Source organism: Microbulbifer sediminum, from assembly GCF_021729035.1.
GTDB classification, from domain to species: domain Bacteria; phylum Pseudomonadota; class Gammaproteobacteria; order Pseudomonadales; family Cellvibrionaceae; genus Microbulbifer; species Microbulbifer sediminum.
This window is the reverse complement of sequence record NZ_JAJSAP010000003.1, coordinates 286,082-516,069: the sequence shown is the minus strand read 5'-3', so window position 1 is coordinate 516,069 and position 229,988 is coordinate 286,082. Positions and strand designations below refer to the sequence as shown.

Here is a 229,988-nt window from a genome sequence, read left to right as displayed (position 1 = left end):
TTTCTTACCCATGGTACACCTCCGTGTTAGGCCGAAACCTAACTATACAGGGTGTCTACTAAACGTGGGTAAGTCTTGGGTTTAACGCCAAGCACAGCGGCACCGCGTCAGTGGCGTCGAGCGGCCACGTACTGATGCGCCTTTTTAAGTCTTGTTGGCATGCTGCCTAGCCTTCCAAAGGAGAATTGCGGTGTCCGCTCCACCGAGGTCTACAACCTCTCGACCATGCAACAAGAAACCAAGTCCATGCTCTTCTTCCCAGTTACACCCCATTTCAACTCCTATATAGGGAATGTCGTCTTTGCTCACTTGGTGGATATTGACGGATACAATGCCAACCAACTGCTTCACATCGCTTTTGCTCTTTATGTCGGGGAAAGCCTCAGAGATTTCCTCCCCAAATTCTTCGATATATCCCGCTTTTATTTCCCAGTATGAATTAAAAAGAAGATCCACAACCGCGTCGGCTACTTCCTGCTGGTGAGCAAGAAACCAACTAACAAGAGATAGCTCTTCGGCATTGAGAGGGTCGTCCCCTCTGCCCTCCGGGGCAAAAACTACTGTGACATCTCCCAGGGACGGTTTATTTGAAGAGATGGCACCATAAGGTCCCTTTCTTTCCTGAAATCCTGACCAAGCAACATCGCTGATACTGGCCTCCCAAAAAAAACCATTCCATTGGAGCTCGATCTCAGACACGTTGGTCACTACTTCTCCTCAGCATTAACGCCCGCATTTGCGGCTGGTTTGAGCGCAGCGGAAAACCAATCCGACAACATGCGCTTGTTAAGAGGTATTGGCACGTTCTGCCTCATCTAATTTTTTTAAGGCAAACTCACCCCTTTCAGATACAGCGTGTGAGCTATCTGAAGCAAAGCGTTCGGCAAATTCTCTGGTTTTAATGCCAGGATTGCCCAACTCTCTTATTAAAATCTCTGCTGAAACACGCCTAACGATGGATGAACGATCTTCAGATGATCTTTTTAGTAAATCTATTAGTGGAGTTTCAATTTCTAATTTCCGCTCGCCAACGATAGGTTTTAGCCTGCCTTCACAGTACCTTATATCAGTCCACACCCATTTACGGCCTTCGATCCATGCAACCCGCCCTTCAAATAAGCTGCGGTATGCCTTAGCTCGAACCGAAGGCTGAATAGCGGATTTAGCTATTTCTTCAATTCGCCCATCGAGTATCGGAGTGCGGCCAAGCTGAGAAAAGAGTGATGGCATAGGACCAGAAGCAGACAAAATCAACTTAGACCGAAGGGACTTTGCTATCTCCTTTTCAGAAATAATTTTAAAAAGAACTTCTTTATCAGCTTCTTCTATCCTACCCCACGAGTTCCAATTGGAAAGCGCGACGCATAATGCCTCTACTACATATTCAGGATCAGTCGACCTTGCTATCTCTGGGAGCGTTTCCCTCGCTGCTATACGAACTTGGGGAACCCAATCGTTGAGTCTACGAACAGCAAGAGAAAAAAAGAAAGTATTTGGCGCAGCCCCAGATAGTGCTCGAAGTGCTTTTTCACGTTTGTAACCATCCCAGCTAATAAGGTCAAGCCAAGTTACTAACTCCTTGGGTTTTGACCACATTTTCCACTTAGGGGGAATAGACTCCCTCATAGCTGAAGAAAGTTCTGAACGAATAACTCGCTCCCAATAGTCAAAACTAGAAAGAGGCAACTGAGACGTAACTTCAATTAGTTCAGACATATCAGCGACTACTTTGTTACCTGAATTTATCGAGGTAGCAAAAGTTTTCACTGCTGAAATAATCTTATCTTCCATAATCTGTGATTGTTGCACCTACTATTCTTGCCTCTTAACGCCCGCAACAGGGGCGACCAACGCTGTGCACAGTGTTGGGCGTCCCGCGGAGGCCCGAAGGGCCGGAGCATTCTGCTTGCGTTTGTTAAGTGGCATTGGCACAGTCCTCTAATGCAGCCTCGATAACTGCGGTGTGCCAAGCCATGCCAGCAATATGCTCACAACCTCCAACAGCCACATTTTTTAAGTCACTAGTTTCGCAGTACTGATAAACTCGAATTTGATAGTCATCAAGGTATTTATCGAAGCACTGCTTCTTTGAGCCGGCTAACTCATTGACTCGTTCCTGGATAATGGCATTTTCCTGAACCGAATACTCCCCGAAAGGTATTCTCGGATCTTCCGCTCCAAAAGCGGGGAAAACGAAAACCATTAGAGCCAGCGGAGTTTTTCTCATTATGGTCACTTAACGCTGCGATTTGCGGTGAGCGGAGCGAATCCGCAACATTGCCTTGTTAGAGATCATCGATCGAAAAACCATTCGAGCACCTCCGGCACCTCTTCCCCAGCCACTTCCAATATTATTTCTGCGTAGCCATGTTGCTTAACCGAAATCGCGAAAGCCGCCAAAACGGCACGGCTTATCTCCTGGCTCTTTTCTGCACCGATGGCCGCAGTGGCAATTCGCCCAAGTTCGGCAAGAGAATGAAAATATTCAACCTCTAGTTCTTCCGGTACAACTAGTCCTTGTTTGGCCCGAGCAACTTCAATTGATGCTGGAAGCGCAAAGAAGCTGATAGTTGCCTTCTCAGGATCGGCGGTTAAACGTTTAACGATCTCAGGCACCGCAGCAAAAGACGCCGGGTAGATATCGCCCTGGTGATAAAGGCAACTCCAGAGAGAAAACCAAGGCTCCTCCTCGTAGGAGGATTCGTCAGGAAATACGGCAATAGCTTCCAGCAATGCAGGAACATTCTCCGCAGTGCCGTAGGCGTGATTTAACCTCTCCCAGTTGGGCACGAATTCCCTCTTTAGTCTCTAACGCTGCCAACACGCGCTCGTCGCGTGCTTGGCCTTGTTATAGGTGTTCATGTGCGTTGCCCCCGTTTAGCAATAGACCGCAATTTTGACATTGCCGAGCAAAAAGATTGTAACTATACGAGCCGCTATTACTACGTTTAAGATGAAATCGCTGATTGCAACGAGGGCAAACAAAATTATTGATTTTGAAGCTATAGAAAAACGTAACAAAAAAAGCAGCCACACCAGTAAAAGCAACTATTTTGATAATTAGATCCATTGATTCAGGAAGTACGAAACCCAATGGGAATGCAACCAACATGACTACAAATGGAGCATGGCAGAGCTTTCTTAACCCTCTTAATTTCTTAAGCTCGATTTCGATATCCTTGCTCAAAGCTCTAGCACCTATAACAGTTTATTCAAAGGACACGTCTCTATATCGCTATATCCGATCATTGCGCGTGGTGGATGGCTTCAACTAAAAGATGCCAGGAATCAAGGGCTTATGCGAAGGCCAAAATTATTTGATTAGAATGATAAAGACGCGTCTTTATATCCTTTGTTATAGGAGCGCCGTCTCTTGATCCTGGGCGCGAGTCGCTGTGAGCCCGGCGCATCGATAGCACCGGGCGTCGCCAGTGTTATCGGTTTAGCAGGCCTTTCACTGCCTGCGGCAAGTCCGCTGGCAGGATCACATTCTTCGCATTGTCGGACTGGGAAAGCTCCGACAGCGCACTGATATACCGCTCGCCCAGCAGGTACATCACCGGCATTTCCTGTTCGCCGATGGCAGACGAAACCCGCTCGATCGCCTCGCGGCTCGCGTCGGCCAGGACTACCTGGGCCTTGGCGTCGCGCTTGGAGGCTTCCAGGCGGCCGTCGGCCTCGAGGATGGCGGCCTGCTTCTCGCCCTCGGCGCGGGTCACGGTGGCGCGGCGCTGGCGTTCGGCGGCGGCCTGCTCTTCCATGGCGGTCTGCATGGTCTGGGACGGGTTGATGTCCTGGATCTCGACGGTCTTGAGGTTGATACCCCAGTCGGCGATATCGTCAGAGATGCCTTCCTTCAGCTTGGCCTTGATCATGTCGCGGGAGGACAGCGCCGAGTCCAGCGACATTTCGCCGATGATGGAGCGCAGCGCGGTCTGCACCAGGTTCTGGATGGCGATCTCATAGTCCTCCACCCCGTACACCGCCTTCTCCGGCGAGACGATATTGATATAGGCCACGGCGTTGGCAATGATGGTGGCGTTGTCCTGGGTGATGACTTCCTGCGAGGGAATGTCCAGCACTATGTCCTTGGTGGTGACCCTGTAGGGCACCTGGTCGACGTAGGGAATCACCACGTTCATGCCGGGCGTAAGCGTGCGGTGGTATTTACCCAGCCGCTGCACGATATGCTTGGAACCCTGGGGCACGATACGCACGCCCTTGGCGATGGTGATGACCACAAGCGCCACCAGCGCCAGTACTACATATAAACCTTCCACTTCTGCTTCCCCTCCCCGGGGTCTGTTAAAAAATCAGTTTGTGTAATTGGTGTTGTTGTCGGTCTTGGCCGCGCGGGCTCAGTGGGGCACCACCATCAGCGCGTTGCCGGAAATATCGGTGACCCGCACGCGATCGCCGATGGCGACCTCTGCCGCGCAGATAAAGGTCCACTCGTCCTCGCCCAGGATGGGCGCGGGGAACTTGAGCCGGCCGCGGCTCCGGCCGGCGTTGGATTCCAGCACCAGGCCCACCTGCCCCATCAGTGCCTCGTAGGCCATGCCGGCGGTGGTGCGGTCTTTCCAGCGGGGCTTGATGCTCTTCACCCAGATCACCACGAAGGCGACGGAGGCGAAGGCCCACAGGATCAGTTGCAGGGTAAAGGGAATGTCCACGGCCAGGGTGAGCACGCCCATCAGCAGGGCGGCCAGGCCGAACCAGAAGAGGACGAAGCCGGAGACGAAGATCTCGGCGGTGACCAGCAGCAGGCCCAGGACGAGCCAGTGCCAGTAGGCGATATGCGCGTTCAGCCATTCAAGCATGACATTGTTCTTCTCTTTGGCGTGATTTGTGCCTTAGATTATGCCAAAAAGTGCTTCGCTTGGGACGTTGTTTCGCTTCGGGGCAGGAAAGACAGGTGCGGCCCTGTTGAGGGGTGCGGGCGGCGCTCGGGGATGCCGGTTACGAATCCAGCGAGGGCTTTTTATCGGAGAACAGCTTGCCGGCCAGCCGGTCGATCTCCGCGCGCAGATCCTTCATACGGGCGTTCGCCAGGTCCAGCAGCGGGATCAGCTCGCCGGCGAACTCGCCGCTGCGGGGTGCCAGCAGGCTGCACAGCAGGTGCAGGTCGCGCCAGTCGCCCAGCGCGCGGGACAGGTCACAGAGCGGCTTGCGCCGCTGCGCCAGCGATTTGTATTTTTTCCTGAGCAGGCGCGTGTGGTACCAGTGGTCCTTCACGCGCTTGCGGAAGTCGTGGAAGGTCTCGGCGGATTCCCGCTCGAAGGCCCTGTCCATGGCCTTGCGGGCCCGTTTGTAATAGTCGCGGTAGCCGCGCCTGGCGTGTTTCCAGCCCAGCTCATCCAGTGGCCACTCGTCGATGCGCTCCCCGCCCAGCGCGAGCATCGCCGCCGCCTCCTCCATCGCCTCCGGGTCGGCGTGCTGGTCGGCGCGCTGGTCGAGGAATTCGCGCACTTCGTCGAATTCATTTGCGGGCGCAATCTTGAGGAATATGTCGCGCATGGACACGGCGTCGCGGCTGCCGGACAGGGTGTTGGCCAGGGTGCGGTAGTGGGCGTTCTCGTAGCGATAGAGGTTGTCGGTGTCCCCGCGTACCAGCCGCAGCAGGGCGCGCAGTTTCTTGCAGTGCTTGCGCACCTCGTGCACCGCTTCTTCCGCCGGCAGTTCCTCCAGTGCCGCCTGCGCGGCGGTCACCTCGGCGTGGGCCACAGTGCGCAGTGCGTCCGGCAACGGCTTCTTTTGGTCCAGCGTATAGTCCATGGCTGTGTCCCGTCGCCGATTCCCCGTGCACAAGTTTAGCCAGCGGCGGTGCCGTAGCGGCCGTGCCAATGTACAATGCCGCCATAGTTTGGCTTAGCAGGCAGAAGATGAAGGATCGCAAGACCACCCACTTCGGTTACCAGGAAGTCCCGGTGGATGAGAAGGCCGGCCGTGTGGCCGACGTGTTCCACTCGGTGGCGGCGCGCTACGACGTGATGAACGACCTGATGTCCGGTGGCATCCACCGGCTGTGGAAGCGTTTTACCATCGAGATGTCCGGCGCCCGCGCGGGCCAGACGATCCTGGACATCGCCGGTGGCACCGGTGACCTGACGGCGCGCTTTTCCCGTATCGTCGGTCCCGAGGGCCAGGTGGTGCTGGCCGATATCAACGAGTCGATGCTGAAGGTGGGCCGCGACCGGCTGCTGGACCGGGGCATCGCCGGCAATGTGGTGCCCGTGCAGGCGGATGCCCAGTACCTGCCGTTCCCCGACAACACCTTCGACTGCATCACCATCGCCTTCGGCCTGCGCAACGTCACCGACAAGGACCTGGCCCTGCGCTCCATGCTGCGGGTGCTGAAGCCCGGCGGCCGCCTGCTGGTGCTGGAGTTCTCCAAGCCCGAGTCAAAGCTGCTGGAGAAGGTCTACGACCAGTATTCCTTCCGCCTGCTACCGTTCATGGGCAAGCTGGTGGCCAACGACGCCGACAGCTACCGCTACCTGGCCGAGAGCATCCGCATGCACCCGGACCAGGAGACCCTCAAGCAGATGATGGCCGACGCCGGCTTCGTCGATTGCGAGTACCACAATATGACCGGTGGGGTTGTCGCCCTGCACAAGGGCATCAAGCCCTGACGCCCGCGGCAGCGAGCTGATCCCATCCGCGGCCCCATCCCAAAGAGCCCCTGGCCGGGGATGAGCGCCACCGTCGATCGAGAAAATCATCGGAAGAGTCATCGAGAGAGTCGCAGCATTGGACCCCACATTTCGCGCCGGCTTTGACGCCGCGCTGGAAACCGCCATCAACGCCGCCCTGCGCTATGACCCGGGCACCCGCGCGCGCCTGGCAAAGCTCGACGGCCGCGCCCTGGCCCTGGATATCACCGTGCCGCCCGTGCCGCTGGTACTGTGCATCGAGGGCGACCAGGTGAGCGTGCGCCATTACTGGGACGGCGAAATCTCCACCCGCTTGCGCGGCTCCGCCATCGCCATGCTGCGCCTGCTGCGCGACGGGGACGCCACCCCGGCGGGCCTGGACGTGACGGTGACCGGCTCCAGTGCGCTGCTGGCGGAACTGCAGTCCATCCTGCAGGACCTGGATATCGACTGGGAGGCGCCGCTGGCCCGGCTGCTGGGCGACGTGCCGGCCCACACCATCGGCAGTGCCCTGCGCACCGCCGGCCAGTGGCTGCGCGACAGCATCGAGCAGGCGCCGCAGGCCGCCGCCGAGGCCGTGAGCGAGGAGTGGCGCCTGACGCCGCCGCGGGCGCAGTTCGAGGCATTCGTCGAGGATGTGGCCGAGCTGGCGCTGGCTACCGACAGGCTGGAGGCGCGGGTGGCGCTGCTGAGAGAAAAGCTGGCTGCGCGGGGGGGCAACTGACCGTGCCGTTGAAGCGCAGTTTTACCATCGCGCGGGTTTTCGTCCGCTATCGCCTGGATACCCTGCTGCCGGCCGAGCGCCGCCCGCTGTGGCTGCGGGCGCTGTGGTCGCCCCTGGCGCTGCTGCCGGCGCCGAGGGCCGCCCGCGGCGAACGCCTGCGCCGGGCGCTGGAAGAGCTGGGGCCGATTTTCGTCAAGTTCGGCCAGCTGCTGTCCACGCGGCCGGACCTGCTGCCGCCGGATATGGTGGAGGAGCTCGATCACCTGCAGGACAATGTGGCGCCCTACCCGGTGGACCAGTGCGTTGCCCTGATCGAGGAGCAGCTGGAAGCGAAGGTCGACGACCTGTTCGCCGAGTTCGAGCGCCAGCCGCTGGCCTCCGCCTCGGTGGCCCAGGTGCACGGCGCGCGCCTGTTCGACCGCGACGGCAAGCCCGGCGCCGCAGTGGTGGTGAAGGTACTGCGCCCGGGTATCGAGACGATCATCGAGCAGGACCTGCGCCTGCTGCGGGTGATCGCACGCTGGGTGCGCAGGCTGGGCCCGGAGGGGCGCCGCCTGCGCCCGGTGGAGGTGGTGGACGACTACCGCCACACCATCGAGGGCGAGCTGGACCTGGTGCGCGAGGGCGCCAATGCCACCCAGCTCAAGCGCAACTTCTCCCACTCGCCGCTGCTCTATGTGCCCGAGGTGTACTGGGACTATACCCGCGAGAAGGTACTGGTGCTGGAGCGTATCGACGGCATCCCGGTCACCGACCTGCAGCAGCTGCGCGCACAGGGCACCAATATGCCGCTGCTGGCCGAGCGCGGCGTGGAGATCTTCTTCAAGCAGGTGTTCGAGCACAACTTCTTCCACGCCGACATGCACCCGGGCAATATCTTCGTCTCCCGCCGCAAGCCGGAGAAGCCCCAGTACATCGCCATCGACACGGCCATCGTGGGCAGCCTGAGCCGCGAGGACCAGTACTACCTGGCCCGCAACCTGCTGGCCATGTTCCGCCGCGATTACCGTATGGTGGCCGAGCTGCATGTGCAGAGCGGCTGGGTGCGGGCCGATACCCCCATCAATACCTTCGAGGCGGCGATCCGCGCCGTGTGCGAGCCGATCTTCGAAAAACCGCTGGGGGAGATTTCTTTCGCCCGGGTGCTGATCAGCCTGTTCCAGACCGCGCGCCGCTTCGACATGACAGTGCAGCCGCAACTGGTGCTGCTGCAGAAGACCCTGCTCAATATCGAGGGCCTGGGCCGGCAGCTTTATCCGGAACTGGATCTGTGGAAGACTGCCCATCCATTCCTTGAGGGCTGGATGCGCGACCGGGTTCACCCGCGCACTATCTGGCGCGAAGTGCAGCGTTACGGGCCCGAGTGGCTGGAGAAATTCCCGCAGCTGCCACAGCTGTTCTACTCCGCGCTGGAGCAGTCGCGCGAAGTGGCACCGCAGCTGGAGTCGATCGGCGACGAACTGGCCCGCACCCGCCGCCGCGGGCGCCGCAGTTATGTGCGCCGGGTGGCCGGCGTGGTGCTGGCGGCCGGCGCCGCCGCCCTGGCGGCACCGCAGCTGGCGACGCAGTTGCCCCCGGCCGGCTGGGCGCTGGCGCTGGGGGCCGCGGTGCTGCTGCTGTGGCCCTGAGAAATTCCCCGGCAAGCGGCGGGCCTACAATAGAACAGTAAAGACAGGACGGTACATTGAGCGAAATCGGCGACAGCGGGATACTCGACCTGGTCAGCTGGAACAGCGACGGCCTGGTGCCGGCCATTGCCCAGGACTTCAAGAGCGGCCGGGTGCTGATGATGGCGTGGATGAATCGCGAATCCCTGCAGCTCACCATCGACCAGGGATACGCCGTCTACTGGTCGCGCTCGCGCGGCAAGCTGTGGCGCAAGGGCGAGTCCTCCGGCCACGAGCAGCTGGTACGCGAACTGCGGCTCGACTGCGACGGCGATACGGTATTGCTGGTGGTGGAGCAGAAAGGCGGCATTGCCTGCCACACCGGCCGCACCAGCTGTTTTTACCGGGTGCTCGACGACGGCGCCTGGCGCGAGCGTGAGCCGGTGATCAAGAGTCCGGAAAGTATCTACAAGTGAGCGACCATGAGTGACCTGCTGCGAGAACTGGACGCCGTGCTGGAAAGCCGCAAACAGGATGCCGATGCCGGCAGCTCCTACGTGGCCAGCCTGCACGCGAAGGGCCTGAACAAGATCCTGGAGAAAGTGGGCGAGGAAGCCACCGAGGTAATCCTCGCCGCCAAGGACGCGGAGCGGGATGGCGACCGCGAGGCCATGATCGCCGAGACCGCCGACCTGTGGTTCCACTCGCTGGTAATGCTGTCCCACCTGGGGGCGGACTCGCGGGATGTGCTGCGCGAACTGGGACGTCGTTTTGGCCTGTCGGGCCTGGAGGAGAAAGCCGCGCGGGGTACGCGGCCGTAACCCGGGCCACCCGTCGGCACGCCGTGGCAATAGAATAAACACAGGGGCGGCGACCGCGCCGCCCACCACACAAACCCGCACCGGAACACCTGGCCCGGTTGCAACGTGATTATCAGGAGAAAATTATGGGTTTTGGCGGAATTAGTATCTGGCAGTTGCTGATTGTTCTGGTAATCGTCCTGCTGCTGTTCGGCACCAAGCGGCTGAAGAACCTCGGCGGTGACCTGGGCGGGGCCATCAAGGGCTTCAAGAAGGCGATCAAGGACGAGGACAAGGACAAGAAGGACGAGGAATTCGAGGACGAGAGCAAGGAGCCCGGGCGCCTGGGTGAGGACGAGAAATCCTCCACCACCGGCGAGTCCGTCAAGGACAAAGACAAGCAGTCCCAGGACAAGTAAGGGGAGCGCCGGCGCGTGTTTGATATCGGCTTCTTTGAACTCCTGCTGGTGGGCATCGTCGGCCTGCTGGTCGTGGGCCCCGAGCGCCTGCCGGATGCGGTACGCACCACCGCTCGCTGGTGGTCGGGCTTCAAGCGCACGTTGCAAAGCGCCAAGGACGAACTGGAGCGCGAGGTGGGCGCCGATGAAATCCGCCGCGAGCTGCACAACGAGCGTATCCTGCGCGAGCTGGAGGAGAGCCGCCGCGAGGTGGAGCAGGCCATCGCCGAGCCGGCCGAGACCACCGGTGCGGGTGAGCGCCCGCATGAAACCGCGCAGGCCCCGGAGCCGGCGGCGCACGACCCGGCCCACCCCAGCGCGGACGCCGAGGATTACCTGCCCGAGCAGGACGAGGACGCCGAGGACCTGCAGGATCCGGAGTACCCGGAGCACTGGCACGATTACGGCGATCCGGACCTGGTCGAGGACCACCCGGACAACCTGGCCAGGAAGGAGCGGGAAGCGACCGGGGAAGAGGATGCCGCCAAGGGCAAGGGTAAAGACAACCATTCATGAGCGATCAACAGAACCAGCCTTTTATCGACCACCTGATCGAGCTGCGCGACCGCCTGCTGAAGACGCTGATGGTGGTGGCGGCGATCTTCGCCTGCATGCTGCCCTTCGCCGCCGAGATCTACGACTACGTGGCCGAGCCGCTGCAGGCGCGCCTCACCGAGGGGGCGGGCATGATTGCCACCGAGGTCACGTCCACCTTCCTGACGCCGTTCAAGACCACCTTTGTGCTGGCGTTTTTCATCTCGGTGCCATTTGTGCTGTTCCAGGTCTGGGCCTTTATTGCCCCGGGCCTGTACAGGAACGAGAAGCGGGTGGCGATACCGCTGCTGGTCAGCAGCATCGTGCTGTTCTACGCCGGTATGGCCTTCGCCTACTACGTGGTTTTCCCGATCCTGTTCGATTTCTTCGTCAGCTCCGCGCACGCCGATATCAAGGTGATGCCGGATATTCGCTCATACCTCGACCTGGTGCTGAAGCTGTTCTTCGCCTTCGGCTTCGCGTTCGAGATCCCCATCGCCACCCTGCTGCTGATCTGGAGCGGTGCGGTGGATGCCAGGACCCTGGCCAGCAAGCGCCCCTATGTGATCGTCGGCTGCTTCCTGGTGGGGATGCTGCTGACGCCGCCGGATGTCATCTCCCAGTCGCTGCTGGCGGTGCCCATGTGGCTGCTATTCGAGGTGGGCATCTTCTTCGGGCGCTGGATCAAAAAGCGTGGCCGGGAAGAGCATGCCTGAGGCGGTTTGCGCCAATCCTGAGACTTCCCCCAGGGCGGCCCGCGCCGCCCCCCGCTGCCTGCTTCCCCCCCTTTTCTTCAGCCTGCTTGCCCTCTTCTGCCGCCCGGCGCTGGCGGGCCCGGAGTGCGTGATCCTGTTGCACGGGCTGACCAAGGATGCCAGCAGCATGGTGCCGCTGGCGCAGCGCCTCGGCGAAGCCGGCTTCCATGTGGTGAATATCGGCTACCCCTCGCGCCAGAAGCCGATCCAGGAACTGGCCGCCACCGCCGTGGCCGAGGGGCTCGCAGAGTGCGCACAGGCGGGCGCGACACCGGTGAACTTTGTCACCCACTCCATGGGGGGGCTGCTGGTCCGCTATTACTTCCAGGACCGGCCGGTGGCCGCCATCGACCGCGTGGTGATGCTGGCGCCGCCCAACCAGGGCAGCCGCGTGGGCGACTGGCTGGACCATATCCCGTGGATCAAGGACGTGAACGGCCCGGCGGGGCGGCAGATGGGGACCGGTGACAACAGCCTGCCCCTGCAGATGGGGCCGGTGCGCTTCGAGCTCGGCGTGATCACCGGCGACCGCAGCCGCAACCCGTTCGCCTCGGCGATCCTGGAAGGCCCGGACGACGGCCGTATCCGCGTGGAGAGCGCGAAAGTGGAGGGGATGTGTGCGTTTGCCGTGGTGCCCCTGACCCACGGTGCCATCATGGCCGACCCGGCAGTGATAGAGCAGTCCCTGCGGTTCCTGTGGCGTGGCTACTTTGTGGGCGAGTCGGCGCGGGAATACGCCTGTGGTCACGAAAGGGGGGCGGGCGATTGACTGCGCCCGGCCAGCTGGCCCCGCGGCTACTTCAATCCGGGGTGCTGCAGTTTCCCAGCAGGACCTCGCCGTCGCCGTCGTTCGAGGAGTAGAGCACCAGCCTGCCCTCCTGGCCCTTGGTGTGCCAGCGGTAATCCGGATAGCCCTTGTCCGCCACAAACAGCACGCCAGAAGCGGCCGGCTCCTGGTGCATGGTAATCAGCTTGTTGTCGTAGGTGAGGGTCGCGGTGGCGGGCCCCTGCGGCGGGATCAGGTATTTGACCGCGAGTTCCGCCCCCCCTTTGCAGAGGTATACCAGCGAGTCCACCTCGCCCTTCATCCGGTGGGAGCCGCTGTCACAGGCGCCCAGCAGCAGGGAACAGCAGGCGGACAGGGCAGCGATTGCGCGGTTCATAACAGGCACTTCCGAGTTCAACGACGCTGACTTTGAGCGCGTGATTCCGGAAAAATTCCGCCGGCAGTGGAAAACCGGCCCCGCGATGCCCGCCCTGTGCTTACTTGCCCTCGGCCATATTGCGCAGGGCCATGCGGGTGATAAAGCCGCCCATCAGCAGGATAAAGCCGATGATACCGAGGCTCAGCAGGCCGGAAAAACTGGTGAACAGGTCGATTAATGCGTCCATTTCTGGCTCCTTGCTATCACATCTCACTGGAAGCCAGTGTATGCCGCCCGGGCCGGGCGAAGTTGACCTGGATCAAGGGCGGGGGCGATGGTCAGAAAACAGTGGCTATGCTGGAGAAGACCAGCGCTGCCAGGGCCAGGAGGAAGATCTCGCGCTCCTCACGCCAGCGGGGCGCCAGGGCCAGCAGCGCCAGCGGCGGCAGCAGCACCGCCACGAACCCCAGTGCCGGGTGGGTGCGAAAACTGACGGCCAGCAGGCGCAGCCAGGCCAGGGCAGCGAATACGACGCTGAAGACAGTCAGTACTGCGGCGACGGGCTCCATGCCTCTGTCCTCGGGCAAGAATGACGGAAAGCAGAACAACAACAGGTACCAGAGAGTGTATATCAGGCTGATGCAAAACCTGGCGGGTATTTACCGGGCCGCAAGCCGCCTGTGGTCCCGGGCGGGCCCGCTGCCCGTCGCCGTGCTGTGCCTGGGGCTGGCCGGTTGCGAGACCGCGACGTATTACACCCAGGCGGCGGCTGGGCAGCTGGGGATCCTCGCCGCACGCGAGCCCATCCACCGCGTGATCGCCGCCGAGGGCACCGATGCCGCGCTGCAGCGGCGCCTGCGGCTGGTGCAGTCCATCCGCGGCTATGCCAGCGGCGAGCTGAAACTGCCGGTGGGTGATGCCTACGGCGACTATGTGAAGCTGGACAGGGATTACCCGCTGTGGAACGTGCTGGCGGCGCCGGAGTTCTCCCTCGATCCCAAGCGCTGGTGCTACCCCATCGCCGGCTGTGCCAGCTACCGCGGTTACTTCGACAAGGAGGATGCCGTCGCCAAGGGACGGCAGTTGAGTGGGGAGGGTTATGACGTCTACCTGGGGCCGGTACCCGCCTACAGCACCCTGGGCTGGTTTGACGACCCGGTGCTGTCGAGCTTCGTCAACTGGCCCGAGGACCGCCTGGCCGGGCTGCTGTTCCACGAGCTGGCCCACCGGCGGGTCTATATCGCGGGGGATACGAAATTCAATGAGAGTTTCGCCACCGCCGTGTCCCGCCTGGCGTTGCCGGACTGGCGCCGCCGGCAGGGAATGACCGGCCCGGCGCCGGATCGCACGGCCCAGGCCCGGGCGGTGCGCCGGCTGATGCGCACTGCCAGGGGGCAGCTGGAGGATCTGTACGGCTCCGGCCTGGACGAGGAGGTCATGCGCGCGCGCAAGGAGGTGGTGCTGGCCCGGTTGCGGGCCTGCTATCGCGAGATGTCGGCGGCCTGGCCGAACCCTGAACGCTACCGGGCCTATATCGAAAAGACCAACAACGCCACCCTGGCGCTGGCGGCGGAATACCAGTCGCGGGTGCCGGCGTTCGAGGAGCTGTACCGACGCTCGGCGGGCTGGGAGGACTTCTATGCGCGGGTCGAGCAGCTGAGCAAGCGGGACAAGGAGGCCCGGGGGCAGGCGCTGGACGCGCTCGAGGCGGTTGCTCAGGTCTCCAGCAGGAAGGTTACCGGACCGTCGTTCAACAGCGAAACCTGCATGTCCGCCGCAAACCGGCCGCAGGCGACCGGTGATAGCTGGGCGCGGGCGCGCTCGACGAAATAGTCATACAGTGCCTCCGCCTGCTGCGGGCTGGCGCCGCGGCTGAAACTGGGGCGCAGGCCCCTGGCCGTGTCCGCTACCAGGGTGAACTGGCTCACCACCAGCAGCCCGCCGCCGGCCTGCTGCACGTTCAGGTTCATGCGGCCGCCCTCATCCCCGAACACGCGGTAGTGCAGTACCTTGTGCAGCAGCTTGTCGGCGCTGGCGCGGTCATCGCGGGCCTCGACACCCAGTAACAGCAGCAGGCCGCCATCGATGGCCCCCACCGCCTCGCTGCCAACTTCCACCTTTGCATGCCGCACCCGCTGAATCAGTCCCCTCAACGCAAACTCCTCCCGCTGCTGTGGATCAGGTTCCGGAAATCGCCTAGATTAGCCGACTGTCCAGTGAGACTGAACCGCCACTGGCTGTTGGTTGGAAGACGGTAAGAGAGGCAGTATGAACAAGCCCATGATTGCACTGGCCGCCGGCGCCCTGGCCTGCGCCGCGGCCCTGGCCGCCCAGGACTATCCGGAGACCCCGGTGGTCAAGCAGCAGGATGACTATTTCGGTACCGCGGTGTCCGATCCCTATCGCTGGCTGGAGGACCTGGAGTCGAAGCAGGTCGACCAGTGGGTGGCGGCGCAGAACGAACACTCACTGCCATCTCTCAAGGCGCTGCCAGGCTGGCAGCAGATCAACGACCGCCTGACCGAGCTGTGGCAGTACGAGCGCTACGCCGTGCCCTACAAGAAGGCGGGCAAGGTTTTCTATGAATACAACGACGGTACCTGGGACCAGAATGTTTTCTACCGCACCGACAACCTCGCCACTGACAAGGCCGGGGTGGTGCTGGACCCGCGCAAATTGAGCGAGGACGGCACCATTGCCGCCAAGCGCTACGCGGTCAGCCCGGAGGGCAACTACCTGGCCTACGGCACCTCCGACGGCGGCACCGACTGGACCGACTACCATGTGCGCGACCTGGAGACCGGCAAGGACCTGGGAGACGTGCTTACCGGGATCAAGTTCAGCGATGTCAGCTGGGCCAAGGATGAATCCGGTTTCTACTACAGCCGCTACCCGTTCAACGAGGACGGCAGTGCCGATGACAGCAAGCAGGTGAAGGTTTACTTCCACCGGCTGGGACAGCCGCAGGGCAGTGACAGGCTGGTCTACGAGATCACCGACCATCCGACCCGCAACCCGGGTGCGGAACTGACCGACGACGGCAATTACCTGGTACTCGGTATCTTCGATGGCTACGACAGCAATGGCGTGTACTACCGCGACCTGCGTGACAAGGACGGCCAGGTGGTCCGCCTGCTGGATGACTGGGATGCGCTCTACACCTTCCTCGGTAACAGCGGGGACACTTTCTTTTTCGAGACCAATGCCGGCGCCCCCAACGGTCGCGTGATTGCCATCGACCTGGACAGGCCGCAGCGGCAACACTGGCGCGAGCTGGTGCCGGAGCGTGAGCAGGCGCTGCAGGCCGCGAGCCTGGTGGGGGGGCGTTTTGTACTGCATTATCTCGAGGATGCCCGTTCCAAGGTGGTGGTCACCGACCTGGATGGCAAGCAACAGTACCAGCTGAAGCTGCCGGGCATGGGGACCGTCGAGGGCTTTTACGGCGAGGCGGATGACCCGGAGACCTATTACTCTTTCAGTAATTTCCTGACACCGCCGGCGATTTACCGCCTGGATGTGCACAGTGGCAAGAGCAGCAAAGTGAAGTCGCCGGATTACCCGGCGGATTTCTCCGACCTCACCATCAGCCAGCATTTCTTCAAGAGCAAGGACGGCACCCGGGTGCCGATGTTCCTGGTGCACCGCAAGGATATGCAGCGCAACGGCAACAACCCCACCCTGCTTTACGGTTACGGCGGGTTTAATGCCGCCCAGCTGCCGGAGTTCTACACCCGCTTTGCCGGCTGGCTGGATATGGGCGGCACCTTTGCCATGGTCAACCTGCGCGGTGGCAGTGAATACGGGGCCAAATGGCACAAGGCGGGCACCAGGACCGACAAGCAGAATGTGTTCGACGACTTTATCGGTGCGGCCGAATGGCTGATCGACGAGAAAGTCACCTCCCCGGAAAAGCTGGCCATCATGGGCCGCTCCAATGGTGGCCTGCTGGTGGGAGCCACCATGGTGCAGCGCCCGGAACTCTTCGCCGTGGCATTACCGATCGTGGGGGTGCTGGATATGCTGCGCTACCACACCGCGTCCGCCAACGCGCGCCAGTGGTCGAGCGACTATGGCCTGAGTGAGAACGAGGAAGAGTTCGAGGCCCTGTACGCCTACTCGCCGGTACACAATACCGAGAAGGGCAAATGTTACCCGGCCACCCTGATCACCACGGCTGACCGGGACGACCGCGTGGTGCCCTGGCACAGCTACAAGTTTGCCGCCGCGCTGCAGCGGGACCAGGGCTGTGACAATCCCATCTACCTCGCCGTGGAGACCCGCGCGGGCCACGGCGCCGGCAAACCGGTATGGATGCAGGTGGAGGACTTCACCAACCAGTATGCATTCGCCGCCGGGCGACTGGGCCTGGAGGTGGAATAGACAACCGCTTCCCGGCACCTTTAAAGTGGGGACAACCTGGCGCGGTACCCTCGGGCTCGCCGCGCCTCCGCACCCCGAATAACCACAACCAGCGGATTTCCCCATGCGTGCATTCGTCACTGGCGGTACCGGTTTCCTTGGCGCCAACCTGGTCGAGCAGCTGCTGGCTGACGGCTGGCAGGTGGTGGCCATGCACCGGGATGGATCCGATACCCGCCTGATCGACCGCCCCGGCGTTACCCTGGTACCGGCGTCCCTGGGCGATATCGATTCCCTGCGTGCGGCGGTACCGGAGGGGGTGGACGCGCTCTTCCATGTGGCCGCCAATACCAATATGTGGCGTGGCGGCAACGCGCAGCAGTGGCGCGACAATGTGGAGGGCTCGGCGAACATTGCCCGGGTGGCCCGGGAGAACAGTGTCGGCCGGATGGTGGTGACCAGTTCCATTTCCGCCTACGGCTATCATGCCGAAACCATCACCGAGGAAAGCCCGCAACTGGCGGACGATCCCCGCCATCACTACCTGTATACCAAGAAGCGTGCGGAACAGGCAGTGCGTGCAGAAATCGGTCGCGGGCTCGATGCGGTATTCCTGAACCCCTGTGGCATCGTGGGCAAGTACGATACCGGCAGCTGGGCGCAGGCCTTTTTCATGATCGCCGGGGACCGGCTGCCCGGGGTGCCGCCCGGGGCCGGGTCCTTCTGCTACGCCGCCGAGGTGGCGCGAGCCCATATCAGCGCGTTCCACCGGGGTGGCCGGGGTGCCAACTATATCCTCGCCGGCACCGATGCCACTTTCCTGGAGTTTTTCCAAACCATCGCACGGCTGCTGGGCAAGCCGGAGCCACAGCGCACTACCCCGGCGTTTGCCATTCGCACACTGGCACGCGTGAGCGATTGGGTTTCCTGTTTGACCGGGCGTGAGCCCGCGGTGACGCCGGAAAAAGCGGCCATGATCACCCGCCGCGTCGTCGCCAGCAGTGACAGGGCGCGGCAAGAGCTGGGTTACACCACCGGTACCGGGCTGGCGCAGATGCTGACCGAAAGCCGGGACTGGCTCGTGGGGCAGGGCTTGCTGCAATTGCCACAACAGGTAAGTTATGAATCGCAATAATATCGTCTTCATCCTCGTAATGACGCTGCTGGTGCTGCAACTGATCCAGCACTATTTCTTCACCGGCGCGCAGTAGTCACATTGGGCTCGCGATATATTGCGGGACCGGACCCACAGCGGGGCACTTTTTGAGGTAAGCAACTCATGCAAGACAAACGCTGCGAGTGGTGCCTGTCCACGCCGCTGTACCAGAAGTACCACGACGAAGAATGGGGGCGCCCGGTCCTCGATGACCAGACACTGTTCGAGTTCCTGATCCTCGAGGGGGCCCAGGCGGGCCTGTCCTGGATCACCGTGCTGAACAAGAGGGAGAATTACCGGCATGCCTTTGACGGCTTCAATGCAAATAAAATAGCCCGCTATACCGATAACAAAATCGAGCGGCTGCTAAAGGACCCGGGGATTATCCGTAACCGGCGCAAGGTGGAGGGCGCAGTGAGGAATGCCCGGGCCTACCTGGAGCTGCGCGAGCGTGGCACCACACTGGCGGAGTTCCTGTGGCAATTTACCGGCGGGCGCGTGATCGCCAATGAATTCCACAGCCTGGCGGAGGTGCCCGCCACCACACCGGAATCAGATGCCATGAGCAAGGCGCTGAAGAAAGCCGGCTTCAGCTTCGTCGGCTCCACCATCATGTATGCCCACATGCAGGCCACGGGCATGGTGAACGACCACCTGCTGCACTGTCCCGGCCGCCAACCCTGCCTGGAAGAAGCACGCCGCAAGGGGCTGTTGTAACAGCGCTGTTGTAATACCGCGGAATGTGCAGTTGGCCGGCAATTTACCGTATGCTGCGTACAACAGAGTCAGCCTGCTAAGGGAGCCCCCATGGATTTCAACGAACTGGTAAAAGACTACTGGCCGCAGCTGATGGCGCTCGCGATGAACATCGGCGCCGCCATCCTGATCCTGATCGTGACGGCCATCGCCGCGCGTATCGCCCGTCGCGGTGTCAAGCGGCTGAGCGGGCGGCTCGATGCAATCCTGATCCCGGTGCTCGCCAATATTGCCGTATGGACGGTGTACATTATCGGCCTGCTGATGGTGCTGGGTCGTTTCGGGGTCAACACCACCAGCGTGGTGGCCCTGCTCGGTGCCGCGGGTATTGCGGTGGGCCTGGCGCTGAAGGACACCCTGCAGAATATTGCCGCCGGCTTTATCCTGCTGGGCCTGCGGCCTTTCCGCGTGGGTGACTTCATCCAGTTTGGCGACACCATGGGCACGGTGAAGGAAGTGGGGCTGTTTACCACCCAGCTGGACACGGTGGACGGCCTGAGCATCTCCGCTCCCAACAGCAACGTCTGGGGGCAGACCCTGACCAACTTCAGCCGCAACGCCACCCGCCGTATCGAGATTGTCGCCAGCATTGCCTACGGCGACAGCATCGACAAGGGCATCGAGGTGCTGCGCCGGCTGGTGGCGGAAGAGGAGCGCCTGCTGCCAGAGCCGGAACCGGCCTTCGCGGTGCGTGCCCTCGCGGACAGCTCCGTCAACCTGCACATGCGCGCCTGGGCCCGCACCGATGAGTACTGGGACGTCTACTGGTCGCTGATGGCGAAGCTGAAGCCCGCCCTGGAGGCCGAGGGGCTCACCATCCCCTTCCCGCAGCGGGAGTTGCATATCGTCAACCAGGTGGCCAGGCAGCCACTGGAGAAAATCGAGCATGAGTGAGTGGCTCGCAATCGCACCGTTGAGTTGGGGTGGCGTCCTGACCGCGATGCTGTGTGCCGGTGCCATCGGCCTGGAGCGTCAGCTGCGGGGCAAGCCCGTGGGTATCCGTACCTCGATCCTGATTGTGCTGGGCACATACACCTTTACTGCGCTGGCCGTATCACTGGGTGGTGGGGCGGACCGGGCGCGGGTACTGGGGCAGGTCATCACCGGGATCGGTTTCCTCGGGGCCGGCGTCATGCTGGCCCGCGATGGGGTGGTGGTGGGGGTAACCTCCGCCGCCACCATCTGGGTCCAGGCCGCCGTCGGCACGCTGATTGGTTTCGGTTCCCCCGGTACAGCCGTGGTCCTGGCCGGCCTGGTCCTGTTTGTGCTGCTGGGGGTGGATATCCTGGAAGAGTATTCGTCCATGTTTACCCGCGGTGTACATGCCCGCTACCGGCGCTGGCGCCGGCGGCGGGCGATCGCCGGGGAGGCAGAGTCGAGCGAGCACTGAAGGCCGCTGCCACTGTTCTCCTGTCGCACAGACCGGGGTGTTCGCCGAGCCCCAACCACATTGCGTCGACTGCGATGCCAAAGCGTGGCAAAGTATCTGGCGTTTTTCTGTTTAAAAAATAACCGAGGCAAAGAGATGCGAAGCAATCTGCACAGCCCCCTTATCCCCAGCCTGCTGGCCCTGGCCATCCTCAGTGGATGCCAGGGGGAAGACCCCAACCAGAACCAGGCCGTTGATGTCGACCAACAGGCGCAGGGCGCCCAGGTGTCCGAGGCTGCGGCCCCGGCCACTGACAAGGCAACAGACCCTGCGGCGGAAACCGCGCGCCTGACCAAGTGGCTCGATGAGCGCTTTGAGGAGGAGCTGCAGTTCAGCCCCATGCAGCTCAGCTACCTGGGTCGCAAGGAGCTCTACGACCAGATCGACGACATGAGCCTGGCCGCCAGTGAGCGCGAGCTGGAGTGGAAAGCCAACACCGTCGAGGAGCTGAAAAAGAACTTCGACTACGACAGCCTGACTAACGCTGGCAAGGAATCCTACGACCTGTGGATCTTCCAGTACGAGCAGGCCAAGGCCAACAAGCCCTTCTGGCACCACGCCTATTTCGCCAGCGAACTCTACGGCCCCGAGGCCTCACTGCCCACCTTCCTGATCAACCAGCACAAGGTGGATACCGTTGAGGACATGGAAGCCTATATCGCCCGGATCGGCGGAGTTTCCCGCGCCCTTGGGCAACTGCTGGAGCGTGCCCAGCTGTCGGCAGACAAGGGCATCCGCCCACCGCAGTTCGCCTACGACCTGGCGATCAAGCGCGCCAACAATGTCATCACCGGCCAGCCCTTTGCCGGCGAGGAGGACGCGCCCCTGTTTGCGGACGCCAAGGGGAAGGTTGACGGCCTGAAGGAAGCCGGCAAGATCGACGATGAGAAAGCGGCGGAGCTGCTGGCGCAGGTGGAAACCGCGCTGAAGGGCGAGTTCAAGCCTTCCTACGATGCCTATATCGCCTGGCTGGAGGAAGACCGCGTAAATGCCGATGAGGAGCCGCGGGGCGTTTCCGCCCTGCCCAAGGGTGAGGCCTACTACAACAATCGCCTGGCCTACTACACCACCCTGCCGCTGACAGCTGACGAGGTGCACCAGATTGGCCTGGACGAGGTGGCCCGGATCCGCAAGGAGATGGAAGGCATCAAGGAGCAGGTGAACTTCGACGGGACGCTGCAGGAGTTCTTCACCTTTATCCGTACCGACGACCAGTTCTACTACCCGAACACCGATGAGGGGCGTGAGGGTTACCTGGAAGAGACCCGTGGCTTCCTCGCTGATATCGAGGAAAAGCTGCCGGAATACTTCGGCATCCTGCCCAAGGCCGGCCTGGTCGTGAAGCGCGTGGAGCCGTTCCGCGAAGTGCCCGGTGGTGCCCAGCACTACCAGTCCGGTACGCCGGATGGCTCCCGCCCGGGCGTTTACTACGTGCATATGTCGGACATGAGTGCCCTGTCCACCACTGACATGGAAACCGTGACCTATCACGAGGGCAGCCCCGGCCACCATATGCAGATTTCGATCGCCCAGGAGCTGGAGGGTATCCCGCAGTTCCGCACCCAGGCGCACTTCACCCCTTACATCGAGGGCTGGGCGCTGTACTCCGAAAAACTGTCGAAGGAAATGGGCCAGTTCGAGGATCCCTACAAGGACTTCGGCCGCCTGACCGCGGAAATGTGGCGCGCCATTCGCCTGGTGGTGGATACCGGCATGCACGCCAAGGGCTGGAGCCAGGACCAGGCGGTGGAATACTTCCTGGAAAATTCTGCGATCCCGGAGAGTGCGGTACGTTCCGAAGTGCGTCGCTACCTGACCCTGCCGGGCCAGGCTACCTCCTACAAGATCGGCATGCTGAAAATCCTCGAGCTGCGTGAAAAGGCGCAAAAGGAACTCGGCGACCAGTTCGATATCCGTGGTTTCCATGACACCATACTCGGTGGCGGCGCACTGCCCCTGCCGATGCTGGAAGATCGGGTCAACCGCTGGATCGAAGAGACCAAAAAGGGCTGAACGCCTTTGTGCGATGCTCTAGAAAAGCCGGGCAGTGCCCGGCTTTTTTTATCCCGTGATTGCGCGCTGCTTTGAGTTCCTATCGCCGGGGCAGTAGCATCTGGGCAACGGAAATTCCTGATGGTGAGGACTGCATCATGACAAACCTTCTGACTTCAGTGTGGCGCCTGGGCCGCGCAATTGTCCTCAGTGGTGTTTTTGCCACGACGGTAAGCGCCACCGAGGTGGTCGAGGAAAATGTGCAATCGGAGCGGCACGACTTCCGCATCGTGAAACTGGCCGGAGGCTTCAAGCATCCCTGGGGTGTTGCGCAATTGCCCGATGGGCGCTTCCTTGTAACCGAGCGCGGCGGCCGGCTGGCACTGGTGAGTGATGGCGAGACCGAATACCTCACCGGCGTGCCGGAGGTCTCTGCCGTGGGCCAGGGCGGGCTGCTGGATGTGGTTCTGCATCCGCAATACGGAGACGGCGAGCACGACTGGATTTACCTGACCTACGCCAGCGCCGGTGATGGCGGCACCGCCACGGCCCTCGCGCGGGCGCGCCTGGCCGATGGCGCGCTGGCCGACCTCGAGCAGATCTTTGTGCAGGACCGCTTCTCTTCACCGGGGCGGCACTATGGCTCCCGCCTCGCCTGGCGCAGGGACGGCACCCTGATGATGACCATCGGTGATCGCGGCGTGGATCGCTTGCGCGCCCAGGACATCAATGACCATGCCGGCAGTGTGCTGCGCCTGACTGAAACCGGCGCTACGCCGGCCGACAACCCCTTCGCCGGGAAAGAAAAGGGGCTTGGTGAGATCTTCAGCTACGGCAACCGCAATATCCAGGGCCTGGCAGTCGACGCCGAAGGCCGTATCTGGGCCAGTGAGCACGCCGCCCGCACCGGTGATGAGCTGAACCTGATTGAGCCCGGGGTGAATTACGGTTGGCCCAAAGCAACGCAGAGCAAGGAGTACAGCTCCAGCGAACCGATCGGCGAAACCAGCGTGCCCGGCATGCGTGAGGCACGACACATCTACAGCGGGCGCTTCGCGCCTTCAGGCCTGGCTGCTGTAGACAGCGACAGGTTCCCCGGATGGCGCGGTAACCTGCTGGCGGGCGGCCTCGGCAGTGAAAAACTGTTGCGCATCATTATCGAAGGTGGTGAGGTAAAGGGCACCGAAACCCTGCTCGAGGGGCAGCTCGGCCGCATCCGCGACGTGCGCCAGGGCCGGGATGGCTATATTTACCTGCTGAACGACCTGCCTGACGGTGGGTTGTTCCGGCTCGAGCCGCTGGAGTGAGCCCATTTTCGTTTGCCGCCAGCTGAGCGCTTCGCGGACTGCGGTGTGCGTCAGCGTATAGTAGGGGTTACGGCAACAGTCGGCACAGGGAAAGACAGGTGCATAGCGGGTGAAAAAATATCGGTTGGAAACATTCAGCGATGGCGTCATCGCAATTATCATCACCATCATGGTGTTGAACATGGATGTTCCCCATGGGCACACCATCGACGCGCTGGTGTCGGTGATTCCGGTGTTCCTGACCTATGTCCTGAGCTTTGTGTACCTGGGTATTTACTGGAGCAACCACCACCACCTGCTGCAGGCTGCAGACAGCGTCAACAGGCCGATTCTGTGGGCCAACCTGTACCTGCTGTTCTGGCTGTCCCTGATACCCTTCGCCACAGGCTGGATGGGGGAAAACAGCTTCGCCCGTGGGCCGGCGGCACTCTACGGCGCGGTGTTGCTGATGTCGGCAATCGCCTACTGGATATTGCGGCGATTGATCGTCGCCTCCCTTGCTCCGGAAGCGCGGCACAACGTGGTGCGCCAGAAGTGGAAGGGCCGTTTTACGCTGCTGCTCTACGGCCTGGCAATTCCCCTGGCATTTATCTGGGAATGGCTGGCGCTGTCACTCTACGTGCTGACTGCGCTGCTATGGTTGGTGCCGGACCGGCATCTGGATTCCGTGAACAGTAACACCGGGGGCTGAATGCCAGCATCCAGTTTCCCTGATCATTCAACGCTGCACAGGTACCATTTATGCTTAACAGGATCATTGCCTGGGGGCTTCTCTCCCTGCTACTTACCCCCGCTCTCGCGACTGCAGAGCCCACGGAAATTGTCGTACGCGCCAAGGCCAGGGATGCCAAGTTTATCGGCACCTCGATTGGTGGTGCTTCCGTGCGTATACGCGATGCCGAGAGCGGTACCATCCTGGCCGAGGGCCTGACCAGCGGCAGCACCGGTAATACCGATGTCATCATGAAACAGCCGCATTCGCGCTACCAGGAAATTGCCGACGGAGCGGCGGCTTTCCGTACCGAACTGGATATAGAGGAGCCGGTTTTCGTTACCGTCGAGGTGCTGGCGCCCTACATCAAGAAGCAGGCGCGGGTGCTTGCCACGACCCAGACATGGCTGCTGCCTGGCAAGGCGATTGATGGCGATGGCCTGGTGGTCGAGATTCCCGGCATGGTGGTGGATATCCTGAGTCCGCAGACACATCGCTATACCACCATGGCCGATGCCCCATTCGAGATTCGCGCCAACGTGGTGATGATGTGCGGCTGCCCGATCAGCGATGGCGGACTCTGGGACGGCAGTAAAATGGAAGTGGCGGCCCTGGTAAAAAAAGACGGAAAGCCCTGGCGCACCATCCCGCTGGCCATGGCCGATACCGCGAATACATTTGTTGCCTCACTGTCCCCTGAGGAACCCGGCGTTTACCAGGTCCTGGTCTACGCCTTCGACGATCGCAGCGGCAACACCGGTGTAGACCGGGTGAGTTTTATTGTGCGTGAATAGCCGCCGGGCATGGTGTCCCGTGTGCAAAGCCCATTTGTGCACGGGTCGTACCCGCGCTTTGTATTGATTTAATAATGCCCTTCCGTCATTGGCCTTCACGGGCCGCGGGTAATTCCTGATTTTCTCCTTTCGCTCCCTGCCGTTGTGTGGCTTGACACCTGTCCGCGCAACCCGTTAAATTTTGCGCCCGCCGAACAGGCACCTTTTTTGCCCTGCGCAACACAGGGCTAGCCAATATCGGTGCAGTGGACCCGCCCAGAGGTTTCCCGACACCACTCCGCGTCCGTCCCTGTGACCGGACCCATTCAAAACCAAACCGTACCGCGGCACGGCGCCGGCAATACGCTGCTGCTGTCCAATTTCAGCGGTTTGTATGAACAACGTTGATTTACCAGAGGAGGAACACAGCCTATGACTGATGATCTGTACCCGTCGCGTATGGGCGGCAGGGAACAAATCATCCCCCGACAAGACCCGGTCATCTACCAGCATGGATTATCCCGCCCGGATGACTCGCTCCGGCAATCCCAGCTGGAGCATTACGAAAAAAACGGCTACCTGGTATTCCCGGAATTTATGCCGGAAATGGTTGAGCCGCTGCAGGCGGAAGTTCAACGCCTGCGACATTCCCTCGAGGGGCGCGAGGAGCTGGTACGCGAACCGCAGGGTACGGAGCTGCGCACTATCTTCAATCCCTGCCGCTTCAGCCGGATTGTCGACGGTTTTTTCCGGCACCCGAAGCTGCTTCCCATGGTGCAGCAGTTGCTCGGCTCCGATGTTTACCAGATGCAGTCGCGGGTCAACAACAAACCCGCATACACCGGCAAATCTTTTGCCTGGCATTCCGATTTCGAGACCTGGCATGTGGAGGACGGCATGCCACGGATGCGCGCGCTTACTGCATGGATCATGCTCACTGAAAACCACGAGCATAACGGGCCGCTGTATGTGATTCCCGGCTCTCATCATCTGTATATTTCCTGTCGAGGCCGTACCGCGGCCGACAATTACAAGACGTCATTGCGCCAGCAGAAGCTCGGAGTACCCCAGCCGCAGACCATGCGGGAAGTCCTCGGCGATCGCGAGATTCACGCCATTACCGGCAAGCCCGGCACGCTGGTAATCCATGAGTGCAACCTGCTGCACGGTTCCCCGGACAACATCTCCAATGACCCGCGCCAGGTAATGATGTGTGTATATAACAGCGTCCATAACCGTCCCCGGGCGCCATTTGGAGGCCTGCAGCCCCGTCCGGACTTCCTCAGCAGCCGGGATACGACACCGGTTAGCCTGGCTGCCTGAGGGCTGACCGACGGCGACCGGTCCGGCAGCTAAACTGCGATACATAGGCGAGACACAGACCCCTCCGGGTCATTGGAAAGGTTATCGATATGGAGCAGCCGGGCCGGGAAGCCTTGCAGCGCCAGCACCGGCCGGAAAATATCGCCCGCCGCCTCCGCGAGCCATCGCGCCCGCCGACACTCGGGGACTTTGTGCTGGGTGCCATTGACGGATGTGTCACCACGTTTGCCATCGTATCCGGTGCATACGGCGCCGGATTTCCTTCAATCGTGGTGATTATCATGGGATTCGCCAACCTGCTGGCTGATGGCTTCAGCATGATGGTAAGCAATTACGAGGCGATACAGGCCCAGCTGGATCACGAGGGCGCGATGCGCCGCACCGAAGAGCGGCATATCGCCCTGGTGCCGGAGGGCGAGCGGGAGGAGATCCGGCAGATATTCGCCGCCAAGGGATTCCGCGGCGATACCCTCGAGGAGATCGTCACCACCATCTGCCGGGACCGCAAACTGTGGATAGAGACCATGTTGACCGAAGAGCACGGTATCAGTCCGGTCCGGGCCCGGCCGCTGCGCTCCTCGATCGTTACCTTTGTCGCATTCCTGTCGGTGGGCTCGATCCCCCTCATGCCATACCTGGCTACATTCCTGGAGGAATCCGCCCGGTTTTACCTGAGCGCAACGCTTTCGGCCCTGGCTTTCTTCGCTGTCGGTATTGCCAAGGGTGTGGTGAACGGTGGCTCTCTCCTTGCCGCCGGCGGGCGCACGTTATTGCTGGGTGGCAGTGCTGCGCTGCTGGCATACCTCGTCGGCTGGTGCCTCAGTGGATTTACGTCAGCCTGATATTAAAACCAGTGCTTTACGGGCGGTCGATGCCCGTGGATTACCTCTGGTGCGACCAATCGCTGAACCTGTAACCCCCTTCACAATTTTTGCCGGTTGCCGGACTGCTGGCAATCTACCCGTCGATGCCCCCCCGTAAATACGCTTGCATCACTTGCTGAACGAGAACAAGTAATGCATGGAATCCAGACAAGGGGAGCAACCAGAATGCGTAAGAATATTCTTTTTAGTGCAATGTTAAGCTGTGCATTTTCCACCGCAGCAGCGGCGGAGGGCATCTACGTCAGTGGCAATATCGGCTACAACGATCTCGATGATATAAACACCGCTGGCAGCTTTTCCAGTGACTTCACCACCGGCGCCGGCACCAGCATCCCGGCGGGCACACCACTTCCGGCCGGTACCGGCGTGAGCTGGGATACCAGTGTCGATAGCGGCACTGCGGTTTCATTTGCCGTGGGTTATGGAGTCGACCAGTGGCGCTTCGAGGCCGAATACTCCACGGCCAGCAACGATGTTGATTCCCATGGAAGTGTGTCTGCCGCTGGCATCCCGCTGGATGGAGAGGATGCGGCGGTGCTGATCAGCGGCCAGCAGGAAAACCTGGGCGTCACTGTGGGCGATCTGGTGGCGGCGGGCGAGGGTGAGATCAGCGCCGACTACCTGTTCGTGAACGCTTATTACGACTTCGATATGGGCTCGGCACTCACACCGTATGTCGGTGCCGGTATCGGTAATGCGATGGTGGATGTTGATTACAGCCCGTCGGGCGTCAGCATCATCGATGATGACGACAGTGTGCTTGCCTACCAGTTTATGGGCGGGGTGAACCTGGCGCTGAGTGACCAGCTGGAGCTGTTTGGTGGTCTCCGCTGGCGCCAGACCGATGACCTTTCTGTGGGCGCCAGCCTGTTCCCGGCAGGATTTGAGCTGGAAGCCGATACCTTCCTGGCGGAGGTGGGTACCCGCTGGCAGTTCTGATAGCGAAATCCCATGCTGGCATTGGGCGCCGAGGGCAGGGAGGGGTTTCTCCCGCTTTTGCGGCGCCCAATTTATTTGCGGGACTCCCTCGCGACTACGGACGACAGAAAAAAGGGGCTATCGTAGATGGTAGCGGGAGGTTTTTTTCCTTCCTGCGTGTGCTGTGGATCAGTTTTGGTCCCGTATGATGCCGGCGTGAAAATCGCCGGAAAATATGCGGGATTTTAAACGGCACCTATCGCTGGACAGAGGTCCGCCGGTCGTGCATTCACGTAAAGATTTCCGGTGAATATGCAATTACAGGATGTAACTATGGTCAGCAAGAAGCTAGCAATGACAGTACTGGCGGCAGCCCTCGCTTCCGTTTCCGCCCACGCCGAGGATTTCTATATCAGTGGCTCACTGAGCTGGAATGATATGGATGATATCGATACCGACGGTCGCTTTACCGGTAATTTTGTTACCGGGGAGGGCGTGGTCATTCCTGCCGGCGCGGTGATTCCGGCCGGCACCCGCCTGCGCTGGGATACCGACATAGACAGCAGCTGGGGAGTCCAGCTTGCCGCCGGCTGGCGGATGCGTGAATGGCGCTTCGAAGTGGAATACGCCTGGGCCGAACACGATGTGGAATCTCACAAGAATGTACGTGTCGACGGCGTCAATATCGACGCAGTGGATGCGGCCGTGCTTCTGACGGGCCAGTTGGATCCCCTCGGGGTAACTGTCGGGCAGATCGTGGATGGTGGTCAGGGCGACATCACTACCGACTATGTATTTTTCAACGCCTACTACGACTTTGACACGGGCAGCCAGTGGCAACCCTACGTGGGGGCCGGACTGGGTAACGCCTGGGTGGATGTCAACTACAAGCCGTCCGATGTGCGTATCGTCGACGACGATGACAGTGTATTCGCGTGGCAAGTGATGGGCGGTATCAACTACCTGTGCACCGATGAACTCACTTATTTTGGCGGCCTGCGCTGGCGCGAGACTAATGAAGCAGAGGTTGATTCCCGCCTGTTGCCGGCAGAATTTGATATCGAGACGGAAAGCCTGATCGTGGAGATTGGTGCTCGCTGGCACTTCTGAGTGCTTGCCTGGCGCCGGCCGGCAGTGGCGTCAGGTAACCACCACCCGGTTGCGGCCCGCATGCTTGGCACGATACAGCCGCGCGTCAGCCTGGGCCAGCAACTCTGTCTGGAACTTTGACCCATCCGCTGAGCCGGCGACGCCGAAACTCATGGACAGGCGCGCCGGGGGCGAGTACTGGTGTCCCAGGGCTTCCACCTTCTGGCGCAGCTTTTCCGCCAGCACGGCACCGCCGCTGGCGCTGGTATTGGGCAGCAGTACCAGGAATTCCTCTCCGCCCCACCGTGCTACCAGGTCGCCCGCACGGGTATTGCCCTTCAGTACCTTTGCCACATCCCTGAGTACCCGATCGCCAAAATTGTGGCCGCGGCTGTCATTGAGCGCCTTGAAATGGTCCAGGTCGCCAATCAGCACGGCGTAGTCGCCCAGCGCCTGCCCGGCACGGTCGAGCTCCCGCAGGACCCGATAGGCTTCGCGGCGGTTCGCCAGGCCCGTCAGTGCGTCGGTGCTGGCGTGGTTTTCCAGTTCCACAGTCAGCGTGTTGAGCAGTTTCTGTGCCTCGTCGCGACTGCTGTCCAGTAGCGCGGTCAGGGCCGTCAGCGCACCGAATACGGCAATAAAGCGTGCCCGGTAGGCAATGTCATATTGCGCCGCAAGCCCGGGAAAGTCCGGATAGAAGAGTACCAGTGCCGTGGCCGCTCCCACGGCGACCAGGATCAGCGTGCCATGGCGGTAGCCGAACAGGTTGATAAAACCCGGCACCAGCATCACAGCCCACATCAGGCCCGTATTGTTTACACCGCCGGAAAGCAGCAGGTAGAAATAGAGGACAAGCAACAGGCAGCTAACGAGGACAGGAGTCTTGCCACTCGGCCCGACGAGATTGATGCCGATATAGGTGGCAAGGATTAGGGTGGTGACGCCAAACAGGGTCAGGGATTGCACCAGGGCGCCATCGGTCAGTGCCAGGACCGCCATCGCGGCGGTAATGGCCAGCGAAAAGATCAGCATGTAACCGGACGCCTGCACCCGACGGCGCAGGTCCAGCTCCACTGCCCTGTCCGCTGGAGTGTGTGTGTCAGTGACCTGTTGTACTGAGCCCATTGGCGGTTCCTGTATAACAGGCCACTGGAAACCTGCTGGCCCGCGACTCCGGCATGGCCCGGATGTCATAAAGAGATGGTTGCCACGCCGATCGACACTGGCCCCTGGCTCTGTGCGCGGCACAAATTGAAATATTTGGATTGGCAGCCGAGTATATTGTGATTTTATGTGTCACCAAAGGCCCGACTATAGTTTTAATTGCAATGTGAGCGTGGAAAATTGTATTCGTGGAAATGCTAAGACTGACTTGTGGAAATATCCTGACTTTGCGTGCCGCCGGGCTCGTATGTCCGGCCCACAAGCACCTGATTGCCGGGCGTGGGCTATCGGCGCAGATCCACGACCGCGGCGGGGAGTCCCTGCGGGATGCGTGCGCAGATGTGGCTGAGTGTGGTGTGGGAGAGGCCCGGCTGACCCGGGCCTATAATCTGCCGGTGAAGTACCTGCTGCATACGGTGACGCCACAGTGGAGCAGTGGCGACCAGTGGGGCGCCGAGGCCCTGGCGGAATTGCGCCGGTGCTACAACAGTGTGCTGGACCTGGCGCGCCAGGGCAAAATCGACACGCTGCTGTTCCCCGCCCTGGGGGCGGGCACCAATCGTTTTCCACACAGTATCGCTGCCCACCAGGCGCTGGAAGTGCTCCATCAACGTGCGCATGAATTCAAGCAGATCACGGTTTGCCTGCATACGCCGGCAGCACTGGCTGAGTGGCAGCAGGTGGAGCGCCGGTTTTTTTCATCATTGTGATCGCAGGAATTTTTTCGCTCGCGGCCAGAAACGAAAAAGGCGGGCCAATGGCCCGCCTTTATTACTGCGCAGTGCGGTAAAGAAGTGCTTACTTCTTGGCCCGCTTGCGCATGTTCTCCTGCAGGATCTTCTTGCGCAGGCGCAGGTGGTTCGGGGTCACCTCCACCAGCTCATCGTCCTCGATAAACTCCAGTGCCTGTTCCAGCGTGTGGCGGATCGGCGGGGTCAGGGTCAGGGCCTCGTCGGTGCCGGCGGCGCGCACGTTGGTCAGCTGCTTGGCCTTGGTGGGGTTTACCACCAGGTCATTGTTGCGGGAGTGAATACCCACTATCTGGCCTTCGTAGATATCCTCACCGTGGCCCAGGAACAGGCGGCCGCGGTCCTGCAGTGTGTACAGGGCGTAGGCCAGGGTCTTGCCCTTGACCATGGAGACCATCACGCCATTGATGCGCTTGCCCACGTCCCCCATTTTCACCGGGCCGTAGTGGTCGAAGATGCTGGTCATGATGCCGGAGCCGCTGGTCATGGTCAGGAACTGTGAGCGGAAGCCGATCATGCCGCGGGACGGCACGATAAAGGTCAGGCGCACACGGCCCTTGCCATCGGGCTCCATGTTCTTGAGCTCTGCCTTGCGCAGGCCCAGCTCTTCCATCACCGCACCCTGGTGCTGCTCCTCGACGTCGGCCACTACCTCTTCATAAGGCTCCTGGATCTCGCCGTCGACTTCCTTCTGTACCACTTCCGGGCGGGATACGCCCAGCTCAAAACCTTCCCGGCGCATGGTCTCGATCAGCACCGACAGGTGCAGTTCGCCTCGGCCGGACACCTTGAATTTTTCCGGGGAATCGCCCTGCTCCACCCGCAGCGCCACGTTGTGGATCAGTTCCTGTTCCAGGCGCTCCTTGATATTGCGCGAGGTGACGAACTTGCCGTCCTGGCCGGCAAACGGCGAGTCGTTCACCTGGAAGGTCATGCTCACGGTGGGCTCATCGACGGTCAGGGCCGGCAGGGCCTCGGGGTTTTCCGGGTTGCACAGGGTATCGGAGATGTTCAGTTCGCCCACACCGGTGATGCAGACGATGTCACCAGCACTGGCCTGCTCCACTTCCACGCGCTCCAGGCCCAGGTAGCCCATCACCTGCAGTACCTTGGCCTTGCGCTGGTTGCCCTCGCGGTCCAGCACCACTACCTGCTGGTTGGGCTTGAGGGTGCCGCGGGTGATACGGCCCACGCCGATCACGCCCACATAGCTGTTGTAGTCCAGTGCGGACACCTGCATCTGGAACGGGCCTTTCTCGTCGACCTTCGGCGCTTCGACCTTGTCCACGATCATCTGGAACAGGGGCGTCATGTCGTCGGCCATGTCGGTGTCGTCCAGGCCGGCGATGCCGTTCAGGGCGGAGGCGTAGACCACCGGGAAGTCCAGCTGCTCGTCGGTGGCACCGAGGCTGTCGAACAGGTCGAACACCTGGTCCATCACCCAGTCCGGGCGCGCGCCGGGGCGGTCGATCTTGTTGATTACCACGATCGGGTTCAGGCCCTGCTCGAAGGCTTTCTGGGTAACGAAGCGGGTCTGCGGCATGGGGCCGTCCACGGCGTCCACCAGCAGCAGCACGCTGTCCACCATGGACAGGACCCGCTCCACCTCGCCGCCGAAGTCGGCGTGCCCGGGGGTGTCGACGATGTTGATGCGGTAGTCGTGCCAGCTGATGGCAGTGTTCTTGGCCAGGATGGTAATACCGCGCTCGCGCTCCTGGTCGTTGGAATCCATTACGCGTTCCGCGCCCTCGTCGCGGCGGTCCAGGGTGCCGGACTGTTGCAGCAGCTTGTCCACCAAGGTGGTCTTGCCGTGGTCTACGTGGGCAATGATCGCAATGTTGCGCAGGTTATTTATCACTATGAACCTCTGAAGGGTAAAGCGCGCAGTCACCTGACTGTCGCGTCGAATCAATCGGGGCGGGGCTGACGGGCAGCGGCTATCCGGCCAAAGGCGGCGATTATAGTGGCCAAGCGTGACAACTGCGAGTGCAAATTGCACAAAAAATCATCAATTTGGGCAGTCTGGCCTGTGAATCCCGCTCCCTGGGGGAGCGGGGGAAGGCAACGGGCCTGGTGGTGCCCGCCGCGCGGCTGGAGTGTCAGTCCGGGCGGTGCGGCAGATGGGGGCGCAAAACGCCCACATTGCGGTAGCCGGCATCCAGCAGGTGTGAGGCGTGCAGGCGGCTCATCACGCCGCGGCTGCAGTAGAGCAGGTACTTTTTCTGCGGATCCAGCTGTGCGAAGGCGCTGTTGAGGCGGTAGAAGGGAATGGTCTCCACATCGCTGCCCTCCAGCTCCAGCGGATCCACTTCCTCCTCGTCCGGGTGGCGGATATCGATGACCACCGCATCGCCCGGCGCTTCCAGGACTTCCACTTCGGGTGTGCCCTCGTGGACATCCTCCATCACCCTGTCGATATTCTGCAGAACGCGTTCATTGATGGCGCGGTCGAGGACACTGAAATCGAAGTGACCCTCCTCTTCCTCGACCCGCGACAGCCTGGCCCGGGTCGTGGGCTTTACCGAGATGACACCACAGTATTCCGGCATGTTGGCGGCAAATTCCTCGGTACCGATCTCGCGCGCGGTGCGGATGATGTCACCCTTGTCGCTGGTGATCAGCGGCCGCAGCACCAGGGTGTCGGTGACATTGTCGATCACCTTCAGGTTCTTGAGGGTCTGGCTGGAGACCTGGGCGATGGCCTCGCCGGTGACTACCGCGTCCACGTCCAGTTCGCTGGCGATCGCGGTGGCGGCGCGCAGCATCATGCGCTTGAGGATCACGCCCATATGGGAGTCGTCCACGTTCTGCAGGATTTCCGCCACCACCCCGTCGAAGGGCACGGTAATAAACTTCACCCGGTGGGAGGCGCTGTAGCGGTTCCACAGGTAGTAGGCCACCTCCTTCACGCCCAGCTCGTGGTCGCGCCCCCCCAGGTTGAAGAACAGGAAGTGGGTGCGGATACCGCGCTTCATGGTCAGGTAACTGGAAACGGTGGAATCGAAGCCGCCGGATACCAGTGACAGCACCGGGTCCTGGGTGCCCATGGGGAAGCCGCCCAGGCCGGCGTGCTGCTGTTCCACCACGTTGAGTTTGTCGTGGCGGATCTCCAGGCGCACAGTGATGTCGGGGTTTTTCAGCTTCACGCCGGCGGCGCCGGTGTTCTTGTTCAGGCCGCCACCCACGTACTGCTCCACATCCAGGGACTGGAAGTCGTGCTTGCCGCTGCGCTTGACGCGTACGCAGAAGGTCTTGCCCTCAAGTTTGTCGCCCCAGACCGACAGGGTCTTTTCATAGATGTCATGAAAATCACCCAGCGGGTACTGGCGTACCCGGGCAAAGTTGGCGATGCCGGGCGTATGGGCCAGTACTTCCTCGATACGGTCGGCCAGGTGCGAGACGGCGTCCGGTGCGATCACCTCGATCTTTTCCCAGTCCTTCAGCACCTTGATACGGTCGTCGAGCCGGCGCAACAGGATGCGCAGGTTGTCTTTGAGCTGCCGCGACATGCGCTTGCGCACGGGGTTGCTCTTGATGGTGATTTCCGGGAAGAACTTGACGACAAAGTGCATGATGGATTGTTGACCGGGTACAGCAGGTTGAAGATGAGCACGGAATTATAAACAGTCTGGCTGTAAATTCACCGGTTGGGGGCGCCCCGGTCGCTGCTGGCGGTGTGTTGAATTGTGTGCTGCACTGAAATTGTGCGCCATGGTTTGGTATGGTGCCATTTTGGTGCGCGGGATAGTGGCCGGCGCGCCAGTTTGCATCTACTTTGCTCTAGTCGGCAATGAATCCTGGCCCTGGAGCCCGACAGCCCTGGCCCCGGCCCAGCTGCCCCAATTTGGCACACTCCTTGCTTCAGTACTGCCCACGAACAGTACGCCGTCGTTAAAGAGTCGAGCCTCACCAAGGGCTAACGTTCAGCGACCTACAAACTTTCAAGACCTGGAGGACAGCAATGTCAGCTAAAACGCTCGGTTTGATCAAAGAAAGTGAAGCCAGATGGGTAGACCTGCGCTTTACCGATTCCAAGGGTAAGGAGCAGCACGTCTCCCTGCCGACTTCCGAAGTCGACGGCGAGTTTTTCGAAGAGGGCAAGATGTTCGACGGCTCCTCCATCGCCGGCTGGAAGGGCATCAACGAATCCGACATGATCCTGATGCCGGATGACGAGGCCTCTTTCCTGGACCCGTTCACTGATGAGCCGACTGTGATCGTGCGCTGTAACATCGTCGAGCCGTCCACCGGCCAGGGTTACGAGCGCGACCCGCGTTCCATCGCCCTGCGCGCCGAGGAATACCTGAAGTCCACCGGCCTGGGCGACACCGCGCTGTTCGGTCCGGAGCCCGAGTTCTTCGTCTTCGATGACATCACCTGGGGTGCCGAGATGGGCGGTGCCTTCTACAAGATCAACTCCGAGGAAGCGGCCTGGTCCTCCAGCATGCAGCACCCGGAAGGCAATATCGGCCACCGTCCGGGCGTGAAAGGTGGTTACTTCCCGGTACCGCCGGTCGACTCCCTGCACGACGTGCGCGCCGCCATGTGTTCCGCCATGGAGCAGATGGGCCTGCACGTGGAAGTGCACCACCACGAAGTGGGCACCGCCGGCCAGTGTGAGATTGGCGTCGGCGCCAACACCCTGACCAAGAAAGCGGACGAGGTGCAGATCCTCAAGTACGCAGTGCACAATGTTGCGCACGCTTACGGCAAGACCGCCACCTTCATGCCCAAGCCTCTGGTGGGCGACAACGGTTCCGGCATGCACATCCACATGTCCTTCAGCAAGGACGGTGTGAACCAGTTCGCCGGTGACGGCTATTCCGGCCTGTCCGAGACCGCCCTGTACTACGTTGGCGGCATCATCAAGCACGCGCGTGCGATTAACGCCTTCGCCAACGCGTCCACCAACTCCTACAAGCGCCTGGTACCGGGCTTCGAGGCGCCGGTGATCCTGGCCTACTCCGCGCGCAACCGCTCCGCGTCCATCCGCATCCCGTATGTTGCCTCCCCGAAAGGCAAGCGCATCGAGGCCCGCTTCCCGGACCCGACCGCCAACCCGTACCTGGTGTTCGCTGCCATGCTGATGGCCGGCCTCGACGGCATCAAGAACAAGATCCACCCCGGCGACCCGGCCGACAAGGACCTGTACGACCTGCCGGCGGAAGAAGTGGCCGAGTACCCGACCGTCGCTTCCAGCCTGGAAATGGCCCTGGACGCCCTGGACGCGGACCGCGCCTTCCTGACCGAGGGCGGCGTATTCTCCGACGACGCCATCGATGCCTACATCGAGCTGAAGCGTGAGGAAGTAGAGCGCCTGAACATGACCACGCACCCGGTCGAGTTCGACATGTACTACTCCGTATAAGCGCTTCCACGCAATCCGCGTGTGAGAAAAGCCCGTACCGTCTGGTACGGGCTTTTTTATTGGGGGTAAACTAGCCTTCTCGTAATGGAGCCCCGCAGTTTCGCGGGCATGCCGGAGGCAGGAGTGCCAATGCACAGATTCCAGATCATCACCGGCGCTGTCGCCGCAGCCCTTGCCGCCCTTTTCCTGGTGTCCGCCGGGGTCCTGGCGGGCGATTCCGGCGAAGACAGCGCCAGCGGCGGCAATGCCATCTACAAGACCGTGGGCCCGGACGGCAAGATCACCTTCACCGATGTGCCGCCGGAAGACGGCAAGGCCGAGCGTATCCGGCTTGCGCCCACCAATGTCCAGCCCATTGTTCGCCCGCGGCCCATGCCCACCCGCAAACTGTCGCCCGGCGACCAGCGTGAGCGCGAAAAGCCGCTGGGGCCGATCAGTTTCTCCATTGTCAGCCCCCAAAGCGGCGCCACTATCCCGCCGGGGCAGCGGTCTGTTGTCCTGCGGGTGGCCATCGACCCGGTGCCGTCCGGGGGCTACGAGTTCTTCGCGGTGGTGGACGGCCAGCCCTGGCTGGGCAGCTCCAGTGGCAACAGCCTGGATATCTCGGCCCTGGAGCGGGGTACCCACGATATCCAGGCGGTACTCACCGACCCCGACGGGCGGGTGCTGGCGCGCTCCCAGCCGATTACCATCTTCGTCAAGCGTCCCGGCGGCACCCTGCCGGACAATCCGTCGCCGCAGGCCACCCCGGCGCCCCAGGCGCCCACTGCACCGGGCGTGCCCCAGTCCGGCAGCCAGAACCGGCGCTCCCGTAACTGACCGGTATTCCCCGCCATCCGCCTGGCTGTCCCGCCGGGCGCCACCCACACCAAAATGATGCGCCAGGGCTGGCGTTTTTTTGATCAGCGCACCATAATGGTGCGAATTGTTGGGGGCGATTAGCCGTTTGCCCCCGAAACTCACCGCACTCACTTTCGTGCGCCATTTTGGTTTGCTTTTTGCACTGCCTTAATCAGTGCTGGCTGGGCCGGGCGAGCCGACGGAACGCCCATGCCCCAGGACCGCCCGCTGAATGACCCCGGGACTTTTGCATGTTGAATGACCGCCAGTTGCGTCAGCTATTGGACAACCTTTCCGCCGCCGTACTGGTGCTGGATGAGCGCCTGGCACTCCGCTACCTGAATTCCGCGGCCGAGGACCTGCTGGCCGCCTCCAGTGCCCGTGTCAGCGGGTTGCCACTGGAAGAAGTGGTGCGGGAGTCGGAGGCTGCCCAGCGCGCCATGCGTGGGGCGCTGGCCAACAGCCAGAAATACACGGTGCGCCGCGCCACCTGGCGTCTCCACAACCTGGAGACCTGCACCGTCGATTACTCGGTAAGCCCGGTGGCGGAGCTGGGCCTGCTGCTGGTGGAAGTGCAGACCATGGACCGGCTGTTGCGCATCGCCCGCGAGGATGCGCTCATCGACGCCCAGGAGACCACCCGCAACCTGGTGCGCGGCATGGCCCACGAGGTCAAGAACCCGCTGGGCGGGATCCGTGGCGCGGCCCAGCTGCTGCAGCGGGAACTGCCGGACCCGGAGCTGGCGGAGTACACCCAGATCATCATCGACGAGGCGGACCGCCTGCGAAACCTGGTCGATCGCCTGCTCGGCCCGCACCAGCCCGCCAATATGCAGCCCACCAACGTGCACGAGGTGCTCGAGCGGGTGGCGCAACTGATCGACGCCGAGTGCGATGGGGAGCTGAAGATTGGCCGCGACTATGACCCCTCGATCCCGGACCTGCCCGGGGACAAGGAGCAGCTGATACAGGCGCTGCTGAATATCGCCCGCAACGCCATGCAGGCCATCGATGAGAGCATCGGCCTGGGGGCCGGGCGCATTGTGTTGCGCACGCGCATCCAGCGCCAGTTCACCATCGGCAAGCACCACTGCCCGCTGGTGTGCCGGATAGAGATCGAGGACAACGGGCCCGGTATACCGGAGGACATCCGCGAGCGGATCTTCTTCCCGATGATCTCCGGGCGCGCAGAGGGCTCGGGACTGGGGCTGTCCATCTCGCAGAACATCATCAACCAGCACCGCGGACTGATTAAGTGCGACAGCCAGGCGGGACAGAGTGTGTTCCAGGTTTACCTGCCGCTGGAAAACGAATAGACGAATAGAAACTGGGAAAGACCATGAGCAACCGGGTTTGGATAATTGACGACGACCGATCGATACGCTGGGTGCTGGAGCGGGCCCTGACCCGCGCCGGTATCGAGACCAAGTGTTACGAAAGTGGCGACCGGGCGCTGGATGACTTCTACAGCGATTCGCCCGATGTGGTTATCAGTGATATCCGCATGCCGGGCGCCGACGGCTTCAAGCTGTTGCAGCGATTCCAGAGCGAGCGTCCGGCCCTGCCCATCATTATCATGACGGCCCACTCCGACCTGGACAGCGCCGTGGCTGCCTACCAGGGCGGTGCCTTCGAGTACCTGCCCAAGCCCTTCGACGTGGACGAGGCCGTGGCAGTGACCCGTCGCGCCCTGGCCCACGCCAGTGAGCAGCAGGGCGGCGAGCAGGTCAGCCTGGAAAACGCCAACGGCAGCAAGGAAATCATCGGTGAGGCGCCGGCGATGCAGGAGGTCTTCCGCGCAATCGGTCGCCTCTCCCACTCCAATATCACCGTGCTGATCAACGGTGAATCGGGCACCGGCAAGGAGCTTGTGGCCCAGGCACTGCACAACCACAGCCCGCGGCGCAGCCAGCCGTTTATTGCCCTGAATATGGCCGCCATCCCCAAGGACCTGATGGAGTCGGAGTTGTTCGGCCACGAGAAGGGCGCCTTCACCGGTGCCGCCGCCCAGCGCACCGGCCGTTTCGAGCAGGCCAACGGCGGCACCCTGTTCCTGGACGAGATCGGCGATATGCCGCCGGAAACCCAGACCCGCCTGCTGCGGGTGCTGGCCGATGGCGAGTTCTATCGCGTCGGCGGCCACACCCCGGTGAAAGTGGATGTGCGCATCATCGCCGCCACCCACCAGGACCTGGAACGACTGGTAGAAGAACATAAATTCCGCGAGGACCTCTTCCACCGCCTCAACGTCATCCGCATCCATATCCCGCGCCTGTCCGATCGCCGCGAGGATATCCCGCGGCTGGTCAACCACTTCTTCAACAGTGCCGCCAAGGACCTGGGGGTGGAGCCGAAAATCCTGCTCAAGGAGACCGAGGAATACCTGACCGGCCTGGACTGGCCCGGCAACGTGCGCCAGCTGGAGAATACCTGCCGCTGGATTACGGTGATGGCCTCCGGCCGCGAGGTACATATCGAGGACCTGCCGCAGGAGCTGCACCAGCAGACTGCCGGTACCCAGGCGCCGCAGGACTGGCAGAAGGCCCTGCGCCTCTGGGCTGACCAGGCACTGGCCAATGGCCGCCGCGAGATCCTCAGCGAGGCGGTACCCCAGTTCGAGCGCGCGCTGATCGAGATTGCCCTCAAGCACACCGCAGGGCGCAAGCGCGATGCCGCCGAGTTGCTGGGCTGGGGCCGCAACACGCTGACCCGCAAGCTGAAAGAGCTGGGTATGAACGGCGACTCCGAGTAGAGCCGTGCCAGTGGATGGCGTCAGTCATTAACCCTGAGAGGCCGCTGTCCGGAGCGGCCTCTTTACTTTCAGGCTACCCCAGAATTGCAGTGGCAAAGATTGAATTGAAAACGAGAGAAATCATTTTGAATGAACGTCGACCTGCAAACGGATGATTTAGCGGATGGCGCCGTTATCGAACTCCTGCGTGCCCACCTGGAAGAGATGCGCAGGTACTCCCCGGAGGACAGCATTCATGCCCTCGACACAGGCAAGCTGAAAGACCCGTGCCTCACTTTCTGGACAGCCCGTGTCGACGGGCAACTGGCTGGCTGTGGAGCCCTCCGGGAAATCTCTCCCCGGTTCGGGGAGGTAAAATCCATGAAAACCGCCGGGGCTTTCCTGCGCCGGGGTATTGCCGCGCGCATACTTGAAGCAATCATTGCTGAGGCGTGGCGGCGTGGATATGCCAGAATCAGCCTGGAGACCGGCACAGATAGAGCGTTTGAGCCCGCCGTTGCGCTGTACCAGAAATATGGTTTTGTCGAGTGCGGGCCATTTGCCGACTATGCGCCTGACCCCTACAGTAGGTTCCTGACCAGAGCCATCCGGGAGAATGCCGGGATGGCGTAACCGCCGGGGAAACTGCCTGGAACCCAATGGAACCACAACTCCTCTATCGAATTGCCGCAGATCTGGTGCTGTTCCTGCACGTGCTCTTCGTTGCCTTTGTGGTCAGCGGCCTGCTATTGATCCTGGCCGGGAAGCTGCGCGGATGGTCCTGGGTGCGCAATCCCCGGTTCCGCCTGGCGCACCTGCTGGCGATCGCCGTCGTGGTGCTGCAGGCGTGGCTGGGGGAGATTTGCCCGCTCACTACCTGGGAAATGGCATTGCGGGAGCGGGCCGGGGAAGCCACCTACTCGGGCTCATTCATTGCCCACTGGCTGGAAAGCATCCTCTACTATCGCGCGCCGGCCTGGGTATTTGCACTCTGTTACACCCTGTTCGGGATGCTGGTGCTGCTCAGCTGGTTCTGGGTGCGCCCGAGGCCTTTTCGCCGCCGGTAAACCGGTTCAGCCCTTGCGAGCCACGCCCAGTTCGCCCAGGGTCCGGGCCATGTCCTCGGCGCTGGTTGCGGGCTTGATATCGCGATCGACCTTGAGGACATTGCCGTCCTTGCCGATGTAGACCGTCACCCGCTTGGCGATATTCAATGCGGGCACCAGCACATCATAGGCTTTTGCCACTTTCCCTTCGGGATCACTGAGCAGCGGGAAATCCGCTTTTTCAGAGGCGGCGAACTTCTTGTTGGTTTCCACCTCGTCAGTACTCGCCATAAAGTAGGCCACATCGTACTCGCGGATCAGGTGACCGTTTTCCGCCAGGGACTTGCACTCGATGGTACAGCCCTTGGTGAACGCCTTGGGGTACCAGGCGATGACGACCGCCCGCTTACCGCGAAAATCTTCCAGCGAGTAGGTGTTGCCATCGGAGGCCTCCAGGGTGAAATCCGGGGCCGGCTGGCCGACTTCCAGGGCAAGGGCCGGCAGGCTCACCAGCGCGGACAGTAACAGGGTCAGTGCATATCTCATTGAATTCTCCCGGTGTGTATTCATGCTATCTGGTGATGGCAATGCTACCCCGGCAAGAGCGGCTCTGCCATCGTAGGGGCTGCCATCCGCCGGGCTGGCACAGGCCCCGGCTCTGGATTACATTCATACGTAAAACCCGGCACCCGGATTGGTGCCGCCGGCTACTCTCCAAGGATTGGAGGCGCGGCATGCGTGCATTGCATTTCTCTGGCCTGGCGACCCTGTTGCTCTTCCTGGCCGCTCCGTCCCCGGCAGCGGCCGACCCGGGTCGGCACCTTTTTATTCTCTCCGGCCAATCCAATATGGCCTGGCTCGATGCAGATGCCTTCTTTACGCCACTGGTGGCGGCAGAGTTTGGCCGGGAGCGAATTCTTGTGGTGAAGGACGCCCAGGGAGGTCAACCGATCCAGCGCTGGCTAGAGACGCCACAGCGGGGCATCGGCAATGCGGGTAAGAAGGTGGGCGACCTGTACCAGAGATTGCTGCGCAAGGTGGGGCGCGCCACGCACGGTCAGCGCCTTGCATCAGTAACCCTCGTCTGGATGCAGGGGGAAAATGACGCCAGGTTTGGTCGTAGCGCTGCCTACGGCCCGGCCCTCGACAGCCTGGTGGCGCAACTGCAGCGGGACCTGGGCCAGCGGGAGATCAATGTGGTGATTGGCCGCCTGAGCGATTATGGCCTGGCGCGTGGCAGCGCCGCCCACTGGCAGCGCATCCGCGAGATCCAGGTGCAATTCGCCGAGTCCCTCCCCAGTGCGGCCTGGGTCGATACAGATGACCTGAATGACGGAATGGATCGCGATGGCAAGCGGGTGGCCAATGATTTGCACTATACCGCCACCGGTTACCGGGTCCTGGGTGAGCGTTTTGCAACCCGTGCTATCGAACTGGTCCGACGGGATGGCGGTGGCGCCCAGCCGGCGCCGCAGCCATAGTGCAGCGGCCGGCAGCCGTCGCGCAGCTGGTCCAGACTAATTAGGGATCAGCCGGAAGCCGCCATGACCTTCAGCAGCTTTTTTTCAAGTATCCCCCTGTGGGGTGTCTGCGCCTTTGCCATTCTGGTGGTGCTGGTGTCACTCGGCGCCGGCATGTTAGTGGGGCGCATCCTCTGGCGTCGAAACAGGGATGTCAGTGAAGCGTCGATCGGCAGCATCGTCGCCGCCACCCTGGGTCTGCTGGCGTTTATGCTGGCGTTTACGTTCAATATGACCGCGGAGCGCTTCGGTGCACGCAAGGCACTGTTGCTTGAGGAGATCAACGCCATCGCCACCGCTTACCTGCGGGCGGACTTTCTCGATGAAAGTGGCACGGCACGTGCGCGGGAACTCCTGGCCGAATATGCGCAGGTCCGGGCCTTTGATCCGCATACACTTGAGGAAGAGGAATACCTGCGGGCCGTAGAGCGCAGCGAGCAGATCCAGGCCTCCCTGTGGGGTCTGGTGGCGGAACATGAGTCCCGCGACTATGGAGCGGAAAAACTGAAGGCTTTCTACCAGCCCCTGAACGAGGTGATCGACTACCACACCCGGCGGGTGCTGGTGGGTGGGCGTTACCAGATACCCGCACCTATCTGGATGGCACTGTATGCGATCACTGCACTGTCGATGTTCGGGATCGGCTTCCAGCTGGGCGCCAGTCGCGGCGGCTCGCCCCAGGTGGCGCTGGCGCTGGCGCTGGCGTTTTCACTGGTAATCCTGCTGATCGAGGACCTGGACCGCAGTTACGAGGGGCTGCTGGTGGTGGACCAGCGGCCCATGGCAGAGCTGAGCCTGCAGTTGCAGGAGGCCCAGCGCAAGCGGCGGGACGCCGGCCCGGATTAGCACCGGTATCACCACCCGGCGAGCAGGCCCGGATCGGGGTGTGGACCCTGTCGATGTTCGCTGTATGTCGCCCGCCTTCAGAGGGGCTTCACCTCGGCGGAATTGATGAACTCCCGCATGAAGATTTCCCAGAAGGCCATAAACAGTGCCGCCAGCAGAGGGCCGATGGCGAAGCCGCTGATGCCGAACATCATCAGGCCGCCAATGGTGGAGAACAGCACGATATAGTCCGGCAGTTTGGTATCACGGCCGACCAGTATCGGCCGCAACAGGTTGTCTACCAGGCTGATCACCGCCACCCCGAAAACCAGCAGCACCGTTCCCTTGACCACGTCACCGATGGCGTAAAGGTAGATCGCTGCCGGCAGCCAGATCAGGGCCGCGCCGATGGCCGGCAGCAGTGACAGCAGGGTCATGACCACCCCCCACAACAATGGTGCCGGTAGCCCCAGGGCCCAGAAAATCAGCCCGCCCAGGGTGCCCTGGGTCACGGCCACCACCAGGTTACCCTTGACCGTGGCGCGGGTGACTTCGGCGAACTTGGCCAGCAGCAGGTGCTCGCGTTCGTCGCCCAGCGGCAGTGCGCGGATCAGCAGCCGCACCAGTGTCTCGCCATCGCGGATCAGGAAGAAGGTCAGGTACAGCATCAGGCCCAGCATCACGAAGAAATTCACCGTGTTCTGGCCCAGGGCCAGGGCGTTCTTGGCAATCAGGCTGCCCGCGCTCATGAAGCCGCTCAGCAGTCGCTCGCGCAGCTGGTCCAGGTCGATGCCGATGCGCTGCATCAGTGCCTCGAATCCGGGGAATGCACTGCGCACCCGGTCCACCTGCCCGCCCACGTCGATCTCGCCGCTCTGGACTTTCTGGTAGAGACTGACGGCCTCGTTCACGAACGAGCTGGCCACCACCAGTACCGGGATCACCACCAGCACCATGCACAGCAACAGCGTCAGCAGGGCCATCATGTTGGGCCAGTTGGGGTAGCGGCTGGAGAGGTAGCGGTGTACGGGAAAGAAGATCACGGCAATGGCACAGGCCCAGAAAATCGGCGTAAAGAAGGGCCTGAGCAAAAATGTGAATGCCACTGTTACCAGCAGCAGGGCGGCGATGAACGAGCGCCGTTCCAGCTTTTCCTGAACCAAGGGATGCCCCCGAATTTATTTTTGTCGATGCGCGCTATGCTACCACTGGCGCTCGCCGCTTGGACAACCGGGATCGCAATTACCAGCGCCGGTAGCCGCAGGTGTCCACATGGAAGCGCACGCCGCTGTAGATACCCAGTCCCATGTCCCATTTCTTGCCCACTTTGCGGTGGATGTCCCGCAGGATGGGAATCAGCTCCTTGCGGGTGTAGTCGCGGTTCGGCACCACATCCAGCCCACAGAAATGCATATGCTTGCTGCGTTTAGAGCCACCGGCCTTGGCGTTGTAGCTGGGGGTGCGCCACCCGGACAGGACCGTCACCGGCCCGATACGCGGGATGATCTCGTCCTGCAGTACCCGCAGTGTATCCACCATGGTTTCCCAGTCCTGCTCCGGGGGGATGGCGAACGGCGGTTCGTCGATTTTCTGCCAGTCGCTGCCCTGGCGCAGCAGCTGGAAGGAGGGCAGCACCCCGTCCACCTTGTTCAGGTAGAGGAAATGCTGCAGGCGGGTATAGATTTCCCGCCGGTCGCGGTCGTTCAGGAAGCGTTCGAAGGCGCGGGCCGAGGCGGCCGCATAGCCCTTGATGTCATATACATCGGGGATATCGGCGGTTTCGGGGAGGCGCTCGACAGGGGCATATTCCCGCGGGATGACCGCGCGCTCGGCCAGTTCCCGGACCTTGTCCACCGTGAGGACCACCAGCAACAGGATGCCGGCCAGCACCAGGGCGCTGATCCAGATCACCCGCCGGCGCTCGATATGTATGTCGACCCACTCGTGATCGGGGCTCTCCTTGATGTCCATGCTGACCGCTCCTGGAAATACTGCCTACCAGCTGCGGTAACCGCAGGTGTCGATATGGAAGCGCACGTTGCTGTAGATACCCAGTCCCATGCGACTGTGCTCGCCCAGGCGCGCATGCAGGATTTTCAGTTCCTCCACCAGTTCCTTGCGACTGATATTGGATAGCGGCACCAGATCCAGGCCACAAAACTCCCGGTGCTTGCTGCCACCGGCGCCACCGCCCTTGCGGTTGTAGTTGTCCGTGCGGTACGCGGACAGGACTTCCACCGGGCCGATCGCCGGGATCAGCTCATCGCGTACCAGGGCCAGGGTCTCCACCATGTTTTCCCAATGCCGGCGAGGCGGGATAGCGAAGGCCGGTTCATTGATATCCAGCCAGTCAGAGCCCTGCCGGAACAGCGCCGCAGCCTCGACCACATTGCCCGCGTTGTTGGCCTTGAGGTAGCTCTCCAGGGCCCGCAGGCGTGCCCGGTTGTCCCCCCGGCGCAGGAAATCTCTCAGCGTGTGGTCCGCAGCCACGCGATAGCCCTGGACCTCACGGTAGGGCTTCTCCAGGGCTTTGAAGTAAAGGTACAGCCACAGGCCGCCGACGATCCCCAGCAACATGAGAGCGATGGCCGCCACGACAGCGCGGTTGGTGCCCTGGCCGGGTGGGCGGGTACGGTAGCGGGAAAACGGCTGGCCTGCGGGCATGGGTTTACCTGTGCCTGTGGTCGTCGTCGCGTGGTCGCACGCCCTCGGCGGCGCCTCATTTATTCAATATAGCCGCAATCTGCCAATCCCTCCGGACAGCGGTCGCCAATAAAAAACGCCCCCGGGGATTACTCCGCGGGGGCGTTTTTCATCGACGGTGACCCGCGAGGGTCGCCGGCGGGGTGGCTCAGGCCCGGGGCCCGGCGCCCTTGACGGTCTCGCTCACTTCGAACTTTTCGATGTTCTCGGCGAACAGCTTGGCCAGCCTGGCAGCCTGCTCGTCGTAAGCGCCCTGGTCTGACCAGGCCTCGCGGGGGTTCAGGTAAGCATTGTCGACGCCTGGTACCTCCAGCGGGATATCCAGGTTCAGGGTCTCCAGGTGCTGGGTTTCGACGCCTTCCAGCGCGCCACTCTGGATGGCGGCGATGACGGCGCGGGTCACCGGGATCGGGAAGCGCTTGCCGTTATCACCGGAGCCGCCGGTCCAGCCGGTATTCACCAGGTAGACATTGGAGCCGAAGTCCTCGATACGCTTCATCAGCAGGTCGGCATACTCACGCGGTGCGCGGGGCATGAACGGCGCGCCGAAGCAGGTGGAGAAGGTCGGGTGGATGCCCGCCTCCGCACCCAGCTCGGTGGAGCCCACGCGGGCCGTGTAACCGGACAGGAAGTGGTAGGCGGCGGCTTCCTTGGACAGGATGGAAACCGGCGGCAGGACACCGGATACGTCGCAGGTCAGGAAGATCACGTTCTTGGGCTCGCCGGCCTGGTTGCCGGGCTGGCGCATCACCACGTGCTCCAGCGGGTAGGAGCAGCGGCCATTCTCGGTCAGGCTGGTGTCGTGGTAATCGGCAGTGCCGTTATCGTCGGTGACCACGTTTTCCACGATGGCGCCAAAACGGATGGCATCCCAGATAACCGGCTCGTTTTCCTTGCTCAGGTTGATGGTCTTGGCGTAACAGCCGCCCTCGATATTGAACACGTTGCCCTTGGCCCAGCCGTGCTCGTCGTCGCCGATCAGGTAGCGCTCGGGGTCGGCGGACAGGGTGGTCTTGCCGGTGCCGGACAGGCCGAAGAACAGGCACACATCGCCGTCCTTGCCCACATTGGCGGCGCAGTGCATCGGCATGACGTCTTTTTCCGGCAACAGGAAGTTCTGCACCGAGAACATGGCTTTCTTCATTTCGCCGGCGTAGCGCATGCCCGCCAGCAGTACCTTGCGCTGGGCAAAGTTGATGATGACGCAGCCTTCGGAGTTGGTGCCGTCGCGCTCGGGTTCACAGACAAAGTTGGGGGCATGCAGGATACGCCACTCTTCCTTGCCCTTGGGGTTGTACTTGTCCGGGCGAATGAACATGTTGCGCGCAAACAGGGAATGCCAGGCGGTCTGGGCAGTGACGACGACGGGCAGGTAGTAGTCCTCATGCTGGCCCACGTGCAGCTGTTGCACGAAGGTGTCGGAGCCGGAAACGAACTCTTCCACTTTGCTCCACAGCGCGTCGAACTTGTCCTGGGGAAAGGCGCGGTTGACGTTGCCCCAGGCAATGCTGTCGCTGGTGGAGGGCTCTTCCACCACGAAGCGGTCCGCCGGGGAGCGGCCGGTGCGCGCGCCGGTTTCGGTTACCAGCGCGCCGGTGTCGGACAGTTTGCCCTCGCCGCGCAGCAGCGCCTGCTCAACCAGCTGCGCCGCAGACAGGTTCTTCAATACCTGCGCCGTATCATCGATCTGTGCCATTCGTCGATTACCCGTGAAAATTGTAAGGAGTAAAACATAGTACGACCGCGCCACAGGAAGCATGGCCGGTAATATTCGGGTGGCGAATTATGGCAAAGTTCAAATTGGCGGGATAGCAAAAAAGGCTATTTTTTACCCAATGACAGCGTTGTCTCCTGAAATTTTATGCTGCTTTATCGGTCTGTTCTATGTTGATAATCGCGCCTATTGGCCTGATGAATAAAGGTGCGTGATTTGTACCGCTGCGGGGCCCCTGCCGGGAAATGCCCATCACCATCGTGTGGGCCCGGCAGGCAGCTGGCGGCAATCAGTGCAGGGTGTGCGGCGGGGCGTTGAACAGGCTCTCGATATCGTCGCCGTTGAAACGGTAGCGGGCGTTGCAGAACTGGCAGTCGGCGGTAATCTCGCCATCCTGCTCTTCCAGCAGCTGGTAGACCTCTTCGGGTCCCATGGCCACCAGGGCACGGGCGCTGCGCTGGCGGGAGCAACTGCACTTGAAGCGGATGTTGGCGGTGCCCAGCGCGGCGGGCGTCAGCTGGTGGAACAGGCGTGTGAGCAGCTGCTCGTGGGGCAGCGCGTGGAGCTCCTCCGCGGTCACGGTCTCCGCCAGGTGCTGGGCGGTTTCCCAGGCGTCCTGGTTCTCGGCCTCGCCGGCGGCGTTGTTGCCCGGCAGCACCTGCAGCATGATGCCGCCCACCGTATCGGGGCTGGACTCGATCCAGAAGCGGGTGGCCAGCTGCTCCGACTGGGTGAAGTAGTCTTCCAGGCACTCTGCCAGGGTGTCTTTCTCCAGTGGCACAACGCCCTGGTAGCGTTCGCCCTGCTCCGGCTCCACCGTGATGGCCAGGGCCGCACGCTTGCCAACCAGCTGCCGCAGGGTGGCGCCCTCCTCGATCTGGGCCTGCTCGGCGAGCCTGGCGATACCACGCAGGTCGCTGTGGTGGGTGCACTCGGCAAGCAACAGCGGCACGTCGCCCTCGCCGCGGGCCTGCAGGCTCAGCAGGCCCTCGAACTTCAGCGTGGTGGACAGCAGGCAGGCGGCGGCGAGGAATTCCCCCAGTACCAGGGCAACCGGCTGGGGCAGCTGGTTGTGTTCCAGGACCTCGCGATAGGCATCGGTCAGGGTAACGACCTGGCCGCGGATATCGTGGTGGGAGAAGATGAAGCGTTCCAGCTGGTCGGACATGAATCGAAGGCCTCGGCAAACTCGGGGATCAAAGGCGCGGGATTTTAGTGCCCCGTTACCCTAAATGGTAGTTGCCGGGTGCATGACGGCATTTCCCCGCCGGACGAGTCGCGCTACTGGCCGCATAGCCTGGATATTTCCCGTTCCATTGCCGCCGCACGTCGCTGGCGCTCGCGCTCGCTCATGCGGATCTCTTCGCCATTGCCGTCTACCAGGGCGACGGGGCCCTGCAGGATGCGCAAGCGCTTGCGGGCCAGCGCGCAGGCCCGGCGACGCTGCTGCTGTTCCTGCAACCGCAGCCGGCGCTGGCTCTCGTTGTACTGCCGCTGCGGGCTGGGCTGGCTGGTGTGGCTGCTGGGGCGGCTGCCGGTGGCATCCGCGCTGTTGACCGGCGCCAGTTTCCCGGACAGGTCCTCGGCCTCTGCCTGTTGCGGCGGGCGATCGCCGAAGTGGATATTGCCATCCTCGTCCACCCAGCGGTACAGGTTGTCCGCGGTGGCTGCGGACCCTGTCAGCAGGGCGGCCAGCACTGCTGACAGCCAGGCCGGGCTTGGTGTGGTCAAGGACTTTCCTCAGGTTTCTCCTCGTGTTCCGCCAGGGTACTGAAAAGCCCCGGGGAATGGCGATGGGGGATATGGTAGGTCTGCAGGATCAGCGGTTCCTGCTCACGGGCGGCGGCCGCATCCAGCACCATGCGGTAGCCCGACTCGTCGCGCAGCTCGACAAACTGCTGTTCGTTGCCCTCGAGCAGCTGGGCAAACTCGTCGAAATCCGCCACGCGGTGCCCATTCACTGTATCGATGATCCAGTTCTTCCAGTCGTGGTAGCCCAGGTTGACCCCGGCGGGCAGCACCTTCAGCGCAACGACCAGCTCGCGGCGCCCCTCTTCGCTCCACCGGTTGCGGGCGTAGAGGTACTCAATCGGCGCCTTGGAGTGCCAGTTGTTACCCCAGCGCTTGATCAGGTTCATGTTGAGCGGCACGAAGACCACGCCACCGTAGATGTAATAGCGCGGGCGCTGGTCGAACTGCTCGCTCAGGACCAGGGAGCGGGAGGGGGACGGCGCTGCCAGCTCGATCTCCGCCTCCCTGATCTCGCCTTCGCGGGCGAACTTAACCGGCAGCCGGTCGCCCACATGGTAGAGGTCGGCGGCGTAATGGTAGTTGGTACGCTGGTTTTCGCGCCATTCCACGGTGCGGTCGGCGGCTACCTCGTAGCCGTCCACTTCCAGCAGCACGTCGCCGGGTTGCAGTACGCGGGCTGCCGGCGAGTCGCTGAATACCTTGACGACCAGCGCGCCCTCCTGGTCCTCACCCAGCCCGGCTGCCTGCTTCATGGAGGGGCTCTCCATGCTCTGGGTCACCGCGCCCAGCTCCGGGAATCCCTGGTGCACACCGTCCTCGGCGTCCTCGAGTACGTGCTCGATAACACTGGGCGGTACAAAGTAGCCCAGGTTCTCCGCCCCCTTGCTGTGGTTGGTCTGCATGGCCACACCCACGATGCGTCCGTCGGAGATCACCGGGCCGCCGCTGTTGCCGGGATTGATGGCGGCATCGATCTGGCCCGCCATCAGGTAACTGCCGGCGTGGGCGTAATACTGGTGCTCCACCCGTGACAGGACGCCGCGGGTAATGGACAGGGACTTGCCGCCGATCGGGTAGCCGTAGACGGACACCTCTTCCTGCAGGTCCGGGAGGTCGCCCATGTCGAGGGGGCGTGTATCGTCGAAGAAGCTCTTATCCTCGACCCGCAGCAGGGCCAGGTCCGCGTCATGGGACACGAATTCCACCCGGGCACGGAATTTCCGCGCATCACCGTGACGCTGCACCTGGATAAAGCTGCCGTTGGCCACCACGTGGGCATTGGTCAGGATGCGCTGGTTGTCGATCACCGCGCCGGAGCCGGACAACTGTTTCGGGTTCAGCAGCGACCAGGGATTGAAATAATCCGGCGCCGCGGCGGTGGTGTATATCTTGATGATCGAGCGCTTGAGCTGTTCGTGCTCGCGGTTGTCGGCGATGGCCGGCTGGCACAGCAGCAGGAGGACGGCGGCGAGAGAGAGAATTCTTGTCATCATGGATCTGTGTCCCGTCGGTATGGGGGCCGGTTGTGGGCCAGTTTAGCAGTTGTGTCCCCGGGCCCGGGCCTGTGCCACAAGGGCGGCGTTTCGGCAGCCTGGCCTGATTGGGCGGGGCCGCATGGGCACGGTTCAGTCCTGCTCGCGCAGGAAGCGGTGGATCTGGCGTCGTTGTTTCTTGTTGGGTCGCTCGCTGCGAACGCCGGCGTTGGTGACCTTGCGCTCGGCGGCCTCGCGCTCGCGTTTGGCGCGACTGGCCTCGGTCTCGCGGTAGAGGTCGCGGGCGATGTCCGCCCCGCGCCGCTGGTCTGACAGCGCCAGCACCTCCACTTCCAGCTGGTCCCAGCCCTGGCGCAGGGTCAGGGTGGCGCCGGTAGTAATCTCCTTGCTGGCCTTGACCCGCTGGCCGTCCAGGTGGACCTTGCCGCCCTCGATCATCTGCTTGGCGAGACTGCGGGTTTTGTAAAAGCGTGCGGCCCAGAGCCACTTGTCGATACGTACTTTGTCCATCGGGGATTACAGCGGAACAATCTCATCGAAATGGTGAATGGCGGGGAAATCGGTGATCTCCCGTAGCGGGCCACGGCTGTCCGGCTGACGGATGCAAAGCAGGTGACCAATACCGAAATCGCGGGCGGCCGCAAGCACATGTTCGTTATCGTCGACGAACAGGGTGCGATCGGGATCGAAGTCGATGTGGCGCGACAGGGCTTCCCAGAAATAGGGGCTCTCCTTGGCGTGCCTCAGCTCATGGGAAGTGATGATCCCGTCCATCCAGCGATCGATACCGGTCAGCTCCAGCTTGCGCACCAGGCCGTCGGGATGGGCGTTGGTGACCAGCAGGACATGCTTTTCCATGCGCCGCAGCGCGTCCAGGAACGCCGGGGTATGTGGGCGCAGGGCGACGCGGTCCTCGATCTCGCGCAGCACCGCGGGGATATCCATCTGCAGCTCCCGCGACCAGAAGTTAAGGCAATACCACTCCAGGGTGCCGCGGCGCGCGTCAATCTGGCCGACCAGCTTCTCTTCGGCCTGCTGCAGGGTCAATCCGTGGGTCTGCGCATAGCGCTGGGGCAGGTGGGTCAACCAGAAGTGGTTGTCGTAGTGCAGGTCGAGCAGGGTGCCGTCCATATCCAGCATCACCGTGTCGACGTCGTGCCAGTCCAGCATGCGGTCGGTAAACCTCTCAGGTCGAAGGCATGGTGCCCCTATTATGCCCGATTATGGCCGGGCCCGCTTTGCCGCATGTGTCTGGCTGGCCACGCGGATGCCCAGCAGCAGGGCCAGCTGGGCCGCATAGTAGGTGACCATAATCAGTATGCCGGCCATGGGAACGGGTGCCACGAACCGGTTGATACCGATCAGGGCGTCAGAGGCCATGAACACCAACGCCCCGCAGTACACCAGGGCCGCTTTATCGCGATGGGCCGCGGCGCCCAGCGCCATGGCGAGGATCGCCAGCAGGTAGGCGGTCACCGGGCCGGCCAGCGTCCCGGCGGCGGGTAACAGCAGCTGGGCCAGTAACAGGGCGGCACCCAGTACCGGCAGGCCACGCAGGATAAAGCGCCCCGAACGGAAATCCGCATGGCGCAGGAACAGGATGGCATAGGTCAGCTGGGCCACCAGGAATGCGCCCAGGCCGAGGACGAACTGCTGCGGGAAGTCGAGCGCCAGCAGGATATCGCCGAGGGCGGAAAAGCCCAGCGCAGCTGACGTCAGGATTCGCGTCGTGCCCTGCAGCCAGCGGGTGGAAAGCCAGAGCAGCAACAGGATGGGTGCGGCCTTGACCAGTGGCAGCAGGGTTGTACTGCCGGGGCTCCGCCAGCCTGTGGCGTCCAGGGCAATGTAGATAATCGCGCCAACGGTGAAGGCGGCGATGGGCACGCCGGCGGCGGTGTGGTTGCGGCTACTGGAATCGGCATTGGAATCAGCCGCAGCGGTGGTGGCGGTCATGGCGTTGTCCCGGCTTTTCTTGTAATTGTATTTGCAGTCCGGCGTATCATGACGCCGGGCGCCGGTATCCGGCAAGCCCGCGCACGGCGGACCGGCTGTGGGCTGCGTAACAAGGCACAACCAGGAAGGGAGAGAGTGACCCATGAAGGCTGAAAATATTCTCGAGACAATCGGCAACACCCCGCACGTACGGCTGAACCGGTTGTTCCGCGACGATATCGAAGTGTGGATGAAAGTGGAGCGCTTCAATCCCGGCAGCAGCATCAAGGACCGGATCGCGCTGGCCATGATCGATGACGCCGAGCGCAGTGGTGAGCTCAAGCCCGGTGGCGTGATCATCGAGCCCACGTCCGGCAATACCGGCATCGGCCTGGCCATGGTGGCCGCCGTTCGGGGTTACCGCCTGATCCTCACCATGCCGGAGTCCATGTCGCTGGAGCGCCGCCGCATCATGAAAGCCATGGGCGCCGAACTGGTACTGACGCCCAAAGAGACCGGTATGCCCGGCGCGATCGCAAAGGCCGAGGAGCTGCTGGAGGAGCATGCCAACAGCTGGATGCCGCAGCAGTTCCGCAACCCCGCCAACGCACAGGTGCATCGTGATACCAGTGCGCGGGAGATCCTGGCCGACTTCCCCGAAGGGCTCGACTACCTGATCACCGGGGTCGGTACCGGCGGGCATATCACCGGCTGCAGCGAGGTGCTCAAGGAACATTTCCCGAATATGCAGACTTTCGCCGTGGAGCCGGAAAAATCCCCGGTGATCAGCGGTGGCGAGAAAGGCCCCCATCGCCTGCAGGGCATCGGCGCGGGCTTTGTGCCGGAGATTCTCAATACGGCAACGCTCGACGGCACCATCCAGGTATCCGAGGAGGACAGCTTCGCCATGGCCCGGGAGTGCGCGGCGAAGGAGGGCATCTTTGTGGGAATTTCCTCCGGCGCCACACTGGCGGCAGTGAAGCAGCGCCAGGCGGATTTCGCTCCCGGCAGCCGGGTACTGGTGTTCAGCTACGACACCGGTGAGCGCTATCTCTCCATCGACGACCTGTTCCCGGCCTGATGGTCCCGTGATCCCCCAGTTATCAGCGCTGGCGGCATGCGCGTATAATGCCGCCATCGCTAACAAGGGGGACCCATGGGTACAGAACTGGACAAGAAACAACTGCTCGAGCAGGTAATTGGTATCTGCGAGCGCGCGGGCGAAGCCATCCTCGAGGTGTACAACAGCAGCGCCGAGCTGGAAGTGGATACCAAGGCGGATGATTCCCCCGTCACCGCCGCCGACCTGGCCGCCCACAAGGTACTGGAACCGGCATTGGCCGGGCTGGTGGACGGCGTGCCGGTGTTGTCCGAGGAGCAGGAAATGCCGTCCTTCGAGGAGCGCAGCAGCTGGCAGCGCTACTGGATTGTCGACCCGCTGGACGGCACCAAGGAATTTATCCGCCGCAACGGTGAGTTCACCGTCAATGTGGCCCTGATCGAAAAGGGCGAGCCGGTGCTGGGGGTGGTGTACGTCCCGGTACTGAATATTACCTATGCCGGTTGCCGGGACGCCGGCGGCGAGGGCATGGCCTTCAAGCGTACCGCCGAGGGCGAGCAGCAGATTCGTGTGCGTTCCGTGCGCGAGCGGCTGGATGCCGGCAAGCCGGTGGAGCTGGTCGCCAGCCGCAGCCACGGTGCCGGCGCCGTCGATCAGCTGCTGGCCCGGATTGAGGGGGAACTGGGGCAGACCGGCCTCAAGAACATGGGCAGCTCCCTGAAGCTGTGCCTGGTGGCGGAGGGGGCCGCGGACCTCTATCCGCGCCTGGCGCCGACCTGCGAATGGGATACCGCTGCGGCCCAGGCGGTGGTAGAGGCCGCCGGCGGCACGGTAGTGGATGACCAGTTCGAACTGCTGCGTTACAACCGCAAGGATTCCCTGCTCAATCCCTTTTTCTACGTGATCGGTGATACCAGCTTCGACTGGCGCCGCCTGCTCTCCGACTGAATGACACTGGACTAAGCTCTTCGGTGCCGTCCCCGATAAGGTGGTGCGGCACCGAAAGCATCTGTGGCGGTGCCCCGCCCGCAATGGAGACCAGTCCGTCGTCATGTCCAGGGAATGCAGCAGCTATTTCAACCTCTCCGAACCGGAGATCCGTCGCCTGCGCCTGCAGCTGGAAGAGGAAATCGCCTGGCTGGACAGCCAGATGAAGGCGGCTGGCGCTGGTGGTGAGGAACTCGACTGCACACTGGTGCAGACCTACAAGGAAATGATTTTCTCCCGCCGCGCCCTGCTCGGTCGCATCCCCCGCTGATTATCCCGATCACACTGCTCAGGCGACCCGGCCTGCTGGCCTGTCTCCGGTGCCAAAGCAGCACAAAAGTTTCAATCGCGTCTACGCTTGGTGGGTTAAAGCCATAAAGAGTCAGCCCGATGCGCTATCCGGTAGTGATCCACAATATCGAGTATGCCGGCTTCGGCGCCATTGCGCCGGACCTGCCGCACTGCCACTGTCACGCCGAAACCCTCGATGACATCCTGCAGAAAATGGCCGAGACCATCTTGCAGCGACTCGAGGAACTGGGCGCCGCCGGTGGCATAGCACCACTACCCAGCGACCTGGAAAAGCTGCGTGGTAATCCCGCATTCAGTGGCGGCATCTGGGCGATCATCGATGTGGCGCACGAGCAGTCTTCACCAAAGACGCAGCCCTGAACCGGATAAGAGAGCTTGTAAGTACCAAGGAAGGTCGTCATGAGAAAGGTTGTTTTTTCAATTGCGTTGCTGTTTTCCACGGCTTCCATGGCGGTGGAATGGAATAACCCCATCGCCGGTATCTGTGCCGGTGAATACCAGGTGGTGGGCACGGTCGGGCTGGGTGCGGGCGAGCTGCAAGTGAACAAGGACCAGGATGGTTTCGGCTATGCCAGTATCGGCATTGCTCCCACCGTGGGGGTGTGGCAGACGGAACTGCGGTATTCGAATTTTGATGACGGCGGTGTTTCCGCCGATACCTACGGCCTGAACTTCAAGATCGACTTCAGCTTCGATTGCGACGTGCAGTGCCTGTACTGGATGGCTGGCTGGACCTACGGCGAGTTTGATGTCGACACTATCGACAGTCGCGGGCTCACCATCCTGGTGGAGGAAGACGGCAGCGATGACTACTGGCATACCGGGGTGGGTTATCGATATCGCTGGACGCGCGACTTCGATACCTCGGTGGAATACATGTACAACGATGTGGGGACGGTGGCGGGCTTTGACCTCGGCCACATGCGCTCACTGACCCTCAATTTCAGTTATCGCTTTTTTGGTCCACAGTAAGCCAGTGCCCGTTCGTGCCGGGGACCGCCCCGGCCGGTTGCACTGATGCTGTGGCAATGACCAGAAGGCCCGGGACAGTCTCCGGCTGAGCCCGTATGCACTGACCCGCCAGGCACCGCCACCCACGGCACTCTTGCCAGTCATCTATTCGCGATCCGGCCATGTCCCGGCAGTCGGAGGCTGCGGTCGTGATTATTGGCTCCGGCCTTCCCCTCAGGCCCGCCCGCCGTTACCGGAAGAGCCGCGTAATAGCCTGTAACACATTCGCCTGCTCCCTCTATGGCATCCCGTCACAAAAAACGACACAATCGTCCCGATAACAACAAGAAAAAACTCAAACACATCCAAGGAAATAGTCGTGGAACAAAAATATAACGTTGTCTTGACGGGGGAGACTGTCGGCCGGGTCAGCCGGGAGTCTGCAATTACTGCCTTTGCGCGGTTTGCCGGCATTGACCGGGAAAAGGCCGCTGAAATTTTTACTCGCGGGGGCGCAGTCGTGAAGCGCGACGTCGACCGCGATACCGCCCTTACCTACCAGCGCAAGTTCGAGTCCATGGGGATCGGCGCGGACATCAGCCCGGTGCGGTCGGATGCCCTGGCCGGTGATACCGGGCCGGCAGTCGCGGAGGGCGCCGGCCTGTCATCCGCCGCCCAGCGGACGCCGGAAGCACCCGCACCAGCGGGCAACAACAGCGGCACCGTCGGCAAGCGCCATGTGGGCTTTGTCTTCAGCGGCAATGGCTACGAATATTTCAAGATCTGGATCGTCAATATCCTGCTTACCGTCGTTACCCTGGGGCTCTACGCACCCTGGGCAAAGGTCCGCAATACCCAGTATTTTTACGGTAATACCAGCCTCGAGGATGCGTCTTTCGTCTTTACCGCCGACCCGATGAGGATGCTGATCGGGCGGCTGATCGCCCTCGGCCTGCTGGCAGTATTCATTATCGCGGGCACCTTTGCCCCGCCGATCTATTTCCTCATGACTATTGCCCTGATCTTTGTATTTCCCTGGGTGATCACCAAGTCCCTGGCGTTCTTTGCGCGCAACACCACTTACCGGAATATCCGCTTCCGTTTTGTGGGGTCCTACAAGCGGGCACTGGTGACTTTTATCGGCTGGCCGTTGCTCGCCTCGCTCACGCTGGGCCTGTTATCACCCTACGCCCTCTACAAGCAGCAGCGTTTTTATGCGGAAAACCACCGCTACGGAAACAAGAGCTTTAACTTCACCGCCCGGCCGGGGGACTATTATGTGCTCTGTGTCATTGCCCTGCTGATCGGTATCGCCGGCGGCCTGGTGGGTGCGGTCCTGCTGCCGGTGATCGCCAATTTCGTCCTGCCCGGCGATGTGGCAACGGGTATCGCGGCCGGAATCGGTGGTGCCTTACTGGGTTATGGCCTGGGCCTGATCTATTTCATGACCGGTATGCAGAACCTGCTGATGAATCACCTGACCCTGTCGTCCCATGACTTCAAGGCCAATTACCAGCTGTCCTCTTACGGCCTGCTGATGTTCACCAACTTCCTCTTCACGCTGCTGACCCTGGGCCTGTTTATCCCCTGGGCGAAGGTACGCCTGGCCCACTACGCGGCGGAGCACACGAGCATGGATGTCGCCGGGGACCTGGACAAGTTTGCCGCTGTGAGCCAGCCGGATGAGTCCGCCTTTGGTGAGGAGTTTGGCGATGTCTTCGATATGGATGTAGCCTTTTGACCGTAATGCTGACAATCCCGGGGCGCTGGCAGGATGGCGCCACCAGCACCGAGACACCGGCGAGCCTCGAAGTCCGGGGCGAGCTGGTGCGGCTGTACGTGGAGGGGCAGGAGCTGTGCGCGGCCAGGCCCGGGAACCTGGCGTTTTCCCCGCGCCTGGGCCGCACGCCGCGATACATCTCTTTCCCGCAGCTGGCCGGGCAGTTCGAAACGCGGGCGCACGACCTGGTGGAGAAACTCGAGTCCCTGGACCGCCGCAAGGCCAGCCTTGTGTACCGCTTTATCCACCGGATCGAGCAGAACCTGCTGATGGTCGCATTGGCGACCCTGGTGGTGGTGGCGCTGGTCTGGGGGTACTTCGCCTGGGGGGTCCCCACGGCCAGCCGGGTGGTCGCAGAGCGGCTGCCGGCGGGCCTGCTGGACGAGGCGGCGGAGGAAACGCTCGAGTTGATGAGCGAGCATTACCTGGAGCCTTCTGAATTGACCGAGGCCCGGCGCCGGGAGGTCCGTGCCGTGGTTGGCGAGATGGCCCCGGCCTACCCGCTGGAAAAATTGCATTTCTTCAAGGGCGGTTCCACTACCGGTGCCAATGCGTTTGCCCTGCCGGATGGCACAATCGTCTTTACCGATGAGCTGGTGGCGCTGGCCGAGAGCGAGGATGAAATCGCCGCGATTTTCGGTCACGAGCTGGCCCACGTCCTGCGTCGCCACTCATTGCGCCAGGTGATCCAGGGCTCGGCTATTTCACTGACCATCGCCCTGTTCACCGGTGAGGTGAGTGCGCTGGGTGACCTGATCCTGACCGCGCCGGTGGTATTCGCCCGCCTGTCTTACTCGCGCCAGTTCGAGCTGGAATCGGATGAATACGCCCTGGCGTTACTCCACGAGCGGGGCATGGACCCGGACGCGTTCGTATCCATCCTGACCAAGCTGCATGAGAGTCACCGGCCCTGCCCGGCCGGGGAGTCCTGTGATGGAGAGGGTGAAGGCTCCGGCTGGACCAGCTACCTCAGTACCCACCCGCATCTGGAGCAGCGCATAGCGCTGGCACTCCAGGATTGATATATCCCGCCTAAGGAAGCCGGCCGTGCAGTGACGGCCGGCTTTCGCTACCATTTGCGCCAATACAGACGGAAGGGGAAGCCCGGTGAGAAAGTGGTTGCTGGCGGCAGTGGCTTTGCTGGCCGCCGCCTATGTGGCGATGCCATGGTATACGGCGCACCAGTTGGCCGAGACCGCCCATAACAGGGAGATTGAGCAGTTCGGTGAGTATCTCGACCTGCCTGCCCTGCGCGCCAACCTGAAAACCCATATGCAACAGCGCATGCGCGAATCCATGGACCGGGATGTACCGCCCGAACTCTCCGATTTCCTCGCCGCCGGCGCCAACCTGTTCCTGAGCCCATTGCTCGAGGGGCTGGTGACTGCGGAGGGGCTGGCGGCCCTGCTCCGCGGCGGCGACGAACTGTGGCAGTTTGAACGCGACCTCTACCGGCCGGAGGCAGGTCGGGACAGGCCCGCTGCCGGGGCACGGCGGGACGGCGGTGAGTTGCGCCTGCGCCGCTGGGGCTTTACCGGCGTCAGCCGTATTGCGGCAGACTATGGCGCTGGTGATGAAACCGAACTGCGGCTGGTGCTGGAGCGCCAGGGCTTACACTGGCGGGTAATAGACCTGCGTTTTCCGGCTACCGAACAACACGGGGAGAAGAGCGATGAAAAAGGATGAACCGGTCAACGTTTTCGGCGACCCCCTGCTGGCCTGCGGTATGGACCCGGTGACGGGTTTCTTTCGCGATGGCCACTGTAACACCTGTGCCGAGGACCACGGCTCGCACACCGTGTGCGTGGAAGTCACGGCAGAATTCCTCGCGTTCTCCCACAGTCGCGGTAACGATCTCGCTACACCCAAAAAGGAATTTGGCTTTCCCGGCCTGGCGCCAGGGGATCGCTGGTGCCTGTGCGCCGCCCGTTGGCTGGAGGCTGAGAAAGAGGGCATGGCACCACGGGTCTACCTGCAGCGCACCCATATCAAAGCCCTGGAAATAGTGCCCCTGACGGTACTGCGCCAGTACGCCGCCGACCTGAACTGATCAGGCTCAACCTGCGATAACCGGCGCGGCCATGCCCCGCCGGTTTTTTTATGTCTGCGCAGGTGGCCGCCATTGGCATCCACGGCACCAGGGCCTAAGCTGCGGGGCAGGGAAAAGACACTAGACCGGAGATCGGGAGCAACCATGAAAGACCTGCGTGTCGCCGCCATCCAGACAAGCAGTGGGGCATCGGTTGCCGCCAACCTGGAGCGGGCCGGTGCGCTGGTCCGTGAGGCGGCATCTGGTGGGGCGCAACTGGTAGTGTTGCCGGAATACTTTGCATACCTGGCGGATGGCGGCAGTCGTGCTATCGCCGAGCCCTTCGCCACCGGGCCGGCCGACCCGCACCGCCAGCCCATCCAGGCCGCGTTGCAGCAGTGGTCGCGCGAACTGGGAGTGTGGCTGGTGGCGGGTGCCATGCCCCTGACCCAGCGCCCGGATGGCAGCGCCGTGGATGCCGCACGGGTGCGTTCCGCATGCCTGGTCTATGACGACAGCGGGCAGTTGCAGGCCCGATACGACAAGGTGCACCTGTTCGACGTGGAGGTGGAAGACGCGGCCCGCAGTTACCGGGAGTCTTCCGGTATCGAAGCCGGTGAGTCGCTGCAGGTGGTGGAAACTCCCTGGGGCAAACTCGGGCTCAGTATCTGCTTTGACCTGCGCTTCCCGGAGCTCTACCGGCAGCTGGCCGCAAACGGGGCGGAAATCCTGCTGGTGCCGTCCGCGTTCACCCACGTCACCGGCAGGGCGCACTGGCTGACATTGCTGCGGGCCCGGGCCATCGAGAATGGCTGCTTTGTCGTGGCCGCTGACCAGTGTGGGCAGCATTCGCCGAAACGCCGTACCTGGGGGCATTCGGTGATCCTGGACCCCTGGGGGGACGTGTTGGCGGAGGCCGGGGAGGAGGAGACCGTACTGGCCACCGACCTGCACGCAGCGCGCCTGGAGATGGTCCGCCGGCGCATGCCGTTGCTCGATATGCGCCGGCTGTGATGCCTGCGGCGCCGGGCGAATGTTCTGGTTTGTGTGTTTTGCTGTTATGACAGTAATGGGGTGCCTGTATCCCGTCCGGAGATCGACATGACCGAGCAGCAGAAACGCGTACTTCTGCCAGTGGCGGATGGTTCGGAAGAAATTGAGGCCGTCACGATTATTGATGTGCTGCGCCGCGCCGGTGCACAAGTCACGGTGGCTTCCGTGATGGCATCAGAAACCATTACCGCATCTCGCGGTGTTGTGATCACGGCGGATTGCCGGCTGGCTGAATGCGAGCCCCGGCGCTGGGACCTGGTCGTGCTTCCCGGCGGCATGCCTGGCGCCGCGCACCTGGCTGCGGATCGACAGCTCATGGAAATAGTCCGCAAACAGTTGCGGGATGGAGGCTGGCTGGGCGCCATTTGCGCGGCACCGGCAGTGGTACTTGGCCGGCACGGCCTGCTCGCGGAGCGCGAGGCGACCTGCCACGAAAGCTTTCGCGAAGAGTTGCGGGCCCAGGCCCTTGTTGCCAGGGGAGAAAAGGTAGTGCGCGATCGCAACCTGGTTACCAGCCAGGCGCCGGGTACGGCCATGGCATTTGCGCTTGAACTGGTGGCTTGCCTGTACAGTGAAAAGCAGAGGCAAACGGTAGCCACCCCGATGGCGGTTGGCCCGCCCGGGGTGTGAAAAGCGCGGTACTTCCCTGTACCGCTGAACCTCGGGCTCTGCATCCTTTCTTTAGAGGCTCGATTTCATTTTCCCTTTTGCCCCGGCTTTCTCAATAGCCCTTTGGGGTTATTTCTCGCTCCCGTCCGGTACACGCAATTACAAACCCACGCTGTTACAACAACCCTTCCGTAATACACCTGGTCACCAGCTGTCCCACATTTTTGCAGGACGATTTTTTCATAATATTTTTGCGATGGTTCTTGACGGTGTCCACAGCAATAAACAGGCGCTCGGCGATGTCGCGACTGGTCATGCCCTGCGACAGCAGGCGAATCACTTCCATTTCCCGCCCGGTAAACAGCGGCCTGGAGGCCTCCGGTATGGGCGCCTCCCCGTCCACCGCAATATTCAGGAACGAGGGTTCTCCGAGCATGCCGATTACCGACAGCCGGCGATTACTCTCACTGCTCAGGTGGCTGATATTCGTGTGAATATTCAGGCTCTTGCTCAGGCGATTGTTCTCGTCGGCCGTTAGCATGATGGCCTGGTGATTGAATAGCTGGTAGGAACCATCCGCCGTCTGGAAGCGGAAGCAATATGACATCTTGTATTTCTTGCGCTTCTCCGGCGGGATCCGCTCATAGATGATCTCGATGCCGCGCTGCTCGGCTCGCGAGACAAATGGCATGTCGTCCGGGTGAACACGGTCCAGGATATCCTGGAATGTCACCTCGCCGGGAGGCAGGCCGTGGATGGCACTGATCGACGGGCTGACATAATCGAGATGAAAGTCCTTGAAATCGACGATGTAGAAGTAAAAGGGCCCATTACTGAATACCGAGGAAACCAGGTCATCGAGCTCAAACCTGTCGAGGTCGACTTTCCTGTCGCTGATATGCCGGCTGGAAGATTCCCAGACGGCCTTCAATAGCTGCGTATGCGGCTTCATTCACTGCTCATTTTTTCTTGGTGTTCCGCAGGTTCCGATGGATGTTCCAGGTTCGCGACCATGCCGGGCCAGCGCACTGCCGGGCCAGCACACTGCCGGGCCAGCGCACTGGTCAAGTGCTGGTACCGGGACATCGCGGGCTGGCCGCGAGGTAACTGCGTAACTTGTTTCACAGAAGCAGTGTGATTTATATCACATAATCAAATATATTCTACTAGTGGGGGCAGGCCTGGCAGTATGACCTGTGGCCGGCGGTGGGGCCTGCGTGATGTTGGCAGGGCTTTCTCGTCGTTTCCGTACTCTACCCCGGTGGCGGTCAGGTCCCGAGTAACTGCAGGGTCCGGGGATCCTGTTCGCCGTCGTAGTACCTGGCCAGTACTTTCCCGAAGACGCTGTTCTCCCCGGCCACCTGTGCAAACAGGGTCATGGATGACCTGAGTTTCATATCGTCGGGGCTGCCCAGGATGTCGTGGGCAGAGCGGCCCTGCACCTGCAGCAGCTGTTCACAGCACTCCCGCAGGCGCGGGCCCAGGAGCGGGTGTTGCAGGTAGGCGCCGGCCTCCGCCAGGCTGCCGATGGCATAGCGCTGGGCCATTGGCGAGCGACCGAGTCCGGCCAGTTGTGGAAAGATAAACCACATCCAGTGGCTTCGTTTCCGGCCCTGCTGCAGTTCTGCCAGAGCCTCCTGGTAACAGGAGGCTTGTGCACCAACAAAGCGCTCGAGATCAAACGGGTCGCCCATATTCCCTCCCGGTCTCGCGCCGGCATCTGGGGTTTTTGCATGGGGCCAGTCTAGTCTGCCCCGGGCATCTGGCGGAACTGGCGTGATGAACGGCCAGTCGCGCCCTGTTGCACCAATTTGGTCCGCCTGGCCGCACGGAATCCCTGTTGCCGCGCATTTAATCCGGGATATCCTGTTTGGGCCGTCCCCGAATTGATGTACTCGCCAAACCCGGCAGTATTCAATCGCAGCGAAGAAGCGTTGTCGCGCCCCAAATCAGCCCCGGAACACTGCCCCGGGAAAGATGAGGTAGCCGGCCGACAGCAGCAAAGCTGACCGATAGAGGCCAGCGACCGCGAAAAAGATAGAACAGGCTTCGCAAGGGCAGTATCCAGAGAGAGTCAAAAGAACCTAATAATTCGGGGAAAGGCTGATGAGCAGAAAAATATTCCACAAGGACCGTCTCGCGGTCACCATTTCGATGGCTCTGGGGGCAACCATGCTGCCCACGGGGGCCCTGGCCCAGGACGCAGCCCTGGAAGAAGTCGTGGTTACTGGCATTCGCGCCAGTCTGAACCGGTCCATGGACGTCAAGCGCGATAGCGACGGTATCGTGGATGCCATCTCCGCCGAGGATATCGGTAAGTTCCCGGACACCAACCTGGCCGAATCCATGCAGCGGATCACCGGTGTGTCCATCGACCGGGTCAACGGGGAAGGCAGCCGGGTTACCGTGCGTGGTATCAATCCCGACTACAACCTGGTTACCCTGAACGGTCGCCAGCTGGCGCGGACCACTGGTGGTCGCTCCTTCGACTTCCAGAACATCGCCTCCGAGATGGTGAGCGGCGTCCAGGTCGCCAAGAGCAGTAACGCCCTGGTGCCGAGCGGCGGTATTGGTTCCACCATCAACCTGCTCTCCGCGCGTCCGCTGGAGATTGGTGAGCGCCGCCTGCAGTTCGCCACCAAGGGTGTCATTGATGAGTCATCCGAGGATGCGAGCATCACCCCGGAATTCTCCGGTTTCTATTCTGATACCTTTGCCGATGGCGAGTTCGGCGTAGTTGTTGCAGCCAGCGTGCAGGAGCGCGAGAGTGGCAGCCAGCAAGGCCTGGTAGGCACCGGTTGGCGCAGCTTTGCGGGTACCGTGGACCAGAACTGGGGTGCCGGCACTGCTGAGTGGGGCGGCGTGCCCCAGGAAAACCAGGTTAACCGTCCCGGTCCTGGCGACATCTACTCAGTGCCGCAGACCACCGTCTATAAGTTCGAGGAGCAGCAGCGCAAGCGCACCAACGGCCAGCTGGTCCTGCAGTGGGCGCCGACCGACGACATCACTGCCACCATGGACTACATGTACTATTCGAACGATATCGCCAAGCAGTACAACGATATCTCGGCCTGGTACAACTTCGGCCCGTCCGAAAACGTCTGGTCCGACGGCCCTATCGCCACTCCGCTGATCTACTCCGAGAGCTACGGAGCCCCGGCTGACCTGTCCATGGCTGCCGGTGAGAGCGCCGAGGCCTACCGCGGCCAGACCCTGGGTGTAAACCTGGAGTGGGACGTCAACGAGAGCCTGTCCCTGGCATTCGATGCCCACACCTCTGACGCCGAGCGCCGCCCCGACAGCCCCTGGGGTTCAGATGCCCTGCTGTCCACCGCGGCCTTCGTGCGCACCAGCGCTACCACCGACTTCACTGAGGCCCTCCCGGCCCTGTCCGTCGGTGGCGGCAACGACGTACAGCCGTCCGACATGCTGGTTACCGGTAGCGTGTTTACCAACTCCCGTGACCGCTCCGATGTCGACGCATTCCGCTTCAGCGGTAACTTCGAGCTGAACGAGTCCAGCGACATCGACTTCGGCCTGAGCATGCAGGCGGTTACCAATCGCTCGCAGATGGCAGTCGTGCAGCGCGACGCCTGGGGCGGTGCAGGCCCGGCCAGCGACCTGGACGACTCCCTGTTCCCGGCCGATTCCATCCAGGACAAGTTCGACATCGCCACCGGTGATTTCTCCGAGATCGGCGGTGCCGATGTACAGAATGTCTACTTCGACTGGGACTTCGAGACTGTGCGCGCGATCGCCGAAGACCTGTACGGCGACGATATCTGGCCGGGACTGGTCGGCGACTGCGGCACCCAGTTCTGCCCGTCTACCGCCTATGACCAGGCCACCGACCGCACGACCGAAGAGACCACTACTGCCGCCTTCGCGCAGTATAACTTCCAGTCTGCATTCCAGACCGGCGCTGGCGAGATGCCCTACGAGGTGAACCTCGGCCTGCGTTACGAAACCACTGAGGTGGATTCGGAATCCGCGTCGCCGACTTACGACCAGGCTATCTGGGGTTCTGCCAACGAGGTTGTACTGGTGAATTCCGGTACTGGCTTCCTGTCCCAGACCGCAGATTACGACTACTGGCTGCCCAGTGTGAACTTCAAGATGGATGTCACTGAGGACGTCGTTGTTCGCGCTGCTGCCAGCGAGACCATCGGTCGCCCGAGCTACGACGCCATCAAGGGCGGTACTTCCATCGGCTCCCTGGCCCGTATCGACGGTGGCAGCGGCTCTGCCGGTAACCCGGCACTGCTGCCGCTCGAGTCCACCAACTTCGACCTGTCGGTTGAGTGGTACTACGGTGAGTCCAGCTACGCGTCAGCGGGTTACTTCACCAAGCGGATTGCCAACTTCATCTCCAACGGCACCACCGAGTCCGAGATCTTCGGTATCCCGAACCCGGCACAGGGCGCGCTGGTACAGGCGGCCCGCGATGCTGGCTTCACAGATGTGAACGACATTCGCCAGTATATCGGTGACAACTTCGCCGATGACCCCTACGTGGATGTAGGCGCGGACGGTACCGTTACGATCACCGGCAACCCGGAGACCGATCCGGCGATGACCTTCCTGCTGAGCATTCCCGAGAACGGTGACCGCAAGGAAACCATCGATGGCTGGGAATTCGCGGTACAGCATATGTTCGGTGAGACCGGCTTCGGTGTGATCGCTAACTACACCATTGTAGAGGCGGGCGTTGAGTACAACCCCTACCTGCTGCAGGACCAGGAAGCGATGATCGGCCTGAGCGATTCTGCCAACCTGGTGGGCTTCTATGACAAGAACGGCTTCCAGGCGCGTATCGCCTACAACTGGCGCGATGACTTCCTGAACTCCCGTGGTCAGGGCACTGGTGCCAACCCGGCGTACACTGAGGCTTACAGCCAGATCGATCTGAACGTCGGCTACGAGGTTCCGCAGGTTGAAGGTCTGGAGGTCTTCCTCGAAGGCCTGAATGTGACCGATGAGTACAGCCGTGTGTATGGCCGTTCCAGCCAGCAGACCCTGGGTGTATACCAGGGTGGGGCCCGCTGGCAGATGGGTGCACGCTACGCTTTCTAAGCAATAGCGTGACGCACATCTTCTAGCAGAGGTAGCAGGGAAGCCGCTGGTGACAGCGGCTTTTCTGTTTCTGTTCATGATACCCTGCTGCTGGATCGTGCTTTTCGGCATGTGGTACCGCATATGAGTGAAACAACAGTCAAGAAAGTGGTGATCCTGGGTGGAGGCAGCGCGGGCTGGCTGACCGCCGGTGTGCTGGCGGCAGAATATGCCGCGGGTGCTGATCGCGGCCTGCAGGTTACCCTCGTGGAGTCTCCGGATGTGCCCACCATCGGCGTGGGTGAGGGAACCTGGCCCTCGATGCGCTCTACACTCAAGCGCATCGGCATTTCAGAGACCGAGTTCCTGCTCCGTTGCGATGCCAGCTTCAAGCAGGGCACCCGCTTTTTGGGCTGGTGCCGCGGGGGCGATGCATCGGGTGGCGACGAATATTTCCATCCTTTCACTGTCCCCGCAGGATTCCACCAGCAGAACCCTGTTCCCTTCTGGCAACCGCATCGGGATGAAATGTCGTTCGGCGATGCGGTCTGTCCCCAGGGGCATATCAGCCGCCTGAACCTGGCTCCGAAGCAGGTCACCACGCCGGAGTATGCTTTCAACCTCAACTACGGCTACCACCTGGATGCGGGCAAGTTTGCTGATTTTTTGCAGGAGCATTGCACTACCCGCCTGGGCGTTGAGCACCTCAGGGATCGGGTGACCGATATCCGCAACGACCGGCACGGCTACATCACAGGCCTGCAGCTGGAGTCGGGCGCGGTGCTGGAAGGCGATCTGTTCGTGGACTGCAGCGGCGCGCGCAGCCTGTTGCTGGGGGGACACTACGGTATCGCTCTGCGGGAGCAGCGGGATGTACTGTTCAACGACTCTGCGCTGGCGGTGCAGGTGCCCTATGCCGAGGCCGACAGCCCCATCGCGTCCTGCACCCTTTCCACTGCCCGCGAGGCCGGCTGGATCTGGGATATCGGGTTGCCCAGCCGCCGTGGCGTGGGTTATACATTTTCCGGTGCGCATACCAGCGACAAAGATGCCGAGCAGGTTCTGCGGCGCTATCTTGAACCAGCGCTGGGTTCCGGCGGCGCCGAGCGTGCAGAGCTGCGCAAGATCAGCTTCCAGCCCGGTTACCGCGAGCAGTTCTGGCACAAGAACTGTGTTGCCATCGGTATGGCGGCAGGTTTTATCGAGCCGCTGGAAGCATCGGCCCTGGTCCTGGTGGAACAGTCGGCCAGGATGCTGGCGGAACAGCTACCGCCTGACCGCACGATGATGGAGGCGGTCGCGGCGCGCTTTAACCGCAAGTTCGCGCACCATTGGCAACGTATTATCGAGTTCCTGAAGCTCCACTATGTGCTGTCTGAGCGCGAGGATAGCGCCTACTGGATGGATCACCGCGATCCTGCCGGTATTCCCGCGCGCTTGCAGGAATCCCTGGCGCTGTGGCGGCGTCGATCACCGTGGCTGGAGGAAACAGAGATAGCCGACGAACTGTTTCCAGCCGCCAGCTACCAGTATGTTCTTTATGGCATGGGGTTTGTGACCGAGCCCCTGCCGTGGACCGTGCGGCCGGCCATGGAGCAGGCCGCACACAAGCAGTTTTACGACAATATACAAAACCGGGAGCGCTTGCAGCGGACCCTGCCCAGCAATCGCGAACTGCTGCAACGCATCCACCTCGCCGCTGGCCAGCAACGCTGAGCCCGGCCCAGGTATGAACCGAGAGGAAATAAAAAAAATGGCAAAGGCAGTACCGCTGAACAGCGTTGAACATAAAGACCTGCGGGTGATCACCGAGCGGGCAGAGGAGTACGGGGACAACGTCTGGTACGCCCTGACCTTCCCTCTGGAATTCCGCTCCCTGCAGGCTTACTACCCAATCTTCTTCCAGAAGCACCCGGAGACCGGGCGCTTCTTCGCCCTGGCGCTGCTGGGCTTCCGCGAGGGAGAAAACCTGTTCCTGGAACATGGCAAGTGGCAGGCTTCCTACGTGCCACTGTCAATCCGCCGCCAGCCTTTCCTGATTGGCCGGCAAACGGTGACCGAGGACGGTGTTGAGAAACAGCAGCGCGTGATCCACATCGACATGGAGAACCCGCGCGTAAATACCGAGCGCGGCGAGCGGCTGTTCATGGAGTTCGGCGGCAATTCCCCGTATCTCGACAACATCGGTGACATGCTGGAGGCAATCCACCAGGGCCTGAATGCGGCGGAAGGGTTTATCGATGCGCTGGTCGAGCACGAGCTGCTCGAACCCTTCACCCTGGAGGTACAGCTGGACAGTGGCGATAAGAACCAGTTGGTGGGCTTTTACACCATCAACGAGGACAAGCTTCGCGACCTGGACGCCGGGGCACTCGCCAGTCTGCACAAGGCGGGCTACCTCGAGCCGATCTATATGGCCATGGCTTCCCAGTCGAATGTACGGCAGCTCCTGGAGGCCAAGAATCGTCGGGTGGCCGAGGCGTGAGCCAGCAGCCGTGCCTCGCCGAATTCGGCCTGGCTTTCGCCGCCGAGCGTGACGATTGCCGCCCCGGCGTCGTACCGCCAGAGCTGTTCCAGTCGGAGCAGCCGGTTGTGTTGCGCAACTTCTGCAGCGACTGGCCGGCAGTGAAAGCCTGTGCGGCCTCGCCGCGAGATGCGGCTGCCTACCTGAACAAATTTTACAACGGTATGCCCGTCAACGCGGCTTACGGCGAGCCTGCGCTGGATGGTCGGGTGTTTTATAACGAGGCACTCGACGGGTTCAATTTCCGCAACGGCCGCGTGGACCTGCGTCGCCTGCTGCAGGAAATACTCGACTGTGCCGATGAACCGTCGCCGCCAACGCTTTACATGGCCTCTACCGATGTGAGTCGCTGGTTCCCCGGGTTTGCCGAGCAGAATTCAGCTGGCCTGGAAGACCTCTCGCCAATCGGCTTCCTGTGGCTCGGTAACCGAACCCGCATCGCGGCCCATTACGATTTTCCCCACAACCTGGCCTGCAATATTGCCGGTCGTCGCCGCTTTACCCTGTTCCCGCCGGAACAGGTGGCGAACCTGTATCCGGGTCCCCTGGGCTTTGCACCGGGCGGCCAGGAGATCAGCCTGGTGGATTTCCGGCAGCCGGATTTCGAGCGCTTCCCCGGGTTTCGCGACGCGCTGGAATCGGCGCAGGTGGCGGAGCTGAACCCCGGCGATGCGCTCTTTTTGCCGGGCATGTGGTGGCACCACGTCGAGGGGCTGGATGCCCTCAATGTGCTCTACAGTCACTGGTGGAGCGAATCACCGGACTACGCGGGGGCGCCGAGCAGTGCGCTGCTGCATGCCATGTTGAGCCTGCGCGGTCTCTCGCCAGAGCTGCGCCAGGCATGGAAAGCACTGTTCGATTACTACGTGTTCGAGGCCGGCCCGGGCCGCCCGGACCATATCCCCGCAAGCGCCCGGGGCATGCGCCAGGAGCCACTGGATGAGCAGGCCGCACAGAAGCTGCGGGCGGACCTGCTGGAACGAATGAAAAATTGAAAGCGAGCCTGTGTCGTCGCAGTCGGCAGCGGGCCCGCAAAATAAAAGCTGAGGTGTAACGTGGACACAGAAAGAATTCGCCGGGTGGTGATCGCCGGTGGCGGTACCGCAGGCTGGATGGCCGCGGCCGCGCTGGGCAAGTTGATCGGGAAAAACCTGGACATTACCCTGGTGGAGTCAGATGCGATCGGCACTGTCGGGGTGGGCGAAGCCACCATTCCCACCCTGCATGTCTTTCACCAGCTGCTGGGGTTGAAAGAGTCGGAGGTCATGGCTGCCACCAATGCCACCTTCAAGCTGGGTATTAATTTCGAGAACTGGCGCGTGCCGGGCGAGGATTACCTGCACTCCTTCGGCTTCCTGGGCAAGGACTGCTGGGCCTGCGGCTTCCAGCACTTCTGGCTCAAGGGGCTTGAGCGGGGAATTGAGCACCCGATCGGTGACTACTGCAAGGAGCACCTGGCGGCGCGTGAGCACCGCTTCGCCGTGCTGCCGGACCAGGACCGCAACCATGCCTACCACCTGGACGCCACCCTCTACGCAAAATTCCTGCGCAAATTTGCCGAGTCCCACGGCGTGAAGCGGGTCGAGGGAAAGATCGAAGACGTGCGCCTGAATGCCGACACCGGCTTTATCGAGGGCCTGCAGCTCGACAGCGGCCGGCTAATCGAAGGCGACCTGTTTGTGGACTGCACCGGTTTCCGCGGCCTCCTGATCGAGGGCGCCCTGCACACCGGCTACGAGGACTGGACCCACTGGCTCCCCTGTGACCGCGCTATGGCAGTGCAGACCGAGTCCACCAGGCCGGCGGTGCCCTTTACCCGGGCTATCGCGCACGAATCCGGCTGGCAGTGGCAGATTCCATTGCAGAATCGCGTCGGCAACGGCCTGGTGTATTGCAGCCGTTATCTGGACGATGAGCAGGCGCGCGAGTTGCTGCTGGGCAATATCGAGGGCGAGCTGCTCAATGAGCCGCGCATCATCCCGTTCCGGACAGGTACCCGCCGCAAGCACTGGAACAAGAACTGTGTCGCCGTGGGCTTATCCAGCGGCTTTATCGAGCCGATGGAGTCCACCAGCATTCACCTGATCCAGCGCAATATTGTGCGACTGATGCAGCTGTTCCCGTCGCGGGGCATCGTCCAGGCCGATATCGACGAGTTCAATGCGCAGACGATGCGGGAGATGGAGAACATCCGCGACTTCATTATCCTCCACTACAACGTTACCGACCGCACGGACAGCAAGTTCTGGCGCTACTGCCGCTCGATGCCAATCCCGGATTCATTGGCGCACCGGCTTGAGATGTTCCGCGAGAGCGGGGTAGTGTTTAAATTCCCACCGGAACTCTTTGGCGAGAGTTCCTGGCTGCAGGTAATGCTTGGACAGGGCATGATGCCGGAGCGCTACCATCCGATCGTGGATTTGATGGGCGACGAGGAACTGAAGAGTTTCCTCGACAATATCCGCAAGGGCGTCCGCCGACAGGTGGACAACCTCCCCGACCACCGGCAGTTTATTGACCACTACTGCAAGGCTATGCCGGCCTGACCGGGTACTGCTGCAACCCGGGTGGCCCACCGCAGTGACACCCGGGTCATTTCAATTTGCCCCAGCAGGGATTGCGCTACTGCCCCGTGACAGGAGTGCATACCCGATGCCGCGTAACCTGAATTGATGCGCCAATCCCGGTCCCTGCTACCCCCCGTTTGATCCTTCTCATCGAAAACGTCCCCGGAAGGGCCCGCCGGCGTGATAGAAATAGCCCGAATCATGCTACCCGACGTTTCGCGATTGATGAGAGCGCGATTGGGGGCAACGCCCGAACAAAAAAATACGATGTACTGGGAAGAATAAAGATGGCAACACTGGGAACAAACCTGGAGACGGGAGCGGTCAGCGCGCCTTCGTCTTCGCAGTCCAGCCAGCAGTTCGCGCTGGTGGCACTCACCTCACTGTTTTTCATGTGGGGGTTCATTACCTGTCTCAATGACATCCTGATTCCGCACCTGAAAGGTGTCTTCGACCTGAATTACGCCCAGGCGATGCTGGTGCAGTTCTGCTTCTTCGGCGCCTACTTCCTGGTCTCCCTGCCCGCCGGCAAACTGGTGGGTGCGATCGGCTACCAGCGCGGTATCGTGGTGGGCCTCTCGGTGGCCGTGGTCGGCTGCCTGCTGTTCGTCCCGGCTGAGCGCCTGCAGGTCTACACCCTGTTCCTGATTGCGCTGTTTGTCCTGGCCTCAGGCATCACCATCCTGCAGGTCTCCGCCAATCCCTACGTCACCGCGCTCGGTGACGAGAAGAGCGCGGCCAGCCGCCTGACCATGACCCAGGCGTTCAACTCGCTGGGTACCACCGTGGCGCCCTTCTTCGGCGCCTTCCTGATCCTGTCGGTCGCCGGCATCGGTGAGGGCAACCTTTCCACCGAAGAGCGTGCCGCGGCGGTGGAGCTGCCCTACCTGATCTTGGCTGCGACACTGGCCGCGTTGGCGGTCACCTTTGCATTCCTGAAGTTGCCCCGTATCGATGGCCACGCCCCCACGGCGGCTTCCTCCGTCAGTGGTGACTCCGCCCTGCGCCACCCGCACCTGGTGCTGGGCGCAATCGCCATCTTCCTGTATGTGGGCGCCGAGGTGTCCATCGGCAGCTTCCTGGTGAACTTCCTGTCCGAGTCGCATATCGCCGCCCTCACCGAGGAAAAGGCAGCCTACTACGTGGCCTTCTACTGGGGCGGCGCCATGGTGGGCCGGTTTATCGGCGCGGTCGTGATGCGCTACCTGCCCGCCGGCAAGGTACTGGGTGTCTGCGCCGCCGGCTCCTGTGTGCTGCTGGCCCTGGCTATTGGTGGCAGCGGCAAGCTGGCCATGGTGGCCATCCTGGCAGTGGGCCTGTGTAACTCCATCATGTTCCCGACCATCTTCAGCCTGGCGCTGGCCAAGCTGGGCCCGGTGACCAGCCAGGGCTCCGGCATCCTTTGCCTGGCGATTGTCGGCGGCGCCGTGGTGCCGCTGCTGCAGGGCCTGCTGGCCGACCAGATCGGTATCCAGCTGGCATTCGTGCTGCCGATCGTCTGTTACCTCTACATCCTCTTTTACGGTATCCGCGGACACCGTATCGCCATGGAAAGCTAACGGAAGGCTTTTCGTCATCTCCCTAGAAGGGTTCGCCCGGCAGCGTAAGCTTGCCGGGCTTTTTTATGCCTGGGGATTCTTGCCCCGTAGATGCGGCCCACGGCTGCGACCGGGGTTGTCCCGGGCACCTTGCGATGGGTGGTAGCTGTAGGCAGCAGGCGCGGCCGAGACCGGGCTGGCGATGCGGCGTGCCGGGTGTATTGCGCAGGAAAGGGGAAAGATGCCGGGGTGCCTGAGTCACCCCGGCGGGCGGCTCACTGGGTGGAGGCGGCGGCCTGGCCGCTGCTCGCGTCCAGGTATTCCTTGATCGGCTGGCGGTAGTTGCGGCTTACCTTGACCTCGGAGCCGCTGGCCAGGGTCAGCAGGTACTCGCCCTTGCTCAGTACCTTGATGTGCTCGATAAAGTTCAGGTTGACCAGGGTGGAGCGGTGCACCCGCTTGAACGTGTCGGAGGACAGCTGCTCCTGCAGTTCCTTCATGGTGCTGCGCATCACGTGGGTCTCACCGCTCGCGTGTACGCACATATAGTCGCCGGCGGCGTCGATCCACTCGATGTCCGCCTGGCAGATCATGGTGATGCGGCCGCGGTCCTTGATTGCCAGCTTGGCCTTGCCCTCCCGTGGCGGGGCATCGGCCGCTGCGCCGGTCTCGGCCTGGTCGCGCTGCTCGATATCCTCCATGGAAGCCAGCAGGCGATTCTTCTCGCCACTGCCGGCGCCGCCGGTATGGCCCGGGCCCGCCTGCAGGCGCTCCCGCGCGCGGGACAGGGCTGTTTGCAGGCGCTCGGTTTCCAGCGGCTTCAGCACATAGTCCACCGCATGCACTTCAAAGGCATTGACCGCGTACTGGTCGTAGGCGGTGGTGAAAACCACCAGCGGGATGGTATCGCCCTGTAAGCGCCTCACCACATCAAAACCGTTCATACCCGGCATCTGTACGTCCAGGAACAGGATGTCCGGCGTGTGGCGGGCCACCGCGTTCAGTGCCTCACGGCCGTTGCGGCAGCTGGCCACCACTTCGATATCCGGCAGTTCCTCGAGCATGGCCTGCAAAAGGCGCAGGGCCAGTGGTTCATCATCGACGATCACCGCTCTCAGGTGGGTCATGCGACTACCTCCCGTCGTGTTGTTGCCCCGGCTCCGGTGGCAGGCAGCTCGAGTGGCAGGCTGATGCGTACCAGCATGCCGCCGTCCTTTTGTTCCTGGCTGAGGCTGTAGTTATTGGAATACAGGGTGCTGAGGCGTTCACGCACGTTGGCCAGGCCCACGCCGGTGGAAGCCTGGCCCGGCGCGTCCGCTCCGGGATTGTCCTCGCAGCTGCCCGAGTCGCAGACCCGCAGCTCCAGCCGGGGATCTCCGGGCTGGTCTGCCTCTATCTGGCGCGCGCCGATCTTGATCACGCCACCGGACTCGTTCAGGGCAATGGCATACTTTACCGCATTTTCGGCCAGTGGCTGCAGCAGCATGCTGGGCACGCGGGCATTTTTCAGGGCGTCGGGGATCTCCAGCTCAACCTGCAGGCGGTCGGCAAAGCGGGTTTTCTCGATCTCCAGGTACAGCAGCACGGCATTGATTTCCTGCTCCAGGCTCACCTTCTGTACCGGGTCCTCGGTGAGTGAGTGGCGCAGGAACTGGCTCAGGCGCACGACCATATCCCGGGCCTCGCCGGCCTGCTCGAAGCGGATCAGTGCGTTGATGGAATTCAGGGTGTTGAACAGGAAGTGCGGGTTGAGCTGGTACCGCAGCATCTTCAGCTGCGCCTCCTTGGCCACCGCCTCGGCGTGCAGGCGCCGGATCTGCTCGCGCTCATGGACCGCCGCCACCTCCAGCATCTTCTGGTGCTCGTGCTCCAGCAGCAGGTAATACTTTACCCCGCAATAGAGGGCGCTCCAGAACAGGAACACGAACAGGGAGGCGTAGTACCAGCCGCCGAACTCGGACCAGAGGGAGTGCTCGCCGGTCAGGCGGATATACATTTCCATGCGCACCAGGGTCCAGATGCCGGCGATCACGGCCACGGCCACCAGGTACAGGAAGGTGCGCAGGGCGATCGGGGTCTCCCAGGCGATATCGAAGATCGGCCGCAGCAGCAGCGACAGCAGGAAGGCCACCGAGCACTGGAACAGCGTGTTGCCCGGCTCGAAGCGCGGCCACTCGACTGAACTGTGCCAGAAAGTCAGGGACAGGAAGGTAACCACCAGAATCCCCAGCCAGCTGATCAGCTGCAGTTTCCAGAACCAGCGCTGGGAGTGCAGCCTGACCGAAGGGTCCGTCTGCTGCGGGGGAGTCTGTGCCATGGCGGCCCGAATAATGTGTTGTATCTCTCATCGTGAGCGGTACGCTACCACTGCGCAGATATTAACCCGTGGGCCCGGGGGCGGCCAGCAGTGTCCCTGACCGCCAATCCGCCCTGTCCGGTTTTTGGACCGCCCTGTCGGTTAGTGGCACCGTTTCGGTGGTTATGGTCACACTTTTTGCCGGCTCATCCCGTCCGGCGCGGTTTCAGTCCCGGTCACCGCGACCGGCTGGCCATGCACCGCGGGCCCCACCGGTAGCTGTGCTAGAGTGCCGCGGTGTAGTAGGGTAGGGTCGTCCCGCCCTCTGCCGGCCCCCGCCATCCATGTGGCGGGACAGAAGAAGAGCGGTAACCCCGCGACAAAAACGACCCAACGAAAGCAGTCTCACAGGACTTTTGCCGCGAACCCCCGGGTTCGCGCCCGCGGGCGGCTCGCGCAGGCGGCCGCTCCGCGTTTTCACCAGGCTGTTTCCATAATGCTTTAAAGGTGCAACAGGCCGGATTCCCGATGAAAGAGTTAGTCACCGGTACGGGCGAGATAGGCGGGTCCCATGCGAGCGTGGCGACCCCGGTCAGCTCTGCGGCGTCGGCCACCGTGCCCACGCGCACCGGACTGGTGGTACTCACTTCCCTGTTCTTTATCTGGGGCTTTATCACCAGCCTCAACGATATCCTGGTGCCGCACCTGCGGAATGTCTTCGAGCTGAGTTACACCAAGGCCATCTTCGTCCAGTTCAGCTTTTTCGCGGCCTATTTCATCGTCTCCATTCCGGCCGGCAAGCTGCTCAGGCGGGTGGGTTACCAGCTGGGGCTGGTGATGGGCCTGCTGATTGCCTGCGCCGGCTGCCTGATCTTTATCCCCGCCGCGCGCATGCAGGTTTACGAGGTGTTCCTGCTCGGCCTGTTCGTCCTGGCTTCCGGTATTACCATTCTGCAGGTGTCCGCCAATCCCTATGTCATTGCGCTGGGGGAGGCCGCCACCGCGCCCAGTCGCCTGAACCTGACCCAGGCCTTCAACTCACTGGGAACCACGCTGGCGCCGTTCTTCGGTGGCCTGGTGATATTCTCCGGTGTCTCGGTGGGGATTGACCGCTCCACCGCCGCGGGGCTGCAGGCATTCCGTGCCCAGGAGGCAGCACTGGTGGAGGCGCCCTACTTCTGGCTGGCGGTGGTCCTGCTGCTGATGGTGGCCTTCTTCTCCTGGATCCGCCTGCCCAGCATTCCCGGCCACCAGCTGCCGGCACAGGTGCGCTCCAGTGCCGACAGTAAGCTGCAGCTGCTGCGCCACCCGCGCCTGTCACTGGGGGCGCTGGGCATTTTTGTGTATGTGGGTGCCGAGGTGGCCATCGGCAGTTTCCTGGTGAACTTCTTCGGCGAGCCGGGCGTGGCCGGCATGGCCACCGGCGAGGCGGCCCGCTACGTGTCTTACTACTGGGGCGGTGCCATGATCGGCCGCTTCGCAGGCGCCCTGCTGCTGCGCTATATCTCCGCCGGCGTCATGCTGGCCACCTGCGCCCTGGGCGCGGTGGTGTTTATCCTGCTGGCGATGATGTCATCGGGTATGCAGGCGGTATGGGCGATCATCGCCGTGGGCCTGTTCAACTCGATCATGTTTCCCACCATCTTCAGCCTGGCGCTGCAGGGCCTGGGCCGGCATACCAGCCAGGGCTCCGGCATTCTCTGCATGGCCATTGTCGGCGGCGCCTTCGTGCCGCTGCTGCAGGGCATCCTGGCGGACCAGATCGGTATCCAGCTTTCATTCCTGGTGCCGCTGCTGTGCTACTGCTACATCCTTTACTACGGCACCTTCTCGCCGCTGCTGCGCAACCGCACCTGAGCGCCGGCCAGGCTGCTTCCCTCTTGTCCGGAATTCGGACCACCCCGCCGACTATCCAGCCGCTGCCCCTTGGCAGCGGCCGCGGGTAATTGCATTTTGTCATGCTGCCGGTCGTGCGCTACACGCGGCGGCCGCAAATAACGATAACCACAGGGGTAAGCGGGTTCGGATATGCAGGCAGCAGCGATACAGGTAGGAAAACCGGAAAACGACTCCGGGGTCACTTCAATAACAGGCCGGCAGCGGATGCTCGTTGCCGATATCGGCGGCACCAACGCCCGCTTCGGCATCACCTCCCCGGGCGACGCCACAGTGGAGGAGATCCTCACCCTGCCCTGTGCCAGCTATGCCTCTCTCGAACAGGCCATCCGCGCCTACCTGGATGCGATTCCCGTTGCCGCGGCGGCGGAAATCGGCGAGGCCTGCATCGCCGTGGCCGGGCCGGTGGACGGAGACCGGGTGGCGGTGACCAACCTGCCGTGGAGTTTTACCGGCGCCGCGCTGGCAGACGCACTGGGCTATCGCCGCGTCTCCCTGCTGAACGATTTCGCCGCCCTGGCCCTGGCCTGCCCCGGCCTGGATGGCACCCACCTGGAAAGAGTCGACAACCTCACCGGCCCGTTGCCCGACAGCGAGCCGGTGCGCGCCGTGGTGGGCCCGGGTACCGGCCTGGGTGTGTGCGGCCTGCAGCGTACGGCGGCCGGCTGGCAGGCGCGCCCGGGCGAGGGCGGCCACGCCAGTATCGCCCCGGCCACCGACGAGGAATTCGCCATCATCCGCTACCTGCACCGCGAGTTTGACCATGTCTCCGCGGAGCACCTGCTGAGCGGCCCCGGGCTGGAAAATATCTACCGGGCAATGGTGGCGGTGCGGGATGCCGCCGTCCCGGCCCGCAGCGCCGCCGATATCGGCGGCGCTGCGCTGGTCGGCGAATGTGCGCTGGCCCGCGACACGGTAAACACTTTCTGCGGCCTGCTGGGCGGCTTCTGTGGCGACGTGGCACTGGTGCTCGGGGCCCGCGGCGGCCTCTACCTGGGCGGCGGCATATTGCCGAAGATGCGCCCGCTGCTGGCGCGCAGCGATTTTGAGCGGCGACTGCGGGCCAAGGGCCCCATGTCCGGCTACCTGGCCGAGCTGCCGGTGTACCTGGTGCACCACCCGTTCCCGGCCCTGCACGGGGCGGCGGCATTCCCGGGCAGCAGCGAATAAAAACAAGTGCGAACAAAAAGTACGAATAAAAGAGTTCCAGAGAAAATGAGGAGAGAACGCATGTCTTTTTCCCGGCAGATGGGCACTGGCCTGTTGCTGTGCAGCGCGATCCTTGCCGGTTGCGGTGAGCGCGCGGCAACCAGCGATGCAAAACCCGATGCGAGCGGCGCGGCGCAAGTCGAGGCAGCCGGTGGCGATATCAGCGTATGGCCGAAACTGGAACCGGCGTTGCCCAAAGACCCGGCCGTCGAGGCGCGCATCGATGAGCTGATGGCGCAGATGTCGCTGGAGGAAAAGGTCGGCCAGTTGATCCAGCCCGAGATCAAGTACGTTACCCCGGAAGACGTGAAGAAGTACCACCTGGGGTCGATACTGAACGGCGGCGGCAGCTACCCGCACAATAACAAGCTGGCCAGCCCGCAGGAATGGCATGCCCTCTCCGAGGCTTTCTATGAAGCCTCCATGGACACCTCCGACGGCGGCACCGCGATTCCCATCATCTGGGGCAGCGACGCCGTGCACGGCCACAACAATGTCATGGGGGCCACCCTCTTCCCCCACAACATCGGCCTGGGCGCCGCCCGCGACCCGGACCTGATCCGCCGCATCGGCGAGGCCACCGCACGCGAGGTGGCGGTGACCGGTATCGACTGGACTTTCTCCCCCACCGTGGCTGTCGTGCGCGATGACCGCTGGGGCCGCACCTACGAGAGCTACTCGGAAGACCCGGCCGTGGTGAAGGCCTACGCCGAGGCCATGGTCAAGGGCACCCAGGGCGAGAAAGGCTCCGAGAACTTCCTCGGCGGCGAGAAACTGGTCGCCACTGCCAAGCACTGGATCGGTGACGGCGGCACCCAGCGCGGTATCGACCGCGGCGACAACCAGGTGCCGGAAAAAGAGCTGGCCGAGGTACACGCCGCCGGTTATTACGGCGCACTGCCCGCGGGCGTGCAGGCGGTGATGGCCTCCTTCAACAGCTGGAACGGCGACCGCCTGCACGGCCACAAATACCTGCTGACCGACGTGCTCAAAGAGCGCCTGGGCTTCGATGGCTTTGTGGTTGGCGACTGGAACGGCCACAAGTTCGTGCCCGGCTGTACCGTGGACAGCTGTGCCGCGGCCATCAATGCCGGCCTGGACATGTTCATGGTGCCGTCCGACTGGAAAGAGCTGTACAAGAACACCCTGGCCCAGGCGCAGAGCGGCGAGATTCGCGCAGAGCGCCTTGACGACGCGGTGCGCCGCATCCTGCGGGTCAAGGTTCGCGCGGGCCTGTTCGAGCACGATCGCCCGCTGGCCGGCAAGAAAGATATCGTCGGCAACGACGAGCACCGCGCGCTGGCGCGCGAGGCGGTGCGCAAGTCGCTGGTGCTGCTGAAGAACAACGACCAGCTGCTGCCGCTGAAGCCGACCCAGAACATCCTGGTCGCCGGCGATGGCGCCGACAACCTGGCCAAGCAGTCCGGTGGCTGGACCATCACCTGGCAGGGCACCGGTACCACCCGCGAGGATTTCCCCGGTGCCACCTCCATCTTCGAGGGGATCGAGGAAGCCGTGAAAGGCGCCGGTGGTGAAGCGGTCCTGAGTGAGCAGGGCGAATTTGCCGCCGACAGTTTTGCCAACGGTGAAAAGCCGGACGTGGCCATCGTGGTGTTCGGCGAGAACCCCTACGCGGAATGGCACGGCGACCTGTCCAGCCTGGAATACCAGGTGGCGACCAAGGCCGACCTGGCGCTGCTGAAAAAGCTCAAGTCCCAGGGCATCCCGGTAGTCAGCGTATTCCTGTCCGGCCGCGTGCTGTGGGTGAACAAGGAAATGAACGCTTCCGATGCCTTCGTGGCCGCCTGGCTGCCGGGTTCCGAGGGCGCCGGTGTGGCGGATGTGCTGTTCACCGACGCCGAGGGCAATGTGCGCCATGAGTTCACCGGCACCCTGCCGTTCAGCTGGCCGGAGCAGGTGCACCAGGCGGTGCTGAACCCCTACCACCAGGATTACGAGCCCCTGTTCGAGCTGGGTTACGGGCTGCAGTACGGTGAGGAATCGCTGGTGAGCAACGAGCTCACCGAAGACGGCCAGACCTATGCCGACGGTGCGCTGGAAGATGCGTGGATGCTGGTATCCCGCCCGCGTTCCCCGTGGCAGCTGCAGATCACCGAGGCCGGCCAGGCACCGGTGACCGTCGCCGGTAACCGCGCCGCCAGCGGTGACGACGAGAACATCACCGTGGCCTCCATCGACATGGAGTCCCAGGAGGATGCGCGCCGTATCCAGTGGAAAGGCCTGCGACCGGGCAGCGTGATGCTGGCCGCGGAACAGCCCCAGGACCTGAGCCGCTACCTGAAAGAGGGTGCCGCCCTGACCCTGGATATCCGCGTCGACAGCAAGCCCGAGCAGCCGGTGAATGCCGTGATTGCCTGTGGCGAAGACTGCACCGCGGAACTGCCGCTGCAGAATGCCCTGCAGGCACTGCAGCCGGGTGAGTGGCAGAAGCTGTCCATCGACCTGCAGTGTTTCGTCGACAAGGGCGCCGACTTCAGCCGCGTATCCAACGCCATGGCCCTGCGCAGCGAGGGCGCGCTGGACCTGGCCGTGGCCAATATCAAGTATGTGCCCAAGGCGGCCGAGGACGCGGAAATCCGCTGCCAGGGTTGATAACGGTCACAAACCATAGCCGGCACCGACTGGCAACACGCAATGCCCGGGCTCCCGCCCGGGCATTGTGATTTACACTACGAAAAATAATTACCAGCCGGGCAGCGGCAGTGTCACAGCCCGGACTGGCCGACCAGTGGAGGAGAGACAATGTTTGCCAATAACTCTGGCCGACTGGGGGCATGTGCGATGGCACTGCTGCTGGCCCTGGGGGGCTGCACCGCGGAGCCTGATGCAGTGAAACCGGCTGAAACAGAATCTGAAAAACCGGAAGCGGGCGATATCGACAGCCGTGTTGCGACCCTGGTAGGGCAGATGACACTGGCGGAAAAAGTCGGCCAGATGACCCAGGCTGAACGCCGCCACGCCACCCCGGAAGATGTGAAAAACTACCACCTGGGTTCGATCCTCAACGGCGGTGGGTCCTTCCCCGGTGACAACACCCGCGAAGAGTGGGTGCAGATGATCAGCGACTACCAGGACGCCGCCACCTCCACGCGCCTGGGCATCCCCATCATTTACGGCACCGACGCCGTGCACGGCCACAGCAATGTGGTGGGCGCCACTATTTTCCCGCACAACATCGGCCTGGGCGCCACCCGCAATCCCGAACTGGCACAGAAGATCGGCGATGCCACCGCCCGCGAAGTGGCCGCCACCGGCGTCAGCTGGACCTTCGCGCCCACCCTGTGCGTGACCCGTGACGAGCGCTGGGGCCGCAGCTACGAATGCTTCGGCGAGGACCCGCAACTGGTGGCAGAGTTTGCCGAGCCGCTGGTGTTCGGCCTGCAGGGCGGCCCCATGAGCGGCGATACCCTGGCCAATAACAAGATTGTCGCCACCGCCAAGCACTGGGTCGGCGACGGCGGCACCAGTTATGGCACCGGCGATGCCGACTACGCCATGGACCGCGGCGATACCCGGGTGTCCGACGAGGAGCTGCGCGAACAGCACATCGCCCCCTACCTGCCGGCGATCGACGCCGGCGTGGGCACCGTGATGATTTCCTACAGCAGCGTCAACGGCAAGAAAATGCACGAGCACAAGGCGCTGGTGACCGGCGTGCTCAAGAAAGAACTGGGCTTCGACGGCTTCACCATTTCCGACTGGGAGGCTCTGAAGGAAATCCCCGCGGACACCAACCGCGAGCGCGTGGTGCGCGCGGTGAATGCCGGTGTGGATATGGTGATGGAGCCGGAGAAATGGCAGCAGTTCATCACCGACCTCACCGCCGCGGTGGAGGCCGGCGAGGTGTCGATGGAGCGTATCGACGATGCCGTGACCCGCATCCTGAAAACCAAGCTGCAGGCGGGCCTGTTCGACAACCCGCTGCCGCCGCTGGCCAACGGCCCGCAGGCCGGTGAACTGCTCGGCCACCCGGACCACCGCGCGCTGGCCCGCCAGGCGGTGCGCGAATCCCAGGTGCTACTGAAAAACGACGGTGACCTGCTGCCGCTGGCCAGGGGCAAGAAGGTGTTCGTCGCCGGCGCCCACGCCGACGATATCGGCCTGCAGTCCGGTGGCTGGACCATCGAGTGGCAGGGCAAGGCCGGGGAGATCACCGAGGGCACCACCATCCTCGAGGGCATCAAGGACGTCGCCGGCGGTCCGGTCACCTACAGCGCAGAGGGTGAAGGCGCCGCGGGCCACGACCTGGCCGTGGTGGTGGTGGGCGAGCAGCCCTATGCCGAGGGCATGGGCGACTACCGCGAGGCCCCCTGCGAACTGTGCAAGCCGCTGACCCTGGCCGACGAGCAGCTGGCGGTGCTGGAAAAAGTACAGGCCGCGGATATCCCCACTGTCGTGGTGCTGGTCTCCGGCCGCCCGCTGCTGATCGCCGACCAGTTGCCCGAATGGGATGCGTTGGTGGCAGCCTGGCTGCCGGGTTCCGAGGGCGCCGGCGTGGCGGACGTGCTGTTCGGCGATTACGCCCCCACCGGCAAACTGCCGGTCACCTGGCCGAAGGACCTCAAGCAGATTCCCATCAACAAGGGCGACGCAGACTACGATCCGCTGTTCCCCTACGGCTTCGGCCTGACCTATTCAGCCCATGAAGGGGAAGAAGAGGATTCCGCAAAAGAGGACCGGGCAGCGGGGGAGCAGCAGTGAAAGCAACATGGCAGGGCCGCCTGGCCCTCACCGCGCTCACTGCCGTCACCGCCTGCAGCGACGGTGGCGACCAGTCCACCCCGGCCACCGGGACGGCCGGGGCCCGCAACTGCCTCGCCGCACCGCTGGAATCCGGCTACTGCCTGGTATGGCGTGATGAGTTCGACGGCGAACAGCTCGATACCGGCAAGTGGAGCTACGAGCGCAATTGCTGGGGCGGCGGCAACGACGAGGCGCAGTGTTACGTGGACGACCCGGACAACGTCTGGGTGGCGGACGGGCAGCTGCACCTGAAGGCCATCCGCGAGGATGCGGTGGGCCCGGCGGTGATGGACGATCACCCGGATTACGACCCGGCCGATACCAGCGGCAGCGGCACCTACACCTCGGGGCGCCTGCGCAGCGCCGGCAAGGGCGACTGGAAATACGGCCGCTTCGAGATCCGCGCGAAACTGCCGCGCGGCCAGGGTTCCTGGCCCGCCGTGTGGATGCTGCCCACCGACTGGGACTACGGCAGGTGGGCCAGCTCCGGCGAGATCGACATCATGGAGGCGATCAACCTGCATGTGGGCGGCGAAGACCGGGTCCACGGGACCCTCCACTATGGTGGCCCGGCGCCGGACAACGTGCACAGCGGCGAGCCCTATCGCCTGCCGGGCGGCGCCAACCCCGCCGACGGCTTCCACGAATACGCGCTGGAGTGGGAGCAGGGCGAGATCCGCTGGTATGTGGACGGTGTGCATTACGCCACCCAGACCAGCGACGGCTGGTACTCCACCGCCCAGCCCGACAGTCCCCACGCGCCGTTCGACCGCAGGTTTCACCTGCTGCTGAACCTGGCGGTGGGCGGCAACTGGGCCGGCAAGGAAAACGACACCGGCATCGACGAGAGCGCCTTCCCGCAACAGATGGAAGTGGACTACGTGCGCGTCTATCAATGCACCCGCGATCCGGACACCGGCAAGGGTTGCGCCGCACGCGGCGAGGACTTTGTCCATAATCCGGGCGTTAACAACCCGGGCATTAACAAGTCGGGCCAGCAGCCACCGGAAGCCTGACCCGCGCGGCTCCCGTGGAGCCCGGCCGGGGTTTCGCGGGAGCCGCCCCTCTGGGCAGAGGGCCATTGCAGGCAGAGGACCATTGCAGACAGAGTACCCTTGCAGAGCCTGCACCTGCCGCTCCCGCCCGACGCACTCACCGCTCGCATCCCCCACAGTCAATATTGGCCTTGCCCCTGTGCGTAATGCCCGCCGTTCCCGCGCCCCTATTCCCGACTGATGGGACACTTTGGGTAATTTGTGCTAGCTTCAGTGCCTGTTCGCCATTCACGGGTATTCTGCGCAGAAAAAAGGGGGCGGTGTCTCTATCGCGGATAAGCCCCGTACATAAGAAAAATTAGCCAATGCATAACTATCTCTCCCGGCAGGACTACCTGCATGCGGTTTTTATTGCCGGTTTTATCGTTTTTTCCACCGGTCTTCCCGGCACATCATCCATGCTGCTGCGACTGCTGGTTTTCTGCGCCCTGGTGGCTGTGTATCTTGCCGTGCGGGCTGCTGTCGCTTTTCACAAGCAGGCACGCCCGCAAGACGCGGGGCAAAACCTCATGCCGGAGGTAAAGGAGGAAAGTATCAATGGATGAAACACTGATTCGCAGCCTGGAGTCCGCCCTCGCGGCAACGCCGGAAAATACTGACTTGAGGATAGCGCTGGCTCGGGCGCTGCTGGCTACTGGTGCCGTCGATGCAGCGGCAGACCAGCTGCAGGAAGTCGACCCGTCACGGCTGTCAGTGGACGACCAGCTGTTTGCCGGCGATACCCTGCTCAGGGCCCGGCGGTTGGAGGCCGCACTGGCAGCCCTGGCCGCCGACGAGGCCCGCATTGGCCTGCAGCGGGCCCGGGTATTGCTTGAGCTGGGGCGCACGGAGGAGGCAAAAGCAGCCTACCGCACTGCGGTCAGCGAAAATGCCACCCTTGAAGACCCGCAGCTGGCGACGCAGCTCGGCGCCAGAAATGTCGAGGCGCAGACGGGCGCGCGCCTGCGGGTGATTTCCAATGACGACACCAGCGTAACGGAGCTGACGCGGATCCTGGAGCCGGAGGCAGAGATCATTAATTTCGCCGACATCGGCGGGTTACAGGATGTTAAGAAGCAGATCCGCAAAAGAATCATCCTGCCGTACCAGAAGCCCTCGCTGTTTTCCCGGTTCCGCAAGAAAGTCGGCGGCGGCATTCTGTTATATGGCCCCCCCGGCTGTGGCAAGACCATGCTGGCCCGCGCGACCGCCGGCGAGTGCAATGCGCGCTTCTTCAATGTGGTGATCTCCGACATCCTCGATATGTATATCGGCGAGTCGGAAAGCAAGCTGCACGCCGTCTTCGAGCAGGCTCGCAACAACAGCCCGGCGGTGATATTTTTCGACGAGGTGGAGGCCCTGGCCGCGAAGCGCCAGCATTCCCGCGAGGCAACGTCCTCGAAGCTGGTCAGCCAGTTCCTGGCCGAACTGGATGGGTTCGCCCAGGACAACCACGGTGTGCTGGTCCTCGCCGCTACCAACGTGCCCTGGGCGCTCGATCCCGCCTTCCGCCGCCCGGGCCGCTTCGACCGAATCCAGTTTGTCCCGCCGCCCGACGCGCAAGCGCGGGCGGAAATCCTGCGCGGCCTCCTGCGCGAGCGGCCCGGGGGCGACAGCGTCGACATAGAGAAAGTCGTGAAGCTCACCTCCGGTTTCTCCGGTGCAGACCTGATGAACCTGGTGGAGACGGCCATCGACGAGGTAATCGACGAATCGATCACGTCCGGTGAGGAAAAATCACTGACCAATGCCCATGTCCTCGAGGCACTCCGCGAGGTAAAACCCACCACCGTCGAATGGCTCACCACGGCGCGGAACTATGCCCGGTATGCCAACGAGGCGGGCCAGTACAATGACGTACTCGATTTCTTAAACAAACATGGCAAGTGATATGGCCGCAGGTTACCAGATTATTGACGAACCCCGGCCCGGCAACCTGTCCAGGCTAACCGTAGATCCCCTGTGGCCACTGTTATCCTTCATGTTTGGCGGTGTCTTTATCAGCTGGGCATGGTCTGTATTCAACAGTGCTGTGATGGGCAGCCCCACGCGCAACCGGGAAATAATGGCAGTCGCGTTTGGGCTGCTGGGCTATTTTGCGCTCTTGTTTGGTATGGATTTCCTGGTGCGCAGTGAACTGGTGGCGGGTCTCTCCCACAGTTACACCCGGATACTGCTGATTGGCTTCGCCCTGGTACCCAGTTACTACATCTACCTCAAGCAGAGCGCAGCCTTCGAGCTCTACGAGTATTTCGGCGGTGCCGTGTTCAACGGCATCCCGCTGCTCGTGGTCGCCTATCTGGTGGGCGGTAAGCTGCAGCAATACCTGGTCGCGGCCGTCTGGAATGGAGTGCAGCCATGGATCCGTTAAACAGTGCCATCGAGAGGCTGGTCGAAAAAGCCCGCCGGCAATATTCCTACAGCGACATGGCCGGGGCGACAGAGACGCTGCGTGAGGCACTGTCGATCGACCCCGCCAACAGCTTCCTGCACAGCTACCTTGCCATCGGCCTGATCGGCATGAAGCGACTGGTGGCGGCGCAGTACGAGGCGCGGGCGGGGCTCGAGCATGATCCCGAGAGCCCGTTTGCCCACTATGCCCTGGGCCAGGTGCTGTGCGCGAAGATGCGCCCGAAAGAAGCATTGGCGCATTTCCACCAGAGCCTGGAACTGGACCCGGAACCGGATAACGGCGCCTGCCACCTGGCACTCGCGCGCGCCTACTCGATGCTGTCCCTGCGCGACAAGGCCGGCAACGCCCTCGAGCGTGCCCTGGAGCTGGACCCGGAAGACCCCGACACCCTCGCGGCCATGGCCCGCTGGCACCTGGAGGGCGGTGACCGCAGGCGGGCCCGGCAATACCTGCGGGAAGCCCTGCAGGTGGAACCCCAGCACCAGCAGTCACTGGTCCTGATGGGGCAGGTACTGCTGGCCGAGGGCGAGACGGACGAAGCCTACGACCATGCGATCTGGGCGCTGCAACAGGACTCCTCCGACGAGCAGGCCCTGTACCTGCTGTCCTCGGTGAAGGCGCGCCGGAATCCGCTGTTCGGCTTATGGTTCCGCGCAAATTCATGGCTGGTGTCCGGGGGCAACAGCCGCACCATCCTGATCCTTGTGGTTGGCTTCCTGCTGTTCCAGCTCACATCGCAGGTGCTGGACGACACCGGCCACGGGCAGTGGTCTTCACTGGTGCATTACGGCTGGCTGGCGATCGTGCTGTACTCGTGGGTTGGTCCGGCCTGGTTTCAGCGGCGGGTGAATGAAGAGCTCAAGACGGTGTCACTGAAGCCCGGTTACTAGCGGCCCACCGTGAGCGGGCCGGCACCGGCCTGCCGTCTATGCCGTTGGAACAGTTTCGCTCCCCCCTCCATAGAACAAAAAAGGCCCCGTTCCGGCACAAAGCCGGAAACGGGGCCCAAAGATCAAAAGAGAAACTACCTCATCATGCAATCCGGGTGGGTTGGGGCCCACCCGGTAGCATTCTTTTTACTGGCAGAGGCCGGCACTGGCCCCGGTGTCATGGCTCAGGCCGCCGCCGCTCAGGTCGGTGACACAGAAGCTGGCGGACACATTGCCACCGGCCGTGGCGGAGCTGGTGACGGTGGCCATGCCGTTGGCATCGGTGGTCGCCGTCGCGCCGCTCTCGGTGATGTCGCCGCTGAAGTTGCCGCTCACACTCACGCCGCTAACGCCGCGGCCCAGGTCGTCCAGCACCGTCACGGTGGCGGTGGCGTACTTCTGGCCCTTGCCGGCAGATGCGGTGCCGTTCACCACACTGGAGACATACATGGTGGTGGCTGCGGCGCCGTCGCTGGCGCTTACGTCGAAGCTGGTCTGGTCGCTCGCCCCCTGGTCGTCGGTCACGGTCAGGGTCACGGTGTAGGTGCCCGCCGCGGCGTAGCTGTGGGATGCGGTGGCGGTAGTTGCGGTTGCGCCGTCACCGAAGTCCCACTGGTAGGAGCTGATCGAGCCGTCGCTGTCGGCGCTGGCACTGCCATCGAAGCTGCAGCTGAGTGCGTCACAGCTGTGGCTGGCGCTGGCCGTGGGCGCCTGGTTGCCACCGGTCGCGGCACCGTAGATATCGAAGTTATCGAAATAGTAGGTGTCGCCGTTGAGGCTGTTCGGGTCGAACAGCACCACCAGGCTGTTCACCGCGCTGTCCGGCGTGGCGCCGTCGATGCGATCGGCCAGCTGGAACTTCAGCCGCTGCCAGCCCGCTTCCTCGCCCACATAGGCCGCGTACTTGGAGTGGCGTCCGGTGGGGTAGTTGTCGGGCGTGGCCTGGCTGCTGTCCTCCAGCTGCACCAGGATCTCGGTGCCCGGGGCGGCGGTGGTGAACACGTCCATATAGAACGCCTTGGTGCCCGCCAGCAGGGGCGCCGCATCCGCAACCGCAGCAGTATCGGCCGCGATCACGTCGTACAGGGCCGCCGCGGAGCGGGTATAGCTCGCCACGGTGGAGGAACCGTTGGTGGCGTCCGGGGCCGGGTTGGCCGCGTCTGCGAGGAAGGTACCATCGAAGTAGGTGTAGCCCAGCTCGCGGTTCGCCTCGAAGTCATCGAGTACCGTCTCCTGCGCCATCTGCGGTGATACGTGCACCGGCAGGGACAGGCTGCGGCTGCCGCAGTCGTCGGTCACGCTCACGGCCAGGTCGCCGCCGTTGCTGCCCCACTGTACCGTTACGGTATCAGTGCCGGCACCGGCGACCAGGGTGGCGTCAGCCGGTACGGACCAGCTGTAGCTGGCGCCGTTGCCGATGGCCCCGGCCACGGAATAAGTCGTGCTCTCGCCGTTGTCCACAATGCGGTCGCCCACTACGCTCGGCTGGCCGTAGTCGTACACCCGCACGTAATCCACCTGCATGGTCTGCGGCAGCTGCGAATCATCCACCGGACCGCCCAGGTCGCCGCCCACGGCCAGGTTCAGCAGAAAGTGGTACTGGTAGTTCTCGAAGGTCCAGTAAGACGCATCGGTGAGGTCATCGGGAGTGAGCGTGGAGTACAGCTGGTCGTCCACATACCAGCGCATTTCGTTGGGTTCCCATTCCAGCGCGTAGGTGTGGAAGCCGGCCGACCAGGGCTCCGGCTGGCTCAGCACCTTGTTGCCGGTGTGGGAATTGTTCGGGTAGGGCTCGCCGTAGTGCAGGGTGCCGAACACGAACATGTCCGCCTGGCCGGTGGCCTCCATGATGTCGATCTCACCGCTGATGGGCCAGCCTTCGGCCGGGTCGGTGGGCAGCATCCAGAACGCCGGCCACATGCCGGAGCTGTTCGGCAGCTTGATGCGCGCCTCGAAGCGGCCGTTGGTCCACTCGCCGCCGTTGGGCATATTGGCGGTGCGCAGGCGCGCGGAGGTGTAGGCCTTGCTCTGTACCCGCTCCTTGCGCGCGGTGATGGTCAGGATGCCGTTTTCTACGGTGGCATTGTCGGCCTGGTAGGACTGCAGCTCGCTGTTGCCCCAGCCGCAGATGCCGTAACTGCAGCCATCGCCGATCATTACTTCCCACTTGGTGGTATCAACTGCGGTACCGTCGAAATTATCTTCCCAAACGGGGGCGGGGTTTTGGCATTGCTGCCCGATGGCGATGGATGAACTCAGCATCGCCGCGCCGAAGATGGCGCTCTTCGCTCTCTTGTCGCTGTACATTCTCGATTTCCTCGAAGTCATTATTATCTGCACAGCCCACGACCGCTGCCATGCGACCAAGCAAGTTATCAGCGGGAAAAAAGAAAAGTGGTGGCGACACGGGTCGAAGCGTCGGGGCGGATCAAATGCACGGCAGTGTGGCCCGATTTGGGTGCATCATCGCCGTTATGAACCAAAAGGGTGCAGGGTGCACTGGCGAACAGAATTCACCCACCGGGGACCCGATGGGAAAGAAAGGGCGGTACCGACGGAAATAAAGGGCAGAAAACGGGAAAATATCTTGCGGAAATAAAGTTCCATTAAATGGATGGCCTTTAGAAATTTATTGCCGAGGCGCGCAGCGCTTTCCCCTGTGGGAGCGGCCGCTGGCCGCGATACCTTACCGACGCGATCCCTTACCGGAACGGAACAAAAAAAGCCCTGCCCCGGCAGCGCCGGAGACAGGGCCCACACAGGCACATCCTGTGGTACCAAATTTTATTTTTTTACACGGGCGGACACAGGGCCCGCCCGTATCAACCAGCCGTTACTGGCACAGCCCCGCACTGGCGCTGGTGTCGTGGCTCAGGTTGCCGCCGGCCAGGTCGCTCACGCAGAAGCCCACCTGCACATTGCCGCCGGCGCTGGCGGAGCTCACCACCGTGGCAATGCCGCTGGCATCGGTAGTGGCGGTGGCGCCGGTCTCGGTGATGGTGCCGCTGAAGTTGCCGGTCACGGTCAAGCCGCCCACGCCGCGGCCCAGGTCGTCCAGCACCGTCACGGTGGCGGTGGCGTACTTCTGGCCGCGGCCGGCGGACTGGGTGCCGGTCACCACGCTGGAGACATACATGGTGGTGGCCGCCGCGCCGTCGCTGGCGGTGACATCGAAGCTGTCCTGGTCGGTGGCACCCTGGTCGTCGGTGACCGTCAGGGTGACGGTGTAGGTACCGCTCACGGCATAGGTATGTGAGGGCGCGACACCGCTGCCGTTGTTGCCGTCACCGAAGTCCCAGGCGTAGCTGGCGATGGAACCGTCCGCATCGGTGCTGGCGCTGCCGTCGAAGCTGCAGCCCAGCCCGTCACAGCTGCCGCTGCCGCTGGCAACGGGTGCCTGGTTGCTGCTGCCGTCCAGGCCGTAGATATCGAAGTTGTCCCAGTAGTAGGTGTCGCCATTGAAGGTGTTGGGGTCGAACAGGATCACCAGGCTGTCCACCGCGTTGGCCGGGGTGCCGCCGTCGATGCGGTCGTCCAGCTCGAACTTCAGCCGCTGCCAGCCGCTGCCCTCGCCCACGTAGGCGGCGTACTTGGAATGGCGCCCGGTGGGGTAGTTGGTGGCGGTGGCCGTGGAGCTGTCCTCCAGCTGCACCAGGATCTGCGTGCCCGGGGCGGCGCTGGTGAACACGTCCATATAGAACGCCTTGTTGCCGGCCAGGAACGGGTCCGCATCCGGGATGGCAGTAGTGTCGGCGATGATCACGTCATACTGCGCCGCGGCATCGCGGGTGTACATGGCCACGGTGGCGGAACCGTTGGTGGCGTCCGGGGCCGGGTTGGCCGCGTCCTGCACAAAGGTGCCGTCGGCGGTGGTGTAGGCCAGCTGGCGGTTCGCCTCGAAGTCATCCAGCACCTGCTCCTGTACCAGCTTCGGTGCCACGTACACCGGCAGGCTCAGGTCGGCGCTGCCGCAGCTGTCGCTCACGCTCACCGCCACGTCGCCGCCATTGCTGCCCCACTGCACGGTGATGGTGTCACTGCCGGCACCGGAGACCAGCGTGGCATCGGCAGGCAGGCTCCAGCTGAAGCCCGGGTTGCCGCCCACGGTACCGGCCACGGAATAGGTGGTGGTGGAGCCGTTCTCCACAATGCGGTCGCCGGTGATGGCCGGCTGGCCCTGGTCATACACGCGCACGTAATCCACCTGCATGGTCTGCGGCAGCGCCGAGTCATCCACCGGGCCGCCCAGGTTGCCGCCCACCGCCATGTTCAGCAGGAAGTGGTACTGGTAATCCTCGAAGGTCCAGTAGGAGGAATCCGTCAGGTCCTGGGGCGTGAGGGTGGCGTACAGCTGGTCATCCACATACCAGCGCATCTCGTTCGGCTCCCACTCCAGCGCATAGGTGTGGAAGTCGGCCGACCAGGGCTCGGGCTGGGTCAGCAGCCGGTTGCCGGTAAAGGAATTGTCCGGGTAGGGCTGGCCGTAGTGCAGGGTGCCGGATACATACTCGTCCGCCTGGCCGGTGGACTCCATGATGTCGATCTCGCCGCTGGTGGGCCAGCCCACGTCCGGGTCGGTGGGCAGCATCCAGAAGGCCGGCCACATGCCGGCGCCGTCCGGCAGCTTGATGCGTGCCTCGAAGCGGCCGTTGGTCCACTCGCCGCCATTGGGCATGTTGGCGGTGCGCAGGCGCGCGGAGGTATAGCCCTTGCTCTTCACCCGCTCCTTGCGCGCAGTGATGGTCAGGATGCCGTTCTCTACCACGGCATTCTCGGCCTGGTAATACTGCAGCTCGTTGTTGCCCCAGCCGCAGATCCCGTAGGTGCAGCCGTCACCGATCATCGGTTCCCACTTGGTGGTGTCCAGGGCGGTACCGTCGAAATTGTCTTCCCATACGGGAGTGGGACTCTGGCATTGCTGCCCGAAGGCCAGGGACGATGCCAGCATCGCCGCGCCGAACAGCACGCATTTATTTCTCTTATCGCTGTGCATACTCGATTTCCTCGATTTTATTTTCAAAGCACCGCCTCCAATTGGTGCGGTGCGCGCACCAAGTTAGCAATCGAGTAAGCGGCGGGCAGTTGAAGCACTGGCCAATTCGGCGGGGCGGATCAAAAGCGCGGCGACGCGGAACAGAGGAAGATAGACAAAGTAATAAAAGTTGATCTGCATGCCAGGGAGTGTGATGCAGTTAAAATTTGATTGGGAAACGGAAAAGTAGCGGGACGCACGAAAAAGAAACAAGGTGTCGAATATGAACGGATGCGGGCGTAACGAGGAAAAGAATAAAAAACCTCACCTTTAAAAGTGAGGCTTTCGAAGCGCGGTAGTGCGGAATTGGTACCTTTCGAATGCACAATTGCTTCCCCAAAATTATTGTTTCCGCCAGAGCGATAAGCCCCACGCCGGCGACGCCGGCATGACAGCCAGGTGGATGCAGGGTTATTGCGGGGGAATTCCTGGAAGCCGGGTGAATAAAAAACCGGGGCAATAAATGCCCCGGTAAAATTCTGCAGGTTTGCTTCAGTAGGCGGTGGCCAGATATTCCTTTATCCCGCCATCAGGGTGAACTTCCCTGTCCAGATAACACTCCTGTCTGCTCACGGTTACGGTGAACACCTCCAAAAGTGCCAACTGGATCACAAAGCGTAAATAGCCACAAAGGGCTATTTGCCGCCCTTTGGCGGCTGCTTTTTCCTATAGGCGTACCAAGTAGATTGGGGAGGCTATACGCAGAAAATACGCTCCAAGCAGCTCCGGCTACATACACTTGGTTAAGCGTGCAAGTGCACAACCAGCGAAATTCAGGCTTCCGAGGGTAGCGGAGCGAATGTGACATCATACATTTTATATCTCACTGCTTTTACTTTTCCCTTCCTATCGATGCGTTCCGCGTGAACCCAATCCCAGAGCGAGATACGATTTCCTGCACGGTCATAGCGATTAATGATATTGGGAATAATGTCAAATGCCTTTATGCCCTGACTTTCCAGTGTGATGATTTCGTTATCTGTGGAAACTCCATCTCCATCGATATCCAACCAAAGAGCGAGTTCGTGCCAGATAACATCGTCGGCAGTGATCAGCCCATCGTCGTTTCCGCCTAGTAATGGGAGGTCAAATTGAGCCAGGGCTTGGAACCCATTCCTCGCCATGCCGCTCCCATCCTGCAGGCGTATGTTGTCGCCAAAGAGCTCCTGGCCATTATCAACGATGCCATTCTGATTGTGGTCACGGACCAGGAATGCCTCATTGCCCTCGGCTTTAACCCATTGCACGGGTGCGGGAAGATCCCAACCCATAAAGTCGTACGCTACACCCACTCCTTTATCCGCAAGCTTCAGGCGATCCCTTCCCAGGTCAATAATCAGCGGATCGGTATAGCATGCCCAGGCACCCGGGCAAGCCAGAACAAATGCACAGATCAAGTTTTGTGCTAGTGGATATACAAAATTTTTCCTATTCATTTCATATCTCGCTTCAGATAGAACTTATTATGATCGGAGGTTACGGAATCTGGCACCTAGGGCAGGGTGTGCAGATTGGCGGCGGGGGCGGGGGTGTCTTCACAAAGGTCTTCACGATAGTTCTTTCGTCTTCATCGGAAAAGCCTACAAGTTGATAAGCAACACCGATACCTACATAGGAAAACCCTGCTGTAGTGCTGCCGGCGTCTCCTGTTCCCCGAAAATTGTGAGTACAGTCAGCAGTGCCGCCGGTCCATTGTGTATAGCCAGGATTCTGGTTCTTTGAGTGGACGATTCCAATTTCAAGACCGTTAAGCGCAATACCTCTGTCTTTCCCTCTAATCGGACCAGCTCCATTGAACGGACACTTGAAGTCGAAGCCCGTGGTGGCGGAGACATAAAGGCCAGGGATTGAAGAAAAAGCCGTTGTGGATGAAAACAGGCTGTACTGGCTCCCGCTGACTTGCTTGAGATCCCCATCTGCGGTGACCGTCACAATAGCATCGGCATTAATTGCCAGGAACAAGAAGGTTATCGGTAGTAGTGCTCTAATCAATTTAATCGTCATTGTTTGTCCTGCCATTCAGATGATTCAATTGTTGGTGTAGCTGTTTTTTAATTTTTTCTGAGGTTATCGATCGGAAAAGGGCATGTTTCTTTTCCTGATGACTTAAACCTTCATTCGAAAACTTCTTTATTTTCTGAATTGACAGGGCCTCTTCCAGAAGTATCATCCGCGTGCGTTTGGTCAGCCGGTTAAGAAGGTTGAAGGCCCACTCTTGTTCATAATCAGCCTGTATCTGGTTGCTTAACAGCAGAAGCTTTGTAAACAGTTGTTCGTGATCACCTGGTCCTCGGATAAGCTCTATATACTTCTCTGCCTCTGATAGAAAGCTCAGCATTGCAGTAAATTTGACTGACATATAAGAATTGCTTTCGGAGTGTTCCAGTAATATATCGAGATCGGATTTCGGGATTCCTCGATCCAGCAGGGATTCGGAATTTGTAGCTAAATAACCCCGGCTGGTTACAGAGCGAGCTATGTCTGCCATGGTGATCCACTGCGGGTGATCACCGAGGTTTGCAGAATAACTTCCGTTTTCGTGTTTTTCTAAGCCGTATTTGGCTAAAAACTCGAGATCCAAACCCAAATCTAATGCGGTTTTAACCAGGCTTTCCCGTCGTCCTGCAGAGATATCATTGTCAATTCTGGAGAGCCAGTCATCAGATGTTCTCCTGGGGTTCTTATGTGCATGTTCGAAGAGCGTTTCCAGGTAGGGTTGCGTCAACTCCACTGGGATGCCAGATTCCTGATTATTATTTGTGGCGGAAGAGAATGCTAAAAATAAAAGTAGCCATGCCGAAGTGTGCATCGTGAAAATCTCGATAGTCCGTTATCTGTTCAGGTGCATTGAACCACAGTGATTTATGATTTATAGAAGGCTGAAGTGACAATGTGCCTTGTTCTGGCAAACTGAAGCGCCACGTTAAAGAGTTAGGCTCTGTCTCCGCGGTATACGCATATTTTGTTTATCATTCTCAAAAAGTATTTTGTAATTATTTTAGGAAGCTATTAATTATAGGGCCAGAGATAGCTGTCTGGTTTTTGCTCGTCGTATTCGATAGCGATAAGACAGCCAAAATATTTTCATGGATGGCATTATTATCGATGGGTGTGATCGTTTTGCTGCGGTTATTGGCGCGGATACTTTACGGAGAGAAGATATTGTGGAGAATTTGACTGATTGGCAGAATATCCCGAGAGCATACTAAGCAGTGGCCTGTCGAAAACCTACATCAAGAAAGGGGCAGGCGCGCTCGTCGGTACTGTGAGATAGCAAGTTCAACCAACGGATAAACAGGAAATACACAAGTGCGCTATCTTTTTTACCTCCACGGCTTCCGCAGCCTGCCCGGCAAATCCGCCAAGGTTGAAACCCTCCGTAGCGCCCTGCCGGGCATCGAGGTGGTCGGGCTGGACTACCAGCCGCACCACCCGGCCATTGCCGCAGCCACCCTGAAACGCGTGGTGGAAGAGCACGGGGCGGACAATATCGTCGCCTTCGCGGGAACCTCGTTCGGTGGCTTCTGGAGCCGCTGGGCGGCCTGCAGGTTCGGGGTGCCGGGGGTGGCGATCAATCCCTCCATGCGACCCTGGCAATCCCTGCAGCCGGGCACTTACGGAGTGTATGGTTCTGACGAGACCATCACTGTCTCCCCAGAAGATCTCGAAGCGACCCGGGACTATGCCGTGAAGGACACCGGCAAGCTGGTGACCCATGTTCTCGCCATGGATGACGAGGTGCTGGACAGCACGCGGACCCTGGAAATGCTCCGCGGCCACTGCGATATCGAACCCATCCTATTTGAGGACGGCGGGCACCGGTTTTCCCGCTTCGACGAGCTGGCGGGCCTGTTCCAGCGTATCGCCGGCTAGTCCTTCGCCTCGCGTCATCCCGCTGGGCCGGCACACCGCTGGGCCGGCAGACCGCTGGGCCGGCAGACCGCTGGGCCGGCAGACCGGCGGTTCGCCGGAGCAGCGAAGCTGACGCCGGCATTCAGGCAGCCACAAAGCCCCCAGTCCACACGGGCGCAAAGTTCAGGCCCTTGGGCGACGAGCTTACCCTTCACCCCAGTACATTACTTAGCAAACAACTCCCCCTCAATATCCCGAAACCCCTTGAACTCCAGCGCATTCCCACTGGGGTCCATAAAGAACATCGTCCCCTGCTCCCCGGGCTGCCCCGCAAAGCGGATATAGGGCTCAATCACAAACGCCTCCACAAACCCCCGCGCCCGCACGGCAAACGCCTGCCACTGGTCAAACGGCAGCACCACGCCAAAGTGCGGCACCGGGACCCCGTGGCCGTCCACGGAGTTGGCAATGGCCGGCACCTGGCCGTCGCGGCCGATGGCCGGGTTCAGGTGGGTCACCAGCTGGTGACCGAAGAAGTTCCAGTCCACCCACTGGTCCGAACTGCGGCCCTCGGCAAAGCCCATCTTGCGGCCGTAGAAGTCGCGGGCCTCGGCAATATCACGGACCTGAATGGCCAGGTGAAAGGGAGTCAGTTGCATGGTGCGTCCTCAGCAGTTCCAGTGTGAGGGGAGTATGCACGGTGGGGGAGGAGAAGGAAAAGACAGGGATCGGTGAGGGCGACAAAGAACCAAACAAGAAGAAGGGCTTCAGCAGGACGTCGTCTGGGGCATAGACTCCCTATAGCACGGATAGTACGGATAGCAGGGATAGTACGGAGGCGACCGCGTAATGGGGGAGTTGGAATTGCAGTACAGGGCTCTCTTGACTAACTTGTACGAAGAATAATGACGACCACTGCAGATGGGGTTGGCCACCTACAGGTGGAATGATACGCCGATTGTTCAAGGCTCCGGAACTACAACTAAAACACGGAAGGATTGGCGCCAATGAAGGCAACAACGCAAATGCTGGCCACGGCCCTGTTGATCTGTCTCTCCGCCTCTGAAATTGCGGCGTCTACGTGGCGAAAGTATGAGTCAGATAATTTTATTGTTTATTCGGACTATTCCGAAGAAAGCGTCCTTAAAAAGATCCGGCGCTTTGAAATGTTCAAGGCGACTATCCACAAGCTACTCTCAATCCCGAAAAGTACAGAAGCTGTCTCTTTTGAGATTTATCTGTTCCAGAGTGAGTGGACGCTGCGCAAGTTTACGCGGAAAAATAGCATCGCCGGGTTCTATCGAGACCGCCTGGGGTACCCGTTGATGGTGGTGGGGCCCAGTGGAAAGGACGAGATCTTCTTCCATGAATATATTCACTTTCTCACCAACAGAATGGGCCACTTCGTGTATCCACGTTGGTATAGCGAGGGACTGGCTGACTTTTACTCAACGCTGGAATTCAGTGACGGAAGTGCGATCATTGGAGGTGTGCCGCACAGTCGGCGCAGCGCGCTGGATTACTATGCAATGCTGCCAGTAGAGCACCTGCTTGAACCCGGGGAGTTGTTTAAGGATGGCCGATATACGGCGCGCTTTTATGCCGCTGCATGGTTGCTCGCCCACCGGATGATATTGGGCGCCGCGAATGGGATGGATGATTACTCTGCGCCCTTCAAACGCTATCTTCTGCGGTACACCAAAGGAGAAAGGAATGCGGATGTACTCTTCGAAGAACTGGGTGTGGATGCAAAGGCTGTATACAACGATCTTCGCCGCTATGCGGCAAAGAGAAAATGGAACGCTCTCTCCATACCAGTAAGCGAACTCAAACCCGAAATAGACATTAACGAGCTTAGTCTTCGGGATGAGATCAATGTAAAGGTCCGGCTGGCGGTTGCCATAGGTGAGTGGGAATATGCCGGAGATCTGCTGCGCGAATATGAGGATTCGATTGATGGCGAGGGTCGTGCGGCGCTTGCCATTATCGAGGGCCATGCGTCGGAGGAAGTAGGGCAGGAAGAGAAGCTGATCGAGAGGCTTATAGAAGCCCCGTCGTTGAGCGGTGCAGGCCATGCTTACCTCGGGCATGCACTGCTGGATCTTGCGGAAAAGAGAGTTGACAGTAGCGAGGCACTGCTTGCGGAAGCTCTGAAGCACCTGGAAATCGCACGAGAGCAAGAGGCGCTTTATGGTGCGAGTGCTTTGATGGTCGAAGCCTACTGGGCGCTAGGTCGAAAACAATCGGCGATGAATGAAATCGCACGGATACTCGAACTGAACCCTGTGAGTCTGCCGGCTAATATCTTGGCGGGAGAATATTCGATGAAGGCAGGCCTGAAGGAGGACGCGCGGTTTTTTCTAAACCGGGTGGTCAACTGGGCGCACACCGATGCCCAGGCCAAGGAGGCGGTCGACTTGTTGGCTGAGCTGGACGCCTCGGAGCCCTGATCTCATATGTCTTTCATGGTTACAGTGCGTCACCACAGAAACGCTTGCCTAGTCCGGGACTAATTGGCAGCCCATACTTGGTCACCCAGATAGGAGTGGACAGATTTGGAGTCATCTGAGTTGAGGGCAAGGGGCCGCCTCAGCGGCGACCCCCACGGTTAGGTGGCGCTTACTTCCAGAACTGCCACCACTTCTTGCTGTTCTCCTCGCGGGCCGCCTGGCCCTGCTCGGAGCCTTTGCCCAGTTCCTTGCGCTCCTGCCCGGCCTTCTTCTCGGCCTGCTTGGTCATGCCCTTGTTGTCCTTGGCGCCTTTCATGTGCTTGTCGTGCATCATTTCAGCCTTCTTCCCGGCCATCATGTGCTCGTCGTGCATCATCTCGGTCTTCTTTTCGGCCATCATGCGCTTTTTCTTGCCTTCCATGCGCTTCTCTTCCGAGACTTTGCCTTCTTCCATGGCCTCCTCACGCATCTGCTCGGCCTTCAGTCGCTGTTGCTCCGCCATCATGCGTTTCTGTTCGGCCATGGCGCGCTTCTCGTCCATGCGGGCCTGGGCCTCGGCCGGGATCTTGGTTTCCTTCATCTCCTTGCCGGCGGCGTCGGGCTGCTGGGCCAGAGCCGGGGCGGATAGTACGAGGCTTGTTACCAGATACGGGATTGCCTTTTTCATAGTCAGGCTCCTTATGGTTGGAGGAACGTAAAGTTTTATAACTATTCGTAATTACAGCTCAGTGCAATGCCACAGCTGCCTTACGAATGAAGCTTGTGGCGGAGGTTACGGAATTCAACCTTAATTTGAGCTGAATCAACACTGGTTTCCGCTAATCTCGTGGACACTTGGATCCGCTCAGTAACACAGGTGTTCCCTGGATTGGCGTTCATGCAGTGAAAACGGGCATGCTCTAACAATATGAAGTGACTTCAATCACAGAATTGCGTTGCCGTGGCGCGAGTATTAATCTGCCCTTATTGCTTGGAGTTCCAAGCGTTGCGGGGAGTGGCTGGGCCGGCCTTGAATAATAAGAAGGAAAATAAATGCTTCACAAGCCCTACGAGAGTATGAACTCTACCTGTAATCGGTTGATGCGCAGCTAACAAGGTTCCGATGTGATACTCGAGACTACTCATTCCTGCCCCCTGTTTATCGGCTGGGATGTTGGCGGTTGGAACTGTGACCGCAACGCCAACAGCCGTGATGCCTTGGTCGTGCTGGACAGCAAGCGTAATATCCTCGGTCAGCCGTGGCGTGGCAACCTGCGCAAAGTGATCAACGAGGCCGGCGATACGCGGGAGTGGATCCGGGCATTACTGGAGTGCTGTCAGCTCGAGGTGCCCGACAACTCGGTAACCGCAACACTGGCCATCGACACTCCACTGGGTTTCTCACAAGCCTTCCGGCAGTTGATTGCTGGCGATGGCGTGGCAGGCCCGGTCGGGGCATCTGCGGACAACCCCTATCTGTTCCGTCACACCGAGCGCATGCTATTCCAGCGTGGCCTGACGCCGCTGTCACCAGTCAAGGACATGATCGGCAGCCAGGCCACCAAGGGCATGCATGCCTTGGCCCGCTTCGCACCCGAGAACCCCGCCACAGGCGTTTGGACCAGTGGCAACACCCTCACAGCAATCGAAGCCTACCCGGCCGCCTGTAAGCCCTCGGCCCTGGTCCGGAAGCTGTTGCAGCCCTATCGCAATGCAGTAGCTAATACTCAGGCCGATACTTGGCACACAACAGGCTATAGGTTCGGCATTAACCACGAGGACAAGCGCGATGCGCTCCTCTGCGCCCTGGTGGCGTGGCTCTACCACTTTCAGCCTGAGGCCTTGTACCAGCCGGATGAGGCTACGCCGGCTGCCGAAGGCTGGATATTCGCCCCTCGCGATGCCTTGACAGGCAGTTAGCAAATGCGCCCAGGGCAGAAGTTTGTGGCTTCTGGCATCGAAAAAAACTTACTGTTAATTTGAGACGGATAAGTCGATATTAGGAGTTGTCATGAAGTCCGGCGGAAGACCGCAGAACCTATCGGTCTCTAAGTCAAACGGAATCATGAACGCTTGCAGTCTATCTGAATATTCCATTGGCTCGGAAACTAATTCAAGGCCGGGCTGATGGGGGTAAATGAGATAGGTAGCCCCCTCCCCGTTTAAATACTTATGGCCGTAGGCAAAAAGCTGATAGAGATCACCTTGACTAGCGGTTGCGTCATCTACGCTGCTCCTAAATCGTGATGTGCTCGACTGAGAGAGAATCTTCCACTTGCAATCCAAGACTGAGTGAAATCGCTTATTATTGAGGATTAATATGTCGGGCCGCAGCTGGTATGCAGGTTTTCCGCTATAGGATTCAATCAAATACTTGCTAGATGCTTGCTCCTTAAGTTCAAAACCTGGCCGCAATTGGCTGCGGAGTACTGAGCCAACATAACGCTCGAAAAGCTCATTCATAGGGAACAAGAATGACTGGCCAAAGTGTTTCCCCGCCAGCATTCGTGGATTCCTCTCTTCGAGAATAAGCTCACACCAATACTTTAGAGGTTTGTAATGTTGCATTGTGCGGTCGCTTTGCCATTTTCTAAAGTCCGCTTTGGTGTCCTTCGACGTAGGGATATCGTCGAAAGCAAATATAAGCTCCCGAGCTAGACGCTGATTTGCCGTGATTTTCGACCACTTCAACGCATGCGCCAAAGATGACCGAATTAGGCGGTTCTCCGGCCGGTTTCGAGAGAACTCCTCATATTCAACCTGAAACTTATGCTGGCGTGAAGGTGGTTGTCGAAGCTGATCGGAGGTTCGCAGTCGGCCGCGTAAGAAGGAAAGCTCGGACATGTTGTCTCGATAGCTCGACCGCGCGCCCTGCCGGATAAGCGCCTTTACTTCGTTTAGAAAGTGGCCAATCAATATCTCGTGTAGCGGACCATCGAATAGCTCTAAGTTGCCTAGATCAAACTCGCGTACTTTAAGGTCGTAAACTCGGTTAAGCATCTTTAGAAGAACTTTGCGTCCGCGAGCCAGTGCTAACCAGTTGTTGCTAGCGAAGCTCTTAGGCACGATTTCCAGCTGCGTCCCACACGGAGTAGTGATTACTCCGGCATAATTAAGCACTTGTAGGTAGACACTGCCGCCTACCTTGCGAGGACGCACCAGCTGCTTGTGCAGCCCATCTCCGCAACATTCCGCTAATAGCCAGTCCCAAGCCGAGGCCGGTATCGCCTGGCGATCAATTGGGTTCTGCTCCAACCGTACCTCGGCCGAACGAGATAGCAGTCCATACTCCCGAACAATATAAGGCACCATAGTCAGGCCATATCCAGGGCCGTTTCTTCGACATAGTCGACGGTGTTCAGGTTATTGTCGTAGATTCCAATATAAGCCTCAGGCATATATAGTGCGGCTTGATTAAGATGCCATTGGTTTTTAGTTTGTACGTCATTTAACCAGTCGTCGCCAAGCAGTGAGCGCAATTCAGAATTACTGAATCTTTCAATGATGAATCGTAGTTCCTCGTGCGCCTTTAGATGGTCACCTAATACTCGGTGGATCATCTCCCAGTCGTCGAAGAAGTACTCCTCCAGTAATGGCAATATGCTATCCCCAAAAATTTTCGCCAAGTCGTATACGTCGCTATCCTTATTCAGTTTCATGAAATAGCTATGGCCAATACAGTGATCCCTGTCAAACAGGATTTCTATGCGCTTATTTATTGTCTCCAGGACCCTTCCTACATTGATGCCGTCTACGATAAGTTCGGATAAGAGATTTGAATTTGGTAAGCAGGCTTCAAAGCTAAACCGTCTACGAAGAGCGATATCCACTTTGGCCAGGCTGCTATCGGCAGTATTCATTGTTCCTATCACATAGAGATTGTTTGGGATAGTGAAGGTCTCCTTGCTGTACGGTAAAGTTACCGATAGCTGCTCTGATTCGCCCTTCCTCTTGCTGGCTTCAAGTAGCGTGATTAATTCCCCAAAGATTCGGGAGATATTTCCCCTGTTGATTTCATCGATAATTAGAACATGTGGTGCAGAATCCCTCTGCTCTGCTTCGCTATTACTATCTAATGAGTAATTACTATTAATGTGCCTGGCAATTGCCCGGACATAGCTTGCACAATAGAGATTGTCTGGTGTTTCACCAAGGGCGACTTTGCGCACATGTTGCACATTGGCTGGCAGGTCACGCTTTTCAGTTGAGGCGCCTGGAAGGCAGCGGAATGTCTTTCCACCCCGGTAACTTACCGAAAAGGCCTTGCCGGTAGCGGTGGTGAGCCGCAACGGCTCCTCCGAGCACTGTGTCTTTAAGTCGGTAATAGCTGCGTCCAGGTCATAGATTTGAGTATCGCTATCTGCGCGTTGGCAGATAGTCTTGAAGATGCCATCCTCTACGAAGTAGTTTAGTTGTCCATCTTCAGAATCCGCTTTCAAACCCTCGACAAAGTCTTCATAACTGAAGCTTTGATGGAATGTTGTGAAGGCAATCTGTCCTGATTTTACGTATTCGTCATAGCGAGACTTGATGAGTTTTCGTCGAGCGGATGCCTCTTTGTCATCATCGAGTGAAGCAACCCAATCGGGATCAATAATTGCGACCGCCTTCTCGATTGTGCTGTAGGTTTTACCTGTACCTGGGGGACCATAGAGTATTTGATTAAGCGGAGCTCTCGATCCAATCTGATTCCGGCTATTCACCTGTACGTTAAGTGTATGGGAGGCCCCTCGAATCAAAGAGCTTATGCTCGGGTCGTTAAAGTATTCAGCCAGGCGCCATGCGAATGTGCTCACATCGTAAGCGTCTTCTTTTTGTAGACCGGAGGATCTGATCGCCTGCATCACATTGTGATTAAGCGTCACCCAGTTATCAGTGAGCTCTACCCTTGGTCCATACCCGGAGCGGTTCCAATTCCGAACAAACCTCTTTAGATCTGATGTCTTTACAATAGTGGACAGGTTGTCAGGGTCGCAGGCGCAGAAAAAGCGACGCAGGACCCCTTTCTTTGTGAACTTCAACTTGCCAGCGTTCTTACATTCTTCGAGCCACTGCATCATGGAGTCTAGAGTAGCAGCTGTAGGAGCTAAAAATATTTCCTTACTAATCGTCGGCAGTTCGTCGCGGATATTCTCAAATTCTTCATGGCTTAGCATGCCGGAGCCAATACCGGCGATGCCGTTATCGCGCTCGCGCCAATAGGCCTCGAGAAAGCCATTATCGGACCAGTCAAATGTCTTGGGGTCGATTGTGCGGAGAAACTCGCAGCGCTCGCGGTACCGTGGGGTCCAATTGTCGCCCGTGCGTTGCATGTGTGCTTGATAAAGGCTCTGCAGATCTTCATTCATAGTGGGTGGGCCTAAAATCTCTTGGTTATCTTCTTTTGCTTATTGGACCGGTTGTCTTAATTTCCCAGGTGACCTGTTGGCCTGTGAGTCAATGCTAACTTGTTGAAGACGCCGTTAAGCCACGCTCTGCCTTGGATGTATAAGCCATTTGGGAGTGGGCCCAGTGCCGACAAGCTCTTCCCGCGGTTAAAAAGTGTACAGATAGGGCAGGGATAGGCAGGTAGGATGTGTGCTGGCTGATCGAGGCGAGACCCTATGACTGGGGCGCCATGGGCGGTCACGGAGGAGCCCGCTACGGCAAAGAGCTTGGTGTCAGGCATCACATTGTCATTATTGCTTTTAGTTCCGGCTAATCTAACAGTTCCATTACCGGTCTGCTATTCGATACGGCGGGCATGGCCGCCACGCACCGCCGTTGGCCACAAGACTCGCCTAGCCCGCTTCATGCGAGGCATCGCCTCCCCTAGCCTGTCTCCCCGATGCCTGTGTCTTACTTCGGCCCCCCTTTGCCACCAGGCCGCGGTAAGTTCCGCCCCGCTCGCAGCATGGACTCATGCATGAATCCGCCGCTGTCTTCAGCCCAGGCTGCCAACGGAGACATACCCCGCCAAATCAGGCAGAATCAAAGTCTTCCAAATTTTTGCATTAATTGCTGAAAATTTAACCAATTTTCGCGAGGTGCCGCCTGCCTGCGCCCCGCTAACAGCCAAAGGTGTACAAAGTAATGGCCCGAAAGCCAGCCGCCAAAAGCAGCAAACAGAAATCCTTCGAGCAAACCCTCTGGGATACCGCCGACAAGCTCCGCGGCAGCGTGGAATCCTCCGAATACAAGCACGTGGTGCTGTCGCTGATCTTCCTCAAGTTCATCAGCGACAAGTTCGAGCAGCGCAAGCGCGAGCTGATTGCCGAGGGCCAGGGCGACTACGTGGACATGGTGGAGTTCTACACCATGAAGAATGTCTTCTACCTGCCGCCGGAGTCGCGCTGGGACCATATCTCCAAGAACGCCAAGCAGGACGATATCGCCATCAAGATCGATACCGCCCTCTACACGGTGGAGAAGAACAACAAGGCGCTCAAAGGCGCGCTGCCGGATAACTACTTCTCCCGCCTGGGGCTGGATGTGAGCAAGCTGGCCGCGCTGATCGACTCCATCAACAATATCGATACGGTGGTGGAGCAGGAAGGCGGTGTGGCCAGTGAGGTGGACATCGTCGGCCGCGTGTACGAATACTTCCTCGGCAACTTCGCCGCCACCGAAGGCAAGGGCGGCGGCGAGTTCTATACCCCCAAGTGCGTGGTCAACCTGCTGGCGGAAATGATCGAGCCCTACCACGGCAAGATCTACGACCCCTGCTGCGGCAGCGGCGGCATGTTCGTGCAGTCGGTTAAGTTCGTGGAGAACCACCAGGGCAACAAGAAAGACATCTCCATCTACGGCCAGGAGCAGACCAGCACCACCTACAAGCTGGCGAAGATGAACCTGGCCATTCGCGGCATCAGTGCCAACCTGGGCGAGGTGCCCGCCGACACTTTCTTCAAAGACCAGCACCCGGACCTCAAGGCCGACTTCATCATGGCCAATCCGCCATTCAACCTGAAGGAGTGGCGCGGCCCCGACGAACTCACCGACGATCCCCGCTGGGCCGGTTACGAGGTGCCGCCCACCGGCAACGCCAACTACGGCTGGATCCTGCACATGATCAGCAAGCTGAGCGAGAACGGCGTCGCCGGCTTTGTGCTGGCCAACGGTTCCATGAGCACCAATACCAAGGGCGAAGGGGAGATCCGCAAGAAGATTATCGAAAACGACCTGGTGGACTGCATGATCGCGCTGCCCGGCCAGCTGTTCTATACGACGCAGATCCCGGTGTGCCTGTGGTTTATCACCAAAAATAAAAAGGCGGAAGTGATCCCCGGCCACAGCGACAGCAACCACCGCAACCGCGAGGGCGAAACGCTGTTTATCGACGCGCGCAATATGGGCAGCATGATCAGCCGCATCCACAAGGAGCTGACCACCGACGATATCGCCGAGATCGCCCGCACTTATCACGCCTGGCGCGGTGAAGCCAAAGACGGCGACTATCAGGACATACCCGGCTTCTGCAAGGTCGCCAGTCGAGACGATATTGCAGCCAACGACTATGTGCTCACCCCCGGCCGCTATGTGGGCGCCGCCGAGGTGGAAGACGATGGCGAGCTGTTTGAAGAGAAGATGCGCGAGCTAACCCAAACCCTCTACCGGCAGATGGCGGAAGCGGAACAGCTGGATGCGGTGATTAAGCAGAATCTGGCGGGGTTGGGTTATGGGGAGTGAGTGGAAGACCGTTCGATTTGGCGAGCTATACGCGGAACCTTCAAGAAATGGCCTGACAAAGCCAAAAAAAGTTCGTGGCGAGGGTTATAAATTCATCAACATGGGTGAAATCTTTGCCCATGGACGAATGCTCAATATCGAATGCGATCGGGTTCCCGCAACAAAGAAAGAATTGCAAACTTCAACAATGGAACCCGGTGACCTGCTGTTTGCCAGGCAGTCACTGGTGCTCTCTGGTGCTGGTAAGTGCTCAATATTTTTGGGTGATGATGAAATAACGGTTTTTGAATCACATTTAATTCGTGTTCGCCCAGACAGAAAGCAAGTCCTGTCGGAATATCTTTACTATTACTTCAACAGCCCAATCGGCAGATCAGAAATATGGAATATTACTGAACAGGGTGCAGGCCAGGCGGGTATTCGAGGTTCAGATTTACAAACTGTGCAGGTAAAGCTGCCGTCTATTTCTGAGCAATCAAAAATTGTTGCTATTCTTTCAGCAATAGATAAAAAAATCGAACTCAACCGTCAAATCAACACCACCCTGGAATCCATGGCCCAGGCGTTGTTTAAAAGCTGGTTTGTGGATTTTTATCCGGTCATCGACAACGCCCTTGCCGCCGGCGACCCGATTCCCGATGCCCTACAAGCCAGAGCGCGCGCCAGACAAGAACTGCGCACCGCCGCCGGCGCTTCCGCGCAGAAGCTGCCGGCCGAGCTTCAGCAGCTGTTCCCCAGCAGTTTTGAATTTAATGAGCAGTTAGGCTGGATTCCGGAGGGTTGGGAAATTAGCTCTATATATTCGCTAACTGAAGTTGTGTATGGAGCTCCGTTTAGTTCTAAATTGTTCAATGACGAAGCTTTGGGAAAGCCGATTATCAGGATACGGGATTTGAAAACGGGAAAGCCTCAAATTTGGAGCTCCGAGGAACACCCCAAAGGGACTTTGATAAAAGCGGGAGATGTCATTGTCGGTATGGATGCTGAGTTTCGAGCGACATTATGGTCGGGTCAAGATGGTTGGTTAAATCAGCGGCTGTTTTTAGCTCGGTGTGTGAACGGTTATTCAAATAGTTTCCTTATACAGCAGGTGCTAAAGCCGCTTCTGGCGCGGGAGGAGAGTTCTCAGGTCGGGACTACTGTTGCGCATCTTGGTAAGAAAGATATTGATAAATTTAGATGGCTTACGCCATCAAAAGCGTTAATAAAAGAGTATTCTGCCAGGACTAACGAACTTGTTAGCCAATGGATTAATGCTCATGAACAAACGCGAACTTTAGTTGAATTGAGGGATTACTTGCTGCCTAAACTTCTCTCTGGGCAGCTTCAAGTTCCCGAAGCGGAACAGCAGCTTGCCGAGGTGATTTAAGCCCATGCCCAAGTTCACGGAAGACAAATTAGAGAAGGCAATTATTGCCCTGCTGGAGCAGCAGGGCTTTTCCAATACTCCCGGCGGCCAGCTACAGCGCGCGCCCACCGAGGTGTTGATCAAGGAGGACTTGCGCCGTTTTCTCGGCCAGCGCTACGCGGATGACAACATCACCCCGGCGGAAATCGAGGCAGTGATCACCGAACTGGAGCGGCTGCCTGCCGCCGATCTCTACGACAGTAACAAGGCCATCCACAAACGCGTAGCGGATGGCTTTCTGTTAAAGCGCGAAGACCGCAGTAAGAAAGACCTGTATATCCAGCTGATCGACTACGCAGGGCTGCCGGAGCAGCGCATCCCCGCCGAGGGCGAGGTGGAAACGCTGGTGGCGCAGAAGCTGCCGGATTACCACGAGCGCAATATCTGCCGGGTGGTGGGCCAGTTGGAAATCGAGGGCACGGAAAAGCGCATCCCCGATGCCATTCTGTATATCAACGGCCTGCCGCTGGTGGTGTTCGAATTCAAAAGCGCCATCCGCGAAAACGCCACCATCTATGATGCCTGGAAGCAGCTCACCAGCCGCTATGCGCGCGATATTCCCGCGCTGATGAAATACAACGCCCTGTGCGTAATCAGTGACGGCGTCAACTCGCGTATGGGCTCGCTGTTTGCCCCCTACGACTTCTTCTACACCTGGCGCAAGGTCACCGGCGATGAAACCATCGAACAGGACGGCATCAACGCCCTGCACACCATGCTAGAGGGTTTGTTCGACAAGGCGCGCCTGCGCGAGGTGATCCGGCATTTTGTCTACTTCCCGGATGTGTCCAAGCGCGAAGACAAGATCGTCTGCCGCTACCCGCAGTTCTACGCCGCCACCCGGCTGTACCAGAACATCCTGCGGCACCGCAAACCGGATGGCGACGGAAAGGGCGGTACCTACTTCGGGGCCACCGGCTGTGGCAAAAGCTTCACCATGCTGTTCCTGACGCGCCTGCTGATGAAGAGCGTGGAGTTCGCCAGCCCCACCATCGTGTTGATCACCGACCGCACCGATCTGGACGACCAGCTCTCGGGCCAGTTCACCAACGCCAAGGGCTATATCGGCGACCAGCATGTGGTGAGCGTGGAGAGCCGCGAACACCTGCGACAACTGCTGAAGGGCCGCAACAGCGGCGGCGTGTTCCTCACCACCATCCACAAGTTCACCGAAGACACCGAGCTGCTGACCGAGCGCGCCAATGTCATCTGTATCAGCGACGAGGCCCATCGCAGCCAGATCAACCTGGATCAGAAGGTGCGCGTCACCGAAAAGGGCGTCAAGCGCACCTACGGCTTCGCCAAGTACCTGCACGACTCGCTGCCCAACGCCACTTACGTGGGCTTTACCGGTACCCCCATCGACGCCACCCTGGATGTGTTCGGCGAGGTGGTGGACAGCTACACCATGACGGAGTCGGTAAAAGACGAGATCACCGTGCGCATCGTCTACGAAGGCCGCGCCGCCAAGGTGATGCTGGACAACGACAAGCTCAGGGAGATCGAGGACTACTACGCCGAGTGCGCCGAGGCCGGCACCAGCGACTACCAGATCGAGGAGAGCAAGAAGGCCAGTGCCAATATGAATGCGATCCTCGGCGACCCGGACCGTATCAAGGCGCTGGCCAGCGACTTCGTGCACCACTACGAGCAGCGCCTAGAAGAGGGCGCCACCATCAAGGGCAAGGCGATGTTCGTGTGCAGCAGCCGCGAGATCGCCTACCGCTTCTGGCAGGAAGTGATCGCGCTGCGCCCGCAGTGGAATGAGGTGCTGGCCGCGGAACAGGGCGCGGAGCTCACCGACAGGGAGCGCAAAGAGATCAAGCCCATGGAACAGATCAAAATGATCATGACCCGCGGCAAGGACGACGACAAAGCGCTCTATGACATGCTGGGTACCAAGGAGTACCGCAAGGAGCTGGATCGCCAGTTCAAGAACCCCAAGTCCAACTTCAAGATCGCCATTGTGGTGGATATGTGGCTCACCGGCTTCGATGTGCCCTTCCTTGATACCATCTATATCGACAAACCCATCCAGCGCCACAACCTGATCCAGACCATCTCCCGCGTCAACCGCAAGTACGAGGGCAAGGACAAGGGCCTGGTGGTGGACTACATCGGCATCAAAAAGCAGATGAATCTGGCCCTGGCCCACTACAACAAGGCCGACCAGCAGAATATCGAGGAGATTGCCCAGTCCGTTATCGTGGTCAAGGATCACCTAGATCTTCTGAACAAGATCTTCCATAAGTTCGACAGTAAGCCCTACTTCACTGGCAGCCCGCTAGAGCAGCTCAACTGCCTGAATATGGCCGCCGAGTATGTGCAGCTCACCGACAAGATCGAAAAGCGCTTTATGGCGCTGGTAAAACGCCTCAAGGCCGCTTACGACATCTGTTGTGGCTCCGACCGCATCAACCAGGCCGAACGCGATCTAATCCACTTTTACCTTGCCGTGCGCTCCATTGTGTTCAAGCTCATCAAGGGTGACGCCCCCGACGTGGCGCAGATGAACGCCCGCGTGCGCGAGATGATCGCCGAAGCGCTGAAGGCCGACGGAGTGGAGGAGATATTCAAGCTGGGCGAAGACGAATCCGGCGAGACGGATATCTTCGCCGACGACTACCTGGCCAAGATCGAGAAGATCAAACTGCCCAATACCAAGATCAAGCTGCTACAGAAGCTTCTGGCTCAGGCCATCGAGGACTTCAAGAAGATCAACAAAACAAAGGGGATGGATTTCTCCGAGAAGTTCCGCAAGCTGGTGGATCACTACAACGAGCGCAAAGAAGATGATGTGCTCGTAAGTAATGTCCTCGACGATTTCTCCGAGGAAATTATTGACCTGATTCAGGCATTGAAGAAAGAGAAGGAATCCTTCAGTGATCTCGGGATTGATCTGGAAGAGAAGGCTTTTTACGACATTCTGAAAAAGTTGGCTGCCAAGTACGACTTTAGCTATCCGGAGGATAAGCTCCTGGAGCTTTCGAAAGAAGTAAAAGGGGTGGTGGACGATAAGGCTAAGTATACGGACTGGAATCAGCGTGATGACATTAAGGCGGAGCTGAAAGTCGATCTGATCTTAGTGCTGGCTAAGAAGGGGTATCCGCCGGTTGATCGGGATGAGGTTTATAAGGAGATTTTTGAGCAGGCGGAGAATTTTAAAAAATATCAGTTGGCTTAGTAGGGGTTTGCTTGCTGAGCCAATGTGCGCCTGGCGCAAAAGTAAAACCATGTAAAACGATATCTTTACACAAGACTCTCTTTTTGCTTCATCTTGTCGTAACTCGGCAAGATGAAGCAAAAAGGGATCGTCTGGAAGTGGAGAAGTAGACTCTTTGGCGGATTAGCCCTTTTCATCAAAAGCCCCAAAAAAGTCAGTAAGCTCTTGAGCACCTCTACTGAATATAATCACAGCTGCAATAATTCCGACAAATATCATTTCTCTTGGCCAGTTCGCAAGCAAGTAGTTATGCCACACATATAGCGTCGCTATGGCGATAACATGGGGAAGTGCGGAATCGAAAAACTGTCGGGCAGTTAAGGCATTTTGAAATAGATACCAAATCTTATGAAAGGTGTAATGCCATCCAAACTGGCAATCATATTCTTGCTTGGCTTCACCTTTAAGTGTGACACCACTGGATCGTCCATGCACTGGTACACGACGTTCAATTGTTGCGTTGATCGTCCAAGACGATAGGAATCGATCGATATGTAGGTGGAGGCTCTCTATCCAAAAAACCTCGTGGTCCGTATCGATCAGGCCCTTCTCTCTCTTGATGTATTTGCCAAAGAATGAGTCGCGAGCTGCACTAAATTGGACCGACTGCTTGAGGTTTTGCCAGACAGCCCTGCCGTCCAGATAGAATCTCCACCAGTAGATAAAGAAAAGAAGCCATATGAGGTAGCCGATCACTTCGGGCTTATCCAGTGTGACCGGTATATAAGGTAAAGATATCTGCCCTTCTGGATTGGTGGGCCTTCCATCCCCTAGCTGATATACAAGTAGTATGACACTGAGGAAGAGCAAACCCTTTTTGGCATTAGTGTGAATTGGCATAGTTGCCTAATACCTTATTGTTTCTTTTTGAGTATTCTATTAGCTATCTGCTTTATTTGTAACCATTCGGGCTTTTGGCAAGCTCTTGCGAAAAACCGTAGCTCCGGTCTGCGCCTATTTAAGAAGATGGGGGTTAAAGAGGAAGTAACAGAGGCAGGTTTTGCGGAGGACTGTTCTCGGTGGGATTCGCGCTATCGCGCTCGTTGCCCGACGCCGCCGCGTCTGGTCGAGTAGGTGGTGGAAAGGGTTATGGCAGCCGCGCGGGCAGTGGACGGGCGGAATAATCACAACAGCCTAGGGGCTGTTGTGACCCTGGCGGGCTTCGCGCTGCGCGCTTGTTTCAAATTGCTTTCGCAATTTGTCGAACCGCGGTGGTACTGTCTCAAATGCATCCATGCATTTGACCCTTCGGGTGCCTTCGGCAGACCAAAACGCTCCCGGCGTTTTGTCATCCGGACTCCGGGCATAGATATAAAAAAAGCCCCACCCTTTCGGGTGAGGCTTGTTTTATATGGTGCCCGGAGGCGGAATCGAACCACCGACACGGGGATTTTCAATCCCCTGCTCTACCGACTGAGCTATCCGGGCTTCGCTGTTTGCGGGGTATCCCCTGCGTCGCGAGGCGCGTATTAAACCCGCTCTGGATGAGAGAGTCAACCCCTTGATTGCACGCTAGTTTTTCCGGTTAGCGAGTGCTCACTATTTTTTCGCCGGTGGGGCGATAAGGGGGTGTGAGCGCCCGCTTTTCAGTCTAGCCGCTTTCCAGGATTGGGCTTACTGCTCTTCCGGGGGGACGTAGCCTTCGGCCTCATCGTAGCTCTCGCCGCTCAGGAACTTGTCGCGCTGCTCCGCCAGGTAGGTGCGGGTGGAGGGTTCCATCATGTTGAGGCGCTTTTCGTTGATGAGCATGGTCTGGTGGGCCATCCACTCCTGCCAGGCTTTCTTGGAGACGTTCTCGTAAATTTCCTGGCCCTTGGGGCCGGGCATGGGGGGCGCGTCCAGGCCTTCGAGTTCCTGTTGGTATTTGCGACAGAATACGGTTCTGGACATGTTGGTCTCCGGGGTTGGGTTATTTGGTTTTGCCGTGGCCGTGTCTTCCGTGGGTTTTCGCGGCCAGCGGCCGCTCCTACAGGACGGTGGCATCTTCCTGGGCCAGTAGCGGGGCGCGGAAAGCGTCCAGCTGCCTGGCCAGTTTGGCGATCGGGGCCGGCAGGCCCAGGTCCTGTGCCGCCCGGGGGCGGTTGAGCTGGCGCAGTTTATACCAGTCGCCGCCGGGCTCTGTCACCCGGGCGCCTTCGAGGCTGGCCCGGTCGGCCAGCTGGATCCACACCGGGCTGATATCCAGGTGGAAGTGGGTGAAGGTGTGGCGCATGGGTGGCAGGGGCTGGACCTGGCCGGCCTGGATATCTTGCGCGGCCAGCCATTCCTGGGCGCTGGCCTCCCCGCCGTCGTCGCCTTCCAGCTGCGGCGGTACCCACAGGCCGCCCCAGATGCCGCTGGGCGGGCGCTGTTCCAGGTAGAGGTCGCCGTCACACTCGAGCAGCAGCATGGTGGCCAGGCGCACCGGTTTCTCTTTTTTGGGCTTCTTGCCCGGGTAGTCCTGGGGGTTGCCCTGGGCGTGGGCCACGCAGTCGCCGGCCAGGGGGCAGGCGTCGCATTTGGGTTTGCTGCGGGTACAGACGGTGGCGCCCAGGTCCATCATGGCCTGGGTGTAGTCGTTACAGCGCTTTGTCGGGGTGTAGGCCTCGGCCAGGGCCCAGAGTTCGTTGGCCACGCTGGTCTGGCCGGGCCAGCCGTCCACGGCGTGGTAGCGGGCCAGTACCCGTTTCACGTTGCCGTCCAGGATGGGGGCGTTGATGCCCATGCTGATGCTGGCGATGGCGCCGGCGGTGGAGCGGCCGATGCCGGGCAGGCTGGCCAGTGCCGCCACGTCCCGGGGGAATTCCCCGCCGTGTTCTTCCATCACCGTCTGCGCGCACTTGTGCAGGTTGCGGGCGCGGGCGTAGTAGCCCAGGCCGCTCCAGTGGGCCAGGACCCGGTCCTGGGAGGCGCCGGCCAGGTCTGCCAGGGTGGGGAAGCTGGCCATAAAGCGCTGGAAGTAGGGGATGACGGCGGTGACCTGGGTCTGCTGCAGCATGATTTCCGATACCCACACCCGGTAGGGGTTGATGTCCTGCTGCCAGGGGAGGTCCTTGCGGCCGTGTCGGTCGAACCATTTGAGGACGGCCTGGTGGAATTGGGTTGGGGACATCGCGGGTGGTGGTTTGGGGTTGCTGCGGGTGTGGGGAGTTTACCAGAGGTGGTGGGGGCTTGGCTTGGGGCGCAGCTGTGGGGCTGTGTGGTGGGTTCGCGCCCGGCGGCCGTTCCTGCGGGGTGTGGTAATTCGGAAATGAAAAAGGGCCCAATGGGGCCCTTTTGAGTCTTGAGGGATGGACTGGGAGATCAGTCGCGCTTGAAGAGGCCTTTGAATTTCTCTTTCAGTTCGTCGACTTTCTTCTCCACCTTTTCGCCGTACTTCTTCTCGGCCTTGTGCTTCAGCTCCTCGCGCAGCAGGTCGTCGGTGCGGCGGCTGTCGGGCTTGCAGCTGCCGATGCCGGCGTCGGCGAAGGTGTCCTTGCAGCGCAGGGGCAGCGGGCGGTTGCGCCAGCGGTCGTTCTGCACGCTGCAGCCGCTGTCGGAGGTGCGCTCGCCGGTGAGCGACAGGCCCAGGGCGAAGTCGAAGTCGGCCTTTTCCAGGTCCACTTTGCCGTCGCCGGTCAGCGCGATGTTCTCCACCCCGGCGAGGATTTCCTGCACCTTCACCTGGTCGCCCTCAACCTGGATGTTCACCCGCAGGTCCTGCAGGCGGGTCTGGGCGGGCCAGTCCTGCTGTGTCATCGGGGTCTTCTCGACGAAGCTCACCAGCTGGCACATGCCCTTTTCCAGGTTGAACGGCGCCAGGGCCAGCTGCTGGCTGGATACCTGTACCGCGGCGCGCAGGTTTTTCTGCAGGTCCTGGTCGGTCTTGCCCCTGGTCCGGGCGGCCCAGTTGATGGTGGACTTGCCGGAGACCTGTACCCGGTCGCTGGGGAACAGCACCTGCTGCACCTTGGAGATCTCCACGCCCACGAGGCCGCCGGTGACCTCGCCGGTGGCGGTCTGGCCGCGGGCGTTGAACTGGCCGTTGGTGCTGAACTCGCCGTCGTAGATGTCGGCGCTCAGCTCCTGCAGCTGGTACAGGCCGTTGTCGATGTTCAGGCGCAGCAGCGGGGCGTCCAGCTGCAGTTCCAGGGCGTTGAGGCGCTCCAGGGCCAGCTCGATATTGGCGCTGAAGCCGCGCATGGCAGCGAGCGGCAGCTCCACCGGCTCGGCGGGCGCGGTCTCCTGCGCGGGCTGCTCCTCTGCCTGCGGCGAGGGCGGCGGCAGGTAGTCGTCCAGCACCAGGGCGCCGCCGCGCAGGGTCAGGTCGATGCCGGGGATCTCGGCATTGCGCAGCTGGCCGCTGCCGGAGAACACGGTCTCGTCCAGCTGCAGTTGCAGCGGCGTCAGGTTGATCTCTTTCTCGGTGCCCTCGATGCTGGTCTCCATGCTGAACTTCTGCAGCGCGGAGCCGCTCTGGGTCACCAGCTCGGTGCCGGTGACTTCCAGCCACGGGCGCAGCGGGTTGGCCTCGGCGTTCATGGTGAACTGCAGCTGCCAGGGCTGGTCGTCGGCGCTGCGGCGCACGTGGCCGCGCAGGTAGAGCTTGGCGGCGGCCGCGCCGCTCTCGGCGCGGAACTCCAGCGGCTGCAGGCGCAGGCCGTTGAGGCCCTCGTCCACTGCCAGGGTGCTGTCGATATCCAGGGTCACCGGCTGCTTCAGGGCGCTGCCGGTGACTTCGGCGGTGGCCTTGATCTGGCCGGCATCGCCGCCGGGCACCAGGTTGTCGGCAGAGACGCTGAGCTTCTCCACGGTGTACTCGGTCTTGGCCTTGGCATCTGCATAGCGGATCACGCCGTCCTCGATGCGCAGTTTCTCCAGCGCCAGCTTCAGGTCCTGGGCGCCGGGCTCTTTCTCAGGCTCCACTTCCAGCTGCGGCGGTTCCTCGGCCTGGGCCTCGCGCTTCGCCTCCATGGCCTCGGTCAGCAGTTCCCAGTTGCCCTTGCCGGACTCATCCACCTTCAGGTCGATCTGCGGGCCCAGCAGGACGATCTCCTGCGCCTCGATGCGCTTTTTCAGCAGCGGCATGACCGCCACGCCCACGGCGATGCGGTCGGCCTTCACCAGCGGCTGGTCCGGCACCGGCAGCGGTGCCAGCTGCACGCCCTGCAGTTCCAGCGCCAGGCTGGGCCACAGCTGCCAGCCGATATCGCCATCCAGCTTCAGGGCCACGCCCTGCTTGGCGGCCATTTGCTCCAGTTGCGGCTTGTAGCGATTGATGTCGATGCCCCCCAGCAACCAGGCGGCGGCACCGGCCAGCAGCAGGAGAACGATCAGCAGGAATATCAGTGTGTTCTTGATCCAGGCCATGGGGTGGGTGATCCCTGTTATTTTCTGTGGCGGGCAGCGGGCTGCAGGGGGCGCCGGGGTCGGTCGCCGCACCGCTGCCGCTGCGCGTACTTCTTCAAATGGTGGGGCAATTGTAGGAAAAAACGGTTCCGGCGGATACGAAACTGGTCGCAGGAAGGGAAGCGCGACAACGGCTCGCGCCCCCGGGTAGGAAAAGGTTCCGCCCGGCCGCGCGGTTTTTCGCGACGGCCGGGCGGGCTCCGGGTCCAGGAGCTAAGGGGGGATCAGAACAGGAAGCGCACGCCGGCCTCGACGCTGCGGCCCGCTGCCGGGGCGAAATCCCGCAGCAGCGAGGTGGAGTTGCGGATCTCCTCGTCCAGCAGGTTGCGGGCGCTGGCGAACAGCACCGCATCGCTGCCGCCTACCTGCAGGTTGTAGCGCGCGGTCAGGTCCATGCGGGTGTAGCCGTCGGTCTCTTCCTCGAAGGCGCCCGGGTGGTCCTGGTCGAAGGCGTGGGTGGTGCGCCACTCCCAGTTCCACTGGCTGTAGTCGCCGCCCAGGGCCAGGCCGGTGCGCAGCGGCGGCAGGCGCGGCACGTCCCGGCTTTCACCTGGGATCAGGGTGTCATCGAACTGCGCGCGTACGCTGTCGCCGAACAGGGTGAGGAAGTGGCCGCCGGCCAGCGGGAATTTCACCGAGGCCTCGGCGCCGTAGAAGGTGGCGTCGCGGTTGGCGTAGGCGTAGATGGGGAACTCGCTCTCCAGGTCTTCCTCGCCGGTGTTCTGGGCGTAGATGTAGTCGCTCACCTGGTTGTAGAACAGGTTGGCCTCCACCCGCGCGGCGTGCCAGCCGCTGGCCTCCTCGTTGTGGTGGTGGTAGCCCAGCTCCCAGTTGATGGAGTTCTCGGTGTCCAGGTCATCGTTGCCGAGGATAAAGCGCGATTCCGCCAGGTGGGCGCCGTTGGCGTAGAGCTCCTCGGCCACCGGCGCGCGCTCGGCACTGGTCACGCCCAGGCTCACATGCTGGTGCTCGGCCAGGAAGTACTGCAGCGAGGCGCTGGCGCTGGCCAGGTTGAAGTCGCGGTCGTCACCGAGTTCCGGGCTCACTTCCACCCGCTCGACACGGCCGCCCAGGTCCAGGTGCCAGTCGGCCCAGCTGCGCTCCTTCATCACGAAGGCGCCGGCGCTGCGGGTGTTGGAGGGCTGGATAAAGGCCTCGTCCCCGATGGCGGAGAAGTCCTTGTCGGACAGCTGCAGGCCGTAGGCGCCGCGCCAGGGGCCGCCGTCGTCGTGGGTCAGCTCGATGCGGCTCTCCCAGGCGTCGTTGGTAAAGCGGGTGCCGGGCTCGCCCTCTTCCAGTTCCACGTGCTGGTAGTCGTTGTGGCCCAGGCGGAAGGTGACCTTGTCCCAGTAATCGTCGTCGAAGCGGTGCTCGCCCTTCAGGTCGTAGCGGGTCTGGGCCATGTCGATGCGCACGGCCTCCGGGCCCTCTTCCTCACCGGCGTGGGCTGCGTGCTCCTCGGCGGTCTCGCCCGCGTGCACTTCCTCCTCGTGGGCGTGGGTGCCGAAGGGGATGCCGTAGTTCTTGCCGGTCTTGTTCACCGACAGGCCGATGAAGCCGCTGTCGGTGATCCAGGAGGCGCCGCCGCTGTAGCTGTGGCCGCGGCCGCGGGTGTTGCCCACGTAGCCGTCGGTGTTGAACTCCTCCTCTGCGGCGGCTGCCTCGCCGGCGTGGGGTTCCTCCTCGTGGTGGCGGATGGCCAGGCCGGGGATCCGGGTATCGCCGTTCTCGCGGTAGGTGCCGTCCAGGTACCAGGCCAGCTGGCCCGCGCCGCCACCCAGGCGGAAGACGCCGGCATCCTGTTCGTTGCCGGTGTCGTGGCGCATTTCCAGCGCGCCCTCGAGTTCCTCCGGCACTTCGGTGGGGATGCGGCCGTCGATCACGTTCACCACGCCGCCGATGGCGCCACTGCCGTAGCGCAGGGCGGCCGGGCCGCGCAGGATCTCGATGCGCTTGGCCAGCAGGGCCTCCACGCTGCTGGCGTGGTCGGCGCTGGTGTTGGAGGCGTCGGCCACGTCCAGGTTGTCGTTCAGGACCTTCACCCGGTTGGCGGACTGGCCGCGGATCACGGGCAGGCCCACGCCGCCGCCGAAGGAGGCGTTGGCCACGCCCAGCTGGTCCTTGAGGGTGTCACCCAGGGTGGCGGCGGCCTTGTCGCGCAGCTCGTCGCCGGCCAGCACCGAGACCGGCGCGGCCACGGCGTCGGCGGGCTTGTCCAGCGGCGAGACGGTGACGTTCACCTCTTCCAGGGCGGAGCTGGCCTGGCCCTGCTGCTCCTGTGCGTGGGCGAATGTGGCGGAAATGGTCAGGGTGCCGGCCACGGCCAGCGCGAGTTTGTTGGACTTGTACATCAGTTCTTATACCTGTCTCACGGGCGTGCGCGGGGGCTGCCACCTGGGGCGCGGGCGCGCATCGCCGGAATTCCTGTTCGATTGTGCGGCGCGCGCGGGCACCGCGGTTTCTCCCCGGCGTCACAGGCCCGCGGCGACACGGCGCCGGCATGGTGTTTCTGTGGTCCGGGTGGCAGGCCACGCGCACGCGTACGTCAAGAGGTGCAAGGCGGTGCGACGGTCGGGCTGCCGGATCGATCGGTTTTAGTGGGACAGGGGGGCTGGGGGTGCGCGGGCGGTCTGGCGCTCGGGCTGGCTGTCGCCGGGGACCGGGGCGCTCTGGCGCAGGTAGCGGGTGAACGGGGTCGGCAGGAGGACCCGGTATTCACTGCCCGCCGCGGCGGACATCTGGTGGAAGCACACATCGCACAGCTCGTGCGACGGGTCCACGAAATGGATATGCTCCGCCAATACCGGCTGTGCTGACAGCAGGGCGATCAGCAGCAACAGGGCGGTCCACAGGTTGGACTTATGGCGGGAGCGGGTATTCATGGCTGGTATCATATCCGGCGCATCGCATGAATCAAGTTTCATCTGACACTATCCGGCCACAGCGGCGGCGTTCTTCTCTATAATTCGCGCCTCTGTTCCTGAAGTGCTTTATATAAGCACTGCAACGCATCATTTAAGGACCGTAACGCTTATGCGCAAGGCCAGCGTCAATCGCGACACCCTGGAAACCAAGATCAAGGTCAGCCTGGACCTGGACGGCCAGGGCAACGGCAAGTTCGAGACCGGGGTGCCCTTCCTCGAGCATATGCTCGACCAGATTGCCCGCCACGGCATGATCGACCTGGATATCACCTGCGACGGCGACGTCCATATCGACGACCACCACACGGTGGAGGACATCGGCATCACCCTGGGCAAGGCTATCGCCGAGGCGATCGGCGACAAGAAGGGCATGACCCGCTACGGTCACGCCTATGTGCCCCTGGACGAGGCGCTCTCCAGGGTGGTGATCGACTTCTCCGGCCGCCCGGGGCTGGTGATGAATGTGCCGTTCACCCAGAAGCGCATCGGCAATTTCGATACCGAGCTGTTCTACGAGTTCTTCCAGGGCTTCGTGAACCACGCGCTGGTGACCCTGCATATCGACTGCCTGCGCGGTCACAACGCCCACCACCAGGTGGAGACGGTGTTCAAGGCCTTCGGCCGCGCCCTGCGCATGGCGCTGGCGGAGGACCCGCGCATGGCGGGTACCATGCCGTCCACGAAAGGTGTCCTGTAACAGGGACGGAGCAGGAGAGAAAAAGTCGTGCAGAAAATCGCAGTACTCGACTACGGCATGGGCAACCTGCACTCGGTGGCCAGTGCACTGCAGAAGGTGGCGCCGGAGGACCAGGTGGTGCTGGCCACCACGCCGGAACAGGCCGGGGGGGCCGACCGCCTGCTGGTGCCCGGCGTGGGTGCCATCCGCGACTGCATGGCGGGTTTTACCGATGCCGGTTTCGCGCCACTGCTGCGGGACGCCATCGACTCCGGCCTGCCGGTGCTGGGCATCTGCGTGGGTATGCAGATCATGATGCGCCACAGCGAGGAAAATAACGGGGTCGACTGCCTGGGGATCTTCCCCGAGCCGGTGAAGTTTTTCGGCAATGACCTGGAACATGATGGTGAGAGATTGAAAGTCCCGCATATGGGCTGGAACCAGGTGTGGCAGAAGCAGGCGCATCCGCTGTGGTCCGGGATCGGGGACGGCAGCCGCTTTTACTTTGTCCACAGTTACTATGTACCCGCTGAGGCTTCCGCCCCAGCCGCCGCGGGCGCTGTTCCAGCGGAAAATAACCCGGATATCGCCGGCCAGACCGAGTACGGCGTGTCCCTGGCCGCCGCCGTGGCCCGCGAGAATATCTTCGCCACCCAGTTCCATCCGGAGAAGAGCGCCGACAGCGGCCTGCAGCTGCTGAAGAATTTCACCGCCTGGAACGGCAGGGTTTAAACCACACTGTTTTTGTAGCAGCGGCCGCTCCTGCAAAACCACCAACTTGATACACCGCCAACAGAAAGACTGACCATGATTGTAATTCCCGCGATCGACCTGAAAGACGGCCAGTGCGTGCGCCTGCGCCAGGGCGAAATGGACGATGCCACCGTATTCTCCGACGATCCGCTGGCCACCGCGCAGCACTGGGTGGACCAGGGCGCGCGCCGCCTGCACCTGGTGGACCTGAACGGCGCCTTCGCCGGCAACCCGGTCAACGGCGAGGCGGTGAATGCAATCGCGAAGGCCTTCCCGGACCTGCCGGTGCAGATCGGCGGCGGTATCCGCGACCTGCCCACCATCGAGCGCTACCTGGATGCCGGTGTGACCTGGGCCATTATCGGCACCGCCGCGGTCAAGAACCCGGAGCTGGTGAAGCAAGCCTGCCGCGAGTTCGAGGGCCATATCATTGTTGGCCTGGATGCGAAGGACGGGCTGGTGGCCACCGAGGGCTGGGCCCAGGTGTCCGACCAGAAGGCCACCGAGATGGCGAAACGCTTCGAGGACTGCGGCGTGAGCGCCATCGTCTACACCGATATCGCCCGCGACGGCATGATGCAGGGGGTGAATATCCCGGCCACGCTGGAACTGGCCCACGCGGTGCAGGTGCCGATCATCGCCTCCGGCGGGGTCAGCTCCATCGAGGATATCGAGCAGCTGCTGGAAGCGCAGGATATCTACGGGGCCATCACCGGCCGCGCCATCTACGAGGACAAGCTGGACCTGGGCGCGGCACAGAAACTCTGTGACGAGTGGGGCCAGGGACAGTAAGGGATCAGTAAGGGGAAAGTCATATGCTCGCCAAACGAATCATCCCCTGCCTGGACGTGGACGCCGGCCGCGTGGTGAAGGGCGTTAACTTTGTGGATATCCGCGATGCCGGGGACCCGGTGGAAATCGCCCGCCGCTACAACGAGGCGGGTGCGGACGAGATCACCTTCCTCGATATCACCGCCACCCACGAGGGCCGCGACACCATGCTGCACACCGTGGAGCAGATGGCCTCGCAGGTGTTTATCCCGCTCACCGTCGGTGGGGGTGTGCGCACCATCCAGGATATCCGCAACCTGCTGAACGCCGGCGCCGACAAGACCGCCATCAACTCGGCCGCGGTCAAGAACCCGGAGTTCGTGCGCGAGGCCGCCGAGCGTTTCGGCCGCCAGTGCATCGTGGTCGCCATCGATGCCAAGCAGGTGGGACAAGACAAGTGGGAGATTTTCACCCACGGCGGCCGCAAGCCCACCGGCATCGATGCGGTGGAGTGGGCGAAGAAAATGGCCGACCTGGGCGCCGGGGAAATCCTGCTCACCAGCATGGACCGGGACGGCACCAAGAATGGCTTCGACCTGGCCCTGACCCGCGCCGTGACCGATGCGGTGCCGGTGCCCGTCATCGCCTCCGGCGGCGTCGGCAACCTGCAGCACCTGGCCGACGGCGTGCTGCAAGGCGGCGCCGATGCGGTGCTGGCGGCCAGCATCTTCCACTTCGGCGAGTACACCATCGCCGAGGCCAAGCAATATATGCACGACGCCGGCATCGAGATGCGGCTCTAACGCCTGTTTCCGCCCGCTGGGGCCTGCCGTGGCATTACTGTGACACGCCAGGATTCCCCCGCTGCCAAAATGCAGTAACATTGAAAAATGGATCTACTGCAGGAATTCTCCGCCGTCGAACACAGCCCGGTCTTCAGGCGACCGGACTTCTCGGCGTTGCGCGAACAGCTGGCGCCGCTGGATTTCAGCGGCTGTGAGCTGTTGCCGGCCCTGCAGGAATACCGCAACTTCTACCAGCTGAATTTCCCCCAGGCGAGCAAGACCGGCGTGGGCACCTTCGAGGTGGCCGGCTTCCAGCTGGTGGCCCAGTACTGGCTGCTGGAGAAGCCGCGCGGCACCCTGTTTATCTGCCACGGTTATTTCGACCACACCGGTATTTACGGCTCCGCCATCCGCTTCGGGCTGGAGCGTGGATACAACGTGGTGATCTTCGATTTTCCCGGCCACGGCCTGTCGAGCGGCGAGCGCGTGGCCATCGATTCCTTCCTGCAGTACCGGCAGGTGCTGGGGGCGCTGATGCACATTGCCCGGGACCGGCTGCCGGGCCCCTGGCATGCCCTGGGGCAGAGCACCGGCGGTGCGGCGCTGCTGGCCTACCTGCAGTACAGCCGCTGGCAGCCGTTCGACAAAGTCATGTTGCTGGCGCCGCTGGTGCGCCCGGCACGCTGGCATGTGCGCAAGTGGATGTTCTACCTGGGGCGCTTCTTTATGGTGGAGCCCAACCGCGGCTTCAGTATCAATACCCACGATGCCGAGTTCGCCCGCCGCCAGGCGCACCGCGACCCGTTGCAGTCACCGGTAATGTCCATGCGCTGGCTGGCGGCCATGGTGGACTGGTTGAAGGCCTTCCCGAAGACCGCGGTCAATGAGAAACGCATCCTGGTGATCCAGGGCACCGGCGACGAGACTGTCTCCTGGCGCTACAACATGCGCGCCATCCGCTCGCGCTTTCCCAACAGCAAGCGCGTGATCATCCGCGGCGCCCGCCACCAGATGATCAACGAGACCCAGCCCTACCGGCACCAGATCCTCACGGCACTGGATGACTGGCTAACGTAATAATCCGCGCGGTATAGTCGGGCCGGTAAACTATTTGCGTTAACCGGCCGGGGAAAGGAGTTCCCATGTTGCATACCCTGCACCGCAGTTCCGCGGTGATCATCGCCCTCTTCGCCATTTTTCATATCGCCAACCACGGGTTTGCCGTGGCCGGTGTCGAAGCCCATATCCAGTTGATGGAAAGCCTGCGACAGGTGTACCGGTTACCGCTGGTGGAGGCGCTGCTGATTGGCTGCGTGCTGTTCCAGGTGGGTTCCGGCCTCTACTTTGTGGCGCGGCGTTTTGGTGAGCGGCAGGATTTCTTCGACCGGCTGCAGGCCGCATCCGGCTGTTACCTGGCGTTTTTCCTGCTGGTGCATGTGAGCGCGGTGGTGTTCGGCCGCTCGGTGCTGGGGCTGGATACGAATTTCTTCTATGCCGCGGCGGGGATGCATGTGTTCCCCTATGCGCTGTTCTTCCTGCCCTACTATTTCCTGGCGGTAGCGGCGATCTTTGCCCACCTGGCCTGCGCCGCCCACTGGCTGATGCGCAACCGCCTGGGCCCGGTGCAGCGGGACCGGCTGGGCTACGCCCTGTGTGTGGCGGGCCTGCTGTTGTCGGCGGTCATCATCACCGCCTTTGCCGGCGGCTTCAGCGCGGTGGAGATTCCCGCGGAGTACCTGGCGACCTATGGTCGCGGGCCGGGAACCTGACGGAATAGGTGGCGCCGGCCCGCCCATTGCCGATAGCCCCTGAAAAGGCAACCGCAGGAGCGGCCGCTGGCCGCGACCCCGTCAGATCGCCGCCCGCCGCAGCGCCCGCTCCTTGTGCCGTTGCGCCAGGGCATCGGTGGAGTAGAGGGCCAGTCCGAACCAGACGAAGGCGAAGGTCACCAGCTTGCTCTCATTGAACGGCTCGCCGAACAGCTGGGTGGCGATCACCAGCATCAGGGTGGGTGCCAGGTACTGCAGGAAGCCCACCGTGGACAGGTTCAGCCGGCGCGCGGCGATATTGAACAGCAGCAGCGGCAGCAGGGTCACCGGGCCGGCGAGCAGCAGCAGGGTGTTCAGCTGCCAGTCGTTGCTGGCCATATTGCTGGTGGGGCTGGTGCTCAGCACCAGGTAGGTCAGCGCGATGGGCAGCATGAACAGGGTCTCCATGGCCAGGCCGGTCAGGCTTTCCACCGGTGCGCGCTTGCGCACCAGGCCGTAGAAACCGAACGACAGTGCCAGGAACAGCGCCACCACCGGCAGCTCCCCGAACTGCCACAGCTCGTGCCCGATACCGATGGCCGCCAGGGCCACCGCCAGCCACTGCAGCGGCCGCAGGCGCTCGCCCATAAACAGCACGCCCAGCAGCACATTGATCAGCGGGTTGATGTAGTAGCCCAGGCTGGCCGACAGCAGGTGGTTGCTGGTCACGGCCCAGATGAACACCAGCCAGTTGCTGCCGATCAGCAGGGTGGAGAGTGCCAGCGTGGTCATGCGCTTGCGGTCGCGCAGGGTGGCCATGAAGTCCGGCAGCTTGCCGATCACCGCCAGCACGATCATGGCCAGCACCAGCGCCCAGATACTGCGGTGGGCGAGGATCTCCGGGGCGGAAATGCCGTCCAGCAGCTTGAAGTACAGCGGAGCCACGCCCCACATCAGGAAGGCGGTAACGCCGGCGAGCAGGCCGGCTGCGGCGGAATCTCTCTCGGGCACTGGGTATCTCTCTTGGCTTGGTGCCGTAGCACCGGGAGCCTTTCGGTGGGCGCAGGGGCCGCGGGTACGTCGGGATGGCCGGCAGGTTGTTGGCAGCGGCCAGGCCGCGCCCGGGGCCGGGCGCGGCGGATTCTAACCGCTCTGGGGTGGCCGCGTCATCCGGGGCGCGGCCGAGGGGGATCAGAACAGTACGCGGCAGCGCAGGGTGGCCGGGACACTCTTCAGTTTTTCCAGTGCCAGGTCCGAGTACTCGGCATCCACGTCGATCACCACGTAACCCAGGGTCTCGTTGGTCTGCAGGAACTGCGCCGAGATGTTGATGGCGTTGTCCGAGAACACCTTGTTGATGGCGCTCAGTACGCCGGGCACGTTCTGGTGGATATGCAGCAGGCGGTGGGCGCCGGCGTGGCCGGGCAGTGCCACCTCGGGGAAGTTGACCGAGCTGGTGGTGGTGCCGTTGTCGGAGTAGAGCGCCAGCTTGTCCGATACCTCGACACCGATATTCTCCTGCGCCTCCATGGTGGAGCCGCCGATATGCGGGGTGAGCAGGGCGTTGTCGATGCCGCGCAGGGGCGACTGGAACTCGTCGTCGTTGCCGCGCGGCTCCACCGGGAATACATCGATGGCGGCGCCGGCCAGGTGGCCGCTCTTCAGGGCCGCGGCCAGCGCGTCGATATCCACCACGCTGCCGCGGGAGGCGTTCAGCAGGATGGCGCCGGGCTTCATGCGCTCGATCTGCTCGGCGCCCATCATCATCTTGGTGGCGGGCAGCTCCGGCACGTGCAGGGACACCACGTCGGCCTGGGCCAGCAGCTCGTCCATGGACGTGATCTGGGTGGCGTTGCCCAGTGGCAGCTTGGTGACCACGTCGAAGAAGATCACGCGCATGCCGATGGCCTCGGCCATTACCGACAGCTGGGAGCCGATGGCGCCGTAGCCGATGATACCCAGGGTCTTGCCGCGGGCCTCGAACGAGCCCCTGGCGGATTTCTGCCAGCCGCCGCGGTGGCAGACCATGTTTTTCTCCGGGATACCGCGCAGCATCAGGATGGTCTCGGCGATAATCAGCTCGGCCACACTGCGGGTATTGGAATAGGGGGCGTTGAATACGGCTATGCCCAGCTCTGTGGCGGCCTGCAGGTCCACCTGGTTGGTGCCGATGCAGAAGCAGCCGACGGCAATCAGCTTGGGCGCGCTCTCCAGCACCTTGCGGGTCAGCTGCGTGCGCGAACGGATACCCACAAAATGGGCATCGGCGATCTTCTCGATCAGCTCGTCTTCGGGCAGCGAGGTCTTGAGATACTCCACATTGGTATAGCCACGCGAGGCCAGCAGGTCGACGGCCGACTGGTGCACGCCTTCCAGCAACAGAATACGAATCTTGTCCTTTTGCAATGATGTTTGCGGAGCCATATACACTCTCTTGACGATGGGCAACGGGTTCGGAGATAGAATTTGCGAAACCGGGAATCCGGCGAGGGCGCGATCATACCACAAGCGGCCCGGAAAGCTTTATACGAAATATCCATCCTAACCATAGGTAAAAAGAATAGAAGGTAGTTATGTATCAACACCGGTTTACCTGCGGCTCGGCGACAGGACTGGCGCCCGGCAAGATTGTCTGTGTGGGCCGCAACTACGCCGCCCACGCCGCCGAGCTGGACAATGCCGTGCCCGAGGAGCCGCTGTTGTTCATCAAGCCGGCCACCGCCGCGGTGCCCTTCGAGGCGCCCATCCACCTGCCGCCGGGGCGCGGCAGCTGTCACTTCGAGGGGGAGCTGGCGCTGCTGGTGGGGGAAACCATCGGCAATGCCAACCCCGGCGACGTGCCGCCCGCCATCGCCGGCCTGGGGCTGGCGCTGGACCTGACCCTGCGCGACCTGCAGGCGGAACTGAAGCAGCAGGGCCACCCCTGGGAGAAGGCCAAGGCGTTCGATGGCGCCTGCCCGCTGTCGCCCTTCGTGAAGCTGGACTGGCTGCCGGACTGGGACGGGCTCAGTTACTCCCTGTGGCTGAACGACGCGCTGCGCCAGCGGGGCAAGACCAACCATATGCTCACGCCCATCCTCGACCTGGTGGCCTATATCAGCAGCTATTTCACCCTGCAGCCGGGGGATGTGGTGCTCACCGGTACCCCGGCCGGCGTGGGCCCGCTGCACAGTGGCGACCGGCTGGTGATGCAGCTGCAGGACGACTGGCTGCGGGTTGAGACCAGGGTCGCCTGAGGTGGGATCGCGGCCATGGGCCGCTCCTGCGGGGGCGCACCGGCCCAGCCATAAACGAGGCTAATATTGTTCCCATCGGCCGGCGGCACTATGATGCCGCCGGCCGGGCACCCTTCCGGCACTCATTCCTGCAGCATTGCCCACAAGGCACCTGTGGACCAGCAGATAGGACCAGCAGAGAGAAGGCGCGATGACCGACCTGAACCCGATTACCACCGTCCGTATCCTCACCACCGGCGGCACCATCGAGAAGAGTTACAGCGAGGAGGAGGGCACCCTCAAGAACCGCGCCTCGATCATCCGCGAGGGCCTGATCTCCAGCTTGCGCCTGCCCTACACCCACCTGGAGCTGGAGAGCGTGGTCAACAAGGACTCGCTGGATATGGATGACCGCGACCGGGCGCTGATCGCCGAGGCCGTGGAGCGCACCGCGCAGCAGGGCGACCCCATCGTGATCCTGCACGGCACCGACACCATGGCCGATACCGCCGAGTTCTGCTTCAAGAAGATGGGCCAGCCCCCGGTGCCGGTGGTGTTCACCGGTGCCATGAAGCCCATGGGCTTTATCGACTCCGACGCCCGCCAGAATGTCACCGAGGCCCTGCTGGCCGCCCGCCTGATGGAGCCGGGTTTCTATATTGCCTTCCACAACCGGGTCTTTGCCGTCCCCGGCGTGCGCAAGAACCGCGAAGAGGGCACCTTCGAGGCGGTGGGCTGAGCCCCACCTGTCCCTCTACCCCGGGGCCTGTCCCGCAGGCCCCGGGCCGGCTGCCCCTCTCGTTTCGGCCTCTACACTCCATCTGTTCCCGAACCGTCTTCGCACAGGGGCGGTCCCCGCGTTACAATACAAACCCTTTGAATTGTGATCACATTTTCAGTATAAACTGAATAATCATTCAATTTTGCCCTTGGACAACCTGAGAGGTGCGCCATGTCAGAACAGAATAAGACCCCGGAAACCCTGCAGGAGTGGCTGGCCCTCGCGGACAGCCTCCAGATCGAGGGCCGCGCTTTCATCAACGGTGAATATGTGGACGCCCTGTCCGGTGACACCCGCCCCACCACCAGCCCGGCGGATGGCCGCGAGCTGGCGCAGGTGGCCAGCTGTGGTCCCGAGGATGCCGACCTGGCGGTGCAGGTCGCCCGCAAGACCTTCGAGTCCGGTGTCTGGTCCGCCATGCCGCCCATGGAGCGCAAGAAAATCATGGTGCGCTTCGCCGAGCTGATCGAGGCGAACCTGAACGAGATCGCCCTGCTGGAGAGCCTGGATGCCGGCAAGCCCATCAGCGACACCATCAACGTGGACGTGCCCGGCGCGGTGACCACCATCCGCTGGAGCGGCGAGGCGGTGGACAAGGTCTACGACGAGGTGGCGCCGACTGGCCCGAATGACCTGGCGCTGATCCAGCGCATGCCGCTGGGCGTGGTGGCCGCCATCGTGCCGTGGAACTTCCCCCTGTCCACCACCTGCTGGAAACTGGGCCCGGCGCTGGCCACCGGCAACAGCGTCATCCTCAAGCCTGCCTCCAATACCCCGCTGACCGCGCTGAAACTGGCCGGCCTGGCGAAAGAGGCCGGGCTGCCGGACGGCGTGCTGAACGTGCTGCCGGGACCGGGCAGCAGCCTGGGCAAGGCGCTGGGCCTGCACATGGATATCGACTGCCTGACCTTCACCGGCTCCACCGAGGTGGGCAAGACCCTGACCGAGTACTCCGGCCAGTCGAACCTGAAGCGCACCTTCCTCGAGCTGGGCGGCAAGAGCCCCAACATCGTGTTCGCCGACGCGGACCTGGACAAGGCCGCCGAGGCCGCCGCACTCGCGGTCTTCTACAACCAGGGCGAGACCTGCACCGCCGGCACCCGCCTGCTGGTGGAGAAGTCCATCGCCGGCGAGTTTATCGAGAAGGTGAAGAAGGCCAGCGCCCGCTTCAAGCCGGGCCACCCGCAGGACCCGGCCACCGTCATGGGTGCCCTGATCGACCGCAACCAGTTCGACACCGTCGAGCACTATGTGGCGAAAGGCAAAGAGGAAGGTGCCCAGCTGGTGTGTGGGGGTGCCGCCGCGGCTGCCGTGGAGGGCGGCCACTATTACGAGCCGACCGTATTCCGCAATGTCACCAACGACATGACCGTGGCGCGTGAGGAAATCTTCGGCCCGGTGCTGGTGGCCATCGAGTTCGAGAGCGAGGAGGAAGCGGTGCAGATCGCCAACGACTCCATCTACGGCCTGGCCGCCGCGGTGTGGTCGCGCGATATCGGCCGCGCCCACCGCGTGGCCCGCGACATGCGCGCCGGCTCGGTCTGGATCAACAACTACTTCGGGGGCGACATCACCGTGCCCTTCGGCGGCTTCAAGCAGTCCGGCAACGGCCGCGACAAGTCGCTGCACGCGCTGGACAAGTACTGCGAGCTGAAATCCACCTGGATCGATCTGAGCTGATCAGGGCGCAGCGGGAGGCTGTCTCCAGCCCCCGCTGCGCTGGCATTTGGCCTGGCTCTTAACGGGTGGTACCCACCTGTCGGGAGGGTTCCAGTTACAGCCACTCCCGTAGCGACATCGGGGCCTTCCTCATTCCAGCGCGGACAGGTAGCCAACTGCGTGGCACGGCCTGGATGCCAAGATTTCCTTTAGCTCTCTCCTGTCCTGCCGGAGCCTCCATTCCTGCCTGACCTTGTGTCTTCCCTGCTTTGTCGATGTATGCGTGGTGGTGCGGCGTGCAAGTAGGTATGCTCTTCTGTGTGGCTCTTGCGGTACTCCTGCCCAAGCGCGTCCCGGACCCGGCTTGGTCCGCCGGATAGGGAGCCGCTTTTCGTTTTAGCTCCAGTTTAAGAGGAATGCTCTTGCTGTAGGTGCCAGTAGCGGTCTGTGGCCATTATCGAGTTCAGGGAGAAAAACAAGTGAAAATAAAAGGAAGCAAGCTGCAGGTCGTTCTCTTGCTGTCGCTAGTGCTATCTTCGATGAATACCCTCGCCGGGGAGCTGGCGGAACGGTTTACGGAATATCAACAGGCTCTCAAGGCAAATGATGCTGAAAAGATTGCCGCTGCTGCCGAGGGGGTCTACCTGGCTGCGGAAAGTCTTTCCGACAGCAATGCCAACTATGCAGTAGCGGCGCTGAATTACGGGAAGGCACTGACGCGGGTAAAGAAACTAGATCAGGCTGAAACCTATTTACAGAAATCACTCGAAAGTCACCGGAAAGTATATGGTGAAGATGACCCGCGAGTGATTGACCCTCTTCTCGCACTCGCCGGGCTGGAAGCGATACAGTCATGGAATGGCCTCAAGGGGAAATACCGTACCTTCATTCGCGAGTCACTGGAACTGGCGGAAAAGCTGGAGGGGAAAGACTCCCTGCTTTATGCAAACGTGGCTCTTGAAGCCGGGAAGATCGCGCTGGAGCGGGCCAAGGACTCATGGGCAATAAGTTATTTGCAGCCGGCGTATGATGCCTTCAGCGGGCCTCATCGGCAGTACAGGCGTAAACATTTCTTCTCTGCTTTTTACCTGGGTAAATATTATCTCGCAAGGGAACAATTTGCCGCAGCGGAACCAATGCTTGCGGATGCCCTGCAGGTGGTTGACAGTGCTGACAGCGGGGACAGTACGCTGGAAATGATGACGAGGGCGTTCCTGGTCAAGGTTTACGAAGAAATGGGGGACGCAGATAGCGCTACCGAGCAGGCCCAGGCCATTGGCAGGGCGAAGCCTTTTGATATGAACCAGGAGCCTGAACCACTTTTTCGGCGCACAGTTGAATATCCCCCAAAGGCCCTGAAGCACCGCCAGGAAGGTTACGCAGTGGCTCGCTTTACCATCACTGATACGGGGTTGGTCGAGGATATCGAAATCATCGAATACGATGGCTCGGAAGCTTTCGGCGAGGCCGTTATCGATTTTCTTGAGGAGGCACGCTTTGCCCCCCGGTTCGTGGATGGGCAGCCTGTCAGCACAGCAGACCGAAAAATGAAGTTTAGCTTCAATCTGGCCAACTAATTCAGCGTCTATTGACAGGATACTCTTGAAGCTAGTCTACACCCACGAAAACCGCCTGCTGGTTGAACTGGCGAAAAGTAAACTGGACGTTGCCGGTATCGCGGCGTTCCTCAAAAACGAGTACGCCCAGGGTGCGACCGGCGAGCTGGCGCCGCACCAGGCGTGGCCGGAGCTGTGGATTGAGCGGGACCGGGATTACGAGCGGGCCATGCAGCTGCTGCAGGCGGGCGAGGACTCCGGCGTGGAGTGGTCCTGCCCCGGCTGTGGGGAGCGCAACGGGGCGGCCTTCGACTACTGCTGGCACTGCGGCCATGTACGGCCGGCCGGGTAAAAGAGCAAGCGGGTAGAGAGACTGGTTATGCAGATGCTGGTAAATATCGATGTGCCGGACCTCGAGGCGGCGATCGCCTTTTATCGCGATGCCCTCGGGCTCCGCCTCGGCCGGCGCCTGGGTGATGACGGTGCCGAAATGCTGGGTGGCAGCGCGCCGCTGTACCTGCTGGAGAAGGAGGCCGGCTCTGTGACCGCCGGCGATGATACGCGGTCTTACCGGCGCCACTGGACCCCGGTGCACCTGGATATGGTGGTCGAGGATGTAGAAAAGTCGGTGGAACAGGCGGTCGCCGCCGGGGCGAAACTCGAGTCGCCGACCAGGGTCAATGACTGGGGCGCAATCGCCGGGCTGGCCGACCCGTTTGGCCACGGCTTCTGCCTGCTGGCGTTCCGGGGGCGTGGCTACGACGAGATCAGCGACTGATTCAGGCTGGATTCAGGGCCCGGGGGCGAACCTGTGCGCATGCCCTGGCCCCGGGGCCCTGATCGGGCTGGTGGGGCTGGGATGGTTTGGCGTCGAGGCCATGGAGCCCTTCGAGGGATACGAGCGCACGGTCACTGTGAGGGGCCTGGCGGAGCGCGAGGGCCTTGCCTGCTCCCGCAACAGCTACCAGGGGCAGGCGGGGTATATTTTTACCGGCCTGAACGATATCAAGCCGGAAATGATCGAACAGGCCACGGCCGAGGCGCGACAGGTGGCACAGAAGTTCGCCGAGGATTCCGATAGCGTGCAGGGGAAGATCAGGCGCGCATCACAGGGACAGTTCAGTATCAGTGATCGCGACAAGAACAACCCGCATATCAAGAAGGTACGGGTAGTGTCGACGACCGAGTATTACCTTTCAGACTGAGGACTGTAGTATGTACAAGACTATGATTGCAGCGGCGCTCGGCGTCGCGGTAGCTGCCGGCAGCACCAGCGCCCTCGCCAAGCCCAACAACGACCTGCCACCGGGCCTGCAGAAAAAGGTCGAGAACGGCGGTGAGCTGCCCCCGGGCTGGAAAAAAAAGCTGCAGGTGGGCCACGTGCTCGAGCGCGATATTTACGAGCATGGTGTGATCGTAAAGCCGGTTGATCGCCACGGTGTCGTGACGGTCAGCATCGAGGGCGAGCTCGTGCGCCTGATGCACCACACCCACGAAATCGTGGAAATCCTCAGCCACTGAGGCCTTTCCCGTCCAGCGGGCCAACCGGTCCGCTGGTGCCTTTCCGGCCCTGCCTTCAACAGTCCTTCCCTCCCCTGTTAGCCTGCCCGCCCCGGCGACTGGTCTATAAAGTAAGATCGGTAACGACTGCGAAATCTGCTGACGGAGGTATTCATGACGATCAAGCGACACGGGCTATCCGTAGGCCTGGAACGCATCAATGACGACCTGTTCCTCTCCCTGAGGGTAAAGGGCAAGCTCACCCACAAGGACTACGAGGCCATGGTGCCGATCCTGGAGTCAGCGCTCGCCGAGGCCCGACACCCGAAGATTAATGTATTTTTCGACGCCACCGAGCTGGAGGGCTGGGAGGCCCGCGCGGCCTGGGATGACCTCAAGCTGGGCCTCAAGCACGGGCGCCAGTTCCACAAGGTGGCCCTGGTGGGGCACAAGCGCTGGCAGGAACTGGCCACCAAGGTCGGCGCCTGGTTTATCGGTGGCGACGCGCGCTTTTTCGAGGATGAGGAAGCGGCGATGGCCTGGCTGGCCGCGGACTAGGTCGATTCAATCTGCGACAGCCCTGCCGTAGAATGACCCGCTCAGAACAACAATCAACGGCAAAAGGAAGTTTTGCATGTTCGAGTGGGTGGCAAGTCCCGAGGCGTGGGTGGCGCTGGCAACGCTGGCGGCGCTGGAAATCGTCCTCGGTATCGACAACATCATTTTCATTTCCATCCTGGTGGGGCGTCTGCCCGATCACCAGCGCGAGTCGGCGCGGTTTATCGGCCTGACCCTGGCGATGCTCACGCGGCTGGCGCTGCTGTTTTCCATTGTCTGGATCATGGGGTTGGTGGAGCCCTGGTTCAGCGTACTCGGCCATGAGATATCCGGCCGCGATGTCATCCTGGTGGGTGGTGGCCTGTTCCTGCTGTTCAAGGCCACCCATGAGATCCACCACAGCCTCGAGGGTATCGAGGGCAGCGGAGATGCCAGAGTGGTGTCCGGCTTTGGCATGGTACTGGTGCAGATCGCCATCCTGGATATTGTTTTCTCACTGGACTCGGTGATCACCGCAGTGGGTCTGGTGGACCAGATTTCCATTATGGCGGTGGCGATTATCCTCGCCGTGATAGTGATGCTGGTAGCGGCCAAGCCCATCGGGGATTTTGTCGAGCGCCATCCCACGGTGAAAATGCTGGCGCTGTCGTTCCTGATCCTGGTGGGCTTTACCCTGATCCTGGAGGGCTTCGAGGTGCATGTGCCCAAGGGCTACATCTACTTTGCCATGGCGTTCTCGGTGGCCGTGGAAATGCTCAACCTGCGGCTGCGAAAAAAGCAGGGCAAGCCGGTGGAACTGCACAGGGCATACACGGAAGAGGAAAGTGCCCCGTAGGGTCGGATCCTGTATCCGCCCTGCCTGCCGGTTACTGAAGGTGCTGCAGGCCAGGCTAGAGGAAATAGAGCCCGGTATACACCAGTAGTGAAATCGCAATATAGCCGTGTTCCACCTTCCTGCGCCTGGTTTCATCCTGGCGCGCGCCCAGCAGGTCGATCACGCCCTGGCGCAGCAGGAAGGTGTACATCACGTAATAGGCGAAAGGGACCAGGTGATACAGCGGGCTGAAATCGGCGAGCGAGCGGCCGGTTAAGCCGAGCAGAATATCCAGCTCGTTGTAAATGCCCCAGATGCCCAGGCCGGCATTGATAAACATCCAGCGGATGGCATCGCGCCCGAAGATAAGATTGTAGAAAAAAATATAAACATACAGACCGAAGCCGCCGAAGAGGAAAATGGTGCTGAAAGAGGGGTCTGTACTGAAGTAGGCCTGGTAAAAAGGCACAGACCCGAAGACTCCCATATGGAACAGGAAGAACGGATACAGAAATCCTTTCTGGGCCTGCTTGGTCTCGATATAGGGTTTTGCGCCTGCCTCGCCGCTACTCACGGGTTTCTCCTTCCTGCTGATTATTTTTTCCCGGCTCCCGGGGACTCGCATTGTCCAGGGCGGCCCTGACGGCCGAGCGCTCCTCATCACTGAGCGGCCCGTAACCGCGCTGGTAAGGCCAGCCGTAGCCCCAGCGGAAGCTGGTGGGCAGGAATGGGGAGCCGCCGACCCGTACCCCGGCCAGCATCAGTCGCCCGATCCCGGGTTCGCCGGCGTCGGCCACGCAGGCCTCAAGTTCCCGGTCCGCCTCCAGCCGTTGGCGATACGTGCCGCCCTGCCAGTAGGCGAGGTCATGCGCCCGGCAGCAGTCGAGCCACAGGGTATCTGCCTCATAGGTGCCATCGGGAAAGAGGCTGCAGTCGTCGGAAGTGAACGGTTTTATCTCGGTGGCGGCCCACACCGGTGTGGTGGTTATGACCGATAAGCCTGCCGCCAGCAGGGCCCGGAGTACGACGAGGGCCCGGGGCAATAGCGTGCGGTCGCCCGGAATATCGAACGGCGTCCTTGCGGTGTGTAATTCCAATCGTATTCCTTTTGTCCTCTCCACCGGGAAGAGTGTTTATATCAGTGATCGCCATCGAGGGGAAATTTCACCGGGCACCGGGTATAGAGGGCAGTTCATCGGCAACAATATCAATCACCCGCTGGTCCAGCGGCACCCAGCGGTGCAACGCGACCGGCACCTCGTAGCTTTTTCCCAGCGGTAGCAGCGCACTGCTGTGGGGCAGGATGGTGGCATCGTAGGGGGTCCAGATGGAGACCGGCTCCAGGGGAGCGAGGCTGTGCACTTCCTCGTTTATCCGCGCCAGGAAATCACTGCCCACACTCAGTTGGCGTCCGCCGCGGTAAGGCAGGCAGTTGGCCCAGAGGCTGCCGAAATGCGGGCTGGCGATGGAGATATATTTATGGACCCGTTCCATACCACCCAGCACCTGGATGTAGTGTCGTGCAACGATGCCGCCCATACTGAAGCCCACCAGTGCACAGCTCTGCCCCGGATCTATCAGTGACTCAACCTGGCTCTTCAGCTGGTGGGCCAGGAATTCCATCCCGTACCAGCCCGAGTTGTACTGCAGGTGAATATAGTGCGCGGAGAATCCCGAGCGAGCCAGGGCGGCCTCCATGCGGTGCATGGACCTGCCGCGGTCGAAGATGCCCGGAATCAGCAGGACGGTATTGCTCCTGGTTGTCATTGCTCCCCGATATCCCCGCGCTGGCCGAAGCAGAAGGTTTGTTTTGATGTGTGGTAAACACCAGCGGTAGTCATGGGTTCCTGCCGGAACAGGATGTCGTGTTTTCAGCGGTCACCGTCGATAACATCGCGAAACTTGTCAACTATGTTGCGGAGGTGGGTCCTGACGGAAGACTGCTTGCGCCGTGGTTCTGGTTTGGACTGCCGGGCAACCCGTTGTGATGGGGCGGGCTTCTGTGCCTGTTGCAGTTCCTGTTGCCGGTGTTGCTCCTGTATTTCCTTTAGCTCGGTACTCAGTGCGAGCAGCACCTCGTTCCCCGGCTCGATACTGAGGCCGCTGTCCACATAGTAATGGGCACCACTGAAATCGCTCTCGCTGATCTCGACGCGTGCCAGCCGGATAAATTCATCGAGCACCCTGGCGATACCGGCATGGGCGCGGGCGTTGTCCTGGTCGAGGGCCAGTGCCTGGCGGTAATAATGCAGTGCATTGTCCCCTTCCGGCTTTTGCAGCCTGCCGTCTTGCAGGGCCTGTGCACCCTGCTTCAGGTATTGGTCCAGCTGCTTTTCCCGGGCCGACTTGAAACCCAGGATCGCCTGGAAGTTGTTCTTATCCAGCGCCAGCACCTGGCCATAGAAATTCCGCGCATTGTTGCCCGCCGGGGTCATATAGCGCCCGGCTTCCATGCTGAGTGCGGCCTGCTCCAGAAGGCGGTCGATCTTTCGCTCGGTTTCCGTTTTATAGAAAAAACCGAAGTATGCGGCGACAAGCAGTGCGCAGCTGGCCGCTGTGGCAAGCCTGGTTCGTCTTCCCGGGGTTGCGGAAAGCCTGCGCCTGCGGATAAACGGCAGGGTAGCCTCCGCCTGCCGGGATTCGTCTCCCTCCAGGATTGCGTCGATATCGGCGATCAGCTCGCGGCAGGAACGGTAACGCTCACTGGGTGACTTGGCCAGCATCCTGTTGAGCAGTGGCGCCAGGTAGCCAATGTCCCCGGGCAGTTCCGGCACCGGTAACTGGATGTGGTTGAGTGCCGTATTGGTATGGCTGTCTCCCTTGAAGGGGTTATAGCCGAGCAACAGCTCCAGCAGTACCACACCCAGGCTGTAGATATCCGTGGTGATATCAATCCGGTGACACTGAGCCTGTTCCGGGCTGCTGTAGGAGGGGCTCCCCAGGCTGAACCCGGATTGGGTCAGGTCCGAATCGCTCTCGATATTCTTGGCAATGCCGAAATCGCTGAGTACCGCCGTTCCGTCATCGCGGAAGAGGATATTAGAGGGCTTTACGTCCCGGTGGATGATGCCGTTATCGTGTACCTGCAGCAGGCCCTCGGCTACCTGGCGGACAAGCCTGAGAATCGGTGCGGGGCGTGTAAAACGTTCGGCATTCTCAACGACATCCCCGCCACCGATGAGCTCCATGGCAATGTAGTGATCGCCGTCTTCCAGTTGTCCAACATCGTAGATGGTGATGAGGTGGGGGCTGTTCAGGCCGGCAATAAAACGCGCTTCGTTGATAAAGCGTTGGCCGAATTCAGCCTGTGCGCTGTTGCGCAGCGCCTTGATGGCCACCTTCCGGTTGAGCGAATCCTGGGTGGCAAGGTAAACCGCGGCCATGCCACCGTGCCCGATCTCGGCATGGATGGTGTAGCCGGGTATCTCAATGTCGGGAGAATCCATATGCGCCTGTTGTGCTCGTTATCCATACGAGGAACAGCGGCCATGAGCAAAGCGGGCCGTGCAGGAAGTAACCGGGAATCGCTGGCCGGGGGGGCACAGCAAAGCTTGCTTAAGTAGATAGACGAGTGGCCCCGGCTTTACAATCGCCGGCGGCTTCACCCGGGAAAAGACGCGCCGGCCATGCCGGGCGGGGCTGCCAGTGACTATTTTTTGTCCCGGTCCTTTGCAGGCAGGGCGTCGTGCCACTCCCGGTAGGGCGTGTTCTTCACCAGGTGGCGGTTGTAGTCGGGGGCGCCGTCTTGCCACCAGGCCGGGCCGCGCTCGCCGAGCGCAACTTTGGCCCGGTGTACGCCCTGGCGGGCGGCTTTTTCCGCAGCCTTGTTCCCCGCCTTCCTTGCGCGGCCAACGGCGGAGCGGTGCCGCATCAGCTCGCGCGTAAGCCGATCGCGCTCGGGCTCCGGCAGCGCCGGGTTACTCATGCGCCAGAGCCGGCCCCGCACCACAAAGTAGCGTCCATCGGGCGTGACGGGGTAGCGCATGATCAGCCGGCGGGCGCCGGCTCCTGTTCGGTCCTGTAAACCCGCATGCCGCGGGCGCGATAGTTATTCAGTGCGCCGGGGTGATCGAGCGTGCAGGTATGCACCCAGACCCGCCTTGTTCCCGCCCAGTCCCAGGCCGATTGCAGGGCATGGGTCAGCAGGTAGCCGCCAAACCCCATGCCAACAAAGCGGGGTGCCAGGCCGAAATAGGCGATCTGTACGTTGCCGTCTGCCTGTTGCTCCAGCTCGTAATAGCCGGCGATGGAGCCGCGGTAGTAGGCCACCCAGGTGCGCAGCGCGTCCCGCTCGGCGTATTGCTTCCAGTCCTCATCGGGCAGGGCAAGCCTGTCCACCCATTGCCAGGGTTCGCCCACCAGCTGGTAAAGGTAGCGGTTGAAGCGGAATTCCCTGATCTCTGCCTCCACCACCTCCAGCCCGGGTGCCGGGGCCTTGCCTCTCAGGTCACCGGGCGACTGCATCTCAAGGTAGTAAGTGGTTACCGGTTCACGTTCACTCAAAACATACGACTCCGGGTTGAAAGGATAACGGGCCCGGCTTATGTCGCGCCGCGCAGTTTCCAGATGAGCTGGCTGAAGCCCCGGCTGCGGAGACACAGGAACAGGCCTATAGCGATTTCGACCAGTGTAACGATAGACGCGATGATAGTACCCGTGTACTGGCCGGAGAGCTGATAGCGCTCTTCGGTGTAGTACCAGAGCCACAGGCCGTTATCGACCAGGTCGGGCAGCGCCCATGAGAGTATATAGACCCCGAGAATGCAGAGTGACACTGCCAGTATGTCGGCGCCTCTATCGGAAAAACTGAGCGGCTGGGAAGACTCGAAGGGGATCAGCTTGCCGGCAACGGAAATGGGGAAGCGGATAAACACCACGCTCGCGCAGAATATGATGACCAGCTCGGCGACAGCGAGGAAAGCCATTGGCGTGGTGTCTACTGAATCGCTGTAGTTCATCATCGCGAAGCTGGCATAGTGGCCGGAAATTGCCTTGATGCCGATAATCGCCAGCATGATGCCGCAGAGGCGAATGCCCACCGCGAGTAACTCGATTGCTTTCATAATAGTTGTTTCCTGTTGGAGGCCAGTTGCCCGGTACGGCTGCCACCGGGCACTGCTCGCTCCCGCATGGCCAGGCATGACATCACGCCATCCCCATAGCCGATACCGAAAAGCATGGTCGGTGATACCTGCCGGGGGATTTTTTTCCGGGGTTTTGCCTCGATCTCCCGACAGCTATCCCGCTCCTGGCGGATGCCAGCCGGGAAAGAAGACTGGTGGTCACCCGAGTCGCCGGTTTAAAAGCTCATGCTCTCTGGCTGGATATTCCGCCGGGGGTTGATTGCCCCCTGGGTCATGCATTATCAACCGGAAAGAAGTTGATGCTGAGTGGGTATCGCCACAGGTGGCCTTCACTGGCCCTGACGGCGGCGATCACCACAAAAATGACCTCTACCAGCAGCAGAACGAAAAAGCCCAGTATGCCAATGACGACAAACACGAGAATGGAGCAGATCAGGGCATAAATGATCAGGCTGATCATCCAGTTCAGGATTACCCTGCCATGGCGATCAATCTCATCGGACTGATCCTTGTTGGTTGCCCACATGACAATTGGCAGGATAAATCCCGCCACCGGTAAGAAAAAACCGGTCAGCTGGCTGAGATGCATCAACATCAGGAACGTATTCTTGTCCATCCCCCATGGTTTTATTTCGTTCATCTCTCTGTCCCTTTGTAATAGATGCTGGTTATTAAAAGCCATGTGGTCGTGGGTGATCAATTAACTGCCCGGCAAATTAGAAGTTGCTGCCGGGCTTTATTTTTATGATTTCCCTGAATCCTGGTGTCCTGATTTCCGTCTTGATTGTCTGCTGACTATGCGCGGAATATCCCCGGCGCGACCGTGTTATGCGTCGGCACCCCCGGCAAGCAGCCGGAACCCGGCGTAGGACGCTGCAATTACCAGGATCCAGAACAGGATGCTGAGTGCAACGACTAAAAAGCCATCTGGCTCCCTGCCAGGTTTTGTAAACGGTTTGCATAGCCAGTGGCCGGGAAGCTGGAACAGGATTTCAGCCGCTACCGAAAGTACGATTTCAAATAAAAACCGGCCCAATACCCGGAATATTCCTGTAAATATTTCTTCCATGAACATGCGCTCGTCGGTCGGGGCCCTGACTGGTCAGGTATTGTCATATCCTGGCAGGTGGCTGGGCCCGGGGATTACTGGTTCGTCCCATATATGGGCTTATTTAACCACGCCGGGTCCGCGTAATCCCGTGTAATTTCCCCGGCGATTTAATTAGCCGGTAACCACTAATGCTTTGAGGAATAGCTGCACTGCCGGGTGGTCCGCGGCAGTACGCTTGAAGGTGGCCGCGTTCTGGATTTCGTAGTGGAACTGGTCGGGGCGCAGGGCGATAAGGTCGCCGTCCTGCTGCAGGCGCTTTGCCAGGTAGGACGGGAGGAAGCCGATGAAGCGGCCGGACTGGATCATCGCCAGGCGGGCGGCCATATGGTTGGCGGTGCTCTTGTTGGGGAACAGGCGGTAGAAATGGGCCGCCCCGGAGAGGACGGCGTGGCTGGGGGCGGCCAGCTCCTGCCCGGTCAGTAACTCTTCACTTACCCGTGGCTCGGCGGCCAGCGGGTGGCTGCGGTGGCAGTAGAGCAGTGACTGGTGATTGAACAGGGGTCGGTAGTCCAGTCCGGGGCGGCGGGTATGCAGCGGGTTAATGCCCACATCCGCACGGCCGGCGAGAATTTCCAGCTCCAGCTCCTGGGGCGCCGCCAGTTGTACATCCAGCTGCAGCTGCGGGGCACGCTCGCGGATATGCGCCAGGGTCGCGGGGAGATCCAGCTGGGGAATTTCCAGCACGTCGTCCGGCAATACGATGCGCAGGCTGCCGGTCAGCTGGGACTGGATGGCGTTGACCTGGCTCTTGAACTCGGCCAGGTGGCCGTCCAGTTCGCCGATGGCCTGGTACAGCGCCTCACCCTCCGGGGTCAGCTTGAAATCGGCGCGGCCGCGGGAGCGCAGGCACAGCTGCATGCCCAGTCGGGCCTCCAGGTCTGAAAGGTGCAGGCTGATGGTGGACCGGCTGATGTTGAGCGCCACCTCGGCCGGGGCCAGACCACCGGCGCGCACCACCTCGCGGAAGACCCGCAGCAGCCGCAGGTCCATATCGGTCATGCGCCCGCCCAGTGCCGTCTTGCCGCTCATGTGACTCTCTCCTCATGGCTGGTTGCGACCGTCTGGCGTGAGCATAGGGCAAAGTTTGAAAAAGGTAAATTTTCGTTGGAAAAAATTGACTATGCGGACCGCCGGCACCTGTCCAGAATCCCGGGTAACGACTCAAAGTCCCATAGATGCAAGGAGTTCCACAGTGCAGCTGGCAAAACCGGAATTGTTGAAAACCCAGAACTATATCAATGGCCAGTGGCGGGAAGGCGCTGCCACGATCGAGGTGCGCGACCCGGCCAATGGCGCCCTGCTGGCGGAGATTGCGGATGGCTCTGCGGCGGACGCCCAGGCGGCGGTGGCTGCGGCTCACGGGGCCTTTCCGGCCTGGCGGGAGAAGACCGCGGCCGAGCGCGCGGCGATACTGAAGCGCTGGTACCAGTTGATCATGGACAATGCCGATGACCTGGCCCGTATCCTGACCCTGGAACAGGGCAAGCCGCTGGCGGAGGCCAGGGGCGAGATTGCCTATGGCGCCTCTTACATCGAGTGGTATGCCGAGGAGTGCCGCCGCGCCTACGGCCAGACCATCCCCACCCACAACCCGGCCATGCGCCTGCAGACCATTCGCCAGCCGGTGGGTGTGGTGACCTGTATCACCCCATGGAACTTTCCCAACGCCATGATCACCCGCAAGGCGGCACCGGCGCTGGCGGCCGGTTGTACCGTGGTGATCAAGCCGGCCTCCGAGACGCCGCTGTCCGCGCTGGCCCTGTGCCGGCTGGCTGAAGAGGCAGGGCTGCCGGCGGGCACCATCAATATGGTGGTGGGATCTGACGCCCCGGCCATCGGCCGCGTATTGACCGAGGACGAGCGGGTGGCCAAATTCACCTTTACCGGCTCCACGGCCGTGGGCAAGATCCTGATGGCCCAGTGCGCCACCGGCATCAAGAAGATGTCGATGGAGCTGGGCGGCAACGCGCCGTTTATCGTGTTCGACGATGCGGACCTGGATACCGCCGTCAGCGCCTGCGTCGCCACCAAGATGCGCAACGCCGGCCAGACCTGCGTGTCCACCAACCGCATCTACGTACACGAATCGGTGCACGATGCGTTTGTGGACAAGTTGCGGGAGAAAGTGGCGGAGCTCCGGGTGGGGCACGGCTGCGATGAGGGGGTTGCCATGGGGCCGCTGATCCATCGTCGCGCCGCCGAGCGGGTGGCGGGCCTGGTGCGGGACGCCGCCGGGGCGGGGGCGACCATCGAGCTGGGCGGGGACTTCCTGGCCGACGGCGGGAATTACTATGCGCCCACGGTGATTACCGGGGTGACCGACGATATGCGCATTGCCCGCGAGGAGATCTTCGGGCCGCTGGCGCCGGTGCAGAAATTCACGGACGAGGCCGACGTGATTCGCCGTGCCAACAATACGCCTTACGGCCTGGCGGCCTATGTGATGAGCGAGAATATCCGCCGCGCCAACCGGGTGGTGGAAGCGCTCGAATACGGTATGGTGGCCTGTAACGCCGGTGTATTCTCCACCACGGTGGCCCCCTTCGGCGGCAGCAAGGAGTCCGGCATCGGCCGCGAGGGCGGCGTGGAAGGCATGGCGGAGTTCTACGAAACCAAGTACTGCTGCTTCGGCGCCTGAATATAGCGCCGCTGGCAGGGTGACGTGGGAGCCGCTGCTCCTGCGGGAATGAACAGGTTATGCGTGATCGGCCATAATGACGGTCACGGCTCAGAGAGATAACACAAAGGGAAAACCCGGAGTAAAGACTATGTCCGAAAAGAATACCGATGCATTCTGGATGCCGTTCACCCCGAACCGCTCCTTCAAGGCGGCGCCGCGCCTTGTCGAGCGGGCTGAGGGTATTTACCTCATGGAGAAGGACGGCCGCCAGATTATCGATGCCACTGCCGGCCTGTGGTGTTCCAACGCCGGTCACTGTCGCACCGAGATCGCCGATGCGATCCACCAGCAGGCGAAGAAGCTGGATTACAGCTCCATCTTCAATTTCGGCCACGAGCTGAGTTTTGAATATGCCAACCGGCTGGTGCAGTACACCCCGGATGGCCTCAACCGGGTGTTCTTCGGTAACTCCGGTTCCGAGGCGGTGGAGAGCGCCCTGAAGATCGCGCTGCAGTACCAGCGTGCCCGCGGCAAGGGCACCCGCACCATGTTTATCGGCCGCGAGAAGGGTTACCACGGCGTGAACTTTGGCGGTATTTCGGTGGGTGGAATTGCGCCCAACTATCAGAGCTTCGGCCAGCCGGTGAAGGCCAACCATATGCGCCACACCCTGGATATCGAGCGCAACGCGTTCAGCCGCGGCCTGCCCGAGCACGGCGTGGAGCTGGCGGAAGACCTGGAGCGGCTCGTGGCCTTCCACGGCGCCGACCAGATTGCCGCGGTGATTGTCGAGCCCTTCTCCGGGGCCGGCGGTGTGGTGCTGCCGCCCAGGGGCTACCTGAAGCGTATCCGCGAGATCTGCGACCAGCACGACCTGCTGCTGATCTTCGACGAGGTGATTTCCGGCTGGGGCCGCACCGGTTCCGCTTTCGCCTCCATCGAGTGGGACGTGACCCCGGACATGATTACCTCGGCCAAGGGCATCACCAATGCCACCGTGCCGCTGGGTGCCGTGTTTGTGCACGACCATATCTACAACACCGTCATGAACGCGGCGCCCGAGGGCATGGTGGAGTTTTTCCACGGCTACACCTATTCCGCCCATCCGGTGGCCTGCGCCGCGGGCATGGCGACCCTGGATATCTACGAGCGCGAGGGCCTGCTGACCCGTGCGTCCGGCGATATCGGCAAGTACTGGGAGAATGCCCTGCACAGCCTGGCGGACCTGGACAACGTGATCGACGTCCGCAACTACGGCCTCGTGGGTGCCATCGAGCTGCGCGCCCCGGCGGAGCTCAAGGGCAAGTTCGGCGGCAAGGCCTCCATGGCGGCCTGGGATGCGGGCGTGATGGCGCGCGGCATCGGCGATGCGCTGTGCATGTCCCCGCCCCTGATCATCGAGGAGCACCAGATCGATACCATCGTCGAGAAGCTCCGCGGCGTGATCCAGTCCCTGGCGTAACGGCCCCGGGGGCCGTGGCGACAGGCGCGTTTTGATCGTCACCTGTCGCCATTGTCTACACTTAGAAAAGGGTTGTTTAACAGGCCCTTTTAATGCGGCCCGGTGGTCGCGATCCAGGCGTTTTGCAGAGTCGGCTGGTGATCGCGATTCCCGGGCCGCGCCTGTGTCCGGCCATTGGCTGTTGTTGCCCGCCGTGTCGCCCCTGTGGACAGATATCCTCACTTACTACAATCTGTGAGTTGCAATGTGCCAGAGGGAGGACCATTTATGGACTACGAAACCACGACCCTGACCACGCGCCCGATCCTGCGGGTGTTGACGGAGAACTGGTGGGTGCTGTTGCTGCGGGGTCTCTGCGCGGTGCTCTTCGGTCTCCTTGCCTTTATCTGGCCCGGACTGTCGCTGCTGACCCTGGTGATCCTGTTCGGTGCCTTTGTCCTTGCCGACGGCTTCCTCGCCCTGGTGGCGGCCGTACTGGGCCGGCACAAGTCGACGCCGCTGTGGTGGCTGATTATCGCCGGGCTGGTGAGCATCGCGGCGGGTATCATCACTTTTATCTATCCCCAGGTCACGGGCCTGGTGCTGATGATTTTTATCGGCAGCTGGGCCCTGGTGCGCGGGGTATTTCAGGTGATCGGTGCAATTGGCCTGCGCCGGGAAATCCAGCATGAATGGTTGCTGATTGCTTCCGGCCTGCTGTCGGTGGTTTTCGGTATCGCGGTGCTGGTCAATCCCGGTGCGGGAGCCCTGGCGCTGTTGTGGGTTGTCGCCGCCTACGCGATCGCCTTTGGCCTGCTGGAAATCTGGCTGGCGTTCCGTTTCCGCAAATACGGCCGTGAAACGGCCTGAACCGGGCGGTACGGACTATTGATTGTGCGCGGGATCAGGATCAGTCGCGGCGGTTGAAGCGGTGCCAGCGGCGCGCGCGCAGGCTGCCGAAAGGGTGCACCACCGCGCCGCTGCCACTGGTGCGACCGCAGGCTGCATAAGGGTTGTCGCGGGAGCTGGTGGCGGTGCCGAAGAAATGCTGTACAGCCTGCTCGGCTTCGGCCCGGCATGGGTAGGGGCCAAAGCACCTGCCACCGCGCACCTGAAAGAACCAGTCATCCCTGAGTTTGAAGAAGCGGTCCGAACGCGGCGGGATGCCGCGGCCAGTCTCACCGGCGCGATGCTGGTGCATGTCGACCCTCCTGGAAACCGGGCGCTACCCTGCGCCGGTTTCAGACTGCCTGAGGTATTGCTACCGGTGCATCAGCGCCCGGCTTTGGCTACCCTCGGTTGCTGCTCGCGGTAGCGCACCGCGTAGAGATTCAGGCCCTTGAGTACATTCAGGGCCTCGAAGATCTGGTTGTCGTCGGCATACCACAGCTCGCGGCCGGCCTTCTCGCGCTTGCGATCGGCCGCCGTGCGGTCCTCGCCACCGTTGCCGTTGCCCAGGTGGCCTGCCAGGTCAGCCTCGGTGGTGCGTGCGGGGCCTTCCATGCGCGTCACTTTTACCCGTTCGACGACGATATCCGGGGTGATGCCCTGAGCCTGGATGGAGCGGCCGTTGGGCGTGAAATAAAGAGCGGTAGTGAGCTTGATCGCACGCTCGTTGTTGATCGGGATCACTGTCTGTACGGAGCCCTTGCCGAAGCTGTCAGTGCCCATGACCACCGCGCGCCGGTGATCCTGCAACGCCCCGGCGACAATTTCCGCAGCTGATGCGGAGCCGTCATTGATCAGCACCACCAGCGGCACGCCATCGGTGAGGTCGCCGGGCTCCGCGGAGTAACTGAGGTTGGCAGATTCCGTGCGTCCCTCGGTGTAGACCACCAGGCCTTCCTCCAGGAAGGTATCCGCCACTTCCACGGACGACTGCAGCACCCCGCCGGGGTTGTTACGCAGGTCCAGCACCAGACCCTTCAGTTCACCCTTGCCCTGCAGCTTGCGCACTTCCCGCATCACATCGGTACCGGTATCGAGCTGGAACTGGCTGATGCGCAGGTAGCCGTAGCCCTCGTCCAGCATCTTGCTGCGGACACTACGGACACGCACGGTGTCGCGCTTCAGCGTGACATCGAAGGGCTGCTTGTGGCCCTTGCGGGCAATGGTCAGGGTCACCGAGCTGCCTCGCGGGCCGCGCATGCGTTCGACGGCCTCGTCCAGGCTGACACCCTTGAGGGGCTTACCGGCGAGGCGCAAGATCACGTCACCGGCCCGGAGCCCGGCGCGGGCCGCAGGGGTATCGTCCATGGGGGTGATCACGGTGATGTGGTTATTCTCGATACCGACTTCGATACCCAGGCCGGCAAATTCCCCGGTGGTATTCGCCTGCAAGTCGTCGAAGGACTCTCGGTCGAGATAGGACGAGTGCGGGTCCAGCCCCTGCAGCATGCCGCGGATAGCGTATTCCAGCAGCGTGCTGTCATCCACTTCCTCGATATAGCCCTGGCGGATCTGTTCAAACACCTTGGCAAAGCTGCGCAGGTCTTCCAGTGGCAGGCGGGTCGTCGCGGTGGGGAGCGTCTGGTCTGCAGGATCCCCCTCGCTGAGCCCCATCAGAGGCAGGGCGGTGAGAGCGGCTGCGCCCAGAATGGTGGTCAGCGCCTTGGGTGTGAACATATCGTCGGGACCTCTGCCTTATTGATCGCTTCTTTGCAAAAGTGTAGACCGCGGCGGCAGGCAGAGTTTTTAAGTTGGCGCGGGGTTCAACCGTGCGCAAAAACGGGGTGCCACTGACTGACATGGTGCAGAAAGCGGTTGGGCACAGCGGTGTGGCGGCAGCGCGGTCAACACGATGACAGGCAGGCTATGGAATGGCGGGGGAGAAATGGCAAGGGGGCACCCGGCACGGGTGATTACCTGCTGGTTCCCGGATCCCGGCCGGTGCCGGGGTCACGGAAGCTGCTGATGGTGCACAAGGAGGGGCTGCGGGAAACCGGCGGGGCTAACCGCGGCACCACACTGTGGGGTCCTGGGGCTTGCCCCGATGGCGGATTTCAAAATAGACGCCACTGTAGTCGAGGCCACCGCTGTTGCCGACGCGGGCGATGGTCTCGCCGCGCTCGACCCATTCGCCCAGGCTGCGGGTGAGGGACTGGTTGTGGGCGTAGAGGCTCATGTAGCCGTCGCCGTGATCGAGAATCATCAGCATGCCCTGGCCGCGCAGGTAATCGGAAAACACCACGCGCCCGCGATGAATGGCATGCACAGGGGTGCCCTCGCCGGCACGGATAGTGATGCCTTTCCAGGTGATGCCGTTACTGCGGCGCTGGCCGAAGGCGTTGGCGCGCCGCCCCTTGACCGGCCACTGCATGTGCCCGCGCTGCTTGGCAAAGGGTTTCTGGTCCTCGGGATTGACCAGTGCCGCGATGGCCCGGCCCACCTCGTCCACCAGTCGTTGCAGGCGGTTGCGGTCACCCTGCAGCCGCTTGAGTTCGCCACTCTTGTCCGCCAGTTGCGCAGCCAGCTTGTCCAGGGTGGCCTGGCGTGACTGCCGTGCATTGACCAGCTGCCGCTGCCGTTCCTCCAGCTGCCGGCGCTCGGTGTCCAGCGTGTCGCGCTCGCGGCGGATGCTGGTACTGACGGTGTCGAGATCGGCGAGGGTTTCGAGGTAATCGTCGATAACGCGGCTGCGTTCTTGGAGGAAGTATTCGTGGTAGCGGAGCTGGCGGGCGATGTGCTGGGGATCTTGCTGGTTGAGGAGCAGCTTTACCTGCTCCTGTCTGCCGAGTCGGTAAGCGGCGGCGACTTCCTGCTCGACCCGCCGCTGCATACTTCGTCGCGATTCCTCCAGCTGCTGCTGCTCTTTCTTCAGTTCCTGCAGCTTGTCGGTGCGGCTGCGCATGTCGTTCTTGATCTTGTCGATGCGCTTGTGCAGTTCGGAAATATCGCGCTCGTTGCTTTCCAGGTCCTTGAGCAGCTGGTCGCGCTCACTGCGGACCTGGTTCAGCTCTTCCTGCAGCGTCTCGATCCGCTCCTTGATTTCCCGCAGCCGCTCCTGCTGCTCCTGCTCGCTCTGGGCGATCGCTGGCAGTGCCAGCAGGGCGGAGAAAACAATTACCAGTAACTTCATGCTTCGAATTGCACCAGGTTCTTTCCAGTCATTTCTTCCGGCTGTTCCATTCCCATCAGGGCCAGCATGGTTGGCGCCACATCTGCCAGGCTGCCGCCTTCGCGCAGGCTGACATTGCGCTTGCCGACGTACACGAAGGGCACCGGCAGGGTCGAATGCTGGGTGCTGACCTGGCCCGAGCCGGAATCGAACATTTCCTCGACGTTGCCGTGGTCGGCAGTGATCAGTACCTCGCCACCGGCGGCCAGTGCCGCATCCACCACGCGACCGACACAGGCATCCAGCGCCTCGACGGCCTTGACCGCTGCCTCGAACACGCCGGTATGGCCGACCATATCGCCGTTGGCGTAATTGCAGATAATCGCATCGTAGTCGCCGCTCTCGATGGCTGCCACCAGTTTGTCGGTGACTTCCGGCGCGCTCATCTCGGGCTGCAGGTCATAGGTAGCGACATTGGGGGACTTGATCAGTTCCCGCACCTCGCCCGTATAGGGCTCCTCGCGGCCGCCGCTGAAGAAGAATGTGACGTGGGCGTATTTTTCTGTTTCGGCGATACGCAGCTGGGTCTTGCCCTGGTTCGCCAGGTACTCGCCGAAGGAATTGACCAGCTTTTCCGGGGGGAAGGCACAGCTGGCCTCGATATCCGCGGCGTACTCGGTGGTCATCACGAAGTCGGCGAGTTTCGGGAAGGACTTGCGCTCGAAGCCGTCGAAATCCGTTTCGGTGAAAGCCCGGGACAGCTGGCGCGCGCGGTCGGGGCGGAAGTTCATGAACACCAGCGCGTCGCCGTCGGTGATCGGCGCCGCCTCGCCCACCAGGGTGGGGGCGACGAACTCGTCATTTTCGCCGCGCTCATAGGCCGCCGCCAGGCCGGCCAGGGCATCCGGGGTCTGGTGTTCCGCCTCGCCCAGGGTCAGCAGGTCGTAGACCGACTGGGTACGGTTCCAGCGCTGGTCGCGGTCCATGGCGAAGTAACGCCCGGCCAGGCTGGCAATGCGGGCGCTGCCAACGGAGTCGCAGACCTGGGTCATGCGCTCCAGCGCGGGCCTGGCGCTGCGGGGCGGGGTGTCGCGGCCGTCCAGGAATGCGTGCACGTAGATTCGCCTGGCGCCGCGCTGGGCCGCCAGGGTCACCATGGCGACGATGTGGTCCTCGTGGCTGTGGACACCGCCCTCGGACAGCAGGCCCATGATATGGACGGCGCCGTCGTTGGCGATGGCCTTGTCGACCGCCGCGGTATAGGCCGGGTTGCGGAAAAACTCGCCGTCCTCGATCGCCTTGTTGATGCGGGTGAAGTTCTGGTACACGACGCGGCCGGCGCCGAGGGTCATGTGGCCCACCTCGGAGTTGCCCATCTGGCCTTCCGGCAGCCCCACTGCCATGCCCGAGGTCTGGATCAGGGTTTTCGGCTGCTCGGCCCAGATCCGGTCCCATACCGGGGATTTCGCCGCATGAATGGCGTTGTGCTCGGTGTTGTCGCTGTGGCCGAAGCCGTCCAGGATCAGCAGGACCAGGGGGCGTTGGGTCGGGGACATGGTGTGCGGGTTCCTGTTAACTGTGAATCGAACGTAAGGTCGCGGATTTTAACCTGTTTGGTGCCCCGGGGTCAGGTACTGCATCGCGAACCTCTGGTTAAGATTTGCTCACAATGGTGTATACTCCCGCCCTCTCCGGTCATCGGGACCGGGACCGGACATTCGACACCGGCATCGTGCATGCCGGCAGGGCGAGCAGAAATAAGACAAGACAAGAAGAAAGGGGGATGAAGTGGACTTCTTCGTCTTTATGAGTGAGCAGTGGTTGCTGGTCAGCCTGCTGGTGATCCTGTTGTACGGATTTGCCTTCAGTGAGCGCTACCGCGCCGGTAATCCGGCATCGGTGCATGAGGTGACCCGCATGATCAATGTGGATGGCGCACGGGTGCTCGATGTGCGTGACAAGGCTGAGTTCAACGCCGGGCACATCGTCGATGCGGTGAATATCCCTCATAGTGAAGTGGCGGACCGTATCGCCGAGCTGGAGAAGCTCAAGGACAAACCGCTGATCGTGGCGGACAAGTTAGGCCAGCACGCCGGTGCCGTGGGGCGCCAGCTGAAGGCCAAGGGTTTCCAGGTACGCCGCCTGCAGGGCGGGATGTCCGAGTGGAGCAACCAGAACCTGCCGCTGGTCAAGGGCTAGCGGCGCGGCGCCGGTGGCGTCGACTGACCCAGTGGTACCCCATATGCAAGAAGTAACGATCTATACCACCCGATTCTGCCCTTTCTGCATTCGCGCCAAATACCTGCTCGATCGCAAGCAGGTGCCTTACCGCGAGATCCCCGTGGACGGCAACCCGCAGCTGCGGGCCGAGATGACCGCCAGGGCCGGCGCTCGCACGGTGCCGCAGATATGGGTGGGCGACGAGCATGTGGGTGGCTGCGACGAGCTGATGGCGGCCGAACGCAGCGGCGAGCTCGACCGCTTGCTGCGTGACTGAACCCCCACAGCCGGTAACATTTGCGCGCTACCCTCCCTGTGTCTTGGGGGTGGCGGCCCGATAGGGGGTGATTTGATGCCGGCAGGGCCCGGATTGTCACCCGAATCGTCAACTTATGGCCTTGAAATGGCATTCGCAGGCCCCATTGAAAGACCCATACAAGGAGTCTTTCTCAGGGAAGGCATAGACATAAACTATTGAGCATAAAGAACAGGCAGTAACATGGCTGAAGAACAAAACGGCGCAGCGGCAAACCCAGAGACTTCCAACGTCCAATTCCAGATGCAGCGCATCTACCTGAAGGACCTGTCCTTCGAGACCCCGATGGGTGCCGAGGTTTTCAAGAAACAGTGGAAACCGCAGGTTAACCAGGAACTGAACACCAAGACCGCCAAGATCGAAGACGATCTGTATGAAGTGGCGTTGACCCTGACCATCACCGTCAAGCTGGAAGACGAGACCGCCTTCCTAGTGGAAGTGCAGCAGGCCGGCCTGTTTGCCATCAAGGGCATGGAAGGTCAGCAGCTGGCCCAGGCGCTGAACACCGCCTGCCCGCAGATCCTCTTCCCTTACGCTCGCGAAGTGGTCGACAACGTGGTTACCAAGGGCTCCTTCCCGGCCCTGATGCTGCCGCCGATCAACTTCGACGCGCTGTTCGCTGCCGCTATGCAGCAGGCCCAGCAGCAGGCAGAGCAGCAGGGCTCCGAGGAGAAGGCGGAAGCCTGATAGGCGGAGATTTCCCTGCCGAGCAAAAAGGCCCCACCCGGGGCCTTTTTTCGTTGTGGGGTACTGTCGGCGGGACGCCGCTAATGAGCCGGGTGGCGGAGAGTGGTAGTCTGGCGGGAACACCCCCGGGGAGGAGAGGATGGACTGGGATTTGCCAAAGCCGTTTGTCTGGCCGGTCACCGTGGCGGCCAAGCATGTGGACGGCCTGCACCACGCCAACAACGCCGAATATGTGCGCTGGTGCGAACGCGCCGGCTGGAACCACAGTGTGGAGCTGGGGCTGGATATCAGCCACTACCAGGATCTCGACCGGGGGATGGCAATCCGTCACGCCGAGTACGACTATATACTGGCGGCGAGGGAGGGCGACGAGCTGCTGTTCGGCACCTGGCTGACGCAAGTGGATGGACGCCTCAACATTACCCGCCGTTTCCAGGTGTTTCGCGCCGCTGACAGCGCACTGATCCTGCGGGCGCAGTGGCAGATGGTGTGCATCGAATTGTCCTCCGGCAGGCCGCGGCGTATGCCGGCGATTTTTCGCGAGATCTATACCCCGGCAGTGGTGTCAGGCGAGTCCTGAGGGGCGGCCCGCGCCGACAGCCGGTAACAGCCATTGGAACCAGTGGAGCAAGGATCATGAGTGAAGAGTTTGTCACCCTGACGGACAATACCGGTGCCCTTGCGGGCCGGACCCTGTTTATCACCGGGGCCAGCCGCGGCATCGGCCGCGCTATCGCGCTCAAGTGCGCGGCGGATGGGGCCAACATCGTGATCGCGGCCAAGTCCGACCAGCCGCACCCGAAGCTTCCGGGCACCATTCACTCGGTTGCGTCCGAGGTGGAGGCCGCGGGCGGCAAGGCGCTGGCGCTGAAAGTGGATGTGCGCGAGGAAGACCAGGTGGCTGACGCCATGGCGCGCGCGGCGGACACCTTCGGCGGCATCGACGCGGTGGTGAACAACGCCGGTGCGATCAACCTCACCAACGTGGAGTCCACGACGCCAAAACGCTACGACCTGATGCAGACCATCAACAGTCGGGCGGTCTACCTGACGGCGCACCTGGCGATTCCCTACCTGAAGAAATCCAGCTGCGGCCATATCCTCAGCCTGTCACCGCCCATCAACCTGCAGCCACAGTGGCTGGGGCCATTCGCCCCGTATGCCCTGTCGAAGTTCGGCATGACACTCCTGAGTATGGGGCTGGCGGAGGAGCTGCACGAGGCCGGTATCAGTGTTGCAACCCTGTGGCCCCGCACCCTGGTGGCCACTGCGGCCATCGAATTTGCCGTGGGCAACCGGGAGATGTTCCAGCAGAGCCGCAAGCCGGCAGTGATGGCCGACGCCGCCTATGAAATCCTGGTGACGGAGAACATGGCTCTCAGCGGCCGGCAGATTATCGATGAGGAGCTGCTCGGCGATCGCGGGGTAAACGATTTTACCGATTACGCTCACAACCCGGACAATGCCGATAACCTGGCACTGGACCTGTTCCTCGATCCGTAAGCCGTCATGGGGGGAGGTATGATGACGACTGACAGTGACCTGTTTCAGGATGCACTGGGCGAGCTGGGCGATGTGCGCCCGCTCGAACAGGAGCGCAAGGTGGCGCTCAGGAAAGACGATGCCCGTACCCAGGTAAACCGCCGCGCCCGTCGCGAGGCGGCCACTGCGGAGACCGCCCGCGAACTGAACCCGCTGGCGGGGGAGTTCGTGGAGCCGGTGGACCCCTGGGATCCGCTGGAATTCAAGCGCGATGGGGTGCAGAACGGTGTTTACCGTAACCTGCGCCTGGGCAAGTACCGGGTTGATGCGCGGCTCGACCTGCACCGCCACACTGTGGAAATGGCCCGCCGGGCGGTGTTCGATTTTGTGCGTGACTGCCTGGAGGCGGACGTGCGTTGTGCGCTGGTCACCCATGGCAAGGGCGAGGGACGCAAGCAGCCGGCACTGCTGAAAAGTTGCGTCAACGCCTGGCTGCCGCAATTACCTGAGGTGCTGGCATTCCACAGCGCGCAGAAACAGCACGGCGGGCTCGGGGCCACCTACCTGTTGCTGCGCAAGAGCGAGCGCAAGCGCCAGGACAACCTGGAGCGTCACCAGCGTCGCAAATGATCGCTCACCGGGACCCGGTACACACGCCGGGCAACGGAGCCGCGGTGAGGGGGGAGGAATCCGGGTAGCCTGATAAGAAAGCTTTTGCTGGTGTTTAACTTATTTGTAATTTTTCAGGCCTATCATACCTTCCAACGAATGGCTGACCTGCCGCGTGGCGAGAGCCGGGTGAGCACAAGTGGGCTTCGTTGATCTTCTCTCATCACCTTGATTGATTGCGAACATCGCGCTTGCGGCCTGTAACGGGCCGCGCTTTTTTCTTTCAGCCTTCTTTATTTTTTCTTTCAGCAAGTGGGATACGCCTGCGTTCAGGGCAGGGAGGTCTCGGCGGGCTGGAACTCAAGCCGGGTGGCGCCCCCCGATCCCTGGAGAATCAGCAGGCCGTCCTCGAACGACATCCGGTCAGTCTGCGGCAGTGCCTGCAGGAAATCCTGTTCCAGTTCACTGCTGTCGCGCAGGTCGGTCATGGGGGAAACGGCCGGGGCCCTGGGCCAGGAAAGGCGGTCGCCGGAGCGCGACAGCCGGCCGGTATAGGGGTTGGAGCCGGAGTTGCCGCGCACATAACCCAGCTCGTCACAGGTGAAATAGGGGCGGTCGCGCATCAGCTTGCGCCATAGCAGGCCAGAGCGGTGCTCCCGCCCATCCAGTTTCATGCTCTTCAGCAGCCAGGGCTGCTCGCAGAGTCCAAGGGGTTCGGCGCGCTCTGCCATTTGCGCACCACCTGCCATACCGCAGCCGTGCAGGGCACAGGCAGCCAGCAGCAAGAGGGGTGTCACGATTGGCAGGCGGGAATTCACCATAACGGGAAACTCGTTGTTTTTCCGGTATTTAAGCGAATTAGGGCCCCCGATACTGTGTTCCAGTTCAAGAGTGCATAGCCACCCGGCGTCGGGAAACGGCCGGGCATGTCACATTGACAGCGGTACGGTCCGGGTCAGATTTTCGTCTTGACGAATTCGATATAGATATCGCCGGGCGGGTCCCGCAGGATCAGCCGGTCGCCGCCAGCCTTGGTAAACGCCTGGCGGGTACCGGCCAGCGCGCGCAGGAACTGGTTTTCCTGTTGCATCATGGGTTCCGGGCCGGCCATCTTGGTGGATGCGAAACTGGAGGTGTCCCAGAGCATCAGGCCGTTGTCAGTAATCTGTAGCGAGCCCCGGTAAGTATTGATGCCGCTCTTGCCCATCACATTGCCTTCCCGGTTACACAGGAAGGTAAACCGCGCAGTGTCATCGATCGCTACCATGTCGCCATTCAGGCGCAGTCGCTTGAGTTCCCACCGGTCGCCACAGACAGTGTTGAGGGTGCCGGCACTCTGGGTTACCTGGGGCTCCTCTGTGCCGATTCCGATACAACCGGTCACCACAATGGCCAGGCCCGCCAGCCATAATTGCGCCAGTTTACTCATAACCGTGTCGCTCCCTGCTCCCTGCTCCCGTGCGAAAAGGTGGCGCGACTCCCGTGCGCCTCTGCCAAGCTTAGTCATTGCAGGATGTGGCTGCCGTCGATTCGGATGATTTAGGCGACAAGCTATGCTTACGGGGTGTCACACCCGCTACCTGGAATGGAACTGGAACCAAGGGATCCTGGCCTCGCCATGTTCAGACGTACCAAAATTGTCGCGACCCTGGGCCCTGCGAGCGACAAGGCCGACGTGCTCGCGCGCCTGATCGCCGCGGGTGTGGATACCGTGCGCCTCAATTTTTCCCACGGCCAGGACGGTGACCATCGCCGTCGCGCCGCCGAGGTCAGGGAGGAGGCCTGCCGGCAGGGGCGGCATGTGGCGATCCTCGGTGACCTGCAGGGGCCCAAGATTCGCGTCGGCCGCTTCAGCGAGGGACGCGCATACCTGGAAAAAGGCGCCGCATTCACCCTGGACCCGGAATGGCGGGCCGATGGTGGCAACGGTGAAGGCGTCGCCGTGGACTACCGGGCGCTGGCGGCGGACTGCGCGCCCGGTGACATCCTCTTGCTGGATGACGGGCGGCTGCGCCTGGCCGTGCAATCGGTGGTCGACAATGTTGTACACACCCGTGTGGAGATCGGCGGCTGGCTGTCGAATAACAAGGGCATCAATAAACTCGGCGGAGGCCTGACCGCCCCCGCACTGACTGACAAGGACCGCCGGGACATCGAGCTGGCGGCGCAGCTGGACCTGGATTACCTGGCGGTGTCCTTTCCCCGCGAGGCGGCCGATGTGGAGCAGGCACGCCGGCTCCTGCGCACCGCCGGTGGCCAGGCCCATATTGTCGCCAAGATCGAGCGGGCGGAGGCGGTGGCAGATGAGGCGAACCTGGATCGCCTGATACTGGCGAGCGATGCAGTGATGGTGGCCCGGGGTGACCTGGCGGTAGAGATTGGCGATGCCGAATTGATGGGGGTGCAGAAGTACCTGATCCGGCGCGCCCGCTGCCTTAACCGGGTCGTGATTACCGCCACCCAGATGATGGAATCCATGATTTCCAGTCCGGTGCCAACCCGCGCGGAGGTCTGCGATGTGGCCAATGCGGTACTCGACGGCACCGACGCGGTGATGTTGTCGGCGGAGACTGCCGCGGGCGACTATCCGGTGGACACTGTCGAGCATATGGCGGAAGTGATTCTCGGGGCGGAGAAGCACCGGGTATTCCGCCGGCCACCGCGAGCCATGCAGGACAACTATCCGGCGGGTGATGAGTGCATTGCCCTGGCGGCCATGACCATTGCCAACCACTGTCGGGATATCAAGGCGATCATCTGCCAGACCGAAACCGGCAATACCGCGTTGCTGATGTCCCGTGCCCGCGCCGATATTCCGATCTTTGCATTTTGCCGGCACCAGTCCGCCTGCAACCGGGTGGCCCTGTACAGGGGAGTGGACCCGGTGTACATGCCGGTCGAGGGGCTGGATGCGGTGGCCCGGGACGAACAGGCAATCCGTCACCTGCAGCAGCGCGGTTTCCTGCAACAGGGTGAATTTGCCCTGGTCTCTCGAGGCTATCACCAGGATATCGGCGGCGGCACCGATACCCTGCGCATTGTGCGGGTGGACTGACCGGGCCTTGCGGAGCCGTGGGCGCCTTTCACTCGCATCGGTGAAAATCGTATAGTTGCGGGTGACCGGGCAATCACCAGAAATTGATGCGGCAATGCTGAACAAAAATCTTTTACGGACCGGTATCCTGGCCCTGGCAGCGATAATGGGGGGCTGCGCCTCCTCCAGTGCGCCGATTGCGGAGCCGGCTGCCATTACCTCGCTTTCCTGCCAGGGCGACCCTGCGGTGGGCACTATCGCCAGTGACGCATCCCGGAGACGGCTCGCCGCCGCGTTTTTTCGCGAGGGCAGCCGCTTCCAGCTGCGCAACCTGTACAGTGAGCAAACCCAGGTGCTCTTCGATGGCAAGCCGATCTTTGACCAGTGTTCCGGCATCGCCAGGAAAATTGACAGCGAGGAGCGCGCCCGTGACATCCTCCAGCTGGCGGGGCCCGGGCACTGGCAGAAACTGGTCGGCACCAAGGTGTTTGCCTGTCGCAATGACCGGGCCGGCTGGTTTTTTTTCCTCAAGGAACCGGGTGGCTTTATCGGCTACGCGGGCAAGCGCAAGCTGCCGGTATTCCTGGTGGGCATGAAATGCCAGCCGGACCAGTAGCCCGGTGGCATTGGTTCAGGAGCGTACGCAGCGTACCAGTGTCTTGGTTTCCAGCTCCTGCTCCTCACAGTGAAACTTCTGGCCGTTCAGGCTCAGTGCTCTGGGGACTCCCTCGGGCGCGGTTGTGTTGGCACAACCGGCAACTCCTGTCGCCAAGGCCGCTGCAAGCAGAATACAACCTAATTTCTGCACCGCAGATACCTCATGTTTGAGATGTTCAGTCGGAAAAACAATGTATCTCCTGACAGCCTAGGGGAAACAGGTGTCACCGTGGCGGATTGCGCGCCAATTTGTACAATGCTGCGCCGCATGTTCAACCCCCACCAGATTTGACTGAAACCCTTCCGTGATGGAATCCCCCGAGGCGCAGCCCTTTCCCGTCACCTGTTATGGACACAAACAAAAAAGCCGCGGTCCGGTTGGAACGCGGCAAGTCGTATGCTCAAGGAGCTTGGGGAGCAATCCGGCTCCCCCGAGAGAACAGTTCCTGTGAGAGGAAACTTTAGAAGTTGTAGCTGCCGGTGAGGGCGATGGTGCGCGGTGCACCGTAGAAGCCGGTATCGAAAGGCCCGCCAAACGCGTAACCGGCAATGCGATATTCCTCATCGGCCAGGTTTTTGCCCACCAGGCCCAGCTGCCAGCTGCTGTCCGGGCTGTAGTAGGTCGCTGTCATATCCACCAGGGTGTAGGCCTCCTGGTCGAGGCGGCTGGGGGTTTCGAAGATCTGGGTGTCCGCGCGGTAGGATATGGTCGGGTTGATGACCAGTTCCGCACCACTCTGGAACGGCAGCGAGTAATTCAGCTGGAACATGGCGGTGGTGTCCGGCGTGTTCTGCAGGTCGCGCTCATCAGAGACATCGACACCGCCGGTGATGAATTCCAGGAATTCGGTATCGGCGTAGCCCAGGGCCAGGTTGGCCATCAGGTTGTCGGTCACGGCCAGGGTCGCTTCCAGTTCCACACCCTGGATGCGGGATTCACCGGCGTTCAGGATAGCGCTGGCAAAGCCGCCACTCTCGACAAGCTGTTGCACGGATACCTGCATGTCCTGGTAGTCGGCGCGGAAGGCGGCCGCGTTCAGGCGCAGGCGGTTGTTGAACAGGTCAGACTTAACGCCGAACTCGTAGGTGTCCACAACTTCCGGGTCGTAGCCGTCTACCGTAGAAGGCAGGGCACTGGCGTCACCACGCATGTCGAAGCCGCCGCTCTTGAAACCGGCGCTGTAACCGGCGTACACCATTACATCATCGTTAACCTGGTAATCCAGGCCCACATGGGGGGTGAACTGGCCCCAGCTGTCGCTGTTGCTGTAGTCGGTCAGCACCGCAGCAAGCATGGATTCTGAGCCTTCCGGATAGTACTTGTCCTGGAAGGTGGGGCTATAAAGGCCTATGTAGTTGGCCTTGAAGACGTCGGCTGCCTTCTCGTCCCGGGTGTAGCGACCGCCGAGGCTCAGGTTCCAGTCCGGGGCAAAGCTCCAGTTGTAGTGGGCATAGGCCGACAGACTGTCGGTATCCACGGAACCGGCCACGTTTTGGGTCAGGGGAACCCCAATGACATTGGTCAGGTAGCCCAGCACGGCGTCGAAGGCGCCGGCGGCAGTCCCGGAGTAGTAGTAGAGGCCGGTGACCAGGTCGGCGTTGGTACCGGTCCAGTTGAGCTGGAATTCCTGGGTGGTCTGGTCGTCCTCGTAGTAGGCCGGCACGTCGAAGTCGGGGCGATTGACACTGTCGAAATCGATTGCGGTTTCAGTCTCCCCCTGGCGGTAGGCGGTGGTGGACTTCAGGGTGATGCTCGGGGAGACATCCCACTCGGCAGTCACGGACATGCCGCTGGTCTCCACCAGGTTGTCGTACAGCATGTTCGACTGGGTGTCGTAAACGCTGTCCAGTACCGGCTCGCCGCCCAGCCCCGGGTCGAAGCGGTGACCATGCTTGGGAGCAGACTTGTCAGTGGTCTGGTCTGCAGCAACACGTACCCAGAGCTCATCCGACGGGTTGAATTCCAGCGCGACGCGAGCGCTGACCACGTCCTTGTTGTACTGCTCTTCGCCGGTACGCACATTCTCGCCGTAGCCGTCGCGCTGGAAGCTGGCGATGGCGCCGCCCAGGTAGACCCCGTCGGCGATAGCGGTGGAGCCGGCCACTTTCAGGTCGTTCTGGCTGTAGCTGCCCAGGGCGCCGCTGACCCGGAGGTTGGGGTCACCAGTCATCTTCTTGGTCACATACTTGACCGCGCCGCCGATGGTGTTCTTGCCGTACAGGGTACCCTGCGGGCCGCGCAGCACTTCCACACGCTGGACGTCGAGGATGTCCAGCACTGCGCCCTGCGGGCGGGCCAGGTACACATCATCGACATAGATACCAACACCCGGCTCGAAGCCCCACAGTGGGTCCTGCTGGCCTATGCCACGAATAAATGCAGTCAGGGTGGAGTTGGTGCCGCGGCTCGCCTGCAGGGTGGTGTTGGGGGATAACTTCTGTACATCGGTCAGGTCACTGACGCCGCTCTGCATCAGGGCATCTTCGCTGATCGCGGTCACCGCCACCGGCACTTCCTGCAGGGACTGCTCGCGCTTCTGCGCGGTTACGGTAACTTCTTCCAGCGCCGGCTGTTGGGCGTAACTGAAGGTGGCGCCGCAGGCCAGCATCACGCCGGCCGCCAGGGGGTGGAATTTTATTGCTCTCATCGTGGCACTCTCCATTCACCAATTTATGGTTTTTATCGATGGTCCCACTGTATCCGCTCGCGGTCCGCTTGCCTGCTAGACCAAGGTATGACGCGTTTACAGCCCGGGGTGGAGGACAACTGTCACTGGCTGGGGTAAGGTTTGATGCTACCGGCACGAGGTGATGTCCGGGGATCTCACGGACGTTTTCCTTTCCTGGCACCTCGCCGGTGGCGGCTGCCCGTCCCAGCGTGGGCAGTTGATAAAAATAAACAAAAACGAGTAGGTGTGCGCGTTTGTTTAGCCTGACCACACTTGCGGCCGTGGCCCTGGCCTACCTGCTGCTACTGTTCGCCATCGCCTTCTGGGGGGACCGCCTGCCGGCAGCGCGTATCCGCCCGTTCAAACCGGTTATGCTCGCCCTGGCCGGAACCTATACCAGTGCCTGGATGTTTTTCGGCACGCCGGCGCAGGCGGTTGAAGAGGGGTGGCTGGTGCCGCCCACCTTTGTTGGCGCCACCCTGATGCTGGTCTTCGGTGCGCCGCTGCTGGCCCGCTTTGTGCGTCTTTCCAAGCAGCAGGGCTCCACCTCCATCGCCGATTTCATCAGCGCCCAGTTCGGCGGTTCGGCCTGGCTCGCGGCGGCAGTCGCCGTGCTCGCCCTGGTGGCTATTCTGCCCTACCTCGCCTTGCAGTTGCGTGCCGTTGCGGACAGCTTCCTGTTCCTGGGGGACACCGGGGAGCTCAATTCCTCCCTGGTCACCGGACTGGTCAGTGTCACCCTGGGTGCCTTCGCCCTGTTGTTTGGTACCCGCCATATCAACAGCAGTGAGCACCGCAATGGCATGTTACTGGCCGTCGCCTTCGAGGCCCTGGTAAAGATTGGCGCGATTGCAGCGGTGGCCTGGTTTGTGCTGGGCGGTGCCTACGACGGGGCGGCGGACCTGGTGCGCGAGGCCCTGACCAGTGAGCGGGCGGCGCGCCTGGAGAGCCAGCGACCGGCGGACACCGGGTTTCTCGCCGTCGTGGTGCTGGGCATGGCGGCCATGTTCTGCCTGCCGCGGCAGTTCCATATCCTGATGATCGAGAGTGACAGCGAGCGGGATATCGGGCCGGTACGCAAGCTGATCCCGCTCTACCTGGGAGTCCTGTCTGCCGCCATCCTGGTGGTGGGTTACGGCGGCCTGCTATGGCTCCCGGATCACCAGGCCAATCCGGAGCGCTTTGTACTGGGGATTCCCCTGGAAAGCGGCTCGCCGGCGCTGGCCCTGTTCGCGTTCGTGGGTGGGCTTTCGGCTGGTTCCAGCATGGTGATCATTGCCACTATCGCCCTGTCCACCATGATCGCCAATACCCTGGTGGTGCCGTTCTGGCTGCAACGCCTGCGGGCGCGGCCGGGTAGCGCCGCCCAGGGCGCCCTGGGCTCTGACCTGCGACGGGTGCGGCGGGTGATCATTGCAGCAATCATGCTGGCCGCCTTCGGCTTCAATGAGGTCATGGATGCGGGTGTGCGCCTGGGTACCTTTGGACTGTTGTCCCTGGCGTTGGTGGCACAGCTGGCGCCGTCCATGCTGGCGGCGGTGTGCTGGCCGGGGCACTGGCCGCGCCTGCGCGCCGGCGGCGTGGTGGCCGGCCTGGCGGTCGGCGCGACGGTGTGGTCCCTGTCGGCGCTGCCGGCCGCCCTGGGCGGCGACGACCTGGTGTCCGGGACGCTGGGACTGGCCTGGAGCCCGCTGTCCGTTGCCGCCCTGTTTGGCCTGGGTCTGAATATGCTGGTGTTGCTGCTGGTGTCGGTGCTGCTGGATCGCTGGCGGCCACTGCACCGCGGCGGCGCCGAGGTGCCGGTGGACCGGGAGCGGTTGCGGGCCCTGCTGGCGCGGTTTGTCGGTGACGATGCTGCCGCGCGTACCTTCAGCGGTATTGAAAACGGTGCACCCGGCGCGGGGCTGACGGAGCCCACCGCAGATGCTTATCGGGAAACGGTAGAAAAGATCCTGGCGGGGATCGTCGGTTCCACCAGCGCCCGGCGCCTGGTGCGCCAGCCGCTGGGCAGCGAAGATGGTGCCCAGACCCTGGAGCAGGCCTCGGCAATCTACCAGTTTGGCCGCGGCCTGCTACAGAGCAGTATCGACAATATTGACCAGGGCATCTCGGTGGTGGATGCCAACCTCAACCTGGTCGCCTGGAACCGCCGCTACGTGGAACTCTTCCGTTATCCCCGGGAGATGGTTTACGTGGGCCAGCCGGTGGCGGAGCTGGTGCGCTACAACGCCAGCCGCGGCGAGTGCGGTCCCGGTGCGGTGGATATGCATGTGCAAAAGCGGGTTGACCACCTGCGCGCCGGCACCGCCTACCGGGTGCAGCGCCACCGCACCGATGGCACCGTACTGGAGATCCGTGGCAATCCGCTGCCTGGCGGTGGGTTCGTAACCACTTACACAGATGTCTCCGATTACCAGAGCGCCCTGGCCGAACTCACCGAAGTGCGGGACTCGCTGGAGCATAAGGTGACCGCCCGCACGGCCGAGCTGGAGCAGCTCAACAGCGAGCTCCACGCGGCCAGCGCCGGCAAGACCCGCTTCCTGGCCGCCGCCAGCCACGACCTGGTGCAACCGCTCAATGCCGGCCGCCTGTTCCTGGATGCCCTCTCCGCGCGCCAGCTGGACCAGGACAGCCGCCGCTTGTTGACCCGGGCCGACAGCGCCCTGAACGCAGCGGAACAGTTGATCACCGATATGTTGCAGATCGCACGGATGGACGCGGGGGATATTCACCCGAAGATCCAACCGGTGCCGCTGGACCGGATCCTCGACGATGCGGTGGCCCAGGCGCGCCTCGCCGCCGAGGCCCGTGGTATTCAGTTGCGCTACCGCCCCAGCGATGCCTGGGTGCGCACCGATGAGAAAATGCTGCGGCGGGTGGTGCAGAACCTGCTCGACAACGCAGTGAAGTACACCCGCGAAGGCGGCGTGCTGCTGGCCGTGCGCCGCCGGGGGAGTGGCATTTCGCTTGAGGTCTGGGACACCGGCAGTGGCATCGATGTCTCCCAGCAGCGGGATATCTTTCGTGAATTCTGTCGCCTGGGCGGCGTCGAGCGAGAGCACGGCTATGGCCTGGGCCTCGCCACGGTGGAGCGTCTCTGTCGGCTGCTGGACTCCCCCATCAGCCTTACCTCTGCCCCCGGGTGCGGCAGCGTTTTCCGGGTGCTGCTGCCGACGGCCCGGCCGGAAACCAGTGGCGTGGTGATCCCGGCTGCAACGCGCCCCGCCGGCCAGGCCCTCAACCTGGATGTGCTGTGCGTGGACAACGAGCCGGCAATCCTCGAGGCCATGCAGGCCTTGCTGGGTGGCTGGGGGTGCAGGTTGCGCTGTGCGCTCGGACGCGAAGAGGCGCTGGCCATGGCACAGCCTGACCTGCTGCTGATGGACTTCCACCTGGATGACGACTGCGACGGGATTGCCCTGGCGCAGGAGCTGATGGGCCACTGGGGCACCGCAGTACCCTGCGTGATCATCTCGGCTGAGAATACCGATACGGTCAAGGCCAGAGCCCACCAGCGCGGCTGGCAGTTTCTGCAGAAACCCCTGCGGCCGGCGGCATTGCGGGCCCTGTTGCAGGCGCGCCAGCGCGACCTGTTGGAGACCGCCGCGGAGGGGCGTGCGACCAAGGTCGTATAGCGGCGGCCGGGTGTCGCGCGCAGTCTATCCGGAAGAGCCCAGTAATCGGCCGGGACGATGATGACAATAACGAGGTACCGAAAATAATGAAAAAATACCTGCTGGAAATCCTGATGTTCAGCGCCTATGCGCTGTTTGCTGCTTCCTGGGTCTCGGGCGCCATGCTGACGCCGGAAATCCAGGCATCCTTTGGCGAGGAGGGGTTCGCCAATGCCACCTGGGGTACCCTGATGATTACCCTGGCCAAGATTATCGGTAACCTGGCGGCGGCTGTGGTACTGGTACGGCTTGGTGCCAAGCGGGCTTTCACCCTGGCAATGCTGTTGATTGCGGTCGGCGGTATCGGTGCTTTCGCCGGCGATTACGGCAGCTGGCTGCTCGCGCGCCTGGCAATGGGGCTGGGAGGTGCGCTGGCCATCGTCTATTTCAGTCCGGTGGTACTGCACTACTTCTCACCCGAGGAGCGTCCGCTGATCAACGGCATCAATGCGGCCGCCTTTAATACCGGCAACCTGATTGCACTGGTCTCCACCAGTGCGCTGACCGCGTGGCTGGGCGGCTGGCAGTCCGTGGTGGGTATGTACGGAATTATGATGGGTGCGCTGGCCCTGCTGTGGTGGCTGGCGGCAGAGGATTTTTCCCTCGACGGCAATCCTGCCGCAGACAAGCCGGTGGAAAAATACGGTTTGCGTGAGGGTATCCGCGAGGGCTTCAACTGGTGGCTACCGCTGGCGTTCAGCGGTGTGCTTACCTGGTATATCGCCGCCTTTTCGCTGTTTCCGCTGATTGACGGGTTTGCGGTGGCCAGCAGCCACCTGTCGGCGGTGCTGATCGCGGCGGGTATGGTGGGTACCGTCGCGGGTATCACCGTCACCAGGCGTTTTCCCCTGCGCCTGCCGGTACTGCGTTACGCCGGACTCGGACTTGCGGTCTTTGGCGCGCTGATGTTGGTCAGCGGTAACCCTGCCGTTGCCTATACGGCGGCCGCGCTGGCCGGTTTCTTCATGTTTGTGCCCATGACTGCGCTGATGACATTACCGCAGGAATTGCCCGGTATGACGCCAGGACGCATCACTGTCACCTTCGCCATGTTCTGGTCGATTTCCTATATCGTGGCGACCGTGCTGATTTATCTGGCGGGCTTACTGGCGGATATCAGTGGTGCGCCCGTGCTGGCGGCTTACTTCGCCGTGGCCTGCTCCGCCTCCCTGTTCGTAGTCTCGTTCCTGTTGCCGGAATCCGGTCGCGCGGCTGCCGAACAAAAAACAGAAGCTGCGAGTGAAGAGGGTGGTGAGAAAAGTGCGACAGCTTGATGCAAAACTGGCGGAGTGGCTGCAGGGTTTCAATGCCCAGGTTGCACAGCTGAAGGCGGCGGGCTTCGAACCCACGCCGATCTCCGCACGCGAGGGACTGGCCAACCTGACCCGTGGCTTCGTGGAGCCAGGGCCGCAGATGGACGTGTGTGAAACCCTGGTCTACGGCTCGCACTACAATGTGCCGGTGCGGATATACCGGCCTGAGGGTGCCCCGGCAGGCCCGGTGATTATCTATAGTCACGGTGGTGGCCATATGGCCGGCAGTGTCACTGTGTACGATCCGATCTGTCGTCGCATTGCTGACAGCTGTGGACGCGCAGTGATTGCCCTTGATTACCGTCTCTCCCCGGAAAACCCTTATCCGGCGGGAATCGAGGATTTACTGACCGTTGTGCGGGGCGCCGGTGCGGCACTGGAGAAAAAAGGCATAGACCACGATGGCCGCTGGATCCTCATGGGGGATTCGGGCGGCGGCGCAATGACTGCCAGCGTGTGCCACCTGCTGCAGCATGAACGCCATAATGTGATCGGCCAGGTGCTGGTTTATCCCAGCCTGGATTACACCCTTCAGCAGGCCTCGATCATGGAGAACGGTAGCGGTTACCTGCTGGAAAAGGAAAAGATCGGCTGGTACTTCGATAATTACTTCCAGGGCGCTGAGGACCGCTACCAGTGCTCGCCACTGTACGGGGATTTCACCGCGAACCTACCTCCGGCCCTGGTGGTCACTGCCGAGTTCTGCCCCCTGCGGGATGAGGGCGTTGCTTACGTGCAGCGCCTCGAAGATGCCGGCATTGCAGTGGAATGCCTGCATTTCGATGGCATGATTCACGCGTTCCTGAATATGGAATCCCTGGTGCCGGAGGACTGCCAGCGTTTCTACCGCCACGCCGCAGAGTTCGTGCAGGGGCTCGACTGAGTCGAGACGGGCAGCATGGTGGGCGGGCTGGTGCCCGTCCGTTACTCGAGCGTCACAACCAGTCACCCAGCTGACCAGCCCGCTATTTCGCCCGCCTCTGATTACCCGTGCGATCCGTCGCCCCCGTCCCGGGCTCCAGCCGGGCCTGCCCGCTCGCGATGCCCTGATTGCGCCTGATTTTCCCAACGCCATGGCTCCCTGCCGCTTTGGGCACAGTTTGTCTGTATGACCAAGGTATGAGTTTCGAGGTGCCGCGCCTGCTTTAACATGAATGGTGATTCAGGTTTCAGAAGCGTACAACGATAAAGTGATCTGCCCATGAGTTCTGTTCCCTGCGCAGCCGTGACCCGTTCCGGAAACGTCAGTAACGCCAGCGCTGCACCCGCTCTGCCCAAAACCGCGCGCGGCGCGCGCACCCGGGCCCGTATTCTCAAGGCCGCGGAGGAAACTTTCGGCTCCACCGGTTTTCACCGCTCGAGTATTGCTGACATTACCCGCACGGCGGGCGTGGCCCTTGGTTCCTTCTACAACTATTTTGCCGGCAAGGAGGATGTCCTGCGAGAGCTGGTGCAGCACATGGGCCGCCAGTTGCGTGCGCATCTGGAAGCAGAAACAGCAGATGCCCGCGATCGGCTGCAGGCGGAAGAAAAGGGGTTGCGTGCCTTTCTCCAGTACCTGTGCGCCAACCCCGCGCTTTACCGGGTACTGCAGGAAGCCCAGTTCGTGGACGAAACCATCTATCGCGATTACTACCAGGCTTTTGGCGAGCGCTATCTGGGCATGCTTGCCAACGCCACTGGCAAAGGGGAGATTCGTCCCGGCAATAACGAGGTGCGGGTATGGGCGCTGATGGGGATGTCCAATTTCCTGGGCATGCGCTATGCCCTGTGGGACCAGTCGGCAGCCTTCGAGGACATTGTCGCTGTGGTTTCTGACCTGCTCCGCAATGGCCTTACCACCGATAGCAGTGAGGAAAGAACATGATGACCGAACCAGTGCACTACCGCCTCGCCGACGATGTCGCGGTCCTGACCCTCAACATGCCGGAGCGTCACAATGCGCTGGTGCAGGCGTTGCTCGACGGGATTCGCGGAGCCCTGGCGCGCTGCCGGGAAGACCAACCGGCGGTACTGGTCCTGCGCGCCGAGGGCCGCTCCTTCTCCAGTGGCGGTGATGTAGCCGCTTTCTACGATGTGCAGCGCAGTGAGCGAGTCGCCTACGCGGAGCGTCTTGTCGGAGCACTCAATGACGTGATGCTGGACCTGCTGCGACTGCCGGTGCCAACGGTGGCAGAGGTTCACGGCATGGTAACCGGTGGCTCACTGGGACTGGTGCTGGCCTGCGACATCGTGGTGGCCGGGTCCCGCGCCCATTTCGCGCCCTGGTATACCGCCGTGGGCTTCAGCCCGGATGGTGGCTGGACTGTGCTGATGCCCGAACGCATCGGTTGTGGCAGGGCGCTGGACGTACAGCTGACCAATCGCCGCATTGAGGCCAAAGAGGCCCTGGCCTGGGGCCTGGTGAATTACCTGGCGGAAGACGGTGCGGTGACCGATAAGGTGGACGAAATTGTCGGGCGCCTGCGCGCCGCGAAAACCGGCAGTGTGCGCAATACCCTCAAGCTGACACGGCCGGATCCGGACCGCGTGGCCCGGGCCCTGGATGCCGAGCTGCGCCACTTTGTGGAACTGATCGACAGTGAGGAGGCGGATAGGGGTATGGCTGCTTTCCTCGGTCGCAACTAGAAGTAGTAAAACCCTCACTGATAACAATAAATGAGAGTGCACTATGCGATTGATGACCCCCCTGCGCGGATTGGGCCTGGCTATGATAATCGGGGCCCAGCCCCTCGCCGCCGGTGCCTTTATTACTTTTGCTGATGAGGACCGCTCAGCGGAACTCACTGGCGAGCCTGCTCACCAGAGATACCAGTTCAATACTCCCACTACCGTGACCTACGATCGCGATACCCTGGCTCAGGGCGCTGCCGGCGCACGCGTGTACGTAGCTGACATGGGCAATCACGAAATCAAGGTTCTCAACCTGAACGGCGCACTGGTCGGCACCCTGGACGATGCCGATATGGCCTTGGCTCCCGATAGTCCGGCTTCCAGTGTCCCGGATATACGCGCGCCGCTGGGCCTCGCGTTTCTCTCCAAAAGCGAGGCGGCGGACGACCGGCTTGCTGGCTTGTATGTAAACGATGTAGGACGCCACCAGATCCATTTCTTCCGCACTGTCACTGGCGCCGCTGGCGACTTCGAGTATGTAACCTCCTTCGGGCAGCCCGGTCATGGTGGTGGTGAGGATATCTATTTGCCGCGTAACATGGTGATCACGCCACAGGGATTCATCTATGTATCTGATGAATTCAATCACCGGGTCAAGGCTTTCAGGATTGACCCGGACAACGGTTACCAGGTGAGCCTGCTCCAGACTCTGGGGTACCAGGATGGTAGCGGCCAGTATGTGGGCGCGGGACCGATTATCCGCGGAGTGGATAAGGACTTCGGTAGCGATTCCAGTAACTACGACGATTATGCCGGCGAGCCAGCCAAGCTCAATGGTTTCCGTATCCCACAGGGCATGACCTACTACCAGTCGCCGGACAATGGTGCCACTTACCTTTATGTGGCGGACAACGGCAATAACCGCATCAAAATCTTTCGCGTCAATACGGCTAGCGGGCTGTTAACACTGGACGACATGCTGGGCCGTTTCCGTAATGACGATGGAGATGTAGATCACCTGAAGCGACCGCGCGGATTGCGCACGGACCTGGAGGGCAACCTGTACGTGGGCGATACATACAATGGTCGCATAATCCGCTTCCCGAACCTCGCGAGCACCACCGATTTGAACCCGGTGCAATACCGCACCAGCGACAGCGCAGACGCACAGGCCACCTGGGTTTACGGCCGGCTGGGTATCCATCAGGTGGAGATGCGTTCGGCATCCATAACCGAGGATGAGGCCTTCCAGTTGCCCAACGACCTGGTACCGGTAATTGCACCAAATGGTGATTTTTATCGCGAGAATATTTTTGCCTGGGGCTACTACTTTCCCGACGCGAGGGTTCACCTCGTGAGCGACGCCGGGAATAACCGCATCAAGAAATGCTGGAGCAGCAGCGATGGCAGCAGCCTGCTGCGCTGTTCGGTTTCCGAGGGTGTGGGCGGGGTGGCCAACCACGAGTTCTGGGGGCATCCACGCACCCTGGCGGGCCAGCTCCATTCGTCCAGTGGCATGGCGTGGCTGTCTTCGAAGAATCGCCTGTTGGTGAGTGATACACCCAATACCCGAATCAATATGTACGACGCCAGCGGCAATTACCTGGGCCGCTTCCCCGGGACCAATGTCAGCTACGGTGTGACCGGCATCGCCACCTTTACTGATAGCAATATCGGTGAGGCTGTGGCCGTTTTGGTGGGTGCCGATGCCACCTTGCCATGGCCGTACACTGGCGATGCCAGCCTGCGTATCTATGATGCAAACGGCAACCTGCAGGACCTGTTCAACCTCACTTACCGCACTTCGGGCCTGCCCGTGCCTGCCATCGCGTTGAGCACCAGTAATAGCAATTATCCGGTATCGGTATCAGCGCGCACCGGGCCGAACCCGGATGAGCACGGCATTTTTATCTCGAGTTTCGACAACTATGTGTGGCGCTTCGATTACGACAGCGGAAGTGGCACCCTGAATGGCAACTGGTACGCGGGCGGTGCGGACGCCAACAAGGGCAATGACCTGGGACCCACCTGGAGCCTGGGACCGGATTTCTTTGAGCAGGGCAATGCCGGTACCTTCGACCAGATTGGCAGCGTGCTCGCGCTCGGGGCCCGGGTTTATGTCACTGATCGCCGAAACCAGCGTATCCAGGCCCTGAACCCTGATAACGGCGCGCTGATTGGTCAGATAGGCCTCGGCGGGGGCACCTACGACCACCCCGATACTCTCGATCCCCAGCGCCTCTTCCTGCCCGCGGGGCTGGCCTACGACGCGCAGCAGGATGCCCTGCTGGTTGCTGATGGCTTCAATATGGTCGCCCGAGCCTGGAACAACCCCGATGCCTACAATCCTGATGCCAGTGGAGTCATCAACCCTGCCTACCAGGGGCACTGGTTCGACCGTGCTCTGGGCGCCCGCCCTGGGGGCCTGTTTGACGCCGAGCAGGTGGCAGCGGGTGATGGATCTGTTTATGTGTTCTCGCTGATCAGTAATCGCATCACAAAATTCAGCTGGGGCGAGATCAATCCCTGAGTCCGTGTAGCAGCACGCGTTGTGCTGTGGCGAGAGAATAATAAAGTGGAGGTAACCATGGAAATGTTTGACCTGCTGGCGCAGCGGGCGCGGGTAACGCCGGAGCGGCCGGCGCTGGAGGACCTGGAAAGCGGTGAGCGCTACAACTACCGCGAGTTGAACGAGCGCGCCGCCCGCCTGGCGGCGGCCGCCTGTGAACACTGGGGCCTGCGGGCGGGCGACCGGCTCGCCTACCTGGGCCACAGCCGCGCGGAGTTCTTCGCCATGCTGTTCGGCTGTGCCAAGGCCGGCCTGATCCTGGTGCCGCTGAACTGGCGCCTGGCGGTGCCGGAGCTCGAAGTGCTGGTGGACGATTGCGACCCGGCGGCGCTGGTGTTCGGCGGCGAGTTTGGCGAGGCCGCCACAGCACTCGGTGAGCGCTGGCGGTCTCTCACCCTGGTGGCACTGGACGGGCCCCGAGATAGCCAGCGCGACTACCATCGCGACCTCGCCGCTGCCGAGCCGGACCTGGCGCCACACCCGGAAAAGAACCCGGATACCCCCTGGTACCTGCTCTATACCTCCGGCACTACCGGCCGGCCCAAGGGGGTGATCCAGACGTTCCGCATGATGCTGGCGAATCACTTCAATATCGGACTCGCGGTGAACCTCACTGCCGACGACGTGCTGCTCAATGTACTGCCGCTGTTCCACACCGCTGGTATCAACCTGTACTCCTCGGCGGTGTTCCTGGTGGGGGGGTGTGTGCTGGTGGCGCGCAACTTCGATCCCGCACAGGTGCTGCAGGTGCTGGAGAAGCGGGCGACCATCTTTTTCGGGGTGCCGGCGGTATACCAGGCACTGCTGGATCACCCGGAATTCGACGGCCAGCGTCTCGAGGGGGTCCGGTCCTGGGGTTGCGGCGGCGCGCCGCTGTCGCTGCCGGTGGCGCAGCGCTACGTGGATCAGGGCATTCGCATTCGCACCGGCATGGGTATGACCGAAACCGGGCCCACGGTGTTTCTCCTCGATGAGGACCTGGTGATCGACAAGGTCGGCTCCGTGGGCCGCCCTCAGCTGCTTACCGAAGTGCGCATCGTCGACCGCGATGGTCGCGACCTGCCCGACGGTGAGGCCGGCGAGCTCCTGGTTCGCGGTCCCAATGTCACACCCGGTTACTGGAACCGCCCGGACGCCACCCGCGATGCGATCCGCGATGGCTGGCTGCACAGCGGCGATGTTGCACGCTGTGACCAGGATGGCTGTTACTACATTGTCGACCGCTGGAAGGATATGTACATATCCGGCGGTGAGAATGTGTATCCGGCGGAGGTGGAAAAAGTACTCGAGCAGTATCCGGACATTGCCGAGGTGGCCGTGGTGGGTATGCCCGATGAGCGCTGGGGCGAGGTGGGCAAGGCCTACTTCGGTGTACGCGCCGGTGTGGCCGTGCCGGACGAAGATGAGCTGCGGGCCTTCTGTCGTGAGCGCCTGGCGGGCTACAAGGTGCCCCGAGCCTTTCAGGTGCTGGACGCACTGCCACGCAATGCCCTCGGCAAGGTAATCAAACAGGAGTTGCGCGATGACGCTGCCAAACGCTGACACTCATCCACAGGGGGCCGTGGCCGAAATGAAACGGGATTTTGTCCTCACCCAGGACGACTTCAACCGCTTCGCCGATCTAAGCGGTGACCACAACCCGATCCACGTAGACCCGGAATATTCCGCCGCGACCCGCTTCGGGGCCACGGTATCTCACGGCATGCTGCTGTTTACCGTGCTGCGTGGCCTGGTCCAGGCACACTACCCCGGTGCGCGGCTGGAGAGCCAGGATCTGAAATTCCCGGCCCCGGCCTACACCGGCGAGCGGCTTACCGCCACCCTGGTGCCCGGTGCACCGGCGGTCGATGGCTGCATCGAGTTGGTCACCCGTATCACCCGCGGCGAAGAAAAGGTATGCCTGGAAGGCCGCTGCCGGCTGGTATTAAGTGAGGAGGTACGGCCATGAGCGCGACCAAAAAGGCAGCAGCCCCGAGCGAGACTCTACCCCGTTTCCATGCCCTGAGTGTCGACGAGAGTGTTTCCGTAACCCGTCGTTTCGATCAGCAGGCGCTGGGGGAGTGGTGCCGGTTGGCGGATGTGGAAGGTAACTGGCCCGCGGTACCCGAGCCGCTGATCGCCGGCCTGTTCTCCTATCTGCTCGGCGAGGAACTGCCTGGCCACGGTACCAACTACCTGAAGCAACATATGCGCTTCCACGCGCCGGCGCGGGCCGGTGAGGATCTCACTGCGACGGTTACCGTGACCCGGCTGCGCCCGGACAAGGCCCTGGTGAACCTGGAGACTCGCTGCACCGGGGAAGGCGGACGCCTGATCTGCGATGGCGACGCCCTGGTGCTGTTCCAGTGTTAACGCGCTGTTGGTGAAGCCGATCGCGAGCCCGGGTGCGCTTCCAGCGCAGCCCGGTGATTCGCTGTCCACGGCTCAGAGTTGAACCAGTGACTGCGCCTCGCGGATCAGTTGTTTGCGGTCGCGCAGTTCCAGCTTGCGCAGGATGGCGGTGACATGGCTCTTGACCGTGGGCTCGGTAATATCCAGCTCATAGGCAATCTGCTTGTTCAGCCGGCCCTGGGCAATCATATGGAAAATACGCAGCTGCTGGGGCGTCAGCAGCGCCAGCCGCTGGGACAGTCCATCGTCTCCGGACTCGGCCAGGGCCTCCTCATCGAACCACTGCTCTCCCTCCAGCACAGCGGAAATGCACCGGGCGATTTCCTCCGGTCGGGCAGTCTTGGACAGGAAGCCGCTGGCGCCCAGGCTGGCCGCCTGCTGGATCACCGTGCCCTTGTCACTGCCTGATACCACCACCACCGGAATTGCGGGGAAATCGTGGCGTATCTGGGCAAGGCCGTTGAAGCCCTCGCTGCCGGGCATATTGAGATCCAGCAGGAGGAGGTCGATATCGTGTGAATTCAGCTGGCTCAGGGTCGAGTCGAGGTCCTCGCTCTGTAACAGCGCCGCGGACTGGAACTGCCGTGTCAGCGTCGCGGCAAGGGCGTCGCGATAGAGGGGATGGTCATCGGCAATCAGCAGCTGGTAACTCACAGGGCACCCTGATTTCACTTTTTTATACGGGTGTCAAGGATACTACTGTGCGGTCCACCCTCCGTCCACTGGCAGGGAGGCACCGGTGATGGTCTCGGCGAATTCGCCACACAGGTAAACCACCAGCTCGCCGATCGCCTCCGGCCGCGTGGCACGGGACATGGGCTGTTTGGCCCCCAACAGGCGCGCGCGAGCCTGGTCCAGGTCGATACACTCTTCACGTGAAATTGCCTCGATCTGGGGTTGGATCAGTGGCGTTTCCACCCAGCCCGGGCAGATGGCATTGGCCGTAACCCCGCAATCGGCGTTCTCCAGTGCCATCACCTTGGTGAGGCCGATCAGGCCGTGCTTGGCGGCACAGTAGGCGGCCTTTTCGGTCGAGGCCACCAGGCCATGTACAGAGGATATATTCACCACGCGTCCCCAGCCCTCGGCGCGCATATGGGGGAGCAGGTCACGGGCAAGATAGAAGGCCGCACTCAGGTTGACGGTAATGATTTTTTGCCAGGCATCCGAGGGGAATTCGTGGCTCGGGGCCGTGAACTGAATGCCGGCATTGTTGACCAGAACAGCGGGATTGCCGACGGCCTCGCGGGTATCCATCACCAGGGCCTGGCAGCCGTTTTCAGTGGAGATATCAGCGCTGCTGAAGCCGCACTCCACACCGTAAGCCTCGGTGAATTCTGTCCGCAGCTTCTCTCCCGCTACCTGTTCCACCAGCCCGTGCAACATGATCGGGTGACCGTGCCGGGCCAGGGTATGGGCAATGGAAAGACCGATACCACTGGTGGAGCCGGTAATCAGGGCTGGTTTTTTTTCGTTCCGCTGCACAGAAAACTCCCGCGGCTATGCTGTCGCCCCGGGCCGTGTGCCGTCAGTGCCGGTCACAGATGGGGCTGTTATTCGATTGGTAAAATCCTACCAACGCGCGGGGCATGGGTCTCTATGACCAAGGTATGAGTGCGGCAGAACGGAAACTGCCGGGGGCATGAGTGTCACCCCATGCCCCCGGCGGTAAGTAACAGCGGATTGCGGCTCAGCGACGCAGCCCGTGACTGCCGCCGCGGTAACGGGTACCGCCACGATAGCGATAGTTACCCCGGTAGCGATAATTGCTCCGGTAGCGGGGCCCTCCCCGATAGTACCGCTCGCTCCGGTAGTGGCGGTGGCCCCGGTAGTGCCGGTGGCCCCGGTAGCGCGGGTAGCCGCGATAGTAGCTACGGTAGCGCGGGTGATACCGGTAACGGTAGTAGCGTGGCGACGAGTAATAGAGGTATACGCTGCTGGATGGGTAAGTGTAGGGATAGCTGGAGTAATAGCCTCCGGACGAGTAGTAGCCGTCGGTCGCACAGGCGCCGAGCGTGAGCGCTGCACAGACCGTGATGGCGACCAGTCCGGTCTTCAGGGTCCTGTTCATGAGTCAGTCTCCGGTTGGGAAAGTTCCGGTGGTTACGGCATTCCCTGCGGCCAGTGAACGGCCGCTCGCCTGCTCTATTCAATGTGGTAGGTCCGGCCATGTCGGGCGGGCCTGTCACGCTGAATTCTCATAGTGGTCTCGGCCTGGGGGGTAGCGGACGTACCTGCTGGTGCGGCGGGCGCCGTCGGTAAGAGCCACCGGACCAGTAGTAGTTGCTGTGGCGCACGTTGTGGCAGGTACCACCGCGGTGACAGTGGTAGTAGCGCCCGCCGACACGGTAGCGCGTATCGCCGGTGTAGTAGCTGTCACCGACATAACTGTCGGTGGTGCAGGCGGGCAGGGTCATTGACCCCGCGAGCAACAGCACGGTGCCGACGCCCGAAAGCAGCGGGCCACCGGGTAGGCGTTTCATAAGACCTCCGCGCCTGTTGGCGGGTAAAACGTCTTACATTTCAGCCTAGCACCGATGTCGCAGATTTCATTAATAAGGCGGTTATTTGCGATCGACTGGGCTGGACGGCGCGGTGTGTGGCGATATCACGGGAGGGGGCGGCCACTCACTGGGAGCGGCCGCCGGGGAGTCATTCTCCTGACTCGACGGTATTGGTTGCTATAAGGCTGGCATCCTCCAGCGCCTCGGCAAGGCCGGGGATATAGGCCACACCCTGTTGCACCTGCATGCTTGAGTCTTCCAGGTCATCGCCGAATGGCTGGAACCGACCGCCCAGGCAGTCGGACAGGAAGGCTTCCGATGCAGCCATAAAGGACAGGCGGTTTTCCGGTTTCTGGAAGCCGTGTCCTTCATCCGGGTAGAGGATGTAAGTGACGGGAATCTCCCGCTGCCTCATGGCCTGCACGATCTGGTCGGACTCGGCCTGCTTCACCCGCGGATCATTGGCGCCCTGGCCGATCAGCAGCGGTCGCACGATCCGGTCGGCGCGGTTTACCGGGGAGCGGTCTTTGAGCAGCCTGCGGCCGGCCTCGGTACCCGGATCGCCCACCGCCGCGTGCAGGGTATTGCGGAAACTTTCCCAGTAGGGCGGGATCGAGGCGAGCAGGGTATTCAGGTTGGACGGACCGACGATATCCACCCCGCAGGCAAACTTCTCCGGCGTGAAGGTCAGGCCCACCAGGGTCGCATAGCCGCCGTAGCTGCCGCCCATGATGGCCACCTCTTCCGGGCTGGTGATGCCCTCGGCAACGGCCCAGTCCACCGCATCGATCAGGTCGTCGTGCATGGCGCCGGCCCACTCGCCGTTGCCCGCATTGATAAACTCTTTGCCGAAACCGGTGGAGGCGCGGAAGTTGACCTGCAGTACGGCGTAGCCCCGGTTGGCCAGCCACTGCACCATCCCGGAGTAACCGTAGCTGTCCCGTCCCCAGGGACCGCCGTGCACCAGCAGTACCATGGGGACAGGTGTCGCCGGGCTGCCCTGCTCGTCCACGTGTACTGGCAGCGTCAGGTAGGAAACCAGTTTCTTGCCGTCGCGGGCGGTAATGGTTTGCGGGTACATCTTTGCCAGCGGCAGCCCGGCCAGTTTGGGATTGGTCTGGAACATCGGGTTCAGCTGGTTCTTGTCGGTATCGAATACCTGGTAAACCGGTGAGGCGTCGGCGCTATCGGTGTACAGGACCCACTTGCCTGCATCGAGGGTTGAAGCCAGGATGCCGTACTCCCCCTCAATCTGCCTGTTCAGTACCGCCAGGTCATTGGTATAGGTTCCGTCCAGGGGAATCCACTCGTTGGTGTGGTACCGGACAGCGTAGGCGATGGGCGTATGCTTGCGGGGATGCATCAGCACGTCAGAGATATCCGCCTGGTTGGATTCCGCCAGTACCCTGGAGTCGCCGCTGGCCAGGTCGTAGTGCACCAGCGTGGCCTTGTCGCGCCCGCGACTGTCGAGCATATAGAAGCCAGTGTTGTCGCCATCGAAGTCCAGGATCTGGGTGGTGAAGGTATCTTTCACACCGACCTCAAACAATTCCTCCCAGTTGTCATTCTCGTGTGCAAAAATCTTGAAGCCGCCGCTGGGCGTCGATTTTGAAGCGAGCCGTAACTCAAGTTCGTTATCAAAATAAAAGCTGCCAAACCCGTCGTTTTCATACAGCAGTTCGCGCTCGGCGGTTTTCAGGTCGACCCGGTACAGGTCGTGCCAGCGCGGGTCGCGATCATTCATGCCGACGATAATTTTGCCCGGTTGCGATTCACTCTGGGCGATCATCTGTGCCCGCACCCCCGCGTAGGGTGACAGGTCGGTGATTTCCCCACTGTCCAGCGCAATGCTATACAGGTGCCAGTTCTCGTCACCGTTTTTATCGCGGGTAAACAGCAGGTGCTGGCTGTCCAGTGCCCAGAAATGCCTGGGGATACCGCGGCCGCTGTCTCGGGTCACGGGCCTGGCGGCATCGATATTCCCGGCCGGAGCTACCCAGAGGTTCATCACTCCGTCCAGCGGTGCGCGAAAACTCATCATCTTGCCGTCCGGGCTCAGGCGCCCCTGGAAACGGCTCGGGTTGCCGAACAGCAGTGCGCGGTCAATAAGCTCGACCTGCTGTATGGCCGGTTGCACGGCTGCTGCTTCGGTTTCGTTCGTGGCCTGTTTGTCGACATCGCAGGCGGCAAGTAAGACGGAGAGTGAGATCCCCCCGAGGAACCCCAGAGAATTTTTTATTTTCCGGTTCATGGTGTTGTCCCTGTTGATTGAGCTGTACCTCCCGTTACCGCGTCTGCAGCATTGCACAGGGGATTTCAATCGGAAAGGGATGAAAAAGGGAGCCGGGTGTGGTGGCGTGCTATTGATTTTATTGGCGCACAATAAAAAGGCGCCGGTCGAAACCGGCGCCTTCTGCTGGCTGATAATTACTGGAGTATGGTGAGATGGCAGGATCGCCCACCCGGGGTCACTCGCCGCTCGGCAGCATCTCCCGGTCCAGGAACGGCACGTAGGCCGCACTGGCCAACAGCTGCTTGGCCTCCTCGATATCCGGGGCAAAGTAACGGTCCCGGTCGTAGAAGCGAACACGCTCGCGCAGCTTCGCCTTCGCCTGCTCCAGTTTTTCCGTGGTCTTCAGCGGTGCGCGGAAATCCAGGCCCTGGCAGGCGGCCAGCAGTTCCACCGCGAGAATGCCGCAGGTATTGTCGGCCATGTCGCGCAGGCGGCGACCGGCAAAAGTGGCCATGGAAACATGGTCTTCCTGGTTGGCGCTGGTTGGCAGGGAGTCGACGCTGGCCGGGTGGGCCAGGGACTTGTTCTCGCTCGCCAGGGCGGCAGAGGTCACCTGGGCGATCATAAAGCCGGAATTCACCCCGCCGTTTTCCACCAGAAAAGGCGGCAGGCCCGACAGGTTGGTATCGATCAGCAGTGCCATGCGGCGCTCGGACAGCGCGCCGATTTCCGCCAGTGCCAGCGCCAGGTTGTCGGCCACCATCGCCACCGGCTCGGCGTGGAAATTACCACCGGAGATGATGTCGGAGTTTTCCGGGTTTTCCTCGTCGGTGAATACCAGCGGGTTGTCGGAGACACCGTTGGCCTCCGCCAGCAGCACTTCCGCGGCAAAGCGGATCTGCTGCAGGCAGGCGCCCATGACCTGTGGCTGGCAGCGCAGGGAGTAGGGGTCCTGTACTTTTTCACAGAACTGGTGGGATTCGCCGATCTGGCTGCTCTCACCCAGCAGTGCACGATAGCTGGCCGCCACCTCGCGTTGGGCCCGCTGGCCGCGGACCAGATGGATACGGTCGTCAAACGGGCGTCGCGAGCCCTTGGCGGCTTCCAGTGACAGCGCGCCGGTAACGAGGCCGCCTGCAAACAGGTCTTCAGCGGCGAACAGGCCCAGCAGCGCAAACGCGGTTGATGCCTGGGTACCGTTCAGCAGCGCCAGGCCCTCTTTCGGGGCCAGGGTCAGGGCTTCGAGGCCGGCCTTCTCCAGGCCTTCCGCGGCGGGCTTGCGCTCGCCACCGATAAAGCACTCGCCCTCGCCCAGCAGCACCACGCTCATGTGGGCCAGTGGCGCCAGGTCGCCGGAAGCGCCCACGGAGCCCTTTTCCGGAATCGCGGGGAAAACGCCCGCATTCACCAGTTTGATCAGCGCGTCGATGACCACTGGGCGCACACCGGAAAAACCGCGCGCGAGGGAATTGATCTTCAGTACCATCAGCAGGCGCACGGTGGCTTCGTCCATAAAGTTGCCGGTGCCGGCGGCATGGGACAAAACGATGGCCCGCTGCAGGGTTTCCAGGTCGTCTTTCTCGATCCGGGTGTTGGCCAGCAGGCCAAAACCGGTGTTGATACCGTAGACGGTGCGCCCCTCATTCAGCACCTGTGCCACGGTTTTTGCCGACGCCTCGATGGCCGGGTAGGCGTCCTGGTCCAGTGACAGCTCCACCGGTTCGCGGGCGACGCGGCGCAGGTCGGCCAGGCTTAACTGGCCGGGGTTGATTGTCAGCTTGTACATACACTCTTTACCGAAATTCTTGTTTATCCAGAGCCAGCCTGCAGGAGTGCCCAGCGGCCGTTCCTGCAGGCAGAGAAACGTTCAATTAGTCCTTGAGCATCGGCAGGTCCAGCCCCTGCTCGCGCGCGCAGTCTTTTGCGATGTCGTAACCCGCATCCGCGTGGCGCATCACGCCGGTGGCCGGGTCGTTCCACAGCACACGCTCGATGCGCTTGCGCGCCGCCTCGGTGCCGTCGCAGACGATGACCACACCGGAGTGCTGGCTGAAGCCCATGCCCACACCGCCGCCGTGGTGCAGTGAGACCCAGGTGGCGCCGCTGGCGGTGTTCAGCAGCGCGTTCAGCAGCGGCCAGTCGGAGACCGCATCGGAACCGTCCATCATCGCCTCGGTCTCGCGGTTGGGGCTGGCAACGGAGCCGCTGTCGAGGTGGTCGCGGCCGATCACCACCGGTGCTTCCAGTTCGCCGCTGGCGACCATCTCGTTAAATGCCAGCGCCAGGCGCGCGCGGTCCCTCAGGCCCACCCAGCAGATGCGGGCCGGCAGGCCCTGGAACTGGATGCGCTCGCGGGCCATATCCAGCCAGTTGTGTAGCTGCGGGTCGTCCGGGATCAGCTCTTTCACCTTGGCATCGGTCTTGTAGATGTCCTCCGGGTTGCCGGACAGCGCCGCCCAGCGGAAAGGCCCGATACCCTGGCAGAACAGCGGGCGGATATAGGCGGGCACGAAGCCGGGGAAATCAAAGGCATTCTTCACCCCTTCCTCGAGCGCCATCTGGCGGATGTTGTTGCCGTAATCCAGCGTCGCGGCGCCGCGGCGCTGCAGCTCCAGCATGGCCTCCACCTGGATGGCCATGGACTGCTTGGCCGCCTTGACCACGGCCGCCTCGTCCTTCTGGCGCATCTCGGCGGCGTACGCCATGGTCCAGCCTTTCGGCAGGTAGCCGTTAAGGGGGTCGTGCGCCGATGTCTGGTCGGTAACGGAGTCCGGGGTGATATTGCGCTCCACCAGTTCCGGGAAAACATCGGCGGCGTTGCCGAGCAGGCCCACGGACACGGCCTCGCCTGTGTCCATGGCCGCGTTGATGATTTCCAGTGCCTCGTCGAGAGTCGTGGCCTTTCTGTCCAGGTAGCCGGTGCGCAGACGGAAATCGATGCGGGTCTCGTCGCACTCCACGGCGATCATGCAGAATCCGGCCATGGTGGCGGCCAGTGGCTGGGCGCCGCCCATACCACCCAGACCACCGGTGAGGATCCACTTGCCCTTGGCCTCGCCGTCGAAGTGCTGGCGGGCCACCGCGGCGAAGGTTTCGTAGGTACCCTGGACGATGCCCTGGGATCCGATGTAAATCCAGGAGCCGGCAGTCATCTGGCCGTACATGGCCAGGCCCTTTTTATCCAGCTCGTTGAAGTGCTCCCAGGTGGCCCAGTGGGGCACAAGGTTGGAATTGGCAATCAGCACCCGCGGTGCATCCGCATGGGTCTTGAACACACCCACCGGCTTGCCGGATTGCACCAGCAGGGTCTCGTCCTCCTCCAGTCGCTTGAGCACCTCGACGATCTTGTCGAAACATTCCCAGTCCCGCGCGGCGCGGCCGATGCCGCCGTAGACCACCAGGTCCTCCGGGCGTTCGGCCACTTCCGGGTCCAGGTTGTTCATCAGCATGCGCAGTGGTGCCTCGGTCAGCCAGCTCTTGGCATTCAGCTCGCTGCCATGGGGGGCACGGATTGTGCGGCTCGGGTCGTGGCGTTTGTCGGTCATGATCACCTCACAGAACTTTGAATATTTTCCGTCAAACCGCGATGCCGCGGCATGACGAGGATTCCCGGGGCGAGCACAAGCTTCGTCCCCTGCAAAAAATCTTTAAAAACGCAGCTGTGCACCCAGCCGGTAGCGGCTGCCCGGATGCACCAGGCGTGCGAAGCTGACAATGCCGGCCCGGCTCATGGTGCGCCGCCAGATCTGCAGGCAGGCGCTGCCGGCCTCAACCTGCAGGGCTCCGGCAATTTCGTTGCCTGCCGCGATAGCCTCGACGGTGGTATCCGCCTCGGTCAGCGGTGCCACCCTGGTCAGGTAGGCGTTGGGGGTGGCGCGACTGAAATCCTGTTCCAGGTAGTCAGGGGCCAGCTCCGGGTTGGTGTAACGCTCTTCCCATTGGATCGGCAGGTCGTTGTCGCGGTGCACGATCACCGAGTGGAAAACCCTGGCCCCCTCTGCCAGGCCCAGGGCCCGGGCCACGTCCGCAGATGCCCCGGTCGCCTCGAGCAACAGGATTGTGCTGCTGTAGCTGTGGCCGCGGGCTGAAACCTCGTCGGCGATATTGCGCACCTCCAGCAGTGACCCTGCCGGCACCGGTTCGGCGACGAAGGTACCCAGGCCCTGGGAGCGCATCAGCACGCCCTCGTCGGTGAGTTCGCTCAGGGCGCGGCGTGCGGTCATGCGGCTGACGGAGAACTGACCGGCCAGGTGATTCTCCGATGGCACCCGGAAGTGCACGGGCCATTCGCCGGACTCGATCTGGCTGCGGATATACCGCTTGATGGCCGCATAGCGCGGTTCCCTGTCCTGGGCCGAGGGCTCTTTATCTCTGGCTGAGGGCTCTCTATCTCTGGCTGAGGGCTCTCTATCTCTGGCTGAGGGCTCTTTGCTCATCGATGGGGCCTCTGTATTCATTGCCGCTGGGGCGTCCTATGTACTGCTGAGGGCTGTGATTGGCCACTCGGGGCTCTCTTGCAGTATTTGTGCACTAGGGTAGAGTGCGTTTCTGGCTTGTATATTCTTGTATATACAAGTTGTACTATGAGATTTCCCGCGATCCCTGTCAAGATGGGCGGCGGAGCCGGGACGCTTTCGTGGTCAATGTTGTATGCCGCGCCGAACGGCCGGTATCGAACTATGGTTAAGGGGAATCGCGGTTGACGAGACCGCATGATGGAAAGCCTATGACAGAACGCTGCGACCTGCTGATCAGCAATGTAAATGCCGCAACCATGGATCCCTCCCTGCCCGGTGGCTATGGTGCCGTGGAGGATGCCGCGGTGGCGGTCACCGGTGGCCGGATCGTCTGGATCGGACCGCGCCGGGAACTGCCCGAGTGCGCTGCTGACCAGGTTGTCGACGGTGAGGGGCAGTGGCTTACGCCCGGCCTGGTCGATTGCCATACCCACCTGGTGTACGGTGGCCACCGCGCTTCCGAGTATGCGCGGCGGCTGGGTGGCGAGAGCTATGAAGAGGTCGCCCGTGCCGGCGGCGGTATCCTGTCCACGGTGCGCGCTACCCGCGCTGCCAGTGCCGAGCAGCTGTACCACGGTGCGGAGCCGCGGCTGAAGGCCCTGCTGTCGGAAGGCGTCACCACTGTCGAGGTGAAATCCGGCTACGGCCTGGAGCTGGATACGGAATTAAAGCAGCTGCGCACGGCGCGCCGTCTGGCCCAGCACTATCCGGTGGATATCGTGACCACCTGCCTGGCGGCGCATGCCCTGCCGCCGGAGTACGATGGCCGTCCCGACGAATATATTGACCTGGTGTGCGAAGAGATCCTGCCGGCCGTCGCAAGGGAGCAGCTGGCGGACGCGGTCGATATGTTCTGCGAGTCGATCGCCTTTACGGTGGAGCAATGCCAGCGGGTGATCGACCGCGCGCGCGAACTCGACCTCCCGGTCAAGGCACACGCGGAACAGTTGAGCAGCTCCGGTGCCACCAGCATGGCGTCGAAGGCCGGGGCCCTGTCGGTGGACCACATCGAGTACATCACCGATATGGATGTGGCAGCCATGGCAGAGAACGGCACCGTGGCGGTCCTGCTGCCGGGCGCTTTCTATACCCTGCGGGAGACGCGGGTGCCGCCAGTGGACAAACTGCGCGCATCCGGGGTCAGCATGGCGCTGTCCACTGACCTGAACCCGGGCAGTTGCCCGATTGCTTCGCTGCGCCTGATGATGAATATGGGCTGTAACCTGTTTGGCCTGACCCCGGCCGAGGCCCTGGCTGGAGTGACGCGTTCCGCTGCGCGGGCGCTGGGCCTGTGTTGTTCGCGCGGGGTACTGCGCGCGGGACTGCGTGCCGATATGGTGCTGTGGCCGATGGAAACACCGGACCAGTTGGCGTATGAATACGGCGCGCTGAAGCCGTCCGAGATTTTCTTTGGAGGTAAAAATGTTACAGCTGGCTGATATGCGCCTGTGGAGCGGCCGTACCGACTCCGAGGACGGCAAGGCGGGTGAGCGCTGGCACCAGCGGATCACGCCGCTACAGCTGGACAGCGCGCCAGGGCTGGCAATCCTGGGGTTCTCATCCGATGAGGGAGTGCGCCGCAACAAGGGGCGCATCGGTGCCGCCAAGGGGCCGCGCATCCTGCGCCTGGCCATGGCCAACCTGCCGGCCACCTTCGACGTGCCGCTCTATGATGCCGGCAATGTACGGGTGGAGAAGGAAGACCTTGAATCCGCCCAGTCCCTGCTGGGGGCGCGGATTACCGAATTGCTCGACGGCGGACACTTTCCGCTGGTGCTGGGCGGCGGGCACGAAATCGCTTACGGCAGTTACCAGGGTGTCGCCCGCTGGATGCGTGAACTGCACCGGGACAAGACGCTCGGCATTATCAATTTCGACGCACACCTGGACCTGCGTATCCCGGCCCCGAAGGGGTCGTCCGGTACCCCCTTCTACCAGATAGCGGAACAGTGCGAAATCAACGGCAAGCCGTTCAATTACCTGTGTGTTGGGGCGGCGGACAATGCCAATACTCCGGCACTCTATAACCGCGCCGATGAGCTGGGGGCGCAGGTGATTCGCGATCGGGAAATCACGCCCTGGAACCTCGATAACGTGCGTGAAATCATCGAGGGCTTTATCGGCGGTGTGGACCTGGTCTACCTGACGGTGTGCCTGGATGTCTTCCCGGCTGCGGTGATGCCGGCGGTCAGCGCACCGTCAGCGCGCGGTGTGCCACTGGAGCTGTTCGAGCCGCTGCTGGATACCGTGCTGGACTCCGGCAAGGTATGCCTGGCAGATATGGCCGAATTCAATCCCTATTTCGATGTCGAGGACCACGCCGCGCGTACGGCAGCGCGCATCGGTTTCCAGATTGCCAATGGGGTGGCTGCGAAATAGCTGCCCGGTGCCGCCGGGCAGCGCGGGTGCGTTGATGCAGCGACCCGGCCAAACGGGATCAGTCCCGTTCTCCTTGTGGTAAAAGGATGCCGCTCTGGATCACTTCATAGTTGTGTTGCGCCAGTTGCGCCAGCTTGCCGGGGCCCGGCTCGAGGCCAAATTTCTGCATCAATACCGGCGGCGCGATCAGGGGAAAGACCACCAGGCTTACGATGCTTAGGCGACATAAATCCGGGTCGAGGTGCTCGCGCAACTGGCCCGAACCCGCCACCGCTTTGGCAAACCAGTGGCGCGACTGCTGGATTATTTCGCTGAAAATGGACAGGACGATACGGTAGGCCTCGGAGCCTTCCTCCTCCAGCAGCACGCGCACTACCAGCCGCGGCAGGCCGGGGTTCGGTCCCATCGCCCGGTAGTAAAGCCGCATCAGCTCACCCAGGTCCTCCGGTGAGGCGTCATCGTCCAGATCACGCAACTGGTCCAGAAGCGGCGCCAGTGTTTCGCGCAGCATCTGTTCGAAAAGGCCGGACTTGGAGCCGAAGTAATAACGGATCAGCGAGGCGTCTACTCCTGCACTGCGGGCGATTTCCCGGGTCGATACTGTTCGGTAACTGCGGTGACTGAATAGATCCAGCGCGGCGCCGATCAGTCTCGAGCGTGCGTCAGAGCCCCCTTGCGGGCGACCTACCGGTAGCTTCATGCTGGCACCTGCGCTCAGAGGCTTGCCAGCCTTCGGGACGCTGCCTTTTGCAGCTGCTGGCTGCGCTGTACGGTGAACATTGCCAGGCGGGTCAAGCCGCGGGTAATGACGTTGGTCGACATGATCATCTTCCTGGCGCGCTCGGTCTCGCGCAGAATCTTTTTCCCCAGCTCATGGCGGCTGGCAGAGTAACTCTCGGTCGTGCCGCTGACGATTGCTTTCGCCGCCGCCGCAGCATCGTCGATCCCGAGGTTCATTCCCCGCCCGCCCACGGGAGAGTGACAATGGGCGGCGTCCCCCGCCAGAAGTACCCGCCCTTTCTTGTAGACTTCCGCCTGGCGGACGGAGATACGGAAGGTACCGGTGCGGCGCACGTGCCGGATATCCAGAGGGGCGGGCAGTGTACCCAGCACATCGGGTGTGGATGACACGATGCGCACCCGCTCGGGCTCAATCGGCAGGATCATATAGAACGAGCCCCGGTGATCGATCCGGTCCTGGATCCACAGTGAGGTTAAATTGGCGTCGTAACCCGCAACATCGACATCCGCAATCGACCATTCCCCGTCGAGGTCAATGCCGGGGTAGTTGATGCCGAGCGTTTCCCTCACGACGGAATGCCGGCCATCCGCGCCGATTACCCAGTCGTAGGCTCTTACCTCTCCATCGTCAAAACAGACCGTCGCCTGACCAGTGTCGGTCTCAACGTTCTTGACGGCACAGCCATAGCGCACCGAGACGCCGTAGCGGTTCAGAGCGGCTTCCATCAGTGCCTCCGTGCGGTTCTGGGGGAGGCCCCACATATGCGGCACTGGCTGGTGGGGGAGGCTGCGGAAGTCGACGTTCAGGAGCACTCGCTCACTTCTGTGGACCTGCACCCTGGTCAGGGTCATGGCCTCATTCTCAATATCCGCGGCCACGCCGCTGGGTCGTAATTTCTCCAGGCTGGCGGGCATGATCCCCACCGCCCGGGAAAGCGCAGAGGCCTCCTCGCGCTTTTCCACGATCTCCGGAATGACCCCCTGTCGTGCGAGCTCGATTGCTGCTGTCAGTCCTGTGGGTCCCGCCCCGATTATCAACACTTTCAATGCCATCACCTGAACCTCCGGTCTACTGGCGTTAGCTCGTGAGTGCCGCGGCAGCCATCGCCAGCTTTGCAGCAGCGTACGATGCTTCGGCTGAGGGATGAAAAGCCGGGGCCGGCTCCCGTAAATTCATCACCTGGGGAATATCCTATTGAAAAAGGGGCCGAAGGAGCAGTAATTAAATTCCTCAATCCGGGGGCTACCGCTGAATTTATCGATGGGCAGGGTGTTGCGGGCAACGTTTTCGCTGCCCGTAAGGGAGTGCGAAGCGGCTTACGGCTGCTGGCGCCGAGATGGGGGAAGCGCGCGGGGCCGGCTAGTGCCCCGCGGAGAGCGCCGGCAGGGCGGTAAACAGGATTGTGGCAGCAAGGAGGAGCAGTGACGGCCATGTGTTCAGCAGTCTCCTCCACGACGGTAGAGCGTTACCCGGGGTCGTTTGCATTGCTTTCCTCCTCTCGACAGGGATGTACTGTGTTTGAGCGCGTCAACCGGCCAGTGGTTGCACCTCTGCGGGAAAAATTTCCCATTATGTGAACCATCCCGCACCCCGTTATGGACCCGTTATTGTCCATACCGGCAACCGTGGCCCTGCCCGGTCGAGCGGCTGGCGCCAGGTGCACCAGTCTTGCAGCGGGTTCGGTTGCGCACCGATTTTACTGGCGCCATTGTGGGCGAGGAGCGGGAATGGCGGTATCCGGATCCTGCAGGGTTATTACGGGATTCTGCCGCTGCGGAACTGCCGCCCGGGCGGGACTGCCGGAATAAGCCCCGTAGAACTCTCGCCAATGTGCGGGATCGGGGCGGGGCGAGATCCGGGCCGGCTCATCCCCTTCAGGTTTTCACATGCAGCCGCACGTCCACGTTGTTGCGGGTGGCCCGCGAGTAGGGACAGACGTCCTCGTGAGCGCGGTTGGCGACTTTTTCCGCCTCGTCCGCATCCATGCCCGGCAGGCTGATGTGAAGGTCGATATCGAGCCCGAAACCCTTCTCCTGCGGACCGATGCCCACCTCGGCGCGCACACTGGTGTCATCCGGCAGCTTCAGATCCCCTTTATCGGCGACATGTTTCATGGCGCCGATAAAGCAGGCCGAGTAGCCGGCGGCAAAGAGCTGTTCCGGGTTGGTGCCGTCGCCACCACTGCCGCCCATCTCCTCGGGCACGTCCAGCTTGACGGCCAGTTTGCCATCGGACGATTTGGCCTCGCCGTCACGGCCACCGGTAGCGGTAGCGACAGCGGTATAAAGGATCTTCATGATAGCTCTCTCCGGTTCGTTAACTGGTGCCCCTGCAGTGTAGCCAGCTGCTCCCGGGCCGGAGTGAACCGGGCTGCGCCGGGGCGGAAAAAATTTATGTAAGCTTTTTGCTGCCGGCGGTACTGTAGAGCCGGGTGACACATGGACGGGGTTAAGGAGCAGCCTTGAAGGCCCGCGACACGCAGTTTCAGCAGCTTATCAGTGATTACGGCGCGGGCATTGCCCGTGTCGCGGGCACCTATACCCGCACCCCGGAGGAGCGGGATGACCTGTTGCAGGACATCTGGCTGGCTATCTGGCGGGCGCTACCGGGCTTTCGGGGTGAGGCCAGTGTGAAAACCTTCATCTTTCGCATAGCGCACAATCGCAGTGTCACCGAGCTGGCCCGACGGCGACCGGACCAGGATGATGATTTACTGGAAGGTGTGACCGATAGTGCACCGGGTCCGGCCGAACGGCTGGCAGGCCAGCGGCAGTCAGAGCAACTTCTGTCTGCGGTGCAGGCACTGTCGCTGGGACTGCGCCAGGTGATCAGCCTGCGGCTGGAGGGGCTCAGTTACAGCGAGATCGCTGAAGTGCTGGGTATCAGTGAATCCAATGTGGCGGTCCGCCTGAATCGTGCCCGCCAGCGACTGTCGAAACGGCTGGGAGAATACAGTGAGCGATAACCCCCATCAGGCGAACGACCACCCGGGACGTGATCCGGCGGATGATTGGTCCGGTCTGGAGAACCTCTGGCAGGAGCAGGTCCGGCCAGTGCCGGCAGGGACAGAGATAATCCGGCATGTGCGTCGGCAGGAACGCCGGCTGCGCATCAACGCGGGTCTCGAGTGGCTGGTTGCTATCGCCCTGGTGACGTTTGCCCTGGTGCGACTCTTCTCCGCAGCATCCACAGAGAACATCCTGCTTGCGACGGTAATCCTCTTGCTGGTGGTATGGGCCCTGAATTTTTCTATCACCAATCGCCGGGGATTGATGGAGCCCCATGGCGAATCGGTGCAGGCGTACATGGACCTTGCCCTGTTACGTCTCCAGCGCCGCCGCCGCGGCGTGCGCTTCGCCTGGTTGTTGTATGCCGTGGAAATATCGATCTTTATTCTCTGGGAGCTGGCCGAAAGGTTCGGGGCCATCGATACAGGCTTCAACCTGTTATCGCCCAGTGCGCTGGTAACTGTGCTGGCGATAACTGCAGTCATGGTTGCCTGGAGCCTGTTCGTCTGGCGCCAGACCGGTCGCGAAAAGCGCGTAATACATTCACTCAGTCCTTAAGCGCGGGAGATATTTGTAAGGTTTGTTTTTGCGTGGGGACTACAGGGATATGTCTTTAGCGAGGAGCAAACCATGAAAAAAAACCAATCCGTTATCTGGCTGGGAATCTTACCGGCGCTTATTGTGCCTGCTGCAATGGCGGGGCTTGCCGAGCGCCCCGGGGGTAAATCACCGCATCACTGCCCGGGATTGGGGGTTGTGGTTGTGCAGCCTGGTCAGCCCCTTATACGGGGACCGGGAATGGCAGGTGAAACCGATGTGATCCGGGGGCAGGCATGATGACCGATATTGAAGCGCTGGGGCAGCAATTCTTGCAGGCGCTGCAGTCCATGGGATTGCTCAAGGGGCTGCTGTTTGCAATATTCTTCCTGGTTGTCTGGTTCCTGCCGGCCCTGGTCGCGCTGGTGGCCAATCGCCGCCATGCGGGCAAGATACTTGTCGCCTGCATTCCGGCCATCGCCTCCTGGGTTGCCTGGTTCGCACTGCTCGCGTGGGCAGCGACCGGACGTTACCAGCAGCGTGGTCGGGAACCGGTGGCCGTCGAGCCGCACGCCGACCCGGACCGGTAGCCGTGCACGGGTCAAGGGGGTTGTCACAATCCGGCAATTGCAGCCTCCGGGGGCAGGGGTTATGTTATTGGCAACAACAATAACCAGCCGAGGTTCCCATGGCCGAATCCGGTATGCTCGCCAGTAATGCCCCCAAACCCAGCCGCCTGCGAATCGGGCGGCGCTATCGTGCCAACCGTCTCGATGGCCCCTACGATGCCATCCTGGTGGGCTCCGGTATCGGCAGCCTGACCACGGCGGCGCTGCTCAGTGCGGCGGGCAAAAAAGTGCTGGTGCTGGAGCAGCACTATACCGCCGGCGGCTTTACCCATGCCTATGACCGCAATGGCTATGAGTGGGATGTAGGCGTGCATTACATCGGTGATGTGGGCGGGCATCCCACCATGACCCGCCGCCTGTTCGATTTCCTCTCCGCGGGAGATCTGCACTGGGCGCCGATGGACGAAACCTATGACCGGATCTGTATCGGCGAGCAGCAATATGACCTGCGCGCGGGGCCGGAAAACTTCAAGCGGGAATTGCTGCAGCGTTTCCCGGGCGAGGAAAAAACGCTCGACCAGTATTTCGGGCGTATTGCAGCGGTGGGCAAAGCCATGCCGCTGTTGACCATGGAAAAACTCCTGCCGCGCTGGTGCGCACCCGCCCTCTCGCTGCTGAAGAAATGGCGCCTCCCCTCCTACCTCAATCGCACCACATACGAGGTGCTGCGCGAGCTCACTGACAACGAGGAGCTGATCGCGGTCCTCACCGGCCAGTGGGGCGATAACGGCATGACGCCCAAAACCAGCAGTTTTATCATCCACGCGTTGATCGCCAAGCATTACATGTACGGTGGTTTTTACCCGGTAGGCGGTGCCAGCCGGATTGCCGAGACCATCATTCCCCAGATCCAGAAAAGCGGTGGCGAGGTGTTTACCTACGCGCGAGTGGAGACCATCCTGCTGGATGGTGATCGCGCCCGCGGCGTGCGTATGGCGGATGGGACCGAGATACTGGCGCCGGTGGTGGTTTCCGGTGCGGGGGTGCTCAATACCTTTGAACGCCTGCTGCCCCACAGTGCCACCGAGGCCGCAGGCTATGATCGCCAGCTGCAGGATGTGGAGCCCTCCATGGCGCACCTGTGCCTGTATATCGGCCTGCAGAAAACCGCAGATGAACTGGGCCTGCCGAAAACCAATTACTGGCTCTACCCGAGTGTGGATTACGAAGGCGACGTCGATAAGTTTCTCGCCGACAGCGACGCCGAGATCCCGCTGGTGTATATCTCCTTTCCGTCTGCCAAGGACCCCAGTTTCAATACGCGCTACCCGGGACGGGCCACCATCGAGATAGTGGCGCCGGGCCGGTACGAGTGGTTCGAGGGCTGGAAGGACCGGCCCTGGGGCAAGCGGGGTGACGACTACGAGGCGCTCAAGGAGGCATTCAGCCAGCGCCTGCTGGAGCATCTCTACCGGCACTTCCCGCAACTGCGGGGCCAGGTCGACTACTGTGAACTTTCCACGCCTCTGTCCACCGCCTGGTTCTGCGAATATTCCCGGGGGGAGATCTATGGCCTCGACCATGATCCGAAGCGTTTCCGGCAGGGCTGGCTGCGCCCGAAAACCCGCATCAAGGGCCTGTACCTGACCGGGCAGGATATCATGAGCTGTGGCGTGGCCGGGGCAATGTACGGCGGCGTGCTCGCTGCACAGAGCATCCTCGGCTGGCGTCGGGGCCTGCCCCTGCTGCGTCGCGTTTTCGGGGGTGCCCCGGGGGGCAAGGCCGTCAGTGACGACGGCACGGGTATCTCGGCCCCGATACAATCCTCCGAGACCAGCTGACGTCGTCGACAGCTATAGTCTGTAGGCCCGGCAAAGCCTGTGCCCCTCAGTGGCATGGACAGTAATAAAAGGAGTGCCCGGTGATCAAGGATTCAGGTCGAACAGGTCGATTGCGGTTTCTTCTCTTCCTGGCGGCAACCCTGGTTGCCGGCCAGTGCAGTGCTTACGACGAAGCATTGCCACGCTATGCGCTGGTGATCGGCAACAGTGATTACCAGTTTGCCCCGCTCAGGAATCCCGTCAATGACGCCCGTGATATGGCGAAAAAACTGCGAAAGTTGCGTTACCGGACAACCCTGGCCACAGATATGAACCCGCGCCAGCTGCGTGCAACGGTGGCGGAATTCTACCGCTCGATTTCCGGTGAGAATGCGGTCAGTGTTTTCTATTACGCCGGCCACGGGGTGCAGCTGCAGAATACCAATTACCTGGTGCCCGTAGGTGTATCCATCGATGACCCCATGCAGCTGGTCGCCAATGCGTATTCGATCAATGAGCTGCTGCGGGAAGTGGAGCAGTCCAGCAGTAGCCAGAATATTGTGATACTCGACGCCTGCCGCAACAATCCGTTCAGGAAGACCCGGACGGTGGAGTCGCAGTTAAGGGAAATCCAGGCGGGGCTGGCGATGGTGGAGGCGCCGCCCAGTACCCTGATCGCCTACGCCACGGAGCCCGGCAACGTGGCCGAGGATGGTCGGGGCAGGAATGGCACCTACACCAGGGCACTGCTGCGGCATATCACCCGTGCCGAAACTGCCGAGGAGCTGTTCAAGAAAGTACGCCGGGACGTTATGCGGGCCACCGACAACCGCCAGACGCCGTGGGAGCACTCCTCGCTGCTGGAAACCTTCTACTTTGCCCCGCCCAGGAACAAGAAGATTCCCAATGTGGTGAGTTTCTAGCGGCCAGGGCCCTGTCCCGAAGTTAGCTGGCGGAGGTTAACTGGCGAGAGTCTACCGATCAGAATACGCCGATAATTCCGGCCAGCAGCATGGTGGACTGTTCGCTGACATTGTCAAAACGGACGGTACCAAAACGAATATCCTGCTGGTAACTGTTGTACCGGAGCTTGCTGCGGAACAGCAGGTTGCCGGACATGGGTATTGTCCAGCCCAGGTTGATGGAATAGCCGCTACTGCTACCGTTGGTCTTGTCGTTGATGTCATCAAATTCCAGTATCTCACCGGCTTCGACGCCATCGCCGTCACCGAAGAAGCGATTTTCGGCATCCAGTGAGGCATAGGCGACAGAGAAATCCAGTTTACCGGCATTGGTAAAGCTCTTGCCGATATTGAGTCCGGCAAATGGCCCGGACTGCCGGTAGTACTCGTAATCCGTCGCGCGGGTGGCGCTGTCCCGGACAAACAGGTCCAGGCTTGTCTCCCCTGACTTGTAGCCAACAAAAACGCTGAACAGGTCACTGGCCTGGTAGCCAAAAGTGATATCCAGGTCCTGCCGGCTGGCATCGCCGATAAAGTCCTCCTCAGAAACCTCGGCATCTTCCACCGAGCCGGAAATATTCAGGGCAAGGTTAAAGCGCTGGTAGGCCAGACCGCCGGTAAAGTTCGCCACCGGGAAGACGATGGTCTGGTCGAGTTTTTCCGGGAATGCATAGGTGCCGTAGCCCATTTCCAGTCCACCGAATTTGTGGATCTCAAGTCCCGGCGAGCCATCGCCAGCCCGGGCGACAATCACTGGCGATGCTGTGATTAGCAGGGAGCAAGCAAGTGCTCTACTGATGTTGGTGGGCATCCGTTGCTCCATGGTTCCTTGTGGTTAGGCCGGTGCTTCCGTGCCGCCCAGTGTTTTCCCGGTTGTCGGCCTGACAGCGATCAGCGCCATGGCAGTGGAGAGCAGGGCAAAGCTGAGGATAAACAGGCCATTGAGTTTTACCTGGCTGTACCTGATCGATGCCGGCGTCCAGATCTTGCCGGGATCAAAGGCATAATCCATCAACAGCTCGGCCGGCAACAGGTTGCCGGGTTCGACGCCGGGGCGGAACTCATTGCCGACGGTGACCCGGATGTTTCGCGTGCCGTCCTCTGTGGGGACCGGCTGCGAGACGACGACACTGAAATAGGTAAGGAGGTAGAAGGCCAGAGCCGGTAACCCGAGCAACAGTGTTGCGCTCGCCAGTAGTCGTCGCGCTGTCCGGCCCAGGGCCGGGCCCCAGATCCATACCAGGAACAGGCAGATACAGCAGAAAGGAATGGCCATCTTCACGGCGAGGCCGGCGGGGTCAGGTGGATCTATTTCCCCTGCCCAGACTCCCAGCGGGCCGGCAACCACCGCAGCCACAGCTGCAGCCCAGATGGAACCGATGTTTTCCAGTGACGACCTGATATCCATAGCCGCCACTAAAGTGGTTGGATTACATGGATGAACGGGTCCTGCAGGATGGTGATTTTTTCATTGAATACCTGGTCCATACCGGAAACACGAAAGCGGTAATTGCCGATCTTGATCTTCGAGCCGGGGGTGTAACTGGTCCAGTCGTCTTCACCCGCGCGAAATGCACCCTCCGGCATATAGTGCATATATGAGCCTTCGCTGACCGAGCTTATCTGGGTGCGACAATAGGCGCTATCCGGGACGTCACTGTCTATCGCGTCGCGTGCGGACTGGATGTTTTTATCGGCTGATTCGATATGTTCCGAAAGCGATGCCCAGGATCGGCTATTGGTAGCCTGCCAGGCCGCCTCCAGCTGCGCCGCCGCATCGGCACGGTTCTGACTGATGGTATCTACCATCAGTTGCAGGACTGCCGGATCACCCTGGGTCCGCTGCCGCCACTGCTCGATCTCTTCGTCCAGTGCGATGACCTCATTGGCCATGAAAAACAGTTTCTGGCTATTGGGGCTGCCGTTGTTTTCGATCACCAGTGGCGGGGCGCTGTCACGCTCGATGGTGATTTTGGGGTAAGTAGGTATTACCGGCTCGATTTGGGAGGTGTTGCTGCAGCCTCCTGCCAGCAGGACGGCGAATAAGGTCGGGACAATACGTGGCACGTAAGTTCCTTTTATTTTGCAGTGCCGCAATTCCCGCGGGGGAGGCGGAATGCGGCGGGGATTTCATTTTTATACGGCCCTATCACCATGAATATTATGCGTATAGAGACGTGAGCACAATAACGACCGTTACTGGCCCCGCCTGGCTTTCCGGCCACAGCGATAAGCCTTTGCGGGGATTGCGGGCGCTGTGCTGGAAGGGCTACGATGCCGCGGCTGTCCCGTAGTTTTCGGACAGTCCACGCGCGTCGCACTGCGGCAAAACCAACCGCTGGTAATCCAGTTGAGGAAGTACGAATGTTCAGTCATGTCATGGTCGGGGCCAACGATCTGGAAGAGTCAAAGAAATTCTACGATGCGGTCCTGGCGACCCTGGGTTACAAGCCGGGCGTGTTCGATGAAAAAGGGCGGTGTTTCTACTTTTCCAAGTCAGGTGTTTTCGCCCTGACCAAACCCATTGATGGCGAGGCTGCCAGCCACGGTAACGGCAGTACCATCGGTTTCGCTGCCGAGAGCCCTGAGGTGGCGGATGCCTGGCATGCCGAGGGCCTGGCCAACGGCGGGGTCGCCTGTGAGGACCCGCCCGGGGTACGTGAGGGCTCGGGCATGAAATTGTACCTGGCCTACCTGCGCGATCCCTCGGGCAACAAGATCTGTGCGATGCACCGCGTGGACTGAAGCGTTACTTCAGGATTAAGGTGGGCAGGGACAGGTCCGCCGTCAGCGGACGGCTCACCAGGCAACAGGCAGGCAACAGGGAAGTTGATTATGAATTTGCAGAAAATGGGTGGCATTGCGGCCCTGGTCGAGGCACTGGCGTATATCGTGGGCTTCACTGTGATGCTGACACTGCTCTCCCCGGACAATGCGGCGGAGATGGAAGCGGCCGACTGGCTGGCTTTCAACATCGAACACAGCGCACTGCTGGGTGCATGGAACCTGTTTATCTACGTGGTGTTCGGGGGCTTCCTGGTGGTGCTGGTCAATGCGTTGCACGAGCGACTGAAAGACCGCTCACAGGCAGTGATGTCGACTGCTTCGGTTTTCGGGTTTATCTGGGCGGGACTGGTGATTGCCAGTGGTATGGTGGCGAATATCGGCCTGGAGCGCGCCGCCGGGCTCCAGGCCGCAGAGCCGGAGCGGGCTCTGCTCATCTGGCAATCCGTTAATGTCGTTCATGACGCGCTGGGTGGTGGTATAGAAGTTGTGGGTGGCCTGTGGGTGCTGTTGCTGAGCTGGGCGGCACTCAGGCAAGGCGCACTTTCCCGGCCGCTGAATGCGATCGGCTTGCTGGTAGGGCTAATCGGGATCCTGACCGTAATACCAGGCCTGGGTGGGCTCGGCGCCCTGTTTGGCCTAGGCCAGATTCCCTGGTTTATCTGGCTCGGGATATTCATGCTACGCAATGATGTGCCGGACCAACGCCCGCAAGTCAGCGCTGGCGTCGGGGCGGCGCCGGCCGGATAAGAGGTCGGGCCAGAGGTTTCAGGTCGAAGAGCGGCCGGGGCCTGATGGGCCTGTCATTGAGAGTGTCAGCAAACCGCTCATCAGCCGCCTCGCTGAATTCTTTTTAACAGCTCCCGGGTCTGGCGAATACCCTCGAGTTCAGCCAGCCGGTTACCCTCGTACTCGATGCCCACCCAGCCCCGGTAGCCTGCACTTTTTACAATCTGCATCATGCGCTGGAAGTCAGTCTCCATCGCCTCGCCCTGCGCATTGAAATCATAGGTCTTGGCGCTGACGGCCTTTGCCCAGGGCATCAGTTCCTCAACGCCGCGGTAGCGGTCATAGTGCTCGCCACTGTCGCGGTCAATTACGAAATTGCCGAAATCCGGCAGGGTGCCCACGCGCGGGTGATCTGCCAATGCCATGACTCCCGCCAGCCACTGCCCGTTGGACGACAGCCCACCGTGGTTTTCCACCAGTATATTCAGCTCCAGGTCCGCGCAGTCCTCCGCCAGCAGGCGCAGGCCGTCCGCGGCCTTTTTCATCTGCTCGTCATAACTGCCGCTGCTCTGCGCGTTGACGCGGATTGAGTGGCAGCCCAGTGCGCTGGCCATCTCCGCCCAGCGCCGGTGACGCCGGACAGTCCGCCGGCGCTCTGCCTTCGAGCCCGCGCCCAGCTGCCCCTCGCCATCCACCATCACCAGCAGGCTCTGCACGCCCTCACCGTTGGCCTGTTTATGCAGCTCATTGACCAGTGTGTCGCTCAGCTTGTCGGCGTAGAACTGGTTGACGTACTCGACCGCATCAATACCGAAAAGCTGTCGTGCCATGCGCGGAAAGTCTTCCGGGGCTGCGTCGCCGCTGTGGAAAGTGCGGTGCAGGGACCACTGGGCGAGGGAGATGCGGAACCAGGGATTTGCTTCAGCGGACTGGCTGCAGCCCATGGGCAGCAGTGCGGCGGCGCAGGTTACAGAGGTGGTTCTCAGGAACTGGCGGCGGGAAGGGTTGCGCATCGGGCTGGCTCCCGGATTGTTTTTATATATTGGGTGGGGGTTGCGGCCAGCGACCGCTCCTACCATTATCCCGGAGGAGCGGCCGCTGGCCGCGAATGGCCGAAAAAGAATTACTTCTTTTTACCGGACATCGCCGCCGCCAGCAGGTCACCCATGCTGCCGCGACCATTGCCGCCGCCCTGTTGCTGGCGGTTGCGGTTGTTGTGTCGCTGGGCCTGGCGACCCTCGCGCTGATCGCCTTTCTTCACGCCGCCGCTGCCCTGCTCACCGGGCTCGTCGGACAGGCGCATGGACAGGCCGATGCGCTTGCGCGCCACGTCCACTTCCATCACCTTCACCTTGACGATATCGCCGGCCTTGACCACCTCGTGCGGGTCCTTGACGAACTTTTCCGACAGGGCGGAGATGTGTACCAGACCATCCTGGTGCACGCCGATATCCACGAAGGCGCCGAAGTTGGTGACGTTGGTGACGGTACCCTCGAGCACCATGGCCGGGCGCAGGTCCTTGATCTCCTCGACACCCTCCTCGAACTTCGCCGTGCGGAATTCCGGGCGCGGGTCGCGGCCGGGTTTTTCCAGCTCGGCAATGATGTCTTTTACCGTCGGTACACCAAATTTCTCGTCGGTGTAGTCCGCCGGATTGAGGCGGCGCAGGAAGGCGGAGTCGCCGATCAGGCTGTTGATTTCACGACCGTTCTTCTCGGCGATGCGCTTGACCACCACGTAGGACTCCGGGTGCACGCCGGAGCGGTCCAGGGGGTCCTCGCCGTTGTTGATGCGCAGGAAGCCGGCTGCCTGCTCGAAGGCCTTGGGGCCGAGGCGCGGGACTTCCTTCAGCTGGCTGCGATTCCTGAACGCGCCGTTCTGGTCGCGGTAGGTGACAATATTGTTGGCAATCGACGCACTGAGGCCGGACACCCGGGACAACAGCGGCGCGGAGGCGGAGTTCAGCTCGGCGCCAACGCCGTTCACACAGTCTTCCACCACCGCGTCGAGGGAACGGGCCAGCTGGGTCTGGGAGACGTCGTGCTGGTACTGGCCCACGCCGATGGACTTGGGCTCGATCTTCACCAGTTCCGCCAGCGGGTCCTGCAGGCGGCGGGCAATGGAAATGGCGCCGCGGATAGTCACGTCCAGGTCGGGGAATTCGCGCGCGGCGAACTCGGAGGCGGAGTAGACCGAGGCACCGGCCTCATTCACCACCACCTTCTGGGCCTTGAGCTTGTACTGCTTGATGGTTTCGCCCACAAACTTATCCGTCTCGCGGCTGGCGGTGCCGTTGCCGATGGCGATCAGGCCCACATCGTACTTTTCACACAGCGCGGCGATGACCGCAGCGGATTCCTGGATGCGGTTCTGCGGCGGGTTGGGGAAGATGGCAGTGTGGTCGAGGATCTTGCCGGTGGCATCCACCACCGCGACTTTCACCCCGGTGCGCAGGCCCGGGTCAAGGCCGATGGTCGCCTTCTGGCCCGCGGGGGCGGCCAGCAACAGGTCCTTGAGGTTGCGGGAGAATACCTTGATGGCCTCTTCCTCGGCTTTCTCGCGCAGTTCGCCCAGCAGGTCGGTTTCCAGGCTGGTGAGCAGCTTGATGCGCCAGGTCCAGCGCACCACCTCGCCCAGCCATTTGTCCGCCGGGCGACCCTGGTCCTCGACGCCCACGTGGCGTGCGATCATGACCTCGCAGGGATGTGCCTGGCTGGGTGCCCGCTCCTCATCGCCCTCGAGCCCCAGGTTGATGGCCAGGATACCCTCGTTGCGGCCGCGGAAGATCGCCAGGGCGCGGTGGCTGGGGACCTTCGACCAGTCCTCGGCATACTCGAAGTAGTCGCGGAACTTGGCGCCCTCCTGCTCCTTGCCGTCCAGCAGCTTGGACTTGACCTGGCCATCGCGCTTGAGGAAGTCGCGCAGCTTGCCCAGCAGCTCCGCGTCCTCCGCGAAACGCTCCATCAGGATGAACTTGGCCCCGTCGAGCGCGGCCTTGATGTCCTTGACGTGGAGGGATGCGTCCTCGTTGTCTGTGTTGATGTAGGGCTGCGCCTGTTCTTCCGGGTTGAGCGTGGGATCGCTGAACAGGGCGTCGGCGAGGGGCTCCAGGCCCGCCTCGATCGCGATCTGGCCCTTGGTGCGGCGCTTGGGCTTGTAGGGCAGGTACAGGTCTTCCAGGCGGTTCTTGGTGTCGGCGGCATTGATCTGCTGCGCCAGTTCCGGCGTAAGCTTGCCCTGCTCGTCGATGCTCTTGAGGATCGCGGCGCGGCGGTCCTCCATCTCGCGCAGGTAACGCAGGCGCTCTTCCAGGGTACGCAGCTGGCTGTCGTCCAGCTCTCCGGTAACCTCTTTCCGGTAGCGGGCGATGAAGGGCACGGTGGCACCCTCGTCCAGCAGGGCCACGGCGGCAGCCACCTGCCGCGCATTGACGTTGAGTTCTTCGGCAATTCGCGCGTTGATATCCAGCATCTTATTTTCTACATCCGTTCCACAGGGTGTACTTCTTGGCGCCGACCAGGTCCGGCAAAGGCCATACCGGCTGGCAATTCGGGACGGTGCATTATGCGCGAGCAGGGCCCGGTGCGGAAGGTTTGCGGCAGTCTCACTGGATGTTGCGATGGCCTGCATCCAAAAGGGCTTCTTTCGTTGTCGAACTCCAGTAGAATGCGCAACTAGCCAAAATTTGAACAATTTTTACTTGCTTTCCGGTCGAGGGTCCTTGTGAGAATTTCCGACAAGAATAAAGTGTTTGCGGCCGTTATTGCCGTTGGGGTCGTAGCCATAGGCGCGGTGTGGTTCCTCCAGCCCAAGCCGGAGGAAAAAGTTGCCGAGAAGGCGGTGCCCCCGGTGGCGGATGTCATCTATGCGGAGCCGGGCCGCCGCACCCTGCTGGTGCCCAGCCAGGGCTCGGTGCGGGCGCGCCATGAAATCGAGGTGGTGGCACGGGTCGGCGGTACCATCGAGAGCGTCAGTGACGCCTTCGTGGCCGGTGGCTTCTTCGACCGCGGCGACGCGCTTCTGCAGATCGAGCCCGCCGATTACCGGCACGAGCTGACCCGCACCGAGGCGCGGCTGGCCAATGCCCGGTCCGTGCTCGCCCAGGAACAGGGCCGCTCCAAGCAGGCCAAGCGCGAGTGGCGCGACCTGGGTACCGAGGCGGCCAATGACCTGTTCCTGCGCAAGCCCCAGCTGGCGGCCGCCAAGGCAGAGGTGGCCGCGGCCCGTGCGGATCGTGACCAGGCCCGGCTGAATCTCGAGCGGACCCGGGTGCAGGCGCCGTTTGCCGGCCGGGTGGTGGAAACGTTTGTCGACCTGGGCCAGTACGTGAGCCCGGGCACCCGGCTGGCCAAAGTCCACAGCACCTCTATCGCCGAGGTGCGGCTGCCGCTCACCGACGAGCAGCTGGCGCTGCTCAACCTGCCGCTGGGCCAGAGCATCGACGACGGTCCCGCGGTGCGGATGCGTGCCCGGGTGGCCGGCCAGGAGCGAGAGTGGCGTGGCGAAATTGTCCGCACCGAGGCGAATATCGATGCCAACAGCCGCTTCGTGTTTGCCGTAGCCCAGGTGGCCGAGCCCTACAAGGGCGAGGTCCCGCTGATCAATGGCCTGTTCGTTGAGGCCCATATCGCCGGCAAGACCCTCGACGATATCGTGATTTTGCCACGCCAGGCCCTGCACGAGGGCGACCACCTGCTGGTGCTGGATGCGGAAAACAAGCTGCGCTACCGGGACGTGGAGTTGCTGCAGACCCTGGGGGAGGAGGTCTGGGTGCGCGGTGAGATCGCCCGTGGTGAACCTGTGGTGGTATCCAGCCTGGGCTACTCCCGCGAGGGCATGGTGCTCACGCCCAACCCGCTGAACGAGAAGCCCGCCGGCCTGCAGGTTGGCGACGACGGCCAGCCGGAAAGCAACGACACCATCGAGGGCAGTGATGAGGCGCGGGCCACTGCCGCCACCGGCACCCAGCAGCAGAGAGAGGGCTGACCATGCAGGGCATCATCGGATGGTTCGTCCGCAACAGCAGGGCCGCCAACCTGCTGATGATCATGATTGTCATCGGCGGCTTGTTCGGCATTTCCCATATTGGCCGCGAGGTATTCCCGGCCATCAACCCCGGCATTGTACGGGTGGAGATCAGCTACCCGGGTGCCGGTCCGCGCGAGGTGGAACAGCAGGTCACCCTGAGGGTCGAGCAGGCCATCTCCGAGGTGAAGGGCATCAAGGAGGTGAATTCCTTCTCCCGGCGCAGTCACAGCTCGGTCCGTATCGAGGCGACAGACGGCTATGACGAGCTGCGTCTCCTGAACGATATCAAGGTTCAGGTGGACTCCATCAACACCTTCCCCGAAAGCATCGAGCGGCCGGTGATCCAGCTGGAGGAGTGGGCGCCGCAGATGATGATGATCGCCATCGGCGGTCCGGTGGGCCCGCACGAGCTGAAGGACACCGCGCTTAAGTTGCGTGACGAGCTGATCCTGCTGCCCGGCGTGCGCCGGGTGGACGTCTGGGGCGATCGCGCCGACGAGGTTTCCATCGAGGTGTCCGAGCTGGACCTGCGTCGCTACAACCTGACCTTTGACGATGTCGCCGGTGCGGTGCGCCGCTCCTCCATCGACCTGCCGGCGGGGCTGGTGCGCTCCGACCGCGGCGACATCCAGGTGCAGACCCGTGGCCAGGCCTACACCGCGGAGGATTTCGCGCGGATCCCGCTGGTCAGCCGTGCCGATGGCACCCGGTTGCTGCTGGGTGATGTGGCCAACATCGAGGACGGCTTCGAGGAAGAGGGCTCGGTGATCCGCTTCAACGGCAAGCCGGCGATGAACCTGCGGGTGCTGCAGGGCGAGCCGCTGGATGTGGTGGCCACCGCCGACCATATCAAGCAGTTTATGGCGGAGACCCGTGAACAGCTGCCGCCGGGGATGGAGTTCGAGATCTGGTTCGACTTCTCCAAGGCCTACGAGGGCCGGATGGAGCTGCTCGCCGGTAACGCCCTGGGCGGCCTGGTGCTGGTCTTCGTGCTGCTGATGCTGTTCCTGCGCCCGGCCCTCGCCGTCTGGGTGACCATCGGTATTGCCACCGCGTTTATGGGCGCTTTCTGGCTGTTGCCCACGACCGGCGTCACCCTGAACATGCTGTCGCTGTTCGCCTTCCTGCTGATTCTCGGTATTGTCGTCGACGACGCGATTATCGTGGGTGAGGCGGTGCACGCGGCCCATGACCGCGGGCTTACCGGCCTGCAGGCCGCCGAGACGGGGGTGAAGCAGGTCTCCTCACCGGTGATCTTCGCCGTGGTGTCCACCATGGTGTTCTTTATTCCGATGCTGTTCCTGCCCGGTAACACCTCGCAGATGATGTTTGCGCTGCCGGTGGTGGTGCTGCTGTGCCTGGCTTTCTCGCTGGTGGAGTCGCTGCTGATCCTGCCTGCGCACCTGGTGAACATGAAGCCGGAAAAGCAGGCGACCTCCGGGCTGGGCCTGAAACTGCAGACGCTGCGGGCAAGGTTTGCCGGCGCCATGAAGAAGGCCGGTGACAAGTACTATATGCCGCTGCTGGAGAAGTCCCTCTCCAACAGCCGCGCCACGGTGATGATCTTCCTGATGGCACTGCTGCTGTCATTTGCGGTCTTCAAGGGCGGTTATGTCGGCTCGGCGTTTTCGCCCAAGGTGCCGTCCGACATGCTGGAGCTGCGCACCACCATGGCCCCGGGTGAATCCTTCGAGGAGACCAAGCGGGTGATGGAGAAGTTCGAGGCTGCCGGCGACAGGCTGGCGGCTGACCCGGGGCTGCTGGAGAAAAACGGCGGCGAGCCCTTCGTCGAGAACACCATGGTGTTCCTGTGGCGCGGCAATGTCACGGTGTTGCTGCAGCTTACCGATGGCGAGCAGCGCGACGTCACTTCCGAGGAGCTGGCCCTGCGCTGGCGGGAATATGTGGGCGACCTCCCGGCGAGCGTCGAGGAAATGCGCATCCAGCACACCATCAATGACGGTGGGTCCGGTATTTCCCTGAACCTGAGTACCGCTTCCGGGGATATGGATGAACTGCGCATGGCTGCTGACGCCGTCAAGGACGCGCTGGACAACTATGCCGGTGTCTACGATGTACGCGACAACCTGGTCAGTGCCCGGCAGGATATCGAAATCCAGCTGAAGCCCCATGCCACCAATATGGGGATCGACCTGGCCGGCGTGGCGAAACAGGTGCGCCAGGGCTTCTACGGTGAGGAGGTCCAGCGTATCCCCCGCGGCCGGGAGGATGTGCGCGTGATGGTGCGTTACCCGGAAGAGGAGCGCGCCAGTGAGGAGCAGATCGACCGCATCCGCATCCGCACCAGTGAGGGCGAGGTCCCGTTCAGCGCGGTGGCCGATGCTGTCTATGTGCCGGGCTATACCACCATCCGCCGCAGCGATCGCGAGCGTACCGCGCGGGTCACCGCGGAGCTGACCCCGGGCTCCTCCTCGGCACAGGAGATACTGCAGCAGCTGCGCGAAGAGCACGTGCCGAAGTGGGAAAAGAAGTTCCCGGGCTTTGCCCTGAAGACTGCCGGTGAGATGCAGGAAGAGGAGGAGTTCAGCACCGCGATCGTCGCCTTCTTCGCGCTGTCACTGTTTGCGATCTATGCGTTGCTGGCGATTGCCTTCCGTTCCTACTCGCAGCCGTTGCTGATCATGACCGCAGTGCCGTTCGGCTTCTTTGGCGCGATTGTCGGCCACCTGTTGCTGGGCTACGAGATCAGCATTATGTCGATGCTCGGGTTCCTCGCCGCTGCAGGTGTGGTGGTGAATGACAACCTGGTATTGATGGACCGTATCAACCAGCTGCGCGCCGAGGGTGTGGCGGTGATGGATGCGGTGGTCCAGGCAGGGCGGGACCGTTTCCGCCCGATTATCCTGACCTCCATCACCACCTTCATGGGACTGGTGCCGATCATGTTCGAGCGCTCGATCCAGGCGCAGTTCCTGATCCCGATGGTGGTGAGCCTGGCCTTCGGCGTACTCTTCGCCACCGCCGTGACCCTGCTGCTGGTACCCAACCTGTACAAGGTGATCGAGACGCTGCGGGCCCGGCTGCACCGCCGGCGTGGAACCGACCCGGAATTGTCGGTGAGCCTCGAAAAAGCCTAAACTACCAGCCTGAGAGAAAACGCCGACCCCGAGTCGGCGTTTTCGTATTTCCCTTTCGCTGTCGAGGAATGACTGCCGATGCGCGTGCCGCGTATTTTCTCCCGGGAGCCCCTGGCTGGGCGTGCCGAAATCGAGCTGGATGAGGGCGCAAGCCGTCACCTGGTTAAGGTATTGCGCCTGCAGGCGGGGCGTCCCCTGGTGCTGTTCGATGGCCATGGTGGCGAGTACCGCGCCGAGCTGGCCGAAGCGGGCAAGCGGGCCCGGGTGCGCTTGCTGGGTTTCGTCGAGGGCGATCGGCAGTCGCCGCTGGCACTGACCCTGGCCATCGGCATATCCCGCGGCGATCGTTTCGACTGGGTGGTGCAGAAGGCGACGGAACTGGGGGTCGCACAGATCCAGCCTTTGTTTACCGAGCGTTGCGAAGTGAAGCTCAAGGGCGAGCGCCTGGAAAAGAAAGTCGCCCACTGGCAGCAGGTGGCTATCAGCGCCTGTGAGCAGTGTGCGCGCAACCGGGTACCGGAAGTGTCGACACCACAGAAATTCTCCGGCTACCTGGGCGACGCCGGCGCTGACAGCGACCTGAAACTGGTGCTCCACCACCGTACCGAGAAACACCTGCGGGACCTGGAGTCGGAGCACGGCCGGCCCGGCTCGGCCCTGTTGCTGGTGGGCCCCGAGGGCGGCCTGTCCGCGGCGGAGATCGATGCCGCACTGGCGCAGGATTTCCTGCCGCTGCGGCTGGGGCCGCGGGTGCTGCGCACGGAGACCGCACCGGTGGCGGCACTCTCGGTGCTGCAGTACCAGTGGGGCGACCTCTGACGCCGCGCCGATTTTCCATTAACCGTCGCGCGGGTTACCCTTCAGGTTCCGACAGTTTCATCCAGACAGGGAGAGGATGTGATGGTTAAACTGATTCTGTGGTTGCTGGGCCTCACCATCCTGGTGTTGTCCATTGCGATCATCGCCAAGCCCTCACTGGCGCGCAGCCTGAGCGAGCGCCTGAACGAGACCGGCTATGCCATTTCCGCGTGGGGACGCCTGCTGGTGGGACTGATCCTGCTGCTGATTGCGGATACCCGTGCGTGGAATGTCCTGTTCAACGCGTTGGGGGTACTGCTGGTGCTGGCCGGGGCCTATATGCTGCATATCGGTTTCGAGCGCAGCAAGGCGCTGGCGATAAAGATTGCCCACGGTAATGAGACCTTCCTGCGGGTCAGCGGGGCCATCGGCGTGCTGCTGGGCCTGCTGTTACTTTCCGCGAGCTAGCTGACAGGTGACTGCCCCCGATGTTTGCCACTGAACTGGTTATCTTTGACTGTGACGGTGTGCTGGTGGACAGCGAGACCATTGTCTGTCGCATCCTTGCCGAGGAGATGAACAAGCTCGGCATGGAGGCCACCGCCGAGGAACTGGATGAGCAGTTCAGCGGCCGCCCGGCCAGGGACTGCCTGCTGGAAATCGAGACCCGCTACGGTGGCCCCCTCCCGGACCATTACTTTGGCAACACCGAGCGGCGCATCCGGGAAGCGTTCCACCGGGAGCTGCAGCCCATCGCGGGGATCGAGGACCTGCTTGACCACCTGTTGCAGGTCAACCTGAGCAGCTGCGTCGCCTCCTCCGGATCCCACGAGAAAATGCAGCTCACACTCAACAAGACCGGGCTGTTCGACTACTTCAGCGGCCGTATTTTCAGTGCCGACGACGTCAAGCGCGGCAAGCCCTGGCCCGACCTGTTCCTGCACGCCGCCCACAGCATGGGGGTGGAACCGCACCGCTGCCTGGTAGTGGAGGACTCCATTGCCGGTGTAAAGGCCGCAGTGGCGGCGGGGATGCCGGTAGTCGGTTACAGCCGCCATCCGGTGCGCGCCCCGCAACTGGAACGGGAGGGCGCGCGGGTGGTCACCGACCTGCTGGCGGTGATGGATCACTTATAGGGATCACACCGCGCGCGGGCGCGTTTCAGCGGACCAGGTCGATGGCGACCGAGGCGCTGCGGCGGCCGTTCATGCTGTCGACAAAGGTTCGGCGATAGCGGATGTGCTCGATACCGCCGTCCAGCAGGTCTTTCACCAGCCAGTGCGGCAGGCGCACCCGTTCTGTCAGAATATCGTTGCCCTCGCTGAGCAGCGGTTCGCCAGTGGAATGGATGACCCGGTCGCCCACCATAAAGTAGCCACTGTCAGAGCCGGCCAGCACACCGCCGATATCTCCCTGCAGCTGCCAGCGCACCATGATTTCCCGCGAATCCACGCTCACAGTCTGGCGTGCCGGCAGCGCTTCCAGGTCTACCAGCTGTCCACTGGCGGCCAGGTCAATCAGCAGGAAGTTCGACAGGCTGTCGGCAGGACCCGCAAACCGGCGCCGGTATCCCAGCCGCCGGACGCCCTGCCGGTGCCAGGTCTGTAGTTGCTGCGGGGACAGCCGGACCTTCTCGGTCAGTCGTGCCATGTCGGCGCCGAAAGCCAGTGGGCGCTCAACTTTCTGCAGGACCCGGTTGCGGTCCAGGTCGACAAATTCCCCGTAGGGTGAGCGGGCGCCGCCGGCACTGGCGACGCGCCAGGTCAGTGTGACGCCTAGTCCCTGTTTCGAATCAACCAGTGCACGGTCAGGGGCCACCGTAAGCAGTTGGGGGGTATTGGCGAGGCAGAGGGTGGCAGAGAGTACACCTGCCATTAACAGCGAGAGCGCAACCGCCCGGCTGCAAACACGCATTATCCGGCGTTGGTTCATGGCAGCCTCCCATGGCTCAGGGGCCAGCGATTTGGGGCGGCCCGTGGGAATGCCCTGGGGCTATCCTAGGGTCTCCTGCCAGCGGACGGTATTTCCGGCTCATCCCCGGCGTTGTGGTGGCGGTCACCCGGTGGTCTACAATGAAATTGACGCCAGCCAGTCGGGGAGCACTCCTGATGACGCGATTCTTGTGTGTCTTTGTTTCCGGCCTGCTGGTCACGGTGTTCCTGCCCGCCTGTTACGACGATCCCAACAGGAAATACGCACTGGAGCCGCTGCCGAATGTGCAGGGCGGGGCGGCGGAACAACTGGCCCGCGAGGCTAGTCCCTTTGGTGATGCCATGGTGCGCTACCTGCGCGGTAAGCCGCGCAAGGAGGGCAATGAGTTTATCCTGGGGGTGCGATTCGAGCCGGGTGGCTTTGCTCCGCGCATGGACACCATTGCCGATATCGAGGCATTGCTGGTCATCATGCGCGACTATCCGGAACTGCGTATCGCCATCGAGGGGCATACGGATAACGAGGGCGACCCGGAGAAAAACCGTAAGCTGTCACAGTGGCGCGCCGACTGGGTTCGGCAATTCCTGCTGGAGCGTGGTATCGATGCGGAGCGGGTGACGGCCGAGGGCTTCGGTGATGCAGCGCCGATCGCGGACAACAGCACAGCCGCCGGGCAGAAAAAGAACCGGCGGCTGGTGATCCGCGTGGTCAATTTCGACTCCAGCCCGATGTCGGTGAAGCTGCAGGGGCAGTAAATGCTTGCATCCGCGCCAGCGGGTGTATACGCGAACTGTTTGTCCACCCGTTGCGTGCGAGCTGTCGGGCGCGGGATCAGGCCGCGCCGATTTCCAGTGAGCGCAGGATTTCCGCGGTCGGATCCACCTGGTTCATGGTGTAGAAGTGCAGGCCGGGCGCGCCGCCATCCAGCAGGGTCTCACACAGGTCGGTAACCACCTCCAGGCCCAGCTTGCGGATATCCTCCGGGTTATTGAAGCTCTCCATGCGGTGGCGCAGCCAGCGCGGGATTTCCGCCCCGCAGTTGCGGGAAAAGCGCGCCAGGTTGGTGAAGTTGGTAATTGGCATGATGCCCGGGTAGATGGGCGCGTCGATACCGGCCTTCTCGCACTGGTCGAGAAAGTAAAAGTAAGCGTCCGGGTTGTAGAAGTACTGGGTCAGCGCGCTGTTGGCGCCGGCCTCGAACTTGCCTTTCAGGTAGCGGATATCGTCGTCGTAGGATCCCGCCTCCGGGTGAATTTCCGGGTAGGCGGCGACTTCCAGGTGGAACTGGTCGCCGGTGTGGCGGCGGATGAAAGCCACCAGTTCGTTGGCGTACACCAGCTGCGCCACCGCGCCCATGCCGGAAGGCATATCGCCCCGCAACGCGACGATGCGATCCACGCCCGCTTCCCGGTAAGTATTCAACAGGCCGAGTACGGTTTCCTCGTTATCACCGCCGAAAGACAGGTGCGGCGCGATGGAGATGCCGTCGCGGCGGAGGCCGGTGACGATATTCGCGGTGGTCTCACGGGTGGTGCCGCCGGCACCGTAGGTAACAGAGAAGAATGCCGGGTCAAACTCCTGCAGGGTTTCCCGTGTCTTGTACAGCTTCTCCCGGCCCGCGGCTGTCTTGGGCGGGAAAAACTCAAAACTGATTCTGGGGGTGTCGGTCATGATGCGGTCTTTTCCAGTCCCCCGAGGGACCGGGTGCCGGCCAGCGCCGACATCCGGTCTCGGGTCGATTAATACTTGTAACTTTCCGGCTTGAACGGGCCTTCCACGGAAACGCCGATATATTTGGCCTGGTCTTCGGTCATGCGGGTGATCACACCGCCGAAGCCCTCGACCATGTAGCGGGCCACTTCCTCGTCCAGTTTCTTCGGCAGTACTTTCACATACAGCGCGGAGACCTTCTGGTCCGCCGGCAGTTCGGCAAACTTTTCCTGGAACAGGTGAATCTGCGCCAGTACCTGGTTGGCGAAAGAGCCATCCATGATGCGGCTGGGGTGGCCGGTGGCGTTGCCCAGGTTCACCAGGCGGCCCTCGGAAAGCAGCAGCAGGTGATCATTGTTTTCCGCGTTACGGACGATCTTGTGCACCTGCGGCTTCACTTCCTGCCATTCCCAGTGCTTGCGCATGTAAGCGGTATCGATCTCGTTGTCGAAGTGGCCGATGTTGCATACCACGGCACCGCTCTTCAGCGCTTTCAGCATAGGCGCGTCGCACACGTTGGTGTTGCCGGTGGTGGTTACCAGCAGGTCCGTATTGGCCAGCAACTCTTTATTGATACCCTCGTCGGTGCCGGTGTTGATCCCGCCCTGGTAGGGGGAAACCAGCTCGAAGCCGTCCATGCAGGCCTGCATGGCACAGATGGGATCCACCTCGGAGATCTTCACGATCATGCCTTCCTGGCGCAGGGAGGCGGCGGAGCCCTTGCCCACGTCGCCGTAGCCGATCACCAGGGCTTTCTTGCCGGACAGCAGGTGGTCGGTGCCGCGCTTGATGGCATCGTTCAGGCTGTGGCGGCAGCCGTACTTGTTGTCGTTCTTGCTCTTGGTAACGGCGTCGTTGACGTTGATCGCCGGCACTTTCAGCGTGCCTTCCCGCAGCATGTCCTGCAGGCGGTGTACACCCGTGGTGGTTTCCTCGCTGATGCCGTGGCAGTTGTCGAGGATCTGCGGGTACTTGCGGTGCAGCAGCTCGGTCAGGTCGCCGCCGTCGTCGAGAATCATGTTCGGCTGCCAGCCGGCCACGTCGTCACCCACAGTGCGCTCCAGGCACCACTCGTACTCTTCCTCGGTCTCACCCTTCCAGGCGAATACCGGGATACCACTGGCGGCGATGGCTGCGGCGGCGTGATCCTGGGTGGAGAAGATGTTGCACGAGGACCAGCGCACCTCGGCACCCAGCGCGACCAGGGTCTCGATCAGCACTGCGGTCTGGATCGTCATATGGATACAGCCCATGATGCGCGCACCGGCCAGCGGCTGCTCCGCGCGGTATTTTTCCCGCAGTGCGATCAGTGCCGGCATCTCGCCCTCGGCGATCTCGATCTCGCGTCGGCCCCAGTCCGCCAGGGTGATGTCGGCGACTTTGAAATCCTTGAATTCCGTGCTCATCTGGTTCATTCCAACCTCTTGTTTTGTGCTCTTTTGTAGGAGCGGCTGCTCCTGCATATGAATGTTTATTTACAGGCCCGCGTGCTGGCGCAGCAGTTCCGCCTTGTCGGTTTTCTCCCACGGGAAGGCAGTGAAGGTCTCGCTGCGTTCCTGGCCGTTGCTGTCGGTCCAGGTGTAGGTGTGCTCGAACGGCTCGCGCCCGAAGTGGCCGTAGGCCGCGGTCAGCTGGTACATCGGGTGCAGCAGGTCAAGGGCCCGGGAAATGGCGTAGGGGCGCAGGTCAAAATGCTCGCGCACCAGCTCGATCAGTTTGTCCTCACTTACCTTGCCTGTGCCGAAAGTATTGATCGACACGGAGGTGGGCTCGGCCACGCCGATGGCGTAGGACACCTGAATCTCGCAGCGCCGGGCCAGCCCGGCGGCGACGATGTTCTTGGCCACGTAGCGACCGGCGTAAGCAGCGGAACGGTCCACCTTGGACGGGTCCTTGCCGGAGAAGGCGCCGCCGCCATGGCGCGCGGAGCCGCCGTAGGTATCCACGATGATCTTGCGCCCGGTCAGGCCACAGTCACCCACGGGGCCACCGATCACAAACTTGCCGGTGGGGTTGATATGGTACTTGGTGCCTTCATGCAGCCACTCCGAAGGCAGCACGTGGTGCACGATCAGCTCCAGAACGGCCTCGCGCAGGTCTTCCTGGCTGACCTCGGCATTGTGCTGGGTGGACAGCACCACGGCGTCGATGGCGCAGGGCCGGCCGTGTTCGTCATAGCGGAAGGTCACCTGGCTCTTGGCGTCCGGGCGCAGCCACGGCAGCAGGCCGGACTTGCGTGCCTCGGCCTGGCGCTCCACCAGGCGGTGCGCGTAGTAAACCGGGGCGGGCATGAAGGTGGGGGTCTCGTCGGTGGCGTAGCCGAACATCAGGCCCTGGTCGCCGGCCCCCTGGTCTTCCGGCTTGGCCCGGTCGACGCCCTGGGCGATATCCACCGACTGCTTGCCAATCATGTTCAGTACGCCGCAGGTGTCGCCGTCGAAGCCCACATCCGAGGAGGTGTAGCCGATATCGGTGATCACCTTGCGCACCAGGTCTTCCAGGTCGACCCAGGCGCTGGTGGAGATTTCGCCGGCAATTATCGCAACGCCGGTTTTTACCAGTGTCTCGCAGGCCACGCGGGCGTGCTTGTCGCGGGCCAGCAGTGCATCGAGCACCGCGTCGGAAATCTGGTCGGCGATCTTGTCCGGGTGTCCCTCCGATACGGACTCAGAGGTAAACAGTCTGTATTCACTCATGTGAAAGTCTCCATGTCTTGCCGGCGGCAAACAAAATAAAACTCTGTGTTGTGGTGGGAGCCCGACCGCGGGTTCCCGGGTAATTACGCTTTCAGGAATTCGCGGATCTGGATCTGGAAGCCGTTGCGCAGGGCACTGTACACGCTGCGCCCATTCCTCAGGCCGGCGTCCTCCGCCCAGGCCTGCAGCTGTTCCGGGGCAAAGCCCAGCCACAGGTCGCCGCAGGCCTCGCGGGCCCAGTCCTGGCGATGCTCCTGCAGCTCCGCCACCAGCAGCTGGCCGCCGCTCTTGAGGGCCTGCTGCAGGTCCTGGAAGATCTGTGCCGGTTCCGGGGTATGGTGCAGCACCATGTTCACCACAATGCTGTCGGCGCTGCGGGGGCGCGCTGCGGCCTCGCGGGTGTCGCCGCAGACAAAGTCGATATTCGCCAGGGACTGTTCGTCGGCAAATTGCTGCGCGCGCTCGAGCATGGTTTCGGAGAGATCCAGTGCGGTCACGCAGTCAAAGCGGGGGCTCAGCTCGGCCAGGAATTCCCCTTCCCCGGGCCCCACTTCCAGCGCATTGGCACCGGGCTTCAGCAACTGCGCCACCTGCGGTCCGTAGACCTCATAGCCGGCAATCAACTCCTGTTGCTCGCGGAAGCGATTGCCGTAGTCGGCAAAGAAACGCCGTGAGGCCTCCGCGCGCTCCCGCGCAATGGCCGCCACCGCGTCGGCACGCGCCGGCGCCAGGGGTAGCTGGTCGAGGCCGGTAAACAGGGCCTGCAGCGTTTCACCGTCGCCACTGCGGCGATAGAACAGGTTGTTGCCCTCGCGCCGCTTGCTCACCAGCCCGGCCTGGGCCAGCACCTTCAGGTGGTGGCTCAGTGCCGGCTGGCGCAGGTCGAATATGCGGCACAGCTCCAGCACGCTGTAGGAATCCTGGCTCAGCAGGCGCAGGACCTCCAGCCGCAGCGGGTCGCCCGCGGCCTTCAGGGTCGCGGCCAGCTGCGGGATGGCGTCCGGGACCGGGGAGTCCGGTTGCTGTAAGGGTGCTGGGGATTCAGGCATAGCGCGCAGTCTAGCAGTGTCCCCCGCTATATCAAAGGATTTTGATATAGCTTCATTAAATTTTTTTGATGCAGATGTGTTGTTTTAAGCGCCACCAGCCGGCAGGCAACTTTGTTGCGTGAATAACGCGACAATTGGCCCCGTGCCTTTGCGCAGCGCCGCCGATTGCGGGAAAATACGCCTCCTTTTTCGCCGCCGTGGCCTATGGTGAAGCGGCCCGGCCCCGCAAACTGACCTGAGAGCAGAGCCCTATGACTTCTTCCAACCCGACCCGCACCGAGCTGGCCAATGCCGTTCGTGCCCTGTCCATGGACGCCGTGCAGAAAGCCAAGAGTGGCCACCCCGGCGCGCCCATGGGTATGGCAGATATTGCCGAGGTCCTGTGGAACGATTACCTGAAGCACAACCCGGCCAACCCCCACTGGGCGGACCGCGACCGCTTTGTGCTGTCCAACGGCCACGGCTCCATGCTGCTCTATTCCCTGCTGCACCTCACCGGTTACGACCTGCCGATCGAGGAGCTGCAGAATTTCCGCCAGCTGCACTCGAAGACCCCGGGGCACCCGGAGTACGGTTACGCGCCCGGTGTCGAGACCACCACCGGCCCGCTGGGCCAGGGCATCACCAATGCGGTGGGCATGGCGCTGGCCGAGAAAGTCATGGCGGCCCAGTTCAACCGTCCGGGCTACGAGCTGGTGGATCACCACACCTACTGCTTCCTCGGCGACGGCTGCCTGATGGAAGGCATCTCCCACGAGGCCTGCTCCCTGGCCGGTACCCTGGGCCTCGGCAAGCTGGTCGCCTTCTACGACGACAACGGCATCTCCATCGACGGTGAAGTGGAGGGCTGGTTTACCGACGATACGCCCAAGCGCTTCGAGGCCTACGGCTGGCACGTGATCCCGGGTGTGGACGGCCACGACCCGGTGGCGATCAAGCAGGCCATCGAAGAGGCCCGTGCCGAGAACGGCAAGCCCACCCTGATCTGCTGCAAGACCGTGATTGGCTTCGGTTCCCCGAACAAACAGGGCCGCGAGGAGTGCCACGGTGCGCCGCTGGGCGAGGACGAGATTGCCCTGGTGCGCGAGACCCTGAACTGGAACCACGGCCCGTTCGAGATCCCCGGGGACATCTACGCCGGCTGGAACGCCCGCGACAAGGGCGAGGCGCAGGAAGACGAGTGGCGCGATATCTTTGCCGACTACCAGGAGGAGTTCCCGGAGCTGGCGGCGGAATTCGAGCGCCGCATGAGCGGTGAGCTGCCGGCGGATTTCCTCTCCAAGGCGGATGAGTACATTCGCGAGTGCCAGGAAAACGGCGAGAAGATCGCCTCGCGCAAGGCAAGCCAGAACGCGCTGAACGCCTACGGCCCGATGCTGCCGGAATTCCTCGGCGGCTCTGCCGACCTGGCGGGCTCCAACCTCACCATCTGGTCCGGTTCCGTGGGCGTGCGGGCGGACAATGCCGCCGGCAACTACGTTTACTACGGGGTGCGCGAATTCGGCATGAGCGCCATCATGAACGGTATCGCCCTGCACGGCGGTTTCGTGCCCTATGGCGCGACCTTCCTGATGTTCATGGAGTACGCCCGCAATGCCGTGCGCATGGCGGCACTGATGAAGCAGCGGGTGATCTTTGTCTACACCCACGATTCCATCGGGCTGGGCGAGGACGGCCCCACCCACCAGGCGGTGGAGCAGCTGACCGCCCTGCGCTCAACCCCGAACCTGTACACCTGGCGCCCCTGTGACGCTACCGAATCCGCCGTGAGCTGGAAAATGGCGGTGTCCCGCAACGATGGCCCCAGCGCCCTGATCTTCAGCCGCCAGGGCCTGGCGCCGCAGAGCCGCGACGCCGGCCAGCTGGCCCAGGTGGAGAAGGGCGGCTACGTGCTGTCCGACTGCGAGGGCCTGCCGGAGGCCATCATCATCGCCACCGGTTCCGAGGTGGAGCTGGCGATGGAAGCCCGGAAGCAGCTCTCCGGTCGCAAGATCCGCGTGGTCTCCATGCCCTGTGCCGAGGCATTTATGGACCAGGACGAGGCTTACCACGAGTCGGTGTTGCCGTCCAGCGTGCGTGCCCGCGTTGCCGTGGAAGCCGCGCACCAGGACTACTGGTACAAGTTTGTCGGCTTCGACGGCGCCATCGTCGGCATGAAGACCTTCGGCGAATCCGCGCCCGGCGGCGAGCTGATGCAGCACTTCGGCTTCACCGCAGAGAATGTGGCGCAGACCGTCGAGAAGCTGCTGAAGTAATCGCTCACGGAGCAACCAAGGACCCGGGCCCCGGCTTGTGCCGGGGCCCGGAATCTAATGGAGTCAGCTCAAAATGCTGATACTGGCTGGAAGTTCATGAGTATCAGGCTTGCCATCAACGGCTATGGCCGCATCGGCCGTTCCGTCCTCCGCGCGCTCTATGAGTCCGGCGCGCGCAATCAGATGCAGATCGTCGCCATCAACGAGCTGGCCGACTGCGCCACCATTGCCCACCTGACCCGCTACGATTCCGTGCACGGCCGCTTCGGTGGCGACGTCGAGGTGCAGGGGGAGACGCTGGTGGTCAATGGCGACCGCATTGCGGTGACTCACCATGAGCAGCTCGAGGAACTGGACTGGAGTAAAGACCGGGTCGATATCGTGCTGGAATGTACCGGCAGCTTTAGCGAGCGCGCCCGTGCGGAACTGCACCTGAAGGCCGGCGCAAAAAAAGTCCTGTTCTCCCAGCCCGCCAGCCGCGATGTGGACGCCACCATCGTCTACGGGGTCAATGACGAAATCCTCACCGGCAGGGAAACCATCGTCTCCGCCGCCTCCTGCACCACCAATTGCAGCGTCCCGGTGATCGCCGCCCTGGACAAGGCTTTCGGTATCGATGCCGGGGTGATCACCACCATCCACGCCGCCATGAACGACCAGCCGGTGAGCGACGCCTACCACCATACCGACCTGCGCAAGACCCGCTCGGCGGTGACCTCCATTATTCCCGTCGATACCGGCCTCGCCCGCGGTATCGAGCGTATCCTGCCCAGCCTTGTCGACCGTTTCGAGGCCCAGGCCATGCGTGTACCCACGGTCAACGTATCCGCGATCGACCTGTCCGTACAGCTGCACAACACCGTCACCCAGGCCAAAGTAAACGATGTCCTGAGCGCAGCGGCGAAGCATGATTTTGCCGGCGTGCTCGGCTACACCGAGGAGCCCCTCGCCTCCTGCGACTACAACCACGATCCCCGCTCCGGCATCGTCGATGCCAGCCAGACCCGCGTTGCCGGCGGCAAACTGGTGAAAGTGCTGATCTGGTTTGATAACGAGTGGGGGTTTGCGAACCGGATGCTGGATGTGGCTGACAGACTTATCAAAAAACAGGCATCTCCCTAGGCGATGAATTACAACTGTCGCTCAGGTTTGGCTGCTTGGTTCCAGAGTAAGCAGTTGTGATCAGAGAAGCACTTTGCAAGGTGGGGGATGGGCGTAAAAATTTCACTCTGTCCACTATTATTCTTCCAATTCAGTCGCCGGCTATTGCTACTTGAAGATCTACCTACTTACCCACGAGCGCGAGTTACTCCGCCCGACAAACACCGGCTCAATTGCCACAACCGCCTGTGGCGAGATGGTCCAGCGGGTCGTCTGGCAGCGCCGCCACCCCGATCCTGAAATAGTCGAGCTGATCCAGGCAGGCGATGCCGCGCTTGTTTATCCTGGAGTTGAGGCAGGGCTGTCCCTGAAGCCGGTTTCTGCGTTCGAGACTTTCATCCTGCTGGACGCCACCTGGCAGGAGGCCCGTAAGATGTATAACCGCAGCCCCCATTTCAAGGGGGCGGAACGGGTGAGCCTGGATCCGGCGATTGAGTCCGCTTACTGCCTGCGGCGCAACCAGCGTGAGGGCGGGCTGTGCACGGCCGAGTGCGTGATCGAGCTTCTGCAAGCGAAAGGATTCGGCGCAATGGCGGAGAATTTGCGAGAGGAGTTCGGGCGATTCAACCAGCGATAAAGAGTCCGGGCTGGAATTGCCAGGGTATTAATTTTGCTGTTTCAAAAGTAATGCTGGCTGCCCGGCTGAAACCGTGCATCAAGCATAACAGGAGTCCTTAATGGCCGATCGGGTTTCCCTGCTGGTGGATGTCCAGAATATCTATTACACGACCCGCCACGCATACGGCTGTAATTTCGACTATAACGCCTTCTGGCGGCAGGCAACCGCGGGCAGGGAGGTGGTGAGTGCCATCGCCTATGCCATCGATCGCGGCGACGAGAAGCAGCGCCAGTTCCAGAATATCCTTCGTGCAATCGGCTTCGAGGTAAAGCTGAAGCCCTTTATCCAGCGCGCCGATGGTTCCGCCAAGGGGGACTGGGATGTGGGCATCACCATCGATGCGCTGGACTGTGCGGCGGAGTCCGAAGTCCTCATACTGGCGTCCGGGGATGGTGACTTCGACCTCCTTGTCGAGCGGATCAGCTCGAAGTTTGGTATCCCGGTTGAGGTATACGGTGTGCCTTCGCTGACAGCCGGCTCGCTGAAGGACGCGGCTTCCCGGTTCGTGCCGATCGAGGGGGAGCTGTTGCTGGATAGCCCCGCCCAGTGACTCGTTATAAGCCCTCCCGCCGTAGGTGTCACGGCAGCACCCCGGCGGTTCGCGATCTCCCCCGGGCCTGATAACCTAGCTGACAACCGTTAGTGGCCGGGCTGGCAGAATACGGGCTTTTTGCACCGGAAAGTGGCCCTGCCGCGCAGCAGAATAACAATCAATGGGGAGTGACATGAAGCTACGCATGGGACTGATCGCCGTGGTGCTGGCGCTGGGCGCATTCACCGCGCAGGCCGCCAGCATCTCTGAATACGCCGCCGGCATGGAGCGCCAGCCCGGTTACTACGACTTCTACTGGGACGACGCCACCGGCCGCATCCTGCTGGAGGTGGACGAGTTCGAGCGGGAGTTCCTGCTGCTGACCGGCCTGGCCCAGGGGCTGGGCTCCAACCCGGTGGGGCTGGACCGCAACCAGGGTGGGGAGAACCGGCTGGTGCGCTTCGAGCGCGTGGGCAACAAGGTCCTGCTGCACCAGCGCAACATGCAGTACCGGGCCCACTCCGATAACGCCGCCGAGCGCCAGGCAGTCCGTGAGGCCTTCGCCTCCTCGGTGCTGTGGGGATTCGAGGCGGTGGCGCGGGATGGCGAAACCGTGCTGATTGATTTCACCCCCTTCCTGCTGAGTGACCAGCACGGTGTGGCCGGCAGGCTCAAGCAGACCGAGCAGGGCAGCTATACCGTCGATACATCAAAATCCGCGGTCTTCCTGCCGCGGACGAAGAACTTTCCCCGGAACAGCGAGTTTGAGGCGCAGCTGACCTTTGCCGGTGGCAATCCCGGCAAGTACCTGAACGAGGTGGTGCCGACGCCGACCCTGGTCTCGCTGCGCCAGCATATCTCCCTGGTGGAACTGCCGGATGATGGCTATCGCCCGCGGCAGTTCCACAGCCGCAGTGGTTACTTCCCGTTTATCTTCCGTGACTATGCCACCGCTATTGACCAGCCGCTGGACCAGCGCTTCATCTACCGCCACCGCCTGGAGAAGAAGCCGGGCAGTGACGAGCCGGTGGAGCCCATCGTCTATTACGTCGACCCGGGGGTGCCGGAGCCGGTGCGCAGTGCCCTGATCGACGGTGCCAGCTGGTGGAACCAGGCCTTCGAGGCGGCCGGGTACAAGAATGCCTTCCAGGTGAAGCTGCTGCCGGAGGGCGCCGACCCGCTGGATATCCGCTACAACGTGATTAACTGGGTGCACCGGTCGACCCGCGGCTGGTCCTACGGCTACGCCATTGCCGACCCGCGCACCGGGGAAATCCTCAAGGGCAACGTGACCCTGGGCTCGCTGCGCGTACGGCAGGACTACCTGATCGCCCAGGGCCTGCTGCAGCCCTATGGCGCGAAGGATGCAGACACTTCTGCCCTGAAAGAGCTGGCCCTGGCGCGCATCCGCCAGCTCAGCGCCCACGAGGTGGGCCATACCCTGGGCCTGGCCCATAACTTTATCGCCAGTGCCAGCGAGCGTGCCTCGGTGATGGACTACCCGGCGCCGCTGGTAACCCTGCGGGGCGAGGAGATGGAACTGGCGCAGGCCTATGACACCGGTATCGGTGAATGGGACAAGCTGGCGGTGCGCTATGGCTACGGCGAGGTGGTGGATGAGCAGGCCTACCTGGCCGGCGTGATTACCGAAGCGGAAGAGCAGGGCCTGCGCTTTATCTCCGACCCGGACTCCCGTGGCATCAACGACGCCCATGCGGATTCCCACCTGTGGGACAACGGCGCCGAGCCGCTGGCGGAGTTCGCCCGTATGGCCGAGCTGCGCCGCCATGCGCTGGACAATTTCTCCAGCGCGGCCAACCCCGCGGATGCACCCCGTTCCGCCCTGGAAGAAACCCTGGTGCCGGTCTATTACGGCTATCGCTACCAGGCCGAGGCGGTCGGCAAGCTGATTGGCGGGCTGGATTACGATTACCTCTACAACGATGCCGAACAGGTGTCCTACAGCCTGGTGCCCGCGGAAGAGCAGCGCCAGGCCATGGATACATTGGTCTCCACCCTGCAGCCGGAATTCCTGGCGCTGCCCGAGCGCGTGCTGCAACTGCTGCCGCCCAAGTCCTATGGCTACAGCCGTACTGGCGAGAGTTTCCCGGCCCGCACAGGTGTCGCCTTCGACGCAGTGTCCATGGCGGAGGCGGCGGCCGGCCATACGTTGTCGATCCTGTTGAACCCCGAGCGCGCTGCGCGGCTGGAGGAGCAGTCCGCCCGCCGTGCGGGGCACCCGGGATTCGCCGCGGTGCTGGAAAACCTGACGGAAAAAGCGCTGGATAACGGTGCCCACGACGGGCTGGCAGCGGCGATTCACCAGCGGGTGAACCATGTTTACATCCATCAGCTCATGTTACTGGCGGGAAATGACGCCGCCGCGGAGTCGGTGCGGGCAAAGGCGAGCATGGAGCTGGCGCGGATCCAGCACGGCATCGGCCGCATGAAACTGTTCGGTGATGATCCCGAGGGTTACAACGCCCATTACTATTACCAGGCGCAGCGGATAGCCGCCTTCAGCGCGGGAGAGCTGGAGCCCAGGGCCGGTGACCTGCAGGAAATGCCCCCGGGCTCTCCGATCTGACCTTACCCGCTAGCCCGGCCTGCTCTGGCCGGGTGATGGCGAGTGACCATCAATAAAAAAGGCCGCATGCGCGGCCCTAAGCTGGGGGGTCAAATGGTTCAGTCTTCCAGGGTGACCAGGTCATAGCCTGAAAGGGCGGGAATCGATTTGTGCAGTTCCTGCTCCTGGCGATCCAGTGTTTCCAGCTGGCCGCAGAACTTTTCTGCCCTGGCTTCGAGCACTTCGGCCCGTGCCTCGACGTCGCGCTCCACTTCCTCTGCGAGCTTTTCCGCATTGCGCTCGATACTGCGGCCGCCGGTAAACACGGCTTTCAGCGCGTGCCAGGCGATGCTGCCAGCCGAATCCATGGCGAGTTCCTCAATGCGCGGCTCCAGGTCTTCACCGATGGTCTCCTCGATAAAGTCGCCGACACCCTGGTCGCCAAAGACGAAGACATTGCCCTCGACATCGAAGCGCTGCTGGGCGCGGTCGCGGATTTCGGCGGAGGTCTGCTGTAACCCGTTGAAGTCGGGGTGGTCCTGGCCGGCGAGGGCGGCGAGCGCCACGGAAACGCCGGTCAGGGCGATATCCACCGCATCCAGGGAGATCATCGTCAGCTCCCGGCTGGCCCCATACAGTTCGCCATGGTACTGCTTCAGCAATGCCTCCTGCTCGGCATTGATATCCACCGGGTTACCCTCCACCAGCAGCTTGTCCGGTGACTGGAAGATCACCAGGGCTTCCTCGTCTTCAGGCTTGGCATAGGTCTGGAAAAAGTCCGGGCCCACCTGCACGTGGTAGTGCAGGTCTGCATTGCAGCTCTCCTGGTCATTCACTTCGAGGTTGATTTCACTGGCGGCCGTTTGGCCGGCCAGTGCCAAGGCACTGACGATGATGAGCGGTTTCCACATGGGAGTACTGTTCTCCGTTTTCTCAGGTTCTGTTGGTAGGACGCCGCTCCGGGACTGACTGGATGCAGGTTTTGGAAAAATTTTACTGTTGCCGTGACTGAGTCTAAATATGGTGTCAAACGTGACAAACCGACCTGTTTTCACCGGCGCCGGGTTCCCGGGTAGAAACCCTTCTCCCCCGGGGCTTCTCCAGGGTTCGGTGGAAATTCCGGAGCCAACGACAACAGGGCAGGTTCTGTCAGTAAAGAAGGCAATCAACAGCCCTCTGGATACACCGAGCAGTACCCACATGGACTTGTGCTGCAGAAGCTGAGCGTCCACGGCAAATCCACCATCATTGCCGAAGAGCCCTGCCGTAATGCGCGCTGCCAGCCCGGCAAGGCAGATCAGGAGGATAAAAAGCGGTACTTCCTTGTTGCTCATGGCGTTCCCTGTTTGTTGCTATTCAAACAGGGGATGCATAGATGAAGGGTGCCGGGCAGTGGTTTGGGCTATCTGTTTTTTGCGCGACAGGGAGCGGCTTACCGACAGTGCCCCTGTGATCATCAGCCGCGAATGAAGCGGGACTTCATTACCCAGTGGTTGCCACGGTAACGACGGGTCGGCGCCGGGCTTTTTTTCGCCCAGAAGAATTCACGGTTGAACTGGAATTCGACGTCGTAGCCTTCCGCCAGGGCTGCCAGCGGCATGGCCTGCCAGCTGGTCTGGCGGCGCTTACTGGTGGCTTCCAGCAGGTATTCACGGTTATCCACGATCGCCACCACCCAGGCGTGTCCCTGTCCCCGGTGGGTGCCCATGGCCACGCGGGCATCGACGCCCAGGTTAATCAGCCAGTCTGCCAGCAGGATGGCGTGATCCTCACAATCTCCCCGGGGCTGGTAATAAGCCTGGCGCGAGGTCTGCCAGATATCAGACAGCCCGGCGTACTGCAGGTGATCGTACTGGTACTGCTTGCGGGTGGCGAGGCTGTACAGCGGCACCCAAAGCTTGTCGGTTTCGAAGGGCTGGAAACCCACCAGGTAGCTGTTGGCGAAGTGATGCTTGCTGTCCAGGCCCCGTGCGGAGGCGGTGACGTTGGAGATGCCCTGCCAGTTCCAGATCGAGACATAGGCGCTTTCGGCTTCACTGCGCCGGGCAACCATTTTCTGCACCAGCTGTTCGGTAATCGGCCGGCTGCTCCCGTTAACCCGTACCTGCCCTCTCTGGGAATCCCGGCTGGCCCGGGTATTCCCATTGTCCTCCAGTGACAGCTTCTGCTGTAGCTGCGGGTCTATCCGTGATTCGGGGTCAGGCAATCCGTCGGTGAGGAGTAATTCCGGCAACACCATGATTGCCGCGAGCAGTAAAACAGGGAGCCAGCCGCGCATGGTCAGCCCTTGAGGCCAAAGGAAATGATCATGGCTACAAAAATAAGGATGGTAGAGGCAAAAATTGCCACCGCGACATTACCCCGCTTTAGCTCCCCCTCGATATCGACATGCTTGAGCAGCTTCTTATCGATGGCCAGCAGAGCCGTAATCCCAATAAATAGTGCCAGCAGTGTGTAAAACAGGTTGATACCAAGGTTGAACAGGGTCGCCGTCAGAAACTCGAATTCCATTTGCAGTGTGATTTCCTGTAATTGTTCTGGCCGGGAATTAAATCATATAATCCGCGCCTCTTCACCCGGGGCCTGCTCTGGCGCGCACCCGGCTGAACTTGGTAATCCTGACAGGATTTATACCTTTGTCGACAAAAACAAGTGATTGGTAATCGGGGGAATGTAATGCGGCAGATCATGATCGTACTGAGTTTGCTGGGTGGGCTGTTGCTGACAGCGTGTGGGGACCGGGTAGAAGTGCCGCCTGCGCACGTCGGCAAGATCCTGACCAAGAACGGCTACAAGCCGGAGACGGTGCCGCCCTCAAAGTTCCGGCTCGATCCCTGTTTCTTCTACTGTGACAAGCTGGTTACCCTCGCCATTGCCGATTTCGGCCACAAGGAGCGCTTCAAGCTGTTTATGCCCAAGGACCAGCTCAACATGAGCTTTGACATCCGTATGACGGGCTCTATCAGCCGCGATAATATCGACAATATTTTCGATCGCATTCCTCCGGTCAATAACAATATCGCCGTCAATAACGTCTATAACACCTATGCCCAGCCGGTGATTCGCGATGTGGTGCGCCGGGTAGTGGCAAAGTACTCGATCAATGAAATCGCCTCCAGCCGTGAGGCGTTGAGCCAGGAGCTGTTTTCCGAGGTCAGCAGCGCCCTGCAGGGTACGCCCATTCAGGTGAAGCGCCTGGGGCTCGCCGACGTCCAGTTCCCCAAGGTGATCACTGAAGCCAAGGAGAGGGCCGCCGAGCGCCGCGAATTGATCGAGCAGGAGAAAGCCCAGTTCGAAATCCAGAAAATCCAGATGGAGCGTGACCTGGAGCGGGAGAAAATGAACCGTGCGATTGCGCGGGAAAAAGCCATTGGCCAGAAAGAAGTCAACGACCTGCTGGCCAAGTCGGTTACTGACAAGTACCTGGCCTACCGTACCCTGGAAGTGCTCGACAAAATGGCTGAATCCGAGAACAAGGTGTTCCTCCCTGTGGAGGCGCTGGGTACCATCGGCCTGCAGCAGGCGGTCTTCAATGACCAGATGCGCCGGACCGCGAAGCGCGACCGCTAAGCCATTCACCGGACGGGAGATTACCATGCAGTACAACTCGCAGGTCTCAAACTGGCTGGTGTCCGTGCTCGGGGGGCTGGCAACCTGGGCAGTAGTGCTGGCAATCGCGATCCTGTTGCTGGCGGTCGTCGCCCGTATCCGGGTCGCGGGGCCCGGGAACTGGCAGCGGCTGCTGTACGACCGCTCCTTTATCATCCGAGTCCTGGCACTGGGTTTTGGCATCTGGGTACTGGCCGGCTTCAGCAGCAACGCGCCCAAGCTGTCCCTGGACCCGGATTACACGGCCGAGCAGGCAGCCACCCGTGCGCAGCTGGAGTCGGAGGCCGGGGAGGTAGAGAGCCTGGCCCCGGAAAAAGATTCCGCGCAGGACTCCAGTGCACGGTTGCAGCAGCTGCGCGAGGAACAGCGTGAGGCGGTGCTGGAAGAGGAATAGCAGGCTTCGCCGGGATGCCGGCACGCAGAGACTATGAACGCAGAAATGAAAAGGGGGCCCGGTGGCCCCCTTTTTTACTTCGGCTGGCTAAACAGCAAACGGTTTAGCGGCTCTTCGGGCCACCGCCCTTGCCGCCGCCACCGCCGCCACCACCGGAGCCGCCGTCACCGGGGTTGGTACCGGTACAGGCGTTCGCAGCCAGGTAGTCGAATGCGGCCTTGGCCTGCACCAGGCCGTAGCCATAGGCATTGTCCCGACCCGCAACACCCAGGTCTTCTGCAGTGGCATTCATGGCCGCGCGGATCTCACCCGGTGCACAGTTCGGGTAATGGCTCCAGACCAGGCCGGCGACACCGGCTACATGTGGGGTCGCCATGGAAGTGCCGTTGAAGTAGGCGTAGTCGCCGGGTTCGACCGCAACAGTGGCCGAGGCACCCAGCTGGCCCAGTAGCGCCGCGCCATCAGTATCGGAAATACCGACAGACGGGATACCGGTGACTGTGCCACCAAGCGTGCCGTAAAGCATGCCAGGCTCATTGTTGTAGATGATGGCACCGACACCGCCGCCGGCCTCACAGGCCTGGACCTTCTCGGCGAAGCTGATGTTACCGCGGGAGATCAGGCAGATTTCACCGGCGGCCGCGGTGCAGGCGGACTCACCCAGGCCACAATCCACCAGGGAGCCGCTGGCAGTACCCATGTAGCTATCTTCCATACCGGCAGAGTCCACGTCGCTGCCCGCTACGGTCACAGAGCTGACCACCGCGCTGCCAACCGGCACGGAGGAAAGCACGTTGACGCCGGGTCCGGCCAGCTCTACCTGGTCGGTCTGTTGGGAGAAGTCCGCGATTACCTTGTCGCTGTCGAGGGCGGCAATGGACATGACCGAGTCGTAAGAGGCCGGGTAGGAGTGGCGGGTATTGCCGTCGTTACCGGCAGCGGCGATGGACAGCACGCCGCGGTTCGCATACAGGTCGGCGAACGCCTGGTCCTCGGTGCGGGACTTCAGGGTTCCGCCCAGGCTCATGTTGATCACGTTGGCGCCGTTATCCGCACAAGTGTCAGCCGCTGCGACCAGGGAGGATGAATAGCCCCAGCCTTCCGCATTGAATACCTTGACGATGTGCAGCTTGACGTTGCCGTTCGGCATTACGCCTACCACGCCGGTGCCGTTATTAATGGCGGCAATGGTGCCGGCAACATGGGTGCCGTGGCTATTCTGGTCTTCGTACCAGTTCCCGGTACCGGAATCATTGGTCCCGGTAACCATATTGCCGGACAGGTCTTCATGGGAGATGTCGTAGCCGGAGTCGATGATACAGACGGTGCTGTTACCTGCGACGGAGTCACTGACCAGGTCGGCCTGGACCATGGGGATACCGAAGGGCACTTCCTGGGCCATCAGCCAGCGTTTGGCGTCTTTTTCTACATATTCCACGTTGGGGTTGTTCTGCATGGCCTGCAGGGCCTTGTCGGACAGCATCGCGGCAACTGCGTTGCGCTTGTCCAGGGCCAGGGCAGTGCGGCCGCCGGCCCGCTTGAGCTGTGCCTTGGCTTCGGCACTCTTGCCTGCCTTGAACTTGATGATATAGCGGTCTTCGGCGGCACCCGCCTGTGCGGCGACGCTTGTGGCGACGGCACTGGCGAGCAGTGTGGGTAGGATCTTCTTCATGTATCGAGCTCCAGATGGGCTGCTGTTTTCTTATCGTGTAATTACTCTGTCCGGTGCCGAGACCACTGTACTGCGCCGCTCAGGATGACCGGCATGCGCGAACAGAAGCATAGAAAAGTAGCAGCTGCGGATTGTGGGGCAATGAAATTGTTTCGCTTATGTGAGGCGGCTACCAAAACCGATAATTGGCGCCTTATTTGCCCTAAAATTCATATGGGATAGGCATCCGAGAACGTCTAGTTAATGTCACCCCTGCGATTTAGTTAGTACAGACGTACGCGTCGATTGTGGAATAAGTCAAATATGATTTATTAGTCGCAACGGGTACACGTGCACAGTTTGTCCTGATTGCCTGGTGACTGCAGCGGCCGGATCGTAAACTTCCATTAACGCGAGACATAAAAAAAGCCCCTCCCGGGAGGGGCTTTGTAATGATGGATGACCCGGTGGCTCACTGGCCGCCAGCTGCCGGTGTTACCACCGGTTTGCCATCCACATCCAGCTCGGCAATGGGGCCGATTCCCAGGGCCTCGATGCCCGGGCGGATCTTTTCCTGGTCGCCAACAATCACCCAGATAAAGCGGTCCGGGCTGATGGTTTCGCGGGCCAGTGTGTGGATATCCTCCAGCGCAATAGCGCGAATCTGCTGCGCATACCCATCCATATAATCCAGTGGGCGGCCGTACTTCAGCATTTTTGTGACCTGCCCGGTGACCGCATTGATGGTTTCAAAGCGACCCGGCAACTCGTTGATGCGCTTATCCTTGAGTTTCTGTAGCTCGTCCGCGCGGGCGGGCTCGTCACTGACGTAGGCCCGTAACTCCTTGCGTAATTCGGCCAGGGAGTCACTGGTCTTGTCCGTCTGCACCGGCGCATAGACCATCATCGGCTGCTGGCCCTTGGCGCCGGAGAAGAACGAGTAGGCACCGTAAGCCCAGTGCTTTTCCTCGCGCAGGTTCATGTTGATTCGCGCCGTGAAGGTGCCGCCGAGAATATCGTTCATCATGTGCAGCGCCTCCCGTTCGGGAATGCTCTCGGACGGCGCCAGCAGGCCGCCGATGATCATGGACTGCTCGGAACCCGGCTTGTCGATCAGGTAAACCCGGGATTGCTCGGGATGGGGAACCTGCACCAGATTCTTCTGCGGCAGCGGCGCGTCCGGCGCGGCCCAGTCGGCGAAATTGCTCTCGAGCTTCTCGGTCAGCGCATCCATGGTGATATCACCGACGACCACCATGGTGGCGTTGTCCGGGCGGATCCAGCCCTGGTGGTGCTGGACCAGGTCCTCGCGGGTCAGTGACTGGATTGATTCCTCGGTGCCGCTGCCAGTCAGGGGCACGCTGTAGGCATGGCCCTCACCATACAGCAGCGGCGGCAGGGTCCGCAGTGCCATCTGCACCGGCTGGGTTTTTTCCTGCTTGATCATTGCCAGCCAGCGCCCGCGCTTGCGCTCAATCTCCGCTTCGTCAAAGGCGGGGCGCATTACCACATCCGCAAACAGGGAAACCGATTCGTCGAGGGTGCTGGTCAATGCATCTAGGCCCACACTGGAACTGTCGATACTGGTATCGGTGTAAATTCGCGCTCCCAGTAATTCCTGCCGGGCGCTCAGCTCCAGCGCGCTGAGTTCGGTGGTGCCCTCTTTGAGCATGGACATGGTGTAACCGGCGGTGCCGGCCTTTTTCCCCTGGTCGGCCGCGTAACCGGCGTCAAACATCAGGTGCATATTGACCACCGGGGTGGAATGGCGCTCTGCGAGGACCACTTTCAGGCCATTGGAGAGTTCAGTGGTCTGTAGCTCCGGGAAGGGAACCGAGGGAAACTCACCGGTATCCGGCAGTTTCGAGCGATCTGCACCCTGCTCGGCAACCTTGTAGTCGGGGAAGGGGTGTACTTCCAGGCTGTAGTCGCCACTGCTCAGCCACTCCCGTGCCACAGCCTGCACCTGTGCCGGTGCCAGTGTCTGTTTCTCGTCGATGGCTTTCAGCAACGCATTGGGATCATCCAGGTACAGCTCGCCACGGGCCAGGATCACGCCCTTGCCGGACCAGCCACCCACCTGCTCGAGGTCGCGGGCCGCACTGGCATATTCCGACATGTTTACCCGCGCCAGCTCCTCGGCGGTGGGTCCCTCTTCAAGGAAGGTTTTCATCTCTTCCTCGATAGCGGACTCGACTTTTGCCAGCTCCACGCCGGGTTTGGCATCCGCAACGACCTGGAAGATGGAAGCCAGCTCAAACTCGTAGAAATTAATACTGACACTGGTGGCAATCTGGTCGGTGTACACCAGGCGCTTGTACAGACGGGAGTTTTTGCCATCGCCCATCACCGCGGCGGCGAGCGCGAGAGCGTTGCTATCCTCGTGGCCCATATAAGGCGCATTCCAGACCTTGTAAATCCGTGACTGGGCGACCCGGTCAAACATGGTTTCGCGCCTGGATTCGTCACGCTTGGCAATCCACGCATCCTTTTTCGCCAGCGGGGGGCCCGCGGGAATATCGCCGAAGTACTTGCTGGCCTTCTCTTTCGCTGTTTCCACGTCTATGTCACCGGCGAGTACCAGTACGGTATTGGCGGCACCATAGTATTTCCTGAACCACTCGTGCACATCTTCCAGCGATGCGGCATTCAGGTCCTCCATGGAGCCGATGGTGGTCCAGGAGTAAGGGTGCCCTTCGGGAAATATTGCCTTCTGCATGGTTTCCCAGACCTTGCCGTAGGGCTGGTTCTGCCCCTGGCGTTTCTCGTTTTGCACCACGCCCCGCTGCTCATCCAGCTTCTCCTGGGTGATTACGCCGAGCAGGTGCCCCATGCGGTCAGATTCCATCCACAGGGCCATGTCCAGCGCATTGGAGGGGACTGTCTCAAAATAATTCGTTCGGTCGAGCCAGGTGGTGCCATTCATGCCTGTAGCACCGGCTTTTTCGAAGGGCTTGAAGAATTCGTCGTTATAGTTTTCCGAGCCGTTGAACATGAGGTGTTCGAACAGGTGGGCAAAACCGGTGCGGCCCGCTTTTTCATCCTTGGAGCCGACATGGTACCAGACCCCCACAGACACGATGGGCGCCTTGCGATCCTCGTGCACAATTACCCGCAGGCCGTTGGGCAGGGTGAACTTTTCGTGGGGGATGCGCAGGGACTCGGTAGCGGTGGCGACGGGGGCGGCAGGAGGGGGAGAGGTGCTTTCGGCAGTCTGCGAATGGGACTGTCCGGGGTCGCCGCAGGCGGTCAGGGCCAGCGCCAGCGCTGCCGGCACCCAGAGTGGCCGTGCAATCTTCATATCGTTTCCTTTTTTATTAAATATTCTGGTACGGGAGGGCATGCCGGTACTGAAGGGAATCGGCTGCAAACACTGCACTGGACATTTATTCCGGCGGACTGTGCCGGGAAAGGAAGACACTCATTAATTTGCACTTCCGTGCAGTTTGGGCGTCGCTATCGGCCAGCCTCCCAACCGTATTTATACAAAGTGCGGCCGGGGCTGGCAATCGGGGTTGCACCGGGGACAGGTGGCTCAGTAGGCGTTGCGTATCAGGTCGATCCCGGGCTGGATGGCACGGCGCCAGGCGCCGTCGATTTCGCCGGAGAACTGCGGGTCATGCCGGGCCACGGTATGGAGCAGGGCATCGAGCCATACGGAGTAGAGTTCCGGGCGAATGTTGTAGCCTTTGCGCGAATGGCTTGCGCCCAGGGCGCGGAGCTTGGTTTCGGGCATGCCGCGGGCGACCAGGATCAGTTGCATGATGCCATTACGCAACAGGTGGCGCTGCTGGGGCATATTGGTGTCCCGGAACATTGCCCGGATCTCGTCGGAACTGCCCATAAACCGGTCATAGAAATCGACAAAAAACTGCGGGTTGTTGCAGCAGCGCCCGTAACTCTGGAAAACGATATCGCTGTCGGGAGTGTCCATACTGAAATTCTCCTGGGGTCATGGAAAACGCCCGGCCATCGCCGGGCGGCGCGATTCTATACCCGGTGGCAGTTTTCGGAAAGCGTGACCAGCCTGTGGGAGGCAGGAAATGGCTGGGGAGCGACGTCGGGCTGGTAGCGACAATTTACCGGCTGCCCTGCGGCGCATCGGGTAGCAGTGCGCGATAGATGGCTTCGACCACGCCGCCATATTTCCCGGTAGTGAACCGGTCTCCCGCAAACCGGTTGGGGTTACCATGGGGATCGGGCAGTCGGGAGTGCTTTTTGTTGGTGAGCAGCACGATGCCCAGGTTGTATTTCGGGTCGATCACAGTGAGGGTGCCGGTCCACCCCGTATGGCCATAGGCGCGGGGGCTGGCGCCGGTGCCGAACATCCACGACATTCTTTCATTCCCGTTGCGGCGCCAGCCAAGGCCGAAGGTCCGGTCGAGCGGCGATGGCGCGGTAAATCGGGCAATAACAGAATCATCAAACAGGCAGTTATCGCCGTAGCCGCCACCATTCAGCATTACCTGTACCAATACAGCCAGCTCGCCGGCCGTGGAGAAGAGCCCGGCATGTCCGGAAACCCCGGCCATGGAATAGAAGGCCTTTTCATCGTGTACTTCCCCCTGCAGGGTATGTGTGCGGATATTGGGGAACTGGATGGTGCCGTCCCGGGAATTGCCGAG

214 protein-coding genes and 1 tRNA gene (1 of these 215 cut by a window edge) are annotated in these 229,988 nt (G+C 61.6%); 123 read left to right on the top strand and 92 right to left on the bottom strand.

The genetic code is table 11. From position 1 onward, the window contains the following. Positions 1-144: 144 nt before the first annotated feature. The 7 genes from LVD11_RS07440 to LVD11_RS07410 form a co-directional block, all read right to left on the bottom strand. Positions 145-699: a DUF6985 domain-containing protein gene (locus tag LVD11_RS07440; protein ID WP_237057523.1), complete on the bottom strand. Its 555-nt coding sequence runs from the start codon at positions 697-699 to the stop codon at positions 145-147. A gap of 87 nt (positions 700-786) precedes the next feature. Continuing rightward, positions 787-1,809, bottom strand: coding sequence for a hypothetical protein (locus tag LVD11_RS07435; RefSeq protein ID WP_237057522.1), 1,023 nt, complete (start codon positions 1,807-1,809; stop codon positions 787-789). A 106-nt stretch (positions 1,810-1,915) separates the two neighbouring features. Further along, complete coding sequence (locus tag LVD11_RS07430; RefSeq protein ID WP_237057521.1) at positions 1,916-2,227, bottom strand: hypothetical protein; 312 nt, start codon at positions 2,225-2,227, stop codon at positions 1,916-1,918. Positions 2,228-2,292: 65 nt separating this feature from the next. Further along, positions 2,293-2,790, bottom strand: a complete 498-nt coding sequence (locus tag LVD11_RS07425; protein ID WP_237057520.1) for a hypothetical protein — start codon at positions 2,788-2,790, stop codon at positions 2,293-2,295. Positions 2,791-3,434: 644 nt separating this feature from the next. Then, positions 3,435-4,280 carry an SPFH domain-containing protein gene (locus tag LVD11_RS07420; RefSeq protein ID WP_237057519.1) on the bottom strand — a complete coding sequence of 282 codons (846 nt, stop codon included), beginning with the start codon at positions 4,278-4,280 and terminating at the stop codon, positions 3,435-3,437. A 78-nt stretch (positions 4,281-4,358) separates the two neighbouring features. Continuing rightward, positions 4,359-4,820, bottom strand: coding sequence for an NfeD family protein (locus LVD11_RS07415; RefSeq protein WP_237057518.1), 462 nt, complete (start codon positions 4,818-4,820; stop codon positions 4,359-4,361). A gap of 139 nt (positions 4,821-4,959) precedes the next feature. Continuing rightward, positions 4,960-5,775, bottom strand: a complete 816-nt coding sequence (locus tag LVD11_RS07410; RefSeq protein WP_237057517.1) for a CHAD domain-containing protein — start codon at positions 5,773-5,775, stop codon at positions 4,960-4,962. A 107-nt stretch (positions 5,776-5,882) separates the two neighbouring features. On the opposite strand from LVD11_RS07410, the gene ubiE reads away from it, so the two are divergent. The 9 genes from ubiE (at position 5,883) to LVD11_RS07365 (ending at position 12,300) form a co-directional block, all read left to right on the top strand. Beyond that, positions 5,883-6,632: a bifunctional demethylmenaquinone methyltransferase/2-methoxy-6-polyprenyl-1,4-benzoquinol methylase UbiE gene (gene ubiE / locus LVD11_RS07405; RefSeq protein WP_237057516.1), complete on the top strand. Its 750-nt coding sequence runs from the start codon at positions 5,883-5,885 to the stop codon at positions 6,630-6,632. Between the two features lie 118 nt (positions 6,633-6,750). Next, positions 6,751-7,377 (top strand): ubiquinone biosynthesis accessory factor UbiJ, encoded by a 627-nt coding sequence (locus tag LVD11_RS07400; protein ID WP_237057515.1) that lies wholly within the window; start codon positions 6,751-6,753, stop codon positions 7,375-7,377. A gap of 2 nt (positions 7,378-7,379) precedes the next feature. Beyond that, a complete protein-coding gene (gene ubiB, locus LVD11_RS07395; RefSeq protein WP_237057514.1) occupies positions 7,380-9,005 on the top strand; it encodes a ubiquinone biosynthesis regulatory protein kinase UbiB in 1,626 nt (541 codons plus the stop codon). Positions 9,006-9,070: 65 nt separating this feature from the next. Then, positions 9,071-9,460 (top strand): phosphoribosyl-AMP cyclohydrolase, encoded by a 390-nt coding sequence (hisI, locus tag LVD11_RS07390; RefSeq protein ID WP_237057540.1) that lies wholly within the window; start codon positions 9,071-9,073, stop codon positions 9,458-9,460. Positions 9,461-9,466: 6 nt separating this feature from the next. Continuing rightward, positions 9,467-9,805, top strand: coding sequence for a phosphoribosyl-ATP diphosphatase (locus LVD11_RS07385; RefSeq protein WP_237057513.1), 339 nt, complete (start codon positions 9,467-9,469; stop codon positions 9,803-9,805). Positions 9,806-9,930: 125 nt separating this feature from the next. Continuing rightward, positions 9,931-10,203 (top strand): twin-arginine translocase TatA/TatE family subunit, encoded by a 273-nt coding sequence (tatA, locus tag LVD11_RS07380; protein ID WP_237057512.1) that lies wholly within the window; start codon positions 9,931-9,933, stop codon positions 10,201-10,203. A 15-nt stretch (positions 10,204-10,218) separates the two neighbouring features. Beyond that, positions 10,219-10,758: a Sec-independent protein translocase protein TatB gene (tatB, locus tag LVD11_RS07375; protein ID WP_237057511.1), complete on the top strand. Its 540-nt coding sequence runs from the start codon at positions 10,219-10,221 to the stop codon at positions 10,756-10,758. Next, a complete protein-coding gene (gene tatC, locus LVD11_RS07370; protein ID WP_237057510.1) occupies positions 10,755-11,492 on the top strand; it encodes a twin-arginine translocase subunit TatC in 738 nt (245 codons plus the stop codon). Before tatB ends, tatC begins: the two co-directional genes overlap by 4 nt. After that, positions 11,485-12,300: an esterase/lipase family protein gene (locus LVD11_RS07365; RefSeq protein WP_237057509.1), complete on the top strand. Its 816-nt coding sequence runs from the start codon at positions 11,485-11,487 to the stop codon at positions 12,298-12,300. The genes tatC and LVD11_RS07365 overlap by 8 nt, the downstream gene beginning before the upstream one ends. A gap of 31 nt (positions 12,301-12,331) precedes the next feature. Here LVD11_RS07365 and LVD11_RS07360 read toward each other — a convergent pair whose 3' ends face one another. The 3 genes from LVD11_RS07360 to LVD11_RS07350 form a co-directional block, all read right to left on the bottom strand. Continuing rightward, positions 12,332-12,694, bottom strand: coding sequence for an MliC family protein (locus LVD11_RS07360; protein ID WP_237057508.1), 363 nt, complete (start codon positions 12,692-12,694; stop codon positions 12,332-12,334). 100 nt (positions 12,695-12,794) lie between these two features. Further along, on the bottom strand, positions 12,795-12,923 hold the full coding sequence (locus LVD11_RS07355; protein WP_237057507.1) for a DUF3149 domain-containing protein: 129 nt from the start codon (positions 12,921-12,923) through the stop codon (positions 12,795-12,797). A 91-nt stretch (positions 12,924-13,014) separates the two neighbouring features. Beyond that, a complete protein-coding gene (locus LVD11_RS07350; RefSeq protein WP_237057506.1) occupies positions 13,015-13,245 on the bottom strand; it encodes a hypothetical protein in 231 nt (76 codons plus the stop codon). A gap of 55 nt (positions 13,246-13,300) precedes the next feature. Here LVD11_RS07350 and LVD11_RS07345 point away from each other — a divergent pair, with 55 nt between their 5' ends. Beyond that, complete coding sequence (locus tag LVD11_RS07345) at positions 13,301-14,509, top strand: aminopeptidase (RefSeq protein ID WP_237057505.1); 1,209 nt, start codon at positions 13,301-13,303, stop codon at positions 14,507-14,509. Here the strand turns inward: LVD11_RS07345 and dtd are convergent. Beyond that, positions 14,392-14,829 carry a D-aminoacyl-tRNA deacylase gene (gene dtd / locus LVD11_RS07340; protein ID WP_237057504.1) on the bottom strand — a complete coding sequence of 146 codons (438 nt, stop codon included), beginning with the start codon at positions 14,827-14,829 and terminating at the stop codon, positions 14,392-14,394. The genes LVD11_RS07345 and dtd overlap by 118 nt on opposite strands. Before the next feature lie 115 nt (positions 14,830-14,944). Between dtd and LVD11_RS07335 the strand changes: the two genes are divergently transcribed. The 13 genes from LVD11_RS07335 to LVD11_RS07275 all read left to right on the top strand — a co-directional run bounded on the left by LVD11_RS07335 (position 14,945) and on the right by LVD11_RS07275 (position 29,395). Next, positions 14,945-17,056: a prolyl oligopeptidase family serine peptidase gene (locus LVD11_RS07335; protein WP_237057503.1), complete on the top strand. Its 2,112-nt coding sequence runs from the start codon at positions 14,945-14,947 to the stop codon at positions 17,054-17,056. 103 nt (positions 17,057-17,159) lie between these two features. After that, complete coding sequence (locus LVD11_RS07330) at positions 17,160-18,170, top strand: NAD-dependent epimerase/dehydratase family protein (protein WP_237057502.1); 1,011 nt, start codon at positions 17,160-17,162, stop codon at positions 18,168-18,170. 144 nt (positions 18,171-18,314) lie between these two features. Beyond that, a complete protein-coding gene (locus LVD11_RS07325) occupies positions 18,315-18,908 on the top strand; it encodes a DNA-3-methyladenine glycosylase I (protein WP_237057501.1) in 594 nt (197 codons plus the stop codon). 90 nt (positions 18,909-18,998) lie between these two features. Continuing rightward, complete coding sequence (locus LVD11_RS07320; RefSeq protein ID WP_237057500.1) at positions 18,999-19,841, top strand: mechanosensitive ion channel family protein; 843 nt, start codon at positions 18,999-19,001, stop codon at positions 19,839-19,841. Next, positions 19,834-20,337: an MgtC/SapB family protein gene (locus tag LVD11_RS07315; protein ID WP_237057499.1), complete on the top strand. Its 504-nt coding sequence runs from the start codon at positions 19,834-19,836 to the stop codon at positions 20,335-20,337. Before LVD11_RS07320 ends, LVD11_RS07315 begins: the two co-directional genes overlap by 8 nt. Before the next feature lie 135 nt (positions 20,338-20,472). Then, positions 20,473-22,389 carry a DUF885 domain-containing protein gene (locus tag LVD11_RS07310; RefSeq protein ID WP_237057498.1) on the top strand — a complete coding sequence of 639 codons (1,917 nt, stop codon included), beginning with the start codon at positions 20,473-20,475 and terminating at the stop codon, positions 22,387-22,389. 137 nt (positions 22,390-22,526) lie between these two features. After that, positions 22,527-23,675: a PQQ-dependent sugar dehydrogenase gene (locus tag LVD11_RS07305; RefSeq protein WP_237057497.1), complete on the top strand. Its 1,149-nt coding sequence runs from the start codon at positions 22,527-22,529 to the stop codon at positions 23,673-23,675. A gap of 109 nt (positions 23,676-23,784) precedes the next feature. Then, a complete protein-coding gene (locus LVD11_RS07300; RefSeq protein WP_237057496.1) occupies positions 23,785-24,366 on the top strand; it encodes a TMEM175 family protein in 582 nt (193 codons plus the stop codon). A 50-nt stretch (positions 24,367-24,416) separates the two neighbouring features. Further along, positions 24,417-25,181: a hypothetical protein gene (locus LVD11_RS07295; RefSeq protein WP_237057495.1), complete on the top strand. Its 765-nt coding sequence runs from the start codon at positions 24,417-24,419 to the stop codon at positions 25,179-25,181. A gap of 411 nt (positions 25,182-25,592) precedes the next feature. After that, a complete protein-coding gene (locus LVD11_RS07290; protein ID WP_237057494.1) occupies positions 25,593-26,483 on the top strand; it encodes a phytanoyl-CoA dioxygenase family protein in 891 nt (296 codons plus the stop codon). 89 nt (positions 26,484-26,572) lie between these two features. Beyond that, positions 26,573-27,325, top strand: coding sequence for a VIT1/CCC1 transporter family protein (locus LVD11_RS07285; RefSeq protein WP_237057493.1), 753 nt, complete (start codon positions 26,573-26,575; stop codon positions 27,323-27,325). 207 nt (positions 27,326-27,532) lie between these two features. Then, positions 27,533-28,306: an outer membrane beta-barrel protein gene (locus LVD11_RS07280; RefSeq protein ID WP_237057492.1), complete on the top strand. Its 774-nt coding sequence runs from the start codon at positions 27,533-27,535 to the stop codon at positions 28,304-28,306. Positions 28,307-28,618: 312 nt separating this feature from the next. After that, the gene (locus tag LVD11_RS07275) at positions 28,619-29,395 is read left to right on the top strand and encodes an outer membrane protein (RefSeq protein WP_237057491.1); all 777 of its coding nucleotides are present in this window, start codon (positions 28,619-28,621) and stop codon (positions 29,393-29,395) included. A 30-nt stretch (positions 29,396-29,425) separates the two neighbouring features. Here the strand turns inward: LVD11_RS07275 and LVD11_RS07270 are convergent, their stop codons facing one another. Continuing rightward, positions 29,426-30,499 carry a GGDEF domain-containing protein gene (locus LVD11_RS07270; RefSeq protein WP_237057490.1) on the bottom strand — a complete coding sequence of 358 codons (1,074 nt, stop codon included), beginning with the start codon at positions 30,497-30,499 and terminating at the stop codon, positions 29,426-29,428. Between the two features lie 233 nt (positions 30,500-30,732). On the opposite strand from LVD11_RS07270, the gene LVD11_RS07265 reads away from it, so the two are divergent. Beyond that, a complete protein-coding gene (locus LVD11_RS07265; protein ID WP_237057539.1) occupies positions 30,733-31,248 on the top strand; it encodes a macro domain-containing protein in 516 nt (171 codons plus the stop codon). Positions 31,249-31,336: 88 nt separating this feature from the next. Here the strand turns inward: LVD11_RS07265 and typA are convergent, their stop codons facing one another. Then, positions 31,337-33,145, bottom strand: coding sequence for a translational GTPase TypA (gene typA / locus LVD11_RS07260; protein ID WP_237057489.1), 1,809 nt, complete (start codon positions 33,143-33,145; stop codon positions 31,337-31,339). Positions 33,146-33,386: 241 nt separating this feature from the next. Further along, on the bottom strand, positions 33,387-34,859 hold the full coding sequence (gene thiI, locus LVD11_RS07255) for a tRNA uracil 4-sulfurtransferase ThiI (RefSeq protein WP_237057488.1): 1,473 nt from the start codon (positions 34,857-34,859) through the stop codon (positions 33,387-33,389). Positions 34,860-35,248: 389 nt separating this feature from the next. Here thiI and glnA point away from each other — a divergent pair, with 389 nt between their 5' ends. From glnA to LVD11_RS07225, 6 genes are all read left to right on the top strand, one after another. Then, complete coding sequence (gene glnA, locus LVD11_RS07250) at positions 35,249-36,655, top strand: glutamate--ammonia ligase (protein ID WP_237057487.1); 1,407 nt, start codon at positions 35,249-35,251, stop codon at positions 36,653-36,655. Positions 36,656-36,784: 129 nt separating this feature from the next. Further along, positions 36,785-37,474 (top strand): DUF4124 domain-containing protein, encoded by a 690-nt coding sequence (locus LVD11_RS07245; protein ID WP_237057486.1) that lies wholly within the window; start codon positions 36,785-36,787, stop codon positions 37,472-37,474. Between the two features lie 272 nt (positions 37,475-37,746). Continuing rightward, the gene (gene glnL, locus LVD11_RS07240) at positions 37,747-38,811 is read left to right on the top strand and encodes a nitrogen regulation protein NR(II) (RefSeq protein WP_237057485.1); all 1,065 of its coding nucleotides are present in this window, start codon (positions 37,747-37,749) and stop codon (positions 38,809-38,811) included. Between the two features lie 23 nt (positions 38,812-38,834). Continuing rightward, a complete protein-coding gene (gene glnG, locus LVD11_RS07235; protein WP_237057484.1) occupies positions 38,835-40,247 on the top strand; it encodes a nitrogen regulation protein NR(I) in 1,413 nt (470 codons plus the stop codon). A gap of 129 nt (positions 40,248-40,376) precedes the next feature. Then, positions 40,377-40,859, top strand: coding sequence for a GNAT family N-acetyltransferase (locus LVD11_RS07230; RefSeq protein ID WP_237057483.1), 483 nt, complete (start codon positions 40,377-40,379; stop codon positions 40,857-40,859). Positions 40,860-40,885: 26 nt separating this feature from the next. Then, on the top strand, positions 40,886-41,293 hold the full coding sequence (locus LVD11_RS07225; protein ID WP_237057482.1) for a DUF2784 domain-containing protein: 408 nt from the start codon (positions 40,886-40,888) through the stop codon (positions 41,291-41,293). Between the two features lie 6 nt (positions 41,294-41,299). Here the strand turns inward: LVD11_RS07225 and LVD11_RS07220 are convergent, their stop codons facing one another. Continuing rightward, positions 41,300-41,818 (bottom strand): peroxiredoxin, encoded by a 519-nt coding sequence (locus tag LVD11_RS07220; RefSeq protein ID WP_237057481.1) that lies wholly within the window; start codon positions 41,816-41,818, stop codon positions 41,300-41,302. 188 nt (positions 41,819-42,006) lie between these two features. Between LVD11_RS07220 and LVD11_RS07215 the strand changes: the two genes are divergently transcribed. Continuing rightward, complete coding sequence (locus LVD11_RS07215; protein ID WP_237057480.1) at positions 42,007-42,753, top strand: sialate O-acetylesterase; 747 nt, start codon at positions 42,007-42,009, stop codon at positions 42,751-42,753. A gap of 63 nt (positions 42,754-42,816) precedes the next feature. Beyond that, the gene (locus LVD11_RS07210; RefSeq protein WP_237057479.1) at positions 42,817-43,638 is read left to right on the top strand and encodes a bestrophin-like domain; all 822 of its coding nucleotides are present in this window, start codon (positions 42,817-42,819) and stop codon (positions 43,636-43,638) included. Between the two features lie 77 nt (positions 43,639-43,715). On the opposite strand, the gene LVD11_RS07205 is transcribed toward LVD11_RS07210, so the two are convergent. The 4 genes from LVD11_RS07205 to LVD11_RS07190 form a co-directional block, all read right to left on the bottom strand. Further along, on the bottom strand, positions 43,716-44,780 hold the full coding sequence (locus LVD11_RS07205) for an AI-2E family transporter (RefSeq protein WP_237057478.1): 1,065 nt from the start codon (positions 44,778-44,780) through the stop codon (positions 43,716-43,718). A gap of 79 nt (positions 44,781-44,859) precedes the next feature. Continuing rightward, complete coding sequence (locus tag LVD11_RS07200; RefSeq protein ID WP_237057477.1) at positions 44,860-45,588, bottom strand: D-Ala-D-Ala carboxypeptidase family metallohydrolase; 729 nt, start codon at positions 45,586-45,588, stop codon at positions 44,860-44,862. A gap of 24 nt (positions 45,589-45,612) precedes the next feature. Next, positions 45,613-46,281 carry a D-Ala-D-Ala carboxypeptidase family metallohydrolase gene (locus LVD11_RS07195; RefSeq protein ID WP_237057476.1) on the bottom strand — a complete coding sequence of 223 codons (669 nt, stop codon included), beginning with the start codon at positions 46,279-46,281 and terminating at the stop codon, positions 45,613-45,615. A gap of 187 nt (positions 46,282-46,468) precedes the next feature. Then, on the bottom strand, positions 46,469-48,016 hold the full coding sequence (locus LVD11_RS07190) for a phosphoenolpyruvate carboxykinase (protein ID WP_237057475.1): 1,548 nt from the start codon (positions 48,014-48,016) through the stop codon (positions 46,469-46,471). A 61-nt stretch (positions 48,017-48,077) separates the two neighbouring features. Between LVD11_RS07190 and LVD11_RS07185 the strand changes: the two genes are divergently transcribed. Beyond that, the gene (locus LVD11_RS07185; protein ID WP_237057474.1) at positions 48,078-48,239 is read left to right on the top strand and encodes a hypothetical protein; all 162 of its coding nucleotides are present in this window, start codon (positions 48,078-48,080) and stop codon (positions 48,237-48,239) included. A gap of 84 nt (positions 48,240-48,323) precedes the next feature. Here the strand turns inward: LVD11_RS07185 and hslO are convergent, their stop codons facing one another. The 6 genes from hslO to LVD11_RS07155 all read right to left on the bottom strand — a co-directional run bounded on the left by hslO (position 48,324) and on the right by LVD11_RS07155 (position 53,232). Beyond that, the gene (gene hslO / locus LVD11_RS07180) at positions 48,324-49,202 is read right to left on the bottom strand and encodes an Hsp33 family molecular chaperone HslO (protein WP_237057473.1); all 879 of its coding nucleotides are present in this window, start codon (positions 49,200-49,202) and stop codon (positions 48,324-48,326) included. Between the two features lie 113 nt (positions 49,203-49,315). Continuing rightward, positions 49,316-49,765 (bottom strand): DUF4124 domain-containing protein, encoded by a 450-nt coding sequence (locus LVD11_RS07175; protein ID WP_237057472.1) that lies wholly within the window; start codon positions 49,763-49,765, stop codon positions 49,316-49,318. Further along, a complete protein-coding gene (locus LVD11_RS07170; RefSeq protein WP_237057471.1) occupies positions 49,762-51,279 on the bottom strand; it encodes a S1C family serine protease in 1,518 nt (505 codons plus the stop codon). Before LVD11_RS07170 ends, LVD11_RS07175 begins: the two co-directional genes overlap by 4 nt. A gap of 132 nt (positions 51,280-51,411) precedes the next feature. Continuing rightward, positions 51,412-51,789 carry an RNA-binding S4 domain-containing protein gene (locus LVD11_RS07165; protein WP_237057470.1) on the bottom strand — a complete coding sequence of 126 codons (378 nt, stop codon included), beginning with the start codon at positions 51,787-51,789 and terminating at the stop codon, positions 51,412-51,414. A 6-nt stretch (positions 51,790-51,795) separates the two neighbouring features. Then, a complete protein-coding gene (yrfG, locus tag LVD11_RS07160) occupies positions 51,796-52,449 on the bottom strand; it encodes a GMP/IMP nucleotidase (RefSeq protein WP_237057469.1) in 654 nt (217 codons plus the stop codon). Between the two features lie 51 nt (positions 52,450-52,500). Continuing rightward, on the bottom strand, positions 52,501-53,232 hold the full coding sequence (locus LVD11_RS07155) for a lysoplasmalogenase (protein ID WP_237057468.1): 732 nt from the start codon (positions 53,230-53,232) through the stop codon (positions 52,501-52,503). 142 nt (positions 53,233-53,374) lie between these two features. Between LVD11_RS07155 and cysK the strand changes: the two genes are divergently transcribed. From cysK to LVD11_RS07100, 11 genes are all read left to right on the top strand, one after another. Further along, complete coding sequence (cysK, locus tag LVD11_RS07150; protein ID WP_237057467.1) at positions 53,375-54,292, top strand: cysteine synthase A; 918 nt, start codon at positions 53,375-53,377, stop codon at positions 54,290-54,292. A 75-nt stretch (positions 54,293-54,367) separates the two neighbouring features. After that, complete coding sequence (gene cysQ, locus LVD11_RS07145) at positions 54,368-55,219, top strand: 3'(2'),5'-bisphosphate nucleotidase CysQ (protein WP_369413308.1); 852 nt, start codon at positions 54,368-54,370, stop codon at positions 55,217-55,219. A gap of 103 nt (positions 55,220-55,322) precedes the next feature. Beyond that, positions 55,323-55,529: a hypothetical protein gene (locus tag LVD11_RS07140; RefSeq protein ID WP_237057466.1), complete on the top strand. Its 207-nt coding sequence runs from the start codon at positions 55,323-55,325 to the stop codon at positions 55,527-55,529. 119 nt (positions 55,530-55,648) lie between these two features. Further along, positions 55,649-55,930: a type II toxin-antitoxin system HicB family antitoxin gene (locus tag LVD11_RS07135; protein WP_237057465.1), complete on the top strand. Its 282-nt coding sequence runs from the start codon at positions 55,649-55,651 to the stop codon at positions 55,928-55,930. A gap of 39 nt (positions 55,931-55,969) precedes the next feature. Next, positions 55,970-56,542: an outer membrane beta-barrel protein gene (locus tag LVD11_RS07130; protein ID WP_237057464.1), complete on the top strand. Its 573-nt coding sequence runs from the start codon at positions 55,970-55,972 to the stop codon at positions 56,540-56,542. Between the two features lie 358 nt (positions 56,543-56,900). Continuing rightward, the gene (locus tag LVD11_RS07125) at positions 56,901-58,262 is read left to right on the top strand and encodes a YjgN family protein (RefSeq protein WP_237057463.1); all 1,362 of its coding nucleotides are present in this window, start codon (positions 56,901-56,903) and stop codon (positions 58,260-58,262) included. 5 nt (positions 58,263-58,267) lie between these two features. After that, positions 58,268-59,323 (top strand): M48 family metallopeptidase, encoded by a 1,056-nt coding sequence (locus LVD11_RS07120; protein ID WP_237057537.1) that lies wholly within the window; start codon positions 58,268-58,270, stop codon positions 59,321-59,323. Between the two features lie 85 nt (positions 59,324-59,408). Continuing rightward, positions 59,409-59,987, top strand: a complete 579-nt coding sequence (locus LVD11_RS07115; RefSeq protein WP_237057462.1) for a DUF2939 domain-containing protein — start codon at positions 59,409-59,411, stop codon at positions 59,985-59,987. Beyond that, entirely contained in the window at positions 59,974-60,351 is a 378-nt protein-coding gene (locus tag LVD11_RS07110) for a DUF2237 family protein (protein ID WP_237057461.1), read from the top strand. The genes LVD11_RS07115 and LVD11_RS07110 overlap by 14 nt, the downstream gene beginning before the upstream one ends. 144 nt (positions 60,352-60,495) lie before the next feature. After that, complete coding sequence (locus tag LVD11_RS07105; RefSeq protein ID WP_237057460.1) at positions 60,496-61,344, top strand: carbon-nitrogen hydrolase family protein; 849 nt, start codon at positions 60,496-60,498, stop codon at positions 61,342-61,344. A gap of 87 nt (positions 61,345-61,431) precedes the next feature. Then, the gene (locus LVD11_RS07100; protein ID WP_237057459.1) at positions 61,432-62,013 is read left to right on the top strand and encodes a DJ-1 family glyoxalase III; all 582 of its coding nucleotides are present in this window, start codon (positions 61,432-61,434) and stop codon (positions 62,011-62,013) included. A 154-nt stretch (positions 62,014-62,167) separates the two neighbouring features. Here LVD11_RS07100 and LVD11_RS07095 read toward each other — a convergent pair whose 3' ends face one another. Further along, positions 62,168-62,944 carry a LuxR C-terminal-related transcriptional regulator gene (locus tag LVD11_RS07095; protein ID WP_237057458.1) on the bottom strand — a complete coding sequence of 259 codons (777 nt, stop codon included), beginning with the start codon at positions 62,942-62,944 and terminating at the stop codon, positions 62,168-62,170. 316 nt (positions 62,945-63,260) lie between these two features. After that, a complete protein-coding gene (locus tag LVD11_RS07090; RefSeq protein WP_237057457.1) occupies positions 63,261-63,686 on the bottom strand; it encodes a DUF1810 domain-containing protein in 426 nt (141 codons plus the stop codon). A gap of 412 nt (positions 63,687-64,098) precedes the next feature. On the opposite strand from LVD11_RS07090, the gene LVD11_RS07085 reads away from it, so the two are divergent. From LVD11_RS07085 to LVD11_RS07060, 6 genes are all read left to right on the top strand, one after another. Further along, the gene (locus tag LVD11_RS07085; protein ID WP_237057456.1) at positions 64,099-67,065 is read left to right on the top strand and encodes a TonB-dependent receptor; all 2,967 of its coding nucleotides are present in this window, start codon (positions 64,099-64,101) and stop codon (positions 67,063-67,065) included. Between the two features lie 123 nt (positions 67,066-67,188). Further along, the gene (locus LVD11_RS07080) at positions 67,189-68,760 is read left to right on the top strand and encodes a tryptophan halogenase family protein (protein WP_237057455.1); all 1,572 of its coding nucleotides are present in this window, start codon (positions 67,189-67,191) and stop codon (positions 68,758-68,760) included. Between the two features lie 37 nt (positions 68,761-68,797). After that, complete coding sequence (locus tag LVD11_RS07075) at positions 68,798-69,529, top strand: SapC family protein (protein WP_237057454.1); 732 nt, start codon at positions 68,798-68,800, stop codon at positions 69,527-69,529. Then, positions 69,526-70,563 (top strand): cupin-like domain-containing protein, encoded by a 1,038-nt coding sequence (locus tag LVD11_RS07070; protein WP_237057453.1) that lies wholly within the window; start codon positions 69,526-69,528, stop codon positions 70,561-70,563. The genes LVD11_RS07075 and LVD11_RS07070 overlap by 4 nt, the downstream gene beginning before the upstream one ends. Positions 70,564-70,623: 60 nt before the next feature. After that, positions 70,624-72,114, top strand: coding sequence for a tryptophan halogenase family protein (locus tag LVD11_RS07065; RefSeq protein WP_369413307.1), 1,491 nt, complete (start codon positions 70,624-70,626; stop codon positions 72,112-72,114). Between the two features lie 308 nt (positions 72,115-72,422). Beyond that, positions 72,423-73,694 carry a sugar MFS transporter gene (locus LVD11_RS07060; RefSeq protein ID WP_237057452.1) on the top strand — a complete coding sequence of 424 codons (1,272 nt, stop codon included), beginning with the start codon at positions 72,423-72,425 and terminating at the stop codon, positions 73,692-73,694. A gap of 254 nt (positions 73,695-73,948) precedes the next feature. Here LVD11_RS07060 and LVD11_RS07055 read toward each other — a convergent pair whose 3' ends face one another. Together LVD11_RS07055 and LVD11_RS07050 are read right to left on the bottom strand one after the other, a co-directional pair. Next, positions 73,949-74,800 (bottom strand): LytR/AlgR family response regulator transcription factor, encoded by an 852-nt coding sequence (locus LVD11_RS07055; protein ID WP_237057451.1) that lies wholly within the window; start codon positions 74,798-74,800, stop codon positions 73,949-73,951. Then, positions 74,797-75,990 carry a sensor histidine kinase gene (locus tag LVD11_RS07050; protein WP_237057450.1) on the bottom strand — a complete coding sequence of 398 codons (1,194 nt, stop codon included), beginning with the start codon at positions 75,988-75,990 and terminating at the stop codon, positions 74,797-74,799. Before LVD11_RS07050 ends, LVD11_RS07055 begins: the two co-directional genes overlap by 4 nt. 507 nt (positions 75,991-76,497) lie before the next feature. Here LVD11_RS07050 and LVD11_RS07045 point away from each other — a divergent pair. The 9 genes from LVD11_RS07045 (at position 76,498) to LVD11_RS07005 (ending at position 88,175) form a co-directional block, all read left to right on the top strand. Beyond that, positions 76,498-77,826, top strand: a complete 1,329-nt coding sequence (locus LVD11_RS07045) for a sugar MFS transporter (RefSeq protein ID WP_237057449.1) — start codon at positions 76,498-76,500, stop codon at positions 77,824-77,826. 171 nt (positions 77,827-77,997) lie between these two features. Further along, a complete protein-coding gene (gene glk, locus LVD11_RS07040) occupies positions 77,998-79,035 on the top strand; it encodes a glucokinase (RefSeq protein WP_237057448.1) in 1,038 nt (345 codons plus the stop codon). A gap of 60 nt (positions 79,036-79,095) precedes the next feature. Continuing rightward, positions 79,096-81,687 carry a glycoside hydrolase family 3 protein gene (locus LVD11_RS07035; protein WP_237057447.1) on the top strand — a complete coding sequence of 864 codons (2,592 nt, stop codon included), beginning with the start codon at positions 79,096-79,098 and terminating at the stop codon, positions 81,685-81,687. 150 nt (positions 81,688-81,837) lie between these two features. Next, positions 81,838-83,796 (top strand): glycoside hydrolase family 3 protein, encoded by a 1,959-nt coding sequence (locus tag LVD11_RS07030; protein ID WP_237057446.1) that lies wholly within the window; start codon positions 81,838-81,840, stop codon positions 83,794-83,796. Continuing rightward, positions 83,793-84,854: a glycoside hydrolase family 16 protein gene (locus LVD11_RS07025; protein WP_237057445.1), complete on the top strand. Its 1,062-nt coding sequence runs from the start codon at positions 83,793-83,795 to the stop codon at positions 84,852-84,854. Before LVD11_RS07030 ends, LVD11_RS07025 begins: the two co-directional genes overlap by 4 nt. Before the next feature lie 344 nt (positions 84,855-85,198). Continuing rightward, positions 85,199-85,438 (top strand): hypothetical protein, encoded by a 240-nt coding sequence (locus LVD11_RS07020; protein WP_237057444.1) that lies wholly within the window; start codon positions 85,199-85,201, stop codon positions 85,436-85,438. Next, on the top strand, positions 85,431-86,762 hold the full coding sequence (locus tag LVD11_RS07015; protein WP_237057443.1) for an AAA family ATPase: 1,332 nt from the start codon (positions 85,431-85,433) through the stop codon (positions 86,760-86,762). Before LVD11_RS07020 ends, LVD11_RS07015 begins: the two co-directional genes overlap by 8 nt. Position 86,763: 1 nt before the next feature. Then, positions 86,764-87,243: a hypothetical protein gene (locus LVD11_RS07010; protein ID WP_237057442.1), complete on the top strand. Its 480-nt coding sequence runs from the start codon at positions 86,764-86,766 to the stop codon at positions 87,241-87,243. Next, a complete protein-coding gene (locus LVD11_RS07005) occupies positions 87,231-88,175 on the top strand; it encodes a tetratricopeptide repeat protein (protein WP_237057441.1) in 945 nt (314 codons plus the stop codon). The genes LVD11_RS07010 and LVD11_RS07005 overlap by 13 nt, the downstream gene beginning before the upstream one ends. Before the next feature lie 186 nt (positions 88,176-88,361). Here LVD11_RS07005 and LVD11_RS07000 read toward each other — a convergent pair whose 3' ends face one another. From LVD11_RS07000 to LVD11_RS06980, 5 genes are all read right to left on the bottom strand, one after another. Next, on the bottom strand, positions 88,362-90,521 hold the full coding sequence (locus LVD11_RS07000; protein WP_305080664.1) for a PKD domain-containing protein: 2,160 nt from the start codon (positions 90,519-90,521) through the stop codon (positions 88,362-88,364). A gap of 526 nt (positions 90,522-91,047) precedes the next feature. Further along, positions 91,048-93,207 carry a PKD domain-containing protein gene (locus LVD11_RS06995; protein WP_237057440.1) on the bottom strand — a complete coding sequence of 720 codons (2,160 nt, stop codon included), beginning with the start codon at positions 93,205-93,207 and terminating at the stop codon, positions 91,048-91,050. Between the two features lie 812 nt (positions 93,208-94,019). Beyond that, complete coding sequence (locus LVD11_RS06990) at positions 94,020-94,682, bottom strand: SPM autocatalytic domain-containing protein (RefSeq protein WP_237057439.1); 663 nt, start codon at positions 94,680-94,682, stop codon at positions 94,020-94,022. Positions 94,683-94,722: 40 nt separating this feature from the next. Then, positions 94,723-95,250: a hypothetical protein gene (locus tag LVD11_RS06985; protein WP_237057438.1), complete on the bottom strand. Its 528-nt coding sequence runs from the start codon at positions 95,248-95,250 to the stop codon at positions 94,723-94,725. Continuing rightward, entirely contained in the window at positions 95,240-96,055 is an 816-nt protein-coding gene (locus tag LVD11_RS06980) for a hypothetical protein (RefSeq protein WP_237057437.1), read from the bottom strand. The genes LVD11_RS06985 and LVD11_RS06980 overlap by 11 nt, the downstream gene beginning before the upstream one ends. 500 nt (positions 96,056-96,555) lie before the next feature. Here LVD11_RS06980 and LVD11_RS06975 point away from each other — a divergent pair, with 500 nt between their 5' ends. Continuing rightward, on the top strand, positions 96,556-97,119 hold the full coding sequence (locus LVD11_RS06975) for a YqiA/YcfP family alpha/beta fold hydrolase (RefSeq protein ID WP_237057436.1): 564 nt from the start codon (positions 96,556-96,558) through the stop codon (positions 97,117-97,119). 203 nt (positions 97,120-97,322) lie between these two features. Here LVD11_RS06975 and LVD11_RS06970 read toward each other — a convergent pair whose 3' ends face one another. Further along, a complete protein-coding gene (locus LVD11_RS06970) occupies positions 97,323-97,757 on the bottom strand; it encodes a VOC family protein (protein ID WP_237057435.1) in 435 nt (144 codons plus the stop codon). 348 nt (positions 97,758-98,105) lie between these two features. Here LVD11_RS06970 and LVD11_RS06965 point away from each other — a divergent pair, with 348 nt between their 5' ends. After that, positions 98,106-99,548 carry a tetratricopeptide repeat protein gene (locus LVD11_RS06965; RefSeq protein ID WP_237057434.1) on the top strand — a complete coding sequence of 481 codons (1,443 nt, stop codon included), beginning with the start codon at positions 98,106-98,108 and terminating at the stop codon, positions 99,546-99,548. Between the two features lie 169 nt (positions 99,549-99,717). Here the strand turns inward: LVD11_RS06965 and LVD11_RS06960 are convergent, their stop codons facing one another. Beyond that, a complete protein-coding gene (locus tag LVD11_RS06960; RefSeq protein WP_237057433.1) occupies positions 99,718-100,215 on the bottom strand; it encodes a hypothetical protein in 498 nt (165 codons plus the stop codon). A 437-nt stretch (positions 100,216-100,652) separates the two neighbouring features. Here LVD11_RS06960 and LVD11_RS06955 point away from each other — a divergent pair, with 437 nt between their 5' ends. Then, positions 100,653-101,447 (top strand): hypothetical protein, encoded by a 795-nt coding sequence (locus tag LVD11_RS06955; protein ID WP_237057432.1) that lies wholly within the window; start codon positions 100,653-100,655, stop codon positions 101,445-101,447. Positions 101,448-101,501: 54 nt separating this feature from the next. Here LVD11_RS06955 and LVD11_RS06950 read toward each other — a convergent pair whose 3' ends face one another. After that, entirely contained in the window at positions 101,502-102,839 is a 1,338-nt protein-coding gene (locus LVD11_RS06950) for an McrC family protein (protein ID WP_237057431.1), read from the bottom strand. Positions 102,840-102,841: 2 nt separating this feature from the next. Next, positions 102,842-104,875: an McrB family protein gene (locus LVD11_RS06945; protein WP_237057430.1), complete on the bottom strand. Its 2,034-nt coding sequence runs from the start codon at positions 104,873-104,875 to the stop codon at positions 102,842-102,844. A gap of 724 nt (positions 104,876-105,599) precedes the next feature. Between LVD11_RS06945 and LVD11_RS06940 the strand changes: the two genes are divergently transcribed. Genes LVD11_RS06940 through LVD11_RS06930 form a run of 3 tightly spaced genes read left to right on the top strand, consistent with a single transcriptional unit; the run spans position 105,600 to position 111,787 of the window. Then, positions 105,600-107,195: a type I restriction-modification system subunit M gene (locus tag LVD11_RS06940; protein WP_237057429.1), complete on the top strand. Its 1,596-nt coding sequence runs from the start codon at positions 105,600-105,602 to the stop codon at positions 107,193-107,195. Continuing rightward, entirely contained in the window at positions 107,185-108,564 is a 1,380-nt protein-coding gene (locus LVD11_RS06935; RefSeq protein WP_237057428.1) for a restriction endonuclease subunit S, read from the top strand. The genes LVD11_RS06940 and LVD11_RS06935 overlap by 11 nt, the downstream gene beginning before the upstream one ends. Before the next feature lie 4 nt (positions 108,565-108,568). After that, on the top strand, positions 108,569-111,787 hold the full coding sequence (locus LVD11_RS06930) for a type I restriction endonuclease subunit R (protein ID WP_237057427.1): 3,219 nt from the start codon (positions 108,569-108,571) through the stop codon (positions 111,785-111,787). 162 nt (positions 111,788-111,949) lie between these two features. On the opposite strand, the gene LVD11_RS06925 is transcribed toward LVD11_RS06930, so the two are convergent. The 7 genes from LVD11_RS06925 to LVD11_RS06895 all read right to left on the bottom strand — a co-directional run bounded on the left by LVD11_RS06925 (position 111,950) and on the right by LVD11_RS06895 (position 120,117). Beyond that, the gene (locus LVD11_RS06925; RefSeq protein WP_237057426.1) at positions 111,950-112,666 is read right to left on the bottom strand and encodes a hypothetical protein; all 717 of its coding nucleotides are present in this window, start codon (positions 112,664-112,666) and stop codon (positions 111,950-111,952) included. A 512-nt stretch (positions 112,667-113,178) separates the two neighbouring features. Then, a tRNA-Phe gene (locus tag LVD11_RS06920) sits at positions 113,179-113,254 on the bottom strand. Positions 113,255-113,440: 186 nt separating this feature from the next. Then, the gene (locus LVD11_RS06915; protein WP_237057425.1) at positions 113,441-113,716 is read right to left on the bottom strand and encodes an oxidative damage protection protein; all 276 of its coding nucleotides are present in this window, start codon (positions 113,714-113,716) and stop codon (positions 113,441-113,443) included. 76 nt (positions 113,717-113,792) lie between these two features. Further along, the gene (mutY, locus tag LVD11_RS06910) at positions 113,793-114,917 is read right to left on the bottom strand and encodes an A/G-specific adenine glycosylase (protein WP_237057424.1); all 1,125 of its coding nucleotides are present in this window, start codon (positions 114,915-114,917) and stop codon (positions 113,793-113,795) included. Positions 114,918-115,108: 191 nt separating this feature from the next. Further along, the gene (locus LVD11_RS06905; RefSeq protein ID WP_237057423.1) at positions 115,109-117,154 is read right to left on the bottom strand and encodes an AsmA family protein; all 2,046 of its coding nucleotides are present in this window, start codon (positions 117,152-117,154) and stop codon (positions 115,109-115,111) included. A 263-nt stretch (positions 117,155-117,417) separates the two neighbouring features. Next, on the bottom strand, positions 117,418-119,544 hold the full coding sequence (locus tag LVD11_RS06900; protein WP_237057422.1) for a TonB-dependent receptor: 2,127 nt from the start codon (positions 119,542-119,544) through the stop codon (positions 117,418-117,420). A 243-nt stretch (positions 119,545-119,787) separates the two neighbouring features. Next, positions 119,788-120,117, bottom strand: a complete 330-nt coding sequence (locus LVD11_RS06895; RefSeq protein WP_237057421.1) for a hypothetical protein — start codon at positions 120,115-120,117, stop codon at positions 119,788-119,790. A 109-nt stretch (positions 120,118-120,226) separates the two neighbouring features. Here LVD11_RS06895 and hisB point away from each other — a divergent pair, with 109 nt between their 5' ends. From hisB to LVD11_RS06865, 6 genes are all read left to right on the top strand, one after another. After that, on the top strand, positions 120,227-120,814 hold the full coding sequence (hisB, locus tag LVD11_RS06890) for an imidazoleglycerol-phosphate dehydratase HisB (RefSeq protein ID WP_237057420.1): 588 nt from the start codon (positions 120,227-120,229) through the stop codon (positions 120,812-120,814). Between the two features lie 27 nt (positions 120,815-120,841). Further along, entirely contained in the window at positions 120,842-121,525 is a 684-nt protein-coding gene (hisH, locus tag LVD11_RS06885; RefSeq protein ID WP_237057419.1) for an imidazole glycerol phosphate synthase subunit HisH, read from the top strand. 75 nt (positions 121,526-121,600) lie between these two features. Next, positions 121,601-122,338 carry a 1-(5-phosphoribosyl)-5-[(5-phosphoribosylamino)methylideneamino]imidazole-4-carboxamide isomerase gene (gene hisA, locus LVD11_RS06880; protein ID WP_237057418.1) on the top strand — a complete coding sequence of 246 codons (738 nt, stop codon included), beginning with the start codon at positions 121,601-121,603 and terminating at the stop codon, positions 122,336-122,338. Between the two features lie 23 nt (positions 122,339-122,361). Next, on the top strand, positions 122,362-123,120 hold the full coding sequence (hisF, locus tag LVD11_RS06875; protein ID WP_237057417.1) for an imidazole glycerol phosphate synthase subunit HisF: 759 nt from the start codon (positions 122,362-122,364) through the stop codon (positions 123,118-123,120). 87 nt (positions 123,121-123,207) lie between these two features. After that, the gene (locus tag LVD11_RS06870; protein ID WP_237057416.1) at positions 123,208-124,179 is read left to right on the top strand and encodes an alpha/beta hydrolase; all 972 of its coding nucleotides are present in this window, start codon (positions 123,208-123,210) and stop codon (positions 124,177-124,179) included. 65 nt (positions 124,180-124,244) lie between these two features. Beyond that, positions 124,245-124,871 (top strand): hypothetical protein, encoded by a 627-nt coding sequence (locus LVD11_RS06865; RefSeq protein ID WP_237057415.1) that lies wholly within the window; start codon positions 124,245-124,247, stop codon positions 124,869-124,871. An 81-nt stretch (positions 124,872-124,952) separates the two neighbouring features. On the opposite strand, the gene rarD is transcribed toward LVD11_RS06865, so the two are convergent. Both rarD and serA read right to left on the bottom strand, forming a co-directional pair. Continuing rightward, on the bottom strand, positions 124,953-125,861 hold the full coding sequence (gene rarD, locus LVD11_RS06860) for an EamA family transporter RarD (protein WP_237057414.1): 909 nt from the start codon (positions 125,859-125,861) through the stop codon (positions 124,953-124,955). 180 nt (positions 125,862-126,041) lie between these two features. Continuing rightward, the gene (serA, locus tag LVD11_RS06855; RefSeq protein WP_237057413.1) at positions 126,042-127,274 is read right to left on the bottom strand and encodes a phosphoglycerate dehydrogenase; all 1,233 of its coding nucleotides are present in this window, start codon (positions 127,272-127,274) and stop codon (positions 126,042-126,044) included. Between the two features lie 149 nt (positions 127,275-127,423). On the opposite strand from serA, the gene LVD11_RS06850 reads away from it, so the two are divergent. From LVD11_RS06850 to LVD11_RS06805, 10 genes are all read left to right on the top strand, one after another. After that, the gene (locus tag LVD11_RS06850; RefSeq protein ID WP_237057412.1) at positions 127,424-128,086 is read left to right on the top strand and encodes a fumarylacetoacetate hydrolase family protein; all 663 of its coding nucleotides are present in this window, start codon (positions 127,424-127,426) and stop codon (positions 128,084-128,086) included. A gap of 190 nt (positions 128,087-128,276) precedes the next feature. Next, complete coding sequence (locus LVD11_RS06845; protein ID WP_237057411.1) at positions 128,277-128,804, top strand: asparaginase; 528 nt, start codon at positions 128,277-128,279, stop codon at positions 128,802-128,804. Between the two features lie 213 nt (positions 128,805-129,017). Then, positions 129,018-130,526, top strand: coding sequence for an aldehyde dehydrogenase (locus LVD11_RS06840; RefSeq protein WP_237057410.1), 1,509 nt, complete (start codon positions 129,018-129,020; stop codon positions 130,524-130,526). 458 nt (positions 130,527-130,984) lie between these two features. After that, positions 130,985-132,082, top strand: coding sequence for a TonB family protein (locus LVD11_RS06835; protein WP_237057409.1), 1,098 nt, complete (start codon positions 130,985-130,987; stop codon positions 132,080-132,082). A 25-nt stretch (positions 132,083-132,107) separates the two neighbouring features. Continuing rightward, on the top strand, positions 132,108-132,413 hold the full coding sequence (locus LVD11_RS06830; RefSeq protein WP_237057408.1) for a putative signal transducing protein: 306 nt from the start codon (positions 132,108-132,110) through the stop codon (positions 132,411-132,413). A gap of 27 nt (positions 132,414-132,440) precedes the next feature. Further along, entirely contained in the window at positions 132,441-132,839 is a 399-nt protein-coding gene (locus tag LVD11_RS06825; RefSeq protein WP_237057407.1) for a VOC family protein, read from the top strand. A gap of 70 nt (positions 132,840-132,909) precedes the next feature. Beyond that, on the top strand, positions 132,910-133,266 hold the full coding sequence (locus LVD11_RS06820; protein WP_237057406.1) for a hypothetical protein: 357 nt from the start codon (positions 132,910-132,912) through the stop codon (positions 133,264-133,266). A 10-nt stretch (positions 133,267-133,276) separates the two neighbouring features. Next, the gene (locus tag LVD11_RS06815; protein WP_237057405.1) at positions 133,277-133,582 is read left to right on the top strand and encodes a hypothetical protein; all 306 of its coding nucleotides are present in this window, start codon (positions 133,277-133,279) and stop codon (positions 133,580-133,582) included. Between the two features lie 153 nt (positions 133,583-133,735). Further along, entirely contained in the window at positions 133,736-134,119 is a 384-nt protein-coding gene (locus LVD11_RS06810; RefSeq protein ID WP_237057404.1) for a SpoIIAA family protein, read from the top strand. A 76-nt stretch (positions 134,120-134,195) separates the two neighbouring features. Then, a complete protein-coding gene (locus LVD11_RS06805) occupies positions 134,196-134,954 on the top strand; it encodes a TerC family protein (RefSeq protein ID WP_237057403.1) in 759 nt (252 codons plus the stop codon). A gap of 55 nt (positions 134,955-135,009) precedes the next feature. On the opposite strand, the gene LVD11_RS06800 is transcribed toward LVD11_RS06805, so the two are convergent. From LVD11_RS06800 to LVD11_RS06755, 10 genes are all read right to left on the bottom strand, one after another. Then, positions 135,010-135,507 (bottom strand): hypothetical protein, encoded by a 498-nt coding sequence (locus LVD11_RS06800; RefSeq protein WP_237057402.1) that lies wholly within the window; start codon positions 135,505-135,507, stop codon positions 135,010-135,012. Further along, entirely contained in the window at positions 135,500-136,030 is a 531-nt protein-coding gene (locus LVD11_RS06795) for an FAD-binding oxidoreductase (RefSeq protein ID WP_369413306.1), read from the bottom strand. Before LVD11_RS06795 ends, LVD11_RS06800 begins: the two co-directional genes overlap by 8 nt. 67 nt (positions 136,031-136,097) lie before the next feature. Then, positions 136,098-136,700, bottom strand: a complete 603-nt coding sequence (locus tag LVD11_RS06790) for an esterase/lipase family protein (protein WP_237057401.1) — start codon at positions 136,698-136,700, stop codon at positions 136,098-136,100. 104 nt (positions 136,701-136,804) lie between these two features. Next, a complete protein-coding gene (locus tag LVD11_RS06785) occupies positions 136,805-138,379 on the bottom strand; it encodes a serine/threonine-protein kinase (protein ID WP_237057400.1) in 1,575 nt (524 codons plus the stop codon). Between the two features lie 203 nt (positions 138,380-138,582). Then, positions 138,583-138,918 carry a hypothetical protein gene (locus LVD11_RS06780; RefSeq protein WP_237057399.1) on the bottom strand — a complete coding sequence of 112 codons (336 nt, stop codon included), beginning with the start codon at positions 138,916-138,918 and terminating at the stop codon, positions 138,583-138,585. A 2-nt stretch (positions 138,919-138,920) separates the two neighbouring features. Next, complete coding sequence (locus tag LVD11_RS06775) at positions 138,921-139,436, bottom strand: GNAT family N-acetyltransferase (RefSeq protein ID WP_237057398.1); 516 nt, start codon at positions 139,434-139,436, stop codon at positions 138,921-138,923. 38 nt (positions 139,437-139,474) lie between these two features. Further along, entirely contained in the window at positions 139,475-139,996 is a 522-nt protein-coding gene (locus LVD11_RS06770) for a hypothetical protein (RefSeq protein ID WP_237057397.1), read from the bottom strand. 292 nt (positions 139,997-140,288) lie between these two features. Then, positions 140,289-140,657 (bottom strand): DUF4870 domain-containing protein, encoded by a 369-nt coding sequence (locus tag LVD11_RS06765; RefSeq protein ID WP_237057396.1) that lies wholly within the window; start codon positions 140,655-140,657, stop codon positions 140,289-140,291. Positions 140,658-140,843: 186 nt separating this feature from the next. Next, on the bottom strand, positions 140,844-141,086 hold the full coding sequence (locus LVD11_RS06760; protein ID WP_237057395.1) for a hypothetical protein: 243 nt from the start codon (positions 141,084-141,086) through the stop codon (positions 140,844-140,846). Positions 141,087-141,239: 153 nt separating this feature from the next. Further along, a complete protein-coding gene (locus LVD11_RS06755; protein ID WP_237057394.1) occupies positions 141,240-142,157 on the bottom strand; it encodes a LysR family transcriptional regulator in 918 nt (305 codons plus the stop codon). A gap of 163 nt (positions 142,158-142,320) precedes the next feature. Here LVD11_RS06755 and LVD11_RS06750 point away from each other — a divergent pair, with 163 nt between their 5' ends. The 3 genes from LVD11_RS06750 to LVD11_RS06740 all read left to right on the top strand — a co-directional run bounded on the left by LVD11_RS06750 (position 142,321) and on the right by LVD11_RS06740 (position 146,059). Continuing rightward, the gene (locus LVD11_RS06750; RefSeq protein WP_237057393.1) at positions 142,321-143,766 is read left to right on the top strand and encodes an NAD-dependent succinate-semialdehyde dehydrogenase; all 1,446 of its coding nucleotides are present in this window, start codon (positions 142,321-142,323) and stop codon (positions 143,764-143,766) included. Between the two features lie 130 nt (positions 143,767-143,896). After that, complete coding sequence (gene aptA, locus LVD11_RS06745) at positions 143,897-145,210, top strand: omega-aminotransferase AptA (RefSeq protein ID WP_237057392.1); 1,314 nt, start codon at positions 143,897-143,899, stop codon at positions 145,208-145,210. Positions 145,211-145,477: 267 nt separating this feature from the next. Next, entirely contained in the window at positions 145,478-146,059 is a 582-nt protein-coding gene (locus LVD11_RS06740) for an HdeD family acid-resistance protein (RefSeq protein WP_237057391.1), read from the top strand. A 40-nt stretch (positions 146,060-146,099) separates the two neighbouring features. On the opposite strand, the gene LVD11_RS06735 is transcribed toward LVD11_RS06740, so the two are convergent. The 4 genes from LVD11_RS06735 to gpmI form a co-directional block, all read right to left on the bottom strand. Continuing rightward, positions 146,100-146,390, bottom strand: a complete 291-nt coding sequence (locus LVD11_RS06735; RefSeq protein WP_237057390.1) for a DUF6316 family protein — start codon at positions 146,388-146,390, stop codon at positions 146,100-146,102. Positions 146,391-146,461: 71 nt separating this feature from the next. Next, a complete protein-coding gene (locus LVD11_RS06730; RefSeq protein ID WP_305080663.1) occupies positions 146,462-147,814 on the bottom strand; it encodes a S41 family peptidase in 1,353 nt (450 codons plus the stop codon). Between the two features lie 325 nt (positions 147,815-148,139). Beyond that, positions 148,140-149,267 (bottom strand): murein hydrolase activator EnvC family protein, encoded by a 1,128-nt coding sequence (locus LVD11_RS06725; protein WP_237057389.1) that lies wholly within the window; start codon positions 149,265-149,267, stop codon positions 148,140-148,142. Next, on the bottom strand, positions 149,264-150,802 hold the full coding sequence (gene gpmI, locus LVD11_RS06720; protein ID WP_237057388.1) for a 2,3-bisphosphoglycerate-independent phosphoglycerate mutase: 1,539 nt from the start codon (positions 150,800-150,802) through the stop codon (positions 149,264-149,266). The genes LVD11_RS06725 and gpmI overlap by 4 nt, the downstream gene beginning before the upstream one ends. Positions 150,803-151,034: 232 nt before the next feature. On the opposite strand from gpmI, the gene LVD11_RS06715 reads away from it, so the two are divergent. From LVD11_RS06715 to smrA, 6 genes are all read left to right on the top strand, one after another. After that, entirely contained in the window at positions 151,035-151,445 is a 411-nt protein-coding gene (locus LVD11_RS06715; RefSeq protein WP_237057387.1) for a rhodanese-like domain-containing protein, read from the top strand. Positions 151,446-151,488: 43 nt separating this feature from the next. Next, a complete protein-coding gene (gene grxC, locus LVD11_RS06710) occupies positions 151,489-151,743 on the top strand; it encodes a glutaredoxin 3 (RefSeq protein WP_237057386.1) in 255 nt (84 codons plus the stop codon). Positions 151,744-151,965: 222 nt separating this feature from the next. Next, entirely contained in the window at positions 151,966-152,469 is a 504-nt protein-coding gene (gene secB / locus LVD11_RS06705) for a protein-export chaperone SecB (RefSeq protein WP_237057385.1), read from the top strand. Positions 152,470-152,608: 139 nt separating this feature from the next. Beyond that, on the top strand, positions 152,609-153,049 hold the full coding sequence (locus LVD11_RS06700) for an acyl-CoA thioesterase (RefSeq protein WP_237057384.1): 441 nt from the start codon (positions 152,609-152,611) through the stop codon (positions 153,047-153,049). Between the two features lie 56 nt (positions 153,050-153,105). After that, a complete protein-coding gene (locus tag LVD11_RS06695; protein WP_237057383.1) occupies positions 153,106-153,972 on the top strand; it encodes an SDR family oxidoreductase in 867 nt (288 codons plus the stop codon). Between the two features lie 21 nt (positions 153,973-153,993). Next, the gene (gene smrA / locus LVD11_RS06690) at positions 153,994-154,581 is read left to right on the top strand and encodes a DNA endonuclease SmrA (protein WP_237057532.1); all 588 of its coding nucleotides are present in this window, start codon (positions 153,994-153,996) and stop codon (positions 154,579-154,581) included. A gap of 308 nt (positions 154,582-154,889) precedes the next feature. Here the strand turns inward: smrA and LVD11_RS06685 are convergent, their stop codons facing one another. Both LVD11_RS06685 and LVD11_RS06680 read right to left on the bottom strand, forming a co-directional pair. Then, positions 154,890-155,381: an META domain-containing protein gene (locus tag LVD11_RS06685; RefSeq protein ID WP_237057382.1), complete on the bottom strand. Its 492-nt coding sequence runs from the start codon at positions 155,379-155,381 to the stop codon at positions 154,890-154,892. A gap of 134 nt (positions 155,382-155,515) precedes the next feature. Next, positions 155,516-155,989 carry an META domain-containing protein gene (locus LVD11_RS06680; RefSeq protein ID WP_237057381.1) on the bottom strand — a complete coding sequence of 158 codons (474 nt, stop codon included), beginning with the start codon at positions 155,987-155,989 and terminating at the stop codon, positions 155,516-155,518. 189 nt (positions 155,990-156,178) lie between these two features. On the opposite strand from LVD11_RS06680, the gene pyk reads away from it, so the two are divergent. Together pyk and LVD11_RS06670 are read left to right on the top strand one after the other, a co-directional pair. After that, complete coding sequence (gene pyk, locus LVD11_RS06675; RefSeq protein WP_237057380.1) at positions 156,179-157,615, top strand: pyruvate kinase; 1,437 nt, start codon at positions 156,179-156,181, stop codon at positions 157,613-157,615. Between the two features lie 94 nt (positions 157,616-157,709). Then, the gene (locus LVD11_RS06670; RefSeq protein ID WP_237057379.1) at positions 157,710-158,210 is read left to right on the top strand and encodes a hypothetical protein; all 501 of its coding nucleotides are present in this window, start codon (positions 157,710-157,712) and stop codon (positions 158,208-158,210) included. A gap of 502 nt (positions 158,211-158,712) precedes the next feature. On the opposite strand, the gene LVD11_RS06665 is transcribed toward LVD11_RS06670, so the two are convergent. After that, a complete protein-coding gene (locus LVD11_RS06665; protein ID WP_237057378.1) occupies positions 158,713-160,899 on the bottom strand; it encodes a TonB-dependent receptor in 2,187 nt (728 codons plus the stop codon). Positions 160,900-161,174: 275 nt separating this feature from the next. Between LVD11_RS06665 and LVD11_RS06660 the strand changes: the two genes are divergently transcribed. From LVD11_RS06660 to LVD11_RS06620, 9 genes are all read left to right on the top strand, one after another. Further along, complete coding sequence (locus LVD11_RS06660) at positions 161,175-164,555, top strand: hybrid sensor histidine kinase/response regulator (RefSeq protein ID WP_237057377.1); 3,381 nt, start codon at positions 161,175-161,177, stop codon at positions 164,553-164,555. Between the two features lie 86 nt (positions 164,556-164,641). Beyond that, positions 164,642-165,868 (top strand): MFS transporter, encoded by a 1,227-nt coding sequence (locus tag LVD11_RS06655; RefSeq protein ID WP_237057376.1) that lies wholly within the window; start codon positions 164,642-164,644, stop codon positions 165,866-165,868. Then, positions 165,855-166,790 carry an alpha/beta hydrolase gene (locus LVD11_RS06650; protein WP_237057375.1) on the top strand — a complete coding sequence of 312 codons (936 nt, stop codon included), beginning with the start codon at positions 165,855-165,857 and terminating at the stop codon, positions 166,788-166,790. Before LVD11_RS06655 ends, LVD11_RS06650 begins: the two co-directional genes overlap by 14 nt. 318 nt (positions 166,791-167,108) lie before the next feature. Beyond that, positions 167,109-167,774 carry a TetR/AcrR family transcriptional regulator gene (locus tag LVD11_RS06645; protein WP_237057374.1) on the top strand — a complete coding sequence of 222 codons (666 nt, stop codon included), beginning with the start codon at positions 167,109-167,111 and terminating at the stop codon, positions 167,772-167,774. After that, a complete protein-coding gene (locus LVD11_RS06640) occupies positions 167,771-168,535 on the top strand; it encodes an enoyl-CoA hydratase/isomerase family protein (RefSeq protein WP_237057373.1) in 765 nt (254 codons plus the stop codon). The genes LVD11_RS06645 and LVD11_RS06640 overlap by 4 nt, the downstream gene beginning before the upstream one ends. A gap of 82 nt (positions 168,536-168,617) precedes the next feature. Next, entirely contained in the window at positions 168,618-171,050 is a 2,433-nt protein-coding gene (locus tag LVD11_RS06635) for an NHL repeat-containing protein (RefSeq protein ID WP_237057372.1), read from the top strand. Positions 171,051-171,107: 57 nt separating this feature from the next. Beyond that, positions 171,108-172,631, top strand: coding sequence for an acyl-CoA synthetase (locus tag LVD11_RS06630; RefSeq protein WP_237057371.1), 1,524 nt, complete (start codon positions 171,108-171,110; stop codon positions 172,629-172,631). Beyond that, on the top strand, positions 172,612-173,037 hold the full coding sequence (locus LVD11_RS06625; RefSeq protein ID WP_237057370.1) for a MaoC/PaaZ C-terminal domain-containing protein: 426 nt from the start codon (positions 172,612-172,614) through the stop codon (positions 173,035-173,037). The genes LVD11_RS06630 and LVD11_RS06625 overlap by 20 nt, the downstream gene beginning before the upstream one ends. Then, positions 173,034-173,441 carry a hotdog family protein gene (locus tag LVD11_RS06620; RefSeq protein ID WP_237057369.1) on the top strand — a complete coding sequence of 136 codons (408 nt, stop codon included), beginning with the start codon at positions 173,034-173,036 and terminating at the stop codon, positions 173,439-173,441. Before LVD11_RS06625 ends, LVD11_RS06620 begins: the two co-directional genes overlap by 4 nt. Positions 173,442-173,513: 72 nt before the next feature. Here LVD11_RS06620 and LVD11_RS06615 read toward each other — a convergent pair whose 3' ends face one another. From LVD11_RS06615 to hutC, 8 genes are all read right to left on the bottom strand, one after another. Next, a complete protein-coding gene (locus LVD11_RS06615; protein ID WP_237057368.1) occupies positions 173,514-174,134 on the bottom strand; it encodes a response regulator in 621 nt (206 codons plus the stop codon). A gap of 42 nt (positions 174,135-174,176) precedes the next feature. Then, entirely contained in the window at positions 174,177-174,965 is a 789-nt protein-coding gene (locus LVD11_RS06610; protein ID WP_237057367.1) for a 3-hydroxybutyrate dehydrogenase, read from the bottom strand. A 205-nt stretch (positions 174,966-175,170) separates the two neighbouring features. Next, on the bottom strand, positions 175,171-175,551 hold the full coding sequence (locus tag LVD11_RS06605) for a hypothetical protein (protein WP_237057366.1): 381 nt from the start codon (positions 175,549-175,551) through the stop codon (positions 175,171-175,173). A gap of 127 nt (positions 175,552-175,678) precedes the next feature. Further along, positions 175,679-175,963 (bottom strand): hypothetical protein, encoded by a 285-nt coding sequence (locus LVD11_RS06600; RefSeq protein WP_237057365.1) that lies wholly within the window; start codon positions 175,961-175,963, stop codon positions 175,679-175,681. Between the two features lie 169 nt (positions 175,964-176,132). Next, a complete protein-coding gene (locus LVD11_RS06595) occupies positions 176,133-178,235 on the bottom strand; it encodes a S9 family peptidase (RefSeq protein ID WP_237057364.1) in 2,103 nt (700 codons plus the stop codon). A 217-nt stretch (positions 178,236-178,452) separates the two neighbouring features. Next, on the bottom strand, positions 178,453-180,003 hold the full coding sequence (gene hutH, locus LVD11_RS06590; RefSeq protein ID WP_237057363.1) for a histidine ammonia-lyase: 1,551 nt from the start codon (positions 180,001-180,003) through the stop codon (positions 178,453-178,455). 85 nt (positions 180,004-180,088) lie between these two features. Continuing rightward, entirely contained in the window at positions 180,089-181,762 is a 1,674-nt protein-coding gene (gene hutU, locus LVD11_RS06585) for a urocanate hydratase (RefSeq protein ID WP_237057362.1), read from the bottom strand. 102 nt (positions 181,763-181,864) lie between these two features. Next, positions 181,865-182,653: a histidine utilization transcriptional repressor HutC gene (gene hutC, locus LVD11_RS06580; protein WP_237057361.1), complete on the bottom strand. Its 789-nt coding sequence runs from the start codon at positions 182,651-182,653 to the stop codon at positions 181,865-181,867. A gap of 290 nt (positions 182,654-182,943) precedes the next feature. On the opposite strand from hutC, the gene hutI reads away from it, so the two are divergent. Further along, the gene (hutI, locus tag LVD11_RS06575; protein WP_237057360.1) at positions 182,944-184,173 is read left to right on the top strand and encodes an imidazolonepropionase; all 1,230 of its coding nucleotides are present in this window, start codon (positions 182,944-182,946) and stop codon (positions 184,171-184,173) included. Beyond that, positions 184,157-185,113 carry a formimidoylglutamase gene (gene hutG / locus LVD11_RS06570; RefSeq protein WP_237057359.1) on the top strand — a complete coding sequence of 319 codons (957 nt, stop codon included), beginning with the start codon at positions 184,157-184,159 and terminating at the stop codon, positions 185,111-185,113. The genes hutI and hutG overlap by 17 nt, the downstream gene beginning before the upstream one ends. A gap of 58 nt (positions 185,114-185,171) precedes the next feature. Here the strand turns inward: hutG and LVD11_RS06565 are convergent, their stop codons facing one another. The 3 genes from LVD11_RS06565 to LVD11_RS06555 all read right to left on the bottom strand — a co-directional run bounded on the left by LVD11_RS06565 (position 185,172) and on the right by LVD11_RS06555 (position 188,152). Then, complete coding sequence (locus tag LVD11_RS06565; protein WP_237057358.1) at positions 185,172-185,813, bottom strand: TetR/AcrR family transcriptional regulator; 642 nt, start codon at positions 185,811-185,813, stop codon at positions 185,172-185,174. A gap of 14 nt (positions 185,814-185,827) precedes the next feature. Next, positions 185,828-186,895: an FAD-dependent oxidoreductase gene (locus LVD11_RS06560; RefSeq protein ID WP_237057531.1), complete on the bottom strand. Its 1,068-nt coding sequence runs from the start codon at positions 186,893-186,895 to the stop codon at positions 185,828-185,830. A gap of 834 nt (positions 186,896-187,729) precedes the next feature. Continuing rightward, the gene (locus LVD11_RS06555) at positions 187,730-188,152 is read right to left on the bottom strand and encodes an organic hydroperoxide resistance protein (RefSeq protein ID WP_237057357.1); all 423 of its coding nucleotides are present in this window, start codon (positions 188,150-188,152) and stop codon (positions 187,730-187,732) included. A 164-nt stretch (positions 188,153-188,316) separates the two neighbouring features. On the opposite strand from LVD11_RS06555, the gene LVD11_RS06550 reads away from it, so the two are divergent. The 5 genes from LVD11_RS06550 to LVD11_RS06530 all read left to right on the top strand — a co-directional run bounded on the left by LVD11_RS06550 (position 188,317) and on the right by LVD11_RS06530 (position 192,712). Then, positions 188,317-188,820 (top strand): RNA polymerase sigma factor, encoded by a 504-nt coding sequence (locus LVD11_RS06550; RefSeq protein WP_237057356.1) that lies wholly within the window; start codon positions 188,317-188,319, stop codon positions 188,818-188,820. Next, a complete protein-coding gene (locus LVD11_RS06545) occupies positions 188,810-189,421 on the top strand; it encodes a hypothetical protein (protein WP_237057355.1) in 612 nt (203 codons plus the stop codon). Before LVD11_RS06550 ends, LVD11_RS06545 begins: the two co-directional genes overlap by 11 nt. A gap of 275 nt (positions 189,422-189,696) precedes the next feature. Next, entirely contained in the window at positions 189,697-189,990 is a 294-nt protein-coding gene (locus LVD11_RS06540; RefSeq protein WP_237057354.1) for a hypothetical protein, read from the top strand. A 98-nt stretch (positions 189,991-190,088) separates the two neighbouring features. Further along, the gene (locus LVD11_RS06535) at positions 190,089-191,810 is read left to right on the top strand and encodes a phytoene desaturase family protein (RefSeq protein WP_237057353.1); all 1,722 of its coding nucleotides are present in this window, start codon (positions 190,089-190,091) and stop codon (positions 191,808-191,810) included. Positions 191,811-191,920: 110 nt separating this feature from the next. Beyond that, on the top strand, positions 191,921-192,712 hold the full coding sequence (locus LVD11_RS06530; protein ID WP_237057352.1) for a caspase family protein: 792 nt from the start codon (positions 191,921-191,923) through the stop codon (positions 192,710-192,712). Between the two features lie 58 nt (positions 192,713-192,770). Here the strand turns inward: LVD11_RS06530 and LVD11_RS06525 are convergent, their stop codons facing one another. From LVD11_RS06525 to LVD11_RS06515, 3 genes are read right to left on the bottom strand one after another with little or no spacing between them, the layout of a single operon-like run. After that, complete coding sequence (locus LVD11_RS06525) at positions 192,771-193,562, bottom strand: hypothetical protein (RefSeq protein ID WP_237057351.1); 792 nt, start codon at positions 193,560-193,562, stop codon at positions 192,771-192,773. Positions 193,563-193,586: 24 nt separating this feature from the next. Next, on the bottom strand, positions 193,587-194,159 hold the full coding sequence (locus tag LVD11_RS06520) for a hypothetical protein (RefSeq protein WP_237057350.1): 573 nt from the start codon (positions 194,157-194,159) through the stop codon (positions 193,587-193,589). A gap of 8 nt (positions 194,160-194,167) precedes the next feature. Further along, entirely contained in the window at positions 194,168-194,818 is a 651-nt protein-coding gene (locus tag LVD11_RS06515) for a hypothetical protein (protein ID WP_237057349.1), read from the bottom strand. A 297-nt stretch (positions 194,819-195,115) separates the two neighbouring features. Between LVD11_RS06515 and LVD11_RS06510 the strand changes: the two genes are divergently transcribed. Next, complete coding sequence (locus LVD11_RS06510) at positions 195,116-195,496, top strand: VOC family protein (protein WP_237057348.1); 381 nt, start codon at positions 195,116-195,118, stop codon at positions 195,494-195,496. A gap of 90 nt (positions 195,497-195,586) precedes the next feature. Beyond that, positions 195,587-196,285 carry a DUF4386 family protein gene (locus tag LVD11_RS06505; protein ID WP_237057347.1) on the top strand — a complete coding sequence of 233 codons (699 nt, stop codon included), beginning with the start codon at positions 195,587-195,589 and terminating at the stop codon, positions 196,283-196,285. An 80-nt stretch (positions 196,286-196,365) separates the two neighbouring features. On the opposite strand, the gene LVD11_RS06500 is transcribed toward LVD11_RS06505, so the two are convergent. Together LVD11_RS06500 and LVD11_RS06495 are read right to left on the bottom strand one after the other, a co-directional pair. Beyond that, the gene (locus LVD11_RS06500) at positions 196,366-197,277 is read right to left on the bottom strand and encodes a sugar phosphate isomerase/epimerase family protein (RefSeq protein ID WP_237057346.1); all 912 of its coding nucleotides are present in this window, start codon (positions 197,275-197,277) and stop codon (positions 196,366-196,368) included. A gap of 110 nt (positions 197,278-197,387) precedes the next feature. Further along, entirely contained in the window at positions 197,388-199,736 is a 2,349-nt protein-coding gene (locus tag LVD11_RS06495; RefSeq protein ID WP_237057345.1) for a Tex family protein, read from the bottom strand. A gap of 252 nt (positions 199,737-199,988) precedes the next feature. Between LVD11_RS06495 and LVD11_RS06490 the strand changes: the two genes are divergently transcribed. The 5 genes from LVD11_RS06490 (at position 199,989) to LVD11_RS06470 (ending at position 206,325) form a co-directional block, all read left to right on the top strand. After that, the gene (locus LVD11_RS06490) at positions 199,989-201,251 is read left to right on the top strand and encodes an efflux RND transporter periplasmic adaptor subunit (protein ID WP_237057344.1); all 1,263 of its coding nucleotides are present in this window, start codon (positions 199,989-199,991) and stop codon (positions 201,249-201,251) included. Positions 201,252-201,253: 2 nt separating this feature from the next. Continuing rightward, positions 201,254-204,391, top strand: a complete 3,138-nt coding sequence (locus LVD11_RS06485) for an efflux RND transporter permease subunit (RefSeq protein WP_237057343.1) — start codon at positions 201,254-201,256, stop codon at positions 204,389-204,391. Between the two features lie 78 nt (positions 204,392-204,469). Continuing rightward, the gene (locus LVD11_RS06480) at positions 204,470-205,210 is read left to right on the top strand and encodes a 16S rRNA (uracil(1498)-N(3))-methyltransferase (RefSeq protein WP_237057342.1); all 741 of its coding nucleotides are present in this window, start codon (positions 204,470-204,472) and stop codon (positions 205,208-205,210) included. An 81-nt stretch (positions 205,211-205,291) separates the two neighbouring features. Then, positions 205,292-205,657 carry a hypothetical protein gene (locus tag LVD11_RS06475; RefSeq protein WP_237057341.1) on the top strand — a complete coding sequence of 122 codons (366 nt, stop codon included), beginning with the start codon at positions 205,292-205,294 and terminating at the stop codon, positions 205,655-205,657. Between the two features lie 20 nt (positions 205,658-205,677). Continuing rightward, complete coding sequence (locus LVD11_RS06470) at positions 205,678-206,325, top strand: HAD family hydrolase (protein ID WP_237057340.1); 648 nt, start codon at positions 205,678-205,680, stop codon at positions 206,323-206,325. 25 nt (positions 206,326-206,350) lie between these two features. On the opposite strand, the gene LVD11_RS06465 is transcribed toward LVD11_RS06470, so the two are convergent. Continuing rightward, complete coding sequence (locus tag LVD11_RS06465) at positions 206,351-207,121, bottom strand: hypothetical protein (protein ID WP_237057339.1); 771 nt, start codon at positions 207,119-207,121, stop codon at positions 206,351-206,353. A 176-nt stretch (positions 207,122-207,297) separates the two neighbouring features. On the opposite strand from LVD11_RS06465, the gene LVD11_RS06460 reads away from it, so the two are divergent. Further along, a complete protein-coding gene (locus LVD11_RS06460) occupies positions 207,298-207,876 on the top strand; it encodes an OmpA family protein (RefSeq protein ID WP_237057338.1) in 579 nt (192 codons plus the stop codon). Positions 207,877-207,952: 76 nt separating this feature from the next. Here LVD11_RS06460 and metF read toward each other — a convergent pair whose 3' ends face one another. The 4 genes from metF to LVD11_RS06440 form a co-directional block, all read right to left on the bottom strand. Further along, the gene (gene metF, locus LVD11_RS06455) at positions 207,953-208,792 is read right to left on the bottom strand and encodes a methylenetetrahydrofolate reductase [NAD(P)H] (protein ID WP_237057337.1); all 840 of its coding nucleotides are present in this window, start codon (positions 208,790-208,792) and stop codon (positions 207,953-207,955) included. A gap of 68 nt (positions 208,793-208,860) precedes the next feature. Next, positions 208,861-210,246, bottom strand: a complete 1,386-nt coding sequence (gene ahcY / locus LVD11_RS06450; RefSeq protein WP_237057336.1) for an adenosylhomocysteinase — start codon at positions 210,244-210,246, stop codon at positions 208,861-208,863. Between the two features lie 60 nt (positions 210,247-210,306). Next, positions 210,307-211,527, bottom strand: coding sequence for a methionine adenosyltransferase (metK, locus tag LVD11_RS06445; RefSeq protein ID WP_237057335.1), 1,221 nt, complete (start codon positions 211,525-211,527; stop codon positions 210,307-210,309). 83 nt (positions 211,528-211,610) lie between these two features. Then, entirely contained in the window at positions 211,611-212,576 is a 966-nt protein-coding gene (locus LVD11_RS06440) for a metalloregulator ArsR/SmtB family transcription factor (protein ID WP_237057334.1), read from the bottom strand. Positions 212,577-212,827: 251 nt separating this feature from the next. Between LVD11_RS06440 and tkt the strand changes: the two genes are divergently transcribed. From tkt to LVD11_RS06415, 5 genes are all read left to right on the top strand, one after another. Then, the gene (tkt, locus tag LVD11_RS06435; RefSeq protein WP_237057333.1) at positions 212,828-214,831 is read left to right on the top strand and encodes a transketolase; all 2,004 of its coding nucleotides are present in this window, start codon (positions 212,828-212,830) and stop codon (positions 214,829-214,831) included. Positions 214,832-214,927: 96 nt separating this feature from the next. Then, the gene (locus tag LVD11_RS06430) at positions 214,928-215,953 is read left to right on the top strand and encodes a type I glyceraldehyde-3-phosphate dehydrogenase (RefSeq protein WP_237057332.1); all 1,026 of its coding nucleotides are present in this window, start codon (positions 214,928-214,930) and stop codon (positions 215,951-215,953) included. Positions 215,954-216,104: 151 nt separating this feature from the next. Next, positions 216,105-216,569, top strand: a complete 465-nt coding sequence (locus LVD11_RS06425; protein WP_237057331.1) for a tRNA-uridine aminocarboxypropyltransferase — start codon at positions 216,105-216,107, stop codon at positions 216,567-216,569. Positions 216,570-216,669: 100 nt separating this feature from the next. Beyond that, a complete protein-coding gene (locus LVD11_RS06420; protein ID WP_237057330.1) occupies positions 216,670-217,161 on the top strand; it encodes a LabA-like NYN domain-containing protein in 492 nt (163 codons plus the stop codon). A 175-nt stretch (positions 217,162-217,336) separates the two neighbouring features. Next, the gene (locus LVD11_RS06415; RefSeq protein WP_237057329.1) at positions 217,337-219,730 is read left to right on the top strand and encodes a zinc-dependent metalloprotease; all 2,394 of its coding nucleotides are present in this window, start codon (positions 217,337-217,339) and stop codon (positions 219,728-219,730) included. A gap of 98 nt (positions 219,731-219,828) precedes the next feature. On the opposite strand, the gene LVD11_RS06410 is transcribed toward LVD11_RS06415, so the two are convergent. From LVD11_RS06410 to LVD11_RS06400, 3 genes are all read right to left on the bottom strand, one after another. Next, complete coding sequence (locus LVD11_RS06410) at positions 219,829-220,620, bottom strand: DUF2884 family protein (RefSeq protein WP_237057328.1); 792 nt, start codon at positions 220,618-220,620, stop codon at positions 219,829-219,831. Positions 220,621-221,165: 545 nt separating this feature from the next. After that, positions 221,166-221,987, bottom strand: coding sequence for a transglutaminase domain-containing protein (locus tag LVD11_RS06405; RefSeq protein ID WP_237057327.1), 822 nt, complete (start codon positions 221,985-221,987; stop codon positions 221,166-221,168). Between the two features lie 2 nt (positions 221,988-221,989). Further along, entirely contained in the window at positions 221,990-222,220 is a 231-nt protein-coding gene (locus tag LVD11_RS06400; protein WP_237057326.1) for a DUF350 domain-containing protein, read from the bottom strand. 177 nt (positions 222,221-222,397) lie between these two features. Between LVD11_RS06400 and LVD11_RS06395 the strand changes: the two genes are divergently transcribed. Together LVD11_RS06395 and LVD11_RS06390 are read left to right on the top strand one after the other, a co-directional pair. After that, positions 222,398-223,279: an SPFH domain-containing protein gene (locus LVD11_RS06395; RefSeq protein ID WP_237057325.1), complete on the top strand. Its 882-nt coding sequence runs from the start codon at positions 222,398-222,400 to the stop codon at positions 223,277-223,279. Between the two features lie 25 nt (positions 223,280-223,304). After that, positions 223,305-223,712 carry a hypothetical protein gene (locus LVD11_RS06390; RefSeq protein WP_237057324.1) on the top strand — a complete coding sequence of 136 codons (408 nt, stop codon included), beginning with the start codon at positions 223,305-223,307 and terminating at the stop codon, positions 223,710-223,712. 103 nt (positions 223,713-223,815) lie between these two features. Here LVD11_RS06390 and LVD11_RS06385 read toward each other — a convergent pair whose 3' ends face one another. The 4 genes from LVD11_RS06385 to pbp4b all read right to left on the bottom strand — a co-directional run. Continuing rightward, entirely contained in the window at positions 223,816-225,384 is a 1,569-nt protein-coding gene (locus LVD11_RS06385; protein WP_237057323.1) for a S8 family serine peptidase, read from the bottom strand. A gap of 451 nt (positions 225,385-225,835) precedes the next feature. Beyond that, a complete protein-coding gene (locus LVD11_RS06380; protein WP_237057322.1) occupies positions 225,836-228,664 on the bottom strand; it encodes a M16 family metallopeptidase in 2,829 nt (942 codons plus the stop codon). A gap of 234 nt (positions 228,665-228,898) precedes the next feature. Further along, positions 228,899-229,297 (bottom strand): globin, encoded by a 399-nt coding sequence (locus LVD11_RS06375; protein WP_237057321.1) that lies wholly within the window; start codon positions 229,295-229,297, stop codon positions 228,899-228,901. A 145-nt stretch (positions 229,298-229,442) separates the two neighbouring features. Then, a protein-coding gene (pbp4b, locus tag LVD11_RS06370; protein WP_237057320.1) for a penicillin binding protein PBP4B crosses the window boundary here: on the bottom strand, positions 229,443-229,988 show its 3' portion. 813 nt of this gene lie beyond the right edge of the window; only the last 546 of its 1,359 coding nucleotides appear in the window; its start codon lies off the right edge, out of view; its stop codon occupies positions 229,443-229,445.

Bases quoted from the DNA above. Each gene is read 5' to 3' on its own strand.
- LVD11_RS07430 (WP_237057521.1), bottom strand. From the start codon at position 2,227: ATGAGAAAAACTCCGCTGGCTCTAATGGTTTTCGTTTTCCCCGCTTTT.
- LVD11_RS07415 (WP_237057518.1), bottom strand. From the start codon at position 4,820: ATGCTTGAATGGCTGAACGCGCATATCGCCTACTGGCACTGGCTCGTC.
- LVD11_RS07410 (WP_237057517.1), bottom strand. From the start codon at position 5,775: ATGGACTATACGCTGGACCAAAAGAAGCCGTTGCCGGACGCACTGCGC.
- ubiE (WP_237057516.1), top strand. From the start codon at position 5,883: ATGAAGGATCGCAAGACCACCCACTTCGGTTACCAGGAAGTCCCGGTG.
- LVD11_RS07385 (WP_237057513.1), top strand. From the start codon at position 9,467: ATGAGTGACCTGCTGCGAGAACTGGACGCCGTGCTGGAAAGCCGCAAA.
- tatA (WP_237057512.1), top strand. From the start codon at position 9,931: ATGGGTTTTGGCGGAATTAGTATCTGGCAGTTGCTGATTGTTCTGGTA.
- tatC (WP_237057510.1), top strand. From the start codon at position 10,755: ATGAGCGATCAACAGAACCAGCCTTTTATCGACCACCTGATCGAGCTG.
- LVD11_RS07365 (WP_237057509.1), top strand. From the start codon at position 11,485: ATGCCTGAGGCGGTTTGCGCCAATCCTGAGACTTCCCCCAGGGCGGCC.
- LVD11_RS07360 (WP_237057508.1), bottom strand. From the start codon at position 12,694: ATGAACCGCGCAATCGCTGCCCTGTCCGCCTGCTGTTCCCTGCTGCTG.
- LVD11_RS07355 (WP_237057507.1), bottom strand. From the start codon at position 12,923: ATGGACGCATTAATCGACCTGTTCACCAGTTTTTCCGGCCTGCTGAGC.
- LVD11_RS07350 (WP_237057506.1), bottom strand. From the start codon at position 13,245: ATGGAGCCCGTCGCCGCAGTACTGACTGTCTTCAGCGTCGTATTCGCT.
- LVD11_RS07335 (WP_237057503.1), top strand. From the start codon at position 14,945: ATGAACAAGCCCATGATTGCACTGGCCGCCGGCGCCCTGGCCTGCGCC.
- LVD11_RS07330 (WP_237057502.1), top strand. From the start codon at position 17,160: ATGCGTGCATTCGTCACTGGCGGTACCGGTTTCCTTGGCGCCAACCTG.
- LVD11_RS07325 (WP_237057501.1), top strand. From the start codon at position 18,315: ATGCAAGACAAACGCTGCGAGTGGTGCCTGTCCACGCCGCTGTACCAG.
- LVD11_RS07320 (WP_237057500.1), top strand. From the start codon at position 18,999: ATGGATTTCAACGAACTGGTAAAAGACTACTGGCCGCAGCTGATGGCG.
- LVD11_RS07315 (WP_237057499.1), top strand. From the start codon at position 19,834: ATGAGTGAGTGGCTCGCAATCGCACCGTTGAGTTGGGGTGGCGTCCTG.
- LVD11_RS07310 (WP_237057498.1), top strand. From the start codon at position 20,473: ATGCGAAGCAATCTGCACAGCCCCCTTATCCCCAGCCTGCTGGCCCTG.
- LVD11_RS07305 (WP_237057497.1), top strand. From the start codon at position 22,527: ATGACAAACCTTCTGACTTCAGTGTGGCGCCTGGGCCGCGCAATTGTC.
- LVD11_RS07295 (WP_237057495.1), top strand. From the start codon at position 24,417: ATGCTTAACAGGATCATTGCCTGGGGGCTTCTCTCCCTGCTACTTACC.
- LVD11_RS07290 (WP_237057494.1), top strand. From the start codon at position 25,593: ATGACTGATGATCTGTACCCGTCGCGTATGGGCGGCAGGGAACAAATC.
- LVD11_RS07285 (WP_237057493.1), top strand. From the start codon at position 26,573: ATGGAGCAGCCGGGCCGGGAAGCCTTGCAGCGCCAGCACCGGCCGGAA.
- LVD11_RS07280 (WP_237057492.1), top strand. From the start codon at position 27,533: ATGCGTAAGAATATTCTTTTTAGTGCAATGTTAAGCTGTGCATTTTCC.
- LVD11_RS07275 (WP_237057491.1), top strand. From the start codon at position 28,619: ATGGTCAGCAAGAAGCTAGCAATGACAGTACTGGCGGCAGCCCTCGCT.
- LVD11_RS07270 (WP_237057490.1), bottom strand. From the start codon at position 30,499: ATGGGCTCAGTACAACAGGTCACTGACACACACACTCCAGCGGACAGG.
- LVD11_RS07265 (WP_237057539.1), top strand. From the start codon at position 30,733: ATGCTAAGACTGACTTGTGGAAATATCCTGACTTTGCGTGCCGCCGGG.
- thiI (WP_237057488.1), bottom strand. From the start codon at position 34,859: ATGCACTTTGTCGTCAAGTTCTTCCCGGAAATCACCATCAAGAGCAAC.
- glnA (WP_237057487.1), top strand. From the start codon at position 35,249: ATGTCAGCTAAAACGCTCGGTTTGATCAAAGAAAGTGAAGCCAGATGG.
- LVD11_RS07245 (WP_237057486.1), top strand. From the start codon at position 36,785: ATGCACAGATTCCAGATCATCACCGGCGCTGTCGCCGCAGCCCTTGCC.
- glnL (WP_237057485.1), top strand. From the start codon at position 37,747: ATGTTGAATGACCGCCAGTTGCGTCAGCTATTGGACAACCTTTCCGCC.
- glnG (WP_237057484.1), top strand. From the start codon at position 38,835: ATGAGCAACCGGGTTTGGATAATTGACGACGACCGATCGATACGCTGG.
- LVD11_RS07230 (WP_237057483.1), top strand. From the start codon at position 40,377: ATGAACGTCGACCTGCAAACGGATGATTTAGCGGATGGCGCCGTTATC.
- LVD11_RS07225 (WP_237057482.1), top strand. From the start codon at position 40,886: ATGGAACCACAACTCCTCTATCGAATTGCCGCAGATCTGGTGCTGTTC.
- LVD11_RS07220 (WP_237057481.1), bottom strand. From the start codon at position 41,818: ATGAGATATGCACTGACCCTGTTACTGTCCGCGCTGGTGAGCCTGCCG.
- LVD11_RS07215 (WP_237057480.1), top strand. From the start codon at position 42,007: ATGCGTGCATTGCATTTCTCTGGCCTGGCGACCCTGTTGCTCTTCCTG.
- LVD11_RS07210 (WP_237057479.1), top strand. From the start codon at position 42,817: ATGACCTTCAGCAGCTTTTTTTCAAGTATCCCCCTGTGGGGTGTCTGC.
- LVD11_RS07200 (WP_237057477.1), bottom strand. From the start codon at position 45,588: ATGGACATCAAGGAGAGCCCCGATCACGAGTGGGTCGACATACATATC.
- LVD11_RS07195 (WP_237057476.1), bottom strand. From the start codon at position 46,281: ATGCCCGCAGGCCAGCCGTTTTCCCGCTACCGTACCCGCCCACCCGGC.
- LVD11_RS07190 (WP_237057475.1), bottom strand. From the start codon at position 48,016: ATGGCACAGATCGATGATACGGCGCAGGTATTGAAGAACCTGTCTGCG.
- LVD11_RS07185 (WP_237057474.1), top strand. From the start codon at position 48,078: ATGGCCGGTAATATTCGGGTGGCGAATTATGGCAAAGTTCAAATTGGC.
- hslO (WP_237057473.1), bottom strand. From the start codon at position 49,202: ATGTCCGACCAGCTGGAACGCTTCATCTTCTCCCACCACGATATCCGC.
- LVD11_RS07170 (WP_237057471.1), bottom strand. From the start codon at position 51,279: ATGATGACAAGAATTCTCTCTCTCGCCGCCGTCCTCCTGCTGCTGTGC.
- LVD11_RS07165 (WP_237057470.1), bottom strand. From the start codon at position 51,789: ATGGACAAAGTACGTATCGACAAGTGGCTCTGGGCCGCACGCTTTTAC.
- yrfG (WP_237057469.1), bottom strand. From the start codon at position 52,449: ATGCTGGACTGGCACGACGTCGACACGGTGATGCTGGATATGGACGGC.
- LVD11_RS07155 (WP_237057468.1), bottom strand. From the start codon at position 53,232: ATGACCGCCACCACCGCTGCGGCTGATTCCAATGCCGATTCCAGTAGC.
- cysK (WP_237057467.1), top strand. From the start codon at position 53,375: ATGAAGGCTGAAAATATTCTCGAGACAATCGGCAACACCCCGCACGTA.
- cysQ (WP_369413308.1), top strand. From the start codon at position 54,368: ATGGGTACAGAACTGGACAAGAAACAACTGCTCGAGCAGGTAATTGGT.
- LVD11_RS07140 (WP_237057466.1), top strand. From the start codon at position 55,323: ATGTCCAGGGAATGCAGCAGCTATTTCAACCTCTCCGAACCGGAGATC.
- LVD11_RS07135 (WP_237057465.1), top strand. From the start codon at position 55,649: ATGCGCTATCCGGTAGTGATCCACAATATCGAGTATGCCGGCTTCGGC.
- LVD11_RS07130 (WP_237057464.1), top strand. From the start codon at position 55,970: ATGAGAAAGGTTGTTTTTTCAATTGCGTTGCTGTTTTCCACGGCTTCC.
- LVD11_RS07120 (WP_237057537.1), top strand. From the start codon at position 58,268: ATGCTGACAATCCCGGGGCGCTGGCAGGATGGCGCCACCAGCACCGAG.
- LVD11_RS07110 (WP_237057461.1), top strand. From the start codon at position 59,974: ATGAAAAAGGATGAACCGGTCAACGTTTTCGGCGACCCCCTGCTGGCC.
- LVD11_RS07105 (WP_237057460.1), top strand. From the start codon at position 60,496: ATGAAAGACCTGCGTGTCGCCGCCATCCAGACAAGCAGTGGGGCATCG.
- LVD11_RS07100 (WP_237057459.1), top strand. From the start codon at position 61,432: ATGACCGAGCAGCAGAAACGCGTACTTCTGCCAGTGGCGGATGGTTCG.
- LVD11_RS07095 (WP_237057458.1), bottom strand. From the start codon at position 62,944: ATGAAGCCGCATACGCAGCTATTGAAGGCCGTCTGGGAATCTTCCAGC.
- LVD11_RS07090 (WP_237057457.1), bottom strand. From the start codon at position 63,686: ATGGGCGACCCGTTTGATCTCGAGCGCTTTGTTGGTGCACAAGCCTCC.
- LVD11_RS07085 (WP_237057456.1), top strand. From the start codon at position 64,099: ATGAGCAGAAAAATATTCCACAAGGACCGTCTCGCGGTCACCATTTCG.
- LVD11_RS07080 (WP_237057455.1), top strand. From the start codon at position 67,189: ATGAGTGAAACAACAGTCAAGAAAGTGGTGATCCTGGGTGGAGGCAGC.
- LVD11_RS07075 (WP_237057454.1), top strand. From the start codon at position 68,798: ATGGCAAAGGCAGTACCGCTGAACAGCGTTGAACATAAAGACCTGCGG.
- LVD11_RS07060 (WP_237057452.1), top strand. From the start codon at position 72,423: ATGGCAACACTGGGAACAAACCTGGAGACGGGAGCGGTCAGCGCGCCT.
- LVD11_RS07055 (WP_237057451.1), bottom strand. From the start codon at position 74,800: ATGACCCACCTGAGAGCGGTGATCGTCGATGATGAACCACTGGCCCTG.
- LVD11_RS07050 (WP_237057450.1), bottom strand. From the start codon at position 75,990: ATGGCACAGACTCCCCCGCAGCAGACGGACCCTTCGGTCAGGCTGCAC.
- LVD11_RS07045 (WP_237057449.1), top strand. From the start codon at position 76,498: ATGAAAGAGTTAGTCACCGGTACGGGCGAGATAGGCGGGTCCCATGCG.
- glk (WP_237057448.1), top strand. From the start codon at position 77,998: ATGCAGGCAGCAGCGATACAGGTAGGAAAACCGGAAAACGACTCCGGG.
- LVD11_RS07035 (WP_237057447.1), top strand. From the start codon at position 79,096: ATGTCTTTTTCCCGGCAGATGGGCACTGGCCTGTTGCTGTGCAGCGCG.
- LVD11_RS07030 (WP_237057446.1), top strand. From the start codon at position 81,838: ATGTTTGCCAATAACTCTGGCCGACTGGGGGCATGTGCGATGGCACTG.
- LVD11_RS07020 (WP_237057444.1), top strand. From the start codon at position 85,199: ATGCATAACTATCTCTCCCGGCAGGACTACCTGCATGCGGTTTTTATT.
- LVD11_RS07015 (WP_237057443.1), top strand. From the start codon at position 85,431: ATGGATGAAACACTGATTCGCAGCCTGGAGTCCGCCCTCGCGGCAACG.
- LVD11_RS07010 (WP_237057442.1), top strand. From the start codon at position 86,764: ATGGCCGCAGGTTACCAGATTATTGACGAACCCCGGCCCGGCAACCTG.
- LVD11_RS07005 (WP_237057441.1), top strand. From the start codon at position 87,231: ATGGATCCGTTAAACAGTGCCATCGAGAGGCTGGTCGAAAAAGCCCGC.
- LVD11_RS07000 (WP_305080664.1), bottom strand. From the start codon at position 90,521: ATGTACAGCGACAAGAGAGCGAAGAGCGCCATCTTCGGCGCGGCGATG.
- LVD11_RS06995 (WP_237057440.1), bottom strand. From the start codon at position 93,207: ATGCACAGCGATAAGAGAAATAAATGCGTGCTGTTCGGCGCGGCGATG.
- LVD11_RS06990 (WP_237057439.1), bottom strand. From the start codon at position 94,682: ATGAATAGGAAAAATTTTGTATATCCACTAGCACAAAACTTGATCTGT.
- LVD11_RS06985 (WP_237057438.1), bottom strand. From the start codon at position 95,250: ATGACGATTAAATTGATTAGAGCACTACTACCGATAACCTTCTTGTTC.
- LVD11_RS06980 (WP_237057437.1), bottom strand. From the start codon at position 96,055: ATGCACACTTCGGCATGGCTACTTTTATTTTTAGCATTCTCTTCCGCC.
- LVD11_RS06970 (WP_237057435.1), bottom strand. From the start codon at position 97,757: ATGCAACTGACTCCCTTTCACCTGGCCATTCAGGTCCGTGATATTGCC.
- LVD11_RS06965 (WP_237057434.1), top strand. From the start codon at position 98,106: ATGAAGGCAACAACGCAAATGCTGGCCACGGCCCTGTTGATCTGTCTC.
- LVD11_RS06960 (WP_237057433.1), bottom strand. From the start codon at position 100,215: ATGAAAAAGGCAATCCCGTATCTGGTAACAAGCCTCGTACTATCCGCC.
- LVD11_RS06950 (WP_237057431.1), bottom strand. From the start codon at position 102,839: ATGGTGCCTTATATTGTTCGGGAGTATGGACTGCTATCTCGTTCGGCC.
- LVD11_RS06945 (WP_237057430.1), bottom strand. From the start codon at position 104,875: ATGAATGAAGATCTGCAGAGCCTTTATCAAGCACACATGCAACGCACG.
- LVD11_RS06940 (WP_237057429.1), top strand. From the start codon at position 105,600: ATGGCCCGAAAGCCAGCCGCCAAAAGCAGCAAACAGAAATCCTTCGAG.
- LVD11_RS06935 (WP_237057428.1), top strand. From the start codon at position 107,185: ATGGGGAGTGAGTGGAAGACCGTTCGATTTGGCGAGCTATACGCGGAA.
- LVD11_RS06930 (WP_237057427.1), top strand. From the start codon at position 108,569: ATGCCCAAGTTCACGGAAGACAAATTAGAGAAGGCAATTATTGCCCTG.
- LVD11_RS06925 (WP_237057426.1), bottom strand. From the start codon at position 112,666: ATGCCAATTCACACTAATGCCAAAAAGGGTTTGCTCTTCCTCAGTGTC.
- LVD11_RS06915 (WP_237057425.1), bottom strand. From the start codon at position 113,716: ATGTCCAGAACCGTATTCTGTCGCAAATACCAACAGGAACTCGAAGGC.
- mutY (WP_237057424.1), bottom strand. From the start codon at position 114,917: ATGTCCCCAACCCAATTCCACCAGGCCGTCCTCAAATGGTTCGACCGA.
- LVD11_RS06905 (WP_237057423.1), bottom strand. From the start codon at position 117,154: ATGGCCTGGATCAAGAACACACTGATATTCCTGCTGATCGTTCTCCTG.
- LVD11_RS06900 (WP_237057422.1), bottom strand. From the start codon at position 119,544: ATGTACAAGTCCAACAAACTCGCGCTGGCCGTGGCCGGCACCCTGACC.
- LVD11_RS06895 (WP_237057421.1), bottom strand. From the start codon at position 120,117: ATGAAACTTGATTCATGCGATGCGCCGGATATGATACCAGCCATGAAT.
- hisB (WP_237057420.1), top strand. From the start codon at position 120,227: ATGCGCAAGGCCAGCGTCAATCGCGACACCCTGGAAACCAAGATCAAG.
- hisA (WP_237057418.1), top strand. From the start codon at position 121,601: ATGATTGTAATTCCCGCGATCGACCTGAAAGACGGCCAGTGCGTGCGC.
- hisF (WP_237057417.1), top strand. From the start codon at position 122,362: ATGCTCGCCAAACGAATCATCCCCTGCCTGGACGTGGACGCCGGCCGC.
- LVD11_RS06870 (WP_237057416.1), top strand. From the start codon at position 123,208: ATGGATCTACTGCAGGAATTCTCCGCCGTCGAACACAGCCCGGTCTTC.
- LVD11_RS06865 (WP_237057415.1), top strand. From the start codon at position 124,245: ATGTTGCATACCCTGCACCGCAGTTCCGCGGTGATCATCGCCCTCTTC.
- serA (WP_237057413.1), bottom strand. From the start codon at position 127,274: ATGGCTCCGCAAACATCATTGCAAAAGGACAAGATTCGTATTCTGTTG.
- LVD11_RS06850 (WP_237057412.1), top strand. From the start codon at position 127,424: ATGTATCAACACCGGTTTACCTGCGGCTCGGCGACAGGACTGGCGCCC.
- LVD11_RS06845 (WP_237057411.1), top strand. From the start codon at position 128,277: ATGACCGACCTGAACCCGATTACCACCGTCCGTATCCTCACCACCGGC.
- LVD11_RS06840 (WP_237057410.1), top strand. From the start codon at position 129,018: ATGTCAGAACAGAATAAGACCCCGGAAACCCTGCAGGAGTGGCTGGCC.
- LVD11_RS06825 (WP_237057407.1), top strand. From the start codon at position 132,441: ATGCAGATGCTGGTAAATATCGATGTGCCGGACCTCGAGGCGGCGATC.
- LVD11_RS06815 (WP_237057405.1), top strand. From the start codon at position 133,277: ATGTACAAGACTATGATTGCAGCGGCGCTCGGCGTCGCGGTAGCTGCC.
- LVD11_RS06810 (WP_237057404.1), top strand. From the start codon at position 133,736: ATGACGATCAAGCGACACGGGCTATCCGTAGGCCTGGAACGCATCAAT.
- LVD11_RS06805 (WP_237057403.1), top strand. From the start codon at position 134,196: ATGTTCGAGTGGGTGGCAAGTCCCGAGGCGTGGGTGGCGCTGGCAACG.
- LVD11_RS06790 (WP_237057401.1), bottom strand. From the start codon at position 136,700: ATGACAACCAGGAGCAATACCGTCCTGCTGATTCCGGGCATCTTCGAC.
- LVD11_RS06785 (WP_237057400.1), bottom strand. From the start codon at position 138,379: ATGGATTCTCCCGACATTGAGATACCCGGCTACACCATCCATGCCGAG.
- LVD11_RS06780 (WP_237057399.1), bottom strand. From the start codon at position 138,918: ATGCGCTACCCCGTCACGCCCGATGGACGCTACTTTGTGGTGCGGGGC.
- LVD11_RS06770 (WP_237057397.1), bottom strand. From the start codon at position 139,996: ATGAAAGCAATCGAGTTACTCGCGGTGGGCATTCGCCTCTGCGGCATC.
- LVD11_RS06765 (WP_237057396.1), bottom strand. From the start codon at position 140,657: ATGAACGAAATAAAACCATGGGGGATGGACAAGAATACGTTCCTGATG.
- LVD11_RS06760 (WP_237057395.1), bottom strand. From the start codon at position 141,086: ATGGAAGAAATATTTACAGGAATATTCCGGGTATTGGGCCGGTTTTTA.
- LVD11_RS06755 (WP_237057394.1), bottom strand. From the start codon at position 142,157: ATGAGCGGCAAGACGGCACTGGGCGGGCGCATGACCGATATGGACCTG.
- aptA (WP_237057392.1), top strand. From the start codon at position 143,897: ATGTCCGAAAAGAATACCGATGCATTCTGGATGCCGTTCACCCCGAAC.
- LVD11_RS06740 (WP_237057391.1), top strand. From the start codon at position 145,478: ATGGACTACGAAACCACGACCCTGACCACGCGCCCGATCCTGCGGGTG.
- LVD11_RS06735 (WP_237057390.1), bottom strand. From the start codon at position 146,390: ATGCACCAGCATCGCGCCGGTGAGACTGGCCGCGGCATCCCGCCGCGT.
- LVD11_RS06730 (WP_305080663.1), bottom strand. From the start codon at position 147,814: ATGTTCACACCCAAGGCGCTGACCACCATTCTGGGCGCAGCCGCTCTC.
- LVD11_RS06725 (WP_237057389.1), bottom strand. From the start codon at position 149,267: ATGAAGTTACTGGTAATTGTTTTCTCCGCCCTGCTGGCACTGCCAGCG.
- gpmI (WP_237057388.1), bottom strand. From the start codon at position 150,802: ATGTCCCCGACCCAACGCCCCCTGGTCCTGCTGATCCTGGACGGCTTC.
- grxC (WP_237057386.1), top strand. From the start codon at position 151,489: ATGCAAGAAGTAACGATCTATACCACCCGATTCTGCCCTTTCTGCATT.
- secB (WP_237057385.1), top strand. From the start codon at position 151,966: ATGGCTGAAGAACAAAACGGCGCAGCGGCAAACCCAGAGACTTCCAAC.
- LVD11_RS06700 (WP_237057384.1), top strand. From the start codon at position 152,609: ATGGACTGGGATTTGCCAAAGCCGTTTGTCTGGCCGGTCACCGTGGCG.
- LVD11_RS06695 (WP_237057383.1), top strand. From the start codon at position 153,106: ATGAGTGAAGAGTTTGTCACCCTGACGGACAATACCGGTGCCCTTGCG.
- smrA (WP_237057532.1), top strand. From the start codon at position 153,994: ATGACGACTGACAGTGACCTGTTTCAGGATGCACTGGGCGAGCTGGGC.
- LVD11_RS06685 (WP_237057382.1), bottom strand. From the start codon at position 155,381: ATGGTGAATTCCCGCCTGCCAATCGTGACACCCCTCTTGCTGCTGGCT.
- LVD11_RS06680 (WP_237057381.1), bottom strand. From the start codon at position 155,989: ATGAGTAAACTGGCGCAATTATGGCTGGCGGGCCTGGCCATTGTGGTG.
- pyk (WP_237057380.1), top strand. From the start codon at position 156,179: ATGTTCAGACGTACCAAAATTGTCGCGACCCTGGGCCCTGCGAGCGAC.
- LVD11_RS06670 (WP_237057379.1), top strand. From the start codon at position 157,710: ATGCTGAACAAAAATCTTTTACGGACCGGTATCCTGGCCCTGGCAGCG.
- LVD11_RS06665 (WP_237057378.1), bottom strand. From the start codon at position 160,899: ATGAGAGCAATAAAATTCCACCCCCTGGCGGCCGGCGTGATGCTGGCC.
- LVD11_RS06655 (WP_237057376.1), top strand. From the start codon at position 164,642: ATGAAAAAATACCTGCTGGAAATCCTGATGTTCAGCGCCTATGCGCTG.
- LVD11_RS06645 (WP_237057374.1), top strand. From the start codon at position 167,109: ATGAGTTCTGTTCCCTGCGCAGCCGTGACCCGTTCCGGAAACGTCAGT.
- LVD11_RS06640 (WP_237057373.1), top strand. From the start codon at position 167,771: ATGATGACCGAACCAGTGCACTACCGCCTCGCCGACGATGTCGCGGTC.
- LVD11_RS06635 (WP_237057372.1), top strand. From the start codon at position 168,618: ATGATAATCGGGGCCCAGCCCCTCGCCGCCGGTGCCTTTATTACTTTT.
- LVD11_RS06630 (WP_237057371.1), top strand. From the start codon at position 171,108: ATGGAAATGTTTGACCTGCTGGCGCAGCGGGCGCGGGTAACGCCGGAG.
- LVD11_RS06625 (WP_237057370.1), top strand. From the start codon at position 172,612: ATGACGCTGCCAAACGCTGACACTCATCCACAGGGGGCCGTGGCCGAA.
- LVD11_RS06620 (WP_237057369.1), top strand. From the start codon at position 173,034: ATGAGCGCGACCAAAAAGGCAGCAGCCCCGAGCGAGACTCTACCCCGT.
- LVD11_RS06605 (WP_237057366.1), bottom strand. From the start codon at position 175,551: ATGAACAGGACCCTGAAGACCGGACTGGTCGCCATCACGGTCTGTGCA.
- LVD11_RS06600 (WP_237057365.1), bottom strand. From the start codon at position 175,963: ATGAAACGCCTACCCGGTGGCCCGCTGCTTTCGGGCGTCGGCACCGTG.
- LVD11_RS06595 (WP_237057364.1), bottom strand. From the start codon at position 178,235: ATGAACCGGAAAATAAAAAATTCTCTGGGGTTCCTCGGGGGGATCTCA.
- hutH (WP_237057363.1), bottom strand. From the start codon at position 180,003: ATGTACAAGCTGACAATCAACCCCGGCCAGTTAAGCCTGGCCGACCTG.
- hutU (WP_237057362.1), bottom strand. From the start codon at position 181,762: ATGACCGACAAACGCCACGACCCGAGCCGCACAATCCGTGCCCCCCAT.
- hutC (WP_237057361.1), bottom strand. From the start codon at position 182,653: ATGAGCAAAGAGCCCTCAGCCAGAGATAGAGAGCCCTCAGCCAGAGAT.
- hutI (WP_237057360.1), top strand. From the start codon at position 182,944: ATGACAGAACGCTGCGACCTGCTGATCAGCAATGTAAATGCCGCAACC.
- hutG (WP_237057359.1), top strand. From the start codon at position 184,157: ATGTTACAGCTGGCTGATATGCGCCTGTGGAGCGGCCGTACCGACTCC.
- LVD11_RS06565 (WP_237057358.1), bottom strand. From the start codon at position 185,813: ATGAAGCTACCGGTAGGTCGCCCGCAAGGGGGCTCTGACGCACGCTCG.
- LVD11_RS06555 (WP_237057357.1), bottom strand. From the start codon at position 188,152: ATGAAGATCCTTTATACCGCTGTCGCTACCGCTACCGGTGGCCGTGAC.
- LVD11_RS06540 (WP_237057354.1), top strand. From the start codon at position 189,697: ATGATGACCGATATTGAAGCGCTGGGGCAGCAATTCTTGCAGGCGCTG.
- LVD11_RS06535 (WP_237057353.1), top strand. From the start codon at position 190,089: ATGGCCGAATCCGGTATGCTCGCCAGTAATGCCCCCAAACCCAGCCGC.
- LVD11_RS06525 (WP_237057351.1), bottom strand. From the start codon at position 193,562: ATGCCCACCAACATCAGTAGAGCACTTGCTTGCTCCCTGCTAATCACA.
- LVD11_RS06520 (WP_237057350.1), bottom strand. From the start codon at position 194,159: ATGGATATCAGGTCGTCACTGGAAAACATCGGTTCCATCTGGGCTGCA.
- LVD11_RS06510 (WP_237057348.1), top strand. From the start codon at position 195,116: ATGTTCAGTCATGTCATGGTCGGGGCCAACGATCTGGAAGAGTCAAAG.
- LVD11_RS06505 (WP_237057347.1), top strand. From the start codon at position 195,587: ATGAATTTGCAGAAAATGGGTGGCATTGCGGCCCTGGTCGAGGCACTG.
- LVD11_RS06500 (WP_237057346.1), bottom strand. From the start codon at position 197,277: ATGCGCAACCCTTCCCGCCGCCAGTTCCTGAGAACCACCTCTGTAACC.
- LVD11_RS06495 (WP_237057345.1), bottom strand. From the start codon at position 199,736: ATGCTGGATATCAACGCGCGAATTGCCGAAGAACTCAACGTCAATGCG.
- LVD11_RS06485 (WP_237057343.1), top strand. From the start codon at position 201,254: ATGCAGGGCATCATCGGATGGTTCGTCCGCAACAGCAGGGCCGCCAAC.
- LVD11_RS06480 (WP_237057342.1), top strand. From the start codon at position 204,470: ATGCGCGTGCCGCGTATTTTCTCCCGGGAGCCCCTGGCTGGGCGTGCC.
- LVD11_RS06475 (WP_237057341.1), top strand. From the start codon at position 205,292: ATGGTTAAACTGATTCTGTGGTTGCTGGGCCTCACCATCCTGGTGTTG.
- LVD11_RS06470 (WP_237057340.1), top strand. From the start codon at position 205,678: ATGTTTGCCACTGAACTGGTTATCTTTGACTGTGACGGTGTGCTGGTG.
- LVD11_RS06465 (WP_237057339.1), bottom strand. From the start codon at position 207,121: ATGAACCAACGCCGGATAATGCGTGTTTGCAGCCGGGCGGTTGCGCTC.
- LVD11_RS06460 (WP_237057338.1), top strand. From the start codon at position 207,298: ATGACGCGATTCTTGTGTGTCTTTGTTTCCGGCCTGCTGGTCACGGTG.
- metF (WP_237057337.1), bottom strand. From the start codon at position 208,792: ATGACCGACACCCCCAGAATCAGTTTTGAGTTTTTCCCGCCCAAGACA.
- ahcY (WP_237057336.1), bottom strand. From the start codon at position 210,246: ATGAACCAGATGAGCACGGAATTCAAGGATTTCAAAGTCGCCGACATC.
- metK (WP_237057335.1), bottom strand. From the start codon at position 211,527: ATGAGTGAATACAGACTGTTTACCTCTGAGTCCGTATCGGAGGGACAC.
- LVD11_RS06440 (WP_237057334.1), bottom strand. From the start codon at position 212,576: ATGCCTGAATCCCCAGCACCCTTACAGCAACCGGACTCCCCGGTCCCG.
- tkt (WP_237057333.1), top strand. From the start codon at position 212,828: ATGACTTCTTCCAACCCGACCCGCACCGAGCTGGCCAATGCCGTTCGT.
- LVD11_RS06430 (WP_237057332.1), top strand. From the start codon at position 214,928: ATGAGTATCAGGCTTGCCATCAACGGCTATGGCCGCATCGGCCGTTCC.
- LVD11_RS06420 (WP_237057330.1), top strand. From the start codon at position 216,670: ATGGCCGATCGGGTTTCCCTGCTGGTGGATGTCCAGAATATCTATTAC.
- LVD11_RS06415 (WP_237057329.1), top strand. From the start codon at position 217,337: ATGAAGCTACGCATGGGACTGATCGCCGTGGTGCTGGCGCTGGGCGCA.
- LVD11_RS06410 (WP_237057328.1), bottom strand. From the start codon at position 220,620: ATGTGGAAACCGCTCATCATCGTCAGTGCCTTGGCACTGGCCGGCCAA.
- LVD11_RS06405 (WP_237057327.1), bottom strand. From the start codon at position 221,987: ATGCGCGGCTGGCTCCCTGTTTTACTGCTCGCGGCAATCATGGTGTTG.
- LVD11_RS06400 (WP_237057326.1), bottom strand. From the start codon at position 222,220: ATGGAATTCGAGTTTCTGACGGCGACCCTGTTCAACCTTGGTATCAAC.
- LVD11_RS06395 (WP_237057325.1), top strand. From the start codon at position 222,398: ATGATCGTACTGAGTTTGCTGGGTGGGCTGTTGCTGACAGCGTGTGGG.
- LVD11_RS06390 (WP_237057324.1), top strand. From the start codon at position 223,305: ATGCAGTACAACTCGCAGGTCTCAAACTGGCTGGTGTCCGTGCTCGGG.
- LVD11_RS06385 (WP_237057323.1), bottom strand. From the start codon at position 225,384: ATGAAGAAGATCCTACCCACACTGCTCGCCAGTGCCGTCGCCACAAGC.
- LVD11_RS06380 (WP_237057322.1), bottom strand. From the start codon at position 228,664: ATGAAGATTGCACGGCCACTCTGGGTGCCGGCAGCGCTGGCGCTGGCC.
- LVD11_RS06375 (WP_237057321.1), bottom strand. From the start codon at position 229,297: ATGGACACTCCCGACAGCGATATCGTTTTCCAGAGTTACGGGCGCTGC.